At 36.5% G+C, this 230,686-nt stretch carries 205 protein-coding genes and 4 tRNA genes (1 of these 209 only partly in view); 89 read left to right on the top strand and 120 right to left on the bottom strand.

Translation table 11 applies throughout. The annotated features are described in order from the left end of the window. Nucleotides 1–93: 93 nt before the first annotated feature. Together ccoN and ccoS are read right to left on the bottom strand one after the other, a co-directional pair. Entirely contained in the window at nucleotides 94–2,370 is a 2,277-nt protein-coding gene (gene ccoN, locus D5J18_RS00800; protein WP_119057120.1) for a cytochrome-c oxidase, cbb3-type subunit I, read from the bottom strand. After that, entirely contained in the window at nucleotides 2,370–2,525 is a 156-nt protein-coding gene (gene ccoS / locus D5J18_RS00805) for a cbb3-type cytochrome oxidase assembly protein CcoS (protein WP_119057121.1), read from the bottom strand. The genes ccoN and ccoS overlap by 1 nt, the downstream gene beginning before the upstream one ends. Nucleotides 2,526–2,709: 184 nt before the next feature. On the opposite strand from ccoS, the gene D5J18_RS00810 reads away from it, so the two are divergent. The 4 genes from D5J18_RS00810 to D5J18_RS00825 all read left to right on the top strand — a co-directional run bounded on the left by D5J18_RS00810 (nucleotide 2,710) and on the right by D5J18_RS00825 (nucleotide 8,428). Next, complete coding sequence (locus D5J18_RS00810) at nucleotides 2,710–4,377, top strand: glutamine--tRNA ligase/YqeY domain fusion protein (protein WP_119057122.1); 1,668 nt, start codon at nucleotides 2,710–2,712, stop codon at nucleotides 4,375–4,377. 79 nt (nucleotides 4,378–4,456) lie between these two features. Then, complete coding sequence (locus D5J18_RS00815) at nucleotides 4,457–5,203, top strand: YebC/PmpR family DNA-binding transcriptional regulator (protein WP_119057123.1); 747 nt, start codon at nucleotides 4,457–4,459, stop codon at nucleotides 5,201–5,203. A gap of 159 nt (nucleotides 5,204–5,362) precedes the next feature. Next, a complete protein-coding gene (gene hisS / locus D5J18_RS00820) occupies nucleotides 5,363–6,742 on the top strand; it encodes a histidine--tRNA ligase (protein WP_119057124.1) in 1,380 nt (459 codons plus the stop codon). A gap of 15 nt (nucleotides 6,743–6,757) precedes the next feature. Then, entirely contained in the window at nucleotides 6,758–8,428 is a 1,671-nt protein-coding gene (locus tag D5J18_RS00825; protein WP_119057125.1) for a DEAD/DEAH box helicase, read from the top strand. A gap of 86 nt (nucleotides 8,429–8,514) precedes the next feature. On the opposite strand, the gene pyrF is transcribed toward D5J18_RS00825, so the two are convergent. Further along, on the bottom strand, nucleotides 8,515–9,861 hold the full coding sequence (gene pyrF / locus D5J18_RS00830) for an orotidine-5'-phosphate decarboxylase (protein ID WP_119057593.1): 1,347 nt from the start codon (nucleotides 9,859–9,861) through the stop codon (nucleotides 8,515–8,517). Between the two features lie 86 nt (nucleotides 9,862–9,947). On the opposite strand from pyrF, the gene D5J18_RS00835 reads away from it, so the two are divergent. After that, entirely contained in the window at nucleotides 9,948–10,877 is a 930-nt protein-coding gene (locus tag D5J18_RS00835) for a dihydroorotate oxidase (protein ID WP_119057126.1), read from the top strand. Between the two features lie 105 nt (nucleotides 10,878–10,982). On the opposite strand, the gene D5J18_RS00840 is transcribed toward D5J18_RS00835, so the two are convergent. The 3 genes from D5J18_RS00840 to smpB all read right to left on the bottom strand — a co-directional run bounded on the left by D5J18_RS00840 (nucleotide 10,983) and on the right by smpB (nucleotide 14,050). Then, nucleotides 10,983–11,909: a malate dehydrogenase gene (locus tag D5J18_RS00840; protein WP_119057127.1), complete on the bottom strand. Its 927-nt coding sequence runs from the start codon at nucleotides 11,907–11,909 to the stop codon at nucleotides 10,983–10,985. A 194-nt stretch (nucleotides 11,910–12,103) separates the two neighbouring features. Next, the gene (locus tag D5J18_RS00845; protein WP_119057128.1) at nucleotides 12,104–13,549 is read right to left on the bottom strand and encodes an OmpA family protein; all 1,446 of its coding nucleotides are present in this window, start codon (nucleotides 13,547–13,549) and stop codon (nucleotides 12,104–12,106) included. A 45-nt stretch (nucleotides 13,550–13,594) separates the two neighbouring features. Then, the gene (gene smpB / locus D5J18_RS00850; RefSeq protein ID WP_119057129.1) at nucleotides 13,595–14,050 is read right to left on the bottom strand and encodes an SsrA-binding protein SmpB; all 456 of its coding nucleotides are present in this window, start codon (nucleotides 14,048–14,050) and stop codon (nucleotides 13,595–13,597) included. Between the two features lie 57 nt (nucleotides 14,051–14,107). Between smpB and D5J18_RS00855 the strand changes: the two genes are divergently transcribed. Next, nucleotides 14,108–15,742 (top strand): ABC-F family ATP-binding cassette domain-containing protein, encoded by a 1,635-nt coding sequence (locus tag D5J18_RS00855; RefSeq protein WP_119057130.1) that lies wholly within the window; start codon nucleotides 14,108–14,110, stop codon nucleotides 15,740–15,742. 136 nt (nucleotides 15,743–15,878) lie between these two features. Here the strand turns inward: D5J18_RS00855 and D5J18_RS00860 are convergent, their stop codons facing one another. The 5 genes from D5J18_RS00860 to D5J18_RS00880 all read right to left on the bottom strand — a co-directional run bounded on the left by D5J18_RS00860 (nucleotide 15,879) and on the right by D5J18_RS00880 (nucleotide 21,023). Continuing rightward, nucleotides 15,879–17,831, bottom strand: a complete 1,953-nt coding sequence (locus D5J18_RS00860; protein WP_119057131.1) for a ComEC/Rec2 family competence protein — start codon at nucleotides 17,829–17,831, stop codon at nucleotides 15,879–15,881. A 3-nt stretch (nucleotides 17,832–17,834) separates the two neighbouring features. Continuing rightward, nucleotides 17,835–18,938, bottom strand: coding sequence for a lipid-A-disaccharide synthase (gene lpxB / locus D5J18_RS00865; protein WP_119057132.1), 1,104 nt, complete (start codon nucleotides 18,936–18,938; stop codon nucleotides 17,835–17,837). Between the two features lie 329 nt (nucleotides 18,939–19,267). Continuing rightward, complete coding sequence (gene ric, locus D5J18_RS00870; protein ID WP_119057133.1) at nucleotides 19,268–19,987, bottom strand: iron-sulfur cluster repair di-iron protein; 720 nt, start codon at nucleotides 19,985–19,987, stop codon at nucleotides 19,268–19,270. Between the two features lie 49 nt (nucleotides 19,988–20,036). Then, nucleotides 20,037–20,468 carry an RrF2 family transcriptional regulator gene (locus D5J18_RS00875; RefSeq protein WP_119057134.1) on the bottom strand — a complete coding sequence of 144 codons (432 nt, stop codon included), beginning with the start codon at nucleotides 20,466–20,468 and terminating at the stop codon, nucleotides 20,037–20,039. 105 nt (nucleotides 20,469–20,573) lie between these two features. Next, nucleotides 20,574–21,023: a CopD family protein gene (locus D5J18_RS00880; protein WP_185124677.1), complete on the bottom strand. Its 450-nt coding sequence runs from the start codon at nucleotides 21,021–21,023 to the stop codon at nucleotides 20,574–20,576. A gap of 108 nt (nucleotides 21,024–21,131) precedes the next feature. Here D5J18_RS00880 and D5J18_RS00885 point away from each other — a divergent pair, with 108 nt between their 5' ends. Continuing rightward, on the top strand, nucleotides 21,132–22,055 hold the full coding sequence (locus D5J18_RS00885) for a S66 peptidase family protein (protein ID WP_119057136.1): 924 nt from the start codon (nucleotides 21,132–21,134) through the stop codon (nucleotides 22,053–22,055). Nucleotides 22,056–22,144: 89 nt separating this feature from the next. Here D5J18_RS00885 and galE read toward each other — a convergent pair whose 3' ends face one another. Both galE and D5J18_RS00895 read right to left on the bottom strand, forming a co-directional pair. Beyond that, entirely contained in the window at nucleotides 22,145–23,158 is a 1,014-nt protein-coding gene (galE, locus tag D5J18_RS00890; RefSeq protein WP_119057137.1) for a UDP-glucose 4-epimerase GalE, read from the bottom strand. Then, nucleotides 23,151–24,281, bottom strand: coding sequence for a DegT/DnrJ/EryC1/StrS family aminotransferase (locus D5J18_RS00895; RefSeq protein ID WP_119057138.1), 1,131 nt, complete (start codon nucleotides 24,279–24,281; stop codon nucleotides 23,151–23,153). Before D5J18_RS00895 ends, galE begins: the two co-directional genes overlap by 8 nt. An 86-nt stretch (nucleotides 24,282–24,367) precedes the next feature. Here D5J18_RS00895 and D5J18_RS00900 point away from each other — a divergent pair, with 86 nt between their 5' ends. Continuing rightward, nucleotides 24,368–25,597, top strand: a complete 1,230-nt coding sequence (locus tag D5J18_RS00900; protein WP_119057139.1) for a 3-deoxy-D-manno-octulosonic acid transferase — start codon at nucleotides 24,368–24,370, stop codon at nucleotides 25,595–25,597. 26 nt (nucleotides 25,598–25,623) lie between these two features. On the opposite strand, the gene queG is transcribed toward D5J18_RS00900, so the two are convergent. The 4 genes from queG to D5J18_RS00920 form a co-directional block, all read right to left on the bottom strand. After that, nucleotides 25,624–26,547, bottom strand: a complete 924-nt coding sequence (gene queG / locus D5J18_RS00905; protein WP_119057140.1) for a tRNA epoxyqueuosine(34) reductase QueG — start codon at nucleotides 26,545–26,547, stop codon at nucleotides 25,624–25,626. Next, on the bottom strand, nucleotides 26,544–27,572 hold the full coding sequence (gene ruvB, locus D5J18_RS00910; RefSeq protein ID WP_119057141.1) for a Holliday junction branch migration DNA helicase RuvB: 1,029 nt from the start codon (nucleotides 27,570–27,572) through the stop codon (nucleotides 26,544–26,546). Before ruvB ends, queG begins: the two co-directional genes overlap by 4 nt. 217 nt (nucleotides 27,573–27,789) lie before the next feature. Beyond that, nucleotides 27,790–28,572, bottom strand: a complete 783-nt coding sequence (locus D5J18_RS00915; RefSeq protein WP_119057142.1) for a hypothetical protein — start codon at nucleotides 28,570–28,572, stop codon at nucleotides 27,790–27,792. 239 nt (nucleotides 28,573–28,811) lie between these two features. Beyond that, nucleotides 28,812–29,612, bottom strand: a complete 801-nt coding sequence (locus D5J18_RS00920; RefSeq protein WP_119057143.1) for a hypothetical protein — start codon at nucleotides 29,610–29,612, stop codon at nucleotides 28,812–28,814. 77 nt (nucleotides 29,613–29,689) lie between these two features. On the opposite strand from D5J18_RS00920, the gene aroC reads away from it, so the two are divergent. Then, entirely contained in the window at nucleotides 29,690–30,748 is a 1,059-nt protein-coding gene (gene aroC / locus D5J18_RS00925) for a chorismate synthase (RefSeq protein ID WP_119057144.1), read from the top strand. Between the two features lie 67 nt (nucleotides 30,749–30,815). Further along, nucleotides 30,816–32,171 carry a DNA repair protein RadA gene (gene radA / locus D5J18_RS00930; RefSeq protein WP_119057145.1) on the top strand — a complete coding sequence of 452 codons (1,356 nt, stop codon included), beginning with the start codon at nucleotides 30,816–30,818 and terminating at the stop codon, nucleotides 32,169–32,171. Here the strand turns inward: radA and D5J18_RS00935 are convergent. Further along, nucleotides 32,168–32,446: a hypothetical protein gene (locus D5J18_RS00935; RefSeq protein ID WP_260377351.1), complete on the bottom strand. Its 279-nt coding sequence runs from the start codon at nucleotides 32,444–32,446 to the stop codon at nucleotides 32,168–32,170. The two genes, radA and D5J18_RS00935, sit on opposite strands and share 4 nt — an antisense overlap. 141 nt (nucleotides 32,447–32,587) lie before the next feature. On the opposite strand from D5J18_RS00935, the gene lepA reads away from it, so the two are divergent. After that, nucleotides 32,588–34,384 carry a translation elongation factor 4 gene (gene lepA / locus D5J18_RS00940; RefSeq protein WP_119057147.1) on the top strand — a complete coding sequence of 599 codons (1,797 nt, stop codon included), beginning with the start codon at nucleotides 32,588–32,590 and terminating at the stop codon, nucleotides 34,382–34,384. 18 nt (nucleotides 34,385–34,402) lie between these two features. Here the strand turns inward: lepA and D5J18_RS00945 are convergent, their stop codons facing one another. Next, the gene (locus D5J18_RS00945; RefSeq protein WP_119057148.1) at nucleotides 34,403–34,945 is read right to left on the bottom strand and encodes a type 1 glutamine amidotransferase domain-containing protein; all 543 of its coding nucleotides are present in this window, start codon (nucleotides 34,943–34,945) and stop codon (nucleotides 34,403–34,405) included. A gap of 153 nt (nucleotides 34,946–35,098) precedes the next feature. On the opposite strand from D5J18_RS00945, the gene D5J18_RS00950 reads away from it, so the two are divergent. After that, nucleotides 35,099–35,182: transfer RNA gene (locus tag D5J18_RS00950), tRNA-Leu, on the top strand. 245 nt (nucleotides 35,183–35,427) lie between these two features. Here D5J18_RS00950 and D5J18_RS00955 read toward each other — a convergent pair. The 3 genes from D5J18_RS00955 to tsaE are packed head-to-tail and all read right to left on the bottom strand — an operon-like array spanning nucleotide 35,428 to nucleotide 37,417. Continuing rightward, complete coding sequence (locus tag D5J18_RS00955; protein WP_119057149.1) at nucleotides 35,428–35,814, bottom strand: DUF4258 domain-containing protein; 387 nt, start codon at nucleotides 35,812–35,814, stop codon at nucleotides 35,428–35,430. Then, complete coding sequence (locus D5J18_RS00960; RefSeq protein WP_119057150.1) at nucleotides 35,811–37,013, bottom strand: alanine dehydrogenase; 1,203 nt, start codon at nucleotides 37,011–37,013, stop codon at nucleotides 35,811–35,813. Before D5J18_RS00960 ends, D5J18_RS00955 begins: the two co-directional genes overlap by 4 nt. Continuing rightward, entirely contained in the window at nucleotides 37,010–37,417 is a 408-nt protein-coding gene (tsaE, locus tag D5J18_RS00965; protein WP_119057151.1) for a tRNA (adenosine(37)-N6)-threonylcarbamoyltransferase complex ATPase subunit type 1 TsaE, read from the bottom strand. The genes D5J18_RS00960 and tsaE overlap by 4 nt, the downstream gene beginning before the upstream one ends. Before the next feature lie 191 nt (nucleotides 37,418–37,608). Between tsaE and D5J18_RS00970 the strand changes: the two genes are divergently transcribed. Continuing rightward, complete coding sequence (locus tag D5J18_RS00970) at nucleotides 37,609–38,145, top strand: ferritin (protein ID WP_119057152.1); 537 nt, start codon at nucleotides 37,609–37,611, stop codon at nucleotides 38,143–38,145. Nucleotides 38,146–38,217: 72 nt separating this feature from the next. Here D5J18_RS00970 and D5J18_RS00975 read toward each other — a convergent pair. The 12 genes from D5J18_RS00975 to D5J18_RS01030 form a co-directional block, all read right to left on the bottom strand. Beyond that, nucleotides 38,218–38,288: transfer RNA gene (locus D5J18_RS00975), tRNA-Cys, on the bottom strand. A 100-nt stretch (nucleotides 38,289–38,388) separates the two neighbouring features. Beyond that, the gene (locus D5J18_RS00980) at nucleotides 38,389–39,240 is read right to left on the bottom strand and encodes a rhomboid family protein (RefSeq protein WP_119057153.1); all 852 of its coding nucleotides are present in this window, start codon (nucleotides 39,238–39,240) and stop codon (nucleotides 38,389–38,391) included. Beyond that, nucleotides 39,231–39,944 carry a rhomboid family intramembrane serine protease gene (locus tag D5J18_RS00985; RefSeq protein WP_119057154.1) on the bottom strand — a complete coding sequence of 238 codons (714 nt, stop codon included), beginning with the start codon at nucleotides 39,942–39,944 and terminating at the stop codon, nucleotides 39,231–39,233. Before D5J18_RS00985 ends, D5J18_RS00980 begins: the two co-directional genes overlap by 10 nt. Continuing rightward, nucleotides 39,945–41,744: a DNA mismatch repair endonuclease MutL gene (gene mutL, locus D5J18_RS00990; protein ID WP_119057155.1), complete on the bottom strand. Its 1,800-nt coding sequence runs from the start codon at nucleotides 41,742–41,744 to the stop codon at nucleotides 39,945–39,947. It lies immediately after the preceding gene. Further along, nucleotides 41,737–42,105 carry a hypothetical protein gene (locus tag D5J18_RS00995; RefSeq protein ID WP_133298083.1) on the bottom strand — a complete coding sequence of 123 codons (369 nt, stop codon included), beginning with the start codon at nucleotides 42,103–42,105 and terminating at the stop codon, nucleotides 41,737–41,739. The genes mutL and D5J18_RS00995 overlap by 8 nt, the downstream gene beginning before the upstream one ends. 154 nt (nucleotides 42,106–42,259) lie before the next feature. After that, complete coding sequence (locus D5J18_RS01000) at nucleotides 42,260–43,576, bottom strand: FAD-dependent oxidoreductase (RefSeq protein WP_119057157.1); 1,317 nt, start codon at nucleotides 43,574–43,576, stop codon at nucleotides 42,260–42,262. A 242-nt stretch (nucleotides 43,577–43,818) separates the two neighbouring features. Then, complete coding sequence (locus D5J18_RS08760; protein WP_165844934.1) at nucleotides 43,819–43,959, bottom strand: hypothetical protein; 141 nt, start codon at nucleotides 43,957–43,959, stop codon at nucleotides 43,819–43,821. Between the two features lie 3 nt (nucleotides 43,960–43,962). Further along, the gene (gene cysS / locus D5J18_RS01010) at nucleotides 43,963–45,432 is read right to left on the bottom strand and encodes a cysteine--tRNA ligase (RefSeq protein WP_119057159.1); all 1,470 of its coding nucleotides are present in this window, start codon (nucleotides 45,430–45,432) and stop codon (nucleotides 43,963–43,965) included. Nucleotides 45,433–45,451: 19 nt separating this feature from the next. Next, nucleotides 45,452–46,129, bottom strand: coding sequence for a GTP cyclohydrolase I FolE (gene folE / locus D5J18_RS01015; protein WP_119057160.1), 678 nt, complete (start codon nucleotides 46,127–46,129; stop codon nucleotides 45,452–45,454). 13 nt (nucleotides 46,130–46,142) lie between these two features. Next, on the bottom strand, nucleotides 46,143–47,072 hold the full coding sequence (locus D5J18_RS01020; protein ID WP_119057161.1) for a PfkB family carbohydrate kinase: 930 nt from the start codon (nucleotides 47,070–47,072) through the stop codon (nucleotides 46,143–46,145). Nucleotides 47,073–47,316: 244 nt separating this feature from the next. Further along, a complete protein-coding gene (deoC, locus tag D5J18_RS01025) occupies nucleotides 47,317–48,048 on the bottom strand; it encodes a deoxyribose-phosphate aldolase (RefSeq protein WP_119057162.1) in 732 nt (243 codons plus the stop codon). Nucleotides 48,049–48,053: 5 nt separating this feature from the next. Continuing rightward, a complete protein-coding gene (locus D5J18_RS01030; protein WP_119057163.1) occupies nucleotides 48,054–49,010 on the bottom strand; it encodes an endonuclease/exonuclease/phosphatase family protein in 957 nt (318 codons plus the stop codon). A 183-nt stretch (nucleotides 49,011–49,193) separates the two neighbouring features. Between D5J18_RS01030 and bamG the strand changes: the two genes are divergently transcribed. From bamG to D5J18_RS01055, 5 genes are all read left to right on the top strand, one after another. Then, nucleotides 49,194–50,459: a BamG family beta-barrel-assembly machinery protein gene (gene bamG, locus D5J18_RS01035; protein WP_119057164.1), complete on the top strand. Its 1,266-nt coding sequence runs from the start codon at nucleotides 49,194–49,196 to the stop codon at nucleotides 50,457–50,459. A gap of 19 nt (nucleotides 50,460–50,478) precedes the next feature. Then, nucleotides 50,479–51,915 carry a DUF6340 family protein gene (locus tag D5J18_RS01040; RefSeq protein ID WP_133298084.1) on the top strand — a complete coding sequence of 479 codons (1,437 nt, stop codon included), beginning with the start codon at nucleotides 50,479–50,481 and terminating at the stop codon, nucleotides 51,913–51,915. A gap of 25 nt (nucleotides 51,916–51,940) precedes the next feature. Further along, the gene (gene lptC / locus D5J18_RS01045; protein ID WP_119057166.1) at nucleotides 51,941–52,573 is read left to right on the top strand and encodes an LPS export ABC transporter periplasmic protein LptC; all 633 of its coding nucleotides are present in this window, start codon (nucleotides 51,941–51,943) and stop codon (nucleotides 52,571–52,573) included. Continuing rightward, nucleotides 52,573–53,820: a hemolysin family protein gene (locus D5J18_RS01050; protein WP_119057167.1), complete on the top strand. Its 1,248-nt coding sequence runs from the start codon at nucleotides 52,573–52,575 to the stop codon at nucleotides 53,818–53,820. Before lptC ends, D5J18_RS01050 begins: the two co-directional genes overlap by 1 nt. Before the next feature lie 71 nt (nucleotides 53,821–53,891). Continuing rightward, complete coding sequence (locus tag D5J18_RS01055) at nucleotides 53,892–56,078, top strand: peptidylprolyl isomerase (RefSeq protein WP_119057168.1); 2,187 nt, start codon at nucleotides 53,892–53,894, stop codon at nucleotides 56,076–56,078. A gap of 91 nt (nucleotides 56,079–56,169) precedes the next feature. Here the strand turns inward: D5J18_RS01055 and D5J18_RS01060 are convergent, their stop codons facing one another. Then, nucleotides 56,170–56,934, bottom strand: a complete 765-nt coding sequence (locus tag D5J18_RS01060) for a DUF2797 domain-containing protein (RefSeq protein WP_311394697.1) — start codon at nucleotides 56,932–56,934, stop codon at nucleotides 56,170–56,172. Between the two features lie 155 nt (nucleotides 56,935–57,089). On the opposite strand from D5J18_RS01060, the gene D5J18_RS01065 reads away from it, so the two are divergent. Beyond that, complete coding sequence (locus D5J18_RS01065) at nucleotides 57,090–58,556, top strand: GH3 auxin-responsive promoter family protein (RefSeq protein ID WP_119057594.1); 1,467 nt, start codon at nucleotides 57,090–57,092, stop codon at nucleotides 58,554–58,556. On the opposite strand, the gene D5J18_RS01070 is transcribed toward D5J18_RS01065, so the two are convergent. From D5J18_RS01070 to D5J18_RS01120, 11 genes are all read right to left on the bottom strand, one after another. Beyond that, a complete protein-coding gene (locus tag D5J18_RS01070) occupies nucleotides 58,553–60,496 on the bottom strand; it encodes a putative porin (protein ID WP_119057170.1) in 1,944 nt (647 codons plus the stop codon). The two genes, D5J18_RS01065 and D5J18_RS01070, sit on opposite strands and share 4 nt — an antisense overlap. A 138-nt stretch (nucleotides 60,497–60,634) precedes the next feature. Further along, nucleotides 60,635–61,822: a RagB/SusD family nutrient uptake outer membrane protein gene (locus D5J18_RS01075; protein WP_119057171.1), complete on the bottom strand. Its 1,188-nt coding sequence runs from the start codon at nucleotides 61,820–61,822 to the stop codon at nucleotides 60,635–60,637. 9 nt (nucleotides 61,823–61,831) lie between these two features. Next, the gene (locus tag D5J18_RS01080; RefSeq protein ID WP_119057172.1) at nucleotides 61,832–64,912 is read right to left on the bottom strand and encodes a SusC/RagA family TonB-linked outer membrane protein; all 3,081 of its coding nucleotides are present in this window, start codon (nucleotides 64,910–64,912) and stop codon (nucleotides 61,832–61,834) included. Nucleotides 64,913–65,208: 296 nt separating this feature from the next. Continuing rightward, nucleotides 65,209–66,708: a RagB/SusD family nutrient uptake outer membrane protein gene (locus D5J18_RS01085; protein WP_119057173.1), complete on the bottom strand. Its 1,500-nt coding sequence runs from the start codon at nucleotides 66,706–66,708 to the stop codon at nucleotides 65,209–65,211. Between the two features lie 13 nt (nucleotides 66,709–66,721). Further along, on the bottom strand, nucleotides 66,722–69,700 hold the full coding sequence (locus D5J18_RS01090; RefSeq protein WP_119057174.1) for a SusC/RagA family TonB-linked outer membrane protein: 2,979 nt from the start codon (nucleotides 69,698–69,700) through the stop codon (nucleotides 66,722–66,724). Between the two features lie 283 nt (nucleotides 69,701–69,983). Next, nucleotides 69,984–72,812, bottom strand: a complete 2,829-nt coding sequence (infB, locus tag D5J18_RS01095) for a translation initiation factor IF-2 (protein WP_119057175.1) — start codon at nucleotides 72,810–72,812, stop codon at nucleotides 69,984–69,986. Between the two features lie 83 nt (nucleotides 72,813–72,895). Then, on the bottom strand, nucleotides 72,896–74,131 hold the full coding sequence (gene nusA / locus D5J18_RS01100; RefSeq protein ID WP_119057176.1) for a transcription termination factor NusA: 1,236 nt from the start codon (nucleotides 74,129–74,131) through the stop codon (nucleotides 72,896–72,898). An 8-nt stretch (nucleotides 74,132–74,139) separates the two neighbouring features. Next, nucleotides 74,140–74,598 (bottom strand): ribosome assembly cofactor RimP, encoded by a 459-nt coding sequence (gene rimP / locus D5J18_RS01105; protein ID WP_119057177.1) that lies wholly within the window; start codon nucleotides 74,596–74,598, stop codon nucleotides 74,140–74,142. 131 nt (nucleotides 74,599–74,729) lie between these two features. Continuing rightward, a complete protein-coding gene (locus D5J18_RS01110; protein WP_119057178.1) occupies nucleotides 74,730–76,121 on the bottom strand; it encodes a pyridoxal phosphate-dependent decarboxylase family protein in 1,392 nt (463 codons plus the stop codon). Next, nucleotides 76,100–76,423: an MGMT family protein gene (locus tag D5J18_RS01115; protein WP_119057179.1), complete on the bottom strand. Its 324-nt coding sequence runs from the start codon at nucleotides 76,421–76,423 to the stop codon at nucleotides 76,100–76,102. The genes D5J18_RS01110 and D5J18_RS01115 overlap by 22 nt, the downstream gene beginning before the upstream one ends. A 55-nt stretch (nucleotides 76,424–76,478) precedes the next feature. Next, nucleotides 76,479–77,483 (bottom strand): NAD(P)H-dependent glycerol-3-phosphate dehydrogenase, encoded by a 1,005-nt coding sequence (locus D5J18_RS01120; protein ID WP_119057180.1) that lies wholly within the window; start codon nucleotides 77,481–77,483, stop codon nucleotides 76,479–76,481. A gap of 269 nt (nucleotides 77,484–77,752) precedes the next feature. Here D5J18_RS01120 and D5J18_RS01125 point away from each other — a divergent pair, with 269 nt between their 5' ends. Genes D5J18_RS01125 through D5J18_RS01155 form a run of 7 tightly spaced genes read left to right on the top strand, consistent with a single transcriptional unit; the run spans nucleotide 77,753 to nucleotide 83,742 of the window. Continuing rightward, nucleotides 77,753–79,168, top strand: coding sequence for a lipopolysaccharide biosynthesis protein (locus D5J18_RS01125; RefSeq protein ID WP_221407259.1), 1,416 nt, complete (start codon nucleotides 77,753–77,755; stop codon nucleotides 79,166–79,168). Then, entirely contained in the window at nucleotides 79,165–79,599 is a 435-nt protein-coding gene (gene dut, locus D5J18_RS01130; RefSeq protein ID WP_119057182.1) for a dUTP diphosphatase, read from the top strand. Before D5J18_RS01125 ends, dut begins: the two co-directional genes overlap by 4 nt. Before the next feature lie 3 nt (nucleotides 79,600–79,602). Continuing rightward, the gene (gene lolB1 / locus D5J18_RS01135) at nucleotides 79,603–80,409 is read left to right on the top strand and encodes a lipoprotein insertase outer membrane protein LolB1 (protein WP_119057183.1); all 807 of its coding nucleotides are present in this window, start codon (nucleotides 79,603–79,605) and stop codon (nucleotides 80,407–80,409) included. A 9-nt stretch (nucleotides 80,410–80,418) separates the two neighbouring features. Beyond that, nucleotides 80,419–81,780 (top strand): murein hydrolase activator EnvC family protein, encoded by a 1,362-nt coding sequence (locus D5J18_RS01140; RefSeq protein WP_119057184.1) that lies wholly within the window; start codon nucleotides 80,419–80,421, stop codon nucleotides 81,778–81,780. Nucleotides 81,781–81,821: 41 nt separating this feature from the next. Beyond that, nucleotides 81,822–82,022, top strand: coding sequence for a Sec-independent protein translocase subunit TatA/TatB (locus D5J18_RS01145; protein WP_119057185.1), 201 nt, complete (start codon nucleotides 81,822–81,824; stop codon nucleotides 82,020–82,022). Between the two features lie 11 nt (nucleotides 82,023–82,033). Next, nucleotides 82,034–83,140 carry a DUF4837 family protein gene (locus D5J18_RS01150; RefSeq protein WP_119057186.1) on the top strand — a complete coding sequence of 369 codons (1,107 nt, stop codon included), beginning with the start codon at nucleotides 82,034–82,036 and terminating at the stop codon, nucleotides 83,138–83,140. Next, the gene (locus tag D5J18_RS01155) at nucleotides 83,137–83,742 is read left to right on the top strand and encodes a DUF4254 domain-containing protein (RefSeq protein ID WP_119057187.1); all 606 of its coding nucleotides are present in this window, start codon (nucleotides 83,137–83,139) and stop codon (nucleotides 83,740–83,742) included. The genes D5J18_RS01150 and D5J18_RS01155 overlap by 4 nt, the downstream gene beginning before the upstream one ends. Before the next feature lie 48 nt (nucleotides 83,743–83,790). Here D5J18_RS01155 and D5J18_RS01160 read toward each other — a convergent pair whose 3' ends face one another. After that, nucleotides 83,791–85,275, bottom strand: coding sequence for a PLP-dependent transferase (locus D5J18_RS01160; RefSeq protein WP_119057188.1), 1,485 nt, complete (start codon nucleotides 85,273–85,275; stop codon nucleotides 83,791–83,793). 2 nt (nucleotides 85,276–85,277) lie between these two features. Beyond that, nucleotides 85,278–86,426 (bottom strand): trans-sulfuration enzyme family protein, encoded by a 1,149-nt coding sequence (locus D5J18_RS01165; protein WP_119057189.1) that lies wholly within the window; start codon nucleotides 86,424–86,426, stop codon nucleotides 85,278–85,280. Between the two features lie 146 nt (nucleotides 86,427–86,572). On the opposite strand from D5J18_RS01165, the gene D5J18_RS01170 reads away from it, so the two are divergent. From D5J18_RS01170 to recJ, 6 genes are all read left to right on the top strand, one after another. Next, nucleotides 86,573–86,899 carry a nucleotide pyrophosphohydrolase gene (locus D5J18_RS01170; protein WP_119057190.1) on the top strand — a complete coding sequence of 109 codons (327 nt, stop codon included), beginning with the start codon at nucleotides 86,573–86,575 and terminating at the stop codon, nucleotides 86,897–86,899. Then, on the top strand, nucleotides 86,899–88,119 hold the full coding sequence (locus D5J18_RS01175) for a 3-phosphoshikimate 1-carboxyvinyltransferase (RefSeq protein WP_119057191.1): 1,221 nt from the start codon (nucleotides 86,899–86,901) through the stop codon (nucleotides 88,117–88,119). The genes D5J18_RS01170 and D5J18_RS01175 overlap by 1 nt, the downstream gene beginning before the upstream one ends. 236 nt (nucleotides 88,120–88,355) lie before the next feature. Beyond that, on the top strand, nucleotides 88,356–88,880 hold the full coding sequence (locus D5J18_RS01180) for a DUF4136 domain-containing protein (protein ID WP_119058813.1): 525 nt from the start codon (nucleotides 88,356–88,358) through the stop codon (nucleotides 88,878–88,880). A 72-nt stretch (nucleotides 88,881–88,952) separates the two neighbouring features. Continuing rightward, on the top strand, nucleotides 88,953–89,507 hold the full coding sequence (locus D5J18_RS01185; RefSeq protein WP_119057193.1) for a DUF8457 domain-containing protein: 555 nt from the start codon (nucleotides 88,953–88,955) through the stop codon (nucleotides 89,505–89,507). Between the two features lie 4 nt (nucleotides 89,508–89,511). Continuing rightward, on the top strand, nucleotides 89,512–90,183 hold the full coding sequence (gene rsmI / locus D5J18_RS01190) for a 16S rRNA (cytidine(1402)-2'-O)-methyltransferase (RefSeq protein ID WP_119057194.1): 672 nt from the start codon (nucleotides 89,512–89,514) through the stop codon (nucleotides 90,181–90,183). A gap of 161 nt (nucleotides 90,184–90,344) precedes the next feature. Continuing rightward, nucleotides 90,345–92,048, top strand: coding sequence for a single-stranded-DNA-specific exonuclease RecJ (gene recJ, locus D5J18_RS01195; protein WP_119057195.1), 1,704 nt, complete (start codon nucleotides 90,345–90,347; stop codon nucleotides 92,046–92,048). A gap of 11 nt (nucleotides 92,049–92,059) precedes the next feature. On the opposite strand, the gene D5J18_RS01200 is transcribed toward recJ, so the two are convergent. The 7 genes from D5J18_RS01200 to D5J18_RS01230 all read right to left on the bottom strand — a co-directional run bounded on the left by D5J18_RS01200 (nucleotide 92,060) and on the right by D5J18_RS01230 (nucleotide 96,079). Beyond that, the gene (locus D5J18_RS01200) at nucleotides 92,060–92,344 is read right to left on the bottom strand and encodes a hypothetical protein (protein WP_119057196.1); all 285 of its coding nucleotides are present in this window, start codon (nucleotides 92,342–92,344) and stop codon (nucleotides 92,060–92,062) included. A gap of 94 nt (nucleotides 92,345–92,438) precedes the next feature. Next, nucleotides 92,439–92,927 carry an ExbD/TolR family protein gene (locus tag D5J18_RS01205; protein WP_119057197.1) on the bottom strand — a complete coding sequence of 163 codons (489 nt, stop codon included), beginning with the start codon at nucleotides 92,925–92,927 and terminating at the stop codon, nucleotides 92,439–92,441. A gap of 11 nt (nucleotides 92,928–92,938) precedes the next feature. After that, a complete protein-coding gene (locus tag D5J18_RS01210) occupies nucleotides 92,939–93,565 on the bottom strand; it encodes an ExbD/TolR family protein (protein ID WP_119057198.1) in 627 nt (208 codons plus the stop codon). A gap of 13 nt (nucleotides 93,566–93,578) precedes the next feature. Beyond that, nucleotides 93,579–94,025 (bottom strand): hypothetical protein, encoded by a 447-nt coding sequence (locus tag D5J18_RS01215; protein WP_133298085.1) that lies wholly within the window; start codon nucleotides 94,023–94,025, stop codon nucleotides 93,579–93,581. A 26-nt stretch (nucleotides 94,026–94,051) separates the two neighbouring features. Continuing rightward, nucleotides 94,052–94,813, bottom strand: a complete 762-nt coding sequence (locus D5J18_RS01220; protein WP_119057200.1) for a MotA/TolQ/ExbB proton channel family protein — start codon at nucleotides 94,811–94,813, stop codon at nucleotides 94,052–94,054. A 59-nt stretch (nucleotides 94,814–94,872) separates the two neighbouring features. Continuing rightward, nucleotides 94,873–94,959: transfer RNA gene (locus tag D5J18_RS01225), tRNA-Ser, on the bottom strand. A 79-nt stretch (nucleotides 94,960–95,038) separates the two neighbouring features. After that, nucleotides 95,039–96,079 (bottom strand): asparaginase, encoded by a 1,041-nt coding sequence (locus D5J18_RS01230; protein ID WP_260377419.1) that lies wholly within the window; start codon nucleotides 96,077–96,079, stop codon nucleotides 95,039–95,041. 119 nt (nucleotides 96,080–96,198) lie between these two features. On the opposite strand from D5J18_RS01230, the gene lysM reads away from it, so the two are divergent. The 6 genes from lysM to D5J18_RS01260 all read left to right on the top strand — a co-directional run bounded on the left by lysM (nucleotide 96,199) and on the right by D5J18_RS01260 (nucleotide 101,226). Next, a complete protein-coding gene (lysM, locus tag D5J18_RS01235; protein ID WP_119057202.1) occupies nucleotides 96,199–96,654 on the top strand; it encodes a peptidoglycan-binding protein LysM in 456 nt (151 codons plus the stop codon). Between the two features lie 91 nt (nucleotides 96,655–96,745). Further along, on the top strand, nucleotides 96,746–96,946 hold the full coding sequence (locus D5J18_RS01240) for a heavy-metal-associated domain-containing protein (protein WP_119057203.1): 201 nt from the start codon (nucleotides 96,746–96,748) through the stop codon (nucleotides 96,944–96,946). 74 nt (nucleotides 96,947–97,020) lie between these two features. After that, on the top strand, nucleotides 97,021–98,529 hold the full coding sequence (purH, locus tag D5J18_RS01245; protein ID WP_119057204.1) for a bifunctional phosphoribosylaminoimidazolecarboxamide formyltransferase/IMP cyclohydrolase: 1,509 nt from the start codon (nucleotides 97,021–97,023) through the stop codon (nucleotides 98,527–98,529). Nucleotides 98,530–98,551: 22 nt separating this feature from the next. Then, nucleotides 98,552–99,793, top strand: coding sequence for a phosphoribosylamine--glycine ligase (purD, locus tag D5J18_RS01250; RefSeq protein WP_119057205.1), 1,242 nt, complete (start codon nucleotides 98,552–98,554; stop codon nucleotides 99,791–99,793). After that, the gene (gene mtgA, locus D5J18_RS01255) at nucleotides 99,794–100,462 is read left to right on the top strand and encodes a monofunctional biosynthetic peptidoglycan transglycosylase (RefSeq protein WP_119057206.1); all 669 of its coding nucleotides are present in this window, start codon (nucleotides 99,794–99,796) and stop codon (nucleotides 100,460–100,462) included. Continuing rightward, a complete protein-coding gene (locus D5J18_RS01260) occupies nucleotides 100,459–101,226 on the top strand; it encodes a hypothetical protein (protein WP_119057207.1) in 768 nt (255 codons plus the stop codon). Before mtgA ends, D5J18_RS01260 begins: the two co-directional genes overlap by 4 nt. A gap of 122 nt (nucleotides 101,227–101,348) precedes the next feature. Here the strand turns inward: D5J18_RS01260 and D5J18_RS01265 are convergent, their stop codons facing one another. Beyond that, nucleotides 101,349–101,864: a DUF2480 family protein gene (locus D5J18_RS01265; protein WP_119057208.1), complete on the bottom strand. Its 516-nt coding sequence runs from the start codon at nucleotides 101,862–101,864 to the stop codon at nucleotides 101,349–101,351. A gap of 397 nt (nucleotides 101,865–102,261) precedes the next feature. On the opposite strand from D5J18_RS01265, the gene D5J18_RS01270 reads away from it, so the two are divergent. From D5J18_RS01270 to dtd, 3 genes are read left to right on the top strand one after another with little or no spacing between them, the layout of a single operon-like run. After that, the gene (locus tag D5J18_RS01270; protein ID WP_119057209.1) at nucleotides 102,262–103,329 is read left to right on the top strand and encodes a bifunctional 3-deoxy-7-phosphoheptulonate synthase/chorismate mutase type II; all 1,068 of its coding nucleotides are present in this window, start codon (nucleotides 102,262–102,264) and stop codon (nucleotides 103,327–103,329) included. 3 nt (nucleotides 103,330–103,332) lie between these two features. Continuing rightward, nucleotides 103,333–104,268 carry a ribosome small subunit-dependent GTPase A gene (gene rsgA, locus D5J18_RS01275; protein WP_119057210.1) on the top strand — a complete coding sequence of 312 codons (936 nt, stop codon included), beginning with the start codon at nucleotides 103,333–103,335 and terminating at the stop codon, nucleotides 104,266–104,268. After that, nucleotides 104,243–104,698: a D-aminoacyl-tRNA deacylase gene (gene dtd / locus D5J18_RS01280; protein WP_119057211.1), complete on the top strand. Its 456-nt coding sequence runs from the start codon at nucleotides 104,243–104,245 to the stop codon at nucleotides 104,696–104,698. The genes rsgA and dtd overlap by 26 nt, the downstream gene beginning before the upstream one ends. 26 nt (nucleotides 104,699–104,724) lie before the next feature. Here dtd and pncA read toward each other — a convergent pair whose 3' ends face one another. Further along, the gene (pncA, locus tag D5J18_RS01285) at nucleotides 104,725–105,324 is read right to left on the bottom strand and encodes a bifunctional nicotinamidase/pyrazinamidase (protein WP_119057212.1); all 600 of its coding nucleotides are present in this window, start codon (nucleotides 105,322–105,324) and stop codon (nucleotides 104,725–104,727) included. After that, entirely contained in the window at nucleotides 105,324–106,640 is a 1,317-nt protein-coding gene (gene rseP / locus D5J18_RS01290) for an RIP metalloprotease RseP (RefSeq protein ID WP_119057595.1), read from the bottom strand. Before rseP ends, pncA begins: the two co-directional genes overlap by 1 nt. 148 nt (nucleotides 106,641–106,788) lie before the next feature. Here rseP and D5J18_RS01295 point away from each other — a divergent pair, with 148 nt between their 5' ends. Beyond that, complete coding sequence (locus D5J18_RS01295) at nucleotides 106,789–107,022, top strand: FeoA family protein (RefSeq protein WP_119057213.1); 234 nt, start codon at nucleotides 106,789–106,791, stop codon at nucleotides 107,020–107,022. 3 nt (nucleotides 107,023–107,025) lie between these two features. Continuing rightward, nucleotides 107,026–109,113, top strand: a complete 2,088-nt coding sequence (gene feoB, locus D5J18_RS01300; RefSeq protein WP_221407260.1) for a ferrous iron transport protein B — start codon at nucleotides 107,026–107,028, stop codon at nucleotides 109,111–109,113. 257 nt (nucleotides 109,114–109,370) lie between these two features. Here feoB and D5J18_RS01305 read toward each other — a convergent pair whose 3' ends face one another. The 4 genes from D5J18_RS01305 to D5J18_RS01320 form a co-directional block, all read right to left on the bottom strand. Further along, nucleotides 109,371–109,931 (bottom strand): DNA-3-methyladenine glycosylase I, encoded by a 561-nt coding sequence (locus D5J18_RS01305; protein WP_119057215.1) that lies wholly within the window; start codon nucleotides 109,929–109,931, stop codon nucleotides 109,371–109,373. A 4-nt stretch (nucleotides 109,932–109,935) separates the two neighbouring features. Beyond that, nucleotides 109,936–110,541 carry a DUF4230 domain-containing protein gene (locus tag D5J18_RS01310; protein WP_260377420.1) on the bottom strand — a complete coding sequence of 202 codons (606 nt, stop codon included), beginning with the start codon at nucleotides 110,539–110,541 and terminating at the stop codon, nucleotides 109,936–109,938. Beyond that, nucleotides 110,541–111,107 (bottom strand): thioredoxin family protein, encoded by a 567-nt coding sequence (locus tag D5J18_RS01315; protein WP_119057216.1) that lies wholly within the window; start codon nucleotides 111,105–111,107, stop codon nucleotides 110,541–110,543. Before D5J18_RS01315 ends, D5J18_RS01310 begins: the two co-directional genes overlap by 1 nt. Before the next feature lie 136 nt (nucleotides 111,108–111,243). After that, on the bottom strand, nucleotides 111,244–112,932 hold the full coding sequence (locus D5J18_RS01320; RefSeq protein ID WP_119057217.1) for a putative transporter: 1,689 nt from the start codon (nucleotides 112,930–112,932) through the stop codon (nucleotides 111,244–111,246). A 240-nt stretch (nucleotides 112,933–113,172) separates the two neighbouring features. On the opposite strand from D5J18_RS01320, the gene D5J18_RS01325 reads away from it, so the two are divergent. From D5J18_RS01325 to D5J18_RS01345, 5 genes are read left to right on the top strand one after another with little or no spacing between them, the layout of a single operon-like run. Further along, entirely contained in the window at nucleotides 113,173–113,457 is a 285-nt protein-coding gene (locus D5J18_RS01325; RefSeq protein ID WP_119057218.1) for a TetR/AcrR family transcriptional regulator, read from the top strand. 15 nt (nucleotides 113,458–113,472) lie between these two features. Beyond that, entirely contained in the window at nucleotides 113,473–113,778 is a 306-nt protein-coding gene (locus D5J18_RS01330) for a hypothetical protein (RefSeq protein WP_119057219.1), read from the top strand. Then, the gene (locus D5J18_RS01335; RefSeq protein ID WP_119057220.1) at nucleotides 113,775–115,082 is read left to right on the top strand and encodes a TolC family protein; all 1,308 of its coding nucleotides are present in this window, start codon (nucleotides 113,775–113,777) and stop codon (nucleotides 115,080–115,082) included. The genes D5J18_RS01330 and D5J18_RS01335 overlap by 4 nt, the downstream gene beginning before the upstream one ends. A 19-nt stretch (nucleotides 115,083–115,101) precedes the next feature. Continuing rightward, the gene (locus D5J18_RS01340) at nucleotides 115,102–116,340 is read left to right on the top strand and encodes an efflux RND transporter periplasmic adaptor subunit (RefSeq protein WP_119057221.1); all 1,239 of its coding nucleotides are present in this window, start codon (nucleotides 115,102–115,104) and stop codon (nucleotides 116,338–116,340) included. Nucleotide 116,341: 1 nt separating this feature from the next. After that, complete coding sequence (locus D5J18_RS01345) at nucleotides 116,342–119,860, top strand: efflux RND transporter permease subunit (protein ID WP_119057222.1); 3,519 nt, start codon at nucleotides 116,342–116,344, stop codon at nucleotides 119,858–119,860. A 623-nt stretch (nucleotides 119,861–120,483) separates the two neighbouring features. On the opposite strand, the gene D5J18_RS01350 is transcribed toward D5J18_RS01345, so the two are convergent. From D5J18_RS01350 to D5J18_RS01365, 4 genes are all read right to left on the bottom strand, one after another. Next, the gene (locus tag D5J18_RS01350) at nucleotides 120,484–120,927 is read right to left on the bottom strand and encodes a thioredoxin family protein (protein ID WP_119057223.1); all 444 of its coding nucleotides are present in this window, start codon (nucleotides 120,925–120,927) and stop codon (nucleotides 120,484–120,486) included. Between the two features lie 64 nt (nucleotides 120,928–120,991). Continuing rightward, nucleotides 120,992–122,932, bottom strand: coding sequence for a peptide MFS transporter (locus tag D5J18_RS01355; protein ID WP_119057224.1), 1,941 nt, complete (start codon nucleotides 122,930–122,932; stop codon nucleotides 120,992–120,994). A gap of 43 nt (nucleotides 122,933–122,975) precedes the next feature. Continuing rightward, a complete protein-coding gene (locus D5J18_RS01360) occupies nucleotides 122,976–124,466 on the bottom strand; it encodes an MFS transporter (protein WP_119057225.1) in 1,491 nt (496 codons plus the stop codon). Nucleotides 124,467–124,534: 68 nt separating this feature from the next. Then, nucleotides 124,535–126,022 carry a peptide MFS transporter gene (locus D5J18_RS01365; RefSeq protein WP_119057226.1) on the bottom strand — a complete coding sequence of 496 codons (1,488 nt, stop codon included), beginning with the start codon at nucleotides 126,020–126,022 and terminating at the stop codon, nucleotides 124,535–124,537. Between the two features lie 176 nt (nucleotides 126,023–126,198). Here D5J18_RS01365 and D5J18_RS01370 point away from each other — a divergent pair, with 176 nt between their 5' ends. Together D5J18_RS01370 and D5J18_RS01375 are read left to right on the top strand one after the other, a co-directional pair. Next, on the top strand, nucleotides 126,199–126,732 hold the full coding sequence (locus tag D5J18_RS01370) for a hypothetical protein (RefSeq protein WP_119057227.1): 534 nt from the start codon (nucleotides 126,199–126,201) through the stop codon (nucleotides 126,730–126,732). Nucleotides 126,733–126,895: 163 nt separating this feature from the next. Further along, a complete protein-coding gene (locus D5J18_RS01375) occupies nucleotides 126,896–127,336 on the top strand; it encodes a PepSY-like domain-containing protein (RefSeq protein ID WP_165844935.1) in 441 nt (146 codons plus the stop codon). Between the two features lie 600 nt (nucleotides 127,337–127,936). Here the strand turns inward: D5J18_RS01375 and D5J18_RS01380 are convergent. Genes D5J18_RS01380 through D5J18_RS01405 form a run of 6 tightly spaced genes read right to left on the bottom strand, consistent with a single transcriptional unit; the run spans nucleotide 127,937 to nucleotide 137,371 of the window. Continuing rightward, complete coding sequence (locus D5J18_RS01380) at nucleotides 127,937–128,983, bottom strand: BT_3987 domain-containing protein (RefSeq protein ID WP_119057229.1); 1,047 nt, start codon at nucleotides 128,981–128,983, stop codon at nucleotides 127,937–127,939. Between the two features lie 17 nt (nucleotides 128,984–129,000). Further along, entirely contained in the window at nucleotides 129,001–130,209 is a 1,209-nt protein-coding gene (locus tag D5J18_RS01385; RefSeq protein WP_119057230.1) for a DUF1735 and LamG domain-containing protein, read from the bottom strand. Between the two features lie 12 nt (nucleotides 130,210–130,221). Further along, on the bottom strand, nucleotides 130,222–131,430 hold the full coding sequence (locus tag D5J18_RS01390) for a LamG-like jellyroll fold domain-containing protein (RefSeq protein WP_221407261.1): 1,209 nt from the start codon (nucleotides 131,428–131,430) through the stop codon (nucleotides 130,222–130,224). Nucleotides 131,431–131,448: 18 nt separating this feature from the next. Continuing rightward, entirely contained in the window at nucleotides 131,449–132,615 is a 1,167-nt protein-coding gene (locus D5J18_RS01395) for a glycoside hydrolase family 18 (RefSeq protein ID WP_119057232.1), read from the bottom strand. Between the two features lie 14 nt (nucleotides 132,616–132,629). After that, the gene (locus tag D5J18_RS01400; RefSeq protein WP_119057233.1) at nucleotides 132,630–134,306 is read right to left on the bottom strand and encodes a RagB/SusD family nutrient uptake outer membrane protein; all 1,677 of its coding nucleotides are present in this window, start codon (nucleotides 134,304–134,306) and stop codon (nucleotides 132,630–132,632) included. Between the two features lie 11 nt (nucleotides 134,307–134,317). Beyond that, nucleotides 134,318–137,371 (bottom strand): SusC/RagA family TonB-linked outer membrane protein, encoded by a 3,054-nt coding sequence (locus tag D5J18_RS01405; RefSeq protein WP_119057234.1) that lies wholly within the window; start codon nucleotides 137,369–137,371, stop codon nucleotides 134,318–134,320. A gap of 314 nt (nucleotides 137,372–137,685) precedes the next feature. Here D5J18_RS01405 and D5J18_RS01410 point away from each other — a divergent pair, with 314 nt between their 5' ends. Together D5J18_RS01410 and D5J18_RS01415 are read left to right on the top strand one after the other, a co-directional pair. Beyond that, a complete protein-coding gene (locus tag D5J18_RS01410; protein ID WP_119057235.1) occupies nucleotides 137,686–138,957 on the top strand; it encodes an MFS transporter in 1,272 nt (423 codons plus the stop codon). 14 nt (nucleotides 138,958–138,971) lie between these two features. Further along, nucleotides 138,972–139,946 (top strand): glycoside hydrolase family 130 protein, encoded by a 975-nt coding sequence (locus tag D5J18_RS01415; RefSeq protein WP_119057236.1) that lies wholly within the window; start codon nucleotides 138,972–138,974, stop codon nucleotides 139,944–139,946. A gap of 273 nt (nucleotides 139,947–140,219) precedes the next feature. Here the strand turns inward: D5J18_RS01415 and D5J18_RS01420 are convergent, their stop codons facing one another. Continuing rightward, nucleotides 140,220–140,480, bottom strand: coding sequence for a GNAT family N-acetyltransferase (locus D5J18_RS01420; protein WP_119057237.1), 261 nt, complete (start codon nucleotides 140,478–140,480; stop codon nucleotides 140,220–140,222). A 166-nt stretch (nucleotides 140,481–140,646) separates the two neighbouring features. Here D5J18_RS01420 and fumC point away from each other — a divergent pair, with 166 nt between their 5' ends. Beyond that, nucleotides 140,647–142,044: a class II fumarate hydratase gene (fumC, locus tag D5J18_RS01425; RefSeq protein WP_119057238.1), complete on the top strand. Its 1,398-nt coding sequence runs from the start codon at nucleotides 140,647–140,649 to the stop codon at nucleotides 142,042–142,044. Between the two features lie 161 nt (nucleotides 142,045–142,205). Here the strand turns inward: fumC and D5J18_RS01430 are convergent, their stop codons facing one another. Next, on the bottom strand, nucleotides 142,206–143,474 hold the full coding sequence (locus D5J18_RS01430; protein ID WP_119057239.1) for a mechanosensitive ion channel family protein: 1,269 nt from the start codon (nucleotides 143,472–143,474) through the stop codon (nucleotides 142,206–142,208). 35 nt (nucleotides 143,475–143,509) lie between these two features. Here D5J18_RS01430 and D5J18_RS01435 point away from each other — a divergent pair, with 35 nt between their 5' ends. Beyond that, nucleotides 143,510–144,010: a DUF456 domain-containing protein gene (locus D5J18_RS01435; protein WP_119057240.1), complete on the top strand. Its 501-nt coding sequence runs from the start codon at nucleotides 143,510–143,512 to the stop codon at nucleotides 144,008–144,010. A 73-nt stretch (nucleotides 144,011–144,083) separates the two neighbouring features. Here D5J18_RS01435 and D5J18_RS01440 read toward each other — a convergent pair whose 3' ends face one another. After that, nucleotides 144,084–145,955, bottom strand: a complete 1,872-nt coding sequence (locus D5J18_RS01440; RefSeq protein ID WP_311394698.1) for a right-handed parallel beta-helix repeat-containing protein — start codon at nucleotides 145,953–145,955, stop codon at nucleotides 144,084–144,086. Nucleotides 145,956–146,131: 176 nt separating this feature from the next. On the opposite strand from D5J18_RS01440, the gene D5J18_RS01445 reads away from it, so the two are divergent. Further along, nucleotides 146,132–147,310 (top strand): C1 family peptidase, encoded by a 1,179-nt coding sequence (locus D5J18_RS01445; RefSeq protein ID WP_119057242.1) that lies wholly within the window; start codon nucleotides 146,132–146,134, stop codon nucleotides 147,308–147,310. An 84-nt stretch (nucleotides 147,311–147,394) separates the two neighbouring features. On the opposite strand, the gene brnQ is transcribed toward D5J18_RS01445, so the two are convergent. The 5 genes from brnQ to D5J18_RS01470 form a co-directional block, all read right to left on the bottom strand. Beyond that, nucleotides 147,395–148,687 carry a branched-chain amino acid transport system II carrier protein gene (gene brnQ, locus D5J18_RS01450; RefSeq protein WP_119057243.1) on the bottom strand — a complete coding sequence of 431 codons (1,293 nt, stop codon included), beginning with the start codon at nucleotides 148,685–148,687 and terminating at the stop codon, nucleotides 147,395–147,397. Nucleotides 148,688–148,857: 170 nt separating this feature from the next. Continuing rightward, on the bottom strand, nucleotides 148,858–149,856 hold the full coding sequence (purM, locus tag D5J18_RS01455) for a phosphoribosylformylglycinamidine cyclo-ligase (RefSeq protein ID WP_119057244.1): 999 nt from the start codon (nucleotides 149,854–149,856) through the stop codon (nucleotides 148,858–148,860). 21 nt (nucleotides 149,857–149,877) lie between these two features. Further along, nucleotides 149,878–150,594 carry a phosphoribosylaminoimidazolesuccinocarboxamide synthase gene (gene purC / locus D5J18_RS01460; protein ID WP_119057245.1) on the bottom strand — a complete coding sequence of 239 codons (717 nt, stop codon included), beginning with the start codon at nucleotides 150,592–150,594 and terminating at the stop codon, nucleotides 149,878–149,880. A 36-nt stretch (nucleotides 150,595–150,630) separates the two neighbouring features. After that, nucleotides 150,631–152,529 (bottom strand): amidophosphoribosyltransferase, encoded by a 1,899-nt coding sequence (locus D5J18_RS01465; RefSeq protein ID WP_119057246.1) that lies wholly within the window; start codon nucleotides 152,527–152,529, stop codon nucleotides 150,631–150,633. Nucleotides 152,530–152,804: 275 nt separating this feature from the next. Beyond that, nucleotides 152,805–153,410: a superoxide dismutase gene (locus D5J18_RS01470; RefSeq protein ID WP_119057247.1), complete on the bottom strand. Its 606-nt coding sequence runs from the start codon at nucleotides 153,408–153,410 to the stop codon at nucleotides 152,805–152,807. Between the two features lie 115 nt (nucleotides 153,411–153,525). Here D5J18_RS01470 and D5J18_RS01475 point away from each other — a divergent pair, with 115 nt between their 5' ends. Together D5J18_RS01475 and D5J18_RS01480 are read left to right on the top strand one after the other, a co-directional pair. Continuing rightward, nucleotides 153,526–154,227, top strand: coding sequence for a 3'-5' exonuclease (locus D5J18_RS01475; protein ID WP_119057248.1), 702 nt, complete (start codon nucleotides 153,526–153,528; stop codon nucleotides 154,225–154,227). Then, nucleotides 154,224–154,709: a YkgJ family cysteine cluster protein gene (locus D5J18_RS01480; RefSeq protein WP_119057249.1), complete on the top strand. Its 486-nt coding sequence runs from the start codon at nucleotides 154,224–154,226 to the stop codon at nucleotides 154,707–154,709. The genes D5J18_RS01475 and D5J18_RS01480 overlap by 4 nt, the downstream gene beginning before the upstream one ends. Nucleotides 154,710–154,763: 54 nt before the next feature. Here D5J18_RS01480 and D5J18_RS01485 read toward each other — a convergent pair whose 3' ends face one another. The 9 genes from D5J18_RS01485 to D5J18_RS01525 all read right to left on the bottom strand — a co-directional run bounded on the left by D5J18_RS01485 (nucleotide 154,764) and on the right by D5J18_RS01525 (nucleotide 165,793). Then, complete coding sequence (locus tag D5J18_RS01485) at nucleotides 154,764–155,639, bottom strand: TPM domain-containing protein (RefSeq protein WP_260377421.1); 876 nt, start codon at nucleotides 155,637–155,639, stop codon at nucleotides 154,764–154,766. Then, nucleotides 155,542–156,030, bottom strand: a complete 489-nt coding sequence (locus tag D5J18_RS01490; protein ID WP_245952905.1) for a TPM domain-containing protein — start codon at nucleotides 156,028–156,030, stop codon at nucleotides 155,542–155,544. The genes D5J18_RS01485 and D5J18_RS01490 overlap by 98 nt, the downstream gene beginning before the upstream one ends. Beyond that, entirely contained in the window at nucleotides 156,011–156,622 is a 612-nt protein-coding gene (locus tag D5J18_RS01495) for a LemA family protein (protein ID WP_119057250.1), read from the bottom strand. The genes D5J18_RS01490 and D5J18_RS01495 overlap by 20 nt, the downstream gene beginning before the upstream one ends. 73 nt (nucleotides 156,623–156,695) lie before the next feature. Continuing rightward, nucleotides 156,696–156,974 carry a hypothetical protein gene (locus D5J18_RS01500; protein ID WP_119057251.1) on the bottom strand — a complete coding sequence of 93 codons (279 nt, stop codon included), beginning with the start codon at nucleotides 156,972–156,974 and terminating at the stop codon, nucleotides 156,696–156,698. A 124-nt stretch (nucleotides 156,975–157,098) separates the two neighbouring features. Next, nucleotides 157,099–158,379: a M64 family metallopeptidase gene (locus tag D5J18_RS01505; RefSeq protein ID WP_119057252.1), complete on the bottom strand. Its 1,281-nt coding sequence runs from the start codon at nucleotides 158,377–158,379 to the stop codon at nucleotides 157,099–157,101. Nucleotides 158,380–158,391: 12 nt separating this feature from the next. Further along, entirely contained in the window at nucleotides 158,392–160,518 is a 2,127-nt protein-coding gene (locus D5J18_RS01510) for a S9 family peptidase (protein WP_119057253.1), read from the bottom strand. 318 nt (nucleotides 160,519–160,836) lie between these two features. Then, nucleotides 160,837–161,955, bottom strand: a complete 1,119-nt coding sequence (locus D5J18_RS01515) for a DNA polymerase III subunit (protein WP_119057254.1) — start codon at nucleotides 161,953–161,955, stop codon at nucleotides 160,837–160,839. Nucleotides 161,956–162,019: 64 nt separating this feature from the next. Beyond that, nucleotides 162,020–163,669 carry a glucose-6-phosphate isomerase gene (pgi, locus tag D5J18_RS01520; RefSeq protein ID WP_165844953.1) on the bottom strand — a complete coding sequence of 550 codons (1,650 nt, stop codon included), beginning with the start codon at nucleotides 163,667–163,669 and terminating at the stop codon, nucleotides 162,020–162,022. Between the two features lie 78 nt (nucleotides 163,670–163,747). Next, a complete protein-coding gene (locus D5J18_RS01525; RefSeq protein WP_119057256.1) occupies nucleotides 163,748–165,793 on the bottom strand; it encodes a M3 family metallopeptidase in 2,046 nt (681 codons plus the stop codon). A 238-nt stretch (nucleotides 165,794–166,031) separates the two neighbouring features. On the opposite strand from D5J18_RS01525, the gene nadA reads away from it, so the two are divergent. Genes nadA through nadC form a run of 3 tightly spaced genes read left to right on the top strand, consistent with a single transcriptional unit; the run spans nucleotide 166,032 to nucleotide 169,449 of the window. Beyond that, nucleotides 166,032–167,027 carry a quinolinate synthase NadA gene (nadA, locus tag D5J18_RS01530; protein ID WP_119057257.1) on the top strand — a complete coding sequence of 332 codons (996 nt, stop codon included), beginning with the start codon at nucleotides 166,032–166,034 and terminating at the stop codon, nucleotides 167,025–167,027. Beyond that, nucleotides 167,024–168,598 (top strand): L-aspartate oxidase, encoded by a 1,575-nt coding sequence (gene nadB / locus D5J18_RS01535; protein WP_119057258.1) that lies wholly within the window; start codon nucleotides 167,024–167,026, stop codon nucleotides 168,596–168,598. The genes nadA and nadB overlap by 4 nt, the downstream gene beginning before the upstream one ends. Continuing rightward, entirely contained in the window at nucleotides 168,595–169,449 is an 855-nt protein-coding gene (gene nadC, locus D5J18_RS01540) for a carboxylating nicotinate-nucleotide diphosphorylase (protein WP_119057259.1), read from the top strand. Before nadB ends, nadC begins: the two co-directional genes overlap by 4 nt. 7 nt (nucleotides 169,450–169,456) lie before the next feature. Here nadC and D5J18_RS01545 read toward each other — a convergent pair whose 3' ends face one another. The 10 genes from D5J18_RS01545 to D5J18_RS01590 form a co-directional block, all read right to left on the bottom strand. Next, nucleotides 169,457–170,401 (bottom strand): DUF3078 domain-containing protein, encoded by a 945-nt coding sequence (locus D5J18_RS01545; RefSeq protein WP_119057260.1) that lies wholly within the window; start codon nucleotides 170,399–170,401, stop codon nucleotides 169,457–169,459. A gap of 5 nt (nucleotides 170,402–170,406) precedes the next feature. Further along, nucleotides 170,407–171,369 (bottom strand): DUF3078 domain-containing protein, encoded by a 963-nt coding sequence (locus D5J18_RS01550; RefSeq protein WP_260377422.1) that lies wholly within the window; start codon nucleotides 171,367–171,369, stop codon nucleotides 170,407–170,409. Beyond that, nucleotides 171,338–172,360, bottom strand: coding sequence for a ferrochelatase (gene hemH / locus D5J18_RS01555; RefSeq protein ID WP_119057261.1), 1,023 nt, complete (start codon nucleotides 172,358–172,360; stop codon nucleotides 171,338–171,340). Before hemH ends, D5J18_RS01550 begins: the two co-directional genes overlap by 32 nt. A gap of 17 nt (nucleotides 172,361–172,377) precedes the next feature. After that, nucleotides 172,378–173,658, bottom strand: a complete 1,281-nt coding sequence (locus D5J18_RS01560) for a replication-associated recombination protein A (RefSeq protein WP_119057262.1) — start codon at nucleotides 173,656–173,658, stop codon at nucleotides 172,378–172,380. Nucleotides 173,659–173,684: 26 nt separating this feature from the next. Continuing rightward, nucleotides 173,685–173,990 (bottom strand): acyl-CoA thioesterase, encoded by a 306-nt coding sequence (locus tag D5J18_RS01565; RefSeq protein WP_119057263.1) that lies wholly within the window; start codon nucleotides 173,988–173,990, stop codon nucleotides 173,685–173,687. A 2-nt stretch (nucleotides 173,991–173,992) separates the two neighbouring features. Continuing rightward, on the bottom strand, nucleotides 173,993–175,528 hold the full coding sequence (locus D5J18_RS01570) for a TrkH family potassium uptake protein (RefSeq protein ID WP_245952907.1): 1,536 nt from the start codon (nucleotides 175,526–175,528) through the stop codon (nucleotides 173,993–173,995). Between the two features lie 49 nt (nucleotides 175,529–175,577). Beyond that, nucleotides 175,578–176,936 carry a Trk system potassium transporter TrkA gene (gene trkA, locus D5J18_RS01575; RefSeq protein WP_119057265.1) on the bottom strand — a complete coding sequence of 453 codons (1,359 nt, stop codon included), beginning with the start codon at nucleotides 176,934–176,936 and terminating at the stop codon, nucleotides 175,578–175,580. 309 nt (nucleotides 176,937–177,245) lie between these two features. Beyond that, nucleotides 177,246–178,355, bottom strand: a complete 1,110-nt coding sequence (prfB, locus tag D5J18_RS01580; RefSeq protein ID WP_119057266.1) for a peptide chain release factor 2 — start codon at nucleotides 178,353–178,355, stop codon at nucleotides 177,246–177,248. A gap of 20 nt (nucleotides 178,356–178,375) precedes the next feature. Beyond that, nucleotides 178,376–178,795 (bottom strand): DUF6146 family protein, encoded by a 420-nt coding sequence (locus D5J18_RS01585; RefSeq protein ID WP_133297991.1) that lies wholly within the window; start codon nucleotides 178,793–178,795, stop codon nucleotides 178,376–178,378. A gap of 98 nt (nucleotides 178,796–178,893) precedes the next feature. Continuing rightward, a complete protein-coding gene (locus D5J18_RS01590; protein ID WP_119057268.1) occupies nucleotides 178,894–179,106 on the bottom strand; it encodes a hypothetical protein in 213 nt (70 codons plus the stop codon). Nucleotides 179,107–179,275: 169 nt separating this feature from the next. Between D5J18_RS01590 and rimK the strand changes: the two genes are divergently transcribed. The 4 genes from rimK (at nucleotide 179,276) to D5J18_RS01610 (ending at nucleotide 183,780) form a co-directional block, all read left to right on the top strand. Then, nucleotides 179,276–180,190: a 30S ribosomal protein S6--L-glutamate ligase gene (rimK, locus tag D5J18_RS01595; RefSeq protein ID WP_119057269.1), complete on the top strand. Its 915-nt coding sequence runs from the start codon at nucleotides 179,276–179,278 to the stop codon at nucleotides 180,188–180,190. Nucleotides 180,191–180,255: 65 nt separating this feature from the next. Beyond that, nucleotides 180,256–181,191 carry a succinylglutamate desuccinylase/aspartoacylase family protein gene (locus tag D5J18_RS01600; RefSeq protein ID WP_119057270.1) on the top strand — a complete coding sequence of 312 codons (936 nt, stop codon included), beginning with the start codon at nucleotides 180,256–180,258 and terminating at the stop codon, nucleotides 181,189–181,191. Between the two features lie 45 nt (nucleotides 181,192–181,236). Further along, complete coding sequence (gene metG, locus D5J18_RS01605) at nucleotides 181,237–183,270, top strand: methionine--tRNA ligase (protein ID WP_119057271.1); 2,034 nt, start codon at nucleotides 181,237–181,239, stop codon at nucleotides 183,268–183,270. Nucleotides 183,271–183,414: 144 nt separating this feature from the next. Next, on the top strand, nucleotides 183,415–183,780 hold the full coding sequence (locus tag D5J18_RS01610) for a YraN family protein (RefSeq protein ID WP_119057272.1): 366 nt from the start codon (nucleotides 183,415–183,417) through the stop codon (nucleotides 183,778–183,780). 273 nt (nucleotides 183,781–184,053) lie between these two features. Here D5J18_RS01610 and typA read toward each other — a convergent pair whose 3' ends face one another. Next, a complete protein-coding gene (typA, locus tag D5J18_RS01615; RefSeq protein WP_119057273.1) occupies nucleotides 184,054–185,865 on the bottom strand; it encodes a translational GTPase TypA in 1,812 nt (603 codons plus the stop codon). Between the two features lie 151 nt (nucleotides 185,866–186,016). On the opposite strand from typA, the gene D5J18_RS01620 reads away from it, so the two are divergent. The 6 genes from D5J18_RS01620 (at nucleotide 186,017) to D5J18_RS01645 (ending at nucleotide 194,008) form a co-directional block, all read left to right on the top strand. After that, nucleotides 186,017–186,778: an exodeoxyribonuclease III gene (locus D5J18_RS01620; protein WP_119057274.1), complete on the top strand. Its 762-nt coding sequence runs from the start codon at nucleotides 186,017–186,019 to the stop codon at nucleotides 186,776–186,778. Between the two features lie 181 nt (nucleotides 186,779–186,959). Beyond that, nucleotides 186,960–188,129, top strand: coding sequence for a PSP1 domain-containing protein (locus D5J18_RS01625; protein ID WP_119057275.1), 1,170 nt, complete (start codon nucleotides 186,960–186,962; stop codon nucleotides 188,127–188,129). Beyond that, nucleotides 188,126–188,608 carry a gliding motility lipoprotein GldH gene (locus D5J18_RS01630; RefSeq protein ID WP_119057276.1) on the top strand — a complete coding sequence of 161 codons (483 nt, stop codon included), beginning with the start codon at nucleotides 188,126–188,128 and terminating at the stop codon, nucleotides 188,606–188,608. The genes D5J18_RS01625 and D5J18_RS01630 overlap by 4 nt, the downstream gene beginning before the upstream one ends. Next, the gene (locus D5J18_RS01635; RefSeq protein ID WP_119057277.1) at nucleotides 188,598–190,916 is read left to right on the top strand and encodes a penicillin-binding protein 1A; all 2,319 of its coding nucleotides are present in this window, start codon (nucleotides 188,598–188,600) and stop codon (nucleotides 190,914–190,916) included. The genes D5J18_RS01630 and D5J18_RS01635 overlap by 11 nt, the downstream gene beginning before the upstream one ends. A gap of 253 nt (nucleotides 190,917–191,169) precedes the next feature. Continuing rightward, nucleotides 191,170–192,462, top strand: coding sequence for a tyrosine--tRNA ligase (gene tyrS / locus D5J18_RS01640; RefSeq protein ID WP_119057278.1), 1,293 nt, complete (start codon nucleotides 191,170–191,172; stop codon nucleotides 192,460–192,462). A 43-nt stretch (nucleotides 192,463–192,505) separates the two neighbouring features. Then, the gene (locus D5J18_RS01645; RefSeq protein WP_119057279.1) at nucleotides 192,506–194,008 is read left to right on the top strand and encodes a DUF3843 family protein; all 1,503 of its coding nucleotides are present in this window, start codon (nucleotides 192,506–192,508) and stop codon (nucleotides 194,006–194,008) included. A 202-nt stretch (nucleotides 194,009–194,210) separates the two neighbouring features. Here the strand turns inward: D5J18_RS01645 and D5J18_RS01650 are convergent, their stop codons facing one another. The 4 genes from D5J18_RS01650 to D5J18_RS01665 all read right to left on the bottom strand — a co-directional run bounded on the left by D5J18_RS01650 (nucleotide 194,211) and on the right by D5J18_RS01665 (nucleotide 197,699). Then, entirely contained in the window at nucleotides 194,211–195,554 is a 1,344-nt protein-coding gene (locus D5J18_RS01650) for a UDP-N-acetylmuramate--L-alanine ligase (RefSeq protein WP_119057280.1), read from the bottom strand. A 271-nt stretch (nucleotides 195,555–195,825) separates the two neighbouring features. Continuing rightward, nucleotides 195,826–196,182: a dihydroneopterin aldolase gene (folB, locus tag D5J18_RS01655; protein ID WP_119057281.1), complete on the bottom strand. Its 357-nt coding sequence runs from the start codon at nucleotides 196,180–196,182 to the stop codon at nucleotides 195,826–195,828. A 4-nt stretch (nucleotides 196,183–196,186) separates the two neighbouring features. Further along, a complete protein-coding gene (locus tag D5J18_RS01660; RefSeq protein WP_119057600.1) occupies nucleotides 196,187–196,963 on the bottom strand; it encodes an alpha/beta fold hydrolase in 777 nt (258 codons plus the stop codon). Beyond that, the gene (locus D5J18_RS01665) at nucleotides 196,953–197,699 is read right to left on the bottom strand and encodes a pyridoxine 5'-phosphate synthase (RefSeq protein WP_119057282.1); all 747 of its coding nucleotides are present in this window, start codon (nucleotides 197,697–197,699) and stop codon (nucleotides 196,953–196,955) included. Before D5J18_RS01665 ends, D5J18_RS01660 begins: the two co-directional genes overlap by 11 nt. A gap of 205 nt (nucleotides 197,700–197,904) precedes the next feature. On the opposite strand from D5J18_RS01665, the gene D5J18_RS01670 reads away from it, so the two are divergent. The 11 genes from D5J18_RS01670 (at nucleotide 197,905) to D5J18_RS01715 (ending at nucleotide 206,694) form a co-directional block, all read left to right on the top strand. Then, nucleotides 197,905–198,900: an AAA family ATPase gene (locus tag D5J18_RS01670; protein ID WP_119057283.1), complete on the top strand. Its 996-nt coding sequence runs from the start codon at nucleotides 197,905–197,907 to the stop codon at nucleotides 198,898–198,900. A gap of 30 nt (nucleotides 198,901–198,930) precedes the next feature. Then, the gene (locus tag D5J18_RS01675; protein ID WP_119057284.1) at nucleotides 198,931–199,803 is read left to right on the top strand and encodes a DUF58 domain-containing protein; all 873 of its coding nucleotides are present in this window, start codon (nucleotides 198,931–198,933) and stop codon (nucleotides 199,801–199,803) included. Next, entirely contained in the window at nucleotides 199,800–200,738 is a 939-nt protein-coding gene (locus D5J18_RS01680) for a hypothetical protein (RefSeq protein ID WP_119057285.1), read from the top strand. The genes D5J18_RS01675 and D5J18_RS01680 overlap by 4 nt, the downstream gene beginning before the upstream one ends. Nucleotides 200,739–200,754: 16 nt before the next feature. Next, nucleotides 200,755–201,759: a vWA domain-containing protein gene (locus D5J18_RS01685; protein ID WP_119057286.1), complete on the top strand. Its 1,005-nt coding sequence runs from the start codon at nucleotides 200,755–200,757 to the stop codon at nucleotides 201,757–201,759. Between the two features lie 8 nt (nucleotides 201,760–201,767). After that, nucleotides 201,768–202,772, top strand: a complete 1,005-nt coding sequence (locus D5J18_RS01690) for a VWA domain-containing protein (protein ID WP_165844936.1) — start codon at nucleotides 201,768–201,770, stop codon at nucleotides 202,770–202,772. Between the two features lie 35 nt (nucleotides 202,773–202,807). Continuing rightward, nucleotides 202,808–203,464 (top strand): tetratricopeptide repeat protein, encoded by a 657-nt coding sequence (locus D5J18_RS01695; protein ID WP_165844937.1) that lies wholly within the window; start codon nucleotides 202,808–202,810, stop codon nucleotides 203,462–203,464. Further along, nucleotides 203,461–203,985 carry a hypothetical protein gene (locus D5J18_RS01700; RefSeq protein ID WP_119057289.1) on the top strand — a complete coding sequence of 175 codons (525 nt, stop codon included), beginning with the start codon at nucleotides 203,461–203,463 and terminating at the stop codon, nucleotides 203,983–203,985. The genes D5J18_RS01695 and D5J18_RS01700 overlap by 4 nt, the downstream gene beginning before the upstream one ends. 5 nt (nucleotides 203,986–203,990) lie before the next feature. Next, complete coding sequence (locus tag D5J18_RS01705) at nucleotides 203,991–205,709, top strand: BatD family protein (RefSeq protein WP_165844938.1); 1,719 nt, start codon at nucleotides 203,991–203,993, stop codon at nucleotides 205,707–205,709. A gap of 69 nt (nucleotides 205,710–205,778) precedes the next feature. After that, nucleotides 205,779–206,363: a MarC family protein gene (locus D5J18_RS01710; protein ID WP_119057291.1), complete on the top strand. Its 585-nt coding sequence runs from the start codon at nucleotides 205,779–205,781 to the stop codon at nucleotides 206,361–206,363. A gap of 1 nt (nucleotide 206,364) precedes the next feature. Further along, nucleotides 206,365–206,571: a hypothetical protein gene (locus D5J18_RS08740; RefSeq protein WP_119058874.1), complete on the top strand. Its 207-nt coding sequence runs from the start codon at nucleotides 206,365–206,367 to the stop codon at nucleotides 206,569–206,571. A 50-nt stretch (nucleotides 206,572–206,621) separates the two neighbouring features. After that, nucleotides 206,622–206,694: transfer RNA gene (locus tag D5J18_RS01715), tRNA-Phe, on the top strand. 130 nt (nucleotides 206,695–206,824) lie between these two features. Here D5J18_RS01715 and D5J18_RS01720 read toward each other — a convergent pair. Further along, complete coding sequence (locus D5J18_RS01720) at nucleotides 206,825–208,012, bottom strand: phosphoglycerate kinase (RefSeq protein WP_119057292.1); 1,188 nt, start codon at nucleotides 208,010–208,012, stop codon at nucleotides 206,825–206,827. Nucleotides 208,013–208,563: 551 nt separating this feature from the next. Between D5J18_RS01720 and rpiB the strand changes: the two genes are divergently transcribed. Further along, entirely contained in the window at nucleotides 208,564–208,998 is a 435-nt protein-coding gene (rpiB, locus tag D5J18_RS01725; protein WP_185124697.1) for a ribose 5-phosphate isomerase B, read from the top strand. 75 nt (nucleotides 208,999–209,073) lie between these two features. Continuing rightward, nucleotides 209,074–209,448 carry a group III truncated hemoglobin gene (locus D5J18_RS01730; RefSeq protein WP_119057293.1) on the top strand — a complete coding sequence of 125 codons (375 nt, stop codon included), beginning with the start codon at nucleotides 209,074–209,076 and terminating at the stop codon, nucleotides 209,446–209,448. Between the two features lie 112 nt (nucleotides 209,449–209,560). Here the strand turns inward: D5J18_RS01730 and rnhA are convergent, their stop codons facing one another. From rnhA to D5J18_RS01760, 6 genes are all read right to left on the bottom strand, one after another. Further along, nucleotides 209,561–210,034, bottom strand: coding sequence for a ribonuclease HI (gene rnhA, locus D5J18_RS01735; protein WP_119057294.1), 474 nt, complete (start codon nucleotides 210,032–210,034; stop codon nucleotides 209,561–209,563). 8 nt (nucleotides 210,035–210,042) lie between these two features. Beyond that, complete coding sequence (gene ribH, locus D5J18_RS01740) at nucleotides 210,043–210,525, bottom strand: 6,7-dimethyl-8-ribityllumazine synthase (protein WP_119057295.1); 483 nt, start codon at nucleotides 210,523–210,525, stop codon at nucleotides 210,043–210,045. Continuing rightward, a complete protein-coding gene (locus D5J18_RS01745) occupies nucleotides 210,526–211,230 on the bottom strand; it encodes a YfgM family protein (RefSeq protein ID WP_119057296.1) in 705 nt (234 codons plus the stop codon). It abuts the gene before it with no gap. 188 nt (nucleotides 211,231–211,418) lie between these two features. After that, nucleotides 211,419–212,006: a porin family protein gene (locus D5J18_RS01750; RefSeq protein WP_119057297.1), complete on the bottom strand. Its 588-nt coding sequence runs from the start codon at nucleotides 212,004–212,006 to the stop codon at nucleotides 211,419–211,421. A 43-nt stretch (nucleotides 212,007–212,049) separates the two neighbouring features. After that, nucleotides 212,050–212,823: an ABC transporter ATP-binding protein gene (locus D5J18_RS01755; protein WP_119057298.1), complete on the bottom strand. Its 774-nt coding sequence runs from the start codon at nucleotides 212,821–212,823 to the stop codon at nucleotides 212,050–212,052. Beyond that, nucleotides 212,820–213,575, bottom strand: a complete 756-nt coding sequence (locus tag D5J18_RS01760) for an MlaE family ABC transporter permease (RefSeq protein ID WP_185124680.1) — start codon at nucleotides 213,573–213,575, stop codon at nucleotides 212,820–212,822. Before D5J18_RS01760 ends, D5J18_RS01755 begins: the two co-directional genes overlap by 4 nt. A 55-nt stretch (nucleotides 213,576–213,630) precedes the next feature. On the opposite strand from D5J18_RS01760, the gene D5J18_RS01765 reads away from it, so the two are divergent. The 4 genes from D5J18_RS01765 to D5J18_RS01780 all read left to right on the top strand — a co-directional run bounded on the left by D5J18_RS01765 (nucleotide 213,631) and on the right by D5J18_RS01780 (nucleotide 217,667). Then, nucleotides 213,631–214,224: a SprT-like domain-containing protein gene (locus tag D5J18_RS01765; RefSeq protein WP_119057299.1), complete on the top strand. Its 594-nt coding sequence runs from the start codon at nucleotides 213,631–213,633 to the stop codon at nucleotides 214,222–214,224. Then, on the top strand, nucleotides 214,214–215,299 hold the full coding sequence (locus tag D5J18_RS01770; protein WP_311394699.1) for a mannose-1-phosphate guanylyltransferase: 1,086 nt from the start codon (nucleotides 214,214–214,216) through the stop codon (nucleotides 215,297–215,299). Before D5J18_RS01765 ends, D5J18_RS01770 begins: the two co-directional genes overlap by 11 nt. Before the next feature lie 3 nt (nucleotides 215,300–215,302). After that, nucleotides 215,303–216,742 (top strand): DUF389 domain-containing protein, encoded by a 1,440-nt coding sequence (locus tag D5J18_RS01775; protein WP_119057300.1) that lies wholly within the window; start codon nucleotides 215,303–215,305, stop codon nucleotides 216,740–216,742. 295 nt (nucleotides 216,743–217,037) lie between these two features. Next, complete coding sequence (locus D5J18_RS01780) at nucleotides 217,038–217,667, top strand: tRNA1(Val) (adenine(37)-N6)-methyltransferase (protein WP_165844939.1); 630 nt, start codon at nucleotides 217,038–217,040, stop codon at nucleotides 217,665–217,667. A gap of 111 nt (nucleotides 217,668–217,778) precedes the next feature. Here D5J18_RS01780 and D5J18_RS01785 read toward each other — a convergent pair whose 3' ends face one another. From D5J18_RS01785 to D5J18_RS01820, 8 genes are all read right to left on the bottom strand, one after another. Continuing rightward, entirely contained in the window at nucleotides 217,779–218,465 is a 687-nt protein-coding gene (locus D5J18_RS01785; protein WP_119057302.1) for a YiaD family glycine zipper/OmpA-like lipoprotein, read from the bottom strand. Between the two features lie 6 nt (nucleotides 218,466–218,471). Next, nucleotides 218,472–218,942 carry a hypothetical protein gene (locus tag D5J18_RS01790; protein WP_119057303.1) on the bottom strand — a complete coding sequence of 157 codons (471 nt, stop codon included), beginning with the start codon at nucleotides 218,940–218,942 and terminating at the stop codon, nucleotides 218,472–218,474. A gap of 5 nt (nucleotides 218,943–218,947) precedes the next feature. Beyond that, a complete protein-coding gene (locus D5J18_RS01795; protein ID WP_119057304.1) occupies nucleotides 218,948–219,781 on the bottom strand; it encodes a class I SAM-dependent methyltransferase in 834 nt (277 codons plus the stop codon). 6 nt (nucleotides 219,782–219,787) lie between these two features. After that, on the bottom strand, nucleotides 219,788–221,656 hold the full coding sequence (gene mnmG / locus D5J18_RS01800) for a tRNA uridine-5-carboxymethylaminomethyl(34) synthesis enzyme MnmG (protein ID WP_119057305.1): 1,869 nt from the start codon (nucleotides 221,654–221,656) through the stop codon (nucleotides 219,788–219,790). A 90-nt stretch (nucleotides 221,657–221,746) separates the two neighbouring features. Continuing rightward, on the bottom strand, nucleotides 221,747–222,166 hold the full coding sequence (gene ybeY / locus D5J18_RS01805) for an rRNA maturation RNase YbeY (protein ID WP_119057306.1): 420 nt from the start codon (nucleotides 222,164–222,166) through the stop codon (nucleotides 221,747–221,749). A gap of 161 nt (nucleotides 222,167–222,327) precedes the next feature. Further along, nucleotides 222,328–223,515 carry a hypothetical protein gene (locus D5J18_RS01810; protein ID WP_133298086.1) on the bottom strand — a complete coding sequence of 396 codons (1,188 nt, stop codon included), beginning with the start codon at nucleotides 223,513–223,515 and terminating at the stop codon, nucleotides 222,328–222,330. Next, nucleotides 223,472–223,930 (bottom strand): hemerythrin domain-containing protein, encoded by a 459-nt coding sequence (locus D5J18_RS01815; RefSeq protein ID WP_119057308.1) that lies wholly within the window; start codon nucleotides 223,928–223,930, stop codon nucleotides 223,472–223,474. The genes D5J18_RS01810 and D5J18_RS01815 overlap by 44 nt, the downstream gene beginning before the upstream one ends. A 1-nt stretch (nucleotide 223,931) precedes the next feature. Further along, on the bottom strand, nucleotides 223,932–224,273 hold the full coding sequence (locus D5J18_RS01820; protein WP_119057604.1) for a cupin domain-containing protein: 342 nt from the start codon (nucleotides 224,271–224,273) through the stop codon (nucleotides 223,932–223,934). A gap of 466 nt (nucleotides 224,274–224,739) precedes the next feature. Here D5J18_RS01820 and polA point away from each other — a divergent pair, with 466 nt between their 5' ends. Both polA and D5J18_RS01830 read left to right on the top strand, forming a co-directional pair. Then, the gene (gene polA, locus D5J18_RS01825; RefSeq protein WP_119057309.1) at nucleotides 224,740–227,535 is read left to right on the top strand and encodes a DNA polymerase I; all 2,796 of its coding nucleotides are present in this window, start codon (nucleotides 224,740–224,742) and stop codon (nucleotides 227,533–227,535) included. Nucleotides 227,536–228,092: 557 nt separating this feature from the next. Further along, nucleotides 228,093–229,853: a phage tail-like protein gene (locus tag D5J18_RS01830; protein WP_119057310.1), complete on the top strand. Its 1,761-nt coding sequence runs from the start codon at nucleotides 228,093–228,095 to the stop codon at nucleotides 229,851–229,853. Between the two features lie 103 nt (nucleotides 229,854–229,956). Here D5J18_RS01830 and D5J18_RS01835 read toward each other — a convergent pair whose 3' ends face one another. Beyond that, on the bottom strand, nucleotides 229,957–230,686 hold the 3' portion of the coding sequence (locus D5J18_RS01835) for a NifU family protein (RefSeq protein WP_119057605.1). It continues 152 nt past the right edge of the window; the window shows 730 of its 882 coding nt (coding positions 153–882); its start codon lies off the right edge, out of view — the gene reads right to left on this strand; its stop codon occupies nucleotides 229,957–229,959.

A 230,686-nucleotide genomic window follows, 5' to 3' on the forward strand; every position in this document is an offset into this window, starting at 1 on the left:
ATAATACAAAGAATAAAATTGAAGCAATTAAAACAACAAGCTGCAACCATTCTGCGTTTTCATAACCAAAATAATCTTTATAATATTTTAACATTAATTACTTACTGTTTCAGTTTCTTCCAAACTAATATCGATTCCTAATCGTTGTAAATACGCCGTAATTGCTGTGATTTCTCTATCTCTTAAAGGAACAAACGCTTCTCCTTTTTCTTTTCTCTCTTTTTCGAATAGAGCGGCCAAGTCTGGAGATTCATCAAAAACTCTCTTCTCAATGGCTAAAGCTTGTTCATCCATATCTTTAAATACAGCTTCTTGAGTTCTTTCTTCTTCTGTATAAGGTACACCAAGTGTAGCTAGTGCATTCATTTTTTGAACAGTTAAGCTTCTATCTAATTCATTTTCTATTAACCAAGGATAGCGAGGCATAATGGAACCTTCTGACGTTTGCCTTGGATTCCAAAGGTGCTTGTAATGCCAAGAATCTGTTCTTTTAGCGCCTTCTCTTGCTAAATCCGGACCTGTTCTCTTGGAACCCCACAAGAATGGGTGGTCATAAACGAACTCTCCTGGTTTAGAATATTCTCCGTATCTTTTTACTTCGTCTCTAAACGGACGGATCATTTGAGTATGACAAGCATTGCAACCTTCTCTGATGTAAAGATCTCTACCTTCCATTTCTAGCGGAGTGTAAGGTTTCACACTTGATATCGTCGGTATATTAGATTTCACAACCATGGTCGGTACAATTTCCACCAAACCACCTATCGCTAGAGCTAATAATGAAAGCAAAGTAAATAATAATGGAGATCTCTCTAACCAAGGGTGAACTTTTTCTGTTTTTTCTCTTGTCGAAGGCTTCTTCACCAATGCGGGTGCCTCTGCTTTCTCATTTTTAATGAATGAACCGCTTTTCACTGTTTTAATTACGTTCACGACCATAAGAACAGAGCCTAATAAATATAATGTTCCTCCAATTGCACGCATTATATAATAAGGGAAGATTTCTGTTACCGTCTGCAAGAAATTAGAGTAAACTAAAGTCCCAGAAGGGTTGAATTGCTTCCACATCAAGGCCTGCGTCCACCCTGCTATATACATCGGGATCACATACATAATGATACCTAGTGTTCCTAACCAAAAGTGGGTATTCGCTAGACTTCTTGACGCTAATTTTGTATTAAATATTCTTGGTATAATATAATAAATCATACCAAAAGCCATAAATCCATTCCACCCCAAAGTACCTACGTGTACGTGAGCAATAACCCAATCAGTGAAGTGACCAATTTTATTTAAAGTTTTTGTTGCCAACATCGGCCCTTCAAAAGTTGCCATCCCATAGCATGTCACTGCTACTACAAAAAACTTTAAGATAGGATCTTCTCTTACTTTATCCCATGCCCCTCTTAACGTTAACAAACCATTTAACATACCACCCCAAGATGGAGCAATCAACATTACTGAAAAACCAGTCCCTACCGCTTGTGCCCAGCCTGGTAAAGAGGTATAAATCAAGTGGTGAGGACCTGCCCATAAATAAACAAAAATTAAAGACCAAAAGTGTATAATTGATAATTTATAAGAGAAAACTGGTCTATTTGCTGCTTTAGGCAAAAAGTAATACATTAAACCTAATATTGGTGTAGTCAAAAAAAGAGCTACAGCATTGTGCCCATACCACCACTGCACAAGTGCATCTTGCACGCCAGCAAAAATAGAATAACTCTTCGGCTGAAGAACATTCCAAGTCACAGGAATCTCTATATTATTAACAATGTGAAGCATTGCCACACCCACCCAAGTTGCTATATAAAACCAAATGGCCACATACATATGCCTCACACGTCTTTTCGCAATAGTGATAAACATATTTATACCAAAAACAATCCAAATAACAGCAATGGCAATATCTATAGGCCATTCGTGCTCTGCATATTCCTTTGATGTATTATAACCTAAAAAGAAACTAATAACCACAAGTATCAAACCTGCCTGCCATCCCCAGAAGTTCACCCAGCTTAGGACATCACTACCCATACGAGTCTTCAGTAACCTTTGCATCGAGTAATAAGCGCCAGCAAAAAATCCATTCCCCACAAAAGCAAAAATAGCTGCCGAGGTGTGTAGCATCCTCAATCTTCCAAATCCCATTACTCCTTGTGTGTTGGATAAATCCTGAATCGTAGTCCCAAAAATAGTAAAGCTGACACCACCATCATCGGTTCCAAACAAATATTCTGGCAAAGTAGGAAAAAACAGAAGCACTGCTACCGTTAAACCTAATAAAAAAGCTAATACGCCCCAAAAAATAGTCGCGTATAAAAAATACTTTACAACTTTATTGTCGTAATAAAAAGTTTGCATTTGCATTATTCGTCTTCTTTAGTGTTATCGTCTTTTAATATTCTGATTGCAGGGGACTCACCCTCATCAAACTGACCTTTTTTTGCAAAAATAATAAACATGACCAAAAAAATCAATGCGAGAGAAACGCTTGCTAATATCATTAAAAATATTATCCCCATAGTATCTACTTCAGCACAAAAGTATAAAATATGAATTCTTTTTTACTTATGACTTTTGTTAATTAATTTTTCACAAAGGCTAATTTAGAAATTATTTAAATAATTAATAGCTATTCTTGACAATAATTTCAATTATGTTCGTTTTTATTTAACTTTGGCATTCTAAACAAGTAAGACAACTCAAATGGAACTCGAATCCAATAACTTTATTGAACAAATCATCAATGTCGATCTGCAAAAGGGAATGAATCCAAATAAATTAAAATTTCGTTTCCCCCCTGAACCCAACGGATATTTGCACATCGGGCACGCCAAAGCCATTTGTTTAAATTTCGGTTTGGGCGAAAAATATAAAGCCCCAGTCAATCTCCGTTTTGATGATACCAATCCTGAAGCCGAAGAGGAAGAATTCGTCAATGCCATCAAAGAAGATATTCAATGGCTAGGATTTCAATGGAGCAATGAATGTTACACTTCAGATTACTTTCAGCAACTTTATGACTGGGCTATTCAGCTCATCAAAGAAGGCAAAGCTTATGTAGATGATCAAGATTCAGAAACCATTGTTGAACAAAGAAAAACACCTTTTGAACAAGGTATAAACAGCCCTTACCGTGAACGCTCGGTAGAAGAAAATCTTCGTTTGTTTGAAGAAATGAAAAATGACACTTCCGATGTCAAAAGAGTCCTCCGAGCTAAGATAGACATGGCTTCTCCTAATATGAACATGCGTGACCCTGTGATGTATCGCATGCTCAATAAGCCACATCACCGCACTGGTAATGCCTGGAAAATTTACCCCATGTATGATTGGGCGCACGGCGAAAGCGACTTCATCGAAGGGATTTCACATTCTTTATGTTCCATTGAGTTTGAGAATCACCGCCCTTTATATAACTGGTACCTAGAGCAAGTAAGCGAAGAATCAGATTTAACGCCAAAACAAAGAGAATTCGCTCGAGGCAATGTAAGTTACATGATTACCAGCAAAAGAAAATTGAAACGTTTAATTGATGAAAACATTGTCAATGGCTGGGATGACCCCCGTCTCGCAACCATTTCAGGCTTGAGAAGACGCGGCTACACACCAGAATCCATCAAAACTTTTTGGGAAAAAGCAGGCATTTCTAAACGTGATAATGTGATTGATATTTCTTTATTAGAATACGCCATTCGAGACCACCTTAATGCCATCGCACCACGTGTTTTTGCCGTACTAGATCCCGTAAAATTAATTATCGAAAATTACCCAGAAAATAAAACCGAATATCTACAAGTAGAAAACAACCCTGAGGATGAAAATTCTGGAGAAAGGGAAATCCCTTTTACCCGAGAACTTTACATTGAGCAAGAAGACTTCATGGAAGATGCTCCCAAAAAATTCTTCCGCCTAAGCATCGGCAAAGAAGTCAGGCTAAAAGGTGCTTACATCATAGAAGCCACCCGAGTAGAGAAAGATGAAAACGGAAAAATCACATGCATCTATGCCAAATACGATGAAGAAAGCAAAAGTGGTAGCGGAACAGAAGCCAGCCAAAGACGTGTCAAAGGCACCTTACATTGGGTTTCAGCTCACGAAAACATCCCCATTACCGTAAACTTATACGATCGGCTTTTCACCGAAGAAGCACCTGATGGCAACAAAGATATTGACTTTTTAAACTTTATCAACCCCAATTCACTAGAAGTTGTTCAGGGTTTTGGAGAACCTTCATTAGCAGAAGCCAAGCCCGGCGACCGCTTTCAGTTTCAGCGTTTAGGCTACTTCGTTGCAGATAAAGATAGCCAGCCAAATCAAATAATTTTTAATCGTACCGTAGCATTGAGAGACAATTGGGCTAAAAAGAAATAATTTTTTTTAAAGCCTATTAAAATTTTAAATAAAATAAAAAAATACTTAAATCAGTCCTAAGCCTTAAAAAAATAAAAAAATGGGAAGAGCATTCGAATATCGTAAAGCAGCCAAATTTGCCCGTTGGGATAAAATGGCGAAACAATTCAATCGGATTGGGAAAGAAATCACCATGGCTGTGAAAGAGGGCGGCCCAGACCCAGATACCAACCACGCCCTGCGCCGTGCTATTGATAATGCTAAAGGAGTCAATATGCCCAAAGACAATGTGGAACGTGCCATCAAAAAAGCTTCTGGCGCAGATGCTGAAGTTTATGATGAGATTACCTTTGAGGGCTATGCCCCTCACGGCATTGGAATCTTTGTGGAATGTACGACCAACAATAACAATAGAACCGTAGCCAACGTACGTGCTATCTTTAACAAAGTCGGTGGAAATCTCGGCAAAAACGGCGAACTAGCCTTTATGTTTGACCGAAAGGGTGTCTTCACCATCGAGAAATCACAGCTGAAAACTGATATAGAAAATTTAGAATTGGAATTAATTGATTACGGAGCAGAGGATTTTGAAATCGATGAAGACTTTGTTTACATCACTTCTGAATTTGAAAGTTTTGGCGCAGTTTCTCAAAAACTTGATGAAATGAAAATCTCGGTAAAAAATGCAGAGTTAAAACGTATTCCTAATATTACCAAAAATTTAAATCTAGAAGAAACCAAAGAAATTCTAGACATTATCGACCGTTTTGAGCAAGATGAAGACGTGCAAAACGTATACCATACGATGGATATTTCTGAAGAAATAGAAAGTCAATTAGAAGAATAAATTTTCTAAGGCTTAGAAAATTTTCAACAAAAATCTGTAATCAAAAAATTGCAGATTTTTGTTTTTCCTAAGAATCTAATTTCAAAATTCAAAAGAAATTCTAAGGCTTAATTTTTTTTTCATTTTAAATCATTTGATAGTTTTAGTAAATTTGAAATCATGCAAAAACCTACAATAGCTAAAGGAACTCGCGATTTTTTGCCCGAGGAGGTGAAAAAGAGAAATTTTATCATTCAAAAGTTAAAAAAGAATTTCGAACTTTTTGGATTCTCACCCATTGAGACTCCCTCGTTTGAAAACCTTTCTACACTCACGGGGAAATACGGCGAAGAAGGCGACCGATTAATCTTTAAAATTTTAAAAAGCGGAGATTTTACTCGCAAGATTAAAGATTGGGGTGCTGGAACACAAAGTTTAGCCACTCAAATATCAGATAAAGCGCTGCGCTACGACCTCACCGTGCCTTTTGCACGCTTTGTAGTTCAGCATCAAAATGAATTGATTTTCCCCTTCAAACGCTATCAGATTCAGCCCGTTTGGCGAGCAGATCGCCCACAGAAAGGGCGATTTCGTGAATTTCATCAGTGTGATGCCGACGTTGTGGGCAGTGACTCGCTGTGGCAAGAAATAGACCTGATTCAATTGTATGATTTTGCTTTTCATGATTTAGAAATTCCTACAGAAATTCACATCAATCACCGAAAAATCTTAGCAGGATTGGCTGAAATTGCTGAAATTCAAGAGCAGCTAATTGATTTCACCGTGGCGCTAGATAAATTAGACAAAATCGGGCAAGATGCTGTGATTTCTGAAATGAAGGAGAAAGGAATTCAAGAAAATTCTATAGAAAAATTTAAACCACTATTCCACATCCAAGGTACATTTGATGAGCAATTGAACCAATTGGAAGAATTTCTAAAGCCTTCTGAAATTGGTATGCAAGGCATTGAGGATTTGAAATTCATTCAAAATAAACTAAAAAATTATCAATTTCTTTCATCAGAACTTATTTTAAACTTGACTTTGGCGCGTGGTTTAGATTACTACACTGGCTGTATTTTTGAGGTCAAAGCAAAAAAAGTGACAATGGGTTCCATCGGCGGCGGCGGCAGATACAATGACTTAACAGGAATTTTTGGACTCAAAGACATGCCAGGTGTCGGGATATCTTTTGGTTTAGACCGCATTTATCTGGTAATGGAGGAGCTTGGACTTTTCCCTACGCAAGAAACAAGACATTTCAAAGTTTTGTTCATCCACTTTGGTGAAAATGAAGCCTCTGAAGCTCAAAAATATATTCAGAAATTACGCCAAGCCGGGATTCAAGCAGAGCTTTACCCTGAAGATGCGAAAATGAAAAAGCAGTTTAGCTACGGAGATAAAGGAAATTTCAGCCACGTGGCTTTGTTGGGTGAAGATGAGATTAAAAATGACTCTTTGGCTGTGAAAAATTTAAAAACTGGAGAGCAGTACGAAATCAAACAAGCTAATTTGCTTTCTAAATTCAATGAATTGAAAGAAATTTTTTATAAGGCTTAAAAAAATAATGATAAAATGACACAAGAAAAAGCGCTCGCACTACTGAAAAGCGGACGAAATATATTCTTGACTGGCTCTGCTGGAACGGGGAAAACCTATGTGCTCAATCAGTATATTCAGTACCTTAAAGACCGAAAAGTCCCCACCGCAGTGACTGCTAGCACTGGGATTGCTGCGACTCATTTGAATGGGATGACGATCCACTCTTGGAGCGGAATCGGCATCAAAGACAATCTTTCTCTAGCTCATTTGATATTTCTACAGCAGAAAAAATATATGCGTGATAAAATGGAGGATGTCAAGGTCTTGATCATTGATGAAATCAGTATGTTGCACCGCAAACAGCTGGATTTGGTGAATGAAGTCTTGCAGTTCTTCAAGGGGAATACGTTGCCTTTTGGTGGAGTTCAAGTGGTTTTTTCAGGTGATTTTTTTCAGTTACCGCCCATTGGTAGCGAATGGGAAACCAGCAAACATAAATTTTGCTTCATGTCCCATGCTTGGGTGCAAGCCCAACTCAAAGTCTGCTATTTGACTCAGCAATACCGCCAAAGTAAGAATTTTCTCAATCAGTTGCTCAATGAAATTCGCTCAAGAAATTTAAGCTCGGAATCTTATAACTTAGTCAATGAAAAAGCTCAAGAAGCGATGTACAGCGATGTGAATCGCTTTCCACAATTGTATACTCACAATGCTGATGTTGATAAAATTAATGAAATTCAATTAAATTTAATCAATGCTCCTGCTAAGAAGTTTAAAGCTGTGGTGAAAGGGAATAAAACTTTGGGTGAAACTTTAAAGAATAATGTTTTGGCGCCAGAAATCATTTATTTGAAAGAAGGTGCAGAGGTGATGTTTGTGAAAAATAATTTTGAAAAGCTCTATTCTAACGGCACATTAGGCGTGGTAAGAGGCTTCACCGAAGAGGGTTTCCCGTTGGTAGAAACCAAAGACGGCAACTGGATAGAGGCTAGAAGCGAGGAATGGAAAATCGAAGATGAAACGGGCAAAACTTTGGTTTCTTATACGCAAATTCCGCTACGCTTGGCTTGGGCAATTACCATCCACAAAAGTCAAGGTATGACGCTAGATGAGGCTTGTGTAGATTTGAGAAAAACCTTTGAGAAAGGGCAAGGCTACGTGGCGCTCTCTCGGCTGAAGGATTTTGATAAACTTACATTACTGGGTGTGAATGACTTGGCTATGCAATTAGATGATTTAGCCTTCCGTGCTGACCAACGTTTTTTAGAATTATCAGACGAAGTTGATAGCGAGTTTGAATTGGATGATTTAAGTTTAGAGCATCGTGCTTTTGTCTTGAAATGTGGTGGGACTGTGGATGAAAAAAAAATCAAAAAAAATCGGCAAAAAAAGAAATCTAAAAAGGAAAAAACTCACCTCGTTACTAAAGAAATGCTAGATGCTGGGCTATCGCTAGAGGAAATTGCCGAGGAAAGAGGCTATTCTTTAGAGACAATCCTCGGGCATTTGAATAAAGTGAAAGAAATTTATCCAAAGACTGATTTTTCTTCGATTGTTGTTGATAAAGATATTATCATTCAAGTCAAAAAAGCGCTACAAAAAATTGAGTTTGAAGATAATAAAATCAAACTTAAACCAATTTTTGAATTTTTGAATGAAATGGTTTCGTATGAAGATATTCAGCGGGCTCTACTGAAAATTTAAGCCTTAAAAAAAATTATTCTGAAATTTTTCTAAGGCTTAAAAAATTTTACTCAGAAAGTGAAAACAAACGTTTCCGAAATCGCTAGTTATAAACTTTCCAAATAAGCCTTCCAACCTCTTTCTCTGTATTCCTCTGCGGCTTCTGTGGGGTTATTAGATTTATAAATTCCTCTCCCAACAATTATGAAATCGGTAAAGTAATCGCTGAAAACCTTTTCTGGCGTATTGTATTGTTGTCCTTTGTTGTCGCCCTTTGATTCCAAATTTACGCCAGGAGTTAATAAAAGTAAGTCATCTGGAACTTGCCTTTGAGCTACTACGGCAAAAACGTTATTAGATTTTTGAGCTAGATTCAAGGCTTGGGAAACATAGTAATTATCTGTCAAAGTACCAGCCGAAGACATTTCTACTATGGCAATAACGCCAGTTGGGTCAAATACGGAAAAACTTTTTTCTCCAGCAATCGGGTGAGCGGTTACCATATCTACCCAATCTGCGAATTTATAAATCCCTTGCTTGAACTGAAGCTCTTGCGTATTCCCGATGTCGGCAAACTTTCTGTCTTCAAACAAAAGAAAATCTTTTTCTCTTGCAATACTTCGTAAATCTTCTACCAAAGTCCAACTAAAATCCGAAATAATATCAGTATGAAGCTTTAAAGCTACGATTTTATCGCCAATGGATTCGGCTAAATTTTTCAATTCCAGAGCACTCACAACATCTGCAGAAGCAATCAAATTTGATTTCTTACGTAACGCAATGTCTATCATTTTTTTACCCACAGGATGGTGAATGTCTTTTTCTTCTAGCTTTTTTCTTTTTCGTAGTGGGGCTGATGGCGGTTCGCTCAAAAAGTTTTTAATTTTAGCTACTTCGTTGGCTTCTAGTCGGCGGTATTTGTGTAAAATATCTATCACCTCATTAATTGTAAACAGGGTCAAAACTCGATAGCCTTTTTCTTTCAATCGTTCGATCCCCCCTTGCTCTCTGTCTAAAACCACGACGATATCAGTCACATTCAGCCCTTCTTTTTCTACCTCATCTATGGTTTCTACCAAGCTTTTCCCGCTCGTGATGACATCTTCTACCAACAAACAATTTTGCCCGTTTTTGAAAACTCCTTCCAGCATTCGTTTTGTTCCATAGCCTTTGTTTTCTTTTCTTTTTATAATTAATGGGATTCCACTCTCTAAACTCATTACGGTAGCCATTGGCAAAGCTGCGTAAGGGACTCCACAAATTAGCTCTAGTCTTCTATCGTCGACTAATTGAAGTAAATTATTAGACAAAGTTTTCAAAAGTTCAGGACTCGATGCCAAGGGCCTCAAATCCACATAGAATGGTGATTCTATACCACTTTTCAAGGTAAAGCTTCCAAATTTTATGATTCCTAATTCATAAGCCTTTAGCAAAAATTCTTCTTTATTTTTCATGAGCGGTTTTTTTAGAAATTGAATTGTAATTTCAGCAAATTTAAAAGAATTCTTATTTTTATGCACTCACACTTAATTGAACTTTTATGGATTTATCCACAAATATTGCCAATTTCAGCTTCAAAAATCCTTTGATGAACGCCAGCGGAGCCTTATGCACTAGCTATGATGAACTCAACGCCTTATTGGGCGGGAGCAACTCCAGCTTGGTCACGAAAAGTGCCACGCCCCTGTATCGTGAAGGGAATCCAATGCCACGCTATGCAGAAACGCCTTTAGGAACCATCAATTCAATGGGGTTAGCTAACCAAGGTTTTGATTTTTATTTAAATTTCATTGAGAATAATTATCATCAGAAACCACTTTTCCTATCCATCGCGGGGTTGTGTCTTGAAGATAATTTAGCCATGGCTAAAAAGGCACACGAAAGCAAAGCTGAGTTTCTACTTGAACTGAATTTATCTTGTCCCAATATCATGGGCAAACCGCAAACTGGTTACGATTTTCAGCGGACACGAGAAGTTTTAGAGCAAGTATTTGAAATTTATACCGATAAACCTCTGGGCGTGAAGCTCCCGCCGTACTTCGATATGGTTCACTTTGAGCAAATGGCTGAGATTCTAAAGCAATTTCCGTTATCTTTTGTAACATGCATTAATTCCATTGGCAATGGCTTATACATCGATGCCCAAACTGAATCTGTTGTCATCAAACCCAAAGATGGTTTTGGCGGATTGGGCGGTGAATATGTAAAGCCTACGGCGCTTGCAAATGTTAGAAAGTTTTATGAATTACTACCAAAATCCATTAAAATTATTGGCTGTGGCGGCATATTGAGCGGTAAAGATGTTTTTGAGCATTTACTGTGTGGTGCTTCGATGGTACAGGTTGGTTCGCAGCTGATGAAAGAAAAAAATCAAATTTTCTCAAGGCTTGAAAAAGAATTGGAGGAAATTATGTACAAAAAAAACTATTCTAAAATTGAGGATTTTAAAGGGAATTTAAAGAGCCTTTAAAAATTTTCTCATGCAAATAAATAAAAAAACCTCAGAAGGTAATCTAATCTCTCTGAGGTTTTTTTTATTTTTAAGTCTATTTTTTTCTAAGGCTTTAAAAATTTCTCAAGCATCTAAAGCCTTATTCACTTCTCTTACTTTTTCCACAGCTTCATCAAACTTGGCACGTTCTTCTTCATTCAATTCGATTTCTATGATTTCCTCCACTCCATTCGCTCCAATGATTGCTGGCACGCCTACACACACATCGTTCAACCCATATTCTCCTTCCAGTAGTAGTGAGCAAGGGAACATTTTTTTGGAATCTTGAGCTATGGCTCTTACCAATTCGCTCACGGCAGCACCTGGTGCATACCAAGCCGATGTCCCAAGCAATTTAGTCAAAGTAGCACCGCCCACACGTGTTGATTGCTCTACTTCGTCTAATTTTTCTTGGCTAGTGAATTTAGACGCTGGCACACCATTTCTAGTTGCTAAACGTGTTAATGGCAACATTCCAGAGTCACTGTGTGCACCAATCACCATTCCGTCAATATCTGAAATTGGGCAATCTAAAGCTTCGGCTAATCTGTATTTGAAACGAGCACTATCTAAAGCGCCTCCCATTCCTATGATTTTATTTTTGGGTAAATCAGTTGCTTTGTGAACCAAATATGCCATGGTGTCCATTGGGTTGCTCACCACTATAATCGTAATATCAGGCGATTCTTTTACCAATTGCTCTACGACTGATTTCACGATATTGGCATTTGTTCCGATTAATTCCTCACGAGTCATTCCTGGTTTTCTAGGGATTCCTGAAGTAATTACTGCTACTTGGCTATCCGCTGTTTTAGAATAATCGTTGGTAGAACCCGTGATTTTTGTGTCAAAATGATTTAAAGAAGCCGTTTGCATCAAGTCCATAGCCTTCCCTTCAGCATAGCCTTCTTTGATGTCAACTAAAACAACTTCTGAGGCAAAATTTTTAATTGCAATGTATTCTGCACAACTAGCGCCTACGGCTCCAGCGCCTACAACTGTTACTTTCATGATTTAATAATTTTGTGAAATTTTATTTTGGTTTAAAGATAAGAAATATTCGAAATATTTTTGGAATAAAATATATTACTTTTATGAGTTTTTTGACATGTTTTTTTTAAAGGCTTAAAAATTTTAAACGAAAAAGCCGCCTCAAAATATGAAACGGCTTAATTCTTTGTTTATATTATAATAAACGTGTGAGATTATTTCTGCTCACCTAGTTTATTGATAGTTACCTCAACTCTTCTGTTACATTGTCTACCTTCTTCGGTATCGTTTGAACATTTTGGCTGAGATTCACCAAATCCTCTTGGAGTCAATACTCCTGCAGAGATTCCTTCTCCTTCCAGCGCTTGTACTACAGAGGCTGCTCTTTTCTGAGAAAGATTTTTGTTATAAGAAGCAGCACCTTTGCTATCGGTATGTCCGTCGATATATAAAGTCATATCTGGATAAACCTCTAGAACTTTTCTAATTTGAGCTGCTTTTTCTTCGATTTTAGCTTTAGAAACTGGTCGGATTGAAGCTTTATCAAAATCAAACTCAACTGCAAACCCAACATTGATGTTTTGCACCATTACTGCTGCCTCTGGGCATCCGCTTGGTGCTATACCTGGCTCGTTAGGGCATTTATCTACATTGTCTGTGAATCCGTCGCCATCGGTATCTGGCCAAGGGCAACCATTATTTTCCTTAGGTCCTGCTTGATTTGGGCATTTATCTACATTGTCATTTAGCCCATCTCCATCAGTATCTGGCCAAGGGCAACCATTGTTTTCTTTAGGCCCTGCTTGATTTGGGCATTTATCTACATTGTCAGCTATACCATCGCCATCGGTATCTGGGCAGCCGTTGTATTCTGGCAAACCTGCAACCTCTGGGCAAGCGTCATCTATATCACGGATTCCATCTCCATCAGTATCTGGGCAACCATTAAACTCTTTCAAACCAAATGTATCTGGGCATTCGTCTTTATCATCTGGGATTCCATCTTTATCTCTGTCTTGTAATCCGAATTTAAAGGCTAAACCAGCAGTATGCTGAAAGAAGTTAATTGTATTTCCTTCCACAGTTGGCGCCAAGTTGTAATCAGATGCAATGTTTAGCCCGATGTTGTCTGTAAACCAAAAGTTGATTCCTGCTCCTAACTGAGTCATAAAGTGATCTTCTGCTCCTTTAAATTCTTTGTTGATAAGAGATCCATCGAAAGTTTTGTAAGGAGAACTCTTAGAAATATTAATCTTTCTATAATCTGTCTTGTTGTATGAAGCACCTACACGTAAGTAAGGGTCAAACCAACTGCTTTTTTTAGTGAAAGCATTCAAAAACTGAAAACGCAAACCTAAACCTGCGTTTAAGAAAAATAAATCATCTAACATTAATCTTTTGTTGTCAATCTGCCCAATGGAAGCAGTTAAATCTGCACTGAAAGGTCCAGACAGGTGACGTACAACTGAAAGTTTTGACAACGGTGGTACTACACTGTAATCATCATAATCAAAAAAACCATCAAAAAGCCCACTAACTGAGGTGTGATCCACAGCATGTGCCCCGATAGAAATTCCCCAAGGATTTTGGGCATCTTGAGCCTTAAGTGAGCCTGCAAAGAGCAGAGCTACCAAGCCTAATACTAAATTTAACTTTTTCATACTAAATAAACTGTAATTTAATTTAATCTTATATTTAACGCAAAATTAAAAATTCTTTTTTATTCGAGCTATATCTCGTTGCATATCTTTCTTTTTTATGCTTTCTCTTTTGTCAAAAAGTTTTTTACCCTTTGCTAAAGAAATCTTCACTTTTGCCAAGCCTTTTTGATTGATAAATAAATTCAGGGGAACAATCGTCAAGCCTGTTTCCTTTGTTTTGCGTTCAAGTTTATCAATTTCCCGCCGATTGAGCAAAAGTTTTCGGTCTCTTTTTATTTTATGATTATTGTGCGTGCCAAAATCATATTCGTTGATATGCATGTTTACGATGAAAATCTCTCCGTTTTTCACCTCACAGAAGCTCTCTGCTATACTAGCTTTCCCCATTCTGATGGATTTTATTTCAGTGCCCTTCAGTTGGATGCCCGCAATGTAGTCATCAAGCAGCTCGTAGTTGAACTTTGCTTTCTTATTTTTTATATTTACGTCTTTTTGTATCACAAAAAGTTATTTTTTACCTTTGAATTTTATTACGAATCAAAATTTATTCCAAAATATATGTTAACAGTTTCTAATGTTTCTCTTCAGTTCGGAAAAAGAGTTCTTTTTGATGAAGTCAATATCAAATTTACCAAAGGTAATTGCTATGGAATCATCGGAGCCAACGGGGCTGGAAAATCAACTTTTCTCAAAATTTTATCTGGCGAGCAAGAGCCAACTTCTGGCCATGTGAGTTTAGAAACAGACAAAAGAATGTCTGTACTAGAGCAAGATCACTTCCGATTTGACCAAATTTCTGTTCTAGAAACCGTTTTGCGCGGAAATCAAAAGCTTTTTGACATCAAAACAGAAATGGATGCATTATATGCTAAGCCTGACTTTGACGAAGCCGATGGCGTAAAAGCTGGCGAATTAGGTGTGGTTTATGAGGAAATGGGCGGCTGGACAGCTGAAGCCGATGCTGCGACACTCCTCTCCAATGTCGGTGTGAGTGAAGAAGATCATTACAAATTAATGGGTGATCTAGACCCCAAAACAAAAGTTCGTGTTTTATTAGCTCAAGCACTTTTTGGGAATCCTGATGTGCTGATACTAGACGAGCCGACCAACGACTTAGACGTGGAAACCATCTCTTGGCTAGAAGACTTCTTGGCGGATTATGAAAACACCGTGATTGTCGTTTCTCACGACCGCCACTTTCTAGATGCCGTGTGTACGCACACAGTAGATTTAGACTTCAGCAGACTCAATCTCTACTCTGGGAATTATTCTTTTTGGTACGAAGCTTCTCAGTTAGCCGCAAGACAGCGTGCACAGGCTAATAAAAAAGCTGAGGAGAAAAAGAAAGAATTACAAGAATTCATTCAGCGTTTTAGCTCCAATGTCGCTAAGGCTAAACAAGCTACGGCTCGTAAAAAGATGATTGATAAACTTGATATGCAAGAAATTAAACCTTCATCTCGACGTTACCCAGCCATCATTTTTGAACGCGAAAGAGAAGCTGGCGATCAAATTTTGGAAACTAAAAGTTTGAAGGCCGTACTTGATAATGAAATTTTATTTGATGAAGTTTCAATAAACCTCAAAAAAGGAGACAAAGTAGCTATCATCTCCAAAAATAGCTTGGCTCAAACTCGATTTTTTGAAATCATAAGCGGTAACAAGTCTGCAGATGGAGGAAGCTACAAATGGGGCGTCACTACGACTCAAACTTATCTTCCGCTAGATCACACCGATTTTTTTGAAAAAGATTTAAATTTAGTCGACTGGTTGAGGCAATACGTAGATTCCGATGAGGAGCGCCACGAAGAGTATATTCGTGGCTTCTTGGGGCGAATGCTGTTCTCTGGTGAACAAGCGCTAAAAAAAGCTACTGTGCTTTCGGGAGGAGAAAAAATGCGTTGTATGTTTTCTCGCATGATGTTACTCAAAGGAAATGTTTTATTATTTGATGAGCCGACCAATCACTTAGACTTAGAATCTATCTCTGCTCTGAATAATTCTTTGATGAACTTCAAAGGCACAATTCTAATGTCGTCTCACGACCATGAGTTAATTCAAACCGTTTGTGACAGAATCATTGAAATCACCCCCAAAGGCGTTATTGATAGATATATGACTTATGATGATTATCTAAAAGACCCAAAAGTAAAAGAATTACGCCAAAAATATTATCAAACAGAAGTTGATTAATATTAAAAAAAAGAATAGAGCTAAATAAGAAATAGCTGTTAATTATCTGATTTCTAAACGAATAATTAACAGCTGTTTCTACAAATAATAAAAGAAGTGACACAAATTTCAGGATAAAATAATTTTTTCTAAGCCTTTAAAAATTTCTCAAAATCAGGGCTCCTTTTTCTTGAGTCTTATAGATTAGAGAATTTTTATTTGCCTTTTCAATTTTATTTTGATGAAATATTCCATCTATTACTCTCCATTGACTTTCATCTTTTTCAATAATATAGCTAGCATTAGTATTTGGCGGCATAAGGCTAATTCGAGTGTCTCCAAGCTTTATTTTACTTCCTATTTTGTGGAATTTCCCTTGAGCAAAATCCTCTCCAAATTCAAAAATTTCTAAAGCCTTTATTTTTTCTTTTCTGATGTAAGGTTTTAAAATAAAATCCCTCAACCCCTTAATGTTCTCACCTTTATAGAATACTCTGAGCTCCCGCCCATCTCTCCAACCCAGCACGCTACCTCGGTACTGATGAAATACAATTAATTCCTTTTTTTGCTCAGCTTGATAAGTTTCAACCCAACGTGCGCTCTCAAACAATACGACACAGCAAAGCAAACCCAAAACTGGCTGAATTGCATGCTTTTCTAAGATTTTTTTCATGAAAATCAAAGCCGATAGCCAAGCTAAAATTTGAACCCAATTCCAAGAAATATTCTGTACAATAAATCCATCTTGATGAGCAAAAAAATCAATCAGTTGATAAATCATTTCCATTCCAAAATTCACTGTTTTCACCAAAATTTGAGGTGCATCAGCCACGATTACCCAACCAACCAGCAATAGCGAAAGAATGACTAAAAAACCAGCTAGCAAAATCAGCAAAATATTAGCAAACAAAAATAAAAAGGAAAAATTACCAAAATAATATAAAATCACAGGCATCACGCCCAGCTGCGCAAATAGTGATATCACCGCTATGTCATAAATCTTCCGCCACCGTTTCGGGATTTTCATTTTAAATTTCTCCCGTATGGGATTAAAATAGACGATAAAAAAAACAGCTAAAAAGCTCAGCAAAAATCCAACATCAAACAGCTGATGTGGCTGAATAAGTAATAAAATAAAGGCTGCCAAACAAAGTGTGTGATAAATATTGGTAGGGCGTTGCAAAAGAAACGTAGCGTAATAAATCGTCAGCATCAATGCAGCTCGAGTAACCGATGGTGAAAAACCGATAAACCAAGCATACAGCCAAATCATCAACAGAGAAAATACAATTCTTAGTTTTCTCCCGTAAGGGAATCTTAACAAAGGGAGCCCTAAAATCATCATTAATCCAAAAACAATCCCAACATGCAAACCTGAAATGGCAAACAAGTGAATTACCCCTGCAAACGAAAGTTTCTGTGTCAACTCCGCACTAAAATCAGTTCGATCTCCTAAACCGAGCGAAGCGATAAAAAGCTGAGAAGTTGTGGAAAATTGATTTTTTTCTAGTCGTTTTTTGATTTGAGTTTTTTGCTTCCAAAACCATCCTGATGTATTCAAACTTTCATCCGTTACTTTAATCTCTCTAGCAAAAATCTGCAAACCTATTTCCTTGTGTTTTAGGTAATTTTGGTAATCAAACTGATGTGGGTTTTGCGCTGGCGGAACTGCTTGCAAAGAGCCTTTGAGCAAAATATTTTGCCCTGGAAAAATCAGTGGTTTATCCTTAGGAATGTAAAGCAAAATTTTCTGATGATTGATGGTTGAATTTTCTGCATTTAGAATTTTGCCCGTGTATTTTTGGTATTTTTCTGAAGGCTTTAGAAATTCCTTCACTTTCACTTTTATTCCCACTTTTTGGAGTGAAATTTCATCTATAGATTCAGGTAATTTGTGAAAGCTAAAGACGATTGCCCCGACCATCAAAATGGAAGCTAAAGAGGTGAAAACAAATAAATTTCTAAAGCCTTTAAAAAAAGTGAAAATTAAAATAAGTAGCACCAAAAATAGAAAGAAACCTAATTTATAGGCAGAAAAACCTAACCAATTTTGAATCAATATTCCCCCTGCTAAAGCTGCTAAATAGAATGCAAAGGGCTGAAAATTCATAACTTAGCTCTTTACAATTAATTTTGCAGCTTGTGCTGAGGCTCCTTCTCCACCCAACTTTTCTCGTAATTCTTGATATTCTTTTTCTATTCTTTTTCGATGCTCTATTTTTAAAATTTTAGCTAACTCTTTCTGTAAATTTTCTTTGGTAAAGTCTGTTTGAATCAGCTCTTTCACTACTTCTTTTTCTAAGATTAAATTAACTAAAGAGATGTAGTCAATATTTTTAATTAATCTTTTCCCGATTTCATATGAAATCCGACTGCCTTTGTAGCAGACCACTTCTGGCACCTTCATCAGTGCCGCTTCCAGCGTTGCTGTTCCGCTGGTAACCAAAGCTGCGTGAGCATTGTGCAAAAGATTGTACGTATCATTTTTCACCACTTTCGTGCCCTTACTCATCAGTGATTGATAGAATTCTAAATCTTGCCCTGGCGCTCCAGCTATCACAAATTGGTAATCAAGAAATAGCTTTTCCATCGCCAGCATTGTTGGTAATTTTTTAGTGATTTCTTGCTTTCGGCTACCAGGCAACAAGGCTATAATGGGTTTCTCATTTAAGCCATATTTTTTGAGAAAAATTTCCTTTTTTTCAAAATCTTTTTGTGCAAAAGCGTCCAACAATGGATGCCCCACAAATTCAACTTGATAACCCCAGCGTGCATAAAAGTCTTTCTCAAACGGGAGAATGACTAACATCTGGTCAATACATTTTTTTATTTTTTTGACGCGATCACTCTTCCAAGCCCAAACTTGCGGAGAAATATAATAGATCGTTTCAAAGCCATTTTCTTTGGCAAAAGGTGCGATTCTTAAATTAAAACCAGGGTAATCGATAAAAATAACCTTATCTGGTTGCCAATCTAAAATGTCTCTTTTGCAAAAATAAATATTAGACAAGATCGTTCTAATGTTCATCAGCACCTCTATAAATCCCATGAAAGCTAACTCACGATAATGTTTGACCAAGGTTCCCCCAACTTCTGCCATCAAATCCCCACCCCAAAACCTAAATTCCGCTGCTGAATCTAGCTTTTGCAGTTCTTTCATCAAATTGCTCCCGTGTAAATCTCCGGAGGCTTCACCGGCGATGATGTAATATTTCATATCATAAAGAGATTCTTAGCAAACTTAATCATTTTATTTTATTCATTTTCCAAGCCTTGTAAATTTCAGACATTTTAGGCCGAAGAGCATTATTAGAGGGGTTTCATTTTCAAATTGTTTAAGTTTCTTGAATGCGCAAATTTATTAAACTACTTAACTGATTATAAGCAAACAAAGTTTAGGTTCACCAGGCTAAATTACTGCGGGTTATTCAAAAAAATTTAAGGCTCAAAAAAATATTGAAATTTTAATTGAACGCTAAGAAAAAAAAGGATTGAATTTCTCAACTCAATCCTTTCTTTAGTTTTATTAGTTTATAAAAGTTAGAATTAAATTTTAAAACTCTCTTCTAGTTGCAATGATTTGGGGAATAAAATATTATTCTCTAAATGGATATGCTTATGCAAATCATTTTCAAAATCTTGCAACATGGCAAAAGCTACTTGATAGGTGTTGCACGCATCTGCTGGAGGTTGAAACTCATTGGTCAATTCAGCAATTTTTCTCATACGGTCGCCCTCCACGGTGTGCTCTTCTTTCATCATATTCACAGGATTCTCTACCGTACCGAAATGAGGTTGCTCTAGCTTTTCGCCAGAGATTTTAGCTTTTACCATTTTTCTAATGAAAGGGAAAAGAATTAGCTCTTCTTTTTTCAAATGTGCAGCTAAATCACGTGATGATGCCTCAAATAGCTCATAAACTTCAAACAATTCTGGGTGGTGCTCTCCGTGAACTTTACGGATTTTATCTAAGAAAGTTAACAAAATAGGCGTTTTCTCTTCCACGTAGCGGTGGTGAGTTTTCTCTACATAATCAGCCAATAAATCTAATGGGAAAGCATTGAAATCTATTGTGTTATCTTGCTTGATATTTAAATTTTCAATCTCATCATAAATCGCCTGAGGATTAATATTTTTATCAGCACAAGCATCTTCTATCGTTCTACCACCGCGGCAGCAAAAATCAATTTGATTTTTTTTGAAAATAGCAGCAGTTCTAAAGTCTTTTGCAACGATGTCACCAATTAATTCATTTTTAATATCCATAATAAAACACTTTTTTATCTTTTTTTATTTTAAAAAAAATTTTTAGCGTTTATCTTTTCAAGAAAGTCAGATTTGAATTCAAATCATTAATGTACGTCTCAATTTTAGTATTGTTTAACAAGATAGATAAATCATTTCTAATTTTTTTAAACTCATTGTGTAGCGGGCAAGGGCGAGTCTCAGAGCACTCATCCAACCCCAGTGCGCAACCCGTAAAAATTTTATCTCCCTCAAATTCTTTTACAATTTCTGCAAGAGGCGTGCAAAGAGTTTTCTCATCCATATAAAATCCGCCGTTGGGTCCTTTTGCCGAGCGTACGAAACCTTTTTTACTCAAAACTTGTAAGATTTTCCCAATAAAATATTCAGGGGAATCGATGCCTTTTGCCACCTCTTTTATCGAGACTCTTTGCCCATCCCAAGTTTTTTGTGCGATGAAAATCAAAGCTTTAATAGAATATTCACTACTTTTAGAAAACATCTTTACATAAAATTTCGCGACAAAGGTAATAAAATCTTTTTAAATAAAAGATGTGATTGTCTTTTATTTTTATCTTTCAACGAAATTTTTTAAGCCTTAAATAAATTAGAAATTCACCCCTCCATAGCGGAGATAAGTTCCTGTGATTAAAAATAATAAGCTAAGAATCGTAACACTGATGATGTGAAAAGTCATTAGGTTTAAATTTTGATAAGAAAGATGAGGAATTACACGAATTTGTGCACTTAATGCAAATGCTAATGTGGCGAGCAGTAAAATAATTTTGATAGAAATAGCGGTTTCCATCGGGTTTTTAAACTGAAACCAATCCTGCACAGGAACGCCAAATTGATATGCCATCCAAACGCCAGTAATTAGCATTATCAGCAGTGCTGGCATACCGATTTTCTCATATTTTTTCTCGAAATTAAGTAAGATTGAAATGTCTTTTTTCTTATAAACTTCAGGCAAAATCCCTACGCTTAAAACTAAATGTCCGCCCACCCAAATGCAAGCGCCAATTAAATGTAAAACTAAAAGTAAATGATGAGACATTATTTTTTTTGATGTAAATTTAAAGAATTTTTTGAGCCTAATGAATTTTGGGGTTATAAAAAAGATTTTAGTGCTTAATTAAAAAGAAAGAAAAGTCATACACACCAAATGAGAAAATTAAAATCTAATTCCAGCATTGCTATAGCCGCTCCTGCGGGGAGAATTTTTTTGCAAGATTTAGATTTTGCCATCCATTGGGTTGAACAAAACGGCTGGAACGCTGTGTATTCAAAAGAAATTTTTAAGGCACATGATTTTGGTTACCACTACGCTGGGAATGCCGAACATCGTAAAAATCAGCTTCAAACTTATCTAGATGATGAAAATATAGACGCCATTTGGTTTGCTCGTGGTGGCTACGGTTCGGTGCAAATCATAGATGATTTAGATTTTTCAAGCCTTCAAAAAAATCCTAAATGGCTGATAGGTTATTCAGACATTACGGTTTTTCACAATCATTTGAATAACTTAGGCATTCCAACGCTACATGCGGTTACGGCAAAGCAATTGAATGCCACTTATTCAGGTGAAACTTATACAAGTTTGCTAAATGTTCTCAGGGGCGAAACTTTAAATCATAAAATCGCCTCTTATTGGCTGAACATCAAAGGAAAAGCACGGGGGAAATTAGTTGGTGGAAATCTTTCTATCATATACAGTTTGTTAGGCAGTGATTCCTTTATTCAAGGTGAAGATTTAATCCTATTCATAGAAGATTGGCAAGAAAACTGGTATCACTTGGATAGAATGTTGATGGCGATAAAAAGGAGCGGTTTGCTTTCACGCATCCGAGGTTTGGTTGTGGGAAGTTTTACCAAAATGGACATCAAAGATGAAAACCAAAACTATGAGCAAGCGTTTGATGAGGCTTCAAACCAAATCATTCACAGTTTTGTAAAAGATTTGAATATTCCTGTGGCATTTCAGTTCCCGAGCGGACATATCGGCGACAATCGTGCATTGATTTTAGGAAACGATGTGATTTTGGATGTTTCTGAAAAAAAATCTATGTTAAAATTTTTTAAGCCTTAGAAAAATAATACTGCAAACATCTCAATTGTTTTGAGATACGAGCAGTATTTTGTTGAAAAATTTTCTAAGCCTTAGAAAAAATTAAGAATTTACTTCAAAGTTTTTTGCCATTCCCAAGCGGTCCGCAAAGACTCTTCTAGATTTGTTTCTGGCTTCCAGCCTAATTCTTTTTCAGCTTTAGTCTTATCAGCATAGGCAGCGGTGATATCTCCTGCACGGCGCTCAGTAATTTTATATTTTAGTTTGACTTTATTGGCTTTTTCAAAAGCTTGAATGACTTCTAAAACCGTGGAACCTGTGCCAGTTCCTAAGTTGAAGATTTCATAGTTTTTCTTATTTTTCCCATCCAAAAGGCGTTGAAGAGCCATCACGTGAGCTTTTGCTAAATCCATCACATAAATATAGTCACGAATAGCTGTTCCGTCGCGAGTGGGGTAATCGTCTCCGAAAACGGAGAGCTGCTCTCGTATGCCAGCGGCAGTCTGCGTTACAAAAGGTATCAAGTTATTGGGAATTCCTTTGGGTAGTTCACCAATCAATGCTGTGGGGTGCGCTCCGATGGGGTTGAAGTATCTGAGAGCTATAACATTTTTTTTATAAGTCTCACTAAAGTCTTCTAAAATTTCCTCACCCATTTGCTTTGTTTTACCGTATGGGCTTTCTGCTTTTTTTAGCGGAGCATTCTCATCAATGGGTAGTTCATCTGCTTGCCCGTAAACTGTGCAAGAAGAGCTGAATATGAAGTTTTCAATATTTTGATCGCGTGCTGCTTCTAGCAGATTTAGCAAACCTACGATGTTATTTCTGTAATACATCAGTGGTTTTTCTACACTTTCGCCCACGGCTTTGTGTGCAGCAAAATGAATGACTCCAGCGATATCTTGATGACTAAAAAACTCATCTACAGCTTCTTGATCTTTTAAATCGATGAGGTGATATTCTAATTTTTTATTGGTGATTTGTTCAATTTTTTCATGGACAAATTCCTCAGAATTAGATAAATCATCAATGACTACAACCTCAAAACCATTATTTTGTAGTTCCACCACCGTGTGAGAACCGATGTAGCCTAGCCCGCCTGTAACTAATATTTTTTTATTCATTGAAAAAGTTTAAAACGTTTGTACTTATTTTTTCGATTTGGCTAATACTCAACTCGCTGTGCATTGGTAGCGAGATTACTTGCTCTACCAAATCCATTGTTATAGGAAACTGCTCATCAGCATAAGCTCCACGATTATAAGCTTTCTGCTGATGCAAAGGCACAGGATAGTAAATCATTGCTGGAATTTCCTTTTCAGTCAAGTATTTTTGTAGCAGGTTTCTATCAGCATTTTTGATTTTTAAAGTATATTGATGGAAAACATGCGTAGAATTTTCACTTCTTTTGGGAATCGAAATATTGGGATTCCCCTCAAATCTTTTATCATATTCGTTGGCGGCCCATCTTCTCGCCTTATTGTATTGCTCTAAGTGAGGTAACTTCACGCGTAGAATAGCTGCCTGCATACTATCTAAACGAGAATTTACTCCAATTTCATCGTGATAATAGCGTTCATACATTCCATGATTGGCAATCCCGCGAATACGGTAAGCCAAATCATCATTATTAGTAAAAATAGCACCTCCATCACCAAAGCAGCCCAAATTTTTGGAAGGGAAGAAAGAAGTACAACCCAAATGGCCCATCGTTCCTGCTTTTTTAGTTTCGCCGTTGCTAAACGTGAAATCAGAACCCATGGCTTGGGCGGTATCTTCTATCACAGCTAAATCATGTTTTTTTGCAATCTCTAAAATAGCTTCCATATTGGCACATTGACCAAATAAATGAACAGGGATGATAGCCTTTGTTTTCGGTGAAATAGCTTTTTCTAACTCTTTAGGGTTAATATTAAATGTCTCGGGACACACATCCACTAAGACTGATTTCAACTTCAGTAAATCAATCACCTCAGCCGTAGCTGCAAAAGTGAAATTGGAGGTAATGACCTCATCTCCAGGTTCCAGCCCTAGGGACATCAGAGCCACTTGTAGAGCATCCGTCCCGTTGGCACAAGCAATAACGTGTTTTACCTCTAGATAATCAGCCAATTCTTTTTCAAAAGCCTTCACCTCAGGCCCATTGATGTAAGCTGAAGACTCCATCACTTCAATCACTTTTTTATCAATTTCAGATTTAATTTTTTGGTACTGACTGACCAAATCCACCATTTGTATTTTTTCCATACTAAAATTTCATCTTGGTCGTAAAGTTAAATATTAATCTACAAGTATAGAAATGAGATTTGTTTTAATTTATCTACTTTTGAAGCATGAATTTTCTTTATCAAATTTTTATACAGCTTTTCTGTTTCGGTTACTGGCTAAGTTCTTTTTTTTCTGAAAAGGCAAAAAAAGGATGGCAAGGGAGAAGAGAACAAAAAAAAATTATAAAGGCTTTAGAAAAAGAAGAATTCATTTGGATGCATTGCAGCTCGGTAGGTGAGTTTGAGCAAGGGCGACCAGTCTTGGAAGTCATCAAAAAAAAATACCCAAAGTGCAAAATAGCACTTTCATTTTTTTCGCCCAGTGGATTTGAGCTTCGGAAAAATTATCCTAAGGCAGATCTTGTCTTCTACTTACCTCTCGATACACGTGCTAACGTCGCAGATTTATTAGAAAACTTTAATCCCAAAATTTTAATTTTAGTCAAGTATGATTATTGGTTAAACTTATTAAAAGCACTGAAAATCAAGAAAATACCAGTTGTTGTCATCAGTGCAATTTTTCGTGAAAATCAGTATAAAAATCAAATTTTCGCCAATTATTTTTTTAAGGCTTTAAAAAATTACATCACACACTTTTTCGTTCAGCACGAGAAATCAGCACAAATTTTAGAATCCTACGGCATTTCTAATTTTAGCGTTGTAGGTGATACGCGTTTTGACAGAGTACAGCAAATCGCAAGTCAAAAGATTGAAATTCAATGGTTAGAAAAATTTAAAGGCTTAAAAAAAATTTTGGTTTTGGGCAGCACGTGGCACAGCGACGAAGAGGTTTTTTTGAATTTCCTCCGCAGAAAGCTCCCCACCGATTGGAAAGCGGTCATCGTTCCCCATGAAATCAACCAACAAAACATTTCCCATTTCAAAGAAATTTTTGGTGAAAAAGTCAGTTTTTATTCAAAAAACATCAATCCCGAAACTGAAATTTTGGTGGTAGATGCCCTCGGCTTTTTAAGCCAAATCTATGCCTATGCAGACACGGCGTATGTGGGAGGGGGCTTTAATAAATCGGGAGTGCACAATACGCTAGAGCCAGCTGTTTTTGGGCTTCCGACGATGATTGGGCCCCGCCATGAGAAATTTAATGAAGTTCAACTTTTGATTAAAAATCAAGTGGTTTTCCCGATAGAAAATGAGCAGGAGTTTGAGGGAATATTTCAATTCATTCAAGCTCAAAATCCCGATGATTTCAAAAGGCGAAGCAAAAAAGTTTTTAATCAAAATTTGGGAGCGACGCAGAAGATTTTAGATTTTTTGGAAGAAAATAAGTTGTTGTAAACTTTCAAGAAGAAATGTAATTTTTTTTAAGGCTTAATAAATTTCATATTTCGCATCAGCCCAGTATATTTGGTGCGTTTCACCGCGGATTTTCTGAAAATTTCATTAAACATTTCTTGGCTTAATTCTTCCCATTCTTTCTTTTTAAAAGATTGTATTGCGGGATGAGGTTCAAACTCTCTCTCTTGGTGAGGTTTAGAAAATCGATTCCATGGGCAAACATCTTGGCAAATGTCGCAACCAAACATCCAATCCTCCATTCGGTCTTGGAAATGTGCTGGAATCTCATTCTTTAGTTCAATCGTGGCGTAGGAGATGCATTTGGAAGCGTTTACCGTTCTGGGAGCTTCGATAGCTTGCGTTGGGCAGGCGTCGATACAGGCGGTACAGCTACCGCAGTGGTCAGTCTTGAAAGGAGAGTCGTACTCAAATTCAACATCAGAAATGATTTCTGCTAAGAAAAAGAAACTACCTGTTCCTTTGGCTAAAATGTTACTATTTTTTCCCACCCAGCCCAGCCCGCTACGTTTTGCCCAAGCGCGGTCTAGAACGGGCGCTGAATCTACAAAAACCCGACCATTAATTTCACCGATTTCATCTTGTAATTCATTAAAAAGCTGGAAAAGTTTATCTTTTACCACAAAATGATAATCTTTCCCATAGGCATATTTAGAGATTTTATATGAATCCTCAGGTTGTTGATTTTCAGTATAATAATTGAATGAAAAAGAAATGACTGATTTCGCTCCTGGCACCAATTTAGTCGGGTCTAATCTTTTATCAAAATGATTTTCCATATAGCCCAGCTCACCGTGGAATCCTTTTTTTAGCCAAGCCTCAAAGCGCGGTGCCTCTTCTTCCAAGAATTCTGCTTTTGAAATGCCACAATTCAGGAATCCCAGTTCTTTAGCTCTTTTTTTAACGAAAGTCGTCCGTTGTTGAATGTTCATTCAAAAAGAAGATTTTGTTGATTTGCACTTTTTGCCAACCCCAAATGTTGATAAGCTTTGTCAGTAACTTCTCTGCCACGCGGTGTGCGCATCAAGTAGCCTTCCTGAATCAGAAATGGCTCATAGACCTCTTCTATTGTTCCTGGATTTTCTGCCACAGCAGTTGCAATGGTAGTTAACCCCACTGGGCCGCCCTTGAATTTCTCTATCATCGTCGTTAGAATTTTATTGTCCATCTCATCCAAGCCATTTTTATCCACTTTCAAAGCTTGTAGGCTGTATTCAGCCATTTTTTTATCAATCTGCCCATTTCCTTTAATTTGAGCAAAATCTCTCGTTCTGCGGAGCAAAGCATTTGCAATTCTCGGCGTTCCGCGGCTTCTGCCTGCAATTTCGATGGAGGCATCTTCATGCAAAGGTGTCGCTAAAATTCGGGCACTACGCTCTAAAATAGTGCTGAGAAGTTCCACATTATAATATTCAAAACGGCAATTGATGCCAAATCTAGCACGCAAAGGGGCCGTCAACAAGCCAGAGCGAGTCGTTGCACCAATGAGTGTAAACGGATTGAGGTTGATTTCTACCGAACGTGCATTGGGACCCGATTCTATAAGAATATCAATTTTATAATCTTCCATTGCAGAGTACAAATATTCTTCGATAATGGAAGACATCCGATGGATTTCATCGATAAAAAGAACATCGTTGGGCTCTAAATTAGTTAGCAAACCCGCCAAATCTCCTGGCTTATCTAACACTGGGCCAGATGTTACTTTGATGCCCACGCCCAGCTCATTGGCAATGATATGCGCCAAAGTCGTTTTACCCAAGCCTGGCGGCCCATGCAAAAGCACGTGGTCTAGCGATTCTCCACGCATTTTTGCGGCCTTTACAAAAACCTCCAAATTATCTAAAATATGAGCTTGCCCAGCAAAATCACCAAAACTTTGGGGCCTGAATTTCTCTTCTTGATTCAATTCTTCTTCTGGGAAGAAATCTTCATTTGGATTTAGGTAAGCATCCATATCACAAAGTTATACAATTTTGCACGGAATTTTCTAAGGCTTAATAAATTTTAGACTCCAAAAAGCGTTAAACACGAAACAAGAAGGGTTGTTTTGAATTTTAAATTCTAAATTTTGAATGGTGATAAAAGTCAACGAAACCTTTTTTAAAGTTTAAAGAAAATAATATTTTCTAAGAAAAGTACTTTTTTGAAAATTTTCTAAGGCTTAAAAAAATTTATTTTTTATTCAATTCTAAAACTTGCTTTTCACCTGCGTTATTGAACTTTTCAAACATGATTTTGCCGTCAAAAAAATAAGCTACGGCACTTGAGCCATCATAAAACTTCACTTGGTATATTTCTGAATTTTGAGTAGGGAACAGCCGAGCAAAAAGACTTTGATTTACCATATCTTTCAGTAGAAAAATTTCATCTCTTTCTTCCAATCGATAATCTCTAAATCCGTCGGAATAAACGGTGATATCACCCGCTGTCGCTTCTTGTTTTGCAGAAGAATTTACTCTTTTTTCTTTACTATTTGGCTGAATTTTCTGCGCAGGAATCAACTTTTCAGCTTTGATGACTTTTTGAGCCAAGTTTGAATCTTTTTTTTGGATGGCAGAGTAAGCTTTCCCGTTGTAATTGCCCACCTCTCCCAAGGCATTTTTTATTGCATCTAGGTAACCTTTTCTTAGATCTTTGATATTGGTTTTCCCATCAAAAGAGCTGACGAGTTGGTCTCTACAATCTCTAAATTCAATTTTGATTTTGGTTTTAAACCAAGAACTTTCATCTTTGAGGTCTACAAAAATTATTTCGCAGGGAGCGTTGAGCAGCTCTTCAATTTGTTTATTCTCAGAAATAATTTTGAAGTTTTTTTGCCTCAGCAAATACTGAACGTAATGATTTGCTTGATATTGATTAGCCTCAAGAGCCGAAAACTTTACAGGCACACGTACATAAGCAAAATCTTCAACCTCTTGAGCAAAAGAAAAAGATGAAAGCGCAGCAATCTTCATTTGGATTTAGGTAAGCATCCATATCACAAAGTTATACAATTTTGCACGGAATTTTCTAAGGCTTAATAAATTTTAGACTCCAAAAAGCGTTAAACACGAAACAAGAAGGGTTGTTTTGAATTTTAAATTCTAAATTTTGAATGGTGATAAAAGTCAACGAAACCTTTTTTAAAGTTTAAAGAAAATAATATTTTCTAAGAAAAGTACTTTTTTGAAAATTTTCTAAGGCTTAAAAAAATTTATTTTTTATTCAATTCTAAAACTTGCTTTTCACCTGCGTTATTGAACTTTTCAAACATGATTTTGCCGTCAAAAAAATAAGCTACGGCACTTGAGCCATCATAAAACTTCACTTGGTATATTTCTGAATTTTGAGTAGGGAACAGCCTAGCAAAAAGACTTTGATTTACCATATCTTTCAGTAGAAAAATTTCATCTCTTTCTTCCAATCGATAATCTCTAAATCCGTCGGAATAAACGGTGATATCACCCGCTGTCGCTTCTTGTTTTGCAGAAGAATTTACTCTTTTTTCTTTACTATTTGGCTGAATTTTCTGCGCAGGAATCAACTTTTCAGCTTTGATGACTTTTTGAGCCAAGTTTGAATCTTTTTTTTGGATGGCAGAGTAAGCTTTCCCGTTGTAATTGCCCACCTCTCCCAAGGCATTTTTTATTGCATCTAGGTAACCTTTTCTTAGATCTTTGATATTGGTTTTCCCATCAAAAGAGCTGACGAGTTGGTCTCTACAATCTCTAAATTCAATTTTGATTTTGGTTTTAAACCAAGAACTTTCATCTTTGAGGTCTACAAAAATTATTTCGCAGGGAGCGTTGAGCAGCTCTTCAATTTGTTTATTCTCAGAAATAATTTTGAAGTTTTTTTGCCTCAGCAAATACTGAACGTAATGATTTGCTTGATATTGATTAGCCTCAAGAGCCGAAAACTTTACAGGCACACGTACATAAGCAAAATCTTCAACCTCTTGAGCAAAAGAAAAAGATGAAAGCGCAGCAAATAGAAAAACGATAAATGTTTTCATTAGGTTTAAAATTTTTCTAAAGTTAATAAAAGTTGTGATGTTCTAACTATTTTTGCGAATAAGAAATTATTTAAACCATGTTTCATCCTTTCGGGAAATTGTATCAGCTCACTACTTTTGGCGAAAGTCACGGAGCTGCGTTAGGTGGCATCATTACTGGTTGCCCAGCAAATCAATTGCTAGATTTAGAAAAAATTCAGTATGAATTGTCGCGGCGAAAACCTGGGCAATCTTCGATTGTAACACAACGTAAAGAAGCTGATGAAGTAGAGTTTCTCAGTGGAATTTTTGAAGGGAAAACAACGGGAACTCCCATCGGATTTATTATCAGAAATCAAAATCAAAAAAGTCAAGACTATAGTCATAATGTAGATGCCTTTCGCCCCTCCCACGCCGACTTCACGTATTACAAAAAGTATGGCATCAGAGACTACCGTGGAGGCGGACGTTCCTCTGCTCGAGAAACCGCCAATTGGGTCGTGGGTGGAGCAGTAGCAAAGCAAATGTTGCCACAGATTTCTATTCAAGCCTATGTTTCTTCCGTAGGCGAAATTTTTTTGGAGAAGCCTTATCAGGCACTGGATTTGATGAAAACGGAAGAAAATATAGTACGTTGCCCTGATGAAAATACCGCACAGCAAATGATCGACTACATTAAGCAAGTGAGAAAAGAAGGTGATACCGTTGGCGGAACGGTAACTTGTGTGATAAAAAATGCTCCTGTGGGCTGGGGTGAGCCAGTTTTTGATAAACTCCACGCACGCTTGGGGCAGGCGATGCTTAGCATCAATGCGGTGAAAGGATTTGAATACGGTAGCGGATTCTGCGGGAGCAAAATGCGTGGAAGTGAGCACAATGATTTATTTAACCCTGACGGAACAACTCAAACGAACCTTTCAGGTGGTGTGCAAGGTGGAATTTCTAATGGAATGGATATTTACTTTCGAGTCGCCTTTAAGCCTGTTGCTACTTTGATGCAGACTCAACTGACGATAAATCAGAAAGGAGAAAAAGTAGAAATGCAAGGCAAAGGGCGGCATGACCCGTGTGTGGTTCCTCGAGCGGTACCGATTGTAGAAGCGTTGAGCGCCATGGTTTTATTAGATTTTAAATTAATTCATCAGGCTTTTCAGTAAATTTTTTTAAGCCTTAAAAAAAATAAAAAAAATTAAGCCTTAAAAAAAATCTCTCTACTTTCGTGAAATGGCAAAATCTAAAACACAATACTATTGTCAAAATTGCGGGGCTCAATTCCCGAAGTGGATGGGCAAATGCAGCAATTGTGGCGAATGGAATACTATAGCAGAAGAAGTTGTTTCTAAAAACGAACCCGATAAACCTTGGCGAAGTCAAAATGATAAAAATCCAGTTTTATTCAATATTCAAGATATTCCTGCTGGGCAAGAGACTAGAATTATTACTCAAAATCAAGAATTAAACCGAGTATTGGGCGGAGGATTGGTGTTGGGTTCTGTCATTTTATTAGGCGGAGAGCCTGGCATCGGAAAATCCACACTGCTGCTACAAGTGGCGTTGCAATTCAATGATTTAAAGGTTTTGTACGTATCAGGAGAAGAAAGTGCTTCGCAAATTAAATTACGGGCGGAACGCTTGGGCATTGAAACCGATTCTTGCTTTGTCTTGACGGAAACTCAGACGCATAAAATATTCAAAAAAGCAAAAGAGATTCAGCCACATTTACTTATCATTGATTCAGTACAAACTCTTCAAAGTCAACTGGTAGAATCATCTCCAGGAAGCGTTTCGCAGATTCGGGAAAGCACATCAGAACTAATTCATTTTGCGAAAGAAACCAACGTGCCAGTAGTTTTAGTCGGTCACATTACTAAAGAGGGGTCAATTGCTGGACCTAAAGTTTTGGAACATATGGTGGATGTCGTTTTGCAGTTTGAAGGCGAAAGAAATCATTTATATCGCCTTTTGCGAGCACAGAAGAACCGCTTTGGTTCTACAGCGGAATTAGGGATTTTCGAAATGCAAGGCAATGGTTTGAGGGAAGTTAGCAACCCCTCAGAAGTGCTCATTAGTGCCAAAGATCACACACTGAGCGGCAATGCCATAGCTGCTACGATGGAGGGCATCCGCCCTATGCTGATAGAAATTCAAGCCTTGGTCAGTACGGCGGTTTATGGTACGCCACAGCGTTCTACCACGGGATTTGATATTAAACGTCTCAATATGCTTTTGGCTGTTTTAGAAAAAAGAGCTGGATTTCAATTGGGTGCCAAAGATGTCTTCTTGAATATTACAGGAGGAATACGCGTGGATGACCCTGCTATAGATTTAGCTGTAATTTGTGCCATTTTGTCTTCGTATGAAAATCAAGCATTGCCAGATAATTGCTGTTTTGCAGCAGAGGTGGGATTGAGCGGAGAAATTCGCCCAGTCAATCGGGTGGAGCAAAGGGTTTTAGAAGCAGAAAAACTAGGCTATGATGTTATTTTTATTTCCAAATATAACAAAATTAATCCAGGAGATTTTCAGATACGAGTAGAGTTATTGGGAACGGTGGGTGATTTGTACCGATTAATGTTTTAAAGATACTTTAAAAAGCACCAAAAACTTCTCCCTCTCAGGTAATTCAAATCTAATTCATTACCGTAAGCCTCCTTTTCAAACGAAATTTGATGATAAGCAGCATCCGCATCACCTATTCTTACCCAGTGAATTATGAACTCTATGCCGTACCAAAGGTAAAAAGGCAAAACGCCCATTTCTACCTGCTGGCGCAAATGGATTTTCTCATGGTTTATAAGGCTTTGGTTGAACTTGTAAGTCTTTTTCCCTATAAAAATAAAAGGAAAAATCGCCATGGCAGCAAATTTTTTGTGAAATAAACCTGCAGTTATAATAATCATAAGACAAAGATACTTAAGTTTTTTCTCAAAAATTTTTTAAGCCTTAAAAAAAATAATATTACGAATATTTCCTATTTTTGCCCTCTAGGAATAATTATGAAGAACATTCGCAACTTTTGTATCATCGCCCATATAGACCACGGCAAAAGCACCTTGGCAGATAGGCTTTTGTCTCATACCCAATCGGTTACCGATCGTGAAATGAAAGAGCAATTGCTCGACGATATGGATTTAGAACGCGAACGCGGAATTACCATCAAATCGCATGCAATTCAAATGAATTATGAATACAAAGGCGAAACCTATACACTAAATTTAATTGATACGCCTGGGCACGTGGATTTTTCTTACGAAGTTTCACGTTCGATTGCAGCTTGTGAAGGTGCTCTGTTGATAGTCGATGCCGCACAAAGCATTCAAGCACAGACGATTTCAAATCTTTACCTGGCTTTGGAGCATGATTTAGAAATTATTCCGATTTTAAATAAAATTGACTTACCCAGCGCAAATCCCGAGGAGGTTTCAGATGATATCATCGATTTGTTAGGTTGCGAGAAAGAAGACATCATCCGAGCAAGTGGTAAAACAGGACTTGGCGTAGAGGATATTTTGTCTGCAATCATCGAAAAAATCCCAGCTCCTGAAGGCGATCCTGATGCGCCCTTGCAAGCCTTGATTTTTGACTCCGTTTACAATCCGTTTCGTGGTGTAGAAGCTTTCTTTAAAGTTGTAAATGGTCAAATCCATTCGGGGCAAGCAGTGAAATTTATGCAAACGGGGAAGAAGTATGAGGCCGATGAAATAGGAACATTGAAGCTAACGCAAGTTCCCAAAGAAGTCATCAAAACAGGAGATGTGGGCTACATCATTTCTGGGATTAAAACTGCGGTGGACGTGAAGGTGGGTGATACGATAACTTCAATAGAAAACCCAGCCGATAAACCAATTGGTGGATTTGAGGAAGTGAAACCAATGGTATTTGCGGGAATTTACCCTGTAGATACTGAAGATTATGAGGAATTAACCTATAGTTTAGAAAAATTACAACTCAACGATGCTTCTTTGACTTTTCAGAAAGAAAGCTCTGCGGCTTTGGGCTTTGGTTTCCGCTGTGGTTTCTTGGGGATGCTTCATCTAGAAATTATTCAAGAAAGACTGGAACGTGAATTTGATATGACGGTGATAACTACAGTGCCTAACGTCTCTTATCACGCCTACACGACTAAAGAACCAAATGTTCCGATATTGGTTAACAACCCATCAGATTTGCCTGACCCATCAGGTTTAGACCGTGTGGAAGAACCTTACATCAAAGCCAGCATCATTACCAAAGCAGACTTTGTGGGAGCAGTAATGACGCTGTGTATCGAGAAACGAGGTGAAATTGTGAATCAAACTTACTTGACGACCGACCGCGTGGAATTAATCTTTGATATGCCTTTGGCAGAAGTAGTTTTTGATTTTTACGATCGTTTGAAGACGATTTCCAAAGGTTATGCCTCTTTTGACTATTCACCGATTGGTATGCGAGAATCTCACTTGGTGCGTTTGGATGTCTTAATCAACGCTGAACCAGTGGATGCGCTGTCAGCTTTAGTGCATAGAGATAATGCCTATGATATTGGCAAAAAAATGTGTGTGAAGCTGAAAGAATTGATACCAAGACAGATGTTTGACATACCTATTCAGGCAGCAGTTGGGGCAAAAATAATTGCACGAGAAACCATCAAAGCTTTACGAAAAGACGTCACAGCTAAATGCTACGGAGGAGACATCTCACGAAAACGTAAACTTCTAGAAAAACAGAAAAAGGGGAAAAAGAGAATGCGCCAAGTCGGACGTGTAGAAGTTCCTCAAAGCGCATTTATGGCCGTACTTAAATTGAATGATTAATCAAATTACTTAATTTGATTAATGCTTTCCCTCGGCGATTTCTTCAACCATTTTATCCAAAAAAGCAGGTAAATCCTTTGGAGTTCTGCTTGTAACTAAGCCATTGTCTACGACAACCTCTTCATCAACCCAGTGAGCACCAGCATTTTGTAAATCCACTTTAATAGAAGGGAACGAAGTTAGTTTCTTCCCCTCCACAGCCCCTGCATTGATGAGCGTTTGCGGACCGTGGCAAATCGCTGCAATAGGTTTTTTGTTGTCAGCAAAATCCTTTACAAATTGTACAGATTTTTCATTGTTTCTCAAAATATCAGGATTGATAACACCCCCAGGTAACACTAATGCATCATAATCACTGGCTTTCACAGCATCAATGACTTGATCTACTTTTATTTTTTTAGACCATTGGTGCTCTTTCATTCCTTGAATTTCTCCTGATTTTGTAGAAACAATATGAACCTCAGCTCCTTCCTGCTGAAGCCTGTGCAATGGCTCAAATAATTCAGACTCTTCGAAACCTTCATCAGTTAATATAGCTACTTTTTTATTCTGTAAACTCATAATTATCTTGTTTACTGCTAAATTCGCAAAAATTATTCCAAGATTTGATTTTGAAAATAAATTGGGAAACATCTGTTGGGAGTTTTTTTTCAATTTTTTCACCTATTTGAGTTTGAAATTAGAAAAAATATTGTATATTTGTCGCCCTGTTTTGCCCGAGTGGCGGAACTGGTAGACGCGCTGGATTCAAAATCCAGTGATAGCAATATCGTGCCGGTTCGATTCCGGCCTCGGGTACTTAAACCGTTGTTAATCATTTGATTTTCAACGGTTTTTTTTTAAAGGTTTAATAATCAAAAATAGTTAGTAAAAACATTTGTATCCCTGAAGTTATTCTTAACTTATTTGAAAATTGTAATTAGCTCTAACTCGTTCAATATTGTATTTAAACGATAGTCGACTCAATAAAATTTGATGTCTGAAGGATTTTTTATAAATCACAACGTGTTCATAATAAATTATTCTAACTAGCAATTACAAAATTATTCCTGTTCAATTTTTTGAATTTTGACATCATCTTGGCACTTCTCAACTTCGAGACGAAGCGGTATTAGTGAATCTTTGTAGTGAATTACAAAAAAACCGCAAGGTTCTTGACGAGGCTGACTAACAGAAAAATTAATCTGCCCGTTTCTAAAAACTTTTTGGTGAATAAAAGCAGTATCAATGTTTAAATCTTTCATGCTTTTCTCTGCTGCTGGAGAATAAGTTTTTTCACGAAAACGGATTTCAGATAAAACTCTTCCGTTGGGCAGGTAGTTATTGATGTATTGCGTGCAACTACTTCGCTGCCCAAAGAATAGAATCACAAGGAAAATTCCAGCTAAGCTACCAATACCAAAAAATTTGTACCGATCAACTTGCCTCATAGCATCAGTAAATTTAAATCGGTGAAATTTAAGTCAAACCAATCTGCCAATTCTTTATTGGTATGGCGACCTTTAAATAAGTAAATTCCTTTTCTCAAGCCTTTGTCATAGTGAATTAAATTTTCAAAACCGCCTTCTTTAGCCACTTGAATCAAGTAAGAAAGGAAAAAGTTACTCAGTGCTTTACTTGCTGTCCTTGCAAAACGTGACGGGATATTGGCAACGCCGTAATGAATGACCTCATGCTTCACCACAACTGGGTTTTCATGGGTTGTCACTTCACTGGTCTCAAAACAGCCTCCGCTGTCTATACACACATCAATGATGACTGCCCCTGGCTTCATTTTTTTCACCATATCCTCAGTCACAATGCTCAGTGCTCGGCAATCTCCCCAGATCGCCCCAATGGCTACATCACAGCGCATCAATGCTTTAGTGATTTCTTTGGGATCTAAAGTGCTGGTAGAAACACGAAAGTTTAAATGATCTTGTAGTGTTCGCAGTCGTGCTAAACTTCCGTCAAAAACTCGAACAGAAGCACCTAGCCCCAAACCTGCCTTAGCAGCATATTCGCCGACTGTTCCTGCGCCTAAAATGACAACTTCCGCTGGGCGAACACCAGTCACACCACCAAGTAAAATACCGTTTCCGCCATTGCTGGTTGAGAGTAATTCACTGGCTATAAGGAGAGAAGAAGTCCCAGAAATTTCTGCTTCTAAACGTTTAATGGCTAGATTGCCATGAGCATCTTCGTAGTATTCCATGCCGAGAGCGGTGATTTTCTTCTTGGCTAAATGCTCAAAATAATCTTTTTCTAGCGTATTGGGCAGCACAGAAGAAATCAAAATTGTTTCGGGCTTTAAGAAATCAATTTCTTTAATGGTGGGGGGTAAAACTTTCAAGACGATATGTTGCTGAAAAACCTCTTTCGTATCATAAGTTATTTTAGCTCCAGCTTCAGAGTATTGATTATCAGTATAATGCACCCCTTTGCCAGCGCAACTCTCCACGGTAATTTGATGCCCATGCCGCACCAAAACTTCTACCGCATCAGGAGTAAGGCAAATTCTATTTTCCTGATGATGAGTCTCGCGTGGTAGGCCGATACTGAACTTCCCATTGCGCAATGCTACTTCTAAAACTTCCTCTTGCGGTAGTAAATCTTCTTTATTGAAAGGGGTAAAAATAGGTTTGCTCATCTTTCTAAGTTTATGATACGTTTGGTATTTTCTGTCGCAATACTGACACAATGACACTCCTTTGGCAAAAGATTTTTAACTCTCTCAGGCCATTCAATGAAGCAAAAATTGCCAGAATAGAAATATTCTTCTGCTCCCATATCAAAGGCCTCTTCTTCGCTCTCAATTCGGTAAAAATCAAAATGAAAAACACGCCCATGATCAGTTTCGTATTCATTGACCAAAGAAAAAGTCGGGCTGTTGACAAGCTCTTGCCCCCCCATAGCTTCCACCAAATATTTGATAAATGTCGTTTTACCAGCGCCCATTTCGCCCTGAAATAAGATCACAGGAAATCGAAGCTGCTTGTGCAAAATCTGAGCAATTTCACGTAATTGATTTTCATTTGTAACTTCCCAACGCATGCTTTTACAAAAATAGTATTTTTTATTCCTTTTTGTCCTGATTTTTTTAAGGCTTTAAAAATTTATAGATAAATTAAGTTTTGTTTAAATTTTAAATAGAAAAAAATCATATGTTTTGTTAAAACACAGACCGATACTAAATTATGGTTTAAAAATTGCAATCATTTTTTTTATTAAAAAAACAAATTTTTATGAGTTATAAAAGAATTTCTGACGAGATGGAGAATTTGCTAAATAAGCAAGTAACGAAAGAAGCAGAAGCTGCACAAGTTTTTTTAGCGTATGGCTCTTGGGCAGATACGATGAGTTTCGGGGGTGTTGCTGAGTTTTTCTATAAACATGCAACCGAAGAACGCGACCACATGAAAAAGATTATCAGCTACATCAATACCCGAGGTGGGAAAACTAAAATAGAGGCAATTCCTGCACCACCAGCAAATCCTAAAAATTTAAAAGATTGCCTAGAAAAGGCTTTGGAGCACGAAATACAAAACTCGAAAGCGATTGATAGAATAGTTGATTTAGCTTTGGAAGAAAAGGATTGGGCTACTTTTAATTTTGCGCAATGGTTTGTAGAAGAGCAAATTGAGGAGGAAGCTTTAATCAATGATTTGATAGATAAGTATAACTTGGCTACAGAAGCTGATGAAAATAATGCTAATCTTTATGATTTAGATAAAGATTTAAAATCTGCTCCGCAGCATATTTCAACTCCGAGAGAGCACTAAAAAAGAGTGGAATTAAAATGAAAAATCAGACTTTCCCCGAAGTCTGATTTTTTTAAGGCTTTAAAAATTTTGAGGTTCCGAGCGGATTCGAACCGCTGTAGAAGGTTTTGCAGACCTCTGCCTAGCCACTCGGCCACGGAACCAAAGAAATACAAAGTTAAGAATAATTGTTGAATATGAAATTTTTTCTGAGAGAAATTTGTTCAAGCTTTGTTAATGTCAAAAAATGCTAAATTGAAATCTCTATCGATTTAATTTCCCTTGCTGAAAGAGAAATTCTTTTTCTTCTGCTGTGAGGCTGCTGTAGCCACTTCGGCTAATTTTATCAAGAATCGCATCGATTTTCTGTTGTTTGTTTACCTTTTGCTCGTTGTAGTCATAGTCGTTTCGTGGAGGTGAAGTAGACTTAGCCTGCTTAGAATGAGTTTTTAAAGAACTTTTGGGTTGGAAAATTTTTGTAAAGCCTTTAAAAATCCCATCAAAAATGTCATTCCCTTTTTCAAACTTTTTCATATAAAAATAGCCAAAAAGAGCTCCACCTAGATGTGCTATATTCCCGCCGACATTACTGGGTTGAATTAAAAATCCAAAAATTAAAAATCCTAAAGCTACGTGAATTAATTTAAAGCGGGTTTGAAAGAATAATAAACGAATCTGCAAATGTGGTTGATAGGCAGCCATGGCAAAAAATACGGAATAAATGGCTGCTGATGCACCCAATAGGCTATTGATTTTATCTGTTAACACACTGTAAATCAAGAATGAAACCCCTCCAGCGATACCGCCCAAGAAGTAAAACTTAGCAAAGTCTTTATCAGTGAAATTTTGATAGAAAAAAATTCCCATAAAGTAAAGCATGAGCATGTTAAAGAATAAATGAAAAAAATCAACATGCAAAAAGAAATAAGTAAAGATAGTCCAAGGTCTTGTGATGAAGTCATACTCAAGCGGAGGCAAAGCTAGCCAACCTAAATTTAATAGATTGAATAAACGTAAAATAGAGACTGAGATATACACGACGATATTGATGAAAATCAGGCGCGTTGCTAAATTTCCGTTGGTGTATTTGTATTTTAATTTATCTATTAATTCCATTGATGTAAATTCTTTTTCCAAATTCGTACTAAAATAAAACCAATTAGGGCTCCACCCAAATGTGCATAGTGTGCGACGTTGTCTCCAGGGTTGTTTGCAACGGCAAAATAAAGTTCAATGACAATATAAATGGGAATAAAATATTTAGCCTTGAGCGGAATTGGCGGAAAAATTAACATCAAAACGGCATTGGGAAAAAGCATTCCAAAAGCAACTAAAATCCCAAAAATTGCTCCTGATGCTCCCATCATGGGAATGCTGTAGATGATGCTTAAATCATCATATCTTTGGTCTACCATAAAAGGTTCTAAAGCTGCAATTTCATTTACTTGTGAGGCACTTAGGCCATGGTCTTCAATTAAACTTTGTGCTGAAATGTAATTGGTTAAATTGAATAATAAAAAGGCGCCTAAACCTGCCCCAAAGTACAGAATTATATATTTTTTGTCTCCCAAAATTTGTTCTACGTTTGAGCCAAACATATAAAGGGCAAACATATTGAAGAAAAAATGCATGAAATCCCCATGCATAAACATGTGCGACAATACTTGATGGCTTTTAAAATTGTCTGATAGCGGATAAAATGCGCCCAATAATATATCTAAATTAACAGTTTGTGTGGCCGCAAATACATATTTTGCTGCAAAAAATAAAACATTTAGAATCAATAAATTCTTTGTAATAGGAGCAATTCTTTGTAACATTTATTCTAATAATTTTTTTATAATTTCGGCGTCTAGCAAATGAAAATTTTTTTTACCAAAAGGGGAATATACAAAATCTTTCAGCTGAAAAAAATCATGACATAAATTGAGCATTTCCTCTGTGCTAAGTTCTGTGCCTTTGCGTAGTGCGGCAGCTTTTGCCATGAGTTTTGCTAGAGTTGTTTCAAATTGAATGCTTTCTTCTATATTCTCAGCATAGAAAAAAGCTTCAAAAATCTCTGGAATATGCTCTTGAGATATATCTGCTGGTATAGCGCTGACTAGCAGTGTTTTACCTTGAAAGGTGAAATCAAAACCAAAACGAAACCAAAGATTTTCCATTTCTTCAATTTTACTCTTTGCTTTGGTATCCACTTGTATTTCTACTGGGAAGAGCAGCTGTTGACTCAATGCGTTTTTATTTTTCAGTCCCGAGAGCTTTTGATACAAAATTGTTTGATGAACTCGATTTTGATCTAGAATAAATAATTTCCCCTGATGAAGTACGCAAATGTAACTTTTTTGCCATTGAAAGATTTTTTGATTTTCAAAGGCTTCGGAGGCGTCTTCGTAGTCAAAACTTTTTTGTTCGTTATTAATTTTTTGAAACTCTAAAAAATTATATTTTTTTGAATCGCCAAAACTTTTAGATTTAGAAGAAGAAAAACTCGGCGGAGCACTCCAATTTTTCTCTTCGAGAAAGGGATTATAATTTTTATTAACATCAATATTGGGTGTTGCAATTTCTTTTTCTTTATCTAGAATTGGAATCTCCCATTCGCCTTGCTCAAAATCTAAAGCAGGGGAGAGTTGAGACTGCCCAATTGCAAACCTAACGGCGGCACGCAACTGAGCGAAAATCGCAAATTCATCTTCAAATTTTACTTCCGTTTTAGTTGGGTGAATATTGATGTCAATTTTCTCTGATGGAATGTTCAGGAAAAGAAAATAAGAAGGATGATAGTTTTTAGGAATTAAATTTTCAAAGGCTTGTAAAATTGCCTTATGCAAATAACCGCTGCGGATGAAACGCTGATTGATGAAAAAGAATTGCTCTCCTCTACTTTTTTTGGCAATTTCTGGTTTAGCAATGAAACCCTCTATTTTCACCACATCTGTTTCCTCTTTCACTGGAATCAATTTGCCTTCCATTTTTTTACCAAAAACATGTAAAATACGTTGGGCGGAAGTGGTTGATGGCAAGTGAAAAATTTGTTCATCATTATGTTCTAGCTTAAACTCCAAGTCTGGATGCGCCAAAACCACATGATGAAATTCATCGATAATGTGCCGAAACTCTACCGCGTTACTTTTCAGGAAATTACGACGTGCCGGGACATTGAAAAATAGATTCTTCACGGCGATGCTTGCCCCTGTAGGTGTCACACAATGTTCTTGAGATTTTATCTCCCCACCCTGTATGTGAATTTCTGTGCCCAGCTCATCCTCGGGTATTTTGGTTTTCAATTCCACCTGAGCGATGGCAGCGATAGAAGCCAAGGCTTCTCCACGGAAGCCTTTAGTTAAAATTTTAAAAATATCTTCAGTCGAATGAATTTTGGAGGTAGCATGTCTTTCAAATGACATTCTCGCATCGGTTTCGCTCATGCCTTTGCCATTATCAATGACCTGAATCAGCTGTCTTCCCGCTTCTTTGATGATGACCTGAATTTGTGTGGCTCCAGCATCTATGGCATTTTCTATCAATTCTTTTATCACAGAGGCTGGTCGCTGCACCACCTCTCCTGCAGCAATTTGATTGGCAACATGAGGTGGCAATAGTTGAATTACATTACTCATTTCCCAAGAATTCTCCAAAATTAGGATTTGTAATCATCCACATGATAAAAACAAATAGCATAAGAATGGCAAAAATGATGAAGGTATTTCTGTTTATGGAGCGGTCGCTACGTTTGTTTTTGGCACGGAATGATTGTAAGTCAATTTTTGATTTCTCCCATTCTTCTTCAGTAGCATCATTCATAGCTTTGCGACGAGCTACATAGCGCTCTGCAAAACGAGAATCGCCAATGCGACGATTGACCAAATCGTGTGATTTAGTATCGTAAAATCGGGGAATGTATCTGAACTTACGTGATTCTATTTTTCTAAATAAACCTCCTATCATGACCCACAAAGATACAAAAACAAAACAAGTCAAAACTCTTTTATAATTTTTTTAAGCCTTAAAAAAAATCACAAAAGTCGTCTTCATTTTTTGAGACGACTTTTCTTTTAAATCTGGTGTCTAGTCCTAAAATAGCGTTACGGGTAATTAATTGTAAGCCTTTTCTGGTCTATCTATTTGTTACACTTTATCCAAACAAATCATTAAAAGCTTCTGCCATTGTAGGGTGCGTGTAAATCTGATTGGCCAAGACTTCGGCTTTTAAATCATTGTCCACCGCTGTTTTCACAATATTGATGAGTTCGTGAGCTTCGGCACAAAATAGCGTACAACCCAAAATTTTATTCGTTTTTTTATCTATAATTGCCTTCAAAAGTCCGTCGGTTTCTTGCAAAATTTTAGCTTTGGGGATGCTGTTAGCTGGCATTAATTTTACAATAACTTCATTTTTATTTTCAATCTCATTCTCTTTTTTACCAATGTGCGCATATGCTGGCGAGATGAAAACTGAAGTCGCAAAATCTTTACGCTGAGAGCGCTTCATATAATCGCCTCCAAAAAGCTGATTTTTCACCAAACGAAAATCATCTAAAGAAATGTACGTAAATTGCGGCCCACCATTGCAATCGCCCAATGCCCAAATGTTTTCAACAGAAGTTTTTAATTCATCGTTAACTTGAATGAAACCTCTTTCATTCAATTGAATATCAGTATTTCTCAATCCTAATTCTTCAGTATTCGGAACTCTGCCGATGGCTACCAAAACGGCATCTGCTAAGATTTCTTCGTTTTCGGTTTTAACTAAAACTTGCTCGTTTTGTGTGATAAATTCTTGCGTTTTTACTGAAGTTTTGATGCTTATATTTTTCTTGTCTAAAACCTCTTGAATGGCTTTTTTCATATCTGCATCTTCTCTGGGAAGAAACTCATCTCCAGCATCTAAAATTGTAACTGAACTACCGAAATCAGCAAACATAGAAGCAAATTCTAAACCGATAAATCCACCTCCTACGATGCAAAGTTTTTGTGGCAATTCGGTGAGTTGCATAATGCTGGTGCTGTCATAAATTTGCGGTAAATCTGCACCTTTTATCTCTAATTTTCTTGGCTTTGCACCTGTGTTAATGAATATTCTTTCAGGCAAATAAAGTTCTTTCCCGCTCTCAGTTGATACTTCAACAGTTTGATTATCAATGAATTTTGCTATTCCTGTAATAACTTTAGCATCAGATAAATCTTCCACTTTATCATAATTGGCTTTTCTCAATTTAGAAGTTAAATCATTGGTCATTTCCACTGCTTTTGGAAGTTGAATTTCTTTTCCGGCCTTGGTAATGAGTGATTTAGACGGAATACAGCCTACATTGATGCAAGTACCACCATACATTTTTGGCGATTTTTCTACGAGAATAACTTCTTCATTTTTATTTGCCAAAAAAGCCGCTAATGTTTTCCCTGCTTTTCCGAATCCTATGATTAAATTTTTTATTTCTTTTGGCTGCATACTTTCAATAATTTATTTTACTATTATAATTTTTAGCCGCAAGAACTCCCCAAATCATGCAGATTGGCCAAGTTAAAAAAACTCCGAATCCGAAAGTGATTATAAAAATAATAAGTGAAACGACAAACATAATAATTGCCCCTGATACCGTTGTATACAACAGGCCTAACGGACCAAACAAAATTGTTAATAATAACGATAAACCAATACTTTTTCTCTCTTTAATCATTTTTTTCTTTTAATTAATTTTCTCTTTTAAAAACAACATTTTTTTTATAATGAACCAACATTTGTGAGAGCAAACTACTGACGTCCAATGAATAGCCTAATTCAATTTTATGTTTTAAATCCTCTTCTTCAATTAATTGCTTGAATTCTTTCACTTTTTATAAACTAAAGTTTGTTCCATCTTTTCCGTCTTTTAATTGTATGCCAGCGTGTTTCAATTTATCTCTGATTTGGTCAGAAGTTATAAAATCCTTATTTGCTCGAGCTTGGTCTCTTAATTCAATCAAAAGTTCTACGGCTTGTGTCAATTTTTGATTCCCTGCTTCGTTCAAAATAGGTTTTAATCCCAAAACATCTTCAATGAATTCTTTCATTTTTGTTTTAAAAATCGCTTTATCCTGCTCATTGATTTTCAAGGCTCCCTCATTGATTTGATTGATTATTTTCACTGCTTCAAATAATTCTGCAATCAGCATCGGCGAATTAAAATCATCATCCATTTTTGCATAGCAAGCTTTAGTCCATTCTTGCAAATCAAATGTAGATTCTTCACTTACAGGCATTTCTGACATTCTTGTGTAAGTTGCCATTAAACGCTGATAGCCTTTTTCTGAGGCGAGCACTGCCTCGTTACTTAAGTCTAAAACGCTTCTGTAATGCGCCTGAAGCATGAAAAACCGTATGACCATCGGGTCAAAAGCTTTTTCAAAAAAGTTATTGTCTCCAGAAATCAATTCTCGGGGTAGGATCGTATTGCCTGTAGATTTAGACATTTTCTGCCCATTCATTGTCAGCATGTTTGTGTGCATCCAATAACGTACTGGGTTTTTCCCATAAGCGCCTTTTGCCTGAGCGATTTCACACTCGTGGTGTGGAAACTTCAAATCCATTCCCCCACCGTGAATATCAAAAGTTTCGCCTAAGTATTTAGTACTCATTACTGTACACTCTAAATGCCAGCCAGGGAAACCATTGCCCCAAGGCGAAGGCCAGCGCATAATGTGTTCTGGTGAAGCTTTTTTCCAAAGGGCAAAATCTTGTGAATTTTTTTTCTCTGCCTGCCCTTCCAGCGTACGTGTATTTGCTATTAAATCCTCTATATTTCTCTTGCTCAGCTCTCCATAATCATGGGTTTGATTGTATTTAATAACATCAAAATAAATAGAGCCGTTGCTTTCATAAGCCAAGCCTCTATCTATAATTCTTTTGATGATTTCTATTTGCTCAATCAAGTGCCCAGTTGCGGTGGGTTCTATGCTGGGTGGCTGAATATTAAAAAGTGCATTGACTTCATGAAAATCGGTAGTGTATTCTTGCACGATTTCCATTGGCTCAAGCTGTTCAATTCTTGCTTTTTTAGAAATTTTATCTTCTCCCTCATCAGCATCGCTTTCCAGATGCCCGACATCGGTAATGTTTCTCACATAACGAACTTTGTACCCCAAATGTTTCAAGTAACGAAAAACTAAATCAAACGAGAGAAAAGTTCTCATGTTCCCTAAATGCACGTTTGAATAAACCGTTGGCCCACACACGTACATACCTACAAAATTAGGATGAAGGGTTTCAAATTTTTCTTTCTCCCCTGAGTGGGAATTATAAATCTGTAAGTTATGTTTCTCTATCATTTTTTAAGGCTTTAAAAATTTATACATTAAACCTTGTCCCCATACCGATGTATTTCAAAAACTCTGCGCGTGTCGTCGGGTTGTTTCTAAAGGCTCCGCCGAGCTCCGCTGTCACCGTGCTACTTTCTATATCTTTAATTCCTCTGGAGTTGACACAAAGATGTTTCGCATCAATCACGCATGCTACATCATCGGTGCCCAGTGCTTCTTGCATTGCATGCACCACTTGCATCGTCAGGCGTTCTTGCACTTGGGGGCGGCGTGCATAGTAATTTACAATTCTATTTATTTTTGACAAACCAATGACTCGCCCTTTGCTCATATACGCCACGTGTGCTCTCCCTACGATGGGCAAAAAATGATGCTCACAGGTAGAATAGACGGTAATGTCTTTTTCTACCAACATTTGATTGTATTTGTATTTATTTTCAAACGTAGACATTTTCGGGCATCTCTCTGGGTTTAACCCGCCAAAGATTTCTTTCACATACATTTTTGCCACACGATGTGGTGTCCCCCTCAGGCTATCATCTCCCATATCCATCCCCAGCACATTCATGATTTCATAGAAATGTTTTTCTATTTTTTCTATTTTCTCATCATCATTCAAATCAAAAGCATCTGCTCTTAATGGCGTTTCATGATTTCCAGGAATATGCCCATCACCCATATCTTGGTATAATTCTTTTTCTTTCATTAATCCTTAATAATTATATAAAATTTTCTACATTTAAGTTGTAATGCGAAAGTTTCTTAAATTTTTTAATTCTTTCTGCAAGGTTTTCCTTGGTTACGCTAGCTAGCTTTTCTACACCGAATTTTTCTACCGTAAAAGATGCTAGGGCACAGCCAATGATAATTGCGTTTTTCATATTCTCAAAACTATAATCTTTTGTTTTGGCCAAATAGGCTGCAAAACCGCCAGCAAAAGTATCGCCTGCTCCCGTTGGGTCAAAAACCTCTTCTAAAGGAAGCGCTGGAGAGAAAAAGATTTCATCCTCATGGAAAAATAATGCGCCGTGCTCTCCTTTTTTTATAATTAAAAATTGAGGACCCATTTTTAAAATCGCTTTTGCAGCCTTTCTTAAACTATATTCGCCAGAAAGTTGCCGAGCTTCTTCATCATTTATCGCCAAAACGCTTACTTTTTTAATGACTTTTAGCAAATCATCCCAAGCCGAATCCATCCAAAAATTCATCGTATCCAGAACTACCAAACGGGGTTTTTCTACTTGATTCAAAACGGAATCTTGTACCAAAGGATGCAAATTACCCAACATCAGTACTTCTGGATTTCGCCAATTGGCAGGAACTTTGGGCTGAAACCCGCCCAAGGCGTTCAGCTCTGTAATCAGCGTATCTCGCGAGTTCATATCATTGTGGTATTGCCCTTTCCAGAAGAAAGTTTTTTCGCCTTCCTTTATTTCAATTCCGCTAATATCAATGCCTTTTTCTACCAAAAAATCCAAATTCTTCTGCGGAAAATCTTCTCCTACGACAGAAACTAAGACGTTTTCAACACCCAATAATGATGCTGCTAAACTAATGAATGTGCCGGCTCCGCCCAAAATTTTACCACTTTCGCCAAACGGGGTAATAATTTCATCAAAAGCAACCGATCCTACTGTTACTAAACTCATATCTAATTCTTAAGCTCACAAATATAGCTATTCTATCTGTGTTTTAGGAATTTTGAGAATACACTTCTTTCAAAAAAAATTCCCTTCTTTTTAGGGTTTAGTTAAATTTAGACAAAGTATTCACTTTCAATGCTTAATGAACGTAAATCACGCTTAAGCGACAGCAAGAAGTGGTTGCTTTATTCCTCGTTTCTTTTCTTTATTTTCTAAGGCTTTAAAAATTTTCTCGCTAAAAATTCTAATTTTAATAGCCTTCCGCCTCGTTTCCTTCTACGATCTCTTTGGCAGATGAAGTCCCCAAGCGTTTTACGCCCATTCTTATCAGTTTTTTTGCCTCTTCCGCATTTCTGATGCCTCCAGCCGCTTTCACTGGCAGCGGATGTGCGTGTTTCAGCATAATTTCTATAGCGTGAGGCGTAGCTCCATTGGGGCTTCCATCTTTTGTAGTATAGAATCCTGTGGAAGATTTCACAAAAACCTCATCTGTTTTACTTGGTAAATACTCTAAAGTTACTTCTCTGATTAGTTCGCTCGCTTCTGCTATTTGCTCATCAGTCAAAGCAGCAGTTTCTATTATCCATTTGATAACGCGTCCTTTGTTCAACACCAGGTCATTTCCAGTCTTCACTTCTTCTTTCACGAAATCTAAATTTCCATTTTTCAGTTGCTGAAAATTCAGAACAAAATCTAACTCATCTGCACCATCATCTATGGCTCGCTCTGCTTCTTGAATTTTTTCTTTGATGGTATTGATTCCCTCATGAAATCCAATTACCGTTCCCACTTTCACGCGACTCTGTGCCTTGTCTACTATTTTTTTTGCCAATTTCACATAGCCAGGGCGAATCATTACTGCTTTGAATCCATTCTCAATGGCTTCTTGAACTAAATCAACGACTCTTTGCTCGGTTTCTTGCACTGATAGATCTGACTGTTCAGGGGTTTTTAAATACGTTGAATCTAAATATTCTTTCATTTTTTTTAAATTTTAAAAATTGTATAAATGGGGAAATGGTCGCTGTACCCGCCTAGGTATTTTCTCCCTACATAGGTTCTGAATGGTTCCCCGTTATATTTCCTATTCCATTCTTGTAAAAAATAAGGATTGAAAATGTGACTTGAAATTAAGCGAATTTTTTCATCTAAATAAAAGCCTTTTGAAAAAAGCATTTGATCATACAATATCCAAGTATCTCGGTGTTTTGTCGTGTATTTCCCCTCTTTTCGCATTAATTCCATGGGGTTATAAAACTCGTAAGGTTCTTGATTTTGAAAATAACCTGTGGTTTTAAAGTATTTTTTTATCGTTTCATCTTCTGGATTGGAATTAAAATCGCCAAAAATCATAATTTTAGCCTGTGGGTCATCGTATAGAATTTGACTACAGTGGTGGCGAATTAGAGTTGCAATAGCGTTTCTTTTTTCTAAATTAATATTTTGATTTCGGCGCGAAGGGAGGTGAACGACAAAAATATGTATTTGTATTCCAGCCAATTTGCCTTTCGTATACAAAACATCTCGCGTGAAATCTTGAATTCCATTTTCTATAAATTCTGGCGGATGAATGGCATAACTCTCTTCTAGTTGAAAATCTTGATGGTTGAAAATCAAGGCGACGTCAATGCCTCGCTCATCTTTGGAGTCAAAATGTATGAAATCCAAAGGCAAATCTCGTAAATGTGATATTTGCAGTAAATCCTTCAGCACGGTTTTATTTTCAACCTCTGCCACGGCCAAAAGACTGGGGCTGTAGCCTATTTTTCGCTTACCGATACTGGCAATTGCCTTACCCAGCTTTCCTATTTTATTTTCGTAACGGTGGATAGTCCATTTTCTTCTCCCATAAGGCGTGAAGTCTTCATCAAATGTATTGGGGTCATCTGCCGTATCAAATAAATTTTCTAGGTTATAAAATCCAAAGCTATATAGTCTACTCATGGCTTAAAGTTACGAATATTTTATGCTAATTTTACCCACGAATTTAACTCTAATTTTTTCTAAGCCTTAATTTTTTTTGAAAAGCTTGAGAAAATTACGTTTTTTTAACGAACAAATACAATCTAACATTTTTAATTTTTAAGCATATTTAGCATATTTGCACCTACGCAATAAATTTTTCATATGAGCAAATACATAAGTTGCTTCCTGCTAATCCTAGTTACGTTTACACTAACGGCACAAGATATTTCCATATCTCCTTATTCTTCTTTGGGTTATGGCGATAAAATATTCAATCATGGAGCTTCTACATTTGGCATGGGAGGTGTTAGTACTTCTTATCTATCCCCTTACGGGAACGAGGCTAATTTTTCTAACCCTGCGGCTAATAATAATTTATTTTACACAACATTTAGCTTTGAAGGCGCAGCCAATTTTTCTCGGTTTGCCGATAAGCAGAATGAGTCTTCTAGAAGTTCAACTTATTTATCTAAGGTTCATCTAGCCTTCCCGATGGGGCTAAAATTCCGTGGTGGAATTGGTTTTCAGCCTTACTCTTCCGTAGGCTACAAAGCTGGAATTTATGATTTGGAGAGCAATCCACAGAAAGTTAACTTATACAAAGGCGATGGCGGAATCAACAGTTTAAATGCTTTTCTCTCTTATAATATTAATCAAAATTTTGCTGTGGGCTTACGTGCTGATTACCTCTTTGGGAAATTAAAAAGAAATGAAGTTTTCTCTGTTCAGAATACGCAACTACTTACAGACTATACTTATGAAGATGAACTGAAGGGCTTTAATTTGACTGCGGGTTTAGCTTTTAATAAAAAAGTAGGTGTAAATCAGCGATTTTTTGCTGGGGCAACTTACGGCTTGGGCAACAAATTGAAGTCAACGCAGTCTTACCAACTAAGTACTTATCAGCTAATGTCTTTAGGCTCAGCACCTATCAATAAAGATATTATCTACGAAAAATCCAGCAATGAAGATGTGAAATTCCCTCAGCAGGCTTCTCTTGCGCTAAGCTATGGGAGAGATTTAAAGTGGTTGGTTGGAGCTCAAGTGGATTGGGAAAAAACTTCAGAACTAAATTTCATCAACCAAAAACATAATTCTAAAGACCGTCTAAGATTAGGGCTCGGGGGCTATTACACACCTCAGTTTAATAGCTTTAGGAACTATTTCCAGCGAGTAACCTATCGATTTGGTGGCTTCTATGAAAATATGCCTTTTGAGATTAACAATCAGCAAATAAATCGTTATGGCATTACTTTTGGGCTTGGGTTACCTATGGGGAAATCGAGCGACCCTTCTGAGTTGAACGTTGGCATTGAATTCGGGCAACAAGGAACAAAAGAAAATAACCTGATAAAAGAAAGCTTTGCGAACTTACGCTTAGGTTTTAATTTGAGCGACACGTGGTTCCAAAAAAGAAAATATGATTAATTATTTAAACCTATAAAAAATGAGAAAATTATTTATACTTGGTTTAGCAATGTTTTTTTTAGGCTATCAGTCTATTCAAGCACAAAATTGTGATACCTACGAAATTAAATTGAATAAGCAAGTTCAAACTAAAAATTACAAAGAAGCATACCCAATCTTGAAAGAGGCTTTACAAAATTGCGCTTCTGAAAAAGTAAATTATTACAACTTTGGCGAAATCATTTTGGATGAATTGGCTAAAGATGCAACTAATGAGGCTGATAAGAAAAAATATGCTCAGGATTTAATTGACTTACTAGATAAGAGAATTCAGTACTTTGCAGAAGATAAAAAAGCCTTTTGGGAAGGTGAGCGTATCTCCTATATGCTTAATTATAATTTGATTGATAAACAGCAAGCTTATGATGCCTTTACTAAATTATTTAACTCTAGTGAAGATACTCAGAAAGTTTCTGCCAATACCGTTTTACTGTATTATACTACAGCTTTAGAACTTTTAAACGAAGATAAAATTGACTTTAATCAAGCCTTAGATGTTTACTTCAAAACCAAAAAGGTGGCGGAAGACAATATTGAGCTTCGCTCTATCGAATATGGAAAGTTGGCTGAAAAACTAGACAGTATTCAAAAAATTAATCCTCAAAATCAATTAACTGCCGCAGAACAACAAATTATGGAAAATGCGCAGTCTGCAAAAAATGTTTTTGTAGACGTTAACCAATCTATGGAAGCAATTCTGAAGGAATATACAACTTGTGACAACATCGCTCCAATGTTTATCAATAACTTTGAGGTCAACAAAGACAGTATCGAGTGGCTGAAAGAATCATACGCCTCTTTAGCAAGCAATGATTGCTATGATTTACCCATCATGCAAACGATAGAGGATCAGTACAAAATCGTATGGAAGAAACAAAATCCTCAAGAGGATATCAGCGTTGCTTCATCAAGCAATAACACCTCAAGCACGATTGGCTCTGACTATGCTGATGGTGCTAGAAAATTTAAAGCTGGAAATTATAGCGGCGCAATTGCTAGTTTCCAAAAAGCAATAGACCAAGTAAGCGGCACAACCAAAGGTGATGTTGCCTATTATATTGCACTGAGTTACCAAAAAACAGGAAGTTTATCTAACGCTGTAAGCTGGGCTAAAAGAGCAGCAAACTACAAACCAGGATTTGGTGCTCCATATCAATTAATTGCTGGTATTTTTGGGTCAAACGCCAACAGTTGTGGATCTTCTCAATTTGAGAAACTAAGCGCCTACTGGGTAGCAGCTGACTATGCCAATAAGGCTTGTGCTGTAGATAGTAGATCTTGCTCTTGGGCCAGAAAAGCAGCAAACAGCTATGAAGCCACTGCACCAAATCAAGAAATGGCCTTCCAAAATGGTAAGAAAAAAGGTGAATCTGTTAGCATTAGCTGTTTTGGTGGCGCTACAACAAGAGTAAGATAATAATGATTAAATAGATTTTTTCTTGATGTTTCTAAAAATTTATTTTAAAGCAGCCTTATTTATTTTGGCTGCTTTAATTCTTTATAGTTGTGAAATTAAAAAAACGGAGGAAAAAGGACCTCTAAACAAAAATTTCTCCGACCAAACTATTTTTAACGCTGAAGTTATCTACAAAGACAGTGGCTTGATTAGAATGAAACTCAATGCGCCTCTGATAGAAAATTTCACACTGATTGATTCCCCTTACACCTTAATGCGCAGAGGTGTAGAAGTTTCATTTTGGAATCGAGATGAAAATGAGCCTAATTTTTTAAGGGCAAATTGGGCTAAATTGCAAGACAAGAAAAAAATGTATGAGGGAAGAGGAAACGTTGTCATGATAAATAACGATGGTGATACTCTAAAAACGGAACAAATCTATTGGGACAATAAAAATAGACGTATATTTACCGATAAATCTGTAACCATCAAAAGGATGGACGGGACAGTAAATGTTTCTCAAAATGGAATAGAGGCAAGTGAAGATTTCAAAGAATTTACCCTCAAAAATAATAGTGGAGTTATTGCTTTTGAAAGACAAAAACCTGCTTTGGCTCAATCTGATTCTATTTTGAAAGATTCTGTAACCTTCCTAGATTTAAATAAAAAAAAGGATTAATGGGCTTTACAATCGCTATCATTATTTTTTCATTGATTGCCTCAGCTTTTTTCTCGGGCATGGAAATCGCTTTAATTTCCAGCAACCGAATGGAAATGGAAATAGAGAAAAAAAAGGAAACCTTAGTGGCAAAAGTCATCACTTTTTTAGCAGAGAGACCAGAAAAGTTTATCGCTACTATGTTGGTAGGGAATAATATCGCTATTGTCATCTATGGAATTTTCACTGGTTCTTTCATCATTTCTCTACTCCCCGAAATTTCCTCTGAAATTCTGAAAATTTTAATTCAAACCGTTATTTCAACACTTATTATTCTAGTTTTTGCAGAATATTTACCCAAAGTTATTTTCAGTTTATTTCCCAATAATTTATTCAAAACCTTTGCGATTCCAGTGTTTTTTCTCTATTGGCTGTTTGCCCCCATCACTGCATTTATTATGTGGATAACGAATTTATTCCTAAAAATGATAGGCAAAGAACAACAAGAAGATGAAATCTTTGTGAAAGATGAGTTACGCTTTTTTATTTCTGAACAGTTAACCGATTCTGATGAAGAAATCATTGATTCCCAAGTTCAAATTTTTCATAACGCTTTAGAATTTGCTGATATAAAGGTGCGAGAATGTATGATCCCACGCAAAGAAATTGTTGCCATGGCAATAGATGAAGATATAGACCATATAAGGCAAAAATTCATCGAAACTGGCTATAGCAAAATCATTATTTACCAAAATAATATCGATAATGTCATCGGCTACATTCACTCTTTTGATCTATTCAAGAAACCTCGCACAACTCGCAGTGCTCTTCTCCCCGTAGAGTTTGTGAATGAAACTGAAATCGCCAAAGAAGTTATGAATAAACTCATCAAAAGTAGAAAGTCTGTTGCCATCGTGAATGATGAATATGGCGGAACGGCAGGAATGCTAACCGTAGAAGATGTCGTGGAAGAACTCTTTGGTGAAATTGAAGATGAGCATGACCAAAACAAACTAACAGAAAAAGAAATCAGCGAGAATGAGTTTTTGTTCTCTGCTCGTTTAGAAATTGACTATATCAATGAGCAGTATGGTTTAGATTTACCCGAGGATGAAGCTTATGAAACTTTGGGAGGTTTGGCGGTCTCTATTTTAGAAAAAATCCCAGAGACAGGAGAAGAATTTAAAGTGGGGGATCACCTATTTAGAGCTGAAAAAGTTTCTGAAACAAAGATAGAAGAAATCAAAATCATCCGTTTAGACGATTGATTTTTTTATATAACATTCAGTATTTTTACAGAATAATTGTAATTTTGCAGATTGTAAAGAAAATTTAACGCATGGCGCTTTTAGGAAAAATTAGAAAAAACCCTTGGCTATTAATTTTAGGAATTGGTTTACCCTTATTTGCTTTTTTAGTGGGGGATGCCTTCTCACAAGGAAATGTTTTTGGGAACCCCAATGAATTAGGTTCTATAAATGGTAAACCTATCAATATTCAGGATTACAATTTAGCTTACAATCGATTGGCCAAAGATCCAAGGCTGGAAGGAGCAAGTCAAAACTTAGTTTCTCAACAAGCGTGGAATCAGTTGCTACAGGAGAGAATCATTAGTAGTGAAACAAAGGAATTAGGATTAAACTTTACCGACAATCAATATTATCAGATGGCGGGGAGATTTTTTTCTTCACTCAATCCTGATTTGGTCAATCAAAATAATCAAGTAAACATCGGTCTTGCTAAGCAGTTTTTAGCTCAATTACAAGCAGCTGCACAGGGAGGAAATCCGCAGGCTAATTACTTTTTTGAGCAATGGCAAAACTTCAACCCTCAGTTTAATGCTCTGCGTTCAGAATTTATTTCATTAGTTGCTGGTGGAATTTTACCAACCAATTCTGAAGTTAAATTCAATAGTGATTTGAAATCAGTACAATCAGACATTAATTATGTTTTTGTTGACTATACCGATTATGCGAAAGCTAATGGCATCACCGTTTCTGATGATGAAGTCAAATCATATCTGAAGAAGTATAAAAAACAATTCAAAAAAGAACCTTCAGTCAACTTATCTTATGCTTATTTCCCTGCACAAGCAAGTGATGCCGATCGCCAAAAATTCAACTCAAGCATCAATGCTTTTCTAAGCTCACAAGTCATCAAAGATGAAGAAACTGGCATTACAGATAGTATCCCATCATTTACAGCTTCTATCAACGACTCAGCTTATGTTTCACGTTATTCTGAAGCTCCATTTGACCCTAACTACTACACCAAAACTCAGCTAGAAAATATACCCAACGAGGCTATAAAGTCTGCTTTATTGTCAAATTTAGAAAAAGGTAAAGTAGTCGGTCCTATTCAGGTAGAAAATTTATACCAATTGATCAAAATCTCTGATGTGAAACCAGTTACTGACTCAGTAAAGTCAAGTCATATTCTCATTGGTTTCCAAGGAAGCCAAGGAGGAAATAGCTCTTTGACTAACGAGCAAGCTAAAGCTAAAGCTGATAGCCTATTGAGCGTGGTAAAGGAAAATCCAGCTAAATTCAATGAATTAGCTTCTAGCGCATCAGATGATCAAGTTGCTGCAAAAGACAACGGTAGCGTTGGCTGGGTCAGCAGATTTCAACAGAATTTCTCTCCAGCTTATTTAAATTATATTACCAATAATCCTAAAGGAAGTATTGATTTAGTTGCTTCTGAATTTGGGTATCATATCATCCGAATTGATGATGTGAAGCAAAAAACTGGTTATCAATTGGCTAGGATTCAAAAACAACTAATGCCAAGCGAAGAAACTCAGCAGAATATCTTCAACCAATCAAGCAAAGTTGCTGTTGAGTCTCAAGGCAAATCTGCCAATGATTTCGTCAATAGCGCAAGAAGTGCAGGAGCAGAGGTTTCTACCGAATATGGATTATCACGCTTTCAACCTCAACTCCCAGGTATAGAAAATACTAAAAAAGAATCTGACATCCTCAGTTGGGCGTTTAACAAAGACACCAAACCTGGTAGTATACAACGATTTGAAACCAACGATGGCGGACAAATTGTGGCTTACCTCAACGATAAATTTAGTGGAGATGAATACAACATTACTGCTTACAAAGAGATTGTAGAGCCTTTTATTTTACATGAAAAGGTTACAAAATCTATACAAGAGAAAGTAGGTAGTCCTAAAGATTTAAATAGTATTGCTAAGACTCTAAATACAAAGGTAGAAACCGCCAATGGGTTGACTTATTTCAACGGAAATTTACCAGGTATCGGAGTAGAGCAAAATGTAGCGGCTGCGGCTTTTGGCTTGCCAAAAGGTAAAGTTTCCTCTGCCATCAAGGGGAATAATGGGGTTTTCTTCATCCAACCCTCTAATAAGACCGCTCCACCTGAAAAAATTATGAACGAAGAAATGGAAATAAATTCAATCCAAGCTCAAAACTCAACATTGGTTCAGCAGCAATTGATTCCTTCATTTATCGATGCTTCTGATTTGAAGGATAAAAGAGCTGAGAAATTAGCGAATTAAATTTTTTTAAGGCTTAGAAAATTTTTAAAAATCTTTAAAGATGGTTTGTTTAAATCATTTTTAAAGATTTTTTTTAAGCCTTAATTTTTTTTTAAATCTTGATAGTAACCACTTTCCCCTCATTCCCTCGCACATTGATGACTTCTTGATTTTCAAAAATCAGGTATTGCCCTTTGATTCCCATTAATTTCCCACAGAAGGGTTTATTCAAACTTAACTTGACTGACTTTACTTTTGGTAAATAAGTTTTTACTGGAAATTCAAAATCATAAACCTCTCCTTCTTCTACATAAAATTTCTGAAAATCAGTAGGGATAAAGTTTTTTGCTTTTATTTTTTCTTCTATTAGGTCAAACTGGTCTGCTTTTGCCGTGAGCATCTGTCGCCAATTAGTTTTATCGGCATAATATTCTTTTAGGGCCACTTCTATCATACCTGCTTCATATCGATTTTCTGTTTTTGCTAAGACAATCGCTTGGTCTGCTCCTTGGTCAATCCACCGGAAGGGAATTTGCTTCTCGCGCGTCACACCGACTTTGATACTGCCACTTTCTGCTAAATATACAATATGCGGTTGCAATTCAAATTCTTTTTCCCAAGCCAAATCACGAGTTTCTATTCCCAAATGAGCTTGAGAAAGTTCTGGCTTTATAATATTAGGGTTCGCTTCAGGAGCAGTAAAAAAACAGTTTTTACAAAATCCCATTCTGAAAATTGGCTTGTCTAAACGACAAGATTTGCACTCATTTGCTATATAGCATATTTCCATCTCTTGCCCGATGAGTTGATTGATGTGTAAGAAGTCATCTTTTAAACTAAGATAGTATTGAATTGGAAATTTAAGCTCCGTCAACATTTTTTTTAAGGGCCCGGTATATTGCATTTAGTTCTTTTTTTGTAATTTGTTCAGCCATTACAAAGTTAACTTAATTTGTAGGTAAATTAAACTTAAAATTCGTGAGTATCATCAATAAAGTTGCATCGTTCATTACCCAGGCTTATTATGACCAAATGGAGGAAATCATTAATGCCCCTCATTCGGCCCAAGAAAAGGAGTTTTCCCTTCTCATCGAAAACGGGAAAAAAACGGAATACGGTCTTACACACCATTTTAATGAAATAAAAAATTATCAAACGTTTCAAGAGAAAGTACCTGTCGTTACCTATGAAGAAATTCAACCAGAAATAGAACGTGCAAGAAAAGGAAAGGAAAATATTCTATGGCCAGGAATTTGTCATTTTTTTGCGAAGTCCTCTGGCACTACTAATGCTAAAAGTAAATTCATCCCCATCACCAAGCAATCTTTGGAGAGTAATCACTTCACTTGCGGTAAAATGCTTTTTGCTAATTACCTAAGAAATCACCCCGATACGGTAATTTTCAAAAGAAAAAATTTAAGAATTGGAGGAAGTGCTGAATTGTACCAAGAATATAAAACCAAGTATGGAGACCTCTCTGCCATCATGATTGATAATTTGCCTTTTTGGACTGATTTTATGAATACCCCCAATCGTGAGATTTCACTCATGAGCGATTGGGATGTGAAGTTAGATGCCATTGCCAATGTAGTCATCAACGAGAGCGTGGGTAGCTTGACGGGCGTGCCAAGTTGGATGCTCGTATTGCTTAACCGCTGTTTAGAAATCACAGGAAAAGAAAAATTAGACGAAATTTGGCCTGATGTGGAAGTCTTTTTCCACGGAGGAATTAGCTTTAAACCTTACCAAACGAATTATGCAGATTTATGCAGAAAAGAGTTGAGGCATTATGAAATTTATAATGCGAGTGAAGGCTTTTTTGCTTTTCAAGATCAAAAAGATTCTAAAGATTTACTCCTATTGCTCAATGTTGGTGTTTTCTATGAATTTATCCCGATGGAAGGTTCAGCAATGCACGAACGCAAAGCCGTTCCGCTTAGCGATGTAGAAGTGGGTAAAAACTATGCTATCGTTATTTCTTCCAATGGTGGCTTGTGGCGCTATATGATTGGAGATACCGTAAAGTTTGTGAGTGTTAATCCTTACCGTATTGTCGTATCGGGCAGGACTAAACATTACATCAATGCCTTTGGCGAAGAAGTCATCATAGAAAATGTAGAAGATGCACTAAAAGTAGCGGCAGAGGCCACTGAAGCCAAAATCAATGAATTTACTGGTGCGCCTATTTTTATGAAAGACAAAGAAAAAGGGGGGCACGAATACATCATTGAATTTGAAAAATTGCCAGAAAATTTTGAAGCCTTTAAAAATATTTTTGACGATCGGCTGAAAGAAATCAATTCTGACTATGAAGCTAAACGCTATAATAATATGACGCTGAATGCACCAAACATTCACATCGCACGGGAGAATTTATTCTACGACTGGATGAAAGAACGTGGCAAACTCGGTGGGCAAAATAAAGTGCCTCGCCTGTGCAACGACCGACAGTTTATCGAGCCTTTGCTAAGATTAAATGAAACTAAAACGAGCTCTTAATTGAACAAAATCCAATGTACACCCATCTGAAGTTTGAAATTTCTAAAGGCTTGATTGGGCATTATTAAATTTTGTGCAGGCAAAATAAAAGAAGTTAAATTTTCTGCACGGAAGTAGATACGCATGCTTCTCACCTTCAGGTTGGCAAAAACATCCAATTGCGGGTAGTTACCTAATGCTATTTCTTCTCCAGATTTTTGTAAATAAAATTCATTCAAAATCGGAGAAAATAAGCGAGCTTTGTACCTAGTGTGCCATTTGACGTTAAACCCTGCCTGTAGCTCTGCATTTCTGCTGAAAACTGGTGATTGATAATAACTTGTGAGCCTAGCCACCACACTTGGCAAAGGCAGCAAATGGGCATTGGAGGTCACCTGCTGATATTGTGCACGCGATAAGAAATGAAATTTCTTAAAAGATAATAAATACTCTCCCCCTACTTTAAAGTAATTTAAAGCCGAACCAGACTGCTCAGGCAACTGATTTTCATTCAAATAAGTGTAATTCAATACATTATAAAACCCACCAAAGGCTTGTAAGGATAAGCGTGGTAATTTTAGCTTAAACCTAAGATTTTGTATGTTTTCATTTTTAAAATCAGCATTAAAAAAATTATAAGGCTTATAAAAATTTTGATTAAATATCAAGTTGTATGAGGGCATTTCTGAAGCAATTTTCACATCACCTTCCACCTTTACCAAATCACTAAACCTAGCAACCAAATTTCCCTGAACGAAAAACTGTGATCCAAAATTTTCTCCATTGGTAAACTCAGCATTTCCCTTTAGTTGAATGTTATCTCTCCATAGAAAAGCTGCATTTGCTACCACTCCATAGCGATTTTCATTGATTTTCTGTGGAATTTGTAAAGGCTTAGAAAATATAGTGTCAAGGTAATTTTGCTCTAGGCTGTAGACCAAACCTGCTTGAAGCTTTAAGCGATCTGATATGGAAAAGCCTAATAAAGCTCGATTAGAAAATTCTTTGTAATTCTTTGCTGATTTTCTATTTTTTACATCAAATTCTTCAAATTTATAGTAAGCTTCATCTGAATTCTCTGCATAATTATAGCTTTCTTTTTTGAACTTTAACTGATGATAAATTCTAAATGGATATTGCTGTAGGGAATCTTTCCCGATACGAAATAAGCCAAAATGATGATTGATAAAAAATGAATTGGACTGGAATTCTGATTTGGCGGTATTTAAATTTGGGGTCAGACGCTCTAAGTCACTAAAATCTGGATTGTTACTCTGGTAGGCTTTTATACTCAAACTATCTAGTCCAGCATTTTCATCACTATTATTGCTTTGGGAAATAAAGTTTGTCTCTAGCTGATAACGTTGATTTTTTGTTTTATAATTCACCGCTGCAGTTAAGTTTTTCACGCTCACTAATTCTCTCTGAAAAAATCCCTGCGACCTAAGCGAATTAAAGTTAATGGCATAGTTGATTTGCTGATTGGGATTATGAGTAAAAAGTGTAGAGAGAAATTGCCCTTCTCTTACGCCATTTTCAAAGATAAAGCGTGTAATGGGAGTTTTCACATCGTAGTAATTAACGGCTTCATTTAGTGTATAAAAATATGATTTCCCTGTGGGGACAAATTTACTTTCTCTTTTGACCTCAATGCTAAGCGGGATAAGCGGCTTCCCCCAATTGGATGGCAATTGATATGAAAAATTGTCTTGTAGATAAACGTTTTGTTGATAAAAATTTTGAATGCTCAAAGTGGTATCAATGGGCTTTTTCTCTTCTAGAGAGTTCCATTTTTGGTAATCTTGTATGCTTGGTGAAAAGGTTTTCAGTGAATCGGGAACAGATTTAGGCTCTGCGTTTTGTATAGAATCACGCAATACGTTTTGAGTTTTCTCAGCATTAATCTGAGCGTATGCAAAAATTGGAAAAAATATAAGGCTTAAAAAAAAACATTTATACATGCTTCAAAATTAAGGAATTTGTAGATAGTCTACATCAAAAAATAATGGCCTTGGCAGAAAGCTGAAAAATCAAGATTTGTTGTAATAGATGTTACATCTAAAAAAACCGCCTCTGGCGGAGGCGGCTTCTTTGATTTTCTATTTCAACAATGGATTGCTATCTACGGCTTGCTGTGGATAGGGAAGCACATAGTCTTGTTTTTTTGATAATTTCAAGTCTTGCCATCTGGTCCATTCAAAAGACATCTCAAGTCTTCTTTCATCTTCTAGACTCAGCGTAGAGTTTCGGATGTTTTGTAATTCCCTCAGTCTATTTGTATTTCCTGCTTCGGCAGAAATTAAATACATTTCTGGTATTCTAACGACTAACAGATCTGAGTTATCTTGAGTCTTATATTTATTTGAAAATACATATCCGTTTCTTTCGTCTTTTTTATCAAAATCAAATAATGCTCTTCTCGTATCGTTATCTGAAATCAGATTCAATAAATCATCTGCTGCGGCAAAGCAATTCCAAGTTCTTGACTCGTAGCTCATTATCCATCCCCAAGAGCCTGCTTCCTCTGCTTTGTTTCCTTTTAGCATTGTAATCACCTCACTGTCTCTTTCTTTTGGGTTTTGAGCGATAGAAAACTTATTGGTTCCTATCACATATTCTGCTTCATTTGCAGCAGCGGCGAGGTCGCCTTTTAGCCTATAAACTCTTGCCAACAATGCTGCTGCAGCTTCTTTTGTAGGAACTTTGCTAGATAGCCCTACATTCTTCCCATCAAATTCTACCATATTTTCTTTGCCGTATTTCAAATCTTCGATGATGAAGTTTAGCACGTCTTCTTTGGATGATGGTGCAATGGGTTGTCTATTATAATTTTCATCAATGATTGGAACTCTCTCATACAGATCAAAAAGTCTTAAATACGTATATGCTCTATAGAATTTTGCTTTCCCTTTTTGATCTTTATTTGCAGATGGTGACTTCAAAATCGTATTTGCTCTATCTATACCTGCATAGAAATCTACATAGAGGTTTCTTAATAAAAGATCATTTGACGGCACATTATGCTCATAGATGTTTTGAACCTGAAACCATTGAAATTTCACTGGCTTATAGTTGTCTGCCATTATCTCTGTTGCCATCACAGCGAAATACCCGTAACTGTTAGGATGTCTAACTTTCCTATATAAGCCTACCAGTAATTTATTGACATCGTCTTCTGCTAGTTTACTTGAAGCATCTAATGAGGCCTCTGAGGAAATTTCCTCTAAGCAGGAGTTTAGTGACAATACACTCCCTACAATCATTATATATAAAAATATTTTTTTCATTTTTTTATTTTAAAAATTAATATTTAAACCTACGTTTATTGATTTAATATTTGGAATTCCATTATAATCTACACCAGAGGTTGTCTTCGCTAGGTTTGATTCATTTTGGTTATTTGCCGTCCCTTGGTTCAAGTATTGTACTTCGGGGTCTACACCTGAATATTTTGTAAAAGTAAATGGATTTCTTGCCTGAACATAAATTCTAGCTTTTTCTATAAACCCAAGTTTAAGCGAGGGTATAGAAGTTAAATTAAATCCTACTGTAATGTCTGAAATTCTGAAATAATCTGCATCTTCTAGATATCTTGTAGATCTTTGGGTGTTCCAAGATGAAATTGCTGAAGATAAATGCGGTCTTGGGTTGGCAGCATTTGGATTTTTTGGAGACCAATAGTCTAACATTTGTGTCAACATATTCTCTGAGAAAGATGGATGACCAACGGCTCCTCCGTTTAGCGCTCCTTCCTTATACATTGCATACAGTTTTTTCCCTACTGAGTATTGACCTGCAATAGATAAATCAAAGCCTTTGTAGCTAATTGAGGTTGAAACTCCACCATATATCGGTGCAATTCCGCCAGAATATACTTTCCTGTCGTTATCATCTATTTTCCCATCCCCATTTTGGTCTTTATAGATCATATCTCCTGCTTGTACAACTTTTGTCACAGCTCCATTGGCATCTTTATATTCATATTTTTCTTTGGCAACGCCTAGGCTTTCTAATAAATAGAAAGAGCCAAGACTTTTTCCTTCTTTTAGAACAGAAACGAAACCTGTTGTATTATAATCAACCTCACCTAGACCTAAATCTTTAATTTTGTTCTCATTGTATGAAAAGTTTGCTGCAATATTCCATTTAAAATCTGTATACTTATAAATATCTAAGTTTGTACTTACCTCAAATCCTTTGTTTGATATTTCTCCAATATTTTTGAGCATCGTTCTAAATCCAGACTCTTGAGGTATATTTATTCTATTTAACAAGTCTTTGGTTGTTTTCTTATACAAATCAAGAGAAAGGTTAAGTCTATCAAATAATGTTAAGTCCAATCCTATGTTTGTACTATAGCCTACTTCCCACTTTAGGTCAGGGTTATACACCTCTGTTGCGGCTAAACCTGGCTGCAAATCATAATTCTGCCCCCCTGTCAATAAATTTTGCCCTACAGCATAGCTAATTCCAGATTGGTTTCCTGTTAAGCCATAGGAACCTCTCAGTTTAAATAGATTAACTGTACTACTATTGAAAAATGGTTCTTCTGAGATTACCCATCCTGCAGAAGCTGCTGGGAATACCCCCCATTTGTTTCCTTTAGCAAATTTTGTAGATCCATCTGCTCTGGCTGATAGCATAAGCAAATATTTGCCTGACCAGTTTAATTGTAATCGTGAGAAGAAGGACTCTAAACCTATGCTTAAAATATAACTTCTACCTTTATTAATTTCCCCGGCAGAAACTAACCATCTTAAATCATCAGAAGGGAATTTCTCTCCTTCTAAATAAGAATCTTCATAATCCCAATGCTGGTATGTATGCCCTGCTAAGAAATTCAAACTCAAATTATTTTCAAAAAACTTATTATCATAAGTCAATGTATTTTCTATTTGGTAATTTCTATTATTTGTAGTTGAATATCGCCCATAGCCTGTAGGTACACCGTCTCCATTCTCTCCTCTTTTTGTATTAGGCGCATCAAATCGATTATATCTTTCATTATCTATATTCCCGCTAAAAGAGGAATGCCAAGTAAGCCCAGCTAAAGGAGTCAAATCAAAATAAAACTGCCCCCCTACTGTCTGCCAGCGACTAGCAACCTCTCTCTCAAAAGCCCATAGTGGATTTTTAAAATTGCCTCTGTAAGGTTTTCCTTTATCTCCATAGACTGGGTAAATAGGAGGTGCTTGAATGGCATTACTCCACGGCTGGTACGTATTATTATCATCCGCAATTGGAGTGGCTGAAGAGTAAGAGAAGTAAGAGTTAATACCTGTTGACAAGAATTCTGTAATCTTCTGTTCTACGTTTAATCTTAATCTTCCTTTTTTGTAGCTATCTTGCTTTATAATTCCTTCTTGGTTAAAGAATGAACCAGAGAGGTAAGCTCTCGTAGATTCTCCCCCACCACTTACGCTTATTTGGTGATTTTCTACAATTGCAGCATTTCTTAGCACTTGATTTAACCAATCTGTGCTGGCTTGCGGTTGAGCCATTGGAGTTAATACAGCAGGATTTTTGGGCGCCTTAAGTACTCCTAATGCAATATCTGCCTCATAATTTGTTCTTGCAACATCATGTATTTTTTTATATTGCGTAGCATCAAGAAGTTTAGGAAGACCGACAGGAGATTGCCACCCTCTAGAAGAATTGATTTGTATTTTCACATTTTCTCCATATCCTCCACGTTTCGTTTCAATCAAGATAACACCATTAGAAGCTCTTGAACCGTAAATCGCTGCAGATGCAGCATCTTTTAACACAGAAATACTCTTGATGTCTTCATTTGTCAAGTGACTCATCGACTCCTGAGGCACTCCATCAATCACGTATAAGACATCATTAGACGCTCTTAAAGAACCATTTCCTCTTATACTCATTTGCACCTGGCTTCCAGCTCTACCCGCAGTGTTTACAATCTGCAAACCAGGTGATTTCCCCTGCAATGCCTGCTCTACAGATGCTACTGGTTTATTCTCCAGTTCTTCTGCACTAATTGAAGTAATAGCTCCTGTCACATCTTTCAGCGATTGGCTACCATAACCCACAGCTACAACGTCCTTTAAGACTATAGCCCCTCCCTTGGTTAACTTTAAATCATAAGTGTTCTTTGCCCCAATCGTCACACTTTTGGTTTCCATACCAATATATTCCACGACTACAACATCTCCTGCCTCTACAGATATAGTATAATTCCCATTCTCATCTGTGTAGACACCTTGTGATTCTCCCTCTATATGCACAAATGCATCTTGTACGGGAAAGCCATCTGAATCTAATACTTGCCCCGTTACTGTTTTTTCTTGACCAAAACCATAAATGGCAAGGCAGAAAACAGCAACGCTAAGTAATTTTTTTACGTTTTTCCTCATATTTTTAGTTTGTTTTTAGCTAAGTTATAAATATTTCAAATATTTACAACATTTTAACACTTGTTGTTGTAAAACAAGTCAATAAAACCGCACATAAAAGCACACAAAAGCATGCTCAATTAAATTTTTGATAAAACAAATCAAAATAAATTATAGAATTAATGATATTTCTCATAAAAATAGATGTTTTAAACCTTATTTAGAACGAAAAAAAATTACTCGCAGTTTAATAAAAAAACCGCTTCATATGCTGAAACGGTTTTTTTATTCAATTTTTTTTAAGGCTTAAAAAATTTTTACCAACCTTCGTTTTGAATCAAATTTGGATTAATTTGGATATCATTTGATGGAATCGGCCATACAGTCATGAAGTGATTGAATGCTCTGTTCATTTGATAAAAATTCTCTGCTGGGTTTACTATGAGGTATTCTAAGTTTTGCGGGGTCTTTCTTTCGATATTTATCTTCCATCGTTTTAAATCATCTAATCTAAAACCTTCAAAAGCTAATTCTCTTGTGCGTTCATTTCTGATTTCATCGCGCAAGTTTGTTCCCGTTGCATTGGTAGCATCAAGTCCTCTGGCCACTCTCAATTCATTCAAATACTTCTTTGCTGTACTCTCATCATTCAACTCATAAGAGGCTTCTGCCGCAATCAAGTAAGTTTCTGCTAGTCTAAAGGCTTTTGGCGCATGCTCATGTTTACTGTTAGCTTCTGTAAACAAAGCTGGATTCCCTGGGAATTTATTAATGATGGTTACATTTTCATAATCAACTCCTTGGAACAAACCTTTCACTTTCTTGAAATAAATATCTTTTCTGTAATCTTTATCATCAAAAAGGTCAATAGTCGTTTGTGTTGGCAGATAATCTGGCTGATATTTTTTGCTATCTGGCCGGAACCCTACATAGGTAGAGAATGGTGTCGCTAGCGCTAATTCATCTGGTGCTTGAACAAAAGACTGAAAAATTATTTCTAGCGAATTATCTTTTTCCCATAAATTTTTTAAGCCTTCAAAATTATTCGTTAGCGAATAGGTTCCGCTGTTGATTAATTTCTCTGCAGCGGTTTTCGCTCCTTGCCAATCTTGCATGTATAGTTTTGTTCTTGCTTCTAACGCATCTATAAAATCTTGATTGATTTTAATCGCCATTGGTTTACCTGCAGCTGCTGGCAACTTTTCTCTTGCTTGTTGTAAATCTTTCAGTATTTGCTCGTAAGTTTCCTTCATAGAGCTTCTTGCAGGCAAAGCTTTAAGGTCAAATGTCAACGTCAAAGGCAAGCCTAAATCTGTTGCTGCAGAAGCAGGATTATATGGCTTGGCAAATCGTCTCACCAAGTATGAATAATGATAAGCTCTTGCTGCTAACAATTCTCCTTTGTAATTTTCTATAGCTGCTTTTTCGGCATCATCTTTTGTCTTGATGTTCGGGAATCCTCCTAAAGCTTTATTAATATTGGCAATATTCTCATAGTGACCAGCCCACACTGCGCTAAATGTTCCATAACTTGTTTGTAAATTTATCCAACTATGTTCATTACCAAATCTGTTACCGAACTCAACAGTTGCATTCAACTGGTCGGCTTGAATATCTTGTGGAATGGTATTACTATTAGCTATACTTCCTCTCAAACCAGAATACATTCCGTTCACCCAGTTTTGGGCATCTAACAGGTTATTAAATGCAGTATTTTCTGTTAATTGAGTGTGAGGTTCTTTCTCTAGCTCACCTGTACAGCTTGCCAAACTTAATCCAATGGCAATAGGTAGTATATATTTACTGATATTTTTCATTTATTTTAATTTTTTAAAATTTTAATTCAAATCCAAAAACATACTGTTTTGTATTAGGGTTTCTACCTAAAGCTATGTTAGAATCAACTTCAGGGTCTAATCCCGAGTATTTAGTCAGGGTCCATAAATTCCTTCCCGTGATATAAATTCTACCACCATTCAAGAACTTGACTCTGTCAGTCAAAGAATTAGGTAAATCATAAGCGAGTGTAATGTTTTTTAATCGCATAAATGATGCGTCTTCTATCAATCTAGAATCAAATCGTGTAAACTGTTCTCCATATTTAGGGAAGCGTGTCACGTCACCTGGCTTCTTCCAGTAATCTTTTACGGTAGAACTTTGATTATACCCAGTGAAAATACTAGGATTCTCTGCAAAGAATTTATCATTGTTTATTAGATTTTTACCTAAAGCAAATGAGAAATCACTTTGGAGACTAAAGTTTTTGTAGCCTGCGCTTAGCCCGAAACCTCCAGTCATAGGTGTATATCTTTTTTTACCCGTGTTTTGTTCTAGAGTTGATTCAGAAAAAGTTGTTGTGACTGCATTTTCATCCTTACGTATCTGAGACACTTTTTTCTCTCCTCCGTATGGCAAATACCACTCTGCTAAACCAGTTTGGTTATTGATTCCCTTGAAGATGGGGTATAAGTAATTGATGGATTGCCCAACGACATATCCTACACCTGTATTGGGGATTATCCAATGCTTTCTATCTTGGAAAATACCTAAAATTTTATCTTGGTTGTAGTTAAAATTCACATAAGGTCTTATGTGATAATCCTTTGTCTTGATAACAGAAGCATTAAACGTAACATCAATACCTCTATTCTGCAACTTCCCAACGTTTTGATTGTATGAAGAGAATCCTGTGGTAAATGCTGTTGGGACATTAAATATCAAATCTTTTGTTACTCTATTATAGAATGAAAGTTCTAAGCCTACACGTTTATAAAACTCCATATCTAAAGTCAAAGTGCTTAAAGTTTGCTTTTCCCAAGACAGTGCAGGATTCCCTGCTTCGCTCAATCTATATCCTGGGTTACCATTGTATTGCGAAGACTTAACCAAGGCTAAACTCTCATAATTTCCTTGGTAGTCATAAAGCCCCATCAGAGAGTTACCACTGGTTCCTGTGCTTAATTTCACAGTTAAATCACTCAACCAATTAACATCATCCAAAAATTGCTCTTTTTTAACCTTCCACATCAAACCAGCAGACCAGAAGTTTGCAAATCTATTTTCTTTACCAAACCTTGACGAGCCATCTCTACGTAATGATGCATTGAGGTAATATTTTTTGTCAAAGTCATATTCCAGTCGACCAAAGAAAGAAGAGTAAGCATATTCTGAACGATTTTGATCAACTTTCTTATTCTTAGTTGTTTGCCCCAAAAGTGTCAATCTGTCGTTGTTCAAGCCGCCACCTTCTCCTTCTACTTCTTCAAAATTATAATCATTATATTCTTGCCCAGCAAGTGCTATAAAGTTATGTCTATCACCCAATTTGAATTTATATTCAGCCGTATTGGTTATCGTTTTCATTACATAATTTGTCACATTTGTCATAGCCTCACCATCATTCAATGACCCTAAATAAGACGGTAATCTTTTGTAATCATGTTTTTTTACATATAATTGCACCCCTCCTTGGCTCCGCAAAGTTAAGTTTTTGAATGGGTTTAGCTCTACGTAACCGCTAGTATTGATTTGAACTTGTCTATGATCTGACGGATTTTTATTGGCTAAATAGTGTGGGTGATACCTGTTCCATCCTGGTATTCTAGCGTATTCTTTCCCATTTTCATCTACTGGAGAGTAAAAAGGCTGAGCAAACCAAGACAGACTGCCATTTGAGTTATTACTTCTCCAGCCATTTTGGTTATACTTTGAATAAGCCATGGAAACATTTAAACCTAAACTTAACCAGTTGTTCAATTTACCATCAATATTAGATCTCAAGTTATATCGCTTTAAACCAGAACGATAAGACGGACCTTCTTGGTCTACGTAACTACCAGATATATAATATCTTGCCTTATCTGCACCCCCTGCAAAAGAGGTATTCACCTGCAACATTGGGGTATATTCCTTATAGTAGACTTTTCTCCAGTTGGTATTATGTGGGTATTTTTTTCTCAACTCATCTACTTGTGCTTGTGTTCTATATTTTGTATCTACCCAAAATTCTGCCAATCCCTTAGCATCGAAGAGTCCATCAAAAAAACTTGTATCTGCCAATGTAGAAAAACCTTGCTGTACACCTACAGTCAAACTACCTTCTCCAGTTTTACCTCTTTTAGTTGTGATATAGACAACCCCATTTGCTGCACGAGAACCATATATAGAGGTTGCTGCAGCATCTTTCAGCACCGAAATATTTTCAATATCAGAAGGGTTTAGTTTATTCATTATTCCAGAATCCACTTGCACTCCGTCTAGAATAAACAAAGGTGAATTGCTACCACCAATAGAGCCTATCCCATGCAACCGAATAGAAGAAGCTGCTGAAGGCTCTCCTGTAGAAGTATAAATTTGCAAACCAGAAACTTGCCCTTGCAAAGCATCTAAAGCATTCGCGGATGGTCTTTTATCTACCACATCTCCTGACACTACAGAGACATTACTCGCTACAGAAGCTACATCTCTAGCAGAACCATAGCCCATTACCACCACCTCTTTTAATGCGACGGCTCCTTGCCCTGTCAATCTAACAACATATTCATTTTTATCAGTGATTGAAATGGTTTTAGTTTCTTTGCCTATGTATTCAATCATGACTTTGTCGCCTTTTTCAGCCATAATAGAATAATTCCCATCTTGGTCTGTGTAGACACCATCGATTTTACCTTCAACATACACATAAGCATCTTGAACAGGAAAACCATCTGCATCTAAAACCTGCCCAGTTACTACTTTCTCTTGCCCGTAACTATGAACAGCAAAAACAAAAGCTGCAACGCTAAGAAGTTTTTTAACGTTTTTCCTCATTTTAAAAAAATTTAATTAAGTCGGCAAAAATACATTATTATTCAAAATATGCTTAATTTATCTTATTTTTTTTATTGCTTAATCCCTCTTCTTTAACTTTGAATTTTCAATAAATTAAACCTGTTTTTTTAGTATTTTTTAAATTGAATTAAATAAAAGAGTATGTTTTTATTTTATTCATAAATTAAAGCTTCTCTAATTTTAAATTAATTAAAAAAAAAAGCTGTTTCTTTTTGCAGAAACAGCTCCATTATCTTAATTTTTTTTAAGGCTTAAAAAATTTTTATTTCAGTTTTTTCTTTACCTCGTTTACAACATAAACTTCTATCGTATCTCCTACTTGAATGTCGTTAAAGTTCTTAATGTTTAGACCACATTCATAGCCTTTATTAACTTCTTTCACGTCATCTTTGTAGCGTTTAAGACTTGCTAATTCACCATCATGAATTACCACACCTTCACGAATGATTCTAACTTGGCTGTTTCTAGTAATTTTACCTGTCAACACCATACAACCAGCTATGGTACCAACTTTAGAAATCTTAAAGGTATCTCTTACTTCTACTTCACCTATTACTTCTTCCTTCAAGTCTGGGGAAAGCATACCTTCCATCGCTTCTTTCACATCATTGATGGCATCATAGATTATCGAATAAGTTCTGATTTCTACTTCTTCTTTATCTGCAACGCTTCTTGCAGAAGAATTTGGTCTTACATTAAACCCGATAATAACGGCGTCTGATGCTGAAGCCAATAAGACATCACTCTCTGTGATTTGCCCTACACCCTTATGCAAGATATTAACGTGAATTTCTTCGGTAGAAAGTCTCTGCAGTGAATCCGTTAAAGCTTCTACAGAACCGTCCACATCTCCCTTTAACACTACATTCAATTCTTGGAAGTCACCCAAAGCAATTCGACGACCGATTTCATCTAGCGTAATGTGCTTTTGAGTTCTAATGCTTTGCTCTCGCTGAAGTTGCTCTCGCTTGCCCGCTAATTGCTTCGCCTCTTTTTCATCTGCATAAACTCTGAAGTTATCTCCAGCAGTAGGTGCTCCGTCTAATCCCAGTATGGTAACTGGGGTAGCTGGCTTAGCTTCTTTGATTTGTTGGCCTCGCTCATTCAGCATAGCTCTTACTTTCCCATGATTGCTCCCTGCTAAGACGTAGTCTCCGACTCTCAATGTTCCATTCTGAACTACAATTGTAGAAACATAACCTCTACCTTTGTCTAACGAGGCTTCTACGACTGTGCCGTTGGCCAATCTATCTGGATTTGCCTTGAGTTCTAGCATTTCGGCTTCCAGTAATATTTTTTCTAAAAGTTCGTCTACATTCAAACCTGTTTTTGCAGAAATATCTTGAGACTGTAATTTACCGCCCCAATCTTCTACCAATAAGTTTTTCTGAGCCAACTGTTCTTTTACTTTTTCTGGGTTGGCAGTCGGTTTATCAACTTTGTTAATTGCAAAAATCATGGGTACTCCAGCTGCTTGAGCATGACTAATGGCTTCCTCGGTTTGTGGCATGATTTGGTCATCTGCTGCGATCACGATAATAGCTATATCTGTAATCTGAGCTCCTCGCGCACGCATTGCGGTAAAGGCTTCGTGACCTGGCGTATCGAGGAATGTTATAAACTTATTTTTTTCTACCTCCACGCTATATGCACCAATATGCTGTGTGATTCCACCTGATTCTCCAGCGATTACGTTTTCTTTTCTAATATAATCTAGCAAAGAGGTTTTACCATGATCAACATGCCCCATGACTGTAACGATTGGAGCTCTCGGCAATAAATCCTCTTCATTATCTACGATTTCATCTTCCTGTGCCTCTTCTAGCTCTGCATCGGTAAATTCAACTTTGTAGCCAAATTCATCTGCTACTAGTTCGATGGTATTAGCATCCAAACGCTGGTTCATCGTCACCATGATTCCTAGAGACATGCAAGCAGAAATAATATCCATCACATTGGTATCCATTAAAGAGCTTAAATCATTCACCGTTACAAACTCGGTTACTTTAATTGACTTATTCTGCTCTTGTTCTAAAATTTCTAGCTCTTCTTGCTCTCTACGATTTTTACGTTTTTCTCTACGGTGCTTAGCTCCTCGTTTGTTAGAAGTTTTATTCGCTTTGCCAGTTAATTTTTCTAACGTTTCTTTAATTTGTTTTTGAACCTCTTCTTCTGTCAGTTCAGAAACATCTTTTTTAGGTCGAGTATTCTTATTTCGGTTATTGTTTCCGCCTTTACGGTTATCGTATTTTACATTTTTTTTAATACGCTTACGCTTCTTCTTATCTTTATCGTCAGAGCTGCTATCTTTCTTCTTTTTATCTTCAAACTTAGAAAGGTCTATTTTCCCAACTTTAGTAATTCCTTCTAGTTTTTTATACTTAGTCTTGATTCTATCATCATCCTCTTCTTTTTTAGGAGCATCTGATTTAGACTCTTGCTCTTTTCTACTATCTAGAATTTCTTTTTCTTCCTTTTCTGAGTTAGCGGGAGTCAGTTTTTTATCTTTTGTAGATGTTTTTTTCTCGGTATCTTTTTTATCAGACGGAAGCTCAATTTTACCCACTTTTGTCAACCCAGCTAATTTCTTTCTTTCCGTTAGCAAAGATGGACTTTCTTTTTTTTCTTTTTCGGCTTGTTGTTGTGCCGCCAATTTTTGCTCCTCTTCTTTCTTAGCTTGCTCTTCGACCTCTTTTTTAGCTCTTTCTTCTTCCGCTTTTTTCTCAGCAGCTATTTTTTCAAGCCTTTCTTTTTCTTCTTGAGCTTTTTCCCGAGCTTTTTCTTCCTCGGCTAACCTTTCAGCTTCTTTACGCGCTTTTTCCTCCTCTTCTTTTTTCTTTTTCTCAGCCTCTTTTTTCTGCTGCTCTTTTTTCTCCTTGTCTAATTTATTAATATTGACTTCTCCCGAGGCTTCTTTTTGCAATCTATCTGCATCAAATTCATTTAACAATAAATCATAGGCAGCTTGATCTAGCTTGGCATTGGGATTGGTATCCATTTCGACTCCTTGCTCACCAAGATAATCAACCGCTCGGCCGATGGATATATTTAATTCTCTAGTTACTTTACTTAATCGATAAGATTTTGGCATATATGCGCTTTATTTCTTTTATATCAACGTGCAAATTTAACAAGAATTTTGCACTTTTTCTTTATTCTATTCTTTGTTTATAATCATTCTTCAAACTCTCTTGCGAGAATTGTCATAATGGCCTCTACCGTTTCTACCTCTAAATCAGCTTTTTCTACAATATAATCAACATCTTGAGCTAAAACACTTTTAGCTGTATCTAAGCCAATCTTGTGCAATGATTCGATCACCCAATCATCAAATTCTTCAGAAAACTCAATCAATTCCACATCTTCCTCCTGGGGCTCATCTCGGAACACATCAATTTCTTTGCCGATTAGCTGAGAAGCCAACCTCACATTTGAGCCTTTTGCACCGATAGCCTTAGAAACTTGGTCTGATTTCACATAAACTTTCACCTGTTTATTCTCTTCATCTATCTCGATGCGAGAAACCTGAGCTGGACTCATTGCTCTTTGAATCATCAACTCTTCATTATTGGTAAAATTAATCACATCTATATTCTCATTCCTCAGCTCACGCACAATGGTGTGAATTCTCGAGCCACGCATTCCCACACAAGCTCCCACTGGGTCTATTCTATCATCATAAGATTCCACTGCCACCTTTGCTTTCTCGCCTGGCATTCTCACCACTTTTTTGATGGTAATCAACCCATCGTATACCTCTGGAATTTCTTGTTCAAAAAGGCGTTCCATGAATACAGGTGACGTACGCGAAAGTACAATCTGCGGTTTGTTCCCCTTCAAGACAACTTCATGAATAACGGCTCTCACTGTTTCTCCTTTCTTGAAGAAATCAGAAGGGATTTGCTGCTGCTTGGGCAGAATCATTTCATTTTGCTCATCATCAACGATGATAACGTGATTTCGCTGGATGTAATGTACTTCGCCGCTCACGATTTCACCTTCTAACTCTTTAAATTTTTCATAGATATTTGCATAATCATGCTCAAGGGTTTTCATTTTAAGGTTCTGGCTCAAGGTTAGAATTGCTCTCCGCCCTAAATCTTTAATCAAAACTGGCTCAGAAACCTCCTCCCCGACCTCAAAGTCTTCCTCAATCTTTCGGGCATCAGTCAAAGAAATTTCAGCACTTTCATCTTCCAATTCATCATCTTCTACCACCACCCGATTGTGCCAAATTTCCAAATCTCCTTTGTCTGGATTTACAATAATATCAAAATTCTCATCTGAACCATATTTTTTTCTCAAAACTAATTTCAGAGAATCTTCCAAAATGGCCATTAAAGTAATCCGATCTATATTTTTTTCATCCTTAAATTCAATAAAGGATTCTATTAAAGCTTGATTGTCCATAATTTTTTTTAAATCTCTAATTCTACCGTTGCTTTATTCACTGCTTCATATGCAATTTTTTCCACCTTTGTCACCGTATGTTTTCCTTTACCTAGCGGTTTTTTCTCTCTTTGTTTCCATTGCAAAGTAATGCCTTCTTCGTCTGCTTCTATCAATTCACCTTTAAACTCTTTTCCATCTGTTTTCACCTTCAACTTTCGGCCAATATTTTTTTTAAATTGGCGAGGAATCTCTAGCGGGCGGGTGGCACCAGGTGAAGAAACCGTCAAAGAAAAATCAGCCTCATCACGATCTAAATTATGCTCAATGTGTCTGCTAATACGCACTACCTCATCTATTGGTAAGCCTTCATCTCCATCCACCAAAACTTCAATGTGATTTTCTGTATTAATTTCCCAATCTACTAGAAACAAAGAAGGATTTTCCTCCAACGCTTCTTGTATCAATTGTTCTACTTTTTCTTTCATACCAAAATCTGTAATAACAAAAAAAGAGCTTCGGTAGAGGCTCTTTTAGTGACTTTTTATCGCTAAATTGTACGCAAATTTAGTGATTAATTTTTTGAGTACCAAATTATATTTTTTTAAGGCTTATTTTTTTATTCCATTGAATCTAGAATTTTATCAATATCTGATTCTGTCGTATCTGGGTTTATAAAGCAGAAACGCGCAACACTTTCTGTTTTGCCATTGCTCTGCCATTGTGTTGGCGTTACGAAAGCAAAGTTTTTGCGGATGTTTTCATACGTCCATAGCTTGTATTCTTCTGCTGACCAACCTTTTCGCCTAAACAAAACGCAGCTCAAGCCTGGCTCTCTTACTAATTCTAAATTTTCTCTCTGCTCAATTTTTTTTGCAGCAATCTGGGCTAATTCTATTCCTCTTTCAATGGCATTTTTGTAAACCTGTGTTCCGTGCATGGCCAGCGAATACCATAGCGGCAAACCACGGACACGCCGCGTCAACTGAATTTGGTAGTCTGAGGGGTTAAATCCTTGTGCTCGTGGGTCATCAAAAATTTTAAGATAACTTGCATGTTGCGCATGAGCTTCTCGTGCCAATTCTGGTTTTTTGTAGATTACCGCTCCGCAATCGTAAGGCGAGAAAAGCCATTTGTGCGGGTCGATAGTAATACTATCAGCTTCCTCTATCCCATTAAATAAGTGCCTCACGCTGTCTGCTGCCAAAGCTCCTCCACCATAAGCTGCATCGACATGAAACCACAGTTTTTTCTCTTGACAAAATTTAGCCACACCTTTTAAATCATCGATGATCCCAGCGTTGGTAGTTCCGCCTGTTGCTACTACTGCAAAGATTCGCTCTTTGATTTCAGATGGCAGTTCTGCCCATTTTTGCTCTAATTCCTGTTGCGTCATTTGCTCTTCTGTCTCTACTAGTATGACTTCTGCGTCTGTCACTTTTGCCATGGCTTTGATAGAGGAATGTGCGCCAACGCTAGTCAAAATCATGCCTTTCTTAGTTTGATTTTCTAGCTTGTTGCTTCGCCAAGCTTCTCTCGCAGTCACTATTGCTGATAAATTTGCCGCCGTTCCGCCTGAGGTGAAAACGCCAAAAGCTCCTTCTGGTAAACCAGTCAAAGATACCAGCCATTTCATCGCTTGACTTTCTGCAAAAATACCTCCAGCTCCCTCTAGCCAATACGCCCCGTGGATACAACTTGCCGAAACTACCAAATCAAACAAAACGGCTGCTCTCGACGGCGCTGCTGGCACAAATGCCAAATGCCTTGGGTGGTCTATCGTTGTGCAAGCTTTTGACAGAATATTCTTCCATTTATCTAAGGCTATTTCACCTCCGATTCCTTCTTCGGTAATGGTTTCACCGACCAAGTTAAATAATTCTTCCTCAGATTGAATTTCACCCAGGAAAGGGTCTGTTGTAGTGATTCGATTGATGACGTATTTCATAATATCCAACGTCATTTCTACGGTATCTAAATCGATATTGTTTAATGCTGTTCTGGTTGCCATAAATATTTTTTAAAGTCTATAATTTGATTGTTTTCAACTTTCACTCCCTCTTTTTTCAATCTTTTTTCCATCAAATCAGGGGTTGCAAAATGATGTCTCCCTGTGAGTAAACCCTTTCTATTCACCACCCGATGTGCTGGGACATCGGGTAAACCGTGACTGGCATTGAGTGCGTAACCCACCACTCGGGCAGATTGTGGGGCGCCGATGAATTTAGCTATGCTCCCGTAGGTGGTTACTCGCCCTAGCGGAATTTGCCGTGTAACGTCGTAAACTTTCTGATAAAAGTCTTGCTCCTCCATTTAATGATTTTTTGTTTATTTTTTTTAAGCCTTAAAAAATTTTCAAATTAAGCTTTTAGTCTATTTTTTTCGTTAATTTCTTAAACTGTTTTCGAGGATTTTTTTCTTGATACAAAATTTTATGCACAGTTTCTAAAATCGGTAGATTCAAGCCATTTTCTTCTGATATTTTGAAGATACCTTCAGTGGCATAATAGCCCTCTGGCACCATATTCATTTCCATCAAAGCTGATTTCACGGTGTAGCCTTTGCCAATCATATTGCCAAACATTCGGTTGCGGCTAAAATAGGAATATCCTGTCACCAATAAATCGCCTAAATAAACAGAGTTATTGATGTTTCGGTCTATAGGGCTAATGATTTTCAGGTACTCTTCCATTTCTCGAATGGCATTACTGAGCAAAACGGCGATGAAATTATCGCCATAATTAAGTCCATTGGCAATGCCAGCAGAGATGGCGTATACATTTTTCAGCACGGCGGAATGTTCTGTTCCATAAATGTCATCACTCGGGGTAACTCGCACAAAATCAGACTTCAAATATCGTCGGCATCGGTTCAGGTTTTCTCCGTTTTTGAATGCTAAAGTGATATAGCTTAACCTCTCCAAAGCTATTTCTTCTGCATGGCAAGGGCCCGCAATTACACCAATGTTTTCTTCTGCTACGCCATATTCTTTCATAAAATAATCTCCAATGATTTCACAAGATTGAGGAATTAATCCTTTGATGGCTGTGATGATGATTTTATTTTCTAAACTAATTGTCAACGGCTTCAGCGTTTCTAAAAGATAAATCGACGGGACTACAAAAATGATGATATCTGACTGATGCACAAGCTGATCGATGCTCGTTGTGAGATTTAGCCGCTCTACATCAAACGCTACGGATGAAAGATAGTTTGGGTTTCTTTTCTCTTGTTTAATATGATTTTTTAACGTTTCGTCTCGTACACACCAATTCACGGTAGCAGCATTTTCTAGTAGCATTTTCACCATTGCTGTCCCAAAACTTCCACTGCCGACTACGCCAATGTTTTTATTTTCTATACCCATCGTCATTTTTACAAATATAATATCTAAATTTACATTTTATTTTTCAAAATTTTCAAAGCCTTAAAAAATTTCCATGTGTTTTTATCATAATTTCACGTGTTTCACTTCATGATTTCGTAGTTTATTTCAAATTACCTTTATGAATTGTCAAAAAAAAAACAATTGCTGCTCACCGTTTTTCTAAGGCTTAAAAAAAATGATTGTCAAATAAATTTAAAGAATAGATTTTGCGGAATGAGAAAGATGAATGATTTTTGTAATCTCAAAGAGTTATTTTGTACAAAAGATTAATTAGCGAAACTATCATTTATGGCATTGGGGCGGTTCTGCCTCGGGTCATTACTTTTTTGCTCAATCCATTTTATTTTGAGCACATCAACGTGGCAGAATTTGCTAAGTTCACTAATTTGTACGCCTTAATTTCTTTTGTGAATATTCTATTGACTTTTGGTTTTGAGACGGCTTTTTTTCGATTCGCAAAAGATAAAAGTGAAACCCAAAAAGTTTTTAACACTTCATTTTGGTTTTTATTTTTCAATGCCTTTGTTTTTATTTTATTGATTTTAGTTTTAAGAGAACCCATTGCCCAGTTTTTAAATTATGAAGAAAACCCTGAGTACATCACTTGGTTTGGCTGGATTGCTTTTTTTGACACGCTTTGTGTGATTCCATATGCGTGGCTTCGGTTCAGGAATAAAGCGGTGGCGTATTCCGCCATTCGTGTAGGGCAAATCACGATTCAGACGCTTGCCGTTATGTTACTATTTTTGGTTATTCCTTACTCGGTATCCGCTTCTTTTGGTTTAAATGAGAAGGTCGCCTTTCCTTTTTTCAGTAATTTGATTGGTAGTTTAGCAGGAATTCTGATGCTATTACCGATTGGTTTAAAGCTAAAAATTCAGTTTGACTATGGTTTATTCAAGAAAATGTTTCGTTTTGCTTACCCCATTATGATTGCGGGTTTTGCTTTCATGGTCAATGAAAATTTTGATAAAGTAGTGCAGCGTTTCATCGTCTCTGAAGTAGAAGCGGGCGCTTACGGTGGCTGCTATAAACTTGCCGTGCTGATGACACTTTTTGTCACGGCCTACCGCATGGGTGTAGAGCCTTACCTCTTCAAGCAAATGGAGGCCAATGATGCCAAAATCAAATATGCGCGCATAACGGAATACTTTAGCATTGTAGCTTCCATCATCGCTTTAGGCATCATCACCAATTTATCTTGGCTCAAAAACTTAATCATTACCGACCCTGACTACCTACTGGCCATCGACATCGTCCCAGTGATTGTGATTTCCAATTTATTTTTCGGGATTTATTACAATTTATCTACGTGGTACAAAGTGACAGATAATACCAAAATCGGAAGCTACATCTCTTGGGCCGGCGCAGGCATAACGATTATACTCAATCTCGCCTTAGTTCCTTTCTTAGGATTTATGGTTTCGGCTTGGGCAACGCTGGTTGCTTATGCGGTAATGATGGTGATTTCTTACATCATCGGGCAAAAAAATTATCACATTCCTTACCGTAAAAGAAAAATTTTATTTTACTTAGCACTTGTAATTATTTTTTCAATGATTAGTTATTTAGGCTTTTCACAAAATTTATGGGTAGGGAATTCATTGTTTTTTATTTTTTTAAGCCTTATTTTTTTCATTGAAAAACAAACGATTAAAAATTTATTATGAAAATCAATATTATCAACAAATCGCAACATCCTCTACCAGAACACAAAACTGCGGGTGCTGCTGGACTTGACTTAACTGCGAATTTAGAATCACCAGTCACTCTAGAGCCATTGGAAAGAGCTTTAATCCCGACTGGTTTATTTTTAGAAATCCCGCAAGGTTTTGAAGGGCAAATTCGCCCACGCAGCGGTTGGGCAATCAAACACGGCATCACTTGCCTCAACTCACCGGGTACCATAGATTCCGATTACCGAGGCGAAGTGAAAGTGATTTTAGCGAATATTTCTGCTGAAAAATTCACCATAAATAATGGCGATAGAATTGCCCAATTAGTAATTGCCAAGCACGAAACAGTTGAATTTAATGCAGTAGAGGAATTAGAAAACACCGCTCGTGGCGAAGGCGGATTTGGTAGCACTGGAAAAAGGTAAAACATGAAACGTAAATTTATATTTCTCTACGGATTTTTTGCTTTTTTCTTATTCTCTTGCGGAATACAGAAAAAAATTGTGAAAGCTAGCGGCGATGTTGTAGAACAATCTGTTCAGCAATTTTGGAATAATTACCAAAAGCAGCTTCCCGATTTCAAAGCCATTCAAATCAAATCTAAATTAAACGCAAATATTAATAAAAAAAACATCAATGTAACGCTGAAACTCTACATCGAAAAAGATAAAAAAATATGGCTCAACGCTTCTATGTTGGGCATCACTGGAGCTAGAGCCTTGATTTCCCCTGCTGGTGTGAAGGCTTATGAAATTCTAGACCGCACGTACATTGATGAGGATTTGAGCTATTTGAATGAACAATTCAATGTAGATTTCTTTGATTATGAAAAAGTTCAGCAACTTCTACTCGGGCAAGCTCCTCTACTCGCAAGTCTACATAATTATGAGTTTACGGCCAATGAGGCTTCGGGCGAATATGAGCTTTCCTATAAAAAAAATAAAGCCTTAAAAAATTCTAACAAAAAAGGAGAGTATATTCATTCTTTCTTTTTTGATACTAATTATCGTCTGAGAGTTATCAAAATTCAAGATACGCAAAATCAAACGGAAATCATCGCCAACTACAGCGAATGGCAAAATCTGCAAGGCATGAATTTACCTTCAGTTGTTAAAATTTTGATAAACAGCCAAAAGCCTGGGGCAATTGAATTAGATTATAATAATTTTACTTTTGAAGAAATGCAAGCTCCTTTTAAAATCCCGAGTGGATATTCTAAAAGAGAGGTAAAATAAATAGATTTTATGAGATATTTTTTGCTTCTGTTTTTTAGTTTTCTTTTTTGCTCTAGCCTAAATGCGCAGTACAACAAAGAAAAGCTTAGAAAAGAGAGTCGTGCCTTGCAACAAGAAATTGCTCGACTCAATAAGAGTTTGAATCAAAGTAAATCTGAGTCGAAAAAATCTATTTTGTACATTAAGCAATTAGAGGATAAAATCAAGGCACAAAATGAATTACTAAAAACAACCGCAAAAGAAACTCAAGCTCTGAAAGATGAAATCTATCTCTCCCAGCTTCAAATCAATAAGCTAAAACGTGAATTGTCTGAACTCAAAAAAGAGTATAAAGATGTTTTGGTCAACGCTTATAAAAATAAGTCTTTGCATAATAAAATTCTTTTTATTCTCTCTAGTAAAAATTTTACTGAGGCTTTCAGACGAATTAAATACTTAGAAAAATACTCGGGCTACCAGAATGAAAAAGCTGATGAAATTAAGCAAAAACAAAAGGATATTGAGCTGACAATCAGCAAAAGAGAAAAAGCTAAAAATGAGAAAGAGATCTTGCTGGCTCAGAGAAATGAGCTGAAGAAAAATTTAGAAACTCAAAAGCAAGAACAAAATAAAGTTTTACAAGAGTTTCGTGCCAATGAATCTCAAATTGCTACCCAAATAGAGGCTAAAAAACAAGAAAACAAGAAATTAGAAGGGCAAATTGAGGCCATAATTCAAGAAGAGATCAGAATTGCTCGAGAAAAAGCGGAGGCAGAACGTAAAAGAAAAGAAGAGGAGGCTCGCAGAGAACGAGAACGCTTGGCAAAATTAGAAGCAGAACGTAAAGCTAAAGAAGCTCGGGATGCTGCTGCTAATAAAACTGAAGCGAAAAAAGAAGTGCCTAAAACTGAAAAAGAACCTGCAAAAAAAGAGGAATCAGAAAAAACTTATTCTTCTACAGCTGAAACGGAATCGCTGTCTAATAGCTTTACAGCCAATCAAGGGCGATTGCCTTGGCCTGTTGCCAGCGGCGAAGTTGTAGGTGGATTTGGACGCCAACCGCACCCAATCCTCAAAAATATTTATGAAAATAACGCTGGTGTAAAAATCGCAGCCGCAAAAGGAACGCAAGCTCGTGCAGTCTTTGAAGGAGTGGTGCAAGAAGTGATTTTGGTGCAGGGAGGGAACAAGGCGGTTATGATTTCACACGGAACATACTTTACCGTTTACAATAACTTGAGCCAGGTAAGTGTTTCTAAAGGGCAAAAAATTTCTACCAAACAGAGTCTTGGGACGATTTATACCGATAATGACAATAACACCATTTTGGATTTCCAAATCTGGAAAGGAACAGTAAAACAAAATCCAGCTGCTTGGGTTATTGGTATGTAATGATTATTTTAATTAACTTTGAACCATAAATAATTTAAAAAATGATTTCAACTATATTTTTAGGCGCATTTGGCCCTTGGCAAATTGCTGCCCTAGTGATTTTAGCCTTATTGTTATTCGGTGGTAAAAAAATTCCTGAGCTGATGAGAGGTTTGGGTTCGGGAATTAAAGAATTCAAAGATGCAACCAAAGAAGACGAAAAATCAGAGAAAAAAGAGGAAATTAATAATCCTAATCTTTAAATTTTTCTCGTATGCACTTGTTCAATAAATTAAGCTTTATTTTTTTTGCCGCTTTATTGATTTACGGGTGCAAAAAAAAATCGAATCAAGAGCAAGAATCTTCATACCGGCCTGATTCTAGTGGCCCCATTAACTTGGTTTCCGTTTTTTCGGATCCTCTTTTATATGACAAGCTAGAGCCAGGCTTAAATGATACTTTGCTCTTTGGTAAAGTTTTTCCAGGCTTATATTACCCCCCTGAAGTGATGTTCGCTACTCGCCCATTTAGTATGGGTGTTTTTGATAATTTTAAACGGACACGCTTAGTTTTAAAAATAGAAAAAGGTGCTCCTAAAATTGAACTATCAAAAGATAAATACGCTAAACCTCAAGGCTTTGTAAATGTTTCTGGTGAGTCTAACGAACAAATTCTTGAGTTGCTTTATCAAAACCAAGATTCAATTTTAGACCTTTATCGCTGGGCAGACCGCACATTTTTATTGCAAGGTTTCAAAGAAAAAAGTAAATCAACCCCGCAACTGGAGAAATTAGGAATTAATCTACTGATCCCCAATGACTTTAAATTAGCTGAAGAAAATAAAAACTTTGTTTGGTTTAGAAAAGATGAAGTCAACACCGTGCATAACAGGACTGCTAACAATAATATTGTAAATCATAGTTCTAACGATATTTTGAATATTTTAGTTTATAAAGTTCCTTTCAAAAAATCTGATTTAGAGCTGCTGGATTTAATTAAAATTAGAGATAGTGTCAATGCTAAATACACCAAGGGAGCCCGCGAACCAGAATATCAGTACATTGGCGTAGACTCTATCAAATTATTAGTTTCAGACTTTATACAAACCGAGCCCGAGCCTGTTTTACGCGATTTTTTTGACTTCAAATTAATTCAGAATCAAAATAAGCAAAAAACTTATGAAAGCCAAGGTTGGTGGTCTATGTCACTATCTCAGATGGGCGGTCCATATACGACCAAGGTCATCTTAGACACAGAAAATCAGGAACTCTACATCGCTGATGCAATTCTATTTGCACCGCTCAATCAAGGAAAAAGCAAAAAAAGAGATTACCTTACGCAAATGGAAGGTTTATTCACTACTTTTAAAATTCTGAAATGAAATTAACTGAAAAAGCTTGGGGGATTTTTGAACAATGCATCGCAGACTATCATCAAACAGATAGTGTCAATGCTAAAATTCAAAATCCGTATGACTCTTCATCTTTCGAGCATTTATTGTATCGAAAAAACTGGATAGACACAGTCCAATGGCATTTGGAAGATATTATCCGAGAGCCCAAAATCAATCCTGAAGAAGCTTTGAGAATAAAGCGTTGGATTGATCAATCTAACCAAGAAAGAACAGATACCGTAGAGTACATAGACAGTTGGTTTCTAAATAGATATAAGAATGTGAGTTTGCTTCCCAATGCTAAAATTAATACCGAAAGTCCTGCTTGGGCGATGGATCGGTTTTCTATTTTAGCCTTGAAAATTTATCATATGAAAGAAGAGGCAGAACGAGACGATGCTTCTGCTGAACATCAAGCAAAATCTGCTGAGAAACTCCATGTTTTGTACGAACAAAAACAGGATTTATCTACCGCGATAGAAGAACTTTTAGCTGACTTAGCTAGCGGATATAAAAAAATGAAAGTTTATAAACAAATGAAAATGTATAACGATGAAGAGCTCAACCCTGTTCTGTACAAGAAAAAATAAATTTTTATAATTAAGAAATAATAAAAACTTAAAAGCCTCTGAGAGATTTTATAAATTTTTAAAAGCTTTTAAAATTTCTTCAATGGGTTCCACTCCTACAGAAATTCGCAACAAATTCGGGTTCAAATCGTTTTTTTCTAAATAATCAATACCTGCTTCCGTTTGCAACAAATCGTAATGCGCTAAATAAACGTACGCCATTGCCAGCGTAAACTCGGTGCCTAAGCTTGGTCCCTTCGCAAATGGCAACATATCGTAATACGCCCGAATATTCCCCTCAAAAACAAGCCCCAATAGTGGCACCCCTGGGATGCTGGTTTTTGCAATTTTCTTATAATTCTCTCGTGATTTCCCTTCTTGAACGGCATAAATTTTAGCTGTAAAATCTTGTTTTTTCAAAAATTCATAGAGCTGGTGTGCATTTTCAGCTGCTTGCTTCACTCGATTTTCATAACCTGAAATTTCAAATGCCAACCGCTCTACATCTCGCTGATACGGCAAAATCAAAAAATCTTCTGATGTTTGTAAAAAAGCTTTTCCTCTCTCAAAACTTGGGTTAACAATCACGGCTCCCATCAGCACATCTGCATTGCCAGAGGCAAATTTTGTTAAACTTTCTACCGCCACATCACAATACGGTAAAACATCAACTAAATAAGGCGTCCCAAGCGTAGAATCTACAATTAATGGGAGATGATATTTCAAACAAAGTTCTCTCAGCCAAGGCAAATCTACGCATTGCAACGACGGATTGGTAATTACCTCCGTTACCACGCAACTCAGATTTTGGTAATTGTTCTCCAAATAATTTTCTAGGGCATTTTTATCATGAACATTTAGCTGCACATAACACTCAGAATCATAGCTTTGTATGATTTCCTGAGAATCCAAATAAAGCCAACCCAGCTGTACAATTTTCCCATTTTTAGATTTATTTTGAAGTCTTAAAATAGTTTCTATTGCTGCAAAAACAGCATTAGTCCCACTATTGGCCAATAATACATCGCTAGGCTTGCAGCCATAAGCCTTTGCCAAACTATTCTTGATTTTATTAGGTGCATTTTCTGTTATAATTTCTTCTTCAAACCGATTTCTGATCCAATTTTTGTCACACAAAATATCTTCTGCCCTTCTGGAACTTACAATTGCACCAATGTTTCGAATAATTTTTTTTAAGGCTTTAAAAATTTCATCTTTTTTATTGATTTTCACAAAAAATAATCCCCATTTTTCTGAATAATCTAGCGGCTGAAGAATTTTATTTTCTATAATTTTTAAAATACGCTCATTAGGCAAAACAAAAATTTCAAATTCTGGTGAAATGACATTTTCTTCTCTAAACTTTAGAATAATTTGTTTCACAAAACCATTCACAAAAAAACGTGGATAGCCACTTCTCATTTGCTGGAGCAACGCCGGTTTTTCTTCCTCGTAATCAATAATATCTTGAAAAAACGGCAAAGAAACCGAAACCGCATGCGGATTGTCTTGCGGAATAAATTCACCTGTTGGTATCAATGGGAAATAATTCATTATCAATTTTTTAAGGCTTGTAAAATGTCTTCTTTTAAATCATCGGGATGCTCCAATCCTACCGAAAAGCGGATGGTTTTATTTGAAAAATCATTTTCTGCACCCGCACTTGATTTTTTAGAGGCGTGGCTCATCAATGATGGAATTTCCATGCGAGAATCTGACGTGCCAAAGCTTACTTTTTGCCCGATGAATCGAGTATTTTCCATCAAATTATGTGCTCGTTGCTCACTTTCCATTTCAAAAGTCAATACTGCTGGGGTGTATTTCATTTGCCGTTTCGCCAGTTCAAACTGCGGATGCTCGGGGCTACCCACAAATCTCAGGTTTGAAATCTGTGAAATTTCATTCAAAAATTGATAAATTATTCCAGCATTTTCAGCTTGTTTTTCTATACGAGTCACCAGCGTCGAAAGCCCCAGAGAGGTTATAAAAACGTCCATCGGAGACTGTGCTCTCCCCTGTGCATTGCAGTAATATTGTACTTTTTCGTTCCAAGCTTCATCTTTGCTCACCAAAACACCTGCCGTAATGCTACCGTGCCCAGAGACGTATTTAGTCGTAGAGAAAACTGAAAAATCAGCGCCCAAACTCAAGGGTTTTTGCGAGGCAAATGTCGCCATACTGTTATCTACGGCAAACAATGCGCCGTGTTTATGGCAAATCAAAGCAATCGCTTCTAAGTCCAAGACTTTCAGCCCGGGATTTGTCGGTGACTCACACAAGACCAATTTAACTTTATTTTCTTTCAAATGTTTTTCTAAATTTTCTAAATCAGAAAGGTCTAAAAAAGTTGTGTGAATTTTATTTTTTTCAGCCAAAACGCTCAACAGGCGAAACGTTCCACCATAGCAATCTTTTTCTACAATGATTTTTTCGCCGTGTGCTAAAACGCTTTCAAACAGCAACGCTACCGCTGCCAAACCTGTATTGGTGCAGCACGCACCGTTGCCTTCTTCTGCAAGGGCAAAAATTCGCTCAAGTGCTTGTCTTGTCGGATTTCCAGAACGTGAATAATCAAAAATTTCATCGCCATATTGTTTACTCAAATCAAATGTAGCCGTGTTATAAATCGGTAAATGTGTGGCGGCATAAGGGTCTTTGATGCCCGAATGTGCCGTGATATTTGCCAAAAGCGTTTCTAACTTCATGTTCCCAAAATTCGGATAAATTCATCTATTTTCATTATTTTTTTAATATTTTTTTAAGGCTTAAAAAATTTTCTAGGGGGAAAATCATTAGATAATGCTTTTTTTATTTACTTTTAAAATTCAAACTTTAATGTTAAATTTTTTTTATGTCGCTAAAACCGCTTCAAAAGCAAGTCGATGAGTGGATTCAGTCTCATGGGGTTCGTTATTTTAACGAGTTAACTAATATGGCTCAACTCACTGAAGAAGTCGGCGAAGTTGCCCGCATCATTGCTCGCCGCTATGGGGAACAATCAGAGAAAGAATCTGATAAAAACAAAGATTTAGGCGAAGAGTTAGCCGACGTCATCTTTGTGGCTATTTGCTTAGCAAACCAAACTGGTGTGGACTTGGAGGCTGCTTTTCAGAAAAAAATAGAGGCTAAAACGAAAAGAGACCACAATAGACATCAAAACAATCCTAAACTGAAATAATGTTGCACCTCTCTCACCCCAGTGCCGTCATTCACGGAGAAATAAATATCTCTGGGTCTAAAAGTGAAAGCAATCGTGGGTTGATTTTGCAAAAACTTTTCCCACAAATTAGATTGGAAAATTTGTCTAATGCTGATGATACGTTGCTGCTAAAAAAAGCTTTAGATTCAGATTCAGGCGAGATTGATATTCACCACGCTGGCACGGCCATGCGATTTTTGACAGCTTATTTTGCACTTTGTCAGGGAAAAAAAATTATTCTAAAAGGTTCCGAACGGATGCACCAACGCCCTGTTTACCCGCTCGTAGAAGCGCTACGAGAGCAGGGAGCTAAGATAGATTATCTGGAAAATGAAAAATTTCCTCCGCTACAAATTCAAGGGCAGCGTTTGAGCCCATCTAATTTCAGCATCCCAGGAAATATTAGCAGCCAATACATTACTGCTCTGATGTTGGTCGCAAGTCGATTTGCTAAGCCTTGTGAAATTTCTTTCACAACTGAGCTCACATCCCGCCCGTACTTGGAAATGACAGCAGCTCTTTTAGAAAAAATTGGTGTAAGGGTAAACTTTGAACCGAATGGCATTACCATTTATCCTACTCACGTTTTGCCCATAAATTTAAAAATCGAATCAGATTGGAGCTCAGCATCTTACTGGTTTTCAATGGTTGCTCTTGCAGAGAAAGCTGAGGTTAAGCTTCTTCATTATTTCCCCAACAGCCGCCAAGGCGATGCAGCCACTGGGAAAATATACCAACTCTATTTTGGCGTAGAAATGGAAGCTTCAGAAAATTTTATAAGCCTTAAAAAAATTCCTCACTTTCAGCCACCCAAAAATTTTGAACTAGATTTGAATGCTACTCCTGATATTGCCCAAACCATCGCTGTAACAGCAGCTGCAATGAAAATTAAAACGAAGCTAACGGGGCTTCGCACGCTCAAAATTAAGGAAACTGATCGCTTAGCCGCATTGCAATCTGAACTTCAAAAATTTGGCGTGGAAACAAAAATTACTGAGGATTCTTTTGAAATACTTTCTTTTTCTCAAGGCTTAAAAAATCCTGTAATAGAAACCTACAATGACCACCGAATGGCAATGTGTTTTGCTCCATGGGCATTGCGAGAAAAAATTTCAATCGCAGACCCCATGGTCGTGACTAAAAGTTACCCTAATTTTTATGAAGATTTAGAAAAAGTCGGTTTTATCATCAACCTATGAGAAAAATCTCTTTTTTTTGAAAAGAAGATTATTATTTCAGCCCCAAAGTTCATAAAACTACAATTGAGTAAAAAACACCTTCTCAAGCATGGCTATGGCAGCGAAAACGGCTAAAAACATTGCCTCTACGGATTTGAAAAAACGGGGCTTTTTCAAAAAAACAAATTAAAATATTAGTTTATTTTTTTGATAAGGAATAATTTTTGTTTGTCATTCAAAAAAAAACAATTTCAAACATGAAAACAATATTTTCCAGTCTTATTTTCTTTAGTTTTCTATGGCTAACGTCCTGTGGTTCAGTAAGTGTTTCTTCTGATTTTGATAGAAATGCTGACTTCAGCCAGTACAAAACTTTTACTTACCACCAAGAGGGTTTGGAAAAATTAGAAATGAATAGTTTAGACAAAAAACGTGTCGTGACTGCTATTGGCAAAAATCTAGCAGCCAAAGGTTTTACCCCTGTGCAAGATGCTAATGCTGCTGATTTAATTGTGAGCATTTCTGCCGCTAATAAGAACCGAGTAGTTGTAGACCGTTGGTATGACCCGTGGTTTTTCTATGGACCATTTTGGCAAAACCCCATGCAAACGAGAAATTACCGCGAAGGTACCTTAGTGATTGATTTAGTGGATGCTAAGCAGAATACGCTAGTGTGGCAAGGCATTGGAACGGGAATCAATTTAGACCGATTGGAGGAAAAATCGGTGGTGGTTCCCAAGGCGGTAGATGAAATTTTAGCAAAATTTCCTCCTAAAAAATAATTTTTTACGGTTTAAAAAAATCCGTTGAATTGACGGATTTTTTATCTTCAAACACTGAAATCATTTTTCCCTATGAATAAAAATTTAGATGAAATCAAAAAAGAATTAACCGAAGAAATTAAAAGTTTCGCTGCAGAAATTGCTCATGTGAATTCTTTCAATGGCTTACTATTACAAGAAATTAAATTGCGAAGTTGGTACGAGAAATTTATCGTTGTAAAATATTTAGACAAAAAACAAATTTCTGAATTTGATTTGGACTTAGCCACAGATTTGCCATTGGTTTCTCCTGCTGAAACGGAAAGAGAAGAAACGCCTGTTTTTCATCAATTGGGTGAGCAAAAAGAAGAGATTTTTGAGCGAGATTTAGAAGTTCCTCAGCCAGAGTCTAATTTGAATTTAAGTCCTATCCGATTGGATTTGAATGATAAAATTGCTTTTAGAGCACAGCTTTTTAAAGGAGATGGCGAGTCTTTAGATTTGGTACTAAAAACGCTCAATAGAATTAATGATTTGCCTTCTTCTCTAACTTATCTGAAGGAGCTGAAAAATGAGATAGGCTGGGAAAATCATGACGATGAATATTTAGAGCGACTAAGAGAGTTAATCGTCAAAAGATTTCACTAGGAAAATGGGGAAATTATTTTTAGTCCCAACACCAATTGGAAATTTGGCTGATATGACATTTCGTGGTGTTGAAGTGTTGAAAACGGTGGATTTTATCTTGGCTGAAGATACTAGAAACAGTGCTAAACTTCTGCAACATTATGAGGTTTCTACGCCGATGTACGCTCACCATGCGCATAATGAACATCAGCATACCCCAGAAATCATCAAACAGCTGAAAGAAGGGAAAAGTTTTGCGCTGATAACTGATGCTGGGACTCCGGGAATTTCTGACCCAGGATTTCTTTTGCTGAGAAATTGTATAGAAAATGAAATCGAGACGGAAGTTTTGCCTGGGGCTACAGCTTTTGTCCCAGCTTTGATCCAGTCGGCATTGCCCAATCATGATTTCTATTTTTGTGGCTTTTTACCAGTGAAAAAAGGAAGGCAAACCCGACTTAACCAATTAAAAGAATTGAAATCAACTTTGATTTTCTATGAATCTCCACACAAAATTGAGAAAACGTTGGGTGATTTCGTAGAACATTTTGGTCGTGAACGCCAAGCTTGTCTCAGTCGGGAGATTTCCAAAAAATTTGAAGAACACTTGCGTGGGACTCTCGGAGAACTATTGGGAATTGTAAAGAATACGAAATTGAAAGGTGAAATGGTGTTGAGCGTAGAAGGTGTTAAATAATTTTTGAAAGTTGAAGAATTTATTTAGACTTGTTTTAAGTTTTTATGACATTCATTTTTAGTCATTTATTTTATTTTTCTCAAAATTTTCCAAGCCTTTAAAAATTTCTATTAAATTAAATAAATTTTCTTTCCCATAAATTCCCTGTATCTTTACAAAATATGTCTAAACGCTGGGTTCTAAAATCTAAATCTTCATCCAATCAACTTCGGAAACTCCAAACTGAGCTTCATATAGAAGAAAATTTAGCACTTTTGTTATCACAGCGCGGGATTGATGATTTTGATTCTGCCAAGAAGTTTTTCCGTCCAAGTTTAGATGATTTGCATGACCCTTTCTTGATGAAAGACATGCAAAGTGCTGTAGAAAGAATAGAAAAAGCCATAAACCAAAGTGAAAACATCATGGTGTATGGTGACTACGATGTGGATGGCACCACCGCTGTTTCTTTGGTTTATCTTTATTTAAAACAAATTTACTCCAATTTAACTTTTTATATTCCTGATCGCTACAAAGAGGGCTATGGCGTTTCTAAGGATGGAATTGACTTTGCTGCTGATAATAATATTCATCTAATTATTTCGTTAGATTGTGGCATTAAAGCCAATGAGCAGGTGGAATATGCTCGCCAAAAAAATATTGATTTCATCATAGCAGACCATCACTTGCCTGGGGAAAACTTGCCTCGTGCCGTTGCTGTGTTAGATGCTAAACGGAAAGACTGTTCTTACCCATACAAAGAACTAAGCGGATGTGGTGTTGGGTTTAAACTCATCCAAGCTTTGAATACAAAATTTCATCTTGATAAAAAATTTCTGTATGCTTTGTTAGATTTAGTCGCTGTTTCTATCGCTGCCGATATTGTCCCCATCACTGGTGAAAATCGTGTTTTGGCTACCTATGGCTTGAAGGTTTTGAACAAAAAACCTCGCTTGGGGCTAGCCATGCTTTTGCCTCAAGAAAAGAAGGGTAATATTAATATTTCTGATATTGTTTTTGGTATTGCCCCCAAAATCAATGCTGCGGGTAGAATTCACCACGCGACTGATGCCGTGAAATTATTGACTTGTGAAAACAGCTTGACTGCGAGAAAATATGTAAGTCAAATTAATAAACTAAATACTCAACGAAAGAATATTGACCATAGTATTACAGACGAAGCCTTGGCTTTGCTCGGCAAAGAGACGGAAAAAAAGAATACAAGTATTGTCTATCAACCGCATTGGCATAAAGGTGTGATTGGCATAGTTGCTTCTCGGCTTACAGAAACTTATTACCGCCCGACGGTAGTTTTCACAAAAGGAGAAGACAATGTGCTGGTAGCATCTGTTCGTTCCATTAAAGGTTTTGATGTTTATGAAGCCTTAGAGGAATGCTCTGATTTGCTTGAGCGTTTTGGCGGGCATATGTATGCGGCAGGTTTTTCTATGAAAGAAGTTCATTTGCCTGAATTTCAGCGAAAATTTGAAAAAGCTGTGAGTAAAAAAATTAATAGCCACCAGAAGAATCCCTCCATCGAAATTGATACTGAAATTAGTTTCAAAGAAATTACCCCTAAATTTTTACGAATTCTTCATCAATTTCAGCCTTATGGCCCCGAAAATTTAAACCCTTTATTTTTAACCCAAAATGCTCTTTTTGCTGGTTATGGCAAAAGGTTAGGAAAAAACGGAGAGCATTTGAAGTTTGATCTATTTTCAGTAGATTCCAAGCAGATTTTTTCTGCAATTGCATTTAATATGGGAGAGCTTTTGCCTCGTATCAAAGAAGAGCTTTTTGATATTGTCTATAGCATAGAGGAAAATCATTGGCAAGGAAAAACGTATACACAACTAAATATTAAAGACTTACGATTTCACAATTAATTTTTTATCTTTTAATGATAATGGTGGTCATGTTGAAAATCTAAGCAATCTTCATACATCAGCATAATTTCCTTTTCGCTCATTTTTTGGATTGCTTGCTCAGCCTCTTTTTTAGTTTTAAAGTTTTCCATGGCTTTTTGAAGTCCGCATTCACAAATTTCTTTACTTCCTTCGGCTCCATTTGATGCCTGAATACAGTCCTTTATGAACTTTTGCTGCTCTGATTCTTTCCAAGATTCTTCTTTACAACTTGTGATAAAGACTAAACCTAAAATGCAGAATATTATTTTCTTCATCTTCTTATTTCTATTAATTTTTTTTAAGCCTTAAAAAAAATCCACTTCTCTATGCAAAGAAATGGATTTTTTAGAATAAATTAAATTTTATATTCTACTCAGCAACTTCAGGACTAGCTTTTACACCTGCATAACTGACATTGAAGGCTTGTGAATAGCTTAATTGTTCTTTAATGGCTTGTACGTAACCTACTTTTGCATTTTTATCAATCGTAAGTTGCGTTATCAATCCGTATTCCATTAAATCCTGTCCACTTCTTTTGCTATTTTCATCTCCAATCCAAGCTCGTATATCATTGATTTGCGCTGGCTTATCATTTAGTAACAATAGGAAATCTTGAGGGTATTGGGATTTATTCTTCGGAACTCCTAAATAAAGATATGCAATCATATCTCTTTTCATGATTTTATTCATTGCACTTGCTTTGGGCATTTCTATTTTGATGAACTCATCATAACTAGATTGTCTAATGCTCGTAGCAATCATGAAGAAAAACAAAAGCATAAAGATAATATCTGGAAGTGCTGCAGTTGATGGCTGCGGTAAATCACCTGTTTTGTTGTCTTTAAATTTTCCACTCATAATTTTGAAATTTATTGTGATGCATCTGTCGGTTTAGGTTCAGCAATGATTTTAGGATATTTTGAATTAGCATCTTGAATGATTGCATTATCACCTTCCGTTTTACTTTTCGATGAATTAGGTACAACCGTTGCCCAATCTCTATTGTAAGCTCTTTTCACATAAGCAGCTTTTAAGTCCTCATAAGCGGCTTCTATCTCGCCTTGTAATGCCATGTAATCTTCCCAGTTGGTTCCTTTATCAAATTTGATGGAGACTACCGCTTGTTCTGGGTGAAGAGACAATCTAGGGTCTCTGTTTCCTTGGCAGTAATTACATGGTTGACCTTCAGCATTTGTTCCACCACCATTATCTACATGTTTTTTTACAAGCTCTTTTACTTCTATAATGTTAATTTGTCTTACCACATCAGGGTCTTCCTTATAAAGAATTTGCCCAAATGCATTTGCTACAAACTCAATGGCATTTCTTTGATCAACTTCAATTGGCTGAGTATTGACGTGATTCAAATCTGGCAGTTGCCTTTGAATCCCTTCAGACTTCTCCATAGAAGATGCAATAAGAAAGAACGTTAATAGCAAGAACGCAATATCCGCCATTGAACTTGCATTAATTTCTGGTAATTTTTTTTGTGCCATTGTTTTTAATTCTTTAAGATTTAAGTAATCCTATTACGGTATCATAGACCATATATAAAATAGCGATGATTAACAAAGTCAATGTCGCTATGATACCAGTTCCTATCAATTTCGAAGTCATTCCACCTTCAAAAACTTCTCCTGTGCCAAATACAATATCTTCACTTCCTGAAAATATAAATCCTATCACAAGAGCGACCAAAACTGCTCCAAATACTCTAATAGCTTCCCCCATGTGTGTTGGATGTTTTATAACATCAACTACTTTATAAACTACAAAAAGTAAAAAAGCAATAAATAAAGCTATTAAAGTAATCCAAATAATCATGCTTACAGCCCCTTTATTAGGGTCCCATACCACTTCTGGGTCTAGAGAACCAGGCGTGGCTATTACATACACTCCACTTGCTGCTGCAAGAAAAGCGAATATGTATAAAAGGATATTTCCTATTGATTTCATTTTGTCATTTTTTTTGATTCGTTCTCTTATTTTCTGTATCTCACTAAGATATCCATTATGCTGATAGAAGCGTCTTCCATTTTGTTAACGATACTATCTACCTTAGCTGTAAGGTAGTTATAGAAAATTTGAAGGATAATTGCTACAACCAAACCTGCCAATGTAGTTAACAAAGCTACCTGAATGTTACCTGCCATGTCTTGCGCTTGCACCGATCCACTCTTAGCGATGTCTTGGAACGCCATTACCATACCAACTACTGTTCCCATGAAACCAAGCATCGGGGCAATAGCGATGAATAGTCCAATCCAAGAAAGGTTTCTCTCCAATCGGCCTACCTCTACACCTCCGTAGCCTACAACGGAACGCTCTACGTCATCAAAAGGTTGATTATCACCAACTCTAGTCAATGCCTGATATGCGATAGAAGCAACAGGCCCTTTTCTATCTCTCGCCACATCTTTTGCGCTTTCAATGCCTCCATTATTTAAAGCCTCTTCGATTTCGTCTAATAATTTATCTGTGTTCACATCCGCAGAATTCAAATATAGCATTCTCTCTATAGCGAAAGCCAAACCTAAAATTAAACAGATCAAAGGAAGTGTCATCCAAAAAGGACCACCCATTACGAAAAATTCCTTCAATAAATAAATAGGCCCACCGCTGGACTCCGTTGTCACAACCACATCTGTTGTTTCTTGTAAAATGGTTGAAAATGTTGCCGCATTCGCTTGAACTGTAGTTAATGCAATTCCGGCCATAGCTAAAAGTGAAAATTGTTTTTTCATATGCTAAAATTTAATTCTAAAATTTATTTAGTTAACTAATTTATTTTTTCCTTTTCTTGCGGAGAAGAAGGGATTCGAACCCTCGATCCGCTTTCGCGGAAACACGCTTTCCAGGCGTGCGCCTTAAACCACTCGGCCACCTCTCCCTTTATTCATTTTCTTCTTTGCCTATGCGATTTCATTCTGCCAAATTAAACAAAATTATTTAGTTTGAAAAATTTTAATCTATTCAAAACACTCTCCAAATAAATTTTTTGTGAAATCCAACTTGAAATTAGTATGATTTTCTGACTTTGCTAGCAAATGCATTGATTTAACTAGCGCCGTCTCTGTGGTCATGTTTTTCCCGCTTATAGCACCGATTTCCTGCCATTTTTTGCTACTCCCATACTTTCCTAAACTCACGCTCCCACCAACGCATTGACTCAAAATGATAATGTACATTCCTTTATTTATTTTTTTTTCTAAAGCCTTAAAAAATTTTGGATAATTAAATATGTTCCCACTTCCGTAAGCTTCTACCAGCAGACATTGAATCTTTGAACTTTCCAACAAGTGCAATAAAATTTCTTCTTGCATTCCTGGGAAAATTTTAATCAACATCACTTGGCTAGACATGTCTCTGTAGTATTTTAATTCTTGACTCGGTTTTTTTTTCAGCAACAGGTGTTCATTCACCTCCATTGTAATTCCAGACTCGCCCAAGGGCGGAAAGTTGGGAGAATCAAAAGCATCAAAATGATTGGCATTAATTTTTGTCGCTCGGTTGGCTCTATACAATTTATATTCAAAATAAATGGCAACCTCTTGAATTTGCGATTCACCCAATTCATTTTTCAGTGATGCGAAGTAGATAGAGCTGATTAAGTTCTCTTTAGCATCCGTCCTCAAATCTCCCACTGGTAATTGTGAGCCCGTCAAGATGATAGGTTTCGTTAAATTCTGTAGCATAAAACTCAAAGCAGAGCCAGTATATGCCATCGTGTCTGTGCCGTGCAATACCACAAAACCATCATAGTCTTGGTACTCAGCAAAAATTTTATCAGCGATTTTCTGCCAATACTCTACATTCATCTCCGAGCTATCGATGATTTGCTCAAACTCAAAAATGGTGATTTTTACTGGAATTTGCTTCAGCTCTGGAATATGCTGCGCAATGTTATTGAAATTGAAGGGCTCTAGCGCTCCCGTCTCAAAATTCCTGCTCATCCCGATGGTTCCTCCCGTGTAAATTAATAATATTTTAGATTTCTCTGTCCTTTGCACACCTCAATATTAAAAAATTTCACATTAATTTTAGGTTAAATTTTTTAAGGCTTGAAAAAATAATTTGTGGCATGATATTTTCCCATTTACTACTAATATAAATTAAAAATTTGAATTTTATGGGATTTTTTTCATTCATTAAAGATACTGGCTCAAAATTATTCGGGACAGAGGATAGTGCAGAGCAAAAAGCACAAAAGGTGAAAGAACATTTAAGTCAATACAACTTTGATTTATCTGGCGTTAACCTCAATGTTGATGGAGATACTGTTACTCTAAGCGGAAAAGCTAAAAATATTGATGAGAAACAAAGAATCCTTGCAACAGCTGGTAATGTAGAGGCAATCACTCATGTGAAAGATGATTTAACTTTAACTGAGCCTTTAAAAATTGAAATTCCAGATATCCAAAAAACTATGTATACAGTGAAATCTGGGGATACTTTGTCTAAAATTAGCAAAGAGGTTTACGGTGATGCAAATCAATACAATAAAATCTTTGAAGCAAACCGCCCAATGCTCTCTGATCCTGATGAAATTTACCCTGGGCAGGTGTTGTATATTCCTCAAGCTTAATTTTTTAAGCCTTATTAAAATACCGTAGCAGAATTACTCTCGTTCTGCTTTTTTTATTTCTAAAAAAAACTTTAAAAATTCATGAAATTATATGACGACAAAAATTTATAAAATCAACGGTATGCAATGTACTGGCTGTGCTGATAGCATTGTAGAAAATATCAAAAAAATAGAAAATGTAGCCGATGCTAATGTCGATTTTGATTCTAAATCCATGAGTATTACAGGCTCTCCTGATGAGGAGGTGATTCAAAAAGTGGTGGAAGGTTTAGGCTATTCGCTCCAAAACTAAGCGGCTGCTTGAGTTTTAACGAAATATTTATATTTGTACAGACGTTTATTTTTTAATTTTAAGAACTTTATAGCATGAAAACAGCTCTGATTAGCGTTTCAGACAAAACCAATATTGAGTATTTTGCTCAGAAATTAATTGAAAACAACTACCGCTTGCTTTCCACTGGTGGAACTTATCATCATTTGAAAAAAGGTGGCTTAGACGTGACGGAAGTTGCTGAAATCACTGGGTTTCCTGAAATTCTAGACGGACGCGTAAAAACTTTGCACCCTCACATCCATGGTGGGATTTTGGCAAGACGCTCAAAACCAGATGATTTAACTAAATTGCAAGAACTAGGTATTGGCACGATAGATTTAGTCGTAGTAAATCTTTATCCGTTTTTTGAAAATGCTGATAAAAATCTAACCGATAGTGATTTGGCTGAATTTATCGACATTGGTGGACCTACCATGTTGCGCTCGGCGGCAAAATCTTATTTTGACGTTGCTGTCGTGACGGATTTAAACGACTACGGCAAAATTATTCAAGAATTAGAAGAAACAAAAGAAATTTCGTTCAACACAAGAAAGACCTTAGCGGGGAAAGTTTTTAATCTAACTTCTGCTTACGATGCAGCTATCGCAAAAAAATTACTGAATGAAGATTTTCCGGAATATTTTAATCTTTCTTATAAAAAACATTCTGTTTTGCGCTACGGAGAAAATCCCCACCAGTCTGCGGCTTATTACACTGCGACTACAGGCGGCGGCTCATTAAAGGATTTTGAGCAAATTCAGGGTAAAGAGTTATCTTTTAATAATTTGAGGGATTTCGACTTGGCTTGGAATGTAGTCAGAAGCTTTAAACACACAGCTTGTTGCGCTGTGAAACACAGTACGCCTTGTGGTGTTGCTTTAGATGAAAATTTACTAAAGGCTTACAAAAAAGCACATGATGCTGACCCAATCTCTATTTTTGGTGGAATTGTGGCTTTTAACCGAAAAGTGACCAAAGAAGTTGCAGAGAAGTGCAACGAAATTTTCTTGGAAATTGTTGTGGCGCCAGATTTTGAAAAAGAAGCTCTCGATGAATTTTCTAAAAAGAAAAATCTAAGGCTTATAAAAATTCGAAATTTTGAGCAGACCAAAACCAGCATCATCCCAGTAGATGGTGGATTACTGGTTCAAGATAAAGATCTTGCCTTCACGCAACAATTTGACCTAGTGACCGATAGAAAACCAACACCTCAACAACTGGAGGATTTAAAGTTTGCCTTGCAAGTCATCAAAAACGTGAAAAGCAATGCCATTGTAGTGGCAAATCAACTGCAAACCTTGGGCATTGGCACAGGGCAGACCAATAGAATCTGGGCAGCACAACAAGCCATCAATAGAGCAAAAGAAAAGCGTGAAGATGGTTTAGTTTTGGCATCAGATGCGTTTTTCCCCTTCCCAGATGTGGTAGAATATGCAGCAGAACAGGGCATAGAAGCTATTATTCAGCCTGGAGGAAGTTTGAATGATCCTAAAGTCATCGAGAAAGCAAATGAACTGAATATTGCGATGGTAGTTACAGGAATGAGACATTTTTTACATTAAGATTTAAATTTAGAAAAAACATATGCGAGTATTAATTATTGGCTCTGGCGGGCGTGAGCATGCCATAGGTTGGAAAATCAAAAAAGATAACCCCGATGCTGAGTTATTCTTCTCTCCTGGGAATGGAGGAACAAAAGATTTAGGCGAAAACGAAGAACTTGTTTCAATAGAAGAAGCAAAAAATTTTGCAGAATCTCAAGGTATTGGCTTGACTATCGTTGGACCTGAAGCTGAGCTAGTAGAAGGCATTGTAGATGTTTTCAAAAATGCTGGTTTAAAAATTTTTGGCCCGAATCAAAAATCAGCTAAATTGGAGGGGAGCAAAGCCTTCTCCAAAGAATTTATGACGAAATACGGCATCAAAACAGCCGAATCAAAAACTTTTCGGCATTTTATCGATGCACAAAAACACATTGAAAATTTAGAGGAGTTCCCAGTCGTCATCAAGGCCAGCGGATTGGCTGCGGGGAAAGGTGTCGTCATCGCTGAAGATAAATTCATGGCAGAATCTACCATTCGTAAAATCATGGTCGATGGTGAGTTTGGTGATGCTGGCAAAGAGATCGTGATAGAAACTTTCCTAAAGGGTTTTGAATGTTCTATTCTTTCCATTTTTAATGGGTCTACAATTACACCCTTCATTACAGCAAAAGATCATAAAAAAATCAATGAAGAGGATAAAGGCTTGAACACTGGCGGAATGGGCGTTGTTGCTCCTAACCCGAGTTTCACTGAAGCTCATATGCAAGATTTCACAAAAAATATTCTTATCCCTACTCAAAAAGGTTTGATAGAAGAAAAAATGAAATTTGCTGGAGTTATTTTCTTTGGATTAATGGTCACAGAAAATGGTGTTTACCTTTTAGAATACAATATGCGCTTTGGCGACCCTGAAGCCGAAGCTCTGCTTCCTTTGCTCAAAAATAATTTACTAGAAGTCATTAAAGATTCCATCGCAGGAAAAGAATTAAAACTAGAATGGGAAGATCAACATTCTTGCTGCGTGGTAATGGCCAGTGGCGGCTACCCAGGAAATTATGAAAAAGGATTTCAAATCAGAGGTTTAGAGAATGTAGAAGCACCATTATTTCTTGCCGGAGTCAAGCAAACTAATGGAAAATATTACACCGATGGCGGCCGCGTACTCAATGTAGTAGGTTTAGGAAAAGATTTAGAAGAAGCTCGAAATATCGCCTATAAAAATATTCAAAAAATTAATTTCGACTTTGAGTACTATCGTGAAGATATTGGTAAATCTATATAAATGCTAAGGAAATTCATCAAAGGGATTCTCATCATTCTCATTCTCCCATGGGTTTATGGAATTCTTTTAAATTTCATTTACCCGCCTGTTACCATTACACAAATCAGTAATCTACTGGCGGGTTATTCTTTAAGGCGCAACGATCTCTCTTCTGAAGAAATCCCGAACTATGCGCGCTGGGCTTTGGTAGCTGCTGAAGACCAAAACTTTGCACAACACAAGGGCTTTGATTTCGATAGTATGAAAAAGGCTTTTGAAAATAACCAAAAGGGTAAAAAATTGCGCGGTGGTAGCACCATTAGTCAGCAAACGGCAAAAAACATCTTTGCATGGCAGGGAAGAACCTATTTGAGGAAAGCAGTAGAAGCCTATGCAACATTTATTTTGGAAACTGTAACCTCAAAAAAAAGAATTCTAGATTTATACCTCAACTCTGTAGAAATGGGAAAAGGCGTTTATGGTATTGAAGCAGCAGCTCAATATTATTTTAAAAAAGAAGCCAATCAACTGACTGATTTAGAGATTTCTAAAATTATAGCGGCTCTACCTAGCCCAAAAAGATATAATGTCAATCCTGCGAGTAGCTATATCAACAAACGAGCTTCTTGGATTCAAAGAAATGTAAGAAATTTGAAAGGCAATACTGAGTTGAAAAAGATTTTAGAATGAAATATTTGCTTTTTTTTCTAAGCCTTATATTTTTTTTTAGCTGTAAAAATATACCTGAAAAAAGCCCAAAAGATTTTGCAATTCAAAATACAACTAGCGGCAAAGTTCTGCTAAGATTTCACCCAAAATTGAATGACCAGCTGGAAATGATGACGCTTTTCCTAGTCGATCGTCCCGGAGATAAAAACAGCAAGCTTGATCTTTCTTTGGAATATAAAATGCGAATCACAGCTACAGAAGACAGCCTCTACACCTACACTATCGATATGCAACGAGTGATTTTAAATTCTGAGATAGACGGCCTTGCGCTGAAATATGATAGCAGTAGAGAAGACAATGGACTGGCACAAGTTTTGGGGGAACAAATCAAGCCAATTTTAGCTAGCCAATTCACTCTTCAAATTACCGATAAGGCGGAAGTGAAAAACATCGAATGGCAAAACCAAAAGATTGGTTTACCCTTTGACCAAATGGCTTTTTCTTCTATCGCCATTCCTTTGCCCAATGAGCCAGTAGGCGTAAAAGACCAATGGAAAGAAGAAATAAATGTGAACGGAATCACTACTGAAATGGTGTTTAAAGTTGAAGAAATTACGCCCAACGAGGTGAAAATAAACCTTCACGGCAAAGAAAAAGCAAAGGAATCAACTAAACTTGATGGCTACTATGTCTTAGATAGAAAAACCAGTTTTACTAAGTCTGGCGAAATCAATATTTATTTAAAAAAAGAAAGGCAAATGCAAATCATTTTTAAAGCTTTATAAAAATTTTTAAAGGCTTAAAAAATCTGCCTCAAATCAAGATAAGTTTTTTATAATTTCCTTAAACCCTAAATTCAATTGGTCGTATTTTAACAACCAAATCTCGTTTGGCAATACACCACGAGTTAATTTTTCCTTTTATATAGCGGGACTGTGCTGCAAGCCTCTCCGTACATCAAAGATTTTACGTAGGGCTGAATTTTTTGCACTAAATCCAAATATCGCTCTTGCTGAATCTTTAATTTATTACATCCTTTGATTATAACTCGTTCATTTTCAAATCTTTGAGAATCTAAATTTTCAATTAAAAATTTTAAAACCTCATCCAGCGGGTCTAAATTCTCTTTGTGAGTGAAAACAACTTTCTTTGCCACTGGCTGAAGGTAAGTTAGCGGTAAAAGAAAAGCCCAACCAGGTAGGATGGCATCTGCAGAGCAATACAAATGCACGAATTTGCCCCGAAAATCATTCCAACAAAAACCTTTCAGCTCTTCTCTGAAGTTCTTTTCCTTCAGTAGGACATCTTCCAACAAAAAATTTTTTAAATCAAAATCAGCCCATTCCGCTTTTTCTCGTCGGTATAATTCTTCTAAGTCAATCGTTATCAGTCCACTATTAGCAACACGGTTTTTTATTTCCATTTTACGAAAAATTTTTTAAGGCTTAGAAAAAATATTCAACCGCCCGCAGTACATTGGTAAAAAAGTTGCCTAAAAACACTCCCTCCTTATTTTATTCAACTGATTTTCAATTAAATAAAATAAAAAAGCAACTTTGGGATGAAGTTACAAAAAAGTTTTGAATGAATTGCGCTCAAATTCAGAAAATGATAATTTTTATTTTAAAAGAAATTTTACGTAGCTTAAAATCAATTCAATAACTCATAATAAATTTGTGTTTCAATGGGGCTTAAATAATCTAGTAATAAATCTTGCCTGAGAATGTAAGAAATGTGTGGTTTTTTATGAAAAGTTATTTTAAGATTAATCTTTTTAATCAAAAAAAATTATATTAGCCCGATTTTTAAAATTTCAAATTATGGAAACAAATAACTGGCTTAAAGCTTTTGACCGCCCATTGACTATTGCGGGCCCTTGCAGTGCTGAAAGCGAAGCTCAAATGTTGGAAATCGCAAGGAGTTTACCAAAAGATAAGGTGGAAGTTTTCAGAGCTGGAATTTGGAAACCGAGGACAAAACCTAATTGTTTTGAAGGCGTCGGTGCCATTGGGCTCAACTGGTTGTCTAAAGTTAGAGATGAGTTTGGCTACAAAATCTCAACAGAAATTGCGAATGCTAATCACGCCAAATTGGCTTTGGAATATGATGTAGATATATTGTGGATTGGTGCGAGAACTACGGTAAATCCCTTTCAAATTCAAGAGATTGCAGAGGCTTTACGTGATACTGATAAAATTGTTTTGGTCAAAAATCCTATAAATCCTGATTTAGAGCTTTGGATTGGTGCTTTGGAACGACTCAACGGGCAAGGTATCAAGAACTTAGGTGTGATTCATCGTGGTTTCTCCACTTACAAAAAAGATAAATACCGAAATCAGCCTCAATGGCAAATCCCATTGGATTTAAAAAATCGTTTACCTGAAATTCCTATTATTTGCGACCCTTCTCACATTGCTGGTAATCGAGAGCTAATTCACGAGATTTCGCAAAAGGCGATGAATTTTGGCTTTGAAGGTTTGATGATAGAAACTCACGTAAATCCTGATGAAGCATGGAGTGATGCTCAGCAACAAATTACCCCCGAGCGTTTAGATGAAATTTTAAAGGCTTTAAAAATTCGAGAGGAAAGCGACCCTGATAAAGATTTTCACGTTCAGCTAGAGAGTTTGAGAAATCAAATTGATGATACCGATACGCGAATTCTTGATATGCTCTATGAGCGAATGGATATTTCTAAAAACATCGGTATGCTGAAAAAAGAACGTAATGTGACGGTTTTTCAACCAAAACGTTGGCAAAACATTCAAGAGCAAATATTAGAAAAAGCGAGTAAACACGGACTTTCTGAGGAGTTTGTAAATCGATTCTTGACGGCGGTTCACCAAGAATCTATTAAAATTCAAAACCAAATCATGGGCGAAAATTAATTGATGAGAGGATTAGTTACAAAATCAACTGGCAGTTGGTACCAAATTCAGGCTGAAAATGGCCAAAAATATGAGGCCAGAATTCGAGGGAAATTCCGCTTAAGTAATATCAAACACACCAATCCTATTGTTGTGGGTGATTTCGTTGATTTTGAATTAGATAAAGATAATATTGCCGTGATTACTAATATCCAAAAAAGGCAAAATTACATCATTCGTAAATCTGTGAATTTATCTAAAAAAACCCACATCATTGCCAGCAATGTTGAGCTTGCGGTTCTCTTGGCTACCGTCAACCATCCTCGCACTTCTACGGGATTCATCGACCGATTTTTAGTCACAGCAGAGGCGTATCATATTCCTGTTTTGATTGTTTTTAACAAATTGGATTTATATACCGAGAAAGATTTAGAAATTTTTAAAGCCTTGGAAAATTTGTACGAATCTATTGGCTATGAAGTTTTGGCCGTTTCTGCCAAAAAAAATAAAGGCTTAGAAAATTTAAAGGAATTTCTAAAGGATAAAACAAGCGTTTTCAGTGGGCACTCTGGGGTTGGGAAGAGCACTTTGGTGAATCAGCTTCATCCTGATTTGAATTTGAAAACTAAAGATTTAAGCGATTTTAATAAAAAAGGACAACACACCACTACTTTTGCACAATTATTCTCTTGGCCATTTGGTGGAAACATTATCGACACCCCTGGCATTAAAGAACTTGGTTTAGTTGACTTTGAAAAAGAAGAAATTCAAGATTATTTCCCTGAAATCTTCGAGCGAAAATCTGATTGTAAATTTCATAATTGTCTTCATACCACCGAGCCACAATGTGCTATAAAAAATGCTGTTGAATTAGGTGAAATTGAAGCATCGAGGTATGACAGTTATTTAACTTTTTTGGAAGAAGCTAAAGAGCATGAGAACGATTATTCAAAGAGTTAAGCACGCAAAAGTCAGTGTAAGGCAAGAAATTATTGGTAAAATTAATACTGGTCTGCTGGTCTTGGTTGGTTTTGAATCAAAGGAAACTCAAGAAGATTTTGACTGGATGATAAAAAAAATCACTCAGCTCAGAATCTTTAATGATGAAAATGGGATGATGAATCTTTCTGTTCAAGAAATCGGCGGTGAAGTGCTGATTGTAAGCCAATTCACACTGCATGCCAATTGCAAAAAGGGCAATAGACCGTCTTATATTCGCGCAGCTAAACCCGATGTCGCGATTTCATATTATCAAAAACTAATTACTGAAATGGAATCTGCTTTGGGGAAAACGGTGCAAACAGGGAAATTTGGTGCAGATATGCAAGTGGAATTACTAAATGATGGTCCGGTAACGATTATTCTAGATTCTAAACAAAAAGATTTTTAAATCTAACTAATCAGTAAAATAAATATTTAACTTTTCACCAAGTTAAACCTCTCTTTTTTTAACAAAGCTGATAATTGTCTTTTATAATTATCCGTATTAATTTCCTTTGTCCCTTGACTGTGTAGATTCACTTCAAAACCTTCGTCCAAAGCATCTAAAATGGTATAATAAACACAAAAATCGGCTGCCAAACCTACTACGTCTATACTCATCACGTTTTGTGCTTTTAGGTATTCGGCCAAATGCGTGGATTTCTGATGGTGATTGTCGTAAAAAGCCGAATAACTATCGACTTCAGGGTTCATACCTTTTCTAAAAATGGCTGCCACTTGAGGAATTTCTAAAGCCTTAGAAAATTCTGCTCCTTCTGTTCCTTGCACACAATGGTCTGGCCAGAGGATTTCTGTATTTCCTTGCCATGCTATGCTTTCAAAAGCTTTTTTACCCACATGCTGAGATGCAAAACTTTTGTGCTGCGGTGGGTGCCAGTCTTGTGTGGCTACAACCAAATCATAATCACTCACTATGCGATTGATGTACGGTATGATTTCATCACCTCCAGCAACTGCTAAAGCTCCGCCAGGCAAAAAATCATTCTGAATATCAATGATTAATAGGGTTTTCATTAATTGAAGATTAGATTATAAATGTCATTCCCAAAGATGAAAATCATCAGACCGATTAAAATCACAGCTCCTACCATTTGCATGATTTCCATAAATTTATCACTTGGTTTGTGCCCCGTAATCATTTCATAAATGGTAAATAATGCGTGCCCGCCATCTAAACCCGGAATTGGCAAAATATTGACAAAAGCCAACCATGCCGAGAGTAGAGCTGTAAATGACCAAAAGAAAGTCCAATCCCAAGTGGTTGGCATGGCTCGTGCAATGCCAATCGGGCCAGATAAATATTTGGTCGCTTCTCCTTCCAATTTCCAAAGCATCCCGATGGATTGCACTTGGCTGGTAATCGTAGCAAAAGTTTTTTCTACGCCTTTGCCAATGGATTCAAAGAAGTTGAATTCTCTGATGTCAATAATATTATCCATTTTCATTGCTGGGGAAAATCCGATTTTACCCTCTGCATTTACTCGAATATCTACTGTTTTGGCTTGATTCCCACTTTCCACCTGCAGTTGAATCGTCTGATTTTTGTGTGTAGAAATTTCTTTTACAATACCACTCCATCCGTTGACAGGTTTTCCATTAATTGCTTTTATTGCATCACCTTTAGCTAAATCAGATTTTGATGCAGGTAAATTCGGTAAAATTGAATCAACAAAAATCTGAACGTTTGGCGTAAAATACTGTCCTTTAGCTTCCAGCATCTCCACTTGGTCTTGCTTTTTGATGGGCAGATGCACTATTTCATTACCTCTCTTCACGTCCAATGTTCCGCCGTCGATCAAAGCTTTCATACTAATTTTTGCTAAGTCATCATATCTCTCTCCATTCACCCCCACGGGAGTATCACCAGGCAGCATGCCCAAATCTAGCTGAGCGCTATCTACTACCACTCCATTTTCTAATTTATTAACGTTCACAAAGTTTTCTCCATTCGTAAAAGTTAGAACCGAAAAAATAAGAATGGCTAAAATTAAATTGACAAAAATCCCCGCCAACATGATGATTAACCGCTGCCATGCTGGCTTGGAACGGAACTCCCAAGGTTGTGGGGGTGATTTCATTTGTTCCTTGTCCATGCTCTCGTCTATCATCCCAGCAATCTTCACATACCCGCCGAGCGGCAACCAGCCAATCCCATAAACGGTGTCTCCGATTTTTTTCTTAAACAACGCAAATGAAACGTCGAAAAACAAAAAAAAACGCTCTACTTTGGTCTTAAAAAATCTTGCCGCAGCAAAATGACCTCCCTCGTGTAAAATAACTATAATCGACAATATAAGAATCAGCTGTATAGCCTTAATCAATCCGTCCATAAAATTCAGAAATGTATTTAAACCTGCAAAAGTAGTAATTTTATAAAAATTTTTTTTAAGGCTTAAAAAATTTCTATTCAAAATCTGTTCAAAAAATATAATTTAGATTAAATTAAAATTATTATATTTGTAATCAAAGTAAAACGTATTGTCACATTTATCTGATTTAAAAAGAGGCGAAAAAGCAAGAATTATTGGCTTCACGACAGACAATATTCCTGCTAAGTTAATGGAATTAGGTTTGATGCCAGGTGCAGAAGTGGAGTATAAATGTGCTGCTCCGTTCAATGGCCCGATTTGCATCAAACTTTGCCAAAACCACTGTAAACTCGCCCTTAGAAAATCAGAAGCGCAGCAATTGTTGATAGAAAAAGTAGTCTAAATCATGGCGCCAAAAATAGCACTGATTGGAAACCCCAATGTAGGGAAATCTACTCTATTTAATTACATCACTGGTCTAAAACAAAGAGTCGGGAATTACCCTGGCACTACGGTAGAAAAACGAATAGCTAAAATTAAAGTTAAGGGCAAAGATTTCACTATTTATGACTTCCCAGGAACCTATTCATTATACCCTAAATCGGCTGATGAGGAGATTGTTTTTGATGTTTTAAGCCAACCTCAACACCCTGATTTTCCTGATAAAGTTGTGGTAATTGGTAGCCCGAGTAACCTGAAACGAAGTTTGGTTCTTTACCAGCAAGTGAGAGATATGGGATTGCCTGTGATTTTTGTCCTCAATATGGTAGACCAAGCTGCGGCAAAGAATATTAAAATTCAAGAAAAAGAGATTGAGCTTTTCACTGGAGAAAAATTAATTCAAACCGCTGCACGTAGCGGGAAAGGTGTTGATGAGCTTTTGGCTAGATTCTCAAGGGATTTCCCCGTTTTTCAAGAAAATTATGAAATTCCAGCCAATTATGCTCCTGCTGTTCAGGAAATTAAAGAAAAATTAAATTTAACCCGAGATTATATCGCTTGGCAAATTTTAGCCCAAGGGAGAAATTCTTTTTTAGCAGTTCAAGATTTTAATTTTCTAAAAACTTTGCAGGAAAAACATAAAATTATCTCTGCTCGACTGCAAGTAAAGGAAACTATTGATAGAAACGAGCTCCTTGACCCTATTGTCAATAAATCTATTATCTCGCCCAAAAGTGATAAACCAGATTTGAATGAAAAATTAGATCAAATTTTTACACACCCCGTCCTAGGTTATATCATCTTTTTTGGTATTTTAATTTTAGCATTTCAAGCCATTTATTCTTGGGCCGAACTCCCAATGAATTACATCGATGGGCTTTTTGCTTTCTTCCAAAATGAAATCGGAACATTATTAGGTGACAGCCCCTTAGCTCAGCTGATTTCCAATGGATTAATTCCTGGCATTGGGGGTGTAGTCATCTTCATTCCACAAATCTTTATCTTAATTTTATTTCTTTTAATTTTGGAAGAATCGGGCTACATGAGCCGAGTGGTTTTCTTGATGGATAAATGGATGAAACCATTTGGCCTAAGCGGAAAATCAGTGGTGCCATTGATGTCTGGTGCGGCCTGTGCCATCCCAGGAATCATGGCAGCCCGTAATATCGAAAACACAAAAGAACGACTCATTACGATTTTGGTAACACCTTTTATGACGTGCTCAGCTCGGTTGCCAATCTACGCCATTTTAATTGCTCTGGTAATACCTAAAACCAAAATTGGTTTTTTTAACCTGCAAGGTTTAGTTTTGATGGGACTTTATTTGATTGGTATCATTGCAGCTTTGCTTTTTGCTTTTGTTTTGAAAAAAAGGATTTCTTCACCTTACAAAAGTTACTTGGTCATGGAAATGCCCGACTATAAAATCCCACATTGGAAGAATATTTTGCTAGGGCTAATTGAAAAAGTCTCTGCATTTGTCTTCGGTGCAGGTAAAATAATTTTATCAGTCAGTATACTTCTATGGGCAATGGGCTCTTGGGGATTTTCCGAAACTTATCAAAACGCTGAACAAATTGTTGAGGTTCAAGCAACTCAAAATGCTTGGAACGAAACTGAGAAAGAACATCACTTAGAGTCTTTAAAATTAGAACATTCTCTGCTAGGGAATATAGGGCATTTTATAGAGCCTTTCTTTAAGCCATTGGGTTACGATTGGAAAATCAGCATTGGCGTTTTATCTTCTTTCACGGCTCGTGAGGTTTTTGTAGGGACAATGGCTACAATTTACAGCTTGGGCTCAGAAACTGAGGATGAAAACACCATTGTTCAGCGGATGAAAACAGAAAAACGCCCTGATGGAACGCCCGTTTTCTCTTTAGCAACAGGTGTTTCGCTCATGGTCTTTTATGCTTTTGCCATGCAATGCCTCAGCACCTTGGCAATTGTACAAAGAGAAACACGCACCTGGAAATGGCCACTAATCCAGTTTGTAATGATGTCTTCTTTTGCTTATCTTATGGCGTATTTAAGCTATCAATTTTTTAGTTAATTAGCTCCTCTTAAAAACAAGAAAAATATTGATACTCAAAAAACTGAATCGCTAAAAAAGTTATTCAACATTTCAAGAAGTCACGGGAAACAATATCAATATAACGCCTGCAACTATGGGGCATTTAACTCGATAATGAATAAATAGAAATCATTCTTTTAACACTTTCTATCAAAATCTTATTCTCACATTATTCTCACATTATTCTCAACTTTGAAAAGTCAATTTGAAGAGATATTTTTAAAAGCATGGAATAACTACTCTGGTGAGTAGCAAAAACAAGATGAGATGTGGTCGTTTACAATTCCTGTAGCCTGCAAAAAAGCATAAACCGTTGTGCTCCCCACAAATTTAAATCCTCTTTTTTTTAAGGCTTTAGAAATTTCATCAGAAAGCGGCGTATTTGCAGGAATTTCATCTCCCCTCTCCCAATGATTTTTGACAACTTCCCCTTCGGTGAAACCCCAAATAAATTTAGAGAAACTACCAAATTCACTTTGAATTTCAATGAATTTTTGAGCATTGTTGATTGCTGCTCTGATTTTCCCTTCGTGGCGAATAATACCTTTGTTTTGCATCAACTCGCTCACTTTTTCTTCAGAATAATGAGCTATTTTTTCATAATCAAACGCATCAAAAGCCTGCCTGAAATGCTCTCTTTTTTTCAAAATAGTCAACCAATTCAACCCCGCTTGGAAACATTCTAGCACCAAAAACTCAAAAAACGTATGCTCATCCTTTACTGGGACGCCCCACTCGTGGTCATGATATTGAATGTACAAGGCGTCTTCCGTTACCCAATGGCATCTTTTTTTCAAGGGTTTAAAATTTTATTCGATTTTCTAAAGGCTTAGAAAATTTAGTATTATTTTCAACCTCCCAGCCGTAAATTTTAGCTAATAAATAAATCTCTTCTAAGTTTTCAAACAACTGCTCTTGAGCTTGTCTGCTCAGTTCAGTATAGTCAATTTCCTTCTCCACAGCCAAGATAGCACGTTTTTTTATGGCATTTAGTTCTTCTTTACTAAACTGATTGAGCTTGCTCTGTTTCATTTCAAAAAAATCAACATCGGGAAAAGTTTCTAGCTTCAAATCAGGAATTTCATTAATGATGATTTTCTGATTGATTGAATCCATTTCAATCTTCATTGCCGATAAATCATAGCTTGCCTGCACACGCAAATCAACTTTCAAAAGCAAATTCTTGTCAAAAGAAATTAAATTCCCAAAGTAAGAATTACTGCTTTTGTGCGAGTAAAAATTGGCATAATTTTGCTCAGCAACCACCAATTTATTCAGTCGTTGAATCCCATAAGCGATGGTAGAAGAAGCTTCTGCCACGTTCTGCTTTTTTTGATTCCCAAAAATAAAGTAAGCCACGCCTACACCGATAAGGAATATGATAATATATCTAATGTAACGTATCATCAGTCTGCGTAATGAGGTGTTTGCGGATTCCCGTTTACGATGTCTTGAATGTCTTGCTCGAGTGAATGGATAGGGCTCTCGACGATACGTGCAACTTCTTTCCCGTTTTGATGAAAAATAAATGTAGGAACGTGCGTGATTTTTTTACCTTTTTCTGCATCTAGCCCTGTTTCTTTCTTTCGATTAACGGCGTAGAGTTTCACCTTTTTGGCGGGATAATTGGCCGTTTCAAGAATTCTGAAAAAAGCAGGAACTTCGCGGTGGCTGTCTGGACACCAAGTGCCCATAAAGACTTCAATATCATATTTTTTTAAAGCCTTTTTAAAATTTTGAATCAAGTCTTCATTCAGCTCGTGGTAGCGGTGATTTTCGGCATACCAAGGCGCAAAATCTTTTAATTGCTCTTTTGAAACCTGCCCGACAAGCATTCCATCGATTTCTTTTGAAGTAAATTTGTGCGCTTGTTTTTGTGTTTTTTTAACTGATTGACAATTCCAAAGAGAAAAAGTGACAAGGGCTAAAGTAAACGAGGCGACAGAAAATCGCAGAAATCTATTTTTTTTCATAAGGCTTAAAAAATCTTTGTTCAATTAAAGATTTCAAATTTAATTCCAAATTTATGAATTAGAAAAAAATAGAAAACCTCGATGAAAAAAATTTTATCGAGGTTTTGTTGGTGAATTTTTTAAGGCTTAAAAAAAATTAAGCAAATAAAAGCACTAGCATACTCGCCGTGACGATACGGGCGATGGTCACCAGCGGATAAATCTGTGCATAACTTTGTATCGGGATATCACTGTCTAGATAATTGGTGCTAAAAGAAAGTGCCGCTGGATCGGTATAAGCGCCGCTCATGATTCCTGCCAGCTGCAAGAAGTTGATTTTTAGGAAAAATCGACCTACGATGACCATGGTGAACAGTGGAATCAATGTGATGGCAGAACCGTAGAGTAGGAAAGTCCAGCCGTTGAATGCGATAAAGTTGTCATAGAAACCATCGCCCGCATGCACTCCTACCGCAGCAAAAAATAGTGCGATACCTAAATCTTTCATGAAGTGAATGGCGCCATTGTTAATATAAGAATGAATAAATTTAATGCCTCCGTAGCGGGAAATGAGTAATGCAACAATCAGCGGACCAGCGGCGAAGCCTAGTTTTAAAGGAACGGGTAAGCTTGGGATAGCGATTGGGATAGAACCTAAAACGATTCCTAAGAATAATCCGCCAAAGAGTGATAAAAAGTCAGGTTCTACTAATTTTTTCTCTTGATTGCCGATGATTTTACCTGCTTCGTTGATGGCATCTTCTTTCCCGATGACTTTCAAAACATCGCCGTAATAAAGCTCTAAACTTGGGCGAGGTAAAATTTCTCTTCCTGCACGGAAGACGCGCGTGATTTTCAAATCATACGTATTGTAAAGGTCAAGTTGAGAAAGCTTTTTGTGAACTGCTTTGGGATTGGTCACGTATATTTTTTTGTCAACAATTTCAGAGTCACTTTCAATGAAAGAATCAGAAGAAAGTCGTCCAACTTTTTGGATGAAATTACTTAAATCCTCTTCTTTCCCCTCAAGCATCAAAACATCTCGGAGGCTTAGTTTTGTCTCGAGCATCGGGGCTACAACTTCTTTTTGCCCGCTACGCTTGATGCGAGAAACAATAATTCCTTCGCCAAATTCTTTTTGTAAATCTTCAATGCTTTTACCCAAGTAAGCCTCGTTGGTTACCCTCATTTTTCTAGGAATCAAAGGATTCTCACAATTGATTTTTGACATTCTAAAGAGGCGCATCTCTTTTACGGTTTCAATTTTTAGTAATACTTTCACTAAGATAATACTGCCTATAATGCCAAAAACGCCCAGTGGGTAAGTAATAGCATAGCCAATCGCAGGGTCGTCAAAAGTTCGGCCTGGGAAAGAATCTTTAAGCTCCGCTATCGTGTTTTTAGCGGCTCCGAGCCCAGGCGTATTGGTAACAGACCCACTCATGATTCCCACCATGTTTTCAATAGAAAGTCCAGTGGTAAGGTATAGAATAAAAGTGATGATACCAGATAAAAATACGGTAGAAACGGCCAAAATATTAAATTTTAAACCTTCACTTTTAAATGAAGAAAAGAAAGATGGCCCTACCTGAATACCAATTCCATAGACGAAAAGAATCAAACCAAAATCTCGGATGAAATCTAAAATGGATTCTTCTATCCGATAGCCCAAATGCCCCAAAAATAGACCAGTGAACATAACGGCAGAAATTCCAAATGTAATTTTACCAAATTTTAATCGACCTAAGAAAACGCCAGTGCCTATGGCCAGCATGATGGTGATGAGCGATTGCCCGATAGAGGGATTTTCTACAGGGAATAGCAGTGAGGTTAGCCAATCAAACATTCTTTTTATTTTAATGAATTCAAGTGCAAATTTAGGTGAAGTTCTTACAAGAAAATATTAAAATAAGCTGAATTATGTTATGAAAATTTAATTTTCATTTCAGTAAAAATTTTTAAAGGCTTAGAAAAAATGAGATGATGTGAAATTTGAGTGACGAATAAGATAATTTCAACCATAGAACTTAAAAACTTTTTTGGTTTCTTGAGTTTTCAACCTATATTTGCAATCGATTTTATAAAAATGAATAAAGAAATTATAGTCAAAGAATCGGCAAGAATGTTTTATGAAGCAGGGTTTAAGACGGTGACAATGGATGACGTTGCAAACCAACTGGCTGTTTCTAAAAAAACGCTTTATGAAGTTTTTGGGAGTAAAGAACAGTTGATTTCAGAAGTTTTGGAAGATGAGTTTGAAGCGATTCAAAATCAATTTCAGCAGATTCAAGCGCAGGATTTGAGTGCGATAGAGGAGCTAATGTTGCTGAGAAAGTATATCGCTCAAAAATTTAATGGCAGACAGTACTAAGCGTGTACATTCCAATTGCAGCGGTATTATGGGCAACTGTACCGAAAGATTTTTATTGCTCAAAATCATAAAATCGTTGAAGAATTAGCTCAAAATTTCCAGAAAGGATTGATGCAAAACATTTACCGAAAGGAAGTTGTGCCACGTGTTTATGCTAAGCTTTTTTTGGAACTTCAGAATTCAATTAAAACTGGTTTGGAATTGAACAAAGAGGTGGATGCGCAGTATAGTTTTGCTGATATTCATTCAGATATTTTCATAAGAGGGATTTTATCTTCGAAGGGCTTAGAAAAATATAAACAATTAATTCAAGACAAATGAGAAAAACATTGAAAATCGTTTTTTTACTGATATTTTCAGTTCATTTTGCGCAAGAAAAACCTTTAAGGTTTTCTTTACAGGAAGCCATTGATTATACATTAACTCATAATTATGATTTGCTTATAGCCGCCAATAATATTGAAAAAGCTCAAAAGAAAATATGGGAAAACACGGCCATCGGGTTACCACAAATTAACGGGAATGTAGATTATAATTATAACATAAATCGCCCGTTAATCTTCTTGGGTGATACGCTAAAATTTGAAGCTGGGCAGCAAAAGACTTTATCTGCCAACGTTCAGGCATCTCAATTGCTGTTCAGTGGCTCTTATCTTGTGGGGTTGCAATCTGCAAAGGCTTTTAAGCAAATTTCTGTCATGAGTAAAGAAAAAGCAGAATCGGAATTAAAGCAAGCCGTTATAAATGCTTATGCTGCGGTAATTATTGCTGGCGAAAATTTAAAGATTTTAGAGAAAAACGTGAAAACAGGTGAAAAAAATCTTCATGATATCAAAGAAATCTATAAAGCTGGTCTAGGAGAGGAACAAGCCGTAGACCAAATGAGCTATAATCTGTTGAGTTTGAAGTCAGCAAAGGATTATGCGACAAGACAAAAGGAAAACGCATTGAATTCTTTAAAGTTCATTATGGGGCTGAATCAAAATAAAGCTGCCGTTCTTACGACTTCACTAGAAGAAATCATTCAAGAAGACTTAATAGAAATTCATGAGAATAAAGATTTTAACCTGAAAAATCACATCGATTATCGTTTGGCAAAGCATCAAGTAACGCTCAATGAGCTGCAAGTAAAACACCAAAAATCAATGGCTTTGCCAACGCTCAGCACCTTTTTGCAACATTCCCATAATTGGTCTACCAATGATGCGAGCCTTTTCAATAAGTTTGAAAATCATTACCCTTCTACCATCTGGGGGCTAAGATTAGAAGTTCCTATTTTTAGTTCATTGCAAAGAAGGGCTAAAACACAACAGGCTAAAATTGAATTGGAAAACGCAGAAATTGAGCGAATTAAAACGGAGCAAAAACTTATACAAGAGGTTAAAAATGCTTATTTGAATTATGAAAATGCATTGGAACGCTACCAAATCAATCGCCAAAGAGTGGAGCTGACAAGAAAAATATTCGGAAAAGAACAAATTAAATATTTTGAAGGTTTGTCTTCTAATATGGATTTGACTAATACTGAATTTCAAATGTATGAGGCTGAAAACGAATACATTTCATCAGCCCTAGAGTTAATTACATCTAAAACAGCGCTATACCAAGCTTTAGGAAAATACTAGATAAATCAAAATCAAAAAAATGAAAAAAATAGCCATCATATTTTTAGCCATCTTTGCGATGTCTTGTAAAAATAAACAGGAAAGATCTTTAGATGAATTAATGAACAGCAAAGATGTTAATGCTTTAAAAATTAAACAAACGAACCTTCAAGAGCAATCTGATAGCTTGCAGAACTTAGCGGCAAGAATTGCTGAAAAGATTGCAGAATTAGACCCCCAAGCATCTAAATTAGTGAAGTTTCAAATAGCAAAAGACACGTTATATAATCACTTTATAAAACTACAAGCCAATATTGAAACGGACCAAGATGTGAGTGTAACTCCTGAATTTGGTGGTGTTTTGAGGCTTTTGGTGAAAGAAGGACAATATGTGCGAAGCGGGCAACTCATTGCTACAATTTCAGACGGTGGCTTGAGCGAGCAAGTCAATCAAGCTAAAATTCAAGTAGACCAAGCAAAAGCTCAATTGCAACAGGCTGAGATTCAGAGGGATTTAGCGAAAACCACTTTTGAGAAACAACAAAGTCTTTGGAATCAAAAAATTGGTTCTGAAATGCAGTTCCTACAAGCGAAAACAAATTATGAAACGACTCAAAAACAAGTCTTAGCCGCTAAGCAACAAGTCTCAGCTGCTCAGCGTGGTGTTTCTGGTGCTGAATCACAATTGGCGAAAACTAGACTCAAGGCTCCATTCAGTGGAAGAGTAGAACAAGTTATTACACAAAACGGGCAAGCTGTGGCTCCAGGCACGCCAATCATTCGTTTGGTGAACCCTGCTGGTGTGAAAGCCGTAGCCAATGTCCCTGAAAATTATTTAACTGCTATTCAGGTAGGAACAAAGGCTATTATTCATTTACCTTCTATTGATAAAACCTTAGAATCTCAAGTTCGCTTAGTAAGCTCTTCGATTAACCCTGCTAACCGAACTTTTCAAGTGCAAGTTCCTGTGCCAGATAAAGATGGTTTGGTGAAACCAAACTTGAATGCAGAATTGCAATTAAATGACTACACAGCAGAAAAAGCGATTGTAGTAGCTGAAACCGTTATCTATGAGGACGCTCAAGGTAAATTTGTTTATGTAGCAGAAAATGTAAATAGTAAAGAAGGTGTCGCAAAAAAATACTATGTAGAAACTGGAGAGGTTTCTAACGGAATGATTGAAATTATTTCTGGAATCAGCGATGGGCAAATACTAATCACAGAAGCTCCTGCTAAATTGAAAGAAGGAGATAAAGTCGAATTATCAAACGTAAAATAATATGAATCTGAACAATCCAGTCCCAGTGGAACAGGAATCAGACAAAAGTTTCTTGATTTCGACATGGGCGATTCAAAATAAAATCACGGTTTATGTGATTATCGCCATCATTACTATTGGCGGGCTCTTAGCTTTTACTTCGATGCCGAGAGAATCTTTCCCTGAGGTAATTGAAAATAAAGTGTACATTTCTTCTGTATACCCTGGGAATACAGCAGAAGATGTAGAAAAATTCATTACCGAACCTATTGAAGAGGAGCTGAGAGGGGTTTCTGGAATCAAAGATATTCAGTCAATCTCATTCAATGATTATGGAATGACTATCGTTGAATTTTCTGACGATGTAACTTTAGAGGAAGCTAAAAATGATGTGAAAGACAAAGTAGACATGGTAAAAGCTGATGCTAATTGGCCTACGATGGATACTGGAGCAAAAGTAGAGCCGAATGTTTTTGATCTAAATATCGCTGAAGAATTCCCCATTGCAAACATAAATATCACAGGAAATTACACACTACAGCAACTGAAAGATTTTGCCGAAAAACTTCAAGATGATTTTGAGTCCTTACAAGCCATCAAGGAAGCGCCGATTCGTGGCGTGAACGACAAAGAAGTAGAGGTAGCGCTAGATGTGTATAAAATGGCTGCTGCGCAAGTTAGCTTTAATGATATTGCACAGTCTATTTCTGGCGACAACAAAACAATTTCTGGCGGGAATATCATCAATCAAGATCAGCGGTTAAACATTCGTGTAGTAGGTGAGATTATGTCTCCTGATGATTTGAAATTAATTGCCGTGAAAGAAACTGGTGGAGTCACTTATCTAGGTGATATTGCCGAAATCAATTTTAGAGAAAAAGATAAAACCACTTACGCCCGCGAATCTGGTGAGCCTGTAATTATGATGGACATCAAAAAACGGAGTGGCGAGAACATGATTGATGCAGTGAATGAGGTACAGGCATTAATAGACCACGCCAAAATGGACTATCTACCTGCAGACGTGAAAGTTACAGTTACCAACAATCAAGCTCCTAAGACAGAAAATCAAGTCAAAGATTTAATTAATAATATCGTTTTTGGGGTAATTTTGGTTGTGGGCGTATTATTATTTTTCTTAGGCTTAAGAAATGCCAGCTTTGTAGGGATGGCGATACCTCTTTCTATGCTGATGTCTCTGATGGTTCTGAACTTCATGGGCGTAAGTTTAAATACCATGGTGCTTTTTGGCCTAGTAATGGGGCTTGGGATGTTGGTAGACAACGGAATCGTAGTTGTAGAAAACGTCTATACATTAATGAACTCTGGCTATTCCAGAAAAGAAGCCGCAAAGCAAGGTGTGGGCGAAATCGCTTGGCCAATTATTGCCTCTACTGCAACCACGTTGGCCGCCTTTTTCCCCTTAGCTTTGTGGCCAGGCACCATGGGTAAATTTATGATGGTTTTCCCGATGACACTTTCAGTAGTACTAGGCTCGTCCTTATTTGTAGCATTGATTATCAATTCCATGATGACTTCAGAATTTATGCACACCGAAGCCGAAGATAAATCAGAGCCAAATAAAAGAAAAATGATTATTTCTACAGCCATTTTAGGCGGGTTGGGCATTCTTTTAGTCCTTTCAGGTTATGTTTTTAATGTCACAATTCTTCGAATTTTTGGGAACTTAGGTATTTTCTTCGCTATCATGATTTGGGTGTATGAATATATATTATACCCACAGAGTATTTGGTTTCAAGAGAAAGGATTACCTTGGTTAGAAGACAAATACCGTGATTTTTTGCATTGGGCTTTAAAGCGTAAAAACCCCGTTTGGCTCATGGTAGGAATGCTGCTCTTATTTATTTTAAGCATTTCTTTGTTGGGAGTAACACAACCTAAAGTTTTATTTTTCCCAGAGAACGACCCCAATCAAATCATGGTCTATGTAGAATATCCCGAGGGAACCGATATTGAAAAAACCAATCAGCTCACCAAAGAAATTGAAGCTCAGGTAGCTGAAGTGGTAGATGATTATGTTGTGAAAAAAGATGGAGAAGACTACAACTTCATGGTGGAATCAAATGTCTCTCAAGTAGGTGAAGGAGCTGGAAATCCGCAAACAGATGCTGGGTCTTCAGCTGAAATTCCACACAAAGGGAAAATCACTCTGTCTTTGAGAGAATATAAATTCAGGCACGGAGTAGATAGTAATGAAGTCTTAGAAAAAATCCGTAAAGCTGTTCGCGGGCATGCAGGAGCCTCTGTGACGGTGGAAAAAAATGAAGTGGGGCCGCCCGCTGGTTACCCAATAAATTTAGAAATTCGGGGTAAAGACTACCAAGCAATGATGGACGAAGCCGAAAAAATGCTTGTATTTATTGAGCGATCTGGCGTGCAAGGACTGGAAGAATTGAAAATAGATGTCTCCAGAGATATTCCAGAGATGAAAGTAGAAGTTAACCGCCAGTTAGCTGGTTCCATGGGAGTTACAAACCAAATGGTAGGTGGAACTTTGCGTCAATCAATCTATGGCTACGAAGTTTCTCGCTACCGCCCTGCTGGAGACGATGACGATTACCCAATTAATATTCGATTAAACGAAAAACAACGTTATGATGAAAATATCGTGTTTAATCAGCCTTTGACGTTTAGAAATCCAAATAATGGGCAAATTATACAAATTCCCATTTCTGCCATTGTTACAAAAACCCCAGAAAAGCAATTCAATAAAATCAAAAGACAAGATTTTGAACGCACAATTACGATTTATTCCAATGTCTTGGGAGGGTATAACCCAACAGAAACTGTAAATAAAATCAAAGAAAAATTAACACATGCGGGGTATGCACTTCCTAAAGGAATGAGCTATAAATTCACAGGAGAACAGGAAAAACAGGCAGAAAACATGAATTTCTTGATGACCGCACTTCTAATTGCCATTGCTGGAATTGTATTGATTATCGTCGCACAATTTAACTCAATTTCTAAACCTTTTATCATCATGCTAACGGTATTGCTAAGCTTTATTGGTGTATTTTTAGGTTTGATTGTGAATGGTGATGATTTTGTGATTATGATGACTATGATGGGAATTATTTCATTGGCAGGAATTGTGGTAAACAACGCCATTGTCTTGATTGATTTCACGCAATTGCTTATCAATCGAAAGAAAAAACGATTGAACATTCCAGAAAATGTAATGTTGCCGATTGCTGACATGAAAGATTCCATCGTGAATGGTGGAGCATCACGCCTGCGGCCAGTTCTTTTAACGGCCATTACCACAGTTTTAGGCTTGGTTCCGTTAGCCACTGGGTTAAACATTGACTTTGAAGGTTTACTAAGCAATTACAATCCAGATATTTACATGGGCGGAGATAACGTCTTGTTCTGGGGACCATTGGCAAAAACAGTCATCTTTGGGTTGGTTTTTGCAACTTTTTTAACCTTGGTGGTCGTTCCCGTATTACAATATCTAATTAATCGATTGAAATTTAGAGTTCGCTATGGTAAAAATGCAGAGAAATACCCGAACTAATTTTTTTTAAGGCTTAAAAAAATCCGTAGAGGAATCTGCGGATTTTTTTTCATTAATTGATTATTTGAAAAAAATAGACTTTTGATAATCAAAAAAACACGAAATATTATGAATAATAAATAAAAAGCTTTAGAAATTAACGCCATCAAGCAAAAAGCATAAAGGGAAGTGGATTTTGAGGATTTTCTAAGCCTTAAAAAAAATCAAGCTTTTTTTGCTGATTTTGGAGTGCAACCACAACCTTTTTCACAAGAACTATTTCCTGGTTTTAGTAAGGGTAGAAGTAACTTTCTAAATAAGTAAACCAAAGCGATAAGAATTAAAATTCCAACGAAAATATATTGCAAAATCATAATTAGCTTCATTAAAAGTGTTTCTTTAATTATATTCAAAATTGAAATTAATGTGAATAAAATTTTTGAAGTTGATGTAGATGAAGTGTAAAAAAATGCATTTTACTTACCCTATTCTTCTCAAATCAAATGCCACATTTGAATAATTCTCATTGATGTGAATGTTTTTTTAAATTAATTCTATTCCTCCCCCCCCTTATTCTTTTTCCAAAAATGAATGTTTTTGCTTGTTTCACAAGCTTGCTAATTGAAAAATTATGGTTTGAAAATCTATAATTGCTGTAATAATTGCTCTGGAGTAAAGTAGCCGTTGAGCGTATTGAGGATTTTGCCATCAGATGATAAAATAACCATTGATGGAAATGCGGTTTTGCCTTGTAACAAATGGTAAGCCAATAGATTAATCCCAGAGCGGCCTGATTTGATGAATTTAAAATCTTGCCCTCTAAAGTTGATGATGTCTTTGTGCTCGGCGTTTAATTTTACGGGAATATAGTTTTCTGAAATGTGCTTTACTACGTCAGTGTCTTTGAAGGTTTTTGCGTCTAATTTAGCACACCAGCCACACCAGTCGGTATAGATGTCGATGAACATCGGTTTGTTGGGGTTTTCTTTTTGAGCTTTTTCTGCTTGTTCAATGGTAAGCCAGTTGATTTCTTGAGCTTTAATTTGTATTGAAATGAATAATAATATGATAAGGGATAGTATTCTCATTGTTTAATAATTTTTACAAATTTAATTTTTAAAGCTTTAAAAAAAAATAGTTTAAGATTTTTTATTACTTCACTCCGTGCATTAATCTTTTTAGCACTGGGTGTAATAGTAAGGCTAAAATTCCTATAATTATTGGAATAAAAGTGAAAATCAAGAAAAAAGTAGAAATATCATATTTATTGGTGATATCATCTATCATTTCGCCTAATTTTCCCGATGTTTTGTTGCCGATGGCTAATGCCAAATACCAAACTCCAAACATAAAAGCAATCATGCGTGCAGGCACCAATTTGCTCACATAAGAAAGCCCAACGGGTTGCACACATAATTCACCTAAGGTATGAAGTAAATAAGCCATAATCAGCCATATAAAACTCACTGATGCTGTTTTTGCTCCCTGTGGTATGTCCCTAGAACCGAAGGCCAAAAAGGCAAACCCTGCTCCTAATAAAAATAAGCCAATTGCGTATTTGCCTGCAAGCGATGGGTTGTATTTGCTCTCCCACCATTTAGACATCAGCGGGGCAAAAAGAATGATGAAAAGTGAATTTAAAATTAAAAACCAAGTGGCTGGAATCTCAATTTCGTTGTCTTTCTTTTGAATGACTTGGGCGGTGAGAATTTGTGGTAGTTCGGCTACTTTTTCATTATCAATGAGTTTAAAGTTTTTGTTATTTTTGTCTACATCTACTACATAAACTTCTTGCCCATTGCTTAAATCTTGTGTGGTTCTGATTACCGTATTTTCTGCTTTAGGAATAGAAATTTCGTAAGAAAAAGTATTGAATCCATAATAAATTTTCCAGAAAATGAGTCCCCAAATGATGAGAAAACAAGAGACTAAAATCAGATTGGAGGCTAAATAATTTTGGTACGTTTTTCTGAATAAAAGGTATAAAACATAAGAAATAATCGCTACTGGGACAACGGTAATGATGATGTCTAAAATATTGAAAATATAAGCTGCATTGCCAGATAATACTCGATTGGTGTAATCTTTGGCAAAAATACTCATAGAGCCTCCTGCTTGTTCAAAACAGGCCCAAAAGAAAATGATGAAAAAAGCGATAAACATAATGGCAAACATCCGATCTCGGGTCACTTTTTCATAGCGTAAAGTCCTAATGATGAGGAGGATGGTGAAAATAATTAAGGCTGTAATGATGATATGACTGGAGAAGTCATTCCCGCCAAATTCTAACAGATTGTAATCTGTAATTTTACTTAGTGGGTCATTGATTACCCACGTAAGACCCGTTACGGCAACGAAACTGATTAAAATTTTGTCGATGAAAGTGAAAGGGTTTCTACTCTCTAAAATTTTTATATGATTTTCATCTTCTACTTCATTATCATGTTCAGTTGGTTTTAGACCGACTTCTCCAAAAATTTGATGTGCTAAAATAAATTGCAATAAGCCGAGAAGCATAAAAATACCAGCCAGACCAAAGCCCCAAGACCAACCTAAATTTTCGCCCAAATAGCCGCAAAGCATAATTCCTAAAAAGGCTCCAGCATTCACACCCATATAGAAAATCGTGTAAGCACCGTCTTTTTTCTCTGGGTGTTTTTCATACAAGACAGAGATAAATGAAGTCATATTTGGCTTGAAAAAACCTGTGCCAATGACTAACAAAAATAAGCCTAAATACAGAAAAACTTTGTGCGTTTCTATTGCCATGGCTGCATGACCTAAAGTCATAATTACTGCACCAATGATGATGGCTTTTCGGTAACCTAAATATTTATCGGCCAATTGCCCGCCAATGATGGGTGTGAGATAGAGTAGCGCTAAATATGTTCCGTAAAGCGCAAGTGCGTTTTCTCGAGGCCAATCCCAGCCACCAATACCTACTGCACTGACCAAGAATAGAACCAAGAGAGCTCGCATCCCGTAGAAAGAGAAGCGCTCCCACATTTCGGTGAAAAACAATACAAACAATCCTGCAGGGTGTCCTAAGATTTGACTTTCTTTACTGAAAAATGAATGGTTTGTATTGCTCATGATTGTATTATTTTTTTTAAGGCTTAAAAAATTTTTTAAAAAATTAATTTGTAGTCTTGAGTGCGTCCTTTTTTTCTTTGGGTCTGATGACTACACGGTCATAAATACTCAAAGCAACAATCGTTATTAAGCCAATTCCCACAATTACATACCATATCTTATTGGGGCTATAGGTGTCCCAAAGCATTTGTGTAACTTCCCAGTGATTCATGCCCAGTTTTTGTTCTGCCATTGCATAATACTCGTTTTTTGTAAAACTATCAGAAACCTCTGGCATTGCAATATTTCTTTTGGCTAATTCTTTCTGAAGTAAACCAAACTTGTCTGACCACGCTTCGTAAAGATTTCCAGAAATAAATTGGGTTAAAAAATTCCCTGCTGCGACGGGGAGAAAATATGTTCCTTGGTATAAAGCTTCTTTTCCTTTCGGAGAAATTAATGCGATGAATGATGAAAAGGTAGGGTTGGTCGTCATCTCACCGATGGCGAAAATTACGGTTCCCACGATGGTGAACATTACATTATTGGTATAAAAAGTTAAGCCGATACCAATGGCTGCGATTAAAAATCCACGAATCATAGCGCTTACATGGCGCATTTTGGTTACAAAAAATGAAACCCCCATTTGTAAAAACACAATCATTAAAGCATCGATGTTGGTAAACCATTCAGCTTTGATTTGTCCATTTTCTGTTAATGTTTTGCCTAAAAAAGGTAAATTTTGGTTTATCCAATCACTGATATTTGCAGAATTAACCCAATCGGTAATGAAATTAGGTAGGGTATAAAACAACTGGTTGAACATCGTCCAGAAACCAATCATCAATATCAATAAAACCATGAGGCGGGTATCTTTTAAGGCTTCCCAAATTTTATTGAGAGAATTTGTAATTTCCTTCCCGATGGGTTCTTTCTCATATTTTTCTCTCTCAGGTTCTTTAAAGAAAATCCAAAGTACTATTAGATTAATAGCGATGACCACGGCCGCTTGAATGAAAATAATTTTCCAGCCAAACGTAGTTCTCAGATAAGAAGAAGAAGCCGGCCCGATGAATCCACCGATATTCACCATCATATAAAAAATCCCAAAGCCTAGAGTCCCGTTGGATTTATTGGTAGATTTTGTGACAATTCCAGATGCTACTGGTTTGAAAAAAGCCGCGCCCAAAGCTACTAAAAGGAATACCAAGTACATGCCCCAGTAGGTGTCTACAGTACCCATGAGGTAGTAACCTAAAATCATGGTTAAATAAGCGATAGTAAGTGAAATTTTATACCCAATTCTATCTGCAATGACTCCAAAAAAGAGTGGTAAAAAATACAAAATAGCTGTAATTTGGCCCATGATGCTTCCTTTCTGAATGTGACTAAAACCTAAGCCCCCTTCATCTTTACTTGCAACAAGATACAAGGCTAGTAGGGTGAATACTCCATACCAAGCCCAACGCTCCATAAGCTCCATGAAACTGGCTACCCAAAAAGTAGGGTTGAACGATTTCACCGTTTCGCTGAATGATTTTTTATTCTCTGTCATAAATCTATTATAATTATACTTCAAGCATTGCTTAATAATACCTTGCAAAAATGATTAAATTTTTGTAACTATTTAACTCCGTGCATCAATTTTTGGATGGGCTTATTCAATAAAATAATTACCACTGCCAGCCCTAAAAGTACATACCCAATGGTTGAAAAAACCTCTATGTAATTTGCTAAGCCTTCTGCTGCACTTGCTGTTCCTTCCCCTGCATGTCCGCCTGTGATTGCAGCAATTTTACCGCCTAAATAATTTGCAATGGCAAAACTCAGAAACCACGCTCCCATAGCTGTTCCCGCAATGTTTTTAGGTGAAAGCTTGGTTACCATAGATAAGCCAATCGGTGATAGAAACAATTCACCTGTTGTGTGTAATAGATATAATACAATCAAGGTCAATAATGGCACTTGGTAATCGCTATTCACAAACTGCAAGCCTATGATGGTGACTAAGAAGCCTAATGCTAATTGAATGACACCGAAAGCAAACTTCAATGGAATGCTTGGATTTCTCCCAATTTCTGAAAGTTTTACCCACATTACAGAAAAAATAGAACCAAATGTGATGATGAAAAATGGATTGAAAAACTGAGTCATAGAAGCGGGCATTTCCCAACCGAAAATATTTCTATCTACATTTCTATCAGCAAATAAAGTTAAAGAAGTTCCTGCTTGTTCAAAACACGCCCAAAAAGCGATATTGATGACCATGAAAATAATCAAGGCAATCATTCGGTCTTTCCAAATTTTAACGTTGTTTTCTGCATCTGCTTTTATTCCAGCTCTTACCATAGATATTACAATCAAGATAAATAGCGAGATAAGGATGTAATCCATCCAGCTGTTTTGTAAAATTAAGAAATAGCAAACTGGGATTAATAGCAATGACGCGATAACGACCAATTGTGCTTTAGTTAATATTCCGCCAAGCTTTTCCTTCCCTTCGGGAGTGATTTCTAAGCCCTCTGCCGCGGCAAAACTTTTCCGCCCAGACCAGAAAATAAATAGCCCCAAAAGCATCCCCAAACCTGCTAAAGCAAAGCCGTATTTAAACCCATAAGTCTCACCAATATAGGCAATTAAAGTTGTAGCAATCAACGCCCCGATATTGATGCCGATGTAGAAGATAGTAAAACCTGAATCTCTCCTCGGGTCATCATCTTCATACAATTTGCCCACAATGGTAGAGATATTAGCTTTAAAGTATCCGTTACCTACAATCAAAGCGCCCATCCCAATTAGTAGAAAATGTTCTGTCCCGCCTAAAATGAGAAATTCACCAATAGCCATCAAAATAGCCCCCAAGAGAACAGCGTTTTTGTAACCTAAATATTTATCGGCCATCTGTCCTCCCAAAATAGGTGCGGCATAAACTAAACCTGTGTAAGCTCCATAAATTAAAGCTGCTTCAGCATCACCTTTCATCAAAGATTTGACTAAATATAACGTCAATAAAACACGCATACCATAGTAGCAAACGCGTTCCCACATCTCAGAAAAAAAGAGAGTCATCAGCCCATTGGGGTGTCCTTTGGCTATTCCAAAATTATTCATATTCGTAAATTTTATTGTCCATTCCTAATCATTTCCTTGTGTAAAGAAATTAAAAATTTTTTAAGCCTTAAAAAAAATTAATAAATGCTAACAAATATATGATTAAAAAATGAATCACTTTGTTAATTTATTTATAGATTTACTACATTTGCAAGATAATTCAATTTTTTAGCAAAATGAAAAAATTACTATTTTTAGCAATAACATCCTTATTATTAATCAGTTGTAATTCAGATGACGAAATTGGGAACGTCGTTAATCGTTGTGAGTTTCCTACCACTTATTCTCATTTTTATGATTCACAAAAGTTTAAACTCGATAAAGTTTCCAACCAATTGGTGCAATCTGTAGGGGAAAACACGGTTTTTGAAATAAAAACAGTTCCGCCAACCTGCCCTTCTAAGACTATCGGCGACATAAAATACGACTTAGAGCAGAACACCTACCGCATTCTCTTTCAAATTCCTAACAACTTAACTCAAGTTAACTGGTCTGGCGAGGAATTAGAAAAAGCTACGCCCATTCTAGAAGTGATTAATAAAGATAAAAAAGTCATTGCTCACTACTTGATGAATGATCCCAAAAATTACATTAAGGCGACAAAAAAAAGAAACGAATGGAATGTTTCTTATTCTCTGAAATATAAAACCGAAAGATTTAATTTTGAATCTGAGAATTCAAATATTACTTTCACTCAAAGAAGAAAATAATATAAAAACCCCTTGTGCTTTTTAAATAATTTAAGCTTTAAAAGTTGATATACTGCACAGTTGTGAAAATTTAATACTTCTGCGATCATATGTTATATGAATCAATTGTAAATTTTGGCATAGAAATTGTGGGCGTTAAAATCAATTAAATAATTAGATGAAAATGAAAAATTTAGCAATTGTAATTTTAACGGCTGTTTTCTTTTTTACAGGAATTAATGCAAATGCCCAGGAATCAATCATTACTAAAGAAAGATTACCTCAAAAGGCTCAGAAATTCATCTCAGATAATTACTCAAAAAGCACGGTAGATTATGTGGTGATGGATAAAGAATTTCTTTCTGTTGATTATAAAGTAAGATTTACGGATGGTTCAGAAATTGAATTTAACTCAGACGGCGAATGGGTGGAAGTTGATGGGAAAAAAACTCCTATTTCAACAGGATTTATAGCCAAAGGTATCCTCAGTTATGTAAAACAAAACTTCCCCAATGCTCAAATCATAAAAATTGAAAAAAGCCGTTTGGGAAAACAGGAAGTGAAACTTTCAAACGGAATGGAACTTGAATTTAATAGCAAAGGGAAATTCATAAGATTTGATTGATTAACATTACATTTTTTTCATTGCAAATATGTGATTTATTAAGTATTTTTTAACTGCAAAAGCCCTGATTTTTAGGGCTTTTGTTTTTTTCTTTTTTTGACAGATTTTTTAATTCGTTATCAGTCAATTAATAATATTGTATTCTGTTTATCAATATAAGTTGATAATCATTCTTCATTAATCTCTCTATGGAATTCAAGAATATATAAAGCAATTTTTTGTATGTTCATTCTTCAAATCATAAGACTGGTAATGATATCAGGTTAATAATTCAAACTTAAGTTAATTGATAGAAGACATTTGATTAAATGTTGACGCAAGATTAGAGTCTTACTGTCTCGTTTACAAAAGTATTTTTTGATTTTATTTAAAACCAGAAAATAATTCTATTGGTTTTTTAACTAAAAAAAGACTCTTTCGTGGTCACAGAGATGAAAGCACATCATTTTGGTATGCTTTTTTGTTTAAAAATTTTTTAAGGCTTTAAAAATTTTAAAGATAAATTTTTAAAGCCTTTTTAGAAAAATTAAAAATCCCCAGTTTCAAAAACTAAAACCAGGGATTTTATGAGAACTTATTAAGATTTTTTATTGATAAAATTTAATTGGCATAAATAAATTCTACTCCTACTATCGTAACAATCTCACGTGTGCCAGTGTGACTTAAGAAATCGGAGAATCTTATTCTATCTACTTCTATAGGTTCTGAGAATTTAATATAAAGATCCTCTTGATCATAGTCAGAATCTATAAAAACACCTTGCTCCACATATTCATCATCATCCCCATTAGCAGATTCTATTTTCACTTGTTTTAATGAATATCTTCGATAAGAATCATCATAGTTACTATAATAAGTTAACAATTTAATTCCTATGATTTCATCTGGTCCTGGAATTTTTGCAATTAAGATGTCATCTCCTGAATTGGTATACCATACTGCATCTCCATCGTTTAACTTATCTAAATTATTTGTGTTATTAGGAGAGCTAAAGGTGATTTCTGAATTATAATAAGTCCCTTCAATTTCAGTTTTAGTATCGCTATTATCGATATTATTTCCATCAGGAAGTCCTTGTATAAGAAGATTTACTTTAAGCATAAATTTATCGTTCCCAGCTAAATGCTTAACTTCGGAATCTTCAAATACGGGCTTTAAAGGCAACGTATATACGCCCTTTTCTAGGGTTTTAAAAATCTCTTCTTTGAAGTTGATTGTAATTTTGTTTTGTTTTTGGTTTAATTCAAATTTATTATTGTAATTCAATTCATAAGCGTCACTAGGTAAAGCCTTTAAACCTTTTGATGATAGCCACTCATTGTCAATTTCTAAACTATAAGGCAGTTCTTTTTCTGCTTCTTTATTCAGGAAAATATCAAACGAAATATTTTCTAAACCTTGAATTTCAACACTATTTTTTTTGACTTTCTTTTTTATAGATTGATTACTAGATGTTTCTGTAAAAAAAGCATACGTGTCTAATAAATTAACAGGTGGGGGGGGGGTTCTTTCTCCTTTGGTTGGTTTTTCAGGTGTATATGAGTCGTCAAATCGGTCGACGACAATTTCATTATCATTACAGCTGTTATTGATAGACAATGCAGGTAATAATGCGATGCAAGCGTATTTTAATATATATTTTTTCATTGTTTATAGATTTTTAGTTAGGGAAATATAAATTCGTTATCAAAACTTAATAAGTCTTTATCTCCTGTAAATATTACTTCGTAATTTCCTTTGGTTTTTGTAGCAACATTCTCAAATTCTGTTTCTTCGTTTAGTGGCATATATATCACCAATCCCTCGGCAGATGGGTCTGCAAAGTAAGTAGTGCTATTGATTTCTGATAAAGATAGAGCTCTGTCCCAGAAACGCAATTCTCTCATATAGCCATCAAAAGTTGTACTAGCAAAAGCAAAGCCTGTTGACCAATCAATTTTACCTGTCCACGGTCCGCTATATGCTAATTTACCATTTACATATTGCTTGAAGTAAGGAATATTATTAATCATTTCAAAAACAATAGCGAAGTGATACCATTTGTTGGTTTCAAATTTAAAACTATCAAATTCTGGCTGATTGTAGCCCACTTTTCCACCTGCAGTGGTAAATAAAGTTAGTCTTGCGCCATACATAATTTGGTAAAGATTCCCTCCCTTTGAGGCGTTGGGCCAAACTAAGCCAGCACTCTCGTTCATTTGAGCAAATCTCACGGAGAATTGTGCTGTCCAATTCTCATAATCATCTGCTTTAGACACATCTTTCAGTCTGATTCTAATATCTCTATGGGCACCTGCTCTTTTTGCCCTTAAAACGCTGGATTTAAACTCTCTGTCTAGTAGTAAAAGTCCTGTTTTAGCAATTTGAGTATTAACATAGCCGTCTGATGAAGCCTCTGTCAAAGCAATGGGAATGGCGTATTGTGTAGAAACGGGTAGCTTCTTTCCTTGTGCATCTACCATTTCGCCAACCTCAACTTTGATGTTCCCACCAAAATCATTTTTATCTAAATGAAGGGTCAAAGATTTTCCTTTCTCACCTGTTTTGGTATTGATGAGGTTAAAAGCATTGGCTGGCAGCATTTGATATTTAGAATTGTTTTTCTTGTTATAAGCATCCAAAACTTCTTGTGACGTTTCTACTTTGAGAAAAGCCGAGCCTTTGCTCAGGTTTGAGATTCTAGGCGTAAAGCTGGTAGAACCACCATTGTCTTTTACCGAGAATCGTACAGCGTCTGTATTCTGTAACTCATCAATATAGGCAACGCTAACTTTAGCGTCTTGGGGAGATGGAAGTTCATCTTGACAAGCCATCGCACTAAAGAAAAGTGCAATGGCTAAAAGATTTATTTTTAAGTTTATGATTTTCTTCATTGTTACAAATTTTTAAGGGAAGGTTTCTATTGAATTAAAATCAGTGTTACCACTGTTTGCTCCACTACCTAATTTGTAAGTGTAAAGACCTTTGGTTTTTGTTGCTACATTTTCAAATCTAGTAACATCATTCAAAGGCATATAAAGTACTAGATTTTCATCATCAGGATTTGCAAAATAGAGCGTACTATTGATTTCAGATTCTGTCAAAGCTTTGTTCCAAAGTCTAAGTTCTCTGATGTAGCCGCTGAAACTACTGTTTCCCATATAGACATAACCCCAGTCTTCAATTTTCCCAGTCCATGGACCGCTATAAGCTAATTTACCATTGAGGTATAAACGGAAGTATGGAATTTCATTTTCTACCTTAAATGAGATGGAAAGATGATACCATTTATTAGGTTCGAATTTAAATTCTTCAAACTCAGGCTGATTTAGTCCAACTTTTCCTCCTGCGGTAGTAAATAAGGTCAAACCATTGCCGTATAGAGTTTGATAGAAACTCCCGTTTGAGGTTCTAGAATTAGGATACAGTAAACCTGTATTTTCTCTAATTCTTCCATTTCCATTATCGTCTATTTTGAAAGAAATTTGAGCAGTAAAGTCACTAAACTTTATGTCATTAGCTTCATCTATCATATAAGCTCCAAGTCTTCCTTTAAGACGCAAAACCCCTGTAGTAAATTCTCGGTCTAAAATAAGAATACCTGTTCTAGAATCTGAAGTTTTAATATACCGATCTGCAGAAGCGCTTGATAAAGCTACAGGGACTGCATAGCTATCAGCTACGGGTAATTTGTTCCCTTCTTTATCTAGCATATCCCCAACCTCTACACGAATATTAGCTCCAAAATCATTATTCTCTAAATTCACTTTGAGTGACTTTCCTTTTTCACCTGTTTTGGTATTCACTAAATTATAGACATGCTCAGGAAGCATTTTATAATTTGCATTATTTTTAGCGTTGTAGTCGTCTAAAACTTTTTGAGAGGCTTCTATTATGATGTAAGCTTCCCCTTTACTCAGCTGTGAAATTCTAGGCGTAAGGCTGGTAGAGCCACCATTGTCATTTACAGAGAATCTTATTGTTTCTTTATTCTGAAACTCATCTATGTAAGCCACTGTAGCTTTAGCATCTTGGGGTGAAGGGAGATCATCCTGACAAGCCATCACACTATAGAATAGTGCGATGACCAAGGAATATATTATATTATTTATCATTTTCATTTTTAATTTTTTTTAGGGTAAGAAATTATTGTAAATATCTCTTGGGTTAAGAATTCTGATTACCTTTCGAGTATATTTATAATTAGCCTCTTGTTCTAATTCTATATGATAAGCTGCCCAGCCACCATAGCCGTTTCGTTTCACAAAATGAGCTTTTTGTTCTGCACAAGATAAACCATTTACTTGATGGCAAACTCCACCTTTGGCTCCTGCTTTCTCAAATTCATCACTGAATAAATGTTTGCTTTTGTCATAATCTTTTATCATAGGCATATAGTTACGATATTGTTCAGATACCCTATTATAGTTTTGCTCTACAAAATAATCGAAATATTCGCCATGCTCTGGGAATCTCCTAGCCATATCATCTAACTCACCGTCAAACATGAATAAAGTTCCAGTTCCTCTCGGGTTATAATCTGTGGTTTGTTTGGGGCCAAAGTTTTTGGCCATTTCTTCGATGAATATTTTTGCTGGAGCAGCACTGTTTGTACCTTCTCCTGATTCGTTTTCACAATCGAAATATAAATTACCACAGCCACTATGGTTACCTACATGAGGTTCCCAATCGATATCATAACCGTTGAAGTTATGTTTTTTGATGAAATCAGTCAATTCAATAGCGTATTGTTTAGCTTTTTCTAAGTTATTTTTGTCTTTATGACGTTCATTAAAGCCTTCAACAGTGCCAGGTAGACCAAGTCCTGCAGTACCTGTTTGCCAACATAAAACAACACGGATTCCTTTAACTTCCTGTGCGTACTTCAAATCAGCCCATTTGGCACTACCTTCTTCAAAAGGCGTTGTCCCTCCCCAAATGGCTACAACATCAACACTGTCTGGTAAACTAGCCAGTTGAGTTTTAGGAATTCCTTCTGTAGCACTCCATCCGCCAAACCAACCGTAAACGATAGGGTGGTCAGATTTTTTATAAGCTCTAATATTTTCCCAGTACTTATCATACATTTTTGCTATACGCTCATTATAAGCTTTTGTGTCTTCATCTTCTTGTTTTTGAAGGTTTCTTTCTTCTGCCCATTTTTTCATATCACGCGCTCTTAATTGAGCTAAAATGGCAGGTTGTTCTTTTTCGATATCAATTTTCTCGGTTTCAGTCCAATCACTACAGCTGAAAAACAGAAAAGGTAAAATGAATAATATTAAATATTTCGTTTTCATATATATTATTTTAATTAGTTAATATTTGGGTTTTTATCCCACCAAAGTCTAGTCGCTGAATTGTCAGGACCATTTAATAAAGCTCCTGCTTTAGCAACGTTTTCTGTGTTTTGAATTTTCTCAGATTGAGGGAAAGGAAATCTTCTAACTCCTTGGTTAGAACCGTTTCCAGTAAGAATTCCTTGGTTAGTTTTATTTTCAAAAACAAGAATTTGCTTAGGATACCCCGTTCTTCTCCACTCAGACCAAGCTTCTTGCCCATCAGGGAAAATAGCTAAATATTTTTGAGTAATAATTTGCTCTAAATGTTGCTCTTGAGTACTTGCAGAGCTCCATTTTTTGCTAGTACCACTTGGTCTTGGTGCATTATAGGCAGAGTTGAAGGGATCTTCAAATGAAGCTGGGATGGCATCTCTTGTCAAGTAATCACCTAAAGCTACGCCATTCTCTTGGAATGAGGTCTTAATCCCTTGGTTGTAGAATTCCTCTGCATTTCCACCGATTAACCCGTAAAGGGCTGCTTCAGCTTTTAGAAAATAAGTTTCAGAAGCTTTGAACCAATATACAGGTGTTTCTGATTCTATATTTGGAAGAGAAAAGCTATTGTGTGCTTTTACATTATTTGGCATTGGTATTCCAGCTCGTAATGCAAAATAATCATTTTGATTATTAATACTTCCTTTTCTGAAATAAGAAGCAATTCTCGGGTCATTGAAGCCTTTGAGATAAGTTTGGATGGTGGCTCCCATTCGAGTGTCATTATAGCCATCCGAAATTAGTTTTAGTGAATTATCATATTCAAAGTTTCCTTCAGACTTTAGCATTGCAATGTCAGCCACGTTTTCGATAAGGCCACCAGGGTTAGTAATTGCTTTATTCGCATATTCTCTTGCTAAACTTTCATCAGCGTATCTCACACGCATGGCTAATCTAAGCATCAATGAGTTTCCTAATTTCATCCATTTATTCACATCTCCGTGGTAAACACCATCATAATTTTTTAATAGGGTGCTTTGATTATTAGCATAGATATTCAATGTTTCTATAGCTTCTTGTAATTCTTTAAAAAATGAACGGTAGATAACTTCTTGTGAATCATAAGGAACTAAAAATGAACCAGAACCGACTTTACTGTATGGTAGGGGGCCAAACATATCAGTCGTTTTATGTAACCCCATAATCTTGATGATTTGAGCGATGGAATATGTGCTTTGATTTACAATGTCTTTTTTCTCGAAAGTCACATTCCCGTCTTGGTCTTTTTTGACTTCGTGGGTTTGTTGTCTAATTTGAAACCAAGGGTTAACAATATTTCTATACATGGTAGTGTAAGTGTAATCTACCCATCCTACAATCATGTAGTAAGTGGTAAAGTTATTCCCGTTGTTAAATTTATTAAGCGTTGGAGAAAAATACCCTGCCCAGCTATCAGAAGCTAGGTTTAAAGTGATCTGATATTCATTAATTCTATCAGTACCTTCTCCTCGCCCTCTTGTGGGGATTATTCTTTTTTGGAAATCAGTGAAATAGCCTCCAGAAGCAACGCCATCATAGTCTATTTCTTTTTCGGTAGGTCTTAATTTATTTCTATTGATCTCTTCAAAGTCACCTAAACAGCCTGAAATTGAAAATAATGCTAAAAACAAGAAAAGACCAGTAATTTTTGATATGTTATAATATTTTGTTTTCATTTTTATTTTTTTTAAAAATCTATTTTAGCGTTAATACCAAAACTTCTTAAACTTGGAGTCATAAAAAATTCTGTACTTCTATAAGTCCCAGTAGAAGCTGTTGACTGAGGATCAAATGGAGCTTTGTTGTAGATCATCCATAAATTTCTACCCACTAGAGATATCGTTAACTTATTGATAACATTGTTGAATAAATCGCCTTTAAAAGCATAGCCTAAACTAGCTTCTTGCAATCTCACGTTGGTAGCATCATAAGTATAATAACCCATTAACTCTTCTCCTCCAATTGTGCTATAATATTTTTCTGCATCGTATGTATGTCCATCAATGGTAACACCTCCTTTGTCTCTAGCCTCAGCCGTTGCTTTAGAAACACCATAAGCATCTAGCACAGCTTGTGTCCCAGAATTTACGATTCCTCCAAAGTTACCTGTCACTACAAAACTTAAATTAAATCCTTTATATCCAAATTGGTTGTTCCAACCCATTGTGAAATCGGGAGTTGATTTCCCAATTTTAATTCGTTGTTTTCTATCTATTTCAAAGAGTCCTGAATTTCCTTCAATTAATTTACCACTAGCGTCTCTTCTCAAGATTCCTTCAGTATAAATATCTCCCATGCTTCCACCTTCTTTGATGAGAGCTCCATTGATGTAAAGTTCTGTTAAATCAAACTTTGAACCATCCACAGGGTTGGTGTAGCCTCTGACTAACTCTTTGATTAAGTTAACGTTTCTAGTGTATGTGAAGTTGGTAAACCAGCTAAAATCATTCCAAGACTGGTCTAAGCCTAGAGCTAACTCTATACCTTCGTTTTGAACATTCCCTGCTTGAACATAGAAGCCTGAATATCCTGATGACGGCGGTAATGAGCTAAGAAAAGTCTGATTATATGTATTAGAACGATATAAAGTCAAGTCAAAGTTTAATTTATTTTTAAACATTTTCAATTCTAAACCACCTTCATAAGATTTTGTGCGTTCTGCTTTAAAATCTGGGAATGGGTAAGTAGATCTTGGCGTCAAACCTGCTGAAGGAGATAAGTCATAGGTTATTGTACCTGGCGTTACACCTAATTGTGTGATAGGCGAACCCACTTCTGTATAGGAACCTCTAACTTTCAAAAATGAAATTACTTTTGGTAAATCAAGCATTTTAGAAACGATACTCGACAAACCAACGCTAGGATAGAAAATAGATGGTTCTTTTGAATTAACTAATTGAGAAGCCCAGTCATTTCTACCAGTTAAAGTTAAATAAAGCATATTTTTATAACCTAATTCTGCACTACCAAACAATGCAATATTTCTAGTTTGCCTGTGGCTTTGCCCGCCAACACCGCTCTTTTTGGGGTCTAAATTGGCAGCTGAAAATAAATTAGGAATCAAATTGAGAGAACCTCCGATGCCTATACTTTCGCCTACGCGGTCATCATAACTAGTACCAATGTTAGCGACCAAATTAAAATCGTTAATTTTTTTGTTAACATTAAGCATTAAATCTGCATAGGTTTGAATGTTTTTTTCTTCGCTAGCAGAGTAATAACCTTTGTCTGAATTGGTAAATAATTTATCTGTAGAAGCATAATATTTTCTCTCAATTTTATTATAAATATTATCTACACGCACACGCCCAGTAATATTAATCCAGTCAGCAAAATCATATTTTAAACTAGAATTAAACATGTATCTATTTTTATGACTTTGTGTCAATTCGCGGTTTACAATCCAATATGGGTTTTCTGCTGTGAATAGTTTTCTTTTCACATTATAAGGCCAATATACCTCATTAATCCCCCTTGCAGGGTTGTACCTTTCATAAGCTTTGATAGTATTAAAATCATCACCCCTAGGGAAAAGATACAAAGAAGTCAATGGGTTAAAATACCCTCCTTCAGAAATCATATTTTGATCTCCTTGCATAATGTAGCTCCCACTCACATCAAGATGTAATTTATCATCTAAGAAATTAGCAGTGTTTCTTGCAGTGAAATTACGTCGATAATAGCCATTATTTGGAATAATACCCTCTGCAGTCGTAGTAGCAACAGAGAAATAAGTTTGGTTTTTTTCCGTACCCACAGACAAGCTTGCAGAGTAAGTTTGATTCATCCCCGTTTGGAAAAAGTCTTTTGGATCAAACGTAGAAGGAGTAGCCAATTTATCTCCCCAGCTTCTATCTGAACCTGGTGCATTACCATACGTATTTTGGAACTCGGGCAAAATAAAAGGACGATAAAACTCTGTTGTAGAAGAAAGATTTAACTTCATACGCCCATCTTTACCTTTTTTAGTAGTAATCAAAATAACACCATTTGCTGCCGAAGCACCGTAAAGTGCCGCTGCCGAAGGTCCAGTCAACACAGAGATGCTCTCAATATCTTCAGGGTTAAAATCCGATATACTTTCCCCCCCACCTTGACTGGCAAATCGACCACTAGCTGCTCGAGAAGGATTAATCATCGGCATACCATCAACTACATAAAGCACATTATTATCCCCTACCAAAGATTTTGCCCCACGCATGACTACCTTAGTAGCACCACCGATCCCCGCTGAACTTTGATTGATTTGAACCCCAGCAACCTTACCTGTGAGCGTGTTCATGAAGTTAGCATCTTTAACTCTAGTCAACTCCTCACTCTTGATTTCCTGTACGTTATAGCTCAAAGCCCTTTCCTCTCTTTTAATCCCCAAGGCTGTAACCACTAATGTGCTCAAATCAACTTGGTTGCCCGTCCCGTAGATGCTCTCTCCAAATAGATCAGAAACATACATTTCCCCATTAGCTAACTCTACGTTCAGCGTATAGTTTTCCATTAAATAATCTGCAATATCTTCAATAGAAGAATTACTGAAAGAAACTTGTTCTATCTGGAAGTCCTTCAGATCCGCAGCATTAAAGTTAATTTTGACACCGGTTTGCACCTGCAGAGAACTTAAAAATTCCGCTAAAGACACAGGAGCACTAATTTCATAATTGATGTTCCTTTCATTCACTTGCCCGTAGCCTGGCGTTTGGCACACTAAGAAGGCAAGCATTAAAGTCATACATGTTTTTTTCATCGATTAAAAAAATTTTATTTTTCGACAATAATTTTAATAATTTTCCATAAAAATAGGTTAAATAAAATTAATTTGAAAATAAACTTCAATTTAAGTGTAAATTTTTAGTGTTAAATATATCATGTGCTAACATTCAAGTTAATTTATTACCTTTATAGCCTTTTTGCAAAGGCTTTAAAAATCCTTAAGTGTCTTCAGAAAAAAAGAGAATTTTTTAAGCCTTTAAAAATTTTTTAAAAGAAAAAATCACATTAAATTAGCTTGTTTAAATGTGATAAAGATGGAATATTTATCATCTTGATAATCTCAAAATAATGACAAAAAATAAATTCAATCCTATCAGTTGGGTACCAACGCTTTACTTCGCTATGGGTTTGCCGTTTGTGGTATTGAATATGGTAAGCGTACTGATGTTTAAAGGCTTAGGAAATTCGGATCGAGAAATTGCTTTTTGGACGAGTTTAATCATGCTCCCATGGACACTCAAACCTCTTTGGAGTCCTTTTTTAGAACTGTACAAAAACAAAAAGTTTTTTGTTGTTTTAACACAATTGATGGGTGGCCTTATTTTCGGTTTAGTGGCCTTATCTTTATACACTAATTATTATTTTGCCATTTCTATTGCACTGATGTTTTTAATTGCCTTTAGCGGAGCTACGCATGACATCGCAGCAGATGGAGTATATATAAGCTCTCTAGACAACGAAGCGCAAGCAAAATACATCGGTTGGCAAGGAGCTTTCTACAATTTGGCTAAAGTCATTGCCACAGGTGGGCTGGTTTACTTTGCAGGCTATTTAATCGAGCAAATCGGTGCCGTAAATGCCTGGGCTGTTGTTATATCAATCTGTTCGCTACTGTTGGTAGGCTTTGGCTTCTATCACATCAAATTTTTGCCTGGCGGGGAGAAATCAAATGAAACAGGCTCTTGGCAAGAAGCAATGCAGCGTTTGGGTGATGTTTTAAAAAGTTTTTTCTTAAAAAAACACATTTGGATTTATATCGCTTTCATTATTCTTTATCGTTTTGCAGAGGGATACGCCATCAAAATTGTTCCCTTGTTTCTAAAAGCTGATGTAGCACTGGGCGGGCTGGGACTGACCGAAAAAGAAATCGGCCTATACTATGGCACGTTCGGGGCGGTGGCGTTTCTTGTAGGCTCGGTATTGGGCGGCTATTACATTAGTTACAGAAAAGGACTAAGTAGAGCACTTTTCACCTTATGCTGTGCTTTCAACTTGCCCTTTATTGTCTATTTACTATTAGCCGTATATCAGCCATCGAGTGGCTTTTGGGTAAGCGCAGCCATTATTACAGAATATTTTGGCTATGGATTTGGCTTTGTAGGGCTCATGCTATTTATGATGCAGCAAATAGCCCCTGGCCCACATCAGATGTCACATTACGCCTTTGCTACGGGAATTATGAACTTGGGGGTAATGATTCCTGGGATGATGAGTGGCTACCTCAGTGATTGGTTGGGCTACCAAGGATTTTTCATTTGGGTTTTGGTTGCCACCATTCCTGCTTTTTTAATCACTTACCTCGTCCCTTTTACATATCCAGATAAAATAGAATCAAAATAAAAAATTTAATAAATATGAGCCAAAAAGTACAAATACCTTGGGAAAACAGACCCGAAAACTCATCAGAAGTGATGTGGCGAAGTCAAAACAACCCAATTATCAGTCGTTACAGTATCCCATCGTCCAATAGTATCTTCAACAGTGCTGTTGTCCCGTTTGAAGATGGATTTGCTGGCGTATTCCGTTGTGACAACAAAGCCGTTCAAATGAATATTTTTGCTGGATTTAGCAAAGACGGAAAAAATTGGAAAATCAACCACGAGCCGATTCAGATGAAAGCAGGGAACACATCAATGATAGACTCTGACTATAAATATGACCCACGAGTTGTATACATAGAAGACCGCTACTGGGTCACTTGGTGCAACGGCTACCACGGGCCAACCATCGGTATAGCTTACACCTTTGATTTTAAAGAATTTTTCCAGTGCGAGAATGCCTTTCTACCATTTAACAGGAACGGCGTACTTTTTCCACAGAAAATTGACGGCAAATATGCCATGCTAAGCCGCCCGAGTGATAATGGGCACACACCATTTGGCGATATTTACATCAGTTTCAGCCCTGATATGAAATATTGGGGAGAGCACCGTTGCTTGATGAAAGTTGCTCCGTTTGACCAAAGTGCGTGGCAATGCACCAAGATTGGAGCAGGCACCGTTCCATATCTGACGAAGGAAGGATGGCTTATGTTCTATCACGGCGTCATCAATACTTGCAACGGATTCCGCTACTCGATGGGAGCTGCGATTTTAGACGAAGCAGACCCAACGAAGGTTTTATACCGTACCAAGCCTTATTTATTAGCCCCAGCAGCACCGTATGAATTGGCAGGAGACGTGCCCAATGTGGTGTTCCCCTGTGCCGCTTTGTTTGACGATGAAAAAGACCAAGTTGCCGTATATTATGGGGCAGCAGATACATCTGTTGCTATGGCTTTTGGGCACATTTCAGAGATTTTAGAATTTATAAAAAACAATAGTTTATAAGAAATTTTTTAAGCCTTAAAAAAATCTTGTTTCCATCTCAAGAGGCAAGATTTTTTTATTTAAATAAAATCTAAGCCTTAAAAAAATATAATAATACCCGTGCGCATTACTAGGCGAAATTTGTTTTTAAGACCATCAATATTTCTTTTAAAATAAATTGTCATTTTCTGAAATTGTGCTTAATTCCTTCAAAACCATTCTACTTAAATTATCACAATTTTATTCCCCTCATAATCAAGAGATAAAGGCTCAACAAGCGTTCGAAACTAATTCTCAAATTTCACCTTTTCTTTTCATCACTTTTGCGGCGTAGCTGCAGATAGGTTTTGGAGTTAATCCTTTCTCTTTCGCAAATTTGATTCCCTCCTCTACAATATTCTTACCCACATTTTTGCCGCGATGCTGAGGTTCTACAAAGACGTAATCAATGTAGAGCGAGCCTATGCCCTCGTGATAATCTAGATAGCCAAGGCTTTCTTCGTTTTGGAACAATTCAATTTTTCGGCAGCTGTGTTTTACAATATAATCGCTCATTCTTTATTTTTGATTTATAGAACGCAAAATTTTAGCCAAAAATTTTTAAAGGCTTAAAAAATTTAATCAAAATTCATCTTTTTTATTGAAAGCTAAAAAATATCAGATTTCACTTTTACATGAATTTTAAGTAAATTTATGACTTAATTTGAAACAATACATCTTTATGGAATTCCGAATTGAAAAAGACACTTTAGGTGAGATAAAGGTACCTAAAAATCAAAAATGGGGAGCCCAAACCGAACGCAGTAGAAATAACTTTAAAATCGGGCCAGCAGCATCAATGCCGTTAGACATCATCTATGGCTTTGCTTATCTTAAAAAAGCTGCCGCTTATGCCAATGCAGAGCTAGGCGTTTTAAGCGAAGAAAAAAGGGATTTAATTGCTCAGGTTTGTGATGAGATTTTAGACGGGAAGTTGGATGATGAATTTCCTTTGGTGATTTGGCAGACGGGCTCTGGCACTCAATCAAATATGAATGTGAATGAGGTGATTGCCAATCGGGCACACGAAATCGCAGGTAAAACCATAGGTGAAGGTGAAAAAACTTTACAACCGAATGATGATGTGAATAAATCTCAATCATCTAACGATACTTTCCCTACGGGAATGCATATCGCTGTTTATAAAAAAATAGCAGAAGTCACCGCCCCTGGTGTAGAAAAATTAAGGGACGCACTACAGGCGAAAGCAAATGAGTTCAAAAATATTGTGAAAATCGGGCGTACGCACTTGATGGATGCTACACCGCTGACTTTGGGGCAAGAGTTTTCAGGCTATGCTAGCCAATTGACTCATGGGTTGAGGGCTTTGGAAAATACTTTAAATCACCTGTCTGAACTGGCATTGGGTGGGACGGCCGTAGGTACAGGTCTCAATACGCCTAAAGGCTATGATGTGAAGGTAGCGGAATATATTGCCCAATTTACGGGTTTGCCGTTTAAAACCGCAGAAAACAAGTTTGAAGCATTGGCGGCGCATGATGCGATTGTAGAAACGCACGGGGCTTTGAAGCAAATCGCTGTTTCGTTAAATAAAATTGCTAACGATATCCGAATGATGGCTTCTGGGCCACGCTCGGGGATTGGTGAAATTATCATCCCTTCAAACGAACCAGGGTCATCCATCATGCCTGGTAAGGTGAATCCGACTCAGTCTGAGGCTTTGACGATGGTAGCCGCGCAAGTGATGGGAAATGATGTAGCAATTACCATCGGTGGGACACAAGGACATTATGAGTTGAACGTCTTCAAACCTATGATGGCAGCCAACGCTTTACAAAGTGCAGAATTAATTGGCAATGCCTGTGTTTCTTTTACTGAAAATTGTGTGAATGGCATTGAAGCTAATGAGCAAAGAATTCAAGAGTTGGTTGACAATTCATTGATGCTGGTAACGGCACTAAATACTAGAATTGGATATTACAAAGCAGCCGAAATCGCTCAGACGGCACACAAAAATGGTACAACGCTGAAAGAGGAAGCGGTGAATTTAGGTTACGTCTCGGCAGAAGATTTTGATGAATGGGTGAAACCGGAAGATATGGTAGGCGAAATAAAATAATTTTCTAAGCCTTTAAAAATTAAGCCTGCAAAATTTACTTTTTGCAGGTTTTTTTAATGAAATTCATCGGGGTAAAATGAAGATTATCGCTAAGTTGCAAAAGAGTTTTGCCTTGTAAAATAATGGCTTAGATTTTAAATTTTCTAAGCCTTAAAAAAATTTTAGGATGCGAGAATTTGTACGACTTCCAAGTCAAATTCTTTGCAAGCGGAGAGTAGATGATCAAATACATCAGACTGGATTTTCTCGTACTCTACCCAAGCGGAAGTATTGGTGAAACAAAAAATCTCCAAAGGCAAGCCTTGTGGTGTGGCTTCTAGCTGACGAACCATCAAAAAATCATCTGCCGAGTGTGAAATATTGGGGTTGTCTAGCAAATAGCATTTGGTGTATTCTCGGAAAACGCCAATGTTGGTCAAGTTAATCCCATTGACAATATTATTGGGATTATAGCCCCGAGATTGATTGTATTCTCTCAATTCAACTTGGCGTTTAGAGATGTAAGCTTCAATCAAGTTGATTTGTTTAAACCGCTCAAGCATCTCTGGTGTACAAAATTTAAAAGATTTGACATTGAATAAGATAGCGCGTTTGATGCGGCGCGTTTTGCTATGAACCATTGGCTCAAAGTTTCTGACTTCCGTGGAAATCAAATCATACGTGGGTACGGAAGAAATCGTCTTATCAAAATTGAGGATTTTGGCTGAAACTAAGTTGATTTCTTTAATCTTTCCCTCAATGCTATATTTAGGAATACTTACCCAGTCTCCTACCTTTACCATTTGTGTAGAAGCAATTTGAATGCCCGATACAAAACCTAAAATGGTGTCTCTGAAGACTAAAATCAAAATCGCAGTCAAGGCTCCCATTGTTCCTAAAATTTCGGTATAGCCAATGTTAAACATAATGGAAATGAAGGCTAAAACACCAAAGAATGTGGTAATGATTTTTATTAATTGGCTAAATGAGCGTACAGCCACAGTTCGGTAATTGTTCTCATCTACAGACACCTCTGATACGGCGTCGGCAATCCGATTAAACATCTGAATGAAAACCATAATCAAAAGCACATAAAATGTGCGGTCTAAAAAAGTAACAACTCCAGGTAAGGAGTAAAACACATAGGGCATCAGTACACGAGCAATCGCAATGGAAAAAAAGTGAATTATAGAGTTGAAAACACGTTTGTTATAAAATGCAACGCTCCACTTTGAGTTTGTGAAGTTGATGAGTTTTTTGATGAAATAGAGAAAAATTTTCTTCAGAATGACGTCAATCAAATATAAAGCTGCGACTAAAAAAATAATTCCTACAACAATCATTGCTACATTTGCCCAAACACCATCTACGTGAGCAAAAATGTAGTTTTTGACTTCATCGGTGATGCCATTACGATAAGCATGTGCTATTTTTGTTTCATACCATTCCATGTTTACAAATTAACTAAAAATTGTAACTTTAAACAATGGAAATAACGATTAGTCTAATTTTTATGATTTTAGGCGTATTAGGAGCAATTCTACCACTGTTGCCTGGTTTAGTTTTTTCATTTTTAGGTCTTTTTTTGCTTGTTTATCAAGATGTGATAGAACTGCATCCCGTTTGGTTGATAATAATAGCTCTGTGGGTTGTTTTTTTGAAAATCATCGATTACCTATTACCAGCTTATACGACTAAAAAATTTGGAGGCAGCAAATACGCTATTTGGGGAAGCAGTATCGGATTAATTATCGGAATCATTTTCTCCCCATTAGGCTTTGTGAGCATCATCATATGCCCGTTTTTAGGAGCATTCATAGCAGAATATATTCAGAGAAGAGAGATGAAAAACGCACTTAAAGCCGCACTAGGCTCATTTGCAGGATTTTTACTCAGCAATGGGCTGAATTTGCTTACCGCCATTGGCTTATTAGCACTTGCAATCTACAAGCTTTGGGATAACCCTGCATTTAAAGCCTTATTTTAATAAAAAATAATAAGGCTTGGAAAATCTATTTTTTTTTAAGCCTTAAAAAAATTTACTGTAAAAACGAGATGAATTATTTGATTTGAATTCCCTTCTCCTCAGATAATTCTATGCGAACATCTTTTTCTGGATTAAATCCATTCTCGAATTGATTTTTTTCAATCAAAACATTCTTTACCTTCTCAAAGAAGAAACGATGTTTATTCCAATGGAACGGTTCAAACTCATCACTGTGAGTAATAACATTATTGCGGAAAACAATTCCGTCGGTTGATTTTGCATATAAAATTGGCTGATCAAAAGTCTCAAAAGTATTATTTTCAATCACAATTCCTGAATGGAAAAACTTCTCTTGCCCCTCTAAATTAGGGATTTCAGGGTAAATAGAAATAATCGCATTGGTGAACTGGTAATTGCTTGTCAATGCATTGATAAACTGGTTGTTCCGTATTACAACCTCTCGGCAAGCGCCCGTCTCGTACCAGCCATTGCTGTCGCCACAGAGCAGAATCGCTGTGCCGTGTGTGTGGTCAAAAACATTGTTTTCGCAAATCACTTTTTTAGGCGTACTAAATAGCGCGCCACGAGCCCTATTGTTTCTGATGACATTATTAGAAAAAATTACTTCAGGCGTCCAAGTTAAATTCTCTACACTAAATTTCCCTTTTTCATTGATTTCTTTTGGGATTTCATTCTCAAAAGTAATTTCAAAAACTTTAGCACCAAAAGCTCTCGGTTGGTCAACGGCATAGATAGAAGCAATTTTGGTCGTAAAGTTATCCCCCAACAATTCCATTTTTTCTGACTCTAGAAACTGAACCTCATCACCCTTTTCGCCCCACACAAAACCCCAAGCCTGGGGGTGCATATACTGTGCCTGTACGGTTTTGGCATCGAGTCTTTTTATGATTTTCAAATAAGTGCCGTGTACGTTTATAGCGTCATCGGCCATGCCTTCATACAAACCATTTTTAGAAACTATAACACCTTTGCACGCAGAGAAATGTGTTGCATCAGCTTGTGTGGTAAAATAGCGCGGGTCGTCTTTTCCTTTCAAAGCAACACTAAATCCATCAAGGAAAATGTTTTCGCTCATCTGCGCAAGAAGCCCCATGCCTTCAGCATAGTGGAGCTGAATATTATCGACGGCAGTATTCTTACTTTGGCTAATGAAAACTCCTGGTGTTGGACGCTTGTGCGAACGTAGCGCAAAACGCTCGCCCACACTCGTCAGGGGAATTTGATACCAACCTTTGATACGCAATTGATTGGGCGAAATTTCCTCGATTTCTTTAGGATTAAAAGCCACATCACTGCGCTGATAAGCCAAGCGGCGATCGGCACGAAAGGGCATCGCTTGGAACAAATTCAACTCATAGCTTTCACCAGTTCTGTAGAATTTATGATTTTCAATTACATGATTATTTTCTGGGAAAACAGAAGCGGTTACCTCGCCCTTGTTTTCATCTACAGCTAAAATCGTCAACTGGCGAAACGCAGGATTCTCAAAGTCGATAGAAAAATTTTGCAATGAAATGTTCTCTCCTTTGATGATAGAAAAAGGAATCATTCGCCCGTGGAAAATAAATTCAGAACCTTGCCCATCAATCGTTATATTTTCTAAATTTTCAAGCGCAAAGGCCACATTTTTAGGATTCAGTTGATCGTGGTTAGAAATGTAATATTCTCTAGTAAAAGAACCTGTCGCATAGAAGTCATAACGCCCCTTGGGGAAGATAACTTTTACTCCCTCATTTGCAGGAATCTTCTGAAGAGAATCAATCAATTTTTTTGCAAAAATAGAAGCATTTTTTTTGCTATTAGGTTGAATTCCAAAGGTTTCAAAAGAAATAATCCTTTCCTCTCCAGGTGATGAAACATTGGAGCGGCAACCTAAAATAAATAGAAATGGCAGAAGAAATACCAATGAATGCAATCTCATCATTCCTGATTTAAAAAAATGAATAATTTGTGCCTTAAAGATACACTTTTTTTCAGTTTTTTCTTTAATCTATAAAATTTTTAAAGCCTTAAAAAATGATATGAAAAAGATAAAAGCTTGTAGAATTTAAGCAGATTAGGTCAAAAAGTTTATTTTTGTAGGAATAAAATTTTTGTGGAATGAAAAAAATATTGTTGACGCTGGCAATGAGTACATTGACTTATGGCATAGCGCAAGATAATTTAATCAGTGCAGTGGCTCAAAACCAAACAGAAAATGCAGGGTTTGTGTTCACTCCAGTGATTAATTTAGAAAGAATGGAAGTGAAAGACCAAGGAAGCAGCGGAACTTGCTGGAGCTACGCAGGAGCGTCTTTTTTGGAAAGTGAAATGGTGAGAATGGGTAAGCCCCCAATCGATTTATCAGAGATTTTCACTGCGAGAAACACTTATGTAGAAAAGGCTAAACAATATGTGCGTATGCACGGAAACTTAGATTATGGTGATGGCGGCGAATTGCATGACATCATAAATATTTATGCTAAATACGGGATCGTTCCGCAGTACATTTATTCGGGTTTAAATTACGGAACAGAAAGAAATGATTTTGCAGAAATGCAATCGGCACTCAAAGGATTTTTGGAAGGCTTGGTAAAAAGAGAACAAATCAAGAAATTGACTCCAAATTGGGAATCCGCCTTCAAAGCTGCGCTCGATGCTTATTTGGGCAAAGTACCCGAAACATTTATGTATAATAATAAAAAATATTCGCCTAAATCTTTTGCTAAAGAAGTGGTGGGCATCAATCCCGATGATTATATAGAAATGCTGTCTTATGAGCATGAACCAAAATATACAAATGTATTCATGGCTGTGCCAGATAACTGGAGCTTTGACCACGCTTATAATGTGGAAATGACTGATTTTGTGAAAACAATAGATAATGCGTTGAAAAAAGGATATACCGTAGCTTGGGCTGCAGATGTTTCTGAGCCTTACTTTAGCTGGAGAAATGGTGTCGCCTATGTCCCTGAGCAAAATACAGATAAACTGAGCCAAGAGGAACGTTCAAATTTATTTAAAAATCCGCCAACGAAGGAAAGAGAAATCACCCCAGCGATGAGGCAATTGGCGTTTGATAATTATGAAACGACAGATGATCATGCAATGCATATCGTTGGTTTGGCAAAAGACCAAAACGGGAGAGAATATTATATCGTAAAAAATTCTTGGGGCGTAAACAATGACTATGATGGCTATTTATACGTTACCAAAGCTTATGTGGCTTATAAAACAACGGCAATTTTATTAAACAAAGGTGGCGTTCCGTCTAGTATTTTGAAGAATTACCGCAAGTAAATTTACTTTTTGAAATAAAACGCAAAAGACAGTCTTTTTCATCAAAAAAAAAGACTGTCTTTTTTGATAAAAGATTTTTTGGTTTTAAACTTTTTTTAAATTTTGGATTAAAATGCCTAAGCTAAAGGCTAAAAATGAGGGCAAAAGCCAACCTAAATCATAGGCGGACAAAGGCAAAACACGGTTGAACAATGTCGTAAATCTAGGGAAAATTTCATGAGAAGCCAATACAGTAATCAAGGAAATGAAAGCTGTAACCAAAATCGCTAATAAATAAGGAAATGGCGACATAACTTTTTTCCCGAAGATTAATAAAGTTAAAATCAAAACAAAAACAATCGGGTAAATAAATGAAAGAATAGTAATGGCATAGGATATTATTTCGTCTACACTATTGATGGACAAAATCCCAGAAATAATACAAGTTATAGTAACGCCAATGCTGTATTTAATTTTCCCGTTAGAAATGTCTTCACAAAAGCTTCCCATGGCAGAAGTAAGCGCAATAGCTGTTGTTAAACAAGCGGAAGAAATCGCTATGGAAATTACCAGCGTACCGCTTTTACCCAAAATATCGTGTGAAATCTGTAGAAGCAATTCTGTTCTTGAAATTTCATCAGCAGCAGAAATTCCTGCATGTGAGCCTAAGAAAACCAATCCACCATAAATTAAAAGTAAGGCAATCATCGAGATAAAGCCAGCATTTATCGTGATTTGAAATCTTTCTTTGGGTTGTTGAAATCCTTTTTGAATTGCTGCGTTGATGATGATTCCTGCAAAAATTACCGCAGCCAAAACGTCCAATGTTTGGTAACCTTCATAAAACCCCAACAAATAGGCATCTAACCAAGGTTGGTGAGAATCAAGCGAACCTTTATCAGCATCTATTATTCCTAAAACAATCAAAATGCCCAAACTCAGCATCAGAAAAGGCGTTAGGTAGTTTCCAATAATATCAATAATTTTTGATTTTGAAACAGATAAAGCCAATACAGTGGCAAAGAATATGCTAGCAAACAAGCTGGCATTGAACTGGGGCATAAGTGGCATAATGCCAATCTCAAACGTTGTGGAAGCCGTCCTAGGAATAGCTATTAGCGGGCCAATGCAGAGCATAATCAGTACGCTCAAAACTGTAATTAATTCAGGATTGATTCTTTTTCCTAAATCTTGGAATTTTCTACCAAAAGAGGCAATCGTAATGACGCCTAAAAACGGAGCTAAAATCCCAGTTGTAAAGAATCCTAAAATTGCAGCCCACCATGCGTTGCCTGCTTTCAACCCAATAAATGGTGGCAAAATCAGGTTTCCTGCACCAAAAAACATGGCAAACAAGGCGAATCCTAAAGTAAGCCTGATACGAAATTTATTTTTCATAAAAAACTAAAGCAAAGTACGCCTAAATGTAAAGATATTTAACGTTTAATCTAACAAACTTCTTTAACTTTTCGAGTCAAAGGCTCATTTGCCATTTTTTAAAAGACTCTAAAACTACTTGCAGAGCTTCTTTTGGTTGGTTTTCAATCAAATCAAAATTTACTAAATATTTATTCTAATACAATTTCTCGCTCACTTGATTTCACAAAACCGATTTTGTAAGCATTCTCTCCAGCTGCCTCTAAAGCTTGCAGCGCTTTTGCTTCTTTATCTTTACTTACAATCACTACCATCCCCACGCCCATATTGAACGTCCCAAACATTTCTTCTTCAGCAATGCCAGCTCTTTTTTGCAATTCTTGCATAATTTTTGGCGTTTTGATGCTTGATTTATGAATCTCTACTCCCAAACCTTTCGGTAAAATTCTCGGGATATTTTCAATCAAGCCCCCGCCAGTAATGTGTGCTATTCCATTTACACATACTTGTTTTCTCAACTCGTCAATAGCGTTTTGGTAAAGTTTAGTCGGAATCAAAAGCGTTTCATACAAAGGCTTTCCTTCCCATTCTTCTTGAAGATTTGTAAAAACTTTTCTTACTAAAGAAAATCCATTACTATGGAATCCGCTCGAGGCTAAAGCAAGAACGACATCGCCTTCTTTGATTTTTTGCCCATCGATGATTTCATCTTTCTCTACCGCACCAACACAAAATCCAGCGACGTCATAATCGCCGATTTGGTACATACCAGGCATTTCAGCTGTTTCCCCACCAATCAAGGCACAACTTGTTTCTTTACAAGCTTTTACAATCCCGCTCACAATTTCAGCAGCCACATCGCTATCTAATTTTCCGCAAGCTAAATAATCTAAAAAAAATAAAGGTTTGGCTCCGTGGCACAGTATATCGTTGGCACACATCGCAAAGCAATCTATGCCCACGGTATCGTATTTTTGCACATCAAGCGCAATTCTCAATTTAGTTCCTACGCCGTCGGTTCCACTGACGAGAACAGGGTTTTTGTAATCGCCCAGCTCATAAAAAGCTCCAAAAGAACCAATCCCATTGAGCACATTTTTGGTATGCGTAGAGGCTACATCGTCTTTGATTTTATGAACGGTTTGGTAACCTTCTTCTTTATCTACTCCGGCTGCTTTGTATGTTGACATTTTTTTTAAGGCTTAAAAAAATTAATTTAAAACTTTCTGTAATCGGTTGTAAACTTCTATATATGCTTCACTTACTTCTCCCAAATCTCTTCTGAATCTGTCTTTGTCTAGTTTTTTCCCTGTATCTTTATCCCACAAGCGGCACGTATCAGGGCTGATTTCATCGGCTAAAATGATTTTTCCATCTTTATTTTTGCCAAATTCAATTTTGAAGTCAGCTAAGATTAGATCTGCCTTTAAGAACAAATCTTTTAACAGTTCATTAATTTTATCAGTCAGTTGGTACATTTCTTTTAATTCCTCGTGAGTCGCTGCATTCAACAAAACGGCGTGAAAATCATTGATGAGCGGGTCGCCCAATTCGTCTTTTTTGTAGCAAATATCAAAAACTGTCTCGGGACATTGCGCGCCTTCTTCTAAACCTAAACGCTTTGCCATAGATCCTGCTACATAATTTCTCACCACCATTTCTAGCGGAACTATACTGACTTTTTCTACTAATTGCTCTCGCTCATTTAGCGTCTCGATGTAATGTGTAGGGATTTTATTTTTCTCTAAATATTGAAAAATAAGTGTTGTAATTTTATTGTTCATTTCACCTTTAGATTCCACAGAACCTTTTTTCTGAGCATTGAATGCTGTAGCATCGTCTTTATAATAAACAATGACTTTATTTTCTTCTGAAGTTGCGTAAATTTTCTTCGCTTTACCTTCGTATAAAAAATCTTTTTTTTCCATATTTTTTAAGCCTTAAAAAATTTTAATTTGAAATTTTTAATATGCGCGATCTTCTTTTCCTTCGTAGTAATTAATAAACGCTTTGTTTGATATTCTATTTCCTCCTTTGGTTGGGTAGTTACCTGTGAAATACCAGTCTCCCAAGTTTTTGGGGCAAGCCTTGTGCAGATTTTCTACCCTTTGGTAAATGATTTGAATTTCTGCATTGATGCTTGGCCCGGTTAACATTTCTGATATTTTGGCAGAAATTTCTTCATCAGTAAATGTTGCATAAAATTCCTGCACATGATTCTTTATATTTATTTCATTTGAAGCAACATCTTTTTTGCATTTTTCATATACTTCTTCTATGATGTATTCTGTGCCTCGTTCACGGTGCAGTTGTTCTGCCGCTTTGAATGCAATAAGCTGGTCGAGTCTTGCCATATCTATCCCATAGCAGTCAATATATCTGATTTGCGGTGCCGAAGAAATCACAATGATTTTCTTTGGATTGAGGCGATCTAAAATTCGAATAATGCTGTTTCGTAAAGTTGTTCCTCTCACAATACTGTCATCGATAATGACTAAATTATCCGTCGGGAGAATCACACCATAAGTCACATCATACACGTGTGCTACCATATCATCGCGAGAATTGTCTTGCGTTATAAATGTACGCAATTTTGCATCTTTTATGGCTATTTTTTCTGAACGCAACTTAGTCGATAAAATTTCTTTGATTCGCAGGTCTGTCATATTCTCTTTTTCCTGCATTATCATTTTAGATTTCTCTTTGTTCAGCTCGTCGTTGGCAGCTTCTAGCATCCCAAAATAACTTGCTTCTGCCGTGTTTGGAATGTAAGAAAAAACTGTGTTGTGAATATCATTATCTATGGCTTCCATCACTTGGTCGATGAGCAAACGACCAAGTTCTTTTCGTTCTTCATAAATCTCAGCATCACTGCCACGAGAGAAATAAATACGCTCAAAAGAACAAGCTTTTTTCTCCAGAGGTTCCAAAATTTGATGAAATTTAACTTCACCGTAATGTTTTATCACAATCGCTTCGCCAGGGTTTAATTCCTTCACGCTATTGAGCGGAACATTGAAAACCGTCTGAATCACAGGTCTTTCGCTTGCTACTATGGCAATCTCATCATCTACGTAATAATAAGCTGGGCGTATTCCCGCTGGGTCACGTAAAACGAAACTATCTCCATGCCCAAACATCCCTGCCATGGCATAGCCTCCATCCCAATTCTTAGCCGATTTCTCCAGAATTTTAGAAACGCTAATGCGATTAGCAATCTCAGCAGAAGCTTCTTTTTTAGTGAAGCCATCTTTTTTTAAATCATAATAAAGTTCTGTGACTTGCTCATCTAAGAAATGTCCAATCTTCTCCATCACCGTCACGGTATCTGCTTTAGCTTTTGGGTGCTGGCCTAGATCAATCAAATTCTGAAACTGCTCATCTACATTCGTCAGGTTAAAGTTCCCTGCGACTAGTAAATTCCGAGCTTTCCAGTTATTTTGCCGAAGAAAAGGATGAACGCTTTCCAGTGAATTTTCGCCATAAGTCCCGTAGCGGACATGCCCCAAGAAGACTTCTGCGATAAAGGGAGCTTCTTTTTTCAACTCATCCAAATTCTTTAGAAGATCAGGATTTAGGTCAACTCTTTTTTTAATACTTTGGTTAACACTTGAGAATAAATCCTTGATAGGACTTTCTGCATTTGACCGAGCACGGCTGATGTATCTTTCGCCTGGTTGCATCCCCAGTTTTATACTTGCCACGCCCGCACCGTCTTGCCCCCTATTGTGTTGCTTCTCAAGCATTAAATACATTTTGTCTATACCATAAAAGGCATTCCCATATTTTTCTTTGTAATAAGAAAGAGGCTTTAATAAGCGGAGAAGCGCTATCCCGCATTCATGTTTTAAAAAATCACTCATGAAATCTGTTTATGCAGAAGTTTTTATTCTAACTTCTAAACATTAAGGTACAAATTTCCGAATTTTTTTTGGAGTGCTAAAATTTGATTTTCTTAAAAATTTTTATTCTAATTAGCTGAGCACTCCTAACTAATTTAATTTCAATGTTTTAATACTTTAATGAAACCACTACTGGCACTACATTTACTGAAGAAACCGCCTTAGTTGTAAGGCGGTTCATTGCTATTTTTTTATTCTAAATTTTTTAAGGCTTAAAAAAAAATCTACTTTATAAATTATTTTTTTGCATCTTCAAAGTTTTTTGCCACTTGATCCCAGTTTACAACATTCCAAAATGCTGAAACGTAGTCTGGTCTCTTGTTTTGGTAATTTAAATAATATGCATGCTCCCAAACATCGATGCCTAAAATCGGAGTTCCACCACAGCCATTGGGCATCAACGGATTATCCTGATTTGCCGTATTACAAACCATCAATTCCTTTCCGTCCATCACGCAAAGCCAAGCCCAACCTGAGCCGAATTGCCCTTTTGCTTTCTCTTCAAAAGCTTCTTTAAATTTCTCAAACGAACCAAAAGCATCCTCTATCGCTTTCAGCAACTCGCCTTTTGGCTTTCCGCCACCATTGGGAGATAAAATTTCCCAAAAAAGTGAATGATTATAGAATCCCCCACCATTATTTCTCACCGCATCTTTTTCAAAACCTTGCACCAAGATTTCTTCTATTGATTTCCCTTCCAGTTCGGTGCCCTCTATGGCTGCATTTAATTTATCGGTGTAACCTCCATGATGTTTATCGTGGTGGATTTCCATCGTTTTCGCATCAATGTGCGGTTCTAAAGCGTCAAAAGCATAGTTTAATTTTGGTAAGTCAAAAGCCATAATATTTTATTTTTTAAAATTTAACTTGTATATTTCTCTTTGAAATTCTGCTATAATGAGTGTACAAATTAAATGCCATGATTTAAATCATAAAATTTTTTAAGGCTTAAAAAATATGCTTAGTAAAATCGATCCAGCAAATATTCTATTCATCGACATCGAGACTGTGCCGCAAGTTTGGGGTTTTGAAAACTTGCCAGGTGTTGCCAAAGATTTATTTGATCAAAAAACTCATTGGAAGCAAAACCTTCATGAGAAATCGGTAGAAGAAATTTATAACGAAACTGCTGGTATTTTAGCTGAATTTGGGAAGATTGTTTGCATCTCATGCGGCATCATAACTCCTGAAGCTCAATTTCGGGTCAAAAGTTTCTACGGTGAAGATGAGAGAAAAATTCTCTCCGATTTTTGTGATTTGCTCCATACACATTTTAGCAAAAATAAATCCTTGCTCTGCGCACATAACGGGAAAGAGTTTGATTTTCCATTTATTGCTAGGCGCTTAATCATTCACGGAATTTCTTTGCCTAGGATTTTACAAATTCAAGGTAAAAAACCTTGGGAAATTCAGCATTTAGACACTTTAGAATTGTGGAAATTCGGAGATTATAAACATTACACTTCAGTCCATTTGTTGGCGCATGTTTTGAATATTCCTTCACCAAAAGACGATATTTGTGGTGCCAATGTAGCACAAGTTTATTATCAGGAAAAAAACATAAATCGTATCAAACGCTATTGTGAGAAAGATGTTTTGGCGGTAGCGCAAATCTTTAGACGTTTTAGGAATGAGGAACTTTTAAACTTAGAAGAATGAATTTAGAAGAATACCAAAAAAAAGCCATCAGCAAGCAACCCGAGCATGAAAAATTCTTGAATTGGCTCAAGCGAAACAAACCCAAGAACTTAGACCGCATTGCTGAAGAAAAACACGATGAAGTTTTTGCCAAAATCGATTGCCTTTCTTGTGGCAACTGCTGCAGAACTACCGGGCCGCTCATCACGGTGCAGGATGTGAAAAAAATGGCAAAAGCTGTGAACTTGAGCGAAAAAGATTTTGAGGCAACTTATCTAAAGATAGATGAAGACGGTGATATGGTTTTTCAATCTATGCCATGCCCGTTTTTGGGTGAAGATAATTATTGTTTTATCTATGAAAATCGCCCAAAAGCTTGCCGAGAATTCCCCCACACCGACCGAAGAAAATTATACCAAATCAATCACTTAACGATAAAAAATACGGTAATTTGCCCTGCTGCATATCAAATTGTAGAGGAGCTGAAAGAATTTTATTCTTAATTTTTTTAAGGCTTATAAAATTTTAGGAATAAAATTCTTCTAAAGCTTTCTTTTTTACCACCCTCCGCTGGCACCTCCACCGCCAAAGCCACCGCCACCGAATCCACCAAATCCGCCTCCGCCGAAGCTTCCACCTCTGCTGCTACCGAAGCCACCTGTTCTTGGGATCCAAACGGAACGTCCAAAGTCGGTGAAAATGACATCTCTACTACTTCTCTTCTTTCCATTTCCGCCTCCTCCGCGGTGATTTCTAAATATGAAATAGAGAAAAAGAATTATAAATAAAATAATTATAATGGAGTTGAAACCGTCTTCATTTTGGGGGCTTCCATTTCCTTCTTCTACAAATTTCCCTTCTAGGATATTGATAATTGCTTCCGTTCCTTTATCGAGTCCTGCATAATAATTTCCTTGCTTAAATTCAGGAATGATGTAGTTATAAATAATTCGACGGCTCATGGCATCGGTCATGAATTCTTCTAGCCCGTAGCCGTTTTGAATGGAGATTCTACGCTCTTGTTGACTGACTAAAATAATGAGCCCATTGTCTTTTCCCTTTTGCCCAATGCCCCATTTATGTGCCCAATTTGCGGCTAATTGATTTTCGTCTTCGCCTTGGAGACTTTTGATTAAGACAATGATAATTTGAGTAGAGGTTTCTCTTTCATAATCAATTAGTTTCTGATTAAGGCGTTGTTTTTCTTCTGAATTGAGTAGAACGCTCTCCGAGTAATCAAAAATCAAACTTTGGTCGCTGGTCGGTTTTTCTGGAATATCGTATTGCCCCCAAAGGCTGATGCTTGAAAAAATAAAGACAAAAAGTGATAAAATTTTATTCGCCATAGCTGATTTCATCGGGTAGCTCATTTCTATCATCAGATTGATATGGGAAATGTTTTTTAAGTCTTTCTCCCACATCCAAAATTCCATTAATTAAACCTTCTTTCATCTGTCCTTTTATAAAGAATTCTTGCATTTTATCTTTGGTCTTTTCCCAAAAGTTTTCTTCTACTTTTTGGTTGATGCCTTCATCTCCATAGATGGCAAAGCTTCTTGACCCTAGCGACAAGTGAATCAACACGGCATTTCGTTCTTTTGTTTGATGCATTCGGAGCTCGTTAAAAACAGCTTTAGTTTTTTCTAAAGCATCTTTATCCGCTTCTCTGCTAATGTGTAAGCGTATTTCGCCACTGGTGAGATTTTCTGCCTCACCAATGGCTAAAATAATTTCTTTTTCTTCTGCGGTCGAGAACAAAAGCTCTGGAGATTTTTCTGTGTTTTTATCAGGCATTAGCTTTAACTTAGCCTTTATTGAACTCATCTCGAACACTTGGCGCTACTTCCGCTCCGCTTACAGAAGAGAATGGAGCTTTTGGGCTGAATCCAAAAATATTTGCCAGGAGATTATTGGGGACTTTACGAACTTTGTTATTGTATTGATTTACAGCTTCATTGTAACGTGTTCTAGAAACGTTAATGCGATTTTCTGTACCCTCAATTTGTGCATTTAAATCACGAAATTGCTCTGTTGCTGTCAATTGCGGATAATTTTCTTGCAAGAAATTCATTCGCCCCAAAAAGGATTGATTTAACTCATTCTGAGCTTGTTGGAATTTTTGAATATTTTCTGATGTTAATTCATTTGCCGTCAAATTAATCGACGAAGCTTTGGCTCTAGCCTCTATCACATCAGTCAAAGTTCCTCGCTCAAATTCTGCTGCGTTTTCTACTGTTGCTACCAAATTCCCAATCAAATCATATCTTCTTTGGTAATCTGCTTCTACATTTGCCCAAGCACGTGCTACGTTCTCATCTTCACTTACCAGCTTGTTATAAACACCTGAACCCCAAATAAGTGCTAAAACGGCAATCGCCGTAATTACTACACCTATTCCTAAACATCCTTTATTCATAATTTTATTTTTTTTTAGAAAAAAGCACCTCAATCAGAAATTGAAATAGCTTTGATTTTTATAATGTTTTAGATTAAAAGTTTTTCCCGATTTTGAAGCTTATTTTGCTTAAAGTTGCATATTCCAAACCTAATGATAGATTGAAATTTGATTTATGAAATTTCAAAACATCATAATATGCATGAATTGAAAGTATATTTTGATTAATTCTTTTGTTTTCTAAAAAACTTCTTTCCGTAATTTTTGATTCGGCATCAGACGCTATTGCCGATGCTGTATATTGATTTAAATTGTTTGAAATATTATTATCATTTTGACCAATTGAATAATCTTCTCTCGCAGGACTGAGCAACGAAACATATTGCCATAATTAAAAGGTGATTTTTCATATTTTATAAATTTTGTGCAAAAGTATAAAAGTATTTATCCTATTAAATTATGATTTTTATCATTAAAAATTTTACCTGCCAAAATCATCACTTTTTATAAAATTCAATATGTTGGCTAATGGCATCAGAGCATACGGGGCAAAATCCATCTGCCTCGTTAGATTTCATTCGGCAATCTTGCACAGGGCTATAAACTCCTTTTGCTGTGTATCCACCGCCTTCAAAAACGCCTACTTCATTACTGTATTTTTTTGTTCTAGGCGTTGGGATAGGTGTAGTTCTTTTAATTTTATCTCTCCATTTTTTATCAAAATCAACTAAGGTCGTTAAGTTCGGCTCCCAAGGCTCTACATCTAGTGGATAATATTCTGAACCACCAAAAGACGCATCATAATATTCATCTCCCAAACCTACGAATCCATGCCCAAACTCGTGTACAAAAACTTTGTCAGATAATTCATGATCAGATGATACTAAATTTATTACATTATAAAATCCACCACCACCATATCGGCTGGTATTTACCAAAACATAAATTTGATCATAAGGAATATTAGCTGCGATATCGGCAATTTTGAAATTGGAAAATGTCGTCAAATATCTTGGCTCGCCAAAAGTATAAAATTTAGAATTTAATAAAGTGTTCTTATACACATTTTCGCCAGGAATGTCCGTGCCAGATTCTTCCGAAGGACTTTTTATGGCAATAATATTGAAATCTTTTTGATGCTGCGTAAACGGAGGAATCGTGAACATATAATTTACCAATCTTTCGGTATCTTTTATAAATTTTGGCATTTCTTCTTCCGTATATCCCTCAGGAATGATGACAATATCTACCTTATTTTTTGCCAACCCATTTTGTTGAATAATATGAGTGGGATATAATTTTGGCTTTTCTCTGATAATCGTAAAATCATTAGGGTCAATATTTTGATTCATGACAGTTTCAAACCGACCTTTTTTATTTCTTTTTTTAATTTCAATCATGATTTCATGCTTCGGAAAAGGTATCTGAATAGAATTTTCAAAAGCTTTTTGAATGGATTTAGCTTCGTCTGTCGCTTGCCATTCTTGAAAAATCGGGCTAAATCCTTTAGAGAAAATTAATCTTTGCGTTGCTTTATCATACGCCAAAATTTTGAACTCGCCATAATCTGGGGAAAACAGCTGAGACGATGTGCCACCGCCATAGTACGGCTCTTTTTTCAGTTGATGAATAATAGCATTTTCTGATTTGTGACTACCATAAATCAAGAAATCTACCCGTAAACTTTCTTTTTGGAAATAATCTTCGTAATTAACATTTTGAGCTGATAGAAAGCTGAAAATTAAAGTTAAAAAGAAGGAATTAAGCCATTTTTTCATTCTCTATTTAGATTAAAGTTTTTTCAAAATAAAATTTGTTATTTTTTCGTATAAATGCCTTCGGGTGTTTCCGCCATAGATACCATGATTTTTGTCAGGATATAGCATATACTCAAAATCTTTATTGGCTTGAATCAGCGCTTCTGCAAACTGCATTGCATTCTGCACATGCACGTTATCATCTGCCGTTCCGTGAATCAGCATGAAATTTCCTTTCATTAAATCTGCATAATGAATTGGCGAATTTTTGTCATATCCATCAGGATTTTCTTGTGGCGTTTGCAAAAATCTTTCGGTATAAATCGTATCATAAAAACGCCAATTGGTAACAGGAGCCACTGCGATGCCTGTTTTGAAAATATCGGCACCTTTGGTCATCGCCAGCGACGTCATATAACCTCCAAAACTCCAGCCAAACATCCCAATTCGGTTTTCGTCTATATAATCTAAATTTCCAAAATATTTTGCTGCAGCCATTTGGTCTTCAATTTCATAATGACCTAAATTTCTGTACGTAATTTTCTTAAAATCAGAACCTTTACCGCCAGTTCCACGATTGTCTACACAAACTACAATGTAGCCATGATTTGCCAAAACTTGAAACCACCAGAAATTAAATCCACCATGGTTGTACAGCACCTGCTGCGAACCTGGGCCACCGTATAAATACATGAAAAGTGGGTATTTTTTGTTCGGGTCAAAATCTTTTGGTTTAATCATATAGGTATTCAACTTTGTTCCGTTTACTTCAATTTCTTCGTAAATTTTCGGCTGAGGTTGCTTCAAATCCCAATAATTTTGAGCCGTTTGGTTATCCTCCAAAATTGATAATCTTGCTCCATTTTTTCCACTATTTAAAGTATAAACAGGCACTCGATTTGCTGCGTCATTCGATAAAATAAAATACGCAAATGATTTGCTGAACGTTGCATTGTTTACCCCTTTTTGGTTAGCCAAAGTAATTTTCTTTTTGCCGTTTAATCCCACCGAATAGACTCCACGGTAGATGCTTCCTGGTTCGGTGGACTGGAAGTAAACTCGTTTATTTTCAGGGCTATAGCCATAAAACTCTGTAACTTCCCAATTCCCTTTAGTGATTTGATTTAGCAATTTCCCATTATCTGCATAGTGATACAAATGGCGAAATCCATCTCTTTCAGAACTCCAAATGAAACTATTATCAGCTAAAAATTCCAGCGTTAAATGATCGGTTTCAATCCAAGCTTTATCCGTTTCGGTAAATAATTTTTTCTTGTTTAAATTTTGCGTGTTTACCATCCAGAAATCCACATGATTCTGATGACGATTAGAAACCAAAACAGCTAAATCATTTGTTTTTTTACTAAACTGGATTTTTGGCACATAAAAATCTTGATAGTCAGATAAATCAATATTTTTTAAGGCTTTAGAATTTAAATCAAAAATATGAACAGACGCCACGGCATTCTTCTCACCAGCTTTTGGGTATTTAAACTTTAATTCGTTGGGGTACAGACTTTTACCATAAATATCTATATTCATTTCTGGCACTTCACTTTCATCTAAACGAATGAATGCAATTTGATTGCTGGTGGCGTTCCAATCAAAGGCTCGAACGAAACCAAACTCTTCCTCATACACCCAATCGGTAACTCCATTGATGATTTTATTTTTCTCGCCATCGCTCGTAATTTGCGTTATTTTCCCATCCGTTAAATTCTGAAAATATAGATTGTTTTCAAACACAAAAGCCACTTTTTCTCCATCGGGTGAAAGCGTGGGCTCTTGGATTTTTTTACCCTCAAAAACTAAAGTTTCCGTTTGATTTTTCATGTTATAAAGCGTGTAAATCGCTTTTTTGGAATGTCGAAAAATAGCTTCAGGTTCTGTTTCTAAAATCAAAAAAGACTCATCATTATTGAAGAAGTAATTGGCATAATTCCCAGATTTAATGGTTTCCACCTTTTGGAAGGTTTTGTACGAATATTTATCAATTCCTATATCAGACATTACGGTGTAATGTTCTCCATCATTCATAGAAATTCCACCCTGAATCCCTTGTGGATAATACTGATATTGAAACAATTCATTCAGAGTGAACTCTTGAGCGTAAAAAAAACTCATGACATTCAAAATCAGAAGGGGAAATATTTTTTTCATCGTTATTTTCTTTCTAAAAAATCAAATATAAGCATTTCATTATTGATTCCGCCAAAGTTTGATTTACTGGGCATTAGAACGTGATAGATTGATTTTTACTAAAATTTTTTAAGGCTTTAAAAATTTAATTAATAAGTGCAACCTTTGGGAAAAAGAAGCCTGTGAAATCTTTAGCTGCCTTGTTAGGCTATATTTTCCAAAAAAATATGATTTTGATCTAATTACTGAAAAATATGTGGAAAACGAACTCAATTTTTAGAAAATCAAAAATCAAAAGACTCTTTTGACGTGCTGAACATCTGCCCCAAGGCAAAAAATTCATGTGATTTCATGGGACTCTTTTTTGTGGATAAAGCGTATCAAATGAATTCCTAAGTCGAGAAAAATAATTTTGCTGTTTCCGTTTCTTTCAATTTGCAAAGCCGCTTGGTTTAGCTCCTCAATTATTAATGAAATATTCTCGCTGTGTACAAATTTGGAGAAATTAGCCCATTTGAAATTGTTCAAACTCAATGGCTGATAAACTAATTCTCCTGCGGCATAATTTTCTAGCAAAGCTTGTCTGAAAACTTCAATGCAGAATTGAATGAATTGTTTTTGTTTTTCTCGACTATAATTAGCTAATTCTAACGACCAATCACTGATTTGTAGTAAAACCGAAGCGTCTTTTTTTGCTTTAAATGCATTTCGTACCCAATCAATCAGCAAAATTTCAAAATCTTGGGTATCGTGATTGAGATTTTGTAAAGCCAAGCGAACGTCGCCGTGGGATTTGTGCGCAATATAGTGTGCTTTTTTCTCATCTACCTCATAGGTTTTGATTAAAATCTCAGCCACCGACTTATCACTCAAGCGTGGAACCTGAACCAACTGACATCGAGATAAAATAGTGGGTAACATTTTGTCTGCATTTTCAGTCACCAAGATGAAATGCGTCTGTGCAGGTGGCTCTTCAATTAACTTCAGTAGCTTGTTTGCGGTAGAAACATTCATGTGCTCGGCAAGCCAAATCAGCATAATCTTTTTACCTCCTTCATAACTTCTCAGGTTGAGCTTACTGATGATATTTATAGATTCATCTACGCTGATGAAAAGTTGCTTTTTTTCTGCCTCCAAAAAATCCATCCAATCGATTAGTGTACCAAAAGGCTGAGATGTGAAAAATGTTTTCCATTCTTTGCCAAAATCATCTGAAATGGAATTTTTTTTCATTTTCGGAAAAGGGTAACTGAAATGATAATCAGCATGTTGCAATGTGTCTACTTTGTGTGTACACTTCTTATCCTCTGGTGAGCAGAGCAAGCCTTTTGCAACCCAATGCGCCAAAGCCAAAGTGCCATAGCCAGACTTTCCGTTTAGAATGATTGCGTGGCTCAGCTTATGATTGCCAATAGCATTGGTTAATTGTTTTTTTAAATCCGAATGTAAATTTTCCATGCGGTGAATGCAACGTTTTTTTAAAGCTTTATTTGAAAATTATTTTTTTTAAGGCTTAAAAAATTTATTCTCTCATGGCTAAAAAAGCATTGATTAAACCCTTGGTAGAGCTATCTTGCGAAGAAATCTTTTCATTACCATTGAGCTGGGGGAGAATACTTTTAGCCAACTGTTTTCCTAATTCGACTCCCCATTGGTCAAAACTGAAAATATTCCAAATGATACCTTGCACAAAGATTTTGTGTTCATACAATGCAATTAATTGCCCCAAAACGTTCGGGGTTAATTTTTGGTACAAGAAAGAGTTCGTTGGGCGATTGCCTTCAAAAATTTTAAAAGGCTTTAAAAATTCCATTTCCGCTGTTGTTTTCTTTTCTTTTTCTAAATCTTCCATCACTTCAGCTTCTGTTTTGCCAAAAGCTAAAGCCTTGGTTTGTGCGAAAAAGTTGGCCAATAATTTTACCTGATGGTCTCCCAACGGGTTGTTAGATACTGCCCCGGCAATGAAATCTGCTGGAATCAATTTTGTGCCTTGATGAATTAGCTGATAAAAAGCGTGTTGCCCGTTGGTTCCTGGTTCGCCCCAGATGATGGGGCCGGTTTGGTAATCAACTGGTGCTCCATTTCTGTCTACAGACTTTCCGTTGGACTCCATATCGCCTTGTTGTAAGTAAGCCGCGAAGCGATGCAAATACTGCTCGTAAGGTAAAATGGCGTAAGATTCTGCTCCAAAAAAATTATTGTACCAAATCCCGATAAGCCCCATCAAAACAGGAATATTTTTTTCAAAATCAGTGTGCTGAAAATGTTGGTCGATTTCATAAGCTCCTTTCAGTAGTTTCTCAAAATTCTCGTAGCCCACGGCTAGCGAAATGCTGAGCCCAATTGCGCTCCAGAGCGAGTAGCGGCCACCGACCCAATCCCAAAATTCAAACATGTTTTCTTCGGCAATTCCAAAATCGGTCACGCCTTTTTGGTTTGTTGAAAGGGCTACAAAATGCTTAGCAACATCAGCTTGGGTTGCATCAGAATTTAAAAACCAATTTTTGGCACTTTGCGCATTGGTCATCGTTTCTTGCGTGGTAAAGGTTTTGGAAGCGATGATAAAAAGCGTTGTCTCTGGGTTTAATTTTTTTAAAGTTTCTGTGATATGCGTTCCATCTATATTAGAAACAAAATGAGCGTTTAGCCTAGTTTTGTAAGCCTTCAGGGCTTCTACCACCATCACAGGGCCTAAGTCTGAGCCTCCAATGCCAATGTTTACGATATCCGTGATTTCTTTTCCTGTAAAGCCTTTATGTTTTCCTGAAATGACTTGTTGCGTGAATTTCTTCATCTGAGCACGAACTCTCTCAACTTGAGGAACAACATTTTCCCCCTCCACCGTTACAGCACGTTCCCCGAAGCAGCGTAAAGCCGTATGTAAAACTGCTCGGTTTTCGGTTTGATTGATGTGCTGTCCACCAAACATTGCATCAATGGCAGGCTTAAGCTCACATTCGTTGGCTAAATCAATCAAAAGCTGGAGCGTTTTTTCGTCCAAACGATTTTTGGAATAATCAAATAATATTTCATTCAATTGGATATGAAATTTATCAAAACGATTTTTATCTTCATTAAACCAATCGCGGAGATGTTTATTTTTAATACTTTGAAAATGATTTTCGAGTTTATTCCAAGCTTGAGTGTGTGTAGGGTTAATATTTTGCATGATTTTTTTAGGCTTAAAAAATTTTTTTTAAATAAATTTCATTCAAATATAAAGGTAATCAACTATGCTCAAAATAAATAATTATTGAGCTAAAATCCCTGCTCTTTTTAGCAAAGCGTTGATATCGGGTTCTTTCCCACGGAATTCAATGTATAATTTCATGGGGTCTACCGTCCCGCCAGCGCTCAGGAGGCGATGAAATTTTTGAGCTGTTTCGGCATCAAAAATACCATTCTCTTTGAATAATTCAAAAGCATCCGCATCCAAAACTTCTGCCCATTTATAGCTGTAATAGCCAGCGGAATAGCCTCCTTGGAAAATGTGTGCAAAAGAAGTGCTCATATTTGTTCCGCTAATTTTGGGGTAAATTTGTGTTGCCTCAAAAGCTTGATTTTCGTAAACATCAACATCGTCAATAGAACTTGGGTCTGTAGCATGCCAAGCCATATCCAATTTCCCGAAACTGATTTGCCGAACGGTCTGGTAAGCTTCCATGAACTGAGCAGATGCCGTAATTTTATCGACCAATTCTTTGGGGATCACTTCTTTGGTTTGGTAATGTTTGGCAAAAAGTGCTAAAGCCTCTGGCTCGTAGCAGAAATTCTCCATAAATTGAGAGGGGAGCTCCACAAAATCCCAATAGACATTGGTGCCTGCCAGCGATTCATATTGGGTTTTAGCGAGCAAAGCATGAAGCGCGTGCCCAAACTCATGGAAAAGTATTGTGACTTCATCAAAGGTCAATAAACTTGGTTCATTTTTAGTTGGTTTAGTGAAATTACAAACGATAGAAATTTGAGGGATTTTATGCAAATTATTTACAAAAGAGCCATCGCGGAAAGAAGTCATCCAAGCTCCTGCGCGCTTGCCTACTCGTGGGAAGAAATCGGCGTAAAAAATGCCGATGCATTCTTGTGCTTTGTTTTTAACTTCAAAAACTTTCACATCGGGGTGGTAAACTTCAATCTTATTATTCGGAACAAATGAAATTCCGTATAATTTTTGAGCAATGGTGAAAGCTCCTTCGGTCACTTGATTTAATTCAAAGTAAGGTTTCAGCTCTTCGTCGCTCAAGTCAAAGCGTTGCTTTTTTAGTTTCTCAACGTAGAAAGCATGGTCCCAGGGCATTAAATCTTCGATGCCATCTATTCCTTTTGCAAAATCGGCTAAGTTTTCAATTTCCTTTTTTGCCAAAGGATAAGCTTTTTTGAGCAATTCAGCCAAGAAATCATTTACTTTCTCTTTAGATTTAGCCATTCGCTCATCTAAAACGAAATCCGCATGCGTTTCAAATCCCAATAATTTAGCTCGTTGAAAACGTAACCGAACGATTTTTTTGATGATTTCTGTATTATTTTTATCATTATTTTTATCATTATTTTTGAAGGCTTTAACTCCGTTTGCTCGGTAAATTTGTTCTCTCAATTTACGATTTCTTGCAAACTTCAAGAAGCTGAGGTAGCTCGGCATTTGCAGTGTGAAAACCCAACCGCTCAAATTTCGACTTTCCGCTTCTTCTTTAGCCGTTTCTAGAGCGAAATCGGGCAAACCTTCTAAATCAGATTTATTTGTTATATGTAGTTGGTAATCATTGGTTTCTGCCAATAAATTTTGCCCGAACTGAAGGCTCAGCATAGCCAATTCTTTGCTTATTGTTCTCAGTTTTTCTTTATTCTCGCCAGACAATAAAGCTCCATTTTTTTTAAAATTTTTATAGCTTTTTTCCAGTAGCATTTGAGCTTCGTTGTTCAAGCTCAAGCTTTCTTTTTCCTCAAAAACTTTTTTTACTCGGGCAAAAAGCTGCTCGTTGAGCAAAACATCATTACTGAAATCAGACAAAATTGGCGAAATTTCTTGTGCGATTTGCTGAATTTCATCATTGGTTTCTGCTGAATTTAAATTGAAAAAAATTGAACTGATTCTGCTTAAAGCTTCTCCACTCAATGCCAATGCTTCTATCGTGTTTTCAAAAGTAGGTTCAGCTTGATTTTCAGCAATATTTTTGATTTCTAGCCTTGCGTTTTTAATAGCGTGTAGAAAAGCGGGTTTGAAGTCTTTAGTCTCAAAAGCTGAAAAAGGAGGTGTCTGGTATGGTGTAGAGAAAGGTTGGTTTAATAATGGGTTCATATTTTTAAAGGCTTAAAATTTTTTTGGAATAAAATTTAACAAAGCAAAAGTCTATAAAAATAAAATTACTTCAAAAAAAAATCAAAGAGATTCGGCAACGTAAAGGAGCTTTTTTTGGCAAAACTTTTTTGCAATCATAACTTTATTTCTTGATGCTTTCTGCTTTTAAAAAATAGTAAAAAAACAGTCATTAAAAAATTTTTTTAAGCCTTAAAAAAAAAGTAAATTTAGCATTGATATGATGAATATAGAAGATACCTTAGCCAAGAGAGGCTACCTCAACAAGGAAATACCTGAAGGTCTTGACCTGAAAAAGGAAATCAATCGGCTGAAAGAAGAAAAAAATGCAGTGATTTTAGCTCATTATTACCAAACTGCAGAAATTCAGGAACTCTCAGATTTTTTGGGGGATTCTCTTCAGCTAGCTAGGGCAGCGCAGGGAACTGATGCGGAGATTATTGTATTCTGTGGAGTTCACTTTATGGCAGAGGCGGCTAAAATAATCAACCCAACCAAAAAGGTTCTACTTCCTGATTTATTGGCTGGTTGTTCCTTAGCGGATGCTTGCTCTGGCGAGGCTTTGATGGAGTTTAAAAATCAACACCCTGGTGCTGTGGTGGTGACTTACATCAATTGTGATGCTGGGACTAAAGCGGTGAGTGATTACATTGTGACTTCATCCAATGCAGAGCATATCATTGCCCAAATTCCAAAAGAACAAAAAATTATTTTTGCTCCTGATAAGAATTTAGGGGCTTACTTGAGTAAAAAAACGGGTAGAGATATGATTCTGTGGGATGGGAGTTGTATTGTTCATGAGGCTTTTTCATTAGAGAGGATTGCTCAGCAGTTGGCAGAAAACCCAGGGGCAAAACTCATTGCTCATCCTGAGAGCGAACCGCCAGTATTAGAAGCTGCTTCATTTATTGGGTCAACATCTGCATTGCTTGACTTCGTTGAAAAAGATGTTGCAGAAACCTTTGTTGTAGCTACTGAAGAAGGGATTTTGCATGAGATGAAAAAAAGAGCACCTGAAAAAAAGTTAATCCCAGCATTTCCAGAAGATTATTCCTGCCAGTGTAGTGAGTGTATGTATATGAAAAGAAATACTATAGAGAAACTTTACCTCTGCCTTAATTATGAGAAACCAGAAATTATAATGGAAGAAGAGTTGAGAGTTCAAGCTTTAGAGCCTATTGAAAGAATGCTGAAAATGAGCGAAAAAATTAAATGATGACAGATGTTTTAGTCATTGGCTCTGGGATTTCTGGGTTGACTTATGCCCTTAAAGTTGCACAAGCCTTACCTGAAACGAAGATTACTATCGTGACGAAAGGCAATAAAGATGAGTCTAATACCAAATATGCACAAGGTGGAGTAGCTATTGTTTCTGATTTTGATAAAGATAGTTTTGAAAAACATATTGAAGATACAATGCGTGCTGGCGATTATATGAATGAAAGAAGTGTTGTGGAAATGGTCATTCGCCAAGGGCCAGAGCGATTTAAGGAATTGGTAGAGTGGGGCGCAAGGTTTGATGCTAATGATAAAGGAACTTATGATTTGGGAAAAGAAGGCGGCCACACAGAGAATCGAGTGGTTCACCACAAAGACATCACTGGCTATGAAATTGAACGAAGCCTCTTGGCTATGATTGAAATCACGCCTAATATTGAATTACTACCTCATCATTACGTCATTGACTTAATTACAGAACATCACCTTCAGCAGCAGGAACTAAATATAGAAGATATAAATTGTTTTGGTGCTTATGTTTTAGATATTCATACCAAAAAGATTAAAAAAATGACTGCTAAAGTAACCCTTTTAGCAACGGGAGGCTTAGGGCACGTTTATAAAAATACAACCAACCCTATCATCGCAACAGGAGATGGAATTGGATTAGTGCATAGGGCCAAAGGTAAAATTAGTAACATGGCCTTTGTTCAATTTCACCCCACGGCGCTTTATGATGATAAAGATGGGCGATTGCTTCTAATTTCTGAAGCGGTGAGAGGCTTTGGTGCAAAACTTCGTACGATGAGCGGAGAAAAATTTATGCATTTTTATGACGAAAGAGAAGAGCTGGCATCCCGTGATATTGTCTCTCGGGCGATTGATGATATAATGAAAAAAACAGGGGCTGAGTACGTGGGCTTAGACTGCAGGCATTTAGACCAAGAAAAATTTTTAAACTATTTCCCCAATATTTTCCAAGCCTGCATAGAAAGAGGAATAAATCCGTTTGAAGAGTTAGTTCCCGTAGTGCCAGCACAACATTATTTATGTGGAGGAATTGATGTAGATAAAGATGGAACTACTAGCATTCACAATTTATTTAGCGTTGGGGAATGTACCAATACGGGTTTACACGGGGCAAACCGTTTAGCTTCGAATTCTTTACTAGAAGCACTGGTTTTTGCACATAATGCAGCGAAAGCAAGTATAATAAAGTTAAAACAAAAGAATTTTGATTTAGAAAAAATTACTGCCGTTCCAGATTGGACCCCTGCTGAAGCTAGCATCTCTGATGAGCTAGTAGTATTAAAGTTCCTTCGGGAAGAACTTCAGTCGATAATGAGTGATTTAGTCAGTATCGTAAGGTCTGATTTTCGATTGAAATTAGCTTTGGAAAAAGAAGAACAAATTTATAAATCTGTGAAGAAGTTTTATAAATTTTCTGTGCTCTCTCCACAGCTTTCAGAGCTAAGAAATTTAGTCAGCTGTGCTTATCTTATTATTACAGATAGCCTTAGGCAGAAAGAAAATAGAGGAGCTTTTTATAATAAAAATTTAAATCAATGAGACCAGAATACGTTTCAAATCAAGCCTTAAGTCATTTCATCAAAGAAGCTTTAGCCGAAGACATCGGGAGAGGAGATTACTCTACCCTTGCCATTATGAGCGAAGAAGTAAAAAACCAAGCTCAGCTTTTAGTAAAAGATGAAGGAATCATTGCAGGCGTAGAGTTAGCAGAATATATATTTAAATTCTTTGACTCTTCAGTTCGTTTTGAAAAATTGATAAATGACGGCTCTTTTATAAAAAAAGGTGATGTTGCATTCATTGTAGAAGGTTCAGCGAAAAGCATACTTCCCGTAGAGCGATTAGTTTTAAATTGTATGCAGCGGATGAGCGGAATTGCGACACTCACTAATTTTATGCAAGAGAAAATCAAGCATACAAAAACTAAACTTCTTGATACTAGAAAAACAACCCCCAATTTTAGAGTCTGTGAAAAATGGGCTGTAAAAATAGGAGGAGGAGAAAATCACCGTTTTGGTTTATTTGATATGATTATGCTCAAAGACAATCATGTTGATTTTGCAGGAGGCATTGTTCCTGCAATTCAAAGAGCAAAAGAATATTTGAAACAAAACAAATTAAATCTAAAAATTGAAATTGAAACTAGAAATTTAAAAGAAGTCGAAGAGGCTTTAACTCAAAACCCTGATCGTATTATGCTAGACAATTTTAATATAGAGCAAACCAAGGAAGCCGTTGATAGAATTGGAGGAAGAGTAGAAATAGAATCTTCGGGAGGAATTACAATAGAAAATTTAGTAAGTTATGCAGAAACAGGCGTTGATTACATTTCCTCTGGTGCATTGACTTATTCTGCGAGAAGTTTAGATTTAAGTTTAAAGGTAATTTAAAAAAAAATTAGATATTTAAATTAAGCCCGATACTGAAATTTTCTCTGATTTGGAAGCCAGCAAACACATCATCATCATACACGGCTTGTATGGTAAAATTGGTAGACACAAACTTATTTATTTTATATCGAGTGTTGAATGTGTAGTCAATATCAAAGTTTTTGGGGTTAGATAAATAGTTGGAATATAGAGCTAAACGATTTTCAATAGACCATCTTTTTTTGAAAAGTTCGAGTTTGTAGTAAAGTGAAGCATTAAACCCTAAATGATGAATAGAAGAATTACCAGCAGGGATGCCAAAAACTTCAGTTTCATCGCTATTAATGAATTTTTTCTCTTGATTATTGTATTTATAAACAGGCGAAATGATGGAAACCAAACGCCAAGTTACGGGGGCTAAGTTGATGTATAAGTTATTATTTCTTCGCCACATGATACCAACTCCTGTCGTTAGAAAAGAGGGGGACATAAATCCTGAAATTCTGTAGTCTTTTTTTTCGTCTCGTTTATAGTCGTAAGAATTAGAGAATTGTGTTCTAAAGTTAGCAAAATAAGAATAAGAAAGATGAGGGTTGATAATTTTTCCGTAGATGGAGTTGACTTCCAAGCGATCTAGAGATTTCTGAAGACCTTCGCCGTAGAGTTTGCTCAAGCCATATTGCAAGTAAACTTGGTTGTCCCACAAGTTTTTACGGTATTGGTAGTAAATCCGCTGGTTGAGTTGTACATTAAGGTCTAAGCGGCTGTTATTATTTTGCACCCAATTCTCGTAGTGTGTTTGGCCAAAGTTTAGGCGTAGATTCCCATCACGTCGCCAGCCAAGAATAGTATCTGTAGTTGTTATTTTAAAATTTAAATTCCTGAGTTCGTTATACACATTAGAAATTTGCCCGTGACTTTCTACAAAAGATAAAAGACAAAGAATAAAAAAAATATAGCGAACGGTCCACATCTCCCTTATAGATTTACATTTATCCCCAGCCCAAAGACTTCTCTAATTTGAAAACCCGAAAAGGCATCATCGTCATAAATCGTCTGCACGCTTAGATTGGTAGATAAATATTTATTGATTTTGAAAATAAGATTCATCGTATAGTCTAAATCTACATTTTTTGGATTTTCTAAATAATTAGAGTAGAGCGATAAAATATTTTCCATTGTGATGTTTTCCATCAGACTAGCTTTGTAATAGCCAGCAGCATAGAAACCTAATTCATAGCGAGAAGATTTACCAGGATCAACTCCGTAAGTTTCGATTACATTTGAAGAAACGGCCTCTTTTTTACCATCTCCATCTAAATCAGTGTAAGTGAAAACCTCTCCGTTAAGAAATGTAACTTTACTAGTCAACGGAGCTAAATTAAAGTGAAAATTTTGACTTTTCCTCCACAGCAACCCTGGGCCAAAAGTTAAATATGCTGGCTTGAATAGACCAGAAGTCCGAAAACCTCTGTCTTCATCTAAATCGTAATGATAACCGTTGACAAACTGAGTTTTAAAATTCATAAATAGCGAGTAACTCCAGTTTTCAAAAGCTTTTTCCCCTAAGATGGAATTGATTTCTAAGCGGTCATCAGTTTTTCTGAGTCCCTTACTTTCTGTAGAAGACAAACCATAGCTTCCTTGTAGCAAGTTATCCCAAGTCCAAGAACCTTTTTTGTAATAGAAATTGTACTGTGCGTTCAAATTCCCAGCAATGCTATTTTCACCACCAGCTACCCAATTGCTAAATGCAGATTGGTTTAAAAGCAAATTGACTTGCCCAAAGTTTTTCCAGCCATCAAGCGTATCTTTTTCACGAATTTTAGTCCTCTCCAGTTCAGATTTTACTGTATTGAGTTGCGCGAAGCTAATTCCAAAAGTTAAGAGAATTAAAGCAAGGGAAAATTTAAATCCTCTCTTCATTATTTTGATATTCATTACACCATTTTTCTAAAATTTCTACAAACTCGTCTGAATCATTCAAACATGGAATATAAGTGAAACTGTCCCCTCCATTTTTCAAAAATTCTTCTTTGCCTTCCATGGCTAATTCTTCTAACGTTTCTAAACAATCTGAAACAAAAGCTGGTGCCACGACAGCAATATTTTTAGCTCCCTTTTTGGGGAAGTTTTCTAAAGTCTCATCCGTATAAGGCTTTAGCCACGGGTCGCTCCCTAGGCGTGACTGAAAACTCTGCATGACTTTTTTGCTAGGTAAGTTCAACGCCTCACGCACCAGCTCTGTTGTTTTATAGCATTGGTGGCGGTAGCAAGTGGCGTGCGAAGGATTCTCATCTTTGAAGCAGCATTTGCCAATCTCGCAAGTATTGGAGCGATCTGTTTTGTAGATATGCCTCTCTGGAATCCCGTGGTAAGAGAACAAGAGCTTATCAAAAGTCTGAGGCAAATTTTTCTCAATACTTTGTGCCAAGGTTTGAATGTAATCGGGGTGATTATAAAAAGGCGGAAGAAAAGAAATTTTTAAAGCCTTAAAAAATTTTTCTTTAATTTCTAGCGTTTTATCCACCACAGTTTCCGTTGTGCTCATAGCATACTGTGGGTACAAAGGAATCACAAAAACACTTTCACACCCCAGCTGTTGAAGCTCAGTCAATCCCTCCTTTATTGATGGATTCCCGTAGCGCATACCAATGGCGACAGGCATGTCTAGTTTTGCCTGTAACTTTTGCTGTAAACGCTCGGTCAAAACAATGAGCGGAGAGCCTTCCTCCCACCAAATTTTTTTGTAAGCTTTTGCTGATTTTTTGGGGCGAAAGGGCAGAATAAATAAATTCAAAATAATATTTCTCACAAACCAAACATCGATGACTTTAGGGTCTGATAAAAATTCACGCAAATAGCGCCGGACGTCTTTGGTTTTAGTAGAGTCTGGAGAGCCTAAGTTGATAAGTAAAACACCTTTTTTCATTACCTGCAAAGATAAAATTAATAATCATATTTATCTTGCCATCTCAATTTTAGTACTTGGCGATCTTGCTCCTCCCGTTTATTATTTCCAGGTTCATAGAATTTTTGTCCCGAAATTTCCTTAGGCAAATATTCTTGCCGTGCAAAATTACCTTTAAACTGATGCGCGTATTGATAATCTTTCCCATAATCGAGCTCCTTCATCAGTTTTGTTGGGGCATTGCGCAGATGCAAAGGCACGGCTAAATCCCCAGTTTCTTTCACTATCTGTTGAGCTTGATTGATCGCCCTGTAGCAACTATTACTCTTAGGCGAATTAGCCAAATAAATTGCACATTGAGATAAAATGATTCGTGCCTCGGGGTAGCCAATCGTATTCACGGCTTGAAAAGCATTATTGGCCAACATCAGCGCATTGGGGTTAGCGTTTCCTATATCCTCGGAAGCCAAAATAATCAATCGGCGAGCGATAAACTTTAAATCTTCTCCCCCTTCCAACATTCGTGCAAGCCAGTAAACGGCAGCATTGGGATCGCTGCCGCGGATGGATTTGATAAAAGCTGAAATAATATCATAATGCTGCTCGCCAGATTTATCATATTTAGTAACATTTTGTTGAATGATTTGCGATACCAGTTCATTGGTGATGATGACCTCCTCATCATTGCGAAAACTGGCAGTTACAATCTCCAACCCATTCAAGGCTTTGCGGGCATCTCCACCAGAGTAGCGCAACAAAGCATCAGTTTCTTTCAGTTGAATTTTTTTAAGGCTTAAAAAATTATCCTGCTCTATCGCACGATTTAGAAGCTTGATTAAATCATTTTTTTCAAGACTTTTTAAAATATAAATTTGGCATCGAGAAAGCAAAGCTGGCACAACCTCAAAGCTAGGATTCTCAGTCGTCGCACCAATGAGCGTGATATAGCCTTTCTCTACCGCAGAGAGCAAAGAGTCTTGTTGTCCTTTGTTAAATCGGTGAATTTCATCGATGAAGAGTATTGGATTTTTTTCTCCACTGAAAAGTGTTTGTTTCTTTGCTTTCTCTATAATATCACGCACATCTTTCACCCCAGCATTAATGGCACTGAGGGTAAAAAAGGAGCGTCCAGAAACTTCGGCTAATAGTTGAGCTAAAGTTGTTTTCCCTGTTCCTGGTGGGCCCCAAAAAATCATGGAAGAAAGCAGTCCGTTTTCTACCATTAATCGGATAGGAGCGTTCTGACCCAAAAGATGCTTTTGGTTAATATATTCGTCGAGGATTTTGGGGCGCATGCGCTCAGCTAGTGGCGGAATCATGATTTTTTGTAGTTTATTGATTTTCTTTATCTTGTAGGATTTTGAGCAGTAACTTTCTTTGAATAAACATCGATGGCGATGTGCATACTAGAGAATCCCGTATAAATGATTTCTGCATTGAGCCGAACGACATCACCAATCAAGATCGGTTTATAAAATCGAATGCCACCTACATATACGGTCACCGCATAAGACTCTGCCCACGTACTGGCACACGAATAGCCAACTTGGTCTATCCATTTCATTACAGCGCCGCCATGAACTTTCCCCCCGTAGTTAACATCGGTTGGTTCGCTCAGAAACTGAAATTCTATTTTATGCTGTTTTTTCATGATTATTTTTTCCAGAAAAAGGGTGTAAATAAAATCAATATAGTGAAAATTTCTAATCGCCCAATGAGCATTAAAAAACTGCAAAACCACTTGCCGATGGCAGACATTTCAGAAAAATTGTTAACAGGGCTATACTTACCCAGCCCTGGGCCCACATTCCCAAGCGTGCTGGCCGCAACTCCCATTGATGAGAAAAATTCATTTGAAATATTTTCGTCGGTAAAATCAATAAAGGTTAAAATAATTGTAGCTGCCATAAAAATGACAATATAGGCAATGAAAAAAGCCATGACATGGAAAATGACTTTCTTATCTAGAGTTTTTCCGCCCAACCGAACTGGGATTATGGCATGGGGATGAACTAAGCGTTTAAATTCATACCAACTATTTTTGATAAGGATAATGTGGCGGATAATTTTCACGCCTCCTGAAGTGGAACCAGCTGATCCCCCAACAAACATTAGTGTAAAGTAAACTGCCGTGAGGAAAGGCGCCCACTGTGTGAAATCTGCTGAGACAAATCCTGTGGTGGTAATGATGGATAATATGGTGAATAAAGAGTGACGAAAAGAGGGTTCCCAGCCAAAAATTTTGTTCCCGTACTCATCGATATTGACTCCAGGATGAACAACAGAAGTTAATTCTAAATCGGTGTAATAATGAACAATTAAAGTTGAAATAATAGTGAGTATTATGACTATGCCACTATAGTGTAAAAATTCAGCGTCACTGAATATTTTTTTGAATTTTCTTTTAAAGAGGAAATAAATTAAAATGAAATTCATTCCTGAAAAAAACATGAATACACAGATGATATATTGAATAAATGGAAGGTGATTCCAATAAGCGATACTGGCATTTTTAGTCGAGAAACCTCCCGATGAAATCGTGGAAAAAGAATGGTTGACTGCATCAAAAAGATTCATGCCTGCAGCAAAAAGCAAAACAATCTGTAGGCAGGTTAAGATAACATATAGTAACCACAAACGCTTAGCTGTATCGGTAATGCGAGGGTGAATTTTATCGGCCGTTATTCCAGGTGCTTCAGCGATAAAAAGCTGCATTCCACCGATGCCAAGTAGGGGTAAAATTGCCAAGGTGAGCACGATGATTCCCATTCCACCGAGCCAATGTGTCATGCTTCGCCATAGCAAAAGACCCTTGGGCATGATTTCAATATCATTCAAAATACTGGCGCCAGTCGTGGAATAGCCTGACATTACCTCAAAAAAAGCATTGGTCAAGTTGATCGTGTTAATTTCTAAAACTTGGGTAGATAAAAACTCAGCACTTAATAAGTAAGGTAGCGTGCCAAATAAAGCCATCGTTACCCAACCTAAACTTACAATCAAGTAACCTTCTCTCTTTCCGATATCTTTTTTAGCATTTTTAAAAGTAAAAAATGTAGCACAGCCAAACAAACCCGTAATTAATGCCGCAGAAAGCATCCCCTTGAAGCTAGCCTCATTATAGTACAAATTGACTGGAACGCAGCTTAGCATAAAAAGAGCATTGACAATCAAGAGAATGCCTAGCATTCTGAAGATAATGGGGAAATTTATTTTTTTAAAAAAAGGCATAGTAGATCTAAGAAAAGAGATATTCAACTTTTTTGATGGCTTCTAATCTTGAGAAGATCACCACACGGTCGTGCGGAAGGATGACAAAGTCTTTTTGAGGAATAATTCCTTGAAATTTTCTAATAATGCCCCCAATAATTGCTTCTCTTGGGAAGTTTACCTCCTGTATAGTTTTGTTAGCAATTTTTGAATTTTCTTTTACGCGAAACTCTAAAACTTCAGCGGGGGAATCAAAAATATTCATCACATCCAGTACTTTTCCTTTTCTTACATGTTTAAATACCGAATTGGCGGCCATTAGTTTTTTATTGATAAATCCATCAATGCCAATATCTTGCCCCAAATGTAGATACTCGGTGTTTTCTACCAAAGCGATGGTTTTTTTTACACCTTTAGATTTTGCCATCAGACAAGCCATGATATTGGTTTCTGACCTTCCCGTAACGGCCACAAAGGCATCCAGTTCAGAAATGCCTTCTTCATCTAGAAGGTCTGTATCTCGCCCATCACCGTGAATGATTAGCACATCGTCAAACTGATCCGCTAAATCTTCAGCTTTAGCAAAATCTCGTTCGATGATTTTGATATTATGCTTGTGCTGGCGTAGAATTTGGACTGTTTTTTTACCAATCCGCCCACCGCCCAAAATCATAACGTCTGAAAGATCTTCATTTTTTTTCCCTAGATATTCATAAATACTATTGCGGGCTTCTTCTAAGGCTATAAAGTAAACATGGTCGCCTTCTCTGTAAACCGTGTCTCCCCGCGGGATAATACTTTTTGTTTCGCCATCATTAGAACGAATAATAAAAATGGGAATAAAGTTAATCCTATCTCCAAATCGCTGGGCAATATCCCTCACACTATGGTCTATGAACTTAGATTTTCTTTCTAAAAAAACGCCAAATAAATTCAATGCACCACTACCAAAAGAATGCATCTCATTGAAGACAGATTCCTCAATTAAATTAGTAATCTCATTGGCCGCTAACTCTTCAGGCGAAATGAGCATATCTATACCCGCTCGCTGTAGATTTAACGTATTTTTTCTCTCCAAAAATTCAGGATTAGTTACACGAGCGACAACCTTTTTGGCCCCCGACTTTTTAGCGATAAGCGATGCCATTAAATTAGTATTTTGCAGTTGTGTTACAGCGATAAAGATATCAGCTTCTTCTATATTTATTTCTTCCATCAGCTGAAAAGAAGCGGCATCTCCACGATAAGTCATAACGTCAAGTAATCCTTCGATTTTTTGCAGTTTTTCTTTGTCTGTATCTATAACTACAATATCTTGAGACTCATTGGCTAATAATTTAGCAATGTGAAACCCAACTTCACCAGCACCGGCAATGATTATTCTCATAACGAATGTGATAGCTCAAGCTACGAATGTAATTAATTATTTATAAACTACCCCTTATGCATTTGGAAAATAAAATGAAAAACTTATTCATGGAATTGCAGTAATGAATATTATTAATTTGATTTTCAATGAATTAAACACACAAGTAGTTTCATGCAAAATTATACCAAAACTTTTAAGAGTTTTAAAACAAAATTTTTGACTAAAAATTTTATAAGGCTTATAAAAATTCAATAGCTTGGCTGAATTTGTCTTTTAAAAAACTTATCAATAATGTTAAAGCAAACTTGATTTAAATGCACCGCGGCTTTATAAGCTATCTGATTCTTCTTTTTGTCCCATAAACATTAAATAAGCCTTTAGAAAATCATCAATATTCCCGTTCATTACACCATCCACATCAGATGTTTCTTCACCTGTGCGCACATCTTTTACTAGTTTGTAGGGATGCATCACGTAATTTCTAATTTGGCTACCCCATTCGATGCTTTTTTTGTTCGCTTCAATCTCACTACGAGCCGCCATTCTTTTTTCCAATTCGATTTTATAAAGCTCTGATTTCAGCATTTGCATAGCTCTCTCTCGGTTGGCTAACTGAGACCTTTCTACCTGACACACCACAACGATGCCCGTAGGCTTGTGTGTCAACTGGACTTTAGTTTCCACCTTATTGACGTTCTGTCCACCAGCTCCGCCAGAACGAGAGGTCTGCATTTCAATATCATTGGGATTCACTTCAATTTCTATCGTATCATCCACCAAAGGGTAAACGTAGACTGAAACAAAGCTCGTGTGTCTTTTGGCATTGGAGTCAAACGGAGATATTCGCACCAAGCGATGCACACCGTTTTCACCTTTTAAATAGCCAAAAGCAAACTCCCCTTCGATTTCTAAAGTCACAGTTTTCACGCCAGCCACATCGCCATCTTGGTAATTGAGTTCTTTAACTTTGTAGCCATTTTTTTCTGCCCACATAAGGTACATACGCATCAGCATACTAGCCCAGTCGCAACTCTCAGTACCGCCAGCACCAGCTGTGATTTGTAGAACAGCACTCATCTCATCTCCCTCCTCAGACAGCATATTTCTAAACTCAATTTTCTCTAGCAAATTGGTTGCTTTTTGGTACTGCTCATCAATTTCTTCTTCAGAACCCTCTCCCATTTCTTTATAAAATTCATACAAAACATCTAAATCATTGGTTGCCCTTTGAACTTGCTCAAAGTCTTGAACCCAATTTTTCTTGGTTTGGAGCTGTTTTAGATGAAGTTGAGCAGCTTTTGGGTCATCCCAAAACGCTGGCGAAGCTGCCTTTTCCTCGTCATTAGTAATTTCAATTTTTTTCTGTTCGATTTCTAAATAATGGTGGAGATTCTCTACACGCTCTTTCAAATCTTGCAAATTCTCATTCTGAATCATAAATCAAAGATATAAAAACTTTATCTTGCATAAGTGCGGTGGCCGTCTAAATCTTCACCCGTCTGTGATTCTATAAACATAAAGAAATTGAAAAGTTTCCACTCAAACTCCAATCCGTATTTTATCGACGGGCGATAGTCAATATGAACCTCATAAACATTGGGATTAAACCTCATCGGTTGTGAATGACGGTAGTTCCATTCATTAACCAAGCGAATGTTTTTGGAGTGTAAAAATTCTTCTGAATAATAATTCATGGGCAAAGCTCTAGTATTTAAAAAAACACCATAGCTGGGGTCTAAAACAATAACATCATACTCCCCCTCTTCATCAGGTTCTAAATGTAATGTTCTTTGCTCACGTTGATTCTCTCTTGCGTTTTTCATACCCACGCAAGAGTATAGGAATAGAAAACTAAAGCTCAGAATAAAAATTTTCATGGAAAAATCAAGAGCAATTTACGTGCCTTATCATTTCTTTAATATAAAAAAAACACAGCTACTACGCTGTGCTTTATTAAATTATATTTTTTTAAGGCTTATTTTTTTTCATATAAAATTTCAACATCAGGCTGCTCGCTAAACTTTTTGCGTCTTATTTCGTCGGGGTTGCTATCTTTATTAATTCTTTCAAAACGCTCTGCAATACCAAAAGGCAGCCAATAAGGCAAAATGGAGATTAAAAAAGTTAAACACCAAAATCCCGCCATTGCGGTGGCTAAAAAGAATAAAAAGCCTAGAAACTGATCCATCTTAAAACGATTTTAGACCGTAAAATTACGAATTTAAATGAAAAGCACAATTTTTTTAAGCCTTAAAAAATTTTTTCATCAAGATTTTTCTAAAGCTTTAAAAAATTCTTATCTATGCAAGACCTAAAATAACTATTCTTATTTCAGGCCAAAAATAGCCATCAAATTCATGAAATTAATCATTCTTTCGCGCAGCGAATTTATTTATTCTACGGCACGTCTTCTGGAAGAAGCGGAGTACCGAAATCACGATGTAGAAGTTATAGACCCTTTACAATGTAAAATGGTTATGAGGAAAAATAACCCGCAGATCTTGGTTTATGGCGAGAAACTGGAGAAAGTAGACGCCGTTTTGCCACGCATTGGCAGTACTATAACGCACTATGGGTCTGCGGTGATACGTCAATTTGAAATGATGAATACATTCACTACACTTGGAAGCAACGCGCTGCTGAGAAGCCGAGACAAGCTAAGGACGATGCAGCTTCTATCGCGCGAAGGGATAGATTTTCCTCGCACATTCTATTACAGTAGCGAGGCAGGCATCGAAACCGAGGAGATTTTGGAATTAATAGGGGGCTACCCTATTGTGGTGAAGGTGTTGGAGGGAACGCAAGGCCTCGGCGTGATGCTTTTAGACTCTAAAATGGCAGCTGTTTCTGTGCTGGAAGCCTTACATAGTTTGAAAGCAAAGTTTCTGATTCAAGAGTACATCAAAGAGGCTAAAGGTAGTGATATTCGTATAATAGTGGCTGGCAATAAAGTCATTGCAACCATGAAGAGAGAGGGCAAAGAGGGTGATTTCCGCTCCAATATTCACCGAGGAGGTATGGGCTCTCAAGTGGCTTTATCTTACAAAGAAGAAACGCAAGCTCTGCGAGCATGCCGAGCCTTGGGGTTGCAAATAGCTGGTGTTGACCTTATTCGGTCAAGTCGGGGGCCTCTGATTTTGGAAGTTAATTCTTCGCCAGGTTTAGAAGGCATCGAAGCTGCTACGGGTAGAAATATTGCAGAAGAAATGATTCAGTTTATTGAATATCAAGTTTCGAAAGAAAACTATAGAAAAAACAAGTACAAAGGTTAACTTGTTTAAATTTTAATCAAAATAATACGCTAAACAGCATTGAAACAGACCCTAAGGGAAAGGTTATGAAAGTTTTAGAAACAGAAATTCCAAAAGGCAAAGAAAGCGTTGTTTACCTAAAGGTTGCTAATCTGCCTACCCGCACAGAAATCGATATACCAGTATTTATTTATCGGTCGCACCAGCCAGGGCCTTGTGTTTTATTTTCAGCTGGAATGCACGGTGATGAAATTAATGGCGTTGAGATTATTCGCCGCATACTAGATTGTAATTTAAATTTTGTAGAGAGAGGCACCACGATTTGTATTCCGATTATCAATGTCTACGGATTTTTGCATTTTTCTAGGAATGTGCCAGATGGCAAAGATGTTAATCGTTCCTTCCCTGGGTTTAAAGATGGCTCACTGGCATCTAAAGTAGCTTGGAATATCATGCACCATATTTTACCTCTCATTGATTTTGGGATAGACTTCCACACGGGGGGCGACCAAAGGGCAAATTATCCGCAAGTGAGAGGTGATTTTAGCGATACAAATGTTTTGGATTTGGCTCAAAAAACGCACGCACCCTTTTTGGTCAATTCTAGTTTGATTCATCGTTCATTTCGGCAGGCGGCTTACGATTTAGGCAAAAAAATCATTGTTTATGAAGGGGGCGAGAGTTTACGGTTTTCATACCATGCGATAGAAGAGGGCGTAATGTGTGCGCAACATTTTCTGTACGAAAATCAAATGATTCCCCAAGCACCAAAAATCAAACATCAGTCAAAAACATTGACGAATAGAAGCTGGTACCGAGCGCCAGCATCGGGAATGTGGATTGCAGAGATTCACGAAGGCGATTTTGTGAACAAAAATCAATCTTTGGGCTATATTACAAGTCCATACGGGGATTTCATAGAGAAAGTTGTGGCAGAGGAAGACGGCTTCATTATTGGCTTAAACAAGCAGGCTGTGGTAAATAATGGAGAAGCTTTGATAAATTTAGGGAGCATTAGTTAAAAAAAATTAAAGCTTATATCTTTGTAAACTCAATAATTTATTGGCATGTCAAAAACTTATACAGTCACGGCGGCGTTACCCTACGCCAACGGGCCCATTCATATTGGCCACTTAGCGGGAGTTTATATTCCAGCAGACATTTACGTCAGGTATTTAAGAAGAAACGGAAAAGAAGTGTTGTTCGTTTGCGGGTCAGATGAGCACGGCGTTCCTGTGACGATACGCGCTAAAAAAGAAGGAGTCAGCGTGCAAGAAGTAGTCAATCGTTACCATGAACTCATTAAATCAACTTTTGAGAAGTTGGATATTTCTTTCAATATTTATGACAGAACTTCCAGTGCACATCATCATCAAAATGCACAAGATTTTTTTTTAAGGCTAAATAAAAATAATGTTTTTTTAGAAAAACAAACCGAGCAGTTTTATGACGAAGAAGCGGGTGAATTCTTAGCCGATAGGTATATCATAGGTCAATGCCCCAACTGTGGCAACGAGAACGCATACGGCGACCAGTGCGAGAAATGCGGAAGCACACTGAGCCCAGAAGAGTTAATCAATCCTAAATCAGCTCTCAGTGGAGCAAAACCACAAAAAAGACTGACTAAAAACTGGTATTTGCCACTCAATGAATATGAAAGTTTTTTGAGAGAATGGGTTTTAGAAAATCATTCAAATGATTGGAAAGCAAACGTGACGGGGCAAGTAAAATCATGGCTAGACGATGGGCTAAAGCCACGCGCGATGACACGTGATTTAGACTGGGGAATTCCAGTCCCTTTAGATGAAGGCGCAGGCAAAGTCCTCTACGTGTGGTTTGATGCGCCGATTGGCTACATCAGCGCTACCCAAAAATGGGCAGAAGAGCACGGGAAAGATTGGAAAAAATATTGGCAAGGCAATGAAACTGAATTGATTCACTTTATCGGGAAAGATAATATTGTGTTTCATTGCATCATTTTCCCAGTCATGCTCAAAGCTCATGGTGAATACATTTTACCAACGAATGTGCCTGCGAATGAATTTTTGAATTTAGAGAATGATAAGATTTCAACCTCTCGCAACTGGGCAGTTTGGGCACATGAATTTGTAGAAGACCTCCCTGGGAAACAAGATGTCTTACGTTATGTTTTGACAGCAAATTTACCTGAGAATAAAGACAATAATTTCACATGGAAAGATTTTCAACTGAAAAATAATTCAGAATTAGTTGGGATTTTGGGGAATTTTTTCAATCGTGTGATGGTCTTGATTCAAAAGTATTTTGACGGCAAAGTTCCTACGAAAACCAAAAACTACCCTGAGTTAGAAAATTTACACGATTTCCCTGAAGATATAGGGCGTTACTTAGAAAATTTTGAATTTAGAAATGCGCTGAAAGAGTTGATGAATTTAGCCCGTTTGGGGAATCAATTCTTACAAAGTCAAGAGCCGTGGAAAAAAATTAAAACGGATGAAGAAGAGGTGAAAAACATCTTAGCAGCTTCGCTAGAAATCGCTGCAATGTTGGCACAATGCGCTGGCCCCTTCTTGCCCAACGCTTCCGAAAAAATGTTGCAGATGCTAGATCTTGAGGTTTTGTCATGGCAAGAGTTGAAAGAAAAAAGAAGTTTCTTTTCTCAAGCTCATTCGCTCGGGGAGGCTCAGCTTTTATTTGATAAAATTGAAGATGATATGGTAACAGCTCAGTTACAAAAATTAGAAAATACTAAAAAGAATAATCAGATGACGAATCCAAATGCCGAGGCTGAAAAAGAAGAAATTAATTTTGATGATTTTCAAAAAGTAGATTTGCGCGTCGGGACTATTTTAGAAGCGAAAGCCGTAGAAAAAGCTGACCGCCTACTGGAGCTGAAAGTAGATACAGGATTGGATGTAAGAACCATCGTTTCAGGCATTGCAGAGAGTTTTTCTCCGCAAGAGGTGGTTGGCAAAAAATGTACGGTTTTGGTGAATTTGGCTCCAAGAAAAATTAAAGGAATTACCAGCCAGGGTATGCTTTTGTTTACTGAAAATAAAGATGGGAAATTGGTTTTTGTAAACCCTGATAATGAGGTGCCAAATGGTGCTGGAATTGCATAAATTTTCTAAGGCTTAAAAAAAAAGTAAGAATAGTGATTGACTGTTGATAATTAGTAAGTAATAAATGCGGTGAGGTTGGTAGAAAAAGTTATTCCCTAAAGATTGATTCTAAAATTTTTTAAGCCTTAAAAAAAAAATAAAATAATGTCTGAAGCTTATGATTTTGGCCGCCAAGCGGAAGCGTTCGTGGCAGCAAAATACGAAAAAAATGATTATCAAATTCTTGAGCGGAATTGGATTTTTCGTCCAGCAGAAGTGGATATTATTGCTTTGAAAAATAATGTTTTAGCAATAGTTGAAGTTAAAGCTCGGCAAAGTAAGCAAAATGGTTTTGCTGAGGAAAGTGTGAACAAAAAGAAGCGCGCGCTACTGGCGATGGCAGCCAATGAATATATCCTCCGTCATAATATGGATGTGGAATATCGATTTGATATAGCTGTCGTGACGAAAGGAAAAGATGGGTGGGCGGCAAAAATATTTGTAGATGCCTTTCAGGCACACGAATTTTAAACTTTACCTGCACGCTCGAGGTAAAAATAAAATTTAGCAGCTCTTTTTTGATTTTGTTGATAAAAAAAAGCGTCCCTACGAAAAGAAATAGAAATAAAACAATGTAGAGAAAAACAGTGTTGCTAAGGAATGAGTAAGTAATATTGAAAGCATCTCATTTTTGAGGTACTTTTTTTATTTTCATAAAAAAATATAAGGCTTAGAAAATTTTTTCCCAAGCCTTTTTTTAATTTATTAACTATTTTTGACTATTATCCCCAAATACCAAGGAGCTTATCTCAGCGCAGGATTAGCCGCTCTTTTTCTATCACTTTCGGTCAGTAAAATTTTTCTGAGACGAATAGACTGAGGCGTCACCTCCACATATTCATCCTTCTGAATGTATTCTAACGCTTCTTCTAGGCTAAACTTCACTGCAGGAGCAATCTTAGCTTTATCATCAGAACCAGCAGCACGCACGTTAGATAACTTTTTAGTTTTGGTGATGTTTACCACCATATCATCAGCACGTGTATTTTCGCCAATGACCTGACCCTCGTAAATTTTCTCTCCTGGGTCTACAAAGAATGTCCCACGATCTTGTAATTTATCAAGTGAATAAGGAATAGCTTCGCCTGTTTCCATCGAAATCAAAGAGCCATTTTGCCGTCCAGGCACATCACCTTTCATTGGTTGATATTCCTTGAATCGGTGCGCCATAATCGCCTCACCCGCTGTCGCCGTCAAAAGTTGATTTCGAAGTCCTATGATTCCGCGAGAAGGAATTAAAAATTCACAAACCATACGCTCACCTTTATTTTCCATTGATAGAAGTTCACCTTTGCGTAAAGTCACAAATTCCACCGCTTTACCAGAAACTTCCTCGGGTAAATCAATCGTTAACTCTTCTATCGGCTCACATTTCACACCATCAATTTCTTTGATGATAACCTGTGGCTGACCAATTTGCAATTCATAGCCCTCGCGGCGCATCGTCTCAATCAGCACTGAAAGGTGCATCACTCCCCGCCCAAAAACGATAAACTTATCTGCCGCTTCCGTTTGCTGCACACGCATGGCTAAGTTTTTTTCGAGCTCTTTATCCAAACGTTCGCGGATATGCCTAGAAGTCACAAACTTACCTTCTTTCCCAAAAAACGGGGAGTCATTGATGGTGAAAAGCATACTCATCGTTGGTTCATCGATTGCAATAGTTTCCAAAGCTTCTGGATTTTCTGCATCGGCAATGGTATCTCCTATTTCAAAACCTTCTAACCCCACAACAGCACAGATGTCGCCTGCCTGCACGTCTTCCACTTTTACACGGCCCAATCCTGCAAAAATGTGTAATTCTTTAATTCTAGATTTTACAACACTACCATCTCTTTTGACTAAAGAAACTGGCATGTTTTCCTTTAAAATCCCACGCTGAAGTCGCCCAATGGCAATTCGCCCAGTAAAATTAGAATAATCTAAGGAAGTAATCAGCATTTGAGGAGATCCTTCTACATCCACTTTTGGTGCAGGGATATGCTCCACAACCATATCCAGCAATGGCTCGATAGAATCCGTTTGATTCTTCCAGTCCTCACTCATCCAATTTTGCTTCGCTGAGCCGTAAACAGTAGGGAAGTCCAGTTGCCACTCCTCAGCCCCCAATTCAAACATCAAGTCAAAAACTTTCTCATGAACTTCATCAGGCGTACAGTTTTCTTTGTCTACTTTGTTTACCACTACGATGGGTTTTAGCCCCAAATTAATCGCTTTTTGGAGTACAAATCGAGTCTGTGGCATAGGGCCCTCAAAGGCATCCACGAGTAATAAAACGCCATCAGCCATATTGAGTACGCGTTCCACTTCTCCACCAAAGTCGGCGTGTCCTGGAGTATCTATAATATTGATTTTTGTTCCTTTATAGTTGACAGAAACATTTTTAGAAACGATGGTAATACCACGCTCTCTTTCTAAATCATTGTTATCTAAAATTAATTCGCCAGTACTCTCATTGTTTCTAAAAAGCTCACAATGGTGCATAATTTTGTCTACCAAAGTTGTTTTGCCGTGGTCAACGTGTGCGATGATGGCTATATTTCTAATTTCTTGCATATTTTATTTTTTAATGCGTGGCAAAAGTAATGTTTTTATAGAGAAGCAGTACTAAATATTTTTTAAGCCTTAAAAAATCTTCTAAAAAACAATCTATTAAATCACATTCAAATCTTTAGCTTTGTTTTTCTAAATTTGAAAAAAATCACTTGTGAAGATTATCTCTTACAACGTCAATGGAATACGTGCTGCGATGAAAAAAGGATTACTCGATTGGCTGAAATCAACCGATGCTGATGTCTTTTGTGTACAAGAAACCAAAGCTGTGGAAGAGCAGGTCGATTTAGCAAAAATAGAGGAATTGGGCTACCACCATTATTGGAATTCTGCGATAAAAAGAGGCTATAGCGGTGTAGCTATTTTTAGCAAAAAAAAGCCGCTTAACGTGGTGCGAGGTACGGGCTTTGACGCAATGGATGGCGAAGGAAGGGTTATTCGGGCAGATTTTGAAGACTTTAGTATTATTTCACTATACGTGCCGAGTGGAACGAATGTGAATCGATTAGACTTCAAAATGGAATTTTGCTATGAGTTTTCTAAATACATTCAAAATTTAAGGAAAGAAATCCCACACCTCATTATTTGTGGAGATTATAATATTTGTCATCACGCAATAGATATTCATGACCCTGTGCGTTTACAACACGTTTCAGGTTTCTTGCCAATGGAGCGAGAATGGCTCAGCCACTTTATTGAATCATGCGAGATGCTTGATAGCTTCAGAGAACTAAGCGATAAGCCGCATCAATACACTTGGTGGAGCTACCGTGCCAATGCTCGAAATAATAATAAAGGGTGGCGAATAGACTACCATATGATTTCTAAAGGCTTAAAAAATAGATTAGAAAGAAGCCTTATTTTACCTGAGGTAAGGCATTCAGATCATTGCCCTATTCTGCTGGAATTGAAATAAAAAATTCCTGCAATGGAGTGTGGGGTTAATTTTCACGCTGCGTAAATTTAACATTAAAAACAAAATATTTTAATTCTAGAGATATGATTTATATCTGAGACACTGTAAATTAGGTAGTTAATTTTTATTGAAATTTTGTGTAAGATAATTTGCTATTTTTGTAGCTATATTAAAATAACGTATGGGATGTACAGGATGTGGGAACAGTGGTGGTTTACCAAAAGGATGTAAAAACAACGGGCAATGCGGCACGAGTGGCTGTGGGAAGTTGCACGTTTTTGATTGGTTATCAGGTTTGGAGCAGCCTACAGAGGATTTGAAATTTCCTTATGTAGAAGTTCGTTTTAAAAATGAGAGAAAAGAGTTTTTCCATAATAAAAATAATATTCCGCTTCAGATCGGCGATGTAGTAGCAGTGGAGACAAACCCTGGGCATGATATCGGCATAGTTACCCTAAAGGGGGAACTGGCTAGAATTCAAATGCGAATCAAAAAAATAAATAAACCTGAGCGTTTGGCACAAATCTACCGAGTGGCGAACCAAAGGGATATTGATATATGGCAAGAAAATCGCCAAAAAGAATCACAAATGATGCTGGATGCTAGGCGAATCGCTAGAGAAACAGGACTGGATATGAAAATATCTGACGTGGAATATCAGGGCGATGGGGGAAAAGCTACATTTTACTATACGAGTGAAGATAGAGTAGATTTTCGTCAATTAATTCGTGATTTTGCATCAGCGTTCAAATGCCGAATAGAAATGCGCCAAATTGGTTACCGACAGGAAGCCGCAAAATTAGGCGGAATAGGCTCTTGTGGGCGAGAACTTTGCTGCTCTACTTGGTTAACAGATTTTCGCTCTGTAAGCACCAATGCAGCGAGATACCAGCAGCTGTCAATCAATCCGCAAAAAATTGCAGGACAATGTGGTAAGTTGAAATGTTGTTTAAATTACGAGTTAGATTCTTATTTAGACGCATTAAAAGATTTCCCCAAATCAGAAACACTAATTGAGAGTGAGCGAGGGAAAGCAAGCATTGTGAAGATAGATGTTTTCAAGAAAGAAATATGGCTCAGTTATATAAAATCAGATAACGTAACGTGGTATAAATTTGATTGTGATGAGGTGAATCAATTTGTTTCACGGAATAAAAAAGGAGAAAAAATAGAACCTCTAGAAGATTTACATAAAGATAAAAATGCGGGGGAAACAATCTTCAAAGATATAATTCAGGAGAATTCGCTCAATCGCTTTGAAACAAAAAAGAAGAAAAGAAATCAGAAGAGAAAAAATAAGAGTTTCCCCAAAAAAGGAAAGCAAATAAACTCTAAAAAAACAGAAAAATGAGGACTAAAAAACTGATTTTCATAATTTTTGTTTTTTGTTTTTTTTCTTGCCAAAGTTGTGAAGAAAAAGAGAATTTCTATAAGAATAGTAAAAATATTAATTCTGAATGGATGCTAAATGATACCGTCAAATTTGAATTTTTGGGGAATCAAATGAGAAATCAGTATAATATCTTTTTTATTTTGAGAAATAATAATGAATATCCATATAGGAATATATATTTGTTAACAAAACTAAAGACCCCTAAAGGAGAAGAAAAAATAGATACACTAGAATACCAACTAGCTAAGGCTAGCGGAGAATGGCTGGGCGATGGGATGGGAGCTGTGAAACAGAATAAATTGGTGTATAAAAGTTCCATAGCATTGCGTGACTCTGGAGATTATCAAATTCAAATCACCCATGGGATGCGAGACGAAAAATTAAAAGGAATAGAAGGTGTAAGCTTACTGATAGATGAAATAAAAAATGACAAATAATAAGAATAAAACCAAGAAGAAAAATCCATGGGTTTGGCGTTTGATTGCCTTATTTTGGGGTTTATTAATTGCCAGTGTTTTAGGTATCGCAGGGATTCTATATAGCGTTTCAGAAGGAATGCTGGGGCCATTACCAGATGTAGAGCAACTGGAAAATCCAGATATTAATGTTGCTTCAGAAATCTATTCGTCAGATGGTATTTTGATGGATAAATTTGAGAAAGAACAGCGAATTCCTGTTAACTTTAAAGATATACCAGAGCATATGGTTAAGGCTTTGTATGCAAGAGAAGATGTGCGTTTTAATGAGCATTCTGGTATCGATGGAGAAGCCGTTCTAAGAGCAGTTTTTGCTGGCGGACAGCAAGGGGGAGGCAGCACGATAACACAGCAATTAGCTAAGCAGCTGTTTACCATCAAACGCTCTAAAGATAAATTAGAAGCAGTAAAGCAGAAGTTGAAAGAATGGGTGGTCGCAACACAGCTAGAGCAGCGCTATACCAAAGAGGAGATTATAGCGATGTATCTCAATAAATTTGACTTTATTTACAGAGCCAATGGGGTAGAAGCAGCGGCACAAACCTATTTTCAGAAAAATGTTCAAGATCTAGATGTGGATGAAGCTGCAATGCTAATTGCCATGCTAAAAAATCCTGTTTATTATAACCCTGTAGACCATCCTGAACGTGCTAAAAATGAAAGAAACATAGTCTTAAGACAAATGCTGAAATATGGCTTTCTAAATCCACAGGAGTTTTCCCAATACAGTGAAAAACCACTAGGAATCAACTTCAAAATGCTGAAAAGTAGCATTAAAGAAACGTATTCTGCTTACTTTAAATACACGATGCGAAAGGAGCTCGAAGATTATTTTGAGAAATTTGCAGACAAATTTGGCGTTCACTATGACTTATACCGTGATGGGTTAAAAATCTATACATCTATCGATTCTCGCATGCAAAAGATGGCCGAGCAGTCAATAAAAGAACATTTGGCCAATGAGCAAAAATTATTCTTCCAAGTTCAGAAAGGACGTTCTTTAGCTCCATTTTATGACATTTCTTCAGCCAAACGAAAAGAAATCCTAGAAGCAGCAATGCGCCGAACAGAAGTCTATAAAAACATGCATGCACAAGGAATTGATGAGGAAAAAATTCGTGAAGAGTTTTATAAACCAAGAGAATCTGTTCAGTTTTTCACATGGGAAGGAAAAGAATATAGAAAAAATAAATCTTGGATGGATAGCATTATTTACCATAAACATATCATAGAAGCAGGACTGATGGCAATGAACCCAAAAGACGGAACAATCAAAGCCTGGGTAGGAGGCATTGATTGGGATTATTTCAAATATGACCATGTGAAACAAGCTCGTCGGCAAGTCGGTTCTACATTCAAACCTTTTGTTTACGCCACTGCTATTCACCAAATGAACTACTCACCTTGCCATCAAGTATCTAATGAACGATTCAAAAGTGGGAGCTGGGAGCCCAAAAATGCCAATGGCCGCTATGGTGGATCCCTTTCTCTGAGAGATGGCTTAGCACATTCTGTTAACGTGATTTCTGCAAGATTAATTTCAGAAAGTGGACCTGAGGCCGTGATACAACTCGCTAAAGATTTAGGAATAAAATCTCCAATACCCAATAATCTTACAATAGCTCTAGGCTCCTCAGATATAACTTTGTATGAAATGGTAGGAGCTTTTAGCACCTTTGCAAACGGAGGAATTTACATCAAACCAGAATTTATTCTGTCTATCGAAGATAAAAATGGAAAAATCATTAAAGATTTTGAGCCAGAAACTAGAGAAGTATTAAGTGAAGAAGTTGCCTTTACCATGATAGATTTGCTCGAAGGCGTTGTAGAAAAAGGAACAGCTTCTGGCGTGAGAAGGTATGGTATAACAGGAGAAGTAGGTGGTAAGACTGGAACAACGAATGCTGGCTCAGACTCCTGGTACATCGGTCTTACTCCAAACTTGGTTACAGGCGTTTGGGTGGGGAATGAAGACCGTGCAGCTCACTTCCCAGGTTGGCACTCACAAGGAGCCAAAATGGCATTACCCATTTGGGCATATTTTATGCAAAAAGTCTATAAAGAAGGGAAAGAATTTGGCATTTCACAAAAAGATAAATTTGAAAAACCAGAGGACATAGAGAGAAAATGGGATTGTAGCTCGGTAAATAGCGGATTTTATGACTTCGGAAATATTGGAAATTATCAACAACCTCAGAAAACTCAGTCAAGAGAGAAGTCAGTAAATGAAATCTTGTCCTCAAGCAATGATACGATTTCTTTTGAATAATAAATATTTAATAAGCCTTTAAAAATTTTGAAAAAATATTGTAAATTCATAAAACATTAGAGCAATACATACACATTTTCGTAGAAATGGACTAATTTCACTCATTGTGCATTTGGAAAATCAAAATAAAAAAGTAACTCAATAAATTTATATTCCAAAGAAATATTAATAACCTAAAAATAAATCTCGTCTAGTAATGCACTACGGGTTAATTTTTTATTTTTGTACTTTTCAGTATTTAAACTTATACTCCATGAAAGATTTTTTAGCAGATTTACGTTGGCGAGGAATGATTCAAGACTGCACCCCAGGATTAGAAGAGCAACTCAAAAGCGAATCTACCAAAGCATACATCGGTTTTGACCCCACAGCGGATTCCCTGCACATCGGGAGTTTGGTTCCTATTATTTTGCTCATGCGTTTTCAACAGGCTGGTCATAAGCCAGTTGCACTTGTTGGCGGAGCTACAGGCATGATTGGTGACCCCACCGGAAAGTCTGACGAAAGAAACCTGCTAGACGAAGAAACTTTGGCTAAAAATGTGGCGGGGATCAAACGCGTTTTATCTCGCTTCATCAATTTTGAAAGCACAGCAGAGAATGCACCCGAACTCGTAAATAATTATGATTGGATGAAAGATTTTTCATTCATTGATTTTGCTCGAAACATAGGAAAAAGAATCACAGTCAACTATATGATGTCCAAAGATTCAGTAAAAAAAAGACTCTCTAGCGATAGCGGTGTGGGAATGTCTTTCACCGAATTTACCTATCAACTGATTCAGGGCTATGATTTTTATCATCTCTACCAAGAGAAAGGCATCAAAATGCAAATGGGCGGTAGCGACCAGTGGGGGAATATGACGACGGGAACCGAACTCATCCGCCGAATGGCCGAAGGTAAAACGGAGGCATTTGCCTTGACTTGTCCGCTCGTAACCAAGGCTGACGGTTCTAAATTTGGAAAATCTGAAGGCGGAAATATTTGGCTTGATGCTGATAAAACAAGCGTTTATAAATTCTACCAATTTTGGCTAAACGTTGCAGATGAAGATGCCGAAAAATTCATGAAATATTACACCTTCTTAGACCAAGAAAGCATTCAAAAATTAGCTGACGCTCACCAAGAAGAACCACACAAAAGAATTTTGCAAAAAACGCTTGCAGAAGAAGTTACAAAACTTGTGCATGGCGAAGATGAACTCCATAAAGCTCAAAAAGCCAGCCAAATTCTCTTTGGGAACTCAACTTCTGCAGACCTAAAGCAATTGGACGAAACAAGCTTTTTGGCCGTGTTTGAGGGCGTCCCGCAAAGTCAAATTTCTCGCAATGAACTGCAAGATGATTTCTTAGAAATTCTTTCAACTAAAACTGAATTTCTAAAATCAAAAGGTGAAGCGCGCCGAGCCATCGAGCAGAATTCTATTTCTGTCAATAAAGATAAAGTTGGAGAATATTTTAGCCTGAGCGAAGAGAATTTAATCAACGGGAAATACATTCTCCTACAGCGAGGTAAGAAGAATTATTTTGTTTTAATCGTAGATTAATCCAAAATTATTTAAGCCTTAAAAAAAAATTTAGAACTTGAAAATGAAGAAGTTATACATCAAAGATTGGTTAGCATATCAGCCCTATACGAAAGAAGGAACAGCAGATATTTTTTACATGAATTTGGCAAATCAAATTCAAGAAAAGTTATTTGAAATCCGCTCGCAACATTTGATTTTAGAGCATTTAGAAACGGAAGACCTCCGAGATTTGGCTGTTTTTTTAACTTCTTATTTTGAAGATTTTATCTCACAAACGGAGATTTTTAAAGGCTTTAAAAATTTAAACCAAGATCTTTACAGTAAAAATTTACCCTTTTTTGAAGCTGAAAATTCTGCAGATGATATAAATTTAGATGATGTTCAATTTTTAGTTTGGTATTTTTTCAATTTACCCAAGCAAGATTTTTTGTTCAATCCCAAAAATGAAAGTTTTACTCAAATCGCTCAAGCTGTTTTTGAAATCTTAGATGAATCGTATGAATTTGCTCCAGAAAATACGGCGTTAAAAACTTATTTTAGTATAAAAGATGAACATAATTTTGATGAAGTACGTTATTTCTTTGATAAACTTTTGGTAAAAAGTTTCTTGCTCAAATACGATACAGCGGTTGATTTTCATTTCAAAAGTCAGCCATTGATGCAAGATTCCTCGCAAGCAGGTTTTCAGCGTTATAAAAGTTTCAGAGATTACTACACCATCAATCAAAAAACCAAACTTCTCGGCTTGCGCAGCTGCGAGTGGGCTGCCGCAATGAATGGTGAAAATGCTGAATTTTCTAAAGCCTTAAAAAATCTCTCAGAAAATCAACAGAATGTTTTTCGCTTCATTGAGCTGGACGGAAAAAATTTAAAAGTAGAGCATTTAGTTTCAGGCAAAATAGTAACTTTGGCGGGTGATAACTTTACTGAGGCAAAAAAATTGCCACCCAATGCTTTGTTTAGCGCTGGGATTTGCCGTTGGGAAGGGGAATATGTCATCACTGGGATTCTTTGGGTCAATACGTTTGATGAAAAAATTGCTGATGCGTATAGAAATGAATTTCCATCGGCACATCTATTTGAAACAGAAGTGGAAATTGAAAATCGAAAAAATCGTCTGGCTTGGGAGAAAAATTATTTTAAGCAACAGGCTTCGCATTCCTTTTTCCATTTAGCTGATGTTTCTTCAGCGATTGATTTCATCAATGATTTCTATGCTGAGGTAGAAAAACACCACGAGATTAACCAAGCGCAAGTTCAGCAAATGTTGCAGCAAGTTAATTTGAAAGAAAAAGTTCGTAATTTTTTAATTTTCTATAACGAGAAAGAAGGTTTAGAGTTTTATTTTAATCTTCCCGAAGGTTTAGAAATTGAAAATAATCCGTTTTTTATAGAAAAAAATGGTGATTTTCTACTGAAATTGATGATGAGCGAAGAAATTTCTGGAGAATTATTTAAGGCTTTGAAAAATAATTTCTCCTTTGATTCTGAATTAAATGCTTACAATCCGCAAGACCAAGATTTCTTGCTGAGATTCTTTAAACCTAATCGCCATCATCAGTAAATATTTTGCGATTTGTGCTAATTAGTTGGTTGTGAAGTGGCTGTGAAGGGTAGATCTGTTTTCTATTTATTCCAAAGCATTCACAAAATAGTTCCACAAAGCAATAGAAGTAATGATGAAGAAAAACTTTGCCAAAGTTGGATTAAATAATCTTTGGCAAAGTTTTCCTGAAGTCTTGTTTTTTTCTAGCGTCTGAATTTCTCTAAAGGCTCTTTAAATCTAACCCGCCGTAGTTGCCGCTGCTCATCATTAGCAGAACAGCATCTTCTCTATTCAACTGAAATAAATATTCTTTTAAATCTTCAGGGTTAGTAAAAACTTGAATGCTTTCATCGCCAAAAGCTTGCTTGATTTCTGCTGGCGGGATGGGTTCTCGGCGTTTTATCCGCAAGGCATCTTCGCTATAATAAACTATTTTTTCATCTGCTGGGTCTAGCGCATTTTTGTACTGGTCTATAAAATCACGATTGAGCGAGCTGTAGGTATGCAATTCCTGGCAAGCAATGATTTTTTTGTCGGGGAATTGTTCTCTTACAGCTTTAGCCGTAGATTTTACTTTGCTGGGCGAATGTGCATAATCTTTGAATACGATTTTGCCGTTTTCTTCTTTGATTTTCTCTAATCTTTTTGCTGCTCCGCCAAAGCTTTGAATTGCATCGTAAAAATCCTCATCCATTATGCCTAGGTGATTACAAAGCGTTCTAGCTCCCTCTAAATTACTCAAATTATGCTGGCCAAAAATTTTCAATGGAATCTCACCAAATGGCGTTTGCAAATAAGTTTTGCCATCTTTTACCGCATATTTTGGTGTTTTATATGGAATTTTACGAATTGGATTTTCACTCTGATTTATCACTTTCTGAACTTCAAAGTCCTCTGCATTGTAAATCAAAATGCCGCCGTTGGTAATGCTAGCGACAAAGTCTCGGAATTGCTGCACGTAATTTTCAAACGTAGGGAAAACATTTATATGATCCCAAGCTATCCCGCTAATTAAGGCAATATTGGGCTGGTAAAGTAGGAATTTAGGTCGTCTGTCGATGGTAGAAGAAAGGTATTCATCGCCTTCCATTATCATAAAATCGGCATCATCTTGCAGGCGAACCATCACATCAAATCCCTCTAGCTGTGCACCGACCATGTAATTCTCTTTCCTCTCGTGGTAGTGCAAAACATGCAAAATCATTGAGGTGATTGTTGTTTTCCCGTGCGAACCGCCAATGACTACACGCGTCTGATTTTTGGATTGCTCATAAAGAAATTCAGGATATGAATAAATCGGAATGTTTAATTCTTTAGCTCTCTGAAGCTCAGGATTATCTGCGTGGGCATGCATGCCAAGAATCACTGCATCTAAATCGGGGGTAATGTTTTCCTCAAACCAGCCTATTTCTTTGGGTGCAATGTTGCGCTGCTCGAGGCGAGATTTTGAGGGTTCAAACAAAGAATCATCAGAACCTGTGATTTTATATCCTTTTTCGTGGAGAGAAATGGCTAAATTATGCATCGCACTTCCTCCTATGGCGATAAAATGAATTTTTTTCATACACTATTATTTCAACCAAAAATAATGAATTTTATGAGGCTTCTAAAATGATTTTTTTAAGCCTTAAAAGATTTCTAAATTTAGTGGAAACTTAGGAAGAATAAGAATTTTAATTTAACAATAGTTTATTACTCCTTTGAATTTATTTAAATTTATTTAATCTCTTATGGTACATCATTTGATTCACATATATAGCAAAGTACACAGAATTAGTATTTTGTCCTCATGTGTTAGAATTTTGCTCCCGTTCCTATGAACGGGAGTTTTTCTATTAAAAATTTTTGATGTAAGTCACCGCAGCATAATCCATTTTGCCAGGCATCGGCGGTGCTAACTTCCTTACTGTCAGTTCAATCTTCTGAATCGAAGAAAATTCCTCATGAATTTTGCACGCCATCCGATAACATAAATGCTCTAATAATTTCGCTTGAATTTTCATTTCTTCTAAAATAATAGCATTCAAATCAGCATAGCTAATGGTATTTTTTACCTCATCAGTTTTTGCTGCCATCTCGGCATTTGTCCACACTGCAACATCGATTTGATAGGTGGCTCCGATGATGTTTTCTTCGGGTAAAACGCCGTGGTAAGCATAAACTTCTATATTTTTAATTTCTATTTTAAACATTTTTTTAAGGCTTAAAAAAATTCATCGAAATTTCATAAAATTCATCAGGCTTCTCGGCATGTAACCAGTGGCCTGCTTCTTGGATTTGCTTGATTTCTGCTCTGGGAAAATAGCGATGAATCAATATTTCATCACCTTTCTCGATATAACTGGAGTTTTCCCCTCCCAAAAATAGTGTTTCCCCTTCAAATTTTTTATCAGGCAAGTTCTGCCCTATCAATTCGTTGTAATTCTTACTCAAAGCATCAAGATTAAATCTTAGTTCATAGATTCCGTTCTTTTTCCGATTTAAACTTTTGAGTAAAAATTGTCTTACGGCGGCATTTTTTATCAAAGCTTTCAGTTGGTCGTCGGCATCGCTGCGGCGTTCTATCTGAGAAAAATCAAGATTTTTCAAGGCTTTAATAATTTCTAAATGATGCGGTGCATAGGCTTTGGGAGCAATGTCAGCTACCAAGAGGTGCTTGAGCTTTGTGGGATGTTCTAGTGCAAAATACATGGCGGCTTTCCCCCCAAGCGAATGTCCTATTAAATCGACTGAATCAATCTTTTGGGTTTCGATATAATTTAGCAAGTCTTCTGCCATCAGCTCATGGCTCATCTCGGCGGAATGGAAGCTGCGCCCGTGGTTTCTGGCGTCTAATAAATGAACGGTGAAGTTCTCTGCAAATCGATTGCCCAGCGTTCCCCAGTTGTCTAATTGCCCAAATAATCCGTGGAGAATCAGCAAATGTTTTTCGCTGTTGCCCACTATTTTGCTGAATAAAATATTATTGCTCATTTTTTGCATTTTTGTAGCCTAATTCAATTTTTCTCAAGTAGCGTTGGATGGTGTTTTCTAAACCTAAATACAAAGCTTCAGAAATCAGGGCATGCCCGATGGAGACTTCTGCCAAAAAGGGAATTTCTGAAATTAAATATTGAATATTATCCAAGCTCAAATCGTGACCAGCGTTTACCTCTAGGCCTGCTTCTTGAGCAAAAAGTGCGGTGGCTTTGTACATCTCTACCTCGGTTTTGTCTCCTTGGGCATAGTGCGTGGCGAAGGATTCTGTGTAGAGTTCAATGCGGTCGGTGCCCGTGGCGGCGACTGACTCGATCAGTTCTGGCCGGGGGTCAAGAAAGATACTAGTGCGGATTTTATTTCGCTTGAGTTCGGTGATGATTTCTGTTAAATAATCTTGGTGTTTCTCGGTATCCCAGCCAGCATTAGAGGTTATGGCATTTTCGGCATCGGGCACCAGAGTCACTTGTGTGGGTTTTACCTCGAGTACCATTTTCATAAATTCATCAATGGGTTTTCCTTCGATGTTGAATTCTGTGGTGAGGACTTCTTTGAGCTCGTAAACGTCTTGGTAACGGATGTGTCTTTCGTCAGGGCGTGGGTGTACGGTAATGCCTTGTGCTCCAAACTTTTCACAATTAAGTGCTGCTTCTATAACGTTGGGTTCATTGCCGCCGCGGGCGTTTCTAAGTGTTGCAATTTTGTTTATATTTACACTGAGTTTTGTTTTCATTCTAGATTTAGCTTTATGAGGTATTACTGCAAATTTCCTCAAATTTTTTAAGCCTTCAAAAATTTATTCTTTTTGAAGAGTTTTTTAATTTTTCTAAGGGCTTAAATAATTCACTTAACACTATTTAACGCAATACTTCTTTAATTTCTTAGGTAATTTATTTAAAATTTCATGAAATTTGATTTGTTTAAACCTAAAATTTAATATGTCGTCTGCAGATCAAATCAAACAAACCGCAGAAAAAATTCAAATTATCAGTCAAGATTTTGATGAGCTTTCTCGCCAAATGAAATCTATCATCTTCGGGCAAGAAAAAATGGTTGAAAGTCTTTTGATTGGGCTTCTGAGCAATGGCCACATTTTATTGGAAGGCGTACCAGGATTGGCGAAAACTTTGGCTATAAAAACTTTGTCTGAAGGTGTGCATGGTCAGTTTTCTCGTATTCAATTCACGCCAGATCTTTTGCCTGCTGATGTGATTGGTACATTGATTTTTAATGCCAAAGAAAATGATTTCCAAATCAAGAAAGGTCCTATTTTTACTAATTTTCTACTGGCTGATGAAATTAACCGGGCCCCAGCTAAAGTACAATCGGCTCTACTGGAGGCAATGCAAGAAAAACAAGTTACAATAGGTGATGAGTCTTACCAATTGGTAGAGCCATTTCTTGTAATGGCAACGCAAAATCCTGTGGACCAAGAGGGTACATATCCGCTGCCAGAGGCACAAATGGATCGTTTTATGCTCAAAGCTGTAATTTCTTACCCCAACTATGAGGCTGAACGGCAAATTATGCGCAATAGCATCAATGAGAGTTTCCCTCGGATGAATGCCATCATCGATTCAGGGAAGATTTTGGCTGCGCGCACCTTGGTGAAAGAAATTTACATGGATGAAAAAATTGAACAATATATTCTGGATATCGTTGCTGCAACTCGCTATCCCAAAGATTTTCAGTTACCAGATTTGAGTGATTTCATTCGGTTTGGGACTTCGCCACGGGGAAGCATCAATTTGGCAAAAGCGGCACGGGCTCAAGCTTTTCTACAGCGTAGAGGTTTTGTGATTCCTGAAGATGTGCGTGCAGTGATAAAAGAGGTTCTACGCCATAGAATTGGAATTACCTACGAAGCTGAGGCTGAAAATGTGACGGCAGATATGATTATTGATAAAATTACACAGCGTGTCGCTCTGCCTTAAACTCGAAATCCTGTTATAAATCTCCTGAAAATGGATACCAAGGAATTGCTTAAAAAAGTTCGCCAAATTGAAATTAAGATTAAAAGACGAACCAATAATTTGTTTTTGGGCGAATACCATAGTTCGTTTAAAGGAAGAGGCATGACTTTTTCTGAAGTTAGGCCTTACGCTATAGGCGATGATGTACGTAGTATTGATTGGAATAAAACAGCACAATATTCTCAACCTTATGTTAAAACTTTTGAAGAAGAAAGGGAATTATCTCTAATATTGCTGGTTGACATCAGCGCCAGCCAAAATTTTGGAACGCGTAAGCAGTTAAAAAAAGAAACCGTAGCAGAGATTTGTGCAAGTTTAGCTTTCTCTGCCTTGGGAAATAATGATAAGGTGGGTTTAATTTTGTTTTCTGATGAAGTGGAATTGTTTTTACCACCAGCAAAAGGTCGTTTTCATGCCTTAAGAATCATTCGGGAATTGATAGAATTTGAGCCTAAAAATGCTCAAACCAATTTAAATAAGGCTTTAAAATTTTTGCTCCAAACGCAAAAAAGAAAAAGTATTGTGTTTATTCTTTCTGATTTTACCGAAATTAATTATGCTAAAAGTCTAAATGCAGCTGCTCGTCAACATGATATTACTGGTATCCGCGTGTATGATGAAAAGGAAGAAATTTTGCCTGATATTGGCATCGTTCAGTTCAGAGATGTAGAAACGGGAGCCTTGCAAATTGTGAATACTAGCTCCAAAAATGTGAGAAACCAACATAAAGTTTTTTATGAAAAAGTAAGAATTCAGTTTAAAAATAATTTTAATACAGCTGGTGCGGATTCTCTTTCTATCAAAACTGATGATGATTATATCAAAAAATTATTACATTATTTTAAACATCACCACACCACATGATGAATTTTTTGGTAAAATTTTTTAAGGCTTTATTTTTTTGGGGTTTCTCTCTCGGATTGCTTCAAGCTCAAATCCAAACGCATCTAGAGCCAAAACAAATTCTGATAGGTGATACGGCTAGTTTGGCTATCGCCATCACCACAGATGCTCGCCATCAAGTGAATTTACCACAGGTGGGCGATTCTCTCAATAATTATTTACTCATCACCAAAACAGATACAGACACGCTACAGCGTGGCAATAATCTTAATCTTATTCATCGGCTAACACTCACAGGATTTGACCCTGGAAAATTTATTGTAAATTCCTTGCCAATTGCCATCAATGGTGATACAATTTATTCGGAAACACAATATTTAGAAATTATTGATATTCCAGTAGATACGATTCATCAGCAAATTTACCCCATCAAATCTATTTTTGATGAAAATATCACGTGGTGGGAGAAAAATAAAAAATACCTGTGGTATATGGTCTTTGGCGGAATTATATTGCTAGTCATTCTTCTCATTATCATTTTATATTTGCGAGAGTTGAGAAGAAAAAGATACAACGATAATATTATTTTGTCTCCGTATGAGGAAGCTATGCTTGCTTTAGATAAATTAGACCAACAACAATATTTGAGGAATGAAAATTTTTACGCCTATTATTCTGATTTATCTTTCATCATTCGCCAGTATTTTGCGCGTCGCTATGAATTTGAAGCTTTGGCTTTGCTCAAAGAAGATTTACCAGCGTATATGTTTTATCAAGAATTAATAAGCCAAGAGGAAAGTGAAAAATTAAAACAATTTTTGGCTGATGCAGATCAGGTAAAGTTTGCTAAAAAATCAATTGAAATAGTGAAAAGTGAAAATTACCGAGAGTGGATTGAAAAAATCATTCATCATACCCGCCCGATTGTAGAAGAAAAAGTACCAAATCATATTTAATTTAATAAAAAGATTTATGCAAAGCCTTGAGTTTGCCCAGCCGTGGTTTTTATTACTTTTATTAAGCATCCCGTTGTTTATTTTTTACCGACTGGCTAATAAAAATCGACTAACTAATGCTGTGAAAATGCCTTCACTCAAAAGTTTTCAGCAAACTTCTAGCTACTTAAAGCACGTTGATTCTTTTTTATTTAGCTTACGTATGTTGGCATTAGCACTCATGGTAATTGCTTTTGCTCGCCCTCGAAAAGTAGACATCAGTACGCAAGTGAAATCAACTGAAGGTGTAGACATTATGATGGTGGTAGATTTATCGCTAAGTATGCTGGCACGTGATTTAAAACCCAACCGAATTGCAGCTTTACAAAATGTAGCAACAACTTTTGTAAATCAAAGAATCAGCGACCGAATAGGCTTAGTCGTTTACTCAGGCGAGGCGGTAACAAAAGTTCCTTTAACTTCTGATAGAGGTGTGTTGACTCATCAATTGCTCAATTTGCAATTGGAAGAGCTAGAACCTGGCACAGCCATTGGCCTTGGCTTGGCTACTGCCATCAATCACCTTGAGCATAGTAAGGCAAAAAGTAAAGTCGTCTTGCTGATAACAGATGGTGGAGAAAGCCCAGTAGAATATGGGAATACTCAAATTTACATCAGCCCAGAAAATGCTGCAAAAATAGCCAAGGATAAAAACATAAAGGTTTACACCATTGGCATTGGAACAAAAGGTTACATCCCGCTACCATTGGGCTACGAAGACTGGCCTCAGTCACTTTTTCAATTAGATGAAAGTTTGCTGCAATACATTGCTCAGGAAACTAACGGGGCTTATTTTCGGGCGACAGACAATCAAAAATTAGAATCAATTTATAATGAAATTAATCAATTGGAAAAAACAGAAATCAATGAGATAAAATATTATAACTACACTGAGCATTTTCGCACTTTTTTGATTTGGGCGATTATCTTATTATTTATAGAAATTTTTTCTCGAACTTATTTTTTTAAATCTATAAACTAATGATGGCTATGGCGTGGGAAAAACCAATGTATGCACTGTTATTTATTGGAATTATAATTTTATCTTATTTTTTTTACCGATTAATCCATTGGCAAAAAAAAGCTTTGCAATCTTTTGCAGATACTCGCCTGAGAAATCACATTTTTGAAGGAAAAGAAACAAATTTACCGAGGCTTAAATATATTTTTTTATTTCTTTCTCTGATTTTCGCCATTTTGGCAATGATGGGCCCCATGTGGGGCAAAGAAGAACAAGAGATAAAAAGAGAAGGCATCAGCTTAGTCATTGCTTTAGATTTATCTACCAGCATGAATGCGCAAGATATAGCCCCAAGCCGCTTAGAAAAATCAAAAAAGTTCATCACTACCTATTTAGATAAATTGGGCGGAGACAAAGTTGGTTTAGTTATTTTTGCTGGTGGAGCTTATAATGTTTCACCTTTGACTTCAGATTATAATGCTTTAAATAACTACATTGAAGGTTTTTCTACCCAACTGATTTGGAATCAAGGTACTGATTTTTCTAAAGCCTTAAAAAAAAGTATAGAAATTTTTGACACTTCCCCCAACACCAGTAAAGCTATTATCTTAATTAGTGATGGGGAAGACCACGAACCCGAAGTAGAAGCAGCCACCAAATTAGCTAAAGAAAATAAAATTCAAATCTTCAGCGTAGGGGTAGGCTCTAGCAATGCCGTTCCTATCCCGATGAGAGATGACTACGGTGATTTCTATTATAAAGAAGATAAAAATGGAAATATGGTTTTAACAAGTTTTCATGAAACCAAATTGCGTTTCATTGCAGAAAAAACTGGTGGTAAATATCTGAAGTTAGAAAATATAGATAAAAGTGTAAATAATTTAAAATCAGAAATTAATAATTTAGAAAAAACTCAAAGCAACCAATATTTTATCTACAACAAAAAGCAACAATTTCAATGGTTTTTGGGCATTGCAATTTTATTTATATTTATATATACTTTAACATCAGATAAGCTCAAGCTGAAATTCTAATGTATTATATTTGTGTTAGTTGAACTTAAAATATTTTGAGAGGTATAAATTTTTATTTTTTCCCCATTTATTTATTACTAAGCTCTTTTCTTTTTAGTCAATCCTTGGAAGAAAAAGAATTAATTGCTGAAGGGAATGAATTTTTCTCTCAACAAAAATGGGAACTGGCTCAGGCTAAGTATGCAAAAGCTTTGACTTTACGCCCTTCTTCGGTAAAGGCTAATTACAATATGGGCAATCTATTGTATGAGCAAAATTTATTTTCTAAGGCTCAGCCTTATTTCGAAAGAGCAGCTGAGAATGCTCAGTCGGCTCAGCAGAAAGCACGTATTTTCCATAATTTAGGTAATACCTTTATGAAGTTAAAAAAGTATAAAGAAGCTGAAAAAGCTTATAAAAATTCGCTATTGCAAAACCCGAAAGATAATGAAACGCGCTATAATTTTGCACTGGCAAAAAAATTGCTAAATTTAAAGGAAAAACAAGAGAATAAAAATAAAGAAAACAAACCTGAGCCTTCAGATTTTGCCCTAAAAGTAAAAACTGAAGCTGATGAGGCTACACAAAATTTTGAATTTTCTAAGGCTTTAGAAATTATGCAAAAAGGTTTAGAAAAAGATTCTACGCTAAATCATTTTCAGGATTTTATGACTAAATTAAAAGAAATAACACTACTGGATTCCATCAAATGAGAGGTTTTTTTATTACATTTCTATTACTAATTTACGCTGTAAATTCATTTGCACAAGATGCTAATGATTACTTTAATGAAAGTGCTGAATTTTACTTAAAAAATCAAAGCAAAACAGCTATATATCATTTAGAAAAAGGTTTAGAAAAATTCCCTTCTAATAAAAAATTAAAGGCTTTAAAAAATTTATTGGATCAAAAAGAACAAAATCAAAAGCAAAAAAAAGAAGACCAAAAAAATAATTCTGAGCAAAAAAATCAACAACCCGAGCAAGAAAATCCCAGTGAGAGCAATCAACAAGATGGAATCAACAAAGGAGAAAAAGGTGAAGGGAGTAGTAATGAACAATTGAACAGAGATGAAAATCAGTCGCAAAGAAATGCAAATGATGATTCGGGTAGAGAAAAATCTAACTACAATCATATTTTGAAAGCTTTGCAACAAAGGGAGAAAGAAATTCAACAGCGCCTCTTGCGTGGTAAAACAAGGGCTGAGGCTAAAAGAAATGAAAAAGATTGGTAATTGATTTGAAAAAATATCTTTACATAGTATTAATTTTTGGTTTACAAATTTCTTTACTACAGGCTCAAATTCAAATTGAGGTGCAGTCTAGTAAAAAAATGGTAAATGTGGGTGATGTTGTGGAAATTAATTTTACTATCAGTGCTCAGCAAAATTTTGATTTAGGCCATTTAGAGTGGCCCAATGTAGAGAAAACGCGGTTTCTAGGCAATAGCAAGCAGACAAATTTTGTGAATAGAAATGGTGAAACTATCTTTCAGAAAATTGAAACTCTTGTGCTCAGGGCTGAGCAAGAAGGAAACATTTATATCCCACCTGTAAAGGTTGAAATCAACGGGAAAATTTACCGTAGCAATGAGCTGAATATTGAAGTTCAAAAATCAAAAAAAATCAACAATCCCAGCCAGCAAAACCAAAGTATATTCTTGGCTGTAGAGCTATCAAACCAATCAGTCTACATCAATCAACCTGTGATTGCTACCGTGAAATTATATGCTTTTTCTTACGATGCACTACGCCGAAGAACTGAACTTAAAACGCCAGGGCTAAATGATTTCCAGGTGAAAAAAATTTCTAATTACACTCAGCGAGATTTTAACCAAGAAACTGTGGGTAATCGTGTTTATGTATCTGAAGAAGTCGGTCAATTTCAGCTCATTGCTCAAAAAGTCGGGGAATTAATTATTCCATCTTTTGAAGTGACATTGGCCATTCCAGTTGGTTTTCTAGATGAGAAATTGGTAGATGTGAGCTCTGATCCTGTGAAAATAAAAGTAAAGCAGTTACCAGAAAATTCACCCAAAAACTTTACTGGTGCAATAGGGAAATTTAAAATCAATACGTTTGCTGACAAAAAGTTTATAAAAACCAACGAATCTTTGCAATTTGAAATAGAAGTCATTGGTGAGGGAAATCTATCTATGCTACAAATGCCAGAATTAAATTTAAGCAAAGATTTAGAAGTTTATAAACCTACACGACATCAGAAATTTCAATCTACAACATCGGGTGAAAAAGGAAAATTAGTTTATACCTATCTAATTGTTCCTCAGTATGGAGGAGAATATACCATTCCTTCCATTTCATTTTCTTATTTTAATTTAGAAAATCAATCTTATGAAACTATTAATTCTGAACCCATTGACTTAGTGGTGGAGGGGGCAGCAAAACCTCAAATGCCGAAAGCTAATGAAGATGAAATTGATAAATATTCTGTAAATCAAATCAATTCTGAAGATTTAATGGATGAAAATTCTAATGCTCACGCAGTTAGAAAAGATAGTATTCTAAATATTAAAATCCCTGAAATTAGAAAAGAAGATTTGTCTAAAATTCAGAATAATTTAAAAAATTATTGGTATTATTGGCTTATTCCTAGCGGAGTTTTAATGTTTGCTTTCCTATGGTTTTTGCTAATAAAAAGTAAAAAAATAGAGAAAAAAGAAGATAAAAGAGCTTATATCAAAGAAGAATTGAAAATCTTTGATACATATGTGAAGGATAATAATTCTGAAAAATCAGTACAAAAAGCGGAAGCTATTTTAAACGAAATCTCAGCGTATTTAGCTCAAGAAGATAAAATTCAAAAAACAGAAGTGAATCAAATTTTCAAAGGCTTAAAAAATAAAATTGATTTGTACCGCTATGCAGGCTCTACTTCTTCACTAAAACTGGCTGAATTGAAAAAAGATTTGCACTTTCTTGTTATGGAATCATTAAGATAAACTTTTAATTTTCACAATTGTTGCAAAGATTATATTTTTGCAAGTCTAAATTTAAAAAAATTAAAAGTAATGAATTTTGATTTTGACCAAATTATATCCGTATCATTAGTTTTATTTGCTGTGATAGACATCATAGGGAGCATTCCTCTCATTGTAAGTCTGCGAGAAAAAGCTGGAGGGCATATTCAATCTGAAAAAGCAACCTTAGTTGCCACTTTTATGCTCATTCTCTTTCTATTCTTGGGTGAGAGAATTTTACTTTTATTTGGTTTAGATTCATCAACTTTTGCCGTTGCAGGTTCCATTGTACTTTTTACACTAGCTTTAGAGATGATTTTAGGCATTGAAATCAATAAATATACAGAACCCAAAACGGTATCTATCGTCCCTATAGCATTTCCTTTGATTGCTGGCGCAGGTTCACTCACCACAGTTTTATCTTTACGAGCCGCCTACCAGGTAGAGAACATCATTATAGGCATCATTGTCAATATGATTTTTGTCTATTTAATTCTTAAATTCGCTAATCTCATTACCAACTTTCTAGGTTCTGGCATCATTAGCGTGATGCAAAAAATATTTGGAATCATTCTGTTAGCGATTTCTATCAAACTTTTCACTACAAATTTGAGTTTACTAATAGAAAAACTGTAAAATGAAGAAATTTAGTTTTTTTGTAAGTTTGTTTTTCTTAGCCTCATTGATTTTTTTTATAATAACCCTAAGTTTTGATAAACCATTGTTTTCCAAAGAAAATGACTTAAACTGGCTAGGCATTGGAGCATCAGTATGCGGATTTTTGACTGCATTCATTATTTATAAATTTCAGTCAGCGAAGGATAATTTAGAAAAAAATAGATAAAAATTTAGTTTTTATAAAAAAATTCTTATATTTGCCATCCAAAGTAAAAGGGTACCTTAGCTCAGTTGGTAGAGCAAAGGACTGAAAATCCTTGTGTCCCTGGTTCGATTCCTGGAGGTACCACTTTTCTACACCGATTCAATTTTATTTATTGAATCGGTTTTTTTTTTATTTTAAAATTTTAATAAAAAAAGCTCAGATGTAAAAAATCTGAGCTTTTCCTATAATTTTTTTAAAGGCTTTATAATAAAATTTAATTTTCCATTGCAGCAACACCAGGTAGTTTTTTACCCTCTAAACTTTCTAGCATAGCGCCACCACCTGTGGAGACGTAACTTACCTTATCTTCATAGTTAAATTGCTTCACAGCAGCTACAGAATCACCACCACCCACAAGAGAGAAAGCACCATTTTTAGTTGCATTTTCTATCGCATCAGCGATTGCTTTAGTTCCTTTGGCAAAATTTTCAAATTCAAAGACACCTACTGGCCCGTTCCAAAGAATTGTTTTTGATTCTTCTATAACTTTAGATAATTTCTCCAATGTCTCTGGCCCAACATCCAACCCCTGCCATCCATCTGGTATTTCATTGGCTTTTACTACTTTAGAGTCTGCACCATTATTAAAATCATCGGCAACTACAATATCTATCGGCAAATAAACTTTTACGTTTTCCTCTTCTGCCTTTTTCAAAATTTTAAGTGCCAAATCCGTTTTATCCTCTTCCACAATAGAATTTCCAATATTACCACCCTGTGCTTTTATAAAAGTGTAAGCCATCCCTCCACCGATGATCAAGTTATCCACCGCTGGTAAAATATTATCTATCACTGTAATTTTAGAAGAAACCTTAGCCCCACCCAAAATCGCAGTAACTGGTGAGTCACTGTTTTTCAATACTTTATCTATCGCTTCCAGCTCTTTTTGCATCAAGTAGCCAAAGCACTTATCTTTAAAATATTTAGCAATAACAGCTGTAGAAGCGTGTTCACGGTGAGCCGTACCAAAGGCATCATTGATGTAGAAATCGCCCAATTCCGCCAATTGCTTAGCAAAATTCTCTTCACCTTGCTCTTCTTCTTCTCTGAATCTTAAATTTTCTAGCATTAAAACACCCCCCGGTTTCAAGTTTTTAGCTTTTTCTTTAGCATCTTCACCCACAACGTCATCAGCCACTTCTACCACAACGCCAATCACATCAGAGACTTTATCTGCTATATGCTTCAAAGACATTTCTCCTACCTTTTTACCTTTTGGGCGCCCCAAATGTGTCATTAGAATTACACTTCCGCCATCTTCCAAAACCTTTAAAATCGTAGGTTTAGCTGATTCAATTCTCGTTGTATCCGTTACCTTTAAGTCCTTATCTTGCGGAACATTGAAGTCTACACGAATCAAAACTTTTTTATCTTTAAAATTAAAATCGTTAAGTGTTTTCATAAACTTTTATATTGTTCAACAAATATAACCAAAAGGCTACAAAAATTGAACTTCTTTTCAAATGAAATTATTCAGCTTTAGAATAAGAAGTTTATTCACATCTATATTTATTATTTATTTGATTTTTAAAAATTTTGAAAAAAGAAAGTAATGAATATAATTGCGCTGTGAAGATGTTTAAAACTAATGGGCGAAATATTTTATTCAAAAATTTTTTAAAGCCTTCTAAAATTTTAAGTATCTTGGAATGAGGTAATAAAAGAGGTTATCAATATTTCAACAATTAAAGAAGTTATCCAAATTTCTTTATAAATTAAAGAAAGAAAAAGTATTAAAAAAAGGTTTATAAATTTTTAAATAAACTGAAAACTTTTCTTGCGTAATTCATTGCTAGTTTTGTATTGGTAAATTTTTTAAATAAATCAAATGAATTTATGAGAATTTTTTAAGTTTAATTAAAATTATATTAACATTGAATTTATATTAATAAGTATTTGAATTTTAATTATTTAAATTAATTTTACGAAATAAGCATGTTAAAAACTAAGATTATGATGAAAATAGCCATCGGTGCAGACCACGCAGGTTTTGAACTAAAGGAAGAAATTAAAGACTTATTAACAGTAAAAGATATTGAAACAGAGGATTTTGGAACTTTTTCCACCGCAAGTGTTGATTACCCCGATTTTGCTCACCCTACTGCTAATGCTGTGGAAAAAGGAGATGCTGACTTAGGGATTTTGCTCTGTGGTTCTGGCAATGGAATTGCGATGGCCGCTAATAAGCATCAGGGCATTAGAGCGGCGATTTGCTGGGAAATTGAATTGGCTAAATTAGCGCGTCAACACAATGATGCAAATATTTTGGTATTGCCAGCTCGGTTTATTGAAAAAGGTGATGCTTTTGCCATTGTTGAAGCTTTTTTGGGTACAAAATTCGAGGGAGGAAGACACCAAAATAGAGTTGAAAAAATTGCTTGTTTGTAAAATTTTTTTAAGGCTTTTAAAAATTTTAATAAATAATTGATTAAAATCATTCTAAATTTGTGTAAATTCCATAGCATGAAAGACATTCAAGATATAGAAGATGTGAAACAAATGGTTGATTCCTTCTACGGGAAAATCCGAAAGGATGAGCTGCTTGGTCCTATTTTCAACGGATTGATACAGGATAGATGGGCAGAGCATTTAGAAAAAATGTATACTTTTTGGGAAACCGTTTTGCTAGATAATCATTCATACTACGGGAGTCCATTTGCCCCACATGCCACGATGGATGTGCAAAAACACCATTTTGAACGTTGGGTAGAAATATTCAATGCTAATATGGATTCACTTTTTGCAGGTGAAATTGCAGATGAAGCTAAATGGAGAGCTGCAAAAATGGCTGAAATGTTTAATTATAAAATTCAATACATCAGAGAGAACAGATTGTAGAATGGATGCACCTGTAGTGAATTAATTATAAAAAAGTTACTAAAAATACTGAAATTTAATATATTATATTGAATATCAAATGAATAAAAATAATGAGTAAGCTTGAAGTAAGTTAAAAATTAAAGTTCTCTTGTCTTTCGTAGCCCAAGTCTATTTTCAGGTCTTCGGCATCAGCAGCTTGGGTAGCCAATTGGTCAGCTAATTCATTCCAATGGTAGCCAGCGTGTCCTTTAACCCATTCCATTTTGACTTGATGTTTACGAAAATTCCTCAGAAATCTTTGCCATAAATCAGGGTTTTTCTTGCTTTTGTAGCCTGTTTTTTCCCAGTTAAAAACCCATCTTTTATTGACTGCATTACATACGTATTTAGAGTCCGTAAAGATGGTAATATCCTGCTGTGGAGCTTTTAATTTTTCTAAGGCTACAATCGCAGCCAGTAATTCCATCCTATTATTGGTGGTTTTTCTAAAACCCATTGAAAATTCTTTCTTCACTCTTTTCTCAGGTGCAATTAGTACTACACCATAGCCTCCGCGGCCAGGGTTTCCTCGTGAGGAGCCATCTGTGTAAGCAAAAATTTTCATAAAAAAATTTAACGGATTAATTCATTTTTAAGAACCGCCATATGTATTGCCACCACAGCCGCTTCCACGCCTTTGTTGCCATGTTCTCCGCCAGAACGAGATAAGGATTGCTGCTCATTTTCATCTGTCAATACACAAAAAATTACGGGTGTATTCTGTTGAACATTCAGGTCTTTGATTCCTTGTGTAACGCCTTGGCATACGTAGTCGAAATGAGCGGTTTCTCCTCTGATGACACAACCAATCACAATAACGGCATCGCATTCTTCTGCAATGACTTTTGCTCCATAAATCAGCTCAAAACTGCCAGGGACTTCCACTATCATGATATTATCTGTTTCTGCACCTAAATCAATCAATGTATCCACAGCGCCCTTTTGCAGAGCGTGGGTAATGTGTTTATTCCATTGGGAAACAACAATGCCAAACTTATAGGGTTTGGCATTGGCTACTTTCTCTTTGTCGTATTGTGATAAATTAGTTGTTGCCATTTATTTCTGAGCTGACTCAAATAATGCTGCCAAACGATCTAATTCATTATCTGGCGCATCATTGTATTTTTCTAAATATTCTTTTACCTTCCCATAAGCCTTATCATTTGCTCCTATTTCGTGGGCCAATATGGCATATTTCTTAGTATAAATTCTTTCTAAAACTTGCAGATCTGAAGCTCTTATTGCTTTTTCATAAGCGGCTAAAGCTTCATCTTTTTTGCCTAATTGCACGTAAGTATCACCTGTTGCTCCTTCTTTTACTGCTTTGAGTGCTACTTCTGAAGTATTGAAGTTTTTAAAATTTTCTAAAGCTTCTTGGTAATTCCCTAGCTGGTAATTAGCTATTCCTGCTTTGTATTCCGCTATTTTGGCTAAATCTGTGCCCTTGTATTCATTTAAAATTTGATTGTACCCCATATAAGCTCCTGGGCTTCCGTTCAAGGCTAGTTGCATGCTGTCTTGCTCAAACATGGTGTCTGCTGTCACGATCTCATTCTGTGCTTCTTCATTTCTTGGGTCTACATAAAATTTGAGATAGGCAAAGTAACCAACTGCAGCTAAAATTAATGCTCCAAAAACAATGGCTAAAATCTTAGCATTTTTTTCTAAAAAATTTTCACTGCTTTGTGCTGTTTGCTCTAGTGATTCAAAAGCTTCTTCCGTAGCGTATTTATGTTCTTTTTTAGTCTTTTTTGTTGCCATAAAATTTGGTTGTAAACTGCAAAAATAATTTTTTTTGAGGAAAGAGTATCATTGAAAGAATAAAAATTATTTCAAAAATCTTCTTTTTTTTCTTTATTCCAGTATTTTTTTTTAAAGGCTTAAAAAAAAATCGCCAAGGTTTATGTACTCTTGACGATTTATCTTTTCTTTTATAATTTATTTAAATTTTAAAATTCATAACCTACACTCACGTGAAATAACTTTGGGGTATTCTTGGTTTGGAATTTTAAATTTTGGTTTTTCACAAAGTCCGTTTGCCTATCACTCAATGGGAAGTCATAGCGTAAGTCTACATGAAATTTATGAAACTCTACGCCTGCACCCAGCTGTAAACCTATGGAGAAGTCATCTTTTTTTATGTCTGAAACATTTTTCCAGTCGATGTTGTCTTTGAAATAATAAGATAAAACGGGGCCGGCTTGTAGTTTAAATAGTTTTGCAAAAGTTGTCCCAACGCTTACTGGTATGTCAACTCTTTGATAGCGTACATCAAAAGATTCATTTGTTTCAGCTAAATATTTATTTTTATAAGTTACGTACAGGATTTCGGGTTCCACAAAAAATCCAGCTAATTTAAATTCTTTGAAAACGCCTATGTGATATCCTACATTATTTTTCCCTTTCTGTTGATAAGCCGTATTCACTGATTTAAATATTCCTTCATCATTATTGAAGGTTAAACCTGCCTTTACACCGATTTGTGCATGTGCTGCAGTGGTAAATACCAATAGTAGTAATAGAGTTATTTTTTTCATAAGTCAAATTTATTATAAATTTATTATAAGGCTTAAATTTTTTTTATTTTTTTTCCTTTTTTTGCATTGCAGTTCTTACGTGCTGCATAAGATTTGAGCTGTACACAAATTCTGAAACATCTTCGTGGTCTGTAAATACAATTTCTTCATTGGTGCCTTCCCAAGCTTTCAGGCCATCTTTTAAAAAAACGATTTTCTCACCAATTTCTATTACCGAATTCATATCATGTGAGTTGATGACGGTTGTGATGTTGTTCTCGTGGGTGATTTCGCTAATCAGATTATCGATAATGATGGCTGTTTCTGGGTCGAGCCCAGAGTTAGGCTCGTCACAAAATAGGTATTTGGGGCTGTTGACAATGGCTCGGGCGATGGCAACTCTTTTTTGCATTCCACCTGAAATTTCAGATGGTTTTTTCTTGAAAGCATCTTCCTCTATATTCACTCGCGTGAGGGCTTGGTGTACGCGATCTTTTTTTTCTGATGTGCTCATTTTTGTAAACATATCAAGTGGGAATTGAACGTTCTGCTCCACGCTTAGAAAGTCAAATAAAGCGCTGTATTGGAAAACGGTACCGATTTGTTCTCGTCGTTCTCGGTCGGCATCCGCATTTTTGCTATTATTTTCTAAGCCTTCAAAAATAATTTCTCCACTTGTAGGTTCAAACAAACCTAGCAAACATTTGAAAAACACTGTTTTCCCAGCGCCACTAGAGCCAATGATTAAACTCGTCTTTCCACTTTCAAATACAGTGTCTATTCCTTTTAAGACTTCTTTGTCTTCGAATGATTTTTTTAAATTTTTTACTTCTATCATAGCAGCATTTGTGTTAAGATAAGATTAGAAATAATTAAAACTATGCATGTCCAAACCACAGCGGTGGTGCTGGCTCTCCCAACTTCTAAGGAACCTCCTTTTACCGTATAGCCAAAGTAGGCTGGGATTGTGGCTATGATGAATGCAAAAACTTCCATTTTTATAAAACTATAGGTGTAAAACCATGTATCAAAGTTCATTTGTAAACCTTCAACAAAATCTACCGATGCCCATTGCCCCGTGAATATTCCGACCAAATAGCCGCCTAAAATGCTTGAGATAATCGAAAACATCAATAAAATAGGCCAGAAGATCAAGGCTGCAATAATTTTTGGTAAAATTAAAAATGTGGCGCTATTTACTCCCATGACTTCCAATGCATCTATTTGCTCTGTAACCCGCATTGTCCCAATACTGGATGCAATAAAAGAGCCTACTTTACCAGCTAAAATAATACAGATAATCGTGGATGAAAATTCTAATACAATGATGACTTTTGTTGCGTACCCAACATATGAATCAGGCACAGGAAATGCTGCTCCTTTGAAGTTTTGATACAGTTGTAAGGCTAACACGGCTCCCATAAATAGAGATAAAATTGCTACTAAACCTACTGAGTTCACGCCAAGATCATATAGTTCTCTGACTACAAGATTTTTATAAACCTTCCAGTTTTTTGGTCTTTTGAAAACGTCTGACATGACTTGAACGTAGTGACCAAGAAAAGTGAAAAATCTTTCTAATATTTTCATAATGCTAAATTAATTTATTTTTTTTGTGCTCAGCTATTTTTTTTACTTTAAACTCATGGTTAAAAATATTTTATCAAATTATTTACCGATTGGGGCAGAGCAGTGGGTAGAAAAATGGTGTGCTGGGCACCGAGTTATCATCGAGATAAAATCTGCAAGAAAAAGAAAATTAGGGGATTATAGAAAAGAAAAGAGTTGTCATAAAATTTCTGTCAATCATGATTTAAATGAAAATTTATTCTTCTTAACCTTGACGCATGAAATTGCTCATTTGCTTTCTTTTGCTAAATATGGTAAAGAAATAAAGCCCCATGGGAGAGAATGGAAGTTTGTTTTTGGGAAATTGATTCACCAATCGCTAGAAGTTTACCCTAAAGATTTGCAACTTATTCTTTTAAATTTTGCTCAAAATCCAAAGGCTAATTTCTATGCTTATGCTCCTTTGGTCAGTTATTTTCATCATCAAAATCATCCTGAGGCCTTGTTTTTAAAAGATTTAGAAGAAGGCTCTCTCTTTTTTTTGGAAGACAAAAAGTTCTTGAAAGGTGAAAAAAGAAAAATAAAATATATTTGCACCGAACAAATCAGTGGTAAGTCTTATATAATTGATGGCTTGGCTCTGGTGAAATTAATTGATAATGATGATTAAGTCTCAAGATATTTATTGTGTAATCATGGCTGGTGGTGTAGGTAGTAGATTTTGGCCCATGAGCACAACCAAAAGTCCTAAGCAATTTCACGATGTGCTGGGCGTAGGTAAAACTTTGATTCAACAAACCTATGAGCGATTGCTGAAGATTACGTCTTCTGATAAAATCTTTGTCATTACAGATCAGGATTATGTGAATTTGACTCAAGATCAACTGCCAGCGATTGATAGGAAGCAAATCATCGCCGAGCCGTTTGGGATGAATACTGCTCCTTGCTCTCTCTACTCAGCATTTAAAATTAAGCAATTGGATGAAAATGCTACTTTGCTCATCTGCCCGTCAGACCATTTAATTTTAGATACTGATGATTTTGTGAAAGATGCTAAACTGGGCTTAGCTTCTGCACAAGCCAATGATTTTCTGTACACGCTGGGCATTAACCCAACACGCCCTGATACTGGCTATGGTTACATTCAATTTATCGAAAATGGTGAAAAGATAAAATCTGTGAAAACCTTTACAGAAAAGCCTAATCTAAATATGGCTAAAAAATTTATGCAATCGGGTGATTTTCTATGGAATTCTGGAATTTTTATCTGGAAGGTTTCTTCTATTTTAAAAGCCTTTAAAAATTTCTTGCCAGATATGTACTCTTCTTTTCTATCGATTGAAGATAAAATGAATAGAGAGGACGAGTTTGAACAAGTTAAAAGAGTCTACCCAACTCTGCATAAAATTAGTATTGATGTAGGAATCCTCGAGAAAGCTAAAAACGTGAAAGTCATAAAGTCTAATTTTGGATGGAGCGATTTAGGAACCTGGGATGCCTTGTATGAAAGAGGCATGAAGGATGATAAAAAAAATGTTACCTTTGGTGAGCATGTTTTTTTCTACAATAGCCAAGGGAACATGATTTTTGCTGAAAAAAATAAAGCAGTAGTCATCGATGGTTTAGAAGACTATATAGTCGTAGATACCGCCAATGGATTGCTGATTACACCACTCAATAAGACCCAAGAGGTGAAAACTTATGTGAATGATTTGAGACTGAATAAAAAAAATAATTTCTTATAATTTATGTCAACATTCAAAGAAAATATAGAGACTGAAAATCCTTCATTTGGAAAACTTATATTTGATTTTTTCAAAGGAATATTCAATCTTTCAGATCAGGTAGATAAAACTCGAACTAGAGAAGAAGTTTTGGCCAACATTAGCTTCAAGGGTATGCCTGCTTTTATTTTGATGGCTTCTGTTTTTGTTGCTTCTATTGGGTTGAATGCCAATTCGGTAGCCGTAGTCATAGGGGCGATGTTAATTTCCCCTCTCATGGGGCCAATCATGGGGCTCGGCTATTCTGTTGCGGTGAATGATATAGATACGCTCAAGAAATCATTGACAAACTTTTTCATCATGGTAGGAATTGCTCTTATCACTTCCTATCTTTATTTTTTATTCGTTCCGCTCAAAACCTTAAACGAGCAATTAATTGGCCGCATAGAACCCACTTCTCTAGATGTTTTGATTGGAATTTCTGGCGGATTGGCTGGCATTGCTGCATTTAGCAGTAAAATAAAGAATTCTAACGTTATCGCTGGAGTAGCCATTGCTACTGCGCTGATGCCACCACTTTGCACCGCTGGCTATGGTTTTGCTATGGGCTCAGACTTGATTGGGTATAAGGACTACACAGGCATAGGAGCAGGGCTCAACGCATTATATTTATTTTTCATCAACTCTGTATTCATTGGAATTTCTACTTTTTTATACATTAAATTAAATAAATTCCCGTTAGCAAAATATCAAAATTCAGCCCAAGCAAGGAAAACTAATTTCATCATCATTATACTCTCTGTCATTACAATGTTGCCGAGCGCCTTTATTTTCTATGATATAATAAAAGAAGAATTTTATAAAGCCAAAGTCAAAGAATTTCTAAGAGAAGAGGTTTCCCCCATGTACCAAAATGGATTCTTAAATATAAATAACCCTATCTTGAGCGATAGAGATAGTTTACGCTTTATCACCATTTCTACATTGACCGAGAGAGTACCAGAAGAAGTCATCAAAAACTGGAATAAAGTCTTAAAGTCCAAATATCACTTACAAAGTACCAAACTCATTGTACACCAAGGAGGCTATTCTGAAGACTTCTTAAGACAAAAAAGTCAAGATTTTATGGGTAGCATTTATCTAAACAATCAAAAAGAAATACGCAAGAAAGATTCTATCATTCTAGAGCTACAGCATCAAATTCAGAGACTAAATAGCGATAGCATCCCCTTCATCAGCGTTGCTAAAGAACTAAGAGCTCAATACCCTAACATCAAGAACTTTGGCTATGCTAATTTTAGCAAAACAAATTTTAAATCTAAAAATATTATCCCAACTTTTTTAATTCAATGGGATAATTCCTATAGAACAAAAGCCCAAAGGGAAAAAAACGAAGACGAGAAAAGAATTCGTTCTTATCTCAGAACTCGTTTATCTTTAGACACTTTAGATATAGTACAATGATCTTGAATTTTTCTCATTTATTAAAATTTTTTAAGGCTTAAAAAAAACTAGGGTAAATCATCATTTATTGCCTTTCATTGTTTAAAAAAATTCTTTAACTTTCAAAAAAATTAAGCAATGACTGAATTTATTATTTTTGCGATGGTTGTAGCTGTTTTTTGTGCAATAGTCATTTATCAACTAAACGTTTACAAAAATATCAACAAAGATTTCTAGAAAATATAAACCCTTTCAATTCAAGCAATTCTCTGTAGAGCAAAACGCCTCGGCTGCCAAAATCGGGATCGATGGCGTATTGCTAGGTGCTTGGTCTTTTTTAGATGACTCTCCCACGCATATTTTAGACATTGGGAGCGGAACGGGAGTAATTAGCTTAATGCAAGCTCAAAAATTCAAAAAAGCTGAAATTCATGCTGCCGAGATTGAAATAAAAGCTTATAACGAAACAAAATTTAATTTTGAAGTTTCCCCTTGGGGAAATCGTTTAACTGCTTTAAATTGCAATTATTTAAGTCATTTTTTTAACTGTTTTTATGATTTAGTGTTAACTAATCCTCCTTTTTACAGTAATTCATTTTCTTCTTCTTCAGGAAAAAGAAATTTTGCACGGCAAGAAAAATTTTTACCGTTTGAAGATTTATTTGAGAAGACAAGAAAAATAATTTCACCTAGAGGAAATTTTCAGCTTATCGTACCAGCAGTAGCCGAAGAAAAAATTTTAAATCTTGCTCAGAAAAATAATTTCCATTTAAATCGTATTTGCAGAGTCCAAGGAAGCCCATTTTCCCCCATCAAAAGGATTTTATTTTCTTTCTCAAAAACACCCAAGAAATTCTCAGAAGAATTATTAATAATCGAAAAGGAGAGGGGGCTTTATACCGAAAATTATAAAGCTCTCACACAAGAATTTTATTTAAATTTTTAAAGGCTTAAAAAATTTTTATAAACCATTTTTTCATTTTTTTTTTTGCATAAAAAAATCACCTCTTTACGAGGCGATTTTACAATTTTATAAAAGGCTTCAGAAATTAATGCCTTATTGATTTTGAGCTTCCAATTCGGCTTCTTTTTTCATTTTCTCATTTGCAGTAATTGCAAACTCAACACGTCTGTTCCCAGCTCTTCCCTCAGCGGTATCGTTAGAGAATCTTGGTTCTTCTTTCCCCATACCTACAACTTTCAGTCGGCTGGATTTGATTCCTTTTTGATTTAAATAATCAGCTACCGATTTTGCTCTTTTTTCTGATAAAGGTTGATTATAGTTTTGTGAACCTACATTATCGGTGTGGCCAACAATCAAAATATTAGTTTCTGGATATTCTTTGAATATTTCCACAACTTTATTTAGGTTAGTCTTCGCATCTTCCGTCAAATCAGATTTATTATACTGGAAACGTACTTCTGATTTTTCATCCAAAATTACTTGGATTCCTTCCTCCGAACGTACAACTTCTGCTCCTGGCATAGCTTGTTCTATTTCTTCGGCTTGTTTATCCATTTTTTTACCAATAATGGCTCCAGCCGTTCCACCCACAGCACCGCCTAAAATGGCACCTAGAGCGCGGTTATTCTTCCCGAGTAGGGCTCCTAATCCTGCTCCCGCTACGGCACCAATAGCTGCTCCTTGCTGAGATTTATTGGTGTTTTGCACCGCTTCACATCCTGAGAATATAAGGGCTATTGCTACCAAAAAAGGTAAAATTTTAAAATTCATTTTTTCCATTGTTTTTTATTTTTTTGAAAAGTTAAATAATAAGGTTTCTTTTTGTCCGTTTACAGGAATTTCTTGAGAAAATACTGCATTAGATTCTGTGATGCTCACAACGCGCATTTTATATCCTGAGCGTACATTTTTTGCTTTTTCTCCGTTAAGTTGTTTAAACCAAAAGTAAGGGATTCCGTTTTCCTCTCTCATATGCCAACTGATTTTATTTTCACCAGAAGGGCAATTTTCAGTTGAATTTAATTCATAAAAACCAGAACTATTATTAACTACCAAGTGCCAAGAGCTCCCCTCAAAGCATTTTTTACTAGCTTGATTGAAAAGATTATTTATGGTTAACCCTTTGCTATTAGTCGTCACGCTAGTCAATTCCCAGTCTCCTCTCATGTCTTTTTCTGCCTGTTTGGCAACTTTAGCTGTATTACAAGCTCCGAGAGAGAGTAGTGCAGACAGCCCGAGTAAATGTATTTTATTCATAATTTCTATTGATTTGGTTTTAAAACATACAAAATAGAGGAGTAATTTTGCGTCTTTAGAGCTTTTATATTAGAAAAAAATCCGACGCTCAATCCTCTTATTTTCCCCCAAGCACTTGATTTCTTATACTGTTCTGATATTAAACTGACGTAGAAGGAATCAAAAAGCATCGGGTATCTCTTAACTATAATCATGCCAAATTGCTGAGCAAAATTTTCTACTGCATCTGGAGAGAAATGCCATTGGTGGCGTGGCACGTCATAAGCTGCCCAATAATTTTGATAAAATTGTGCATCAAAGCTTTTGTAATTAGGCAGGGCCAATAGCATTATTCCCTCAGGATTTAAATTATTTTTTAAGCCTTCAAAAATTTCCTCAAAATTGGGAATATGTTCCAAAACATGAAACAGTGTTATGGCGTCAAATTTCCCTGTGATTTCATCCAATAATTGATTTTTTTTATTTTTTTTCAGGAAATTTTCTTGCGCTTGTTTTCCTGGTTCAAATCCATAAGAATTAATTTTATTCTCTGCGAGAAAATGCACGAAATCTCCCTTCCCACACCCGTAGTCTAAAACAGAATTGAGACGAGGAGCATGCTTGTTCAGTATTTTAAGTTTTTGTTTTTGATTGTATTTTTGAGCTATGGAATAAATTTTTTCAAAAGCATTTGATTTTTGATTTTGGTGAGAAATGTATTTCCCTTGGTAATATTTCTCAAGCTCCTCATTGCTCATTCGAGGATTTGTTTCCAATAAACCAAAATAAAGTTCACTCTCCACTATCTCAAACGATTCTTGTGAACTAAAATAATCTTTTAATTTCAAATAATGTTCCACGTGAAACTATCTACCTAAATGAACTAATAAAATACTAATATCTGAAGGAGAAACTCCACTAATTCGGCTAGCTTGTGCAATCGTACTGGGCTGAATTTTAGCCAACTTTTGCCGTCCTTCCATCGAGATGCTTTGTATGCTCATAAAATCAAAATCGTTAGGAATCTTGACGTATTCTAAGCGATTTAATTTCTCTGCATTTTCTCTTTCTTTTTGAATGTAGCCCTCATACTTGATTTGAATTTCTGCCTGTTGTTTCACTTCTTCATTTAATTCATTTTCTTTATAATAATTTTTTAAAGCTTTTATTTTTTCAAAGTCATTTATTCCTAATTCTGGACGCCTGAGAATCGGCTGCATTTTCATTTTTTGTGTAATTGGTGACCCCTTTTTTTCTTCTATAATAGGATTGATTTCAGTAGGGTCGATAGAGGTTTTTTCAATAAACGAAATCAACTCTTTTGCTTTTTCATATTTGCTAAGCATTTTCTTGTACCGCTGTTCTGATGCCAAACCAATAGCATATCCTATTGGCGTTAGCCGCTCATCCGCATTGTCTTGACGGAGAATAATTCTAAATTCTGCCCGAGACGTGAACATTCTGTAGGGCTCTTGGGTTCCTTTTGTAATCAAATCGTCGATTAAAACTCCGATGTAAGCCTCATTTCGAGATAAAATTAATTCTTTTTGATTTTTAACAGCCAATGCAGCATTGATGCCTGCCATCAAACCTTGGCAAGCTGCTTCTTCATAGCCCGTCGTTCCATTGATTTGCCCAGCAAAATAAAGTCCTTGCACCAATTTAGTCTCAAGAGTATGTTTCAGCTGCGTTGGCGGGAAATAATCGTATTCTATTGCATAACCTGGGCGGAATATTTTAGCTTTTTCTAATCCAGGAATTTCTCGTAAAGCCTTAGCTTGAACTTCTTCTGGCAAAGAAGTACTAAATCCATTGAGATAAATTTCAATTGTATTTTTACCTTCAGGTTCTACAAAAATTTGATGTCTATTTCTCTCTGCAAAACGATTTATTTTATCTTCTATCGAGGGGCAATATCTGGGTCCAATGCTTTCTATTGTCCCATTAAACATTGGTGAACGGTCAAACCCACTTCTTAAAATGTCATGAACAGTATCGTTGGTATAAGTCATCCAGCAAGAGGTTTGATTTTCTAAATTTGAAGTATTGAGGTAACTAAATTTCTTGGGATTTTCATCACCAGGCTGTTCTATCATTTTAGAATAGTCTAACGAACGCCCGTCTAATCGGGGCGGAGTTCCTGTTTTCATTCTGCCACTTTCAAAGCCTAAATTCACTAATTGCTCTGTGATTCCTTTTGCAGATTTTTCTCCCATTCGCCCGCCACCACGTTGTTTTAATCCTACATGAATCAAGCCATTAAGGAATGTTCCGTTAGTTAAAATCACCTTTTTAGCCTTGATTATAACGCCCAAAGAAGTTACTACGCCAGCGATTTTACCTTTATTAAAATAGAGTTCTGAAACCATTTCTTGGTAAAAATCTAAATTATCGGTTTGTTCTAGAATTTGTCGCCATTTCTCAGCAAAGCGCATGCGGTCAGATTGTGCGCGTGGGCTCCACATCGCAGGGCCTTTTGATAGATTAAGCATTTTAAATTGAATCATGGTTTCGTCTGTCACAACCCCAGTGTACCCACCCAAAGCATCGATTTCACGCACAATTTGTCCTTTGGCAATTCCTCCAATCGCAGGATTGCAAGACATTTGACCTATCGTCTGCAAATTCATGGTAACTAGCAGGGTAGAAACCCCCAAATTTGCCGCTGCCGCTGCCGCTTCGCAACCCGCATGACCGCCGCCCACAACTATAACATCGTATTCGCTTAAAAACATATGAGAATTTTTACACGTTCCACGTGGAACATATGCAAAGATACGAATTATGATTTTTTTTTAAGGCTTAAAAAAATCTATGAAAATAAATTAGTCAAACGCATAAAGCAATGCCAAGCATTCATTTTCCATCAGCCGCATTTCGTTGGCTTCTTCTTCGGTCTTGTCTTTAAATCCGACCAAATGCAAAAGCCCATGTGCCATCACACGAGCTAATTCAACATCAAAAAATTCATTATACTCAAAAGCATTGTCTGCTACGCGGTCAACGCTAATGAAAATATCACCAGAAACTGAATGCTCATCTGAATAATCAAAAGAAATAATGTCTGTATAGTAATTATGATTTAAATGCTGCTGATTAATTTTCAACAGATAATTATCACTACAAAATATGTAATTTAAATCAGAAATTTCCCTGTTAAATTTATCGGCACAAGCGAAAAGCCAATCTTGGTGAATTTCTTGTTCTTGTAATTTAAATCTTGTTTCTGAGAAAAATTGTAACATAAACTATAATTCGGCTCTAATTTATTTAAAATTTTCAAATTAACTATTATAAACGAAATTTTATTAATCTTCACCTCCCCCTATTGCATCATAAAAAACTGACTCAAAACACTGAAGATTTAGCACACTGCATTGCTGCCTAAATATAATTATGCAACGCGTTAAATGATGTTTCTACGGTAAATTTTCCATAAAAATCCTGTGATTCCGATCAGTAAAAATATAGAGAAAATTGCCATTAAAACGGTATTGTGGCTTAAATAAATGTGGTTTCCTAAACAGAATAGAATGGCTTCTGTTGCTAAAAATCCTACTAAAAGTGTATAGAATGAGAATTTAAACAATGGCGTGTTACGAATGATTTTTGTGTCTAAATAATTTAAAATTAAACCAAAAGAAACTATTCCGAGCAAGACCCAATGCAGATAAGTGAGAATTAAACTTCTGTTCAATTTTAATTCTTCTGCAAAGCTGGGGAACAAGGTCGGTAGTTGGCTCATGGCTTTGATTACTATAAAAACTAACCACATGGTGATTATATTCTTCGAAATGATAATTTTTGATTTATATAATATGTTGATTAAAAGATATATAGATGCAAATTGAGCCAAAACACCTAGGGCATTTAAGATGTAAAAAATCAAATTTTTATCAACCCAATATAACGGAAGAAAAGTTGTGAGAATCAAAGATGCGTCTAGCAGTCTTATGATCCATAAATTATTGAATGTTATCTGTCTGTTTTTAAGTATTAAACCCAAAATGGCGTAAAATAACCAGCCATTGATTTGATAATGTAAAAAAAATCGGATGCTGGTATGGTATAGCCAATGTTCTTTCCCTAAAATGACCGATGATGGCCCCAAAATCCAAATACCAAGTGTAGAGATATAAAACCAAATAATGCTTCTTTTTAACAATATATCAGCTGTTCCAGTTGTATGAATTTTCCTATGCAGATTCCAAAACAAGTGATAAACTAAAAAAATATATAATGTTGAAAATAAAATACTTATAAGCCCATACCCTTGGTATAAAAAAGAAAAAAACATACCAAGAATAGATATAAAAAAAAGGTAATAATAATTTTTCAAGGCTTTTTTTGCAATGGGAAAATAATGTAGAACACCTGTTGTACAGCCTAAAAATGCCCAGCCCAAAAGAGCGGTATGCGAGTGTGAATGCAATAAATTTTCAAAAGGAATTGAGACCGAAATAAACGGATAAAAACGCATAATGACGCCTAAAATTCCTGCTAAAAAAAAGGATAAAAAAGCTAGAAACAGAAAACGATATATCCATTTTTTATTTCCAAAATTCATCTTCTGTCCTCTCACAAAACTTTTCATCTTGATGCTTTTTTTCAATCAAATCTAATTCTTCTTGGGTAGCTTTTTCTTGAATTAATTGAAATAAATCTCTTTCTTCAAAACGAATGTGATTTTTTAAAAGTTTAGCAAAATTCTCTAAATCCTTATAATTTTCAGCATTTTTAGCTTGGCTCAAAAGCTGAATATGCTCATGCAAAGCCTGTTGAACCTTAGGATGTTCATTGCCCAAAACGGGAAACATAAATTCCTCTTCTACAGCAAAATGAGGCTCTAAATGTTCTTTCCTAAACCAGCCGATGTAATTGATGATTCGCTTTGGTTCAATCTTATTAGAAATTCCTTTGTTTATTTTCCAAACCAGTAGAAGAGCGTGATGATGGTCTCTGCTCACGCCCTGCAGTTCGGTTTTTCTTTTAATAGGTTTTGGGTTCATTTCACTTTTCAGAAACCTCTTTTACACGTTCAATTTTATCTCCTTTAGACAAAGTAAGGCGTACAATGCTGTCTTCCAAAGCCTTTAAATCATGCGGAACTTTGCCCGATAAAGTTAAAATATCACCTTTGACCAAGTGATGAATTTCATCTTCTACCCCGAAATCAACTTTACCTTCAAATAACTCAACTACAATAGGATATGGCGTTTGGTGCTCTTTCATTACCTGCCCAGCTTTCAGTAAAATTCTGATTTCTTTAGTAAATTCTGTATCCAACAAAAGTTCTACTTTTGGTTTTTCTGCATTGTATTCAATGTTTTGAATTAAACTTGATGTCTTCATATTTTTTATATTTTTAAGAAAGTTTATTAAAAAATTTTTTTCTATTGGAGAAATCACTTTCAATTTAGTCGAAGCAATTGAATTTATATTAGCTTTCTCTTGATTTAATTTTTTTCGAATATACAAAATATATATCATATAGCCGTAGTGCATTTAAGGTCGAATTAATTTTAACATTAGATTTATTTTTTAAAATAGAATTTGTCATTTTCTGAAATTGAGCGAAATTCTTTCAAAATTAATTTATGACTTGCTTCAAGGTAGCTAATCCATTGTATTTATTTGAAATCCAGCTTAATGAATTAGTTTTTAATCTTCAGAGTAACTTTTTTTTTATAATTCACTACAGGTTAATTTTATAAGCTTAACTTTATTCAAAAAATTTTTAAAGCCTTAAAAAATTTTAAAGATAAAATCTAAACAGGCTCTAAGTTTTTCAATATCTTTAGCGCCAAAAAAAGAAATTATGCTGACACCTGATAACGATAAAAGACTTTTTTTGCTTGATGCTTATGCCTTGATTTTCAGAGGATATTATGCCTTTATCAAGAATCCAATAATCAACTCAAAAGGGCAAGACACATCGGCCATCATGGGGTTTATGAACTCGTTGCTTGATTTGCTCAGACGAGAAAAGCCAACACATTTAGCCGTAGTCTTTGATGTCGGGGAAATTCAAACTCTGCGTCACGACTATTTCCCAGAATATAAAGCGAACCGAAATGAAACGCCAGAAGGAATCCGTACGGCGGTGCCTTACATTCAAGAGATTTTAAACGCTATGCACATTCCTGTGCTGTTTGCTGCTGGCTATGAGGCTGATGATGTGATTGGAACGCTGAGCCGAAAGGCTGAAAAACAAGGCTACATAACTTATATGATGACGCCAGATAAGGATTACGCTCAGCTGGTGACAGATAAAGTAAAAATGTATAAACCTGCCTCTCGGGGCGGTGGCGTTGAAGTTTGGGGGATTGAAGAGGTGAAGAAAAAATTTGGTGTAGACCGCCCAGAACAAGTTGTTGATTACCTAGGAATGATGGGCGATAGCGTGGATAACATCCCGGGAATTCCAGGCGTGGGGGCAAAAACAGCTCAAAAATTTATAAAAGAATACGGCTCTCTCGAGGGATTGTATGAGAATATTGCGAAGTTGAGAGGAAAGCTGAAACAGAATGTAATGGAAAATAGAGAACTGGCTTTTCTCTCAAAAAAATTAGCAAAAATTATTACAGATGCTCCAGTAGACTTTATCGAAGAAAAATATACTGTAGATGTACCTGATTTTGATAAAGTTAAAGAAATTTTTGCAGAACTGGAATTTAGACGATTGTTAGAAAACATTTACAAAACCTATAACGTAGAAGACGAAACAGCTTCGGAATCTTTGCATGCACAAATCTCAATATTTGATGATGAGGGGCAAGAAGCTGTGAAGGATAAAATTTTTACAGATATTTCCACTACCAAACACCACTATCAGCTGGTAGATAGTGATTTACCTATAAAATTACTGATTCAGAATTTAGAGAAGCAAAAGCAGATCTGTGTAGATTGTGAGACGACAGCCATCAAGGCATTGGAAGCAGAACTAGTGGGCATCGCATTTTCTTATGAAGGCGGGAAAGGCTATTACGTTAAGTTCCCAGAAGATTTTGAGCAAGCGAAAGCCTTAGCTCAGAAATTTAAACCAATTTTAGAAAATCCATCTATTCTGAAAATAGGACAAAATTTAAAGTACGATATGAAAGTGCTGAGCCAGTACGGGCTTAGGATTTCAGCACCGATTTTTGATACGATGGTAGCACATTATGTTATAAATCCTGATATGCGACATAACTTGGATGTTTTGGCAGAAACTTATTTGAACTACAAAACAGTGAAAATCGAGACACTCATCGGGAAAAAGGGGAAAAACCAAAAAAGCTTTAAAGAAGTTGATTTAGATACCCAAACTGAATATGCAGTAGAAGACACGGATGTGACTCTGCAACTGAAAGAAATTTTTAGCAACAAGTTAGATGAAGTAAAGAAAGGAGAAGCATTATTGCAAGAAGTGGAATTCCCCTTAGTGCATGTCTTAGCAGGAATGGAACAAGAAGGAATCTCACTGGATACCAAGGTCTTAGAGAGTTTAAGTCAAGAACTAGAAACAGATTTAGCCAAGTTAGAAAAGCAAATCTTCTCAGACGCTGGGCATGAATTTAATATCAATTCCCCCAAGCAACTGGGAGAAATCCTCTTCGAAGAGCTGAAGGTAATTAAAAATCCGAAGAAAACGCGCACAGGGCAATACTCTACCTCAGAAGATATTTTGCTTAAAATTAAAGACAAACACCCGATGGTGGAACACGTCTTAATTTATCGTCAATTACAAAAGTTAAAATCAACCTATGTAGAAGCTCTGCCCAAGGGAATCAATCCTAAAACGGGTAGAGTACACACAGTTTTTGCACAGACGGTAGCAGCTACTGGGCGATTGGCGTCAAATAATCCCAATTTGCAAAATATCCCCATCCGTACCGAGCGCGGGCAAGAAGTAAGAAAAGCCTTTGTAGCAAAAGATGATGAACATTTGTTGCTAGCCGCTGATTATTCTCAGATAGAGCTCCGCCTAATCGCTGGTCTGAGCGGCGATGAAGCGATGATAAATTCTTTTCTCAACCACGAAGATATTCATACAGCAACAGCCGCAAAAATTTATAGCATCCCAACCAATGAAGTTACCCGCACGCAACGGAGTAATGCCAAAACCGTGAATTTTGGCATCATTTACGGCGTTTCGGCGTTTGGGTTAAGCGAGCAAACCAAACTCAGCCGAGCCGAGTCTAAGGATATGATTGATGCTTATTTTGAATCTTACCCGATGCTAAAAAAGTATATGGATGAGCAAGTAGCTTTAGCAAGAAAACAAGGTTTTGTAGAAACCATATTGGGAAGAAGAAGATATTTGCGCGAGATCAATTCCCGAAATCATGTAGTAAGAAGCCATGCAGAACGAAACGCCGTGAACGCCCCAATACAGGGAAGCGCAGCAGACATCATCAAAGTTGCAATGGTGAAATTACACAAGATTTTAAACCAAGATTTTAAAACCAAAATGCTCTTGCAGGTACACGATGAATTGGTATTTGAAGTGCCAAAAACAGAATTGGAAGCCGTACAACCCATTATAAAGAATACGATGGAAAATGCTGTGAAGTTTAACGTACCGCTAATCGTAGAAGCGGGAGTTGGTGAAAATTGGTTTGAAGCACATTAAAATTTATTATCTTAACCCGTAAAGCCTTTAAAAAATAAGTGAAGAAAGTAAAGACAACAAAGAATGCTAAAGAAAAATCGAAAAATTTCTAAAGCCTTAAAAAATTCTTTCTCACCTCCCCTGCCTCAAAAAAAAACAAATTTGCATAATTCAAAAACGTAAAATACATTTGAGGACAGGTTGAGAAAAGAGAAAAATCTTAACGAAAGTTTTTAACAAAAAAATAATGAAATTTTAACAAATGAAATTTGTGAGTTTCAAAATAAAGTGCAAACACACACACACACACACAAGTAATGAGCTAAACAACTCATTATCAGTAACTTATAATAATTTTTTGCTTCCCCGCGGGAGCGAACCGCAAAGCCGTGCAAGAAAATCTTGTGAGGTTTTCCTCTTTTCACCTGTGTGAAGGCAGTAATTTCTTCAAAAAGAAGAGCCTCACGGGTTGGGACTCCTTCTAAATGAAGAAGCAAAAAAAGTTGAATAAAAAACAGCAAAAATTTAATTAAGAAAAGAATAAATCAATAAAATATTAACCAAAAAAATTAAAACAAATGAAGAAATTATTATTTTCTTTTGTTGTATTGCCAGGCGCTTTAGCTATGGCTCAGGTGGGCGTTAATACAGACCAGCCTGAGGGTACTCTTGATGCTGCTTATATAAATCCTCAGGATGCTGAGGGTACAAAATGGGCAAACCCAGAAACTCCTCAGGGCGTTCACTTCCCGAATGTTAGCACAGAGCAGCGCTCAAAATTCAAGAATGTGAGAGAAGGAATGATAATTTATAATACCAATAAGAAGTGCCTTGAGATGTACCTTGGGATAAAAAACGAAGGGAAAAAAAACGAAGTCCACCAATGGGAATGCATCCTCAATGTAGGTAGTGAAGCATCCCAAGGCGTAGCTGTATCGCCAGAGAGTTCCAGCGGGCAATTTATAGGAGGTGTGGAATTATCAGGCGCCAGCGTAAGTTTCACCATTACCAACAATGGATTCTCTCCCATTGATGTTGACTTCTCTGATGCCGTTACGGTAGAAAATGAAGGGGGAAATATAACAGTAAATGGCGATGCCAACAAAAGCGTTAGCCTAAAAGGAGGCGCAAGCCAAACCTTGACGTATAAGCTTAGCGGGACGCCAAAAGCAGGTACGCTTACGGCAAGATTCAGCAGATCAGGATTAAGTGCAGAGCAGGTGTTAACGGTAGGCAAAGGAATAGCAGACCTGCAAGACCAAGAGTATTATGTCCTCTCGCTTATCCATAACAATATTAAAAAAGAGGGCTATATAGATAATGCAAGTAATCAAATTAGCCTCAAAATTCCTTACACCAATGGAAAAGGAAGTTATGATGCTGTAAACATTGAGAAAACCACCGCCGAAGGGCAAGAAAGAGATACTAACAAAATTATACTTAGTATTCCTGAGGGTGAATTTTCGCAAACAGGAGTATTGACTGCGACGCTAAAGGTAGAAGGAGATGAGAGTTACAAAGTTAAGCTGATGAAGCCAGAGCAAGAAGATTACGTCATTGCAACTTATGATATTGATATTAACGGGAGCAAATCAAAAGTTATCATCAAAGGAACAGGCGGTGTCCCAGACAGGAATTTTGACAAAAAAACCAACGAAAAGTATCGCCACCAGTTTGTTTACTTGCCCGTTACCGTTACAGCGAATGATTATAATAGAACGTGGCTCAATTACAACCTTGGAGCGGCGTATGCAGACACAAATACTCCTCATTTTAACCTGAACGTTAAAAAAACAGACCAAGCTGCCCACGACGACGAGAATCTCTACGGTTCATTATACCAATGGCAGAGAGCGAGTGATGGGCATGAGTTTAGGAATTCACCAATTACCCTTGAAAAAGCCCCAAATTGGAAAAACGCAGACAAAGCAGCAGGGAGGTTTATTAAAATAGATAATATTAATAACTGGGTAAAGAATGGTGAAAGAGCATCAGGAGAAGATTTAGAGTTGTGGCAAGCAGGAGGAGATAATAAGAATAATAATAACCCTTGCCCGTTAGGTTACCATGTTCCGACTATCAAGGAGTGGCAGGAATTATTCAATGCTGTAGGAAGTAATAATAAAATGTGGAGTCAAGATCAGTTGCCAAACCTTGTAGCTGCTGGCTTCCGTGGCAATGGTAAACCGAGCGGAGGTACAGCAGGAAATTACTGGAGTAGCACTAATCGAGACTATAGAGAAGCCAAAAGCATTGCCTTCACTAATAAAATTAACTATCCGGACAACAACTTCGGTCGTTCGTACGGAGCCAGTGTGCGTTGTATTAAGAGTAAATAAACGTTTATTTAAAATCAAAAAAACAATCAATTAAAATTAAAGGCTTAGAGAAAAATTTTCTAAGCCTTTAAAAATTTGTAAGCAAGCCTTTTTAATTCAATTGCTATCCATTCACGGCTTCTACTTTTTCTACCACGTTGGGCAGCATTTCTTTCAGCATTGTTTCAATGCCGTTTTTTAGCGTAACGGTACTGCTGGGGCAGCCGCTACAAGCTCCCTGCAAAAGCATAATTGCTGTTTTGCTCTCTTCATTAAATTCTAGAAGGGCGATGTTGCCACCATCGCTAGCAACGGCAGGCTTTATGTATTCGTCTAGAATTTGTTGAATCTGTTTCTCGGTAGAGGTGTATTCCTTGTTTTTCAATTTCGCCTCATATTCGTTGGCGGGCTGCTCATAGCCTTCTTGGGCGATGGGGTTTCCTTGCTGTAGATAAGTCAATAGGTATTGCCTGATTTCTAAAGCAAAATCTTGCCACTGAATTTTTTCGCTGGCCGTTACTGAAATATAATTTTCTGAAATGAAAACTTCTGAAATGAAATCAAAATTGTTCATCAAAGCACGCGCCAAAGGGACCTCCTCGGCAAGTTCTTTAGATTTGACTTCGATGATTTGTGAAGTAAGCAATTGGTTGCAGACAAAGCGCATGACTTTGGGGTTGGGCGTCATTTCGGCATAGAGCGTATAGGGTTCCTTTTTTTGAGGTTCTTTTACGATGCTTCCCGCTTCGAAATGTTCATTCACGATTTCTTTCACTTCTTGTGCTACGTCCTCCCACTCTACCAGTTCATTTTTTTGCACAGCGACAAAATTAGCAGTGATGAAGACTCTCTCC

Source organism: Candidatus Ornithobacterium hominis, from assembly GCF_900538215.1.
In the GTDB taxonomy this organism is placed as follows: domain Bacteria; phylum Bacteroidota; class Bacteroidia; order Flavobacteriales; family Weeksellaceae; genus Ornithobacterium; species Ornithobacterium hominis.

Coding starts and splice junctions, on each gene's coding strand:
- ccoN (WP_119057120.1), bottom strand. CDS start 2,370: ATGCAAATGCAAACTTTTTATTACGACAATAAAGTTGTAAAGTATTTT.
- ccoS (WP_119057121.1), bottom strand. CDS start 2,525: ATGGGGATAATATTTTTAATGATATTAGCAAGCGTTTCTCTCGCATTG.
- D5J18_RS00810 (WP_119057122.1), top strand. CDS start 2,710: ATGGAACTCGAATCCAATAACTTTATTGAACAAATCATCAATGTCGAT.
- D5J18_RS00815 (WP_119057123.1), top strand. CDS start 4,457: ATGGGAAGAGCATTCGAATATCGTAAAGCAGCCAAATTTGCCCGTTGG.
- hisS (WP_119057124.1), top strand. CDS start 5,363: ATGCAAAAACCTACAATAGCTAAAGGAACTCGCGATTTTTTGCCCGAG.
- D5J18_RS00825 (WP_119057125.1), top strand. CDS start 6,758: ATGACACAAGAAAAAGCGCTCGCACTACTGAAAAGCGGACGAAATATA.
- pyrF (WP_119057593.1), bottom strand. CDS start 9,861: ATGAAAAATAAAGAAGAATTTTTGCTAAAGGCTTATGAATTAGGAATC.
- D5J18_RS00835 (WP_119057126.1), top strand. CDS start 9,948: ATGGATTTATCCACAAATATTGCCAATTTCAGCTTCAAAAATCCTTTG.
- D5J18_RS00840 (WP_119057127.1), bottom strand. CDS start 11,909: ATGAAAGTAACAGTTGTAGGCGCTGGAGCCGTAGGCGCTAGTTGTGCA.
- D5J18_RS00845 (WP_119057128.1), bottom strand. CDS start 13,549: ATGAAAAAGTTAAATTTAGTATTAGGCTTGGTAGCTCTGCTCTTTGCA.
- D5J18_RS00855 (WP_119057130.1), top strand. CDS start 14,108: ATGTTAACAGTTTCTAATGTTTCTCTTCAGTTCGGAAAAAGAGTTCTT.
- D5J18_RS00860 (WP_119057131.1), bottom strand. CDS start 17,831: ATGAATTTTCAGCCCTTTGCATTCTATTTAGCAGCTTTAGCAGGGGGA.
- lpxB (WP_119057132.1), bottom strand. CDS start 18,938: ATGAAATATTACATCATCGCCGGTGAAGCCTCCGGAGATTTACACGGG.
- ric (WP_119057133.1), bottom strand. CDS start 19,987: ATGGATATTAAAAATGAATTAATTGGTGACATCGTTGCAAAAGACTTT.
- D5J18_RS00875 (WP_119057134.1), bottom strand. CDS start 20,468: ATGTTTTCTAAAAGTAGTGAATATTCTATTAAAGCTTTGATTTTCATC.
- D5J18_RS00880 (WP_185124677.1), bottom strand. CDS start 21,023: ATGTCTCATCATTTACTTTTAGTTTTACATTTAATTGGCGCTTGCATT.
- D5J18_RS00885 (WP_119057136.1), top strand. CDS start 21,132: ATGAGAAAATTAAAATCTAATTCCAGCATTGCTATAGCCGCTCCTGCG.
- galE (WP_119057137.1), bottom strand. CDS start 23,158: ATGAATAAAAAAATATTAGTTACAGGCGGGCTAGGCTACATCGGTTCT.
- D5J18_RS00895 (WP_119057138.1), bottom strand. CDS start 24,281: ATGGAAAAAATACAAATGGTGGATTTGGTCAGTCAGTACCAAAAAATT.
- D5J18_RS00900 (WP_119057139.1), top strand. CDS start 24,368: ATGAATTTTCTTTATCAAATTTTTATACAGCTTTTCTGTTTCGGTTAC.
- queG (WP_119057140.1), bottom strand. CDS start 26,547: ATGAACATTCAACAACGGACGACTTTCGTTAAAAAAAGAGCTAAAGAA.
- ruvB (WP_119057141.1), bottom strand. CDS start 27,572: ATGGATGCTTACCTAAATCCAAATGAAGATTTCTTCCCAGAAGAAGAA.
- D5J18_RS00915 (WP_119057142.1), bottom strand. CDS start 28,572: ATGAAGATTGCTGCGCTTTCATCTTTTTCTTTTGCTCAAGAGGTTGAA.
- D5J18_RS00920 (WP_119057143.1), bottom strand. CDS start 29,612: ATGAAAACATTTATCGTTTTTCTATTTGCTGCGCTTTCATCTTTTTCT.
- aroC (WP_119057144.1), top strand. CDS start 29,690: ATGTTTCATCCTTTCGGGAAATTGTATCAGCTCACTACTTTTGGCGAA.
- radA (WP_119057145.1), top strand. CDS start 30,816: ATGGCAAAATCTAAAACACAATACTATTGTCAAAATTGCGGGGCTCAA.
- D5J18_RS00935 (WP_260377351.1), bottom strand. CDS start 32,446: ATGGCGATTTTTCCTTTTATTTTTATAGGGAAAAAGACTTACAAGTTC.
- lepA (WP_119057147.1), top strand. CDS start 32,588: ATGAAGAACATTCGCAACTTTTGTATCATCGCCCATATAGACCACGGC.
- D5J18_RS00945 (WP_119057148.1), bottom strand. CDS start 34,945: ATGAGTTTACAGAATAAAAAAGTAGCTATATTAACTGATGAAGGTTTC.
- D5J18_RS00955 (WP_119057149.1), bottom strand. CDS start 35,814: ATGAGGCAAGTTGATCGGTACAAATTTTTTGGTATTGGTAGCTTAGCT.
- D5J18_RS00960 (WP_119057150.1), bottom strand. CDS start 37,013: ATGAGCAAACCTATTTTTACCCCTTTCAATAAAGAAGATTTACTACCG.
- tsaE (WP_119057151.1), bottom strand. CDS start 37,417: ATGCGTTGGGAAGTTACAAATGAAAATCAATTACGTGAAATTGCTCAG.
- D5J18_RS00970 (WP_119057152.1), top strand. CDS start 37,609: ATGAGTTATAAAAGAATTTCTGACGAGATGGAGAATTTGCTAAATAAG.
- D5J18_RS00980 (WP_119057153.1), bottom strand. CDS start 39,240: ATGGAATTAATAGATAAATTAAAATACAAATACACCAACGGAAATTTA.
- D5J18_RS00985 (WP_119057154.1), bottom strand. CDS start 39,944: ATGTTACAAAGAATTGCTCCTATTACAAAGAATTTATTGATTCTAAAT.
- mutL (WP_119057155.1), bottom strand. CDS start 41,744: ATGAGTAATGTAATTCAACTATTGCCACCTCATGTTGCCAATCAAATT.
- D5J18_RS01000 (WP_119057157.1), bottom strand. CDS start 43,576: ATGCAGCCAAAAGAAATAAAAAATTTAATCATAGGATTCGGAAAAGCA.
- cysS (WP_119057159.1), bottom strand. CDS start 45,432: ATGATAGAGAAACATAACTTACAGATTTATAATTCCCACTCAGGGGAG.
- folE (WP_119057160.1), bottom strand. CDS start 46,129: ATGAAAGAAAAAGAATTATACCAAGATATGGGTGATGGGCATATTCCT.
- D5J18_RS01020 (WP_119057161.1), bottom strand. CDS start 47,072: ATGAGTTTAGTAACAGTAGGATCGGTTGCTTTTGATGAAATTATTACC.
- deoC (WP_119057162.1), bottom strand. CDS start 48,048: ATGAAAGAATATTTAGATTCAACGTATTTAAAAACCCCTGAACAGTCA.
- D5J18_RS01030 (WP_119057163.1), bottom strand. CDS start 49,010: ATGAGTAGACTATATAGCTTTGGATTTTATAACCTAGAAAATTTATTT.
- bamG (WP_119057164.1), top strand. CDS start 49,194: ATGAGCAAATACATAAGTTGCTTCCTGCTAATCCTAGTTACGTTTACA.
- D5J18_RS01040 (WP_133298084.1), top strand. CDS start 50,479: ATGAGAAAATTATTTATACTTGGTTTAGCAATGTTTTTTTTAGGCTAT.
- lptC (WP_119057166.1), top strand. CDS start 51,941: ATGTTTCTAAAAATTTATTTTAAAGCAGCCTTATTTATTTTGGCTGCT.
- D5J18_RS01050 (WP_119057167.1), top strand. CDS start 52,573: ATGGGCTTTACAATCGCTATCATTATTTTTTCATTGATTGCCTCAGCT.
- D5J18_RS01055 (WP_119057168.1), top strand. CDS start 53,892: ATGGCGCTTTTAGGAAAAATTAGAAAAAACCCTTGGCTATTAATTTTA.
- D5J18_RS01060 (WP_311394697.1), bottom strand. CDS start 56,934: ATGTTGACGGAGCTTAAATTTCCAATTCAATACTATCTTAGTTTAAAA.
- D5J18_RS01065 (WP_119057594.1), top strand. CDS start 57,090: ATGGAGGAAATCATTAATGCCCCTCATTCGGCCCAAGAAAAGGAGTTT.
- D5J18_RS01070 (WP_119057170.1), bottom strand. CDS start 60,496: ATGTATAAATGTTTTTTTTTAAGCCTTATATTTTTTCCAATTTTTGCA.
- D5J18_RS01075 (WP_119057171.1), bottom strand. CDS start 61,822: ATGAAAAAAATATTTTTATATATAATGATTGTAGGGAGTGTATTGTCA.
- D5J18_RS01080 (WP_119057172.1), bottom strand. CDS start 64,912: ATGAGGAAAAACGTAAAAAAATTACTTAGCGTTGCTGTTTTCTGCCTT.
- D5J18_RS01085 (WP_119057173.1), bottom strand. CDS start 66,708: ATGAAAAATATCAGTAAATATATACTACCTATTGCCATTGGATTAAGT.
- D5J18_RS01090 (WP_119057174.1), bottom strand. CDS start 69,700: ATGAGGAAAAACGTTAAAAAACTTCTTAGCGTTGCAGCTTTTGTTTTT.
- infB (WP_119057175.1), bottom strand. CDS start 72,812: ATGCCAAAATCTTATCGATTAAGTAAAGTAACTAGAGAATTAAATATA.
- nusA (WP_119057176.1), bottom strand. CDS start 74,131: ATGGACAATCAAGCTTTAATAGAATCCTTTATTGAATTTAAGGATGAA.
- rimP (WP_119057177.1), bottom strand. CDS start 74,598: ATGAAAGAAAAAGTAGAACAATTGATACAAGAAGCGTTGGAGGAAAAT.
- D5J18_RS01110 (WP_119057178.1), bottom strand. CDS start 76,121: ATGGCAACCAGAACAGCATTAAACAATATCGATTTAGATACCGTAGAA.
- D5J18_RS01115 (WP_119057179.1), bottom strand. CDS start 76,423: ATGGAGGAGCAAGACTTTTATCAGAAAGTTTACGACGTTACACGGCAA.
- D5J18_RS01120 (WP_119057180.1), bottom strand. CDS start 77,483: ATGACGATGGGTATAGAAAATAAAAACATTGGCGTAGTCGGCAGTGGA.
- dut (WP_119057182.1), top strand. CDS start 79,165: ATGAAAATCAATATTATCAACAAATCGCAACATCCTCTACCAGAACAC.
- lolB1 (WP_119057183.1), top strand. CDS start 79,603: ATGAAACGTAAATTTATATTTCTCTACGGATTTTTTGCTTTTTTCTTA.
- D5J18_RS01140 (WP_119057184.1), top strand. CDS start 80,419: ATGAGATATTTTTTGCTTCTGTTTTTTAGTTTTCTTTTTTGCTCTAGC.
- D5J18_RS01145 (WP_119057185.1), top strand. CDS start 81,822: ATGATTTCAACTATATTTTTAGGCGCATTTGGCCCTTGGCAAATTGCT.
- D5J18_RS01150 (WP_119057186.1), top strand. CDS start 82,034: ATGCACTTGTTCAATAAATTAAGCTTTATTTTTTTTGCCGCTTTATTG.
- D5J18_RS01155 (WP_119057187.1), top strand. CDS start 83,137: ATGAAATTAACTGAAAAAGCTTGGGGGATTTTTGAACAATGCATCGCA.
- D5J18_RS01160 (WP_119057188.1), bottom strand. CDS start 85,275: ATGAATTATTTCCCATTGATACCAACAGGTGAATTTATTCCGCAAGAC.
- D5J18_RS01165 (WP_119057189.1), bottom strand. CDS start 86,426: ATGAAGTTAGAAACGCTTTTGGCAAATATCACGGCACATTCGGGCATC.
- D5J18_RS01170 (WP_119057190.1), top strand. CDS start 86,573: ATGTCGCTAAAACCGCTTCAAAAGCAAGTCGATGAGTGGATTCAGTCT.
- D5J18_RS01175 (WP_119057191.1), top strand. CDS start 86,899: ATGTTGCACCTCTCTCACCCCAGTGCCGTCATTCACGGAGAAATAAAT.
- D5J18_RS01180 (WP_119058813.1), top strand. CDS start 88,356: ATGAAAACAATATTTTCCAGTCTTATTTTCTTTAGTTTTCTATGGCTA.
- D5J18_RS01185 (WP_119057193.1), top strand. CDS start 88,953: ATGAATAAAAATTTAGATGAAATCAAAAAAGAATTAACCGAAGAAATT.
- rsmI (WP_119057194.1), top strand. CDS start 89,512: ATGGGGAAATTATTTTTAGTCCCAACACCAATTGGAAATTTGGCTGAT.
- recJ (WP_119057195.1), top strand. CDS start 90,345: ATGTCTAAACGCTGGGTTCTAAAATCTAAATCTTCATCCAATCAACTT.
- D5J18_RS01200 (WP_119057196.1), bottom strand. CDS start 92,344: ATGAAGAAAATAATATTCTGCATTTTAGGTTTAGTCTTTATCACAAGT.
- D5J18_RS01205 (WP_119057197.1), bottom strand. CDS start 92,927: ATGAGTGGAAAATTTAAAGACAACAAAACAGGTGATTTACCGCAGCCA.
- D5J18_RS01210 (WP_119057198.1), bottom strand. CDS start 93,565: ATGGCACAAAAAAAATTACCAGAAATTAATGCAAGTTCAATGGCGGAT.
- D5J18_RS01215 (WP_133298085.1), bottom strand. CDS start 94,025: ATGAAATCAATAGGAAATATCCTTTTATACATATTCGCTTTTCTTGCA.
- D5J18_RS01220 (WP_119057200.1), bottom strand. CDS start 94,813: ATGAAAAAACAATTTTCACTTTTAGCTATGGCCGGAATTGCATTAACT.
- lysM (WP_119057202.1), top strand. CDS start 96,199: ATGGGATTTTTTTCATTCATTAAAGATACTGGCTCAAAATTATTCGGG.
- D5J18_RS01240 (WP_119057203.1), top strand. CDS start 96,746: ATGACGACAAAAATTTATAAAATCAACGGTATGCAATGTACTGGCTGT.
- purH (WP_119057204.1), top strand. CDS start 97,021: ATGAAAACAGCTCTGATTAGCGTTTCAGACAAAACCAATATTGAGTAT.
- purD (WP_119057205.1), top strand. CDS start 98,552: ATGCGAGTATTAATTATTGGCTCTGGCGGGCGTGAGCATGCCATAGGT.
- mtgA (WP_119057206.1), top strand. CDS start 99,794: ATGCTAAGGAAATTCATCAAAGGGATTCTCATCATTCTCATTCTCCCA.
- D5J18_RS01260 (WP_119057207.1), top strand. CDS start 100,459: ATGAAATATTTGCTTTTTTTTCTAAGCCTTATATTTTTTTTTAGCTGT.
- D5J18_RS01265 (WP_119057208.1), bottom strand. CDS start 101,864: ATGGAAATAAAAAACCGTGTTGCTAATAGTGGACTGATAACGATTGAC.
- D5J18_RS01270 (WP_119057209.1), top strand. CDS start 102,262: ATGGAAACAAATAACTGGCTTAAAGCTTTTGACCGCCCATTGACTATT.
- rsgA (WP_119057210.1), top strand. CDS start 103,333: ATGAGAGGATTAGTTACAAAATCAACTGGCAGTTGGTACCAAATTCAG.
- dtd (WP_119057211.1), top strand. CDS start 104,243: ATGAGAACGATTATTCAAAGAGTTAAGCACGCAAAAGTCAGTGTAAGG.
- pncA (WP_119057212.1), bottom strand. CDS start 105,324: ATGAAAACCCTATTAATCATTGATATTCAGAATGATTTTTTGCCTGGC.
- rseP (WP_119057595.1), bottom strand. CDS start 106,640: ATGGACGGATTGATTAAGGCTATACAGCTGATTCTTATATTGTCGATT.
- feoB (WP_221407260.1), top strand. CDS start 107,026: ATGGCGCCAAAAATAGCACTGATTGGAAACCCCAATGTAGGGAAATCT.
- D5J18_RS01310 (WP_260377420.1), bottom strand. CDS start 110,541: ATGATACGTTACATTAGATATATTATCATATTCCTTATCGGTGTAGGC.
- D5J18_RS01315 (WP_119057216.1), bottom strand. CDS start 111,107: ATGAAAAAAAATAGATTTCTGCGATTTTCTGTCGCCTCGTTTACTTTA.
- D5J18_RS01320 (WP_119057217.1), bottom strand. CDS start 112,932: ATGTTTGATTGGCTAACCTCACTGCTATTCCCTGTAGAAAATCCCTCT.
- D5J18_RS01325 (WP_119057218.1), top strand. CDS start 113,173: ATGAATAAAGAAATTATAGTCAAAGAATCGGCAAGAATGTTTTATGAA.
- D5J18_RS01335 (WP_119057220.1), top strand. CDS start 113,775: ATGAGAAAAACATTGAAAATCGTTTTTTTACTGATATTTTCAGTTCAT.
- D5J18_RS01340 (WP_119057221.1), top strand. CDS start 115,102: ATGAAAAAAATAGCCATCATATTTTTAGCCATCTTTGCGATGTCTTGT.
- D5J18_RS01345 (WP_119057222.1), top strand. CDS start 116,342: ATGAATCTGAACAATCCAGTCCCAGTGGAACAGGAATCAGACAAAAGT.
- D5J18_RS01350 (WP_119057223.1), bottom strand. CDS start 120,927: ATGAGAATACTATCCCTTATCATATTATTATTCATTTCAATACAAATT.
- D5J18_RS01355 (WP_119057224.1), bottom strand. CDS start 122,932: ATGAGCAATACAAACCATTCATTTTTCAGTAAAGAAAGTCAAATCTTA.
- D5J18_RS01360 (WP_119057225.1), bottom strand. CDS start 124,466: ATGACAGAGAATAAAAAATCATTCAGCGAAACGGTGAAATCGTTCAAC.
- D5J18_RS01365 (WP_119057226.1), bottom strand. CDS start 126,022: ATGAATAATTTTGGAATAGCCAAAGGACACCCCAATGGGCTGATGACT.
- D5J18_RS01370 (WP_119057227.1), top strand. CDS start 126,199: ATGAAAAAATTACTATTTTTAGCAATAACATCCTTATTATTAATCAGT.
- D5J18_RS01375 (WP_165844935.1), top strand. CDS start 126,896: ATGAAAAATTTAGCAATTGTAATTTTAACGGCTGTTTTCTTTTTTACA.
- D5J18_RS01380 (WP_119057229.1), bottom strand. CDS start 128,983: ATGAAAAAATATATATTAAAATACGCTTGCATCGCATTATTACCTGCA.
- D5J18_RS01385 (WP_119057230.1), bottom strand. CDS start 130,209: ATGAAGAAAATCATAAACTTAAAAATAAATCTTTTAGCCATTGCACTT.
- D5J18_RS01390 (WP_221407261.1), bottom strand. CDS start 131,430: ATGATAAATAATATAATATATTCCTTGGTCATCGCACTATTCTATAGT.
- D5J18_RS01395 (WP_119057232.1), bottom strand. CDS start 132,615: ATGAAAACGAAATATTTAATATTATTCATTTTACCTTTTCTGTTTTTC.
- D5J18_RS01400 (WP_119057233.1), bottom strand. CDS start 134,306: ATGAAAACAAAATATTATAACATATCAAAAATTACTGGTCTTTTCTTG.
- D5J18_RS01405 (WP_119057234.1), bottom strand. CDS start 137,371: ATGAAAAAAACATGTATGACTTTAATGCTTGCCTTCTTAGTGTGCCAA.
- D5J18_RS01410 (WP_119057235.1), top strand. CDS start 137,686: ATGACAAAAAATAAATTCAATCCTATCAGTTGGGTACCAACGCTTTAC.
- D5J18_RS01415 (WP_119057236.1), top strand. CDS start 138,972: ATGAGCCAAAAAGTACAAATACCTTGGGAAAACAGACCCGAAAACTCA.
- D5J18_RS01420 (WP_119057237.1), bottom strand. CDS start 140,480: ATGAGCGATTATATTGTAAAACACAGCTGCCGAAAAATTGAATTGTTC.
- fumC (WP_119057238.1), top strand. CDS start 140,647: ATGGAATTCCGAATTGAAAAAGACACTTTAGGTGAGATAAAGGTACCT.
- D5J18_RS01430 (WP_119057239.1), bottom strand. CDS start 143,474: ATGGAATGGTATGAAACAAAAATAGCACATGCTTATCGTAATGGCATC.
- D5J18_RS01435 (WP_119057240.1), top strand. CDS start 143,510: ATGGAAATAACGATTAGTCTAATTTTTATGATTTTAGGCGTATTAGGA.
- D5J18_RS01440 (WP_311394698.1), bottom strand. CDS start 145,955: ATGATGAGATTGCATTCATTGGTATTTCTTCTGCCATTTCTATTTATT.
- D5J18_RS01445 (WP_119057242.1), top strand. CDS start 146,132: ATGAAAAAAATATTGTTGACGCTGGCAATGAGTACATTGACTTATGGC.
- brnQ (WP_119057243.1), bottom strand. CDS start 148,687: ATGAAAAATAAATTTCGTATCAGGCTTACTTTAGGATTCGCCTTGTTT.
- purM (WP_119057244.1), bottom strand. CDS start 149,856: ATGTCAACATACAAAGCAGCCGGAGTAGATAAAGAAGAAGGTTACCAA.
- purC (WP_119057245.1), bottom strand. CDS start 150,594: ATGGAAAAAAAAGATTTTTTATACGAAGGTAAAGCGAAGAAAATTTAC.
- D5J18_RS01465 (WP_119057246.1), bottom strand. CDS start 152,529: ATGAGTGATTTTTTAAAACATGAATGCGGGATAGCGCTTCTCCGCTTA.
- D5J18_RS01470 (WP_119057247.1), bottom strand. CDS start 153,410: ATGGCTTTTGACTTACCAAAATTAAACTATGCTTTTGACGCTTTAGAA.
- D5J18_RS01475 (WP_119057248.1), top strand. CDS start 153,526: ATGCTTAGTAAAATCGATCCAGCAAATATTCTATTCATCGACATCGAG.
- D5J18_RS01480 (WP_119057249.1), top strand. CDS start 154,224: ATGAATTTAGAAGAATACCAAAAAAAAGCCATCAGCAAGCAACCCGAG.
- D5J18_RS01485 (WP_260377421.1), bottom strand. CDS start 155,639: ATGGAATTTTGGATGTGGGAGAAAGACTTAAAAAACATTTCCCATATC.
- D5J18_RS01490 (WP_245952905.1), bottom strand. CDS start 156,030: ATGAGTTCAATAAAGGCTAAGTTAAAGCTAATGCCTGATAAAAACACA.
- D5J18_RS01495 (WP_119057250.1), bottom strand. CDS start 156,622: ATGAATAAAGGATGTTTAGGAATAGGTGTAGTAATTACGGCGATTGCC.
- D5J18_RS01505 (WP_119057252.1), bottom strand. CDS start 158,379: ATGAAAAAATGGCTTAATTCCTTCTTTTTAACTTTAATTTTCAGCTTT.
- D5J18_RS01510 (WP_119057253.1), bottom strand. CDS start 160,518: ATGAAAAAAATATTTCCCCTTCTGATTTTGAATGTCATGAGTTTTTTT.
- D5J18_RS01515 (WP_119057254.1), bottom strand. CDS start 161,955: ATGGAAAATTTACATTCGGATTTAAAAAAACAATTAACCAATGCTATT.
- D5J18_RS01525 (WP_119057256.1), bottom strand. CDS start 165,793: ATGAACCCATTATTAAACCAACCTTTCTCTACACCATACCAGACACCT.
- nadA (WP_119057257.1), top strand. CDS start 166,032: ATGATGAATATAGAAGATACCTTAGCCAAGAGAGGCTACCTCAACAAG.
- nadB (WP_119057258.1), top strand. CDS start 167,024: ATGATGACAGATGTTTTAGTCATTGGCTCTGGGATTTCTGGGTTGACT.
- nadC (WP_119057259.1), top strand. CDS start 168,595: ATGAGACCAGAATACGTTTCAAATCAAGCCTTAAGTCATTTCATCAAA.
- D5J18_RS01545 (WP_119057260.1), bottom strand. CDS start 170,401: ATGTGGACCGTTCGCTATATTTTTTTTATTCTTTGTCTTTTATCTTTT.
- D5J18_RS01550 (WP_260377422.1), bottom strand. CDS start 171,369: ATGAATATCAAAATAATGAAGAGAGGATTTAAATTTTCCCTTGCTTTA.
- hemH (WP_119057261.1), bottom strand. CDS start 172,360: ATGAAAAAAGGTGTTTTACTTATCAACTTAGGCTCTCCAGACTCTACT.
- D5J18_RS01560 (WP_119057262.1), bottom strand. CDS start 173,658: ATGATTCCGCCACTAGCTGAGCGCATGCGCCCCAAAATCCTCGACGAA.
- D5J18_RS01565 (WP_119057263.1), bottom strand. CDS start 173,990: ATGAAAAAACAGCATAAAATAGAATTTCAGTTTCTGAGCGAACCAACC.
- D5J18_RS01570 (WP_245952907.1), bottom strand. CDS start 175,528: ATGCTAGGCATTCTCTTGATTGTCAATGCTCTTTTTATGCTAAGCTGC.
- trkA (WP_119057265.1), bottom strand. CDS start 176,936: ATGAGAATAATCATTGCCGGTGCTGGTGAAGTTGGGTTTCACATTGCT.
- prfB (WP_119057266.1), bottom strand. CDS start 178,355: ATGATTCAGAATGAGAATTTGCAAGATTTGAAAGAGCGTGTAGAGAAT.
- D5J18_RS01585 (WP_133297991.1), bottom strand. CDS start 178,795: ATGAAAATTTTTATTCTGAGCTTTAGTTTTCTATTCCTATACTCTTGC.
- D5J18_RS01590 (WP_119057268.1), bottom strand. CDS start 179,106: ATGGATCAGTTTCTAGGCTTTTTATTCTTTTTAGCCACCGCAATGGCG.
- rimK (WP_119057269.1), top strand. CDS start 179,276: ATGAAATTAATCATTCTTTCGCGCAGCGAATTTATTTATTCTACGGCA.
- D5J18_RS01600 (WP_119057270.1), top strand. CDS start 180,256: ATGAAAGTTTTAGAAACAGAAATTCCAAAAGGCAAAGAAAGCGTTGTT.
- metG (WP_119057271.1), top strand. CDS start 181,237: ATGTCAAAAACTTATACAGTCACGGCGGCGTTACCCTACGCCAACGGG.
- D5J18_RS01610 (WP_119057272.1), top strand. CDS start 183,415: ATGTCTGAAGCTTATGATTTTGGCCGCCAAGCGGAAGCGTTCGTGGCA.
- typA (WP_119057273.1), bottom strand. CDS start 185,865: ATGCAAGAAATTAGAAATATAGCCATCATCGCACACGTTGACCACGGC.
- D5J18_RS01625 (WP_119057275.1), top strand. CDS start 186,960: ATGGGATGTACAGGATGTGGGAACAGTGGTGGTTTACCAAAAGGATGT.
- D5J18_RS01630 (WP_119057276.1), top strand. CDS start 188,126: ATGAGGACTAAAAAACTGATTTTCATAATTTTTGTTTTTTGTTTTTTT.
- D5J18_RS01635 (WP_119057277.1), top strand. CDS start 188,598: ATGACAAATAATAAGAATAAAACCAAGAAGAAAAATCCATGGGTTTGG.
- tyrS (WP_119057278.1), top strand. CDS start 191,170: ATGAAAGATTTTTTAGCAGATTTACGTTGGCGAGGAATGATTCAAGAC.
- D5J18_RS01645 (WP_119057279.1), top strand. CDS start 192,506: ATGAAGAAGTTATACATCAAAGATTGGTTAGCATATCAGCCCTATACG.
- D5J18_RS01650 (WP_119057280.1), bottom strand. CDS start 195,554: ATGAAAAAAATTCATTTTATCGCCATAGGAGGAAGTGCGATGCATAAT.
- folB (WP_119057281.1), bottom strand. CDS start 196,182: ATGTTTAAAATAGAAATTAAAAATATAGAAGTTTATGCTTACCACGGC.
- D5J18_RS01660 (WP_119057600.1), bottom strand. CDS start 196,963: ATGAGCAATAATATTTTATTCAGCAAAATAGTGGGCAACAGCGAAAAA.
- D5J18_RS01665 (WP_119057282.1), bottom strand. CDS start 197,699: ATGAAAACAAAACTCAGTGTAAATATAAACAAAATTGCAACACTTAGA.
- D5J18_RS01670 (WP_119057283.1), top strand. CDS start 197,905: ATGTCGTCTGCAGATCAAATCAAACAAACCGCAGAAAAAATTCAAATT.
- D5J18_RS01675 (WP_119057284.1), top strand. CDS start 198,931: ATGGATACCAAGGAATTGCTTAAAAAAGTTCGCCAAATTGAAATTAAG.
- D5J18_RS01680 (WP_119057285.1), top strand. CDS start 199,800: ATGATGAATTTTTTGGTAAAATTTTTTAAGGCTTTATTTTTTTGGGGT.
- D5J18_RS01685 (WP_119057286.1), top strand. CDS start 200,755: ATGCAAAGCCTTGAGTTTGCCCAGCCGTGGTTTTTATTACTTTTATTA.
- D5J18_RS01690 (WP_165844936.1), top strand. CDS start 201,768: ATGGCGTGGGAAAAACCAATGTATGCACTGTTATTTATTGGAATTATA.
- D5J18_RS01700 (WP_119057289.1), top strand. CDS start 203,461: ATGAGAGGTTTTTTTATTACATTTCTATTACTAATTTACGCTGTAAAT.
- D5J18_RS01710 (WP_119057291.1), top strand. CDS start 205,779: ATGAATTTTGATTTTGACCAAATTATATCCGTATCATTAGTTTTATTT.
- D5J18_RS08740 (WP_119058874.1), top strand. CDS start 206,365: ATGAAGAAATTTAGTTTTTTTGTAAGTTTGTTTTTCTTAGCCTCATTG.
- D5J18_RS01720 (WP_119057292.1), bottom strand. CDS start 208,012: ATGAAAACACTTAACGATTTTAATTTTAAAGATAAAAAAGTTTTGATT.
- rpiB (WP_185124697.1), top strand. CDS start 208,564: ATGATGAAAATAGCCATCGGTGCAGACCACGCAGGTTTTGAACTAAAG.
- D5J18_RS01730 (WP_119057293.1), top strand. CDS start 209,074: ATGAAAGACATTCAAGATATAGAAGATGTGAAACAAATGGTTGATTCC.
- rnhA (WP_119057294.1), bottom strand. CDS start 210,034: ATGAAAATTTTTGCTTACACAGATGGCTCCTCACGAGGAAACCCTGGC.
- ribH (WP_119057295.1), bottom strand. CDS start 210,525: ATGGCAACAACTAATTTATCACAATACGACAAAGAGAAAGTAGCCAAT.
- D5J18_RS01745 (WP_119057296.1), bottom strand. CDS start 211,230: ATGGCAACAAAAAAGACTAAAAAAGAACATAAATACGCTACGGAAGAA.
- D5J18_RS01750 (WP_119057297.1), bottom strand. CDS start 212,006: ATGAAAAAAATAACTCTATTACTACTATTGGTATTTACCACTGCAGCA.
- D5J18_RS01755 (WP_119057298.1), bottom strand. CDS start 212,823: ATGATAGAAGTAAAAAATTTAAAAAAATCATTCGAAGACAAAGAAGTC.
- D5J18_RS01760 (WP_185124680.1), bottom strand. CDS start 213,575: ATGAAAATATTAGAAAGATTTTTCACTTTTCTTGGTCACTACGTTCAA.
- D5J18_RS01765 (WP_119057299.1), top strand. CDS start 213,631: ATGGTTAAAAATATTTTATCAAATTATTTACCGATTGGGGCAGAGCAG.
- D5J18_RS01770 (WP_311394699.1), top strand. CDS start 214,214: ATGATGATTAAGTCTCAAGATATTTATTGTGTAATCATGGCTGGTGGT.
- D5J18_RS01775 (WP_119057300.1), top strand. CDS start 215,303: ATGTCAACATTCAAAGAAAATATAGAGACTGAAAATCCTTCATTTGGA.
- D5J18_RS01785 (WP_119057302.1), bottom strand. CDS start 218,465: ATGGAAAAAATGAATTTTAAAATTTTACCTTTTTTGGTAGCAATAGCC.
- D5J18_RS01790 (WP_119057303.1), bottom strand. CDS start 218,942: ATGAATAAAATACATTTACTCGGGCTGTCTGCACTACTCTCTCTCGGA.
- mnmG (WP_119057305.1), bottom strand. CDS start 221,656: ATGTTTTTAAGCGAATACGATGTTATAGTTGTGGGCGGCGGTCATGCG.
- ybeY (WP_119057306.1), bottom strand. CDS start 222,166: ATGTTACAATTTTTCTCAGAAACAAGATTTAAATTACAAGAACAAGAA.
- D5J18_RS01810 (WP_133298086.1), bottom strand. CDS start 223,515: ATGAAAAGTTTTGTGAGAGGACAGAAGATGAATTTTGGAAATAAAAAA.
- D5J18_RS01815 (WP_119057308.1), bottom strand. CDS start 223,930: ATGAACCCAAAACCTATTAAAAGAAAAACCGAACTGCAGGGCGTGAGC.
- D5J18_RS01820 (WP_119057604.1), bottom strand. CDS start 224,273: ATGAAGACATCAAGTTTAATTCAAAACATTGAATACAATGCAGAAAAA.
- polA (WP_119057309.1), top strand. CDS start 224,740: ATGCTGACACCTGATAACGATAAAAGACTTTTTTTGCTTGATGCTTAT.
- D5J18_RS01830 (WP_119057310.1), top strand. CDS start 228,093: ATGAAGAAATTATTATTTTCTTTTGTTGTATTGCCAGGCGCTTTAGCT.